General features: G+C 64.1%; 140 protein-coding genes, 5 pseudogenes and 1 riboswitch (1 of these 146 running past the window's edge). Of the genes and pseudogenes, 92 read left to right on the forward strand and 53 right to left on the reverse strand.

Features of this window, described 5'->3' with window-relative positions; translation table 11 throughout:
- From JYG34_RS11830 to JYG34_RS11875, 11 genes and pseudogenes are all read left to right on the forward strand, one after another.
- Nucleotides 1-1,470, forward strand: the 3' portion of a protein-coding gene (locus tag JYG34_RS11830; RefSeq protein ID WP_213660845.1) for an FAD-dependent oxidoreductase. It extends 3 nt beyond the left edge of the window; the window shows 1,470 of its 1,473 coding nt (coding positions 4-1,473); its start codon lies beyond the left edge, outside the window; its stop codon occupies nt 1,468-1,470.
- 132 nt (nt 1,471-1,602) lie between these two features.
- On the forward strand, nt 1,603-2,220 hold the full coding sequence (locus JYG34_RS11835) for an acyltransferase (RefSeq protein WP_213660846.1): 618 nt from the start codon (nt 1,603-1,605) through the stop codon (nt 2,218-2,220).
- A complete protein-coding gene (locus tag JYG34_RS11840) occupies nt 2,213-3,169 on the forward strand; it encodes a glycosyltransferase family 2 protein (RefSeq protein ID WP_213660847.1) in 957 nt (318 codons plus the stop codon). The genes JYG34_RS11835 and JYG34_RS11840 overlap by 8 nt, the downstream gene beginning before the upstream one ends.
- 8 nt (nt 3,170-3,177) lie before the next feature.
- Complete coding sequence (locus JYG34_RS11845) at nt 3,178-3,702, forward strand: serine O-acetyltransferase (RefSeq protein ID WP_213660848.1); 525 nt, start codon at nt 3,178-3,180, stop codon at nt 3,700-3,702.
- Nucleotides 3,703-3,766: 64 nt separating this feature from the next.
- Nucleotides 3,767-4,741, forward strand: a complete 975-nt coding sequence (locus JYG34_RS11850; protein ID WP_213660849.1) for a glycosyltransferase family 2 protein — start codon at nt 3,767-3,769, stop codon at nt 4,739-4,741.
- A gap of 7 nt (nt 4,742-4,748) precedes the next feature.
- Nucleotides 4,749-5,657 (forward strand): annotated as a pseudogene (locus JYG34_RS26510) (DUF535 family protein); the annotation flags it as partial.
- Nucleotides 5,658-6,371: 714 nt separating this feature from the next.
- Complete coding sequence (locus JYG34_RS26515; RefSeq protein WP_349629326.1) at nt 6,372-7,733, forward strand: glycosyltransferase family 4 protein; 1,362 nt, start codon at nt 6,372-6,374, stop codon at nt 7,731-7,733.
- A 44-nt stretch (nt 7,734-7,777) separates the two neighbouring features.
- Complete coding sequence (locus tag JYG34_RS11860; protein ID WP_213660851.1) at nt 7,778-8,980, forward strand: glycosyltransferase family 4 protein; 1,203 nt, start codon at nt 7,778-7,780, stop codon at nt 8,978-8,980.
- Entirely contained in the window at nt 8,977-10,164 is a 1,188-nt protein-coding gene (locus tag JYG34_RS11865) for a glycosyltransferase family 2 protein (protein WP_213660852.1), read from the forward strand. The genes JYG34_RS11860 and JYG34_RS11865 overlap by 4 nt, the downstream gene beginning before the upstream one ends.
- Nucleotides 10,164-10,913: a WecB/TagA/CpsF family glycosyltransferase gene (locus tag JYG34_RS11870; RefSeq protein ID WP_213660853.1), complete on the forward strand. Its 750-nt coding sequence runs from the start codon at nt 10,164-10,166 to the stop codon at nt 10,911-10,913. Before JYG34_RS11865 ends, JYG34_RS11870 begins: the two co-directional genes overlap by 1 nt.
- Nucleotides 10,914-11,303: 390 nt before the next feature.
- The gene (locus JYG34_RS11875; RefSeq protein ID WP_213660854.1) at nt 11,304-12,728 is read left to right on the forward strand and encodes an undecaprenyl-phosphate glucose phosphotransferase; all 1,425 of its coding nucleotides are present in this window, start codon (nt 11,304-11,306) and stop codon (nt 12,726-12,728) included.
- 253 nt (nt 12,729-12,981) lie between these two features.
- On the opposite strand, the gene JYG34_RS11880 is transcribed toward JYG34_RS11875, so the two are convergent.
- The gene (locus tag JYG34_RS11880; protein WP_213660855.1) at nt 12,982-13,935 is read right to left on the reverse strand and encodes a LysR substrate-binding domain-containing protein; all 954 of its coding nucleotides are present in this window, start codon (nt 13,933-13,935) and stop codon (nt 12,982-12,984) included.
- Between the two features lie 146 nt (nt 13,936-14,081).
- Here JYG34_RS11880 and JYG34_RS11885 point away from each other — a divergent pair, with 146 nt between their 5' ends.
- Nucleotides 14,082-15,458, forward strand: coding sequence for an L-serine ammonia-lyase (locus JYG34_RS11885; RefSeq protein ID WP_213660856.1), 1,377 nt, complete (start codon nt 14,082-14,084; stop codon nt 15,456-15,458).
- A 22-nt stretch (nt 15,459-15,480) separates the two neighbouring features.
- Here JYG34_RS11885 and JYG34_RS11890 read toward each other — a convergent pair whose 3' ends face one another.
- From JYG34_RS11890 to gspG, 6 genes are all read right to left on the reverse strand, one after another.
- Nucleotides 15,481-16,398, reverse strand: a complete 918-nt coding sequence (locus JYG34_RS11890) for a LysR family transcriptional regulator (RefSeq protein WP_213660857.1) — start codon at nt 16,396-16,398, stop codon at nt 15,481-15,483.
- A 78-nt stretch (nt 16,399-16,476) separates the two neighbouring features.
- A complete protein-coding gene (locus JYG34_RS11895) occupies nt 16,477-17,325 on the reverse strand; it encodes an ABC transporter permease (RefSeq protein WP_213660858.1) in 849 nt (282 codons plus the stop codon).
- Nucleotides 17,322-18,338, reverse strand: a complete 1,017-nt coding sequence (locus JYG34_RS11900) for an ABC transporter substrate-binding protein (protein WP_213660859.1) — start codon at nt 18,336-18,338, stop codon at nt 17,322-17,324. The genes JYG34_RS11895 and JYG34_RS11900 overlap by 4 nt, the downstream gene beginning before the upstream one ends.
- A 117-nt stretch (nt 18,339-18,455) precedes the next feature.
- Nucleotides 18,456-19,607 (reverse strand): GGDEF domain-containing protein, encoded by a 1,152-nt coding sequence (locus JYG34_RS11905; protein WP_249746255.1) that lies wholly within the window; start codon nt 19,605-19,607, stop codon nt 18,456-18,458.
- 64 nt (nt 19,608-19,671) lie between these two features.
- The gene (locus tag JYG34_RS11910; protein ID WP_213660860.1) at nt 19,672-20,862 is read right to left on the reverse strand and encodes a type II secretion system F family protein; all 1,191 of its coding nucleotides are present in this window, start codon (nt 20,860-20,862) and stop codon (nt 19,672-19,674) included.
- An 11-nt stretch (nt 20,863-20,873) separates the two neighbouring features.
- Complete coding sequence (gene gspG, locus JYG34_RS11915) at nt 20,874-21,299, reverse strand: type II secretion system major pseudopilin GspG (protein ID WP_213660861.1); 426 nt, start codon at nt 21,297-21,299, stop codon at nt 20,874-20,876.
- Nucleotides 21,300-21,473: 174 nt separating this feature from the next.
- On the opposite strand from gspG, the gene JYG34_RS11920 reads away from it, so the two are divergent.
- Nucleotides 21,474-22,064 carry a lytic transglycosylase domain-containing protein gene (locus JYG34_RS11920; RefSeq protein WP_011533666.1) on the forward strand — a complete coding sequence of 197 codons (591 nt, stop codon included), beginning with the start codon at nt 21,474-21,476 and terminating at the stop codon, nt 22,062-22,064.
- 94 nt (nt 22,065-22,158) lie between these two features.
- Here the strand turns inward: JYG34_RS11920 and JYG34_RS11925 are convergent, their stop codons facing one another.
- Together JYG34_RS11925 and JYG34_RS11930 are read right to left on the reverse strand one after the other, a co-directional pair.
- Nucleotides 22,159-22,980: an aldo/keto reductase gene (locus JYG34_RS11925; RefSeq protein ID WP_213660862.1), complete on the reverse strand. Its 822-nt coding sequence runs from the start codon at nt 22,978-22,980 to the stop codon at nt 22,159-22,161.
- Nucleotides 22,968-23,873 carry a LysR family transcriptional regulator gene (locus tag JYG34_RS11930; protein WP_213660863.1) on the reverse strand — a complete coding sequence of 302 codons (906 nt, stop codon included), beginning with the start codon at nt 23,871-23,873 and terminating at the stop codon, nt 22,968-22,970. The genes JYG34_RS11925 and JYG34_RS11930 overlap by 13 nt, the downstream gene beginning before the upstream one ends.
- 120 nt (nt 23,874-23,993) lie before the next feature.
- On the opposite strand from JYG34_RS11930, the gene JYG34_RS11935 reads away from it, so the two are divergent.
- Together JYG34_RS11935 and JYG34_RS11940 are read left to right on the forward strand one after the other, a co-directional pair.
- Nucleotides 23,994-24,692, forward strand: coding sequence for a CoA transferase subunit A (locus tag JYG34_RS11935; protein WP_213660864.1), 699 nt, complete (start codon nt 23,994-23,996; stop codon nt 24,690-24,692).
- Between the two features lie 35 nt (nt 24,693-24,727).
- Nucleotides 24,728-25,384, forward strand: coding sequence for a CoA transferase subunit B (locus JYG34_RS11940; protein ID WP_213660865.1), 657 nt, complete (start codon nt 24,728-24,730; stop codon nt 25,382-25,384).
- A gap of 99 nt (nt 25,385-25,483) precedes the next feature.
- On the opposite strand, the gene JYG34_RS11945 is transcribed toward JYG34_RS11940, so the two are convergent.
- The gene (locus JYG34_RS11945; protein ID WP_213660866.1) at nt 25,484-26,203 is read right to left on the reverse strand and encodes a nucleotidyltransferase family protein; all 720 of its coding nucleotides are present in this window, start codon (nt 26,201-26,203) and stop codon (nt 25,484-25,486) included.
- A gap of 16 nt (nt 26,204-26,219) precedes the next feature.
- Nucleotides 26,220-27,209 (reverse strand): kinase, encoded by a 990-nt coding sequence (locus JYG34_RS11950; RefSeq protein ID WP_249746256.1) that lies wholly within the window; start codon nt 27,207-27,209, stop codon nt 26,220-26,222.
- A gap of 540 nt (nt 27,210-27,749) precedes the next feature.
- Here JYG34_RS11950 and JYG34_RS11955 point away from each other — a divergent pair.
- From JYG34_RS11955 to JYG34_RS12025, 15 genes are all read left to right on the forward strand, one after another.
- Nucleotides 27,750-28,688, forward strand: coding sequence for an SPASM domain-containing protein (locus JYG34_RS11955; protein ID WP_249746257.1), 939 nt, complete (start codon nt 27,750-27,752; stop codon nt 28,686-28,688).
- A complete protein-coding gene (locus JYG34_RS11960; protein ID WP_213660869.1) occupies nt 28,685-29,506 on the forward strand; it encodes a class I SAM-dependent methyltransferase in 822 nt (273 codons plus the stop codon). The genes JYG34_RS11955 and JYG34_RS11960 overlap by 4 nt, the downstream gene beginning before the upstream one ends.
- Nucleotides 29,503-30,594, forward strand: coding sequence for a glycosyltransferase family 4 protein (locus tag JYG34_RS11965; RefSeq protein WP_213660870.1), 1,092 nt, complete (start codon nt 29,503-29,505; stop codon nt 30,592-30,594). Before JYG34_RS11960 ends, JYG34_RS11965 begins: the two co-directional genes overlap by 4 nt.
- Nucleotides 30,591-31,298, forward strand: coding sequence for a PIG-L deacetylase family protein (locus JYG34_RS11970; RefSeq protein WP_213660871.1), 708 nt, complete (start codon nt 30,591-30,593; stop codon nt 31,296-31,298). The genes JYG34_RS11965 and JYG34_RS11970 overlap by 4 nt, the downstream gene beginning before the upstream one ends.
- Nucleotides 31,291-32,088 (forward strand): glycosyltransferase, encoded by a 798-nt coding sequence (locus tag JYG34_RS11975; RefSeq protein WP_213660872.1) that lies wholly within the window; start codon nt 31,291-31,293, stop codon nt 32,086-32,088. The genes JYG34_RS11970 and JYG34_RS11975 overlap by 8 nt, the downstream gene beginning before the upstream one ends.
- Entirely contained in the window at nt 32,085-33,359 is a 1,275-nt protein-coding gene (locus tag JYG34_RS11980; RefSeq protein ID WP_213660873.1) for a DegT/DnrJ/EryC1/StrS family aminotransferase, read from the forward strand. The genes JYG34_RS11975 and JYG34_RS11980 overlap by 4 nt, the downstream gene beginning before the upstream one ends.
- Nucleotides 33,356-34,534, forward strand: a complete 1,179-nt coding sequence (locus JYG34_RS11985; protein WP_213660874.1) for a 3-dehydroquinate synthase family protein — start codon at nt 33,356-33,358, stop codon at nt 34,532-34,534. Before JYG34_RS11980 ends, JYG34_RS11985 begins: the two co-directional genes overlap by 4 nt.
- 37 nt (nt 34,535-34,571) lie before the next feature.
- Nucleotides 34,572-35,930, forward strand: coding sequence for a UDP-N-acetylglucosamine 2-epimerase (locus JYG34_RS11990; RefSeq protein ID WP_213660875.1), 1,359 nt, complete (start codon nt 34,572-34,574; stop codon nt 35,928-35,930).
- A complete protein-coding gene (locus tag JYG34_RS11995) occupies nt 35,927-37,819 on the forward strand; it encodes an asparagine synthetase B family protein (protein ID WP_213660876.1) in 1,893 nt (630 codons plus the stop codon). The genes JYG34_RS11990 and JYG34_RS11995 overlap by 4 nt, the downstream gene beginning before the upstream one ends.
- Nucleotides 37,816-38,862, forward strand: a complete 1,047-nt coding sequence (locus tag JYG34_RS12000) for a Gfo/Idh/MocA family protein (protein WP_213660877.1) — start codon at nt 37,816-37,818, stop codon at nt 38,860-38,862. The genes JYG34_RS11995 and JYG34_RS12000 overlap by 4 nt, the downstream gene beginning before the upstream one ends.
- Before the next feature lie 23 nt (nt 38,863-38,885).
- Nucleotides 38,886-45,998: a LamG-like jellyroll fold domain-containing protein gene (locus tag JYG34_RS12005; protein ID WP_213660878.1), complete on the forward strand. Its 7,113-nt coding sequence runs from the start codon at nt 38,886-38,888 to the stop codon at nt 45,996-45,998.
- Nucleotides 45,999-46,027: 29 nt separating this feature from the next.
- On the forward strand, nt 46,028-46,573 hold the full coding sequence (locus tag JYG34_RS12010) for a hypothetical protein (RefSeq protein WP_213660879.1): 546 nt from the start codon (nt 46,028-46,030) through the stop codon (nt 46,571-46,573).
- A gap of 21 nt (nt 46,574-46,594) precedes the next feature.
- Nucleotides 46,595-47,623: a hypothetical protein gene (locus tag JYG34_RS12015; RefSeq protein WP_213660880.1), complete on the forward strand. Its 1,029-nt coding sequence runs from the start codon at nt 46,595-46,597 to the stop codon at nt 47,621-47,623.
- A gap of 259 nt (nt 47,624-47,882) precedes the next feature.
- A complete protein-coding gene (locus JYG34_RS12020; protein ID WP_213660881.1) occupies nt 47,883-49,301 on the forward strand; it encodes a short-chain fatty acid transporter in 1,419 nt (472 codons plus the stop codon).
- 198 nt (nt 49,302-49,499) lie between these two features.
- Complete coding sequence (locus tag JYG34_RS12025) at nt 49,500-51,725, forward strand: TonB-dependent siderophore receptor (protein ID WP_213660882.1); 2,226 nt, start codon at nt 49,500-49,502, stop codon at nt 51,723-51,725.
- On the opposite strand, the gene JYG34_RS12030 is transcribed toward JYG34_RS12025, so the two are convergent.
- Nucleotides 51,703-52,272 (reverse strand): RNA 2'-phosphotransferase, encoded by a 570-nt coding sequence (locus tag JYG34_RS12030; RefSeq protein WP_213660883.1) that lies wholly within the window; start codon nt 52,270-52,272, stop codon nt 51,703-51,705. The genes JYG34_RS12025 and JYG34_RS12030 overlap by 23 nt on opposite strands.
- Nucleotides 52,273-52,376: 104 nt before the next feature.
- Between JYG34_RS12030 and JYG34_RS12035 the strand changes: the two genes are divergently transcribed.
- Complete coding sequence (locus JYG34_RS12035) at nt 52,377-52,997, forward strand: hypothetical protein (protein WP_213660884.1); 621 nt, start codon at nt 52,377-52,379, stop codon at nt 52,995-52,997.
- Nucleotides 52,998-53,086: 89 nt separating this feature from the next.
- Complete coding sequence (locus tag JYG34_RS12040) at nt 53,087-53,440, forward strand: hypothetical protein (RefSeq protein ID WP_213660885.1); 354 nt, start codon at nt 53,087-53,089, stop codon at nt 53,438-53,440.
- Nucleotides 53,441-53,728: 288 nt separating this feature from the next.
- Here the strand turns inward: JYG34_RS12040 and JYG34_RS12045 are convergent, their stop codons facing one another.
- The gene (locus JYG34_RS12045; protein WP_213657248.1) at nt 53,729-54,976 is read right to left on the reverse strand and encodes an IS256 family transposase; all 1,248 of its coding nucleotides are present in this window, start codon (nt 54,974-54,976) and stop codon (nt 53,729-53,731) included.
- A gap of 194 nt (nt 54,977-55,170) precedes the next feature.
- On the opposite strand from JYG34_RS12045, the gene JYG34_RS12050 reads away from it, so the two are divergent.
- Nucleotides 55,171-57,969 carry an RHS repeat domain-containing protein gene (locus tag JYG34_RS12050; RefSeq protein WP_249746258.1) on the forward strand — a complete coding sequence of 933 codons (2,799 nt, stop codon included), beginning with the start codon at nt 55,171-55,173 and terminating at the stop codon, nt 57,967-57,969.
- Nucleotides 57,970-58,120: 151 nt separating this feature from the next.
- On the opposite strand, the gene JYG34_RS12055 is transcribed toward JYG34_RS12050, so the two are convergent.
- Nucleotides 58,121-58,411 carry a hypothetical protein gene (locus JYG34_RS12055; protein ID WP_213660886.1) on the reverse strand — a complete coding sequence of 97 codons (291 nt, stop codon included), beginning with the start codon at nt 58,409-58,411 and terminating at the stop codon, nt 58,121-58,123.
- A 28-nt stretch (nt 58,412-58,439) separates the two neighbouring features.
- Between JYG34_RS12055 and JYG34_RS12060 the strand changes: the two genes are divergently transcribed.
- The 3 genes from JYG34_RS12060 to JYG34_RS12070 all read left to right on the forward strand — a co-directional run bounded on the left by JYG34_RS12060 (nt 58,440) and on the right by JYG34_RS12070 (nt 61,032).
- Nucleotides 58,440-59,114 (forward strand): hypothetical protein, encoded by a 675-nt coding sequence (locus JYG34_RS12060; RefSeq protein WP_213660887.1) that lies wholly within the window; start codon nt 58,440-58,442, stop codon nt 59,112-59,114.
- Nucleotides 59,115-59,306: 192 nt separating this feature from the next.
- The gene (locus JYG34_RS12065) at nt 59,307-59,621 is read left to right on the forward strand and encodes a hypothetical protein (protein WP_213660888.1); all 315 of its coding nucleotides are present in this window, start codon (nt 59,307-59,309) and stop codon (nt 59,619-59,621) included.
- Nucleotides 59,622-59,640: 19 nt separating this feature from the next.
- The gene (locus tag JYG34_RS12070) at nt 59,641-61,032 is read left to right on the forward strand and encodes a hypothetical protein (protein ID WP_213660889.1); all 1,392 of its coding nucleotides are present in this window, start codon (nt 59,641-59,643) and stop codon (nt 61,030-61,032) included.
- A gap of 138 nt (nt 61,033-61,170) precedes the next feature.
- Here the strand turns inward: JYG34_RS12070 and mrdA are convergent, their stop codons facing one another.
- From mrdA to JYG34_RS12125, 11 genes are all read right to left on the reverse strand, one after another.
- Entirely contained in the window at nt 61,171-63,063 is a 1,893-nt protein-coding gene (mrdA, locus tag JYG34_RS12075; protein WP_213660890.1) for a penicillin-binding protein 2, read from the reverse strand.
- A gap of 236 nt (nt 63,064-63,299) precedes the next feature.
- Nucleotides 63,300-67,235: a patatin-like phospholipase family protein gene (locus tag JYG34_RS12080; RefSeq protein ID WP_213660891.1), complete on the reverse strand. Its 3,936-nt coding sequence runs from the start codon at nt 67,233-67,235 to the stop codon at nt 63,300-63,302.
- A 78-nt stretch (nt 67,236-67,313) separates the two neighbouring features.
- Nucleotides 67,314-68,381, reverse strand: a complete 1,068-nt coding sequence (locus tag JYG34_RS12085; RefSeq protein WP_249746259.1) for a hypothetical protein — start codon at nt 68,379-68,381, stop codon at nt 67,314-67,316.
- Between the two features lie 108 nt (nt 68,382-68,489).
- Nucleotides 68,490-70,700 carry a TonB-dependent receptor gene (locus tag JYG34_RS12090; protein ID WP_213660892.1) on the reverse strand — a complete coding sequence of 737 codons (2,211 nt, stop codon included), beginning with the start codon at nt 70,698-70,700 and terminating at the stop codon, nt 68,490-68,492.
- 230 nt (nt 70,701-70,930) lie between these two features.
- Nucleotides 70,931-71,917 (reverse strand): siderophore ABC transporter substrate-binding protein, encoded by a 987-nt coding sequence (locus JYG34_RS12095; RefSeq protein WP_213660893.1) that lies wholly within the window; start codon nt 71,915-71,917, stop codon nt 70,931-70,933.
- Nucleotides 71,914-72,696 carry an iron ABC transporter ATP-binding protein gene (locus JYG34_RS12100; RefSeq protein WP_213660894.1) on the reverse strand — a complete coding sequence of 261 codons (783 nt, stop codon included), beginning with the start codon at nt 72,694-72,696 and terminating at the stop codon, nt 71,914-71,916. Before JYG34_RS12100 ends, JYG34_RS12095 begins: the two co-directional genes overlap by 4 nt.
- Entirely contained in the window at nt 72,693-73,643 is a 951-nt protein-coding gene (locus JYG34_RS12105) for an iron chelate uptake ABC transporter family permease subunit (protein ID WP_213660895.1), read from the reverse strand. The genes JYG34_RS12100 and JYG34_RS12105 overlap by 4 nt, the downstream gene beginning before the upstream one ends.
- A complete protein-coding gene (locus tag JYG34_RS12110; protein ID WP_213660896.1) occupies nt 73,640-74,587 on the reverse strand; it encodes an ABC transporter permease in 948 nt (315 codons plus the stop codon). Before JYG34_RS12110 ends, JYG34_RS12105 begins: the two co-directional genes overlap by 4 nt.
- A complete protein-coding gene (locus JYG34_RS12115) occupies nt 74,584-76,353 on the reverse strand; it encodes an ABC transporter ATP-binding protein (protein ID WP_213660897.1) in 1,770 nt (589 codons plus the stop codon). The genes JYG34_RS12110 and JYG34_RS12115 overlap by 4 nt, the downstream gene beginning before the upstream one ends.
- Complete coding sequence (locus JYG34_RS12120) at nt 76,347-78,149, reverse strand: ABC transporter ATP-binding protein (protein ID WP_213660898.1); 1,803 nt, start codon at nt 78,147-78,149, stop codon at nt 76,347-76,349. The genes JYG34_RS12115 and JYG34_RS12120 overlap by 7 nt, the downstream gene beginning before the upstream one ends.
- Before the next feature lie 228 nt (nt 78,150-78,377).
- Complete coding sequence (locus tag JYG34_RS12125) at nt 78,378-78,905, reverse strand: sigma-70 family RNA polymerase sigma factor (RefSeq protein ID WP_213660899.1); 528 nt, start codon at nt 78,903-78,905, stop codon at nt 78,378-78,380.
- 213 nt (nt 78,906-79,118) lie between these two features.
- Between JYG34_RS12125 and JYG34_RS12130 the strand changes: the two genes are divergently transcribed.
- On the forward strand, nt 79,119-81,278 hold the full coding sequence (locus tag JYG34_RS12130; protein WP_213660900.1) for a condensation domain-containing protein: 2,160 nt from the start codon (nt 79,119-79,121) through the stop codon (nt 81,276-81,278).
- A gap of 159 nt (nt 81,279-81,437) precedes the next feature.
- Here the strand turns inward: JYG34_RS12130 and basC are convergent, their stop codons facing one another.
- Nucleotides 81,438-82,757 (reverse strand): putative histamine N-monooxygenase, encoded by a 1,320-nt coding sequence (gene basC, locus JYG34_RS12135; protein ID WP_213660901.1) that lies wholly within the window; start codon nt 82,755-82,757, stop codon nt 81,438-81,440.
- Nucleotides 82,758-82,839: 82 nt separating this feature from the next.
- Entirely contained in the window at nt 82,840-87,135 is a 4,296-nt protein-coding gene (locus tag JYG34_RS12140; RefSeq protein WP_249746260.1) for an amino acid adenylation domain-containing protein, read from the reverse strand.
- Between the two features lie 134 nt (nt 87,136-87,269).
- On the opposite strand from JYG34_RS12140, the gene JYG34_RS12145 reads away from it, so the two are divergent.
- From JYG34_RS12145 to JYG34_RS12160, 4 genes are all read left to right on the forward strand, one after another.
- Nucleotides 87,270-88,439 carry an isochorismate synthase gene (locus JYG34_RS12145; RefSeq protein ID WP_434011546.1) on the forward strand — a complete coding sequence of 390 codons (1,170 nt, stop codon included), beginning with the start codon at nt 87,270-87,272 and terminating at the stop codon, nt 88,437-88,439.
- A 19-nt stretch (nt 88,440-88,458) separates the two neighbouring features.
- Nucleotides 88,459-90,294, forward strand: coding sequence for a (2,3-dihydroxybenzoyl)adenylate synthase (locus tag JYG34_RS12150; protein ID WP_213660903.1), 1,836 nt, complete (start codon nt 88,459-88,461; stop codon nt 90,292-90,294).
- 61 nt (nt 90,295-90,355) lie between these two features.
- Complete coding sequence (locus tag JYG34_RS12155; protein ID WP_213660904.1) at nt 90,356-91,567, forward strand: histidine decarboxylase; 1,212 nt, start codon at nt 90,356-90,358, stop codon at nt 91,565-91,567.
- A 32-nt stretch (nt 91,568-91,599) separates the two neighbouring features.
- Nucleotides 91,600-91,917: an isochorismate lyase gene (locus JYG34_RS12160; RefSeq protein WP_011533710.1), complete on the forward strand. Its 318-nt coding sequence runs from the start codon at nt 91,600-91,602 to the stop codon at nt 91,915-91,917.
- A 296-nt stretch (nt 91,918-92,213) separates the two neighbouring features.
- Here JYG34_RS12160 and JYG34_RS12165 read toward each other — a convergent pair whose 3' ends face one another.
- From JYG34_RS12165 to JYG34_RS12185, 5 genes are all read right to left on the reverse strand, one after another.
- On the reverse strand, nt 92,214-92,798 hold the full coding sequence (locus tag JYG34_RS12165) for a hypothetical protein (protein ID WP_213660905.1): 585 nt from the start codon (nt 92,796-92,798) through the stop codon (nt 92,214-92,216).
- Nucleotides 92,795-93,247: a hypothetical protein gene (locus tag JYG34_RS12170; protein WP_213660906.1), complete on the reverse strand. Its 453-nt coding sequence runs from the start codon at nt 93,245-93,247 to the stop codon at nt 92,795-92,797. Before JYG34_RS12170 ends, JYG34_RS12165 begins: the two co-directional genes overlap by 4 nt.
- Nucleotides 93,248-93,391: 144 nt before the next feature.
- Entirely contained in the window at nt 93,392-93,820 is a 429-nt protein-coding gene (locus JYG34_RS12175; RefSeq protein ID WP_213660907.1) for an SMI1/KNR4 family protein, read from the reverse strand.
- Between the two features lie 9 nt (nt 93,821-93,829).
- On the reverse strand, nt 93,830-98,521 hold the full coding sequence (locus JYG34_RS12180; RefSeq protein WP_213660908.1) for an RHS repeat-associated core domain-containing protein: 4,692 nt from the start codon (nt 98,519-98,521) through the stop codon (nt 93,830-93,832).
- A gap of 242 nt (nt 98,522-98,763) precedes the next feature.
- On the reverse strand, nt 98,764-100,185 hold the full coding sequence (locus tag JYG34_RS12185) for a NorM family multidrug efflux MATE transporter (RefSeq protein WP_213660909.1): 1,422 nt from the start codon (nt 100,183-100,185) through the stop codon (nt 98,764-98,766).
- 600 nt (nt 100,186-100,785) lie between these two features.
- Here JYG34_RS12185 and JYG34_RS12190 point away from each other — a divergent pair.
- From JYG34_RS12190 to JYG34_RS12220, 7 genes are read left to right on the forward strand one after another with little or no spacing between them, the layout of a single operon-like run.
- The gene (locus JYG34_RS12190) at nt 100,786-101,421 is read left to right on the forward strand and encodes a 7-carboxy-7-deazaguanine synthase QueE (RefSeq protein ID WP_249746262.1); all 636 of its coding nucleotides are present in this window, start codon (nt 100,786-100,788) and stop codon (nt 101,419-101,421) included.
- 10 nt (nt 101,422-101,431) lie between these two features.
- Nucleotides 101,432-102,040, forward strand: coding sequence for a GTP cyclohydrolase I FolE (gene folE, locus JYG34_RS12195; RefSeq protein WP_213660911.1), 609 nt, complete (start codon nt 101,432-101,434; stop codon nt 102,038-102,040).
- A gap of 12 nt (nt 102,041-102,052) precedes the next feature.
- Nucleotides 102,053-102,580: a 6-pyruvoyl trahydropterin synthase family protein gene (locus JYG34_RS12200; RefSeq protein WP_213660912.1), complete on the forward strand. Its 528-nt coding sequence runs from the start codon at nt 102,053-102,055 to the stop codon at nt 102,578-102,580.
- Complete coding sequence (locus JYG34_RS12205) at nt 102,573-103,718, forward strand: IMP dehydrogenase (protein ID WP_213660913.1); 1,146 nt, start codon at nt 102,573-102,575, stop codon at nt 103,716-103,718. The genes JYG34_RS12200 and JYG34_RS12205 overlap by 8 nt, the downstream gene beginning before the upstream one ends.
- Nucleotides 103,711-104,184, forward strand: a complete 474-nt coding sequence (locus JYG34_RS12210) for a phosphoribosyltransferase (protein ID WP_213660914.1) — start codon at nt 103,711-103,713, stop codon at nt 104,182-104,184. The genes JYG34_RS12205 and JYG34_RS12210 overlap by 8 nt, the downstream gene beginning before the upstream one ends.
- On the forward strand, nt 104,184-105,383 hold the full coding sequence (locus JYG34_RS12215) for a UbiD family decarboxylase (RefSeq protein ID WP_213660915.1): 1,200 nt from the start codon (nt 104,184-104,186) through the stop codon (nt 105,381-105,383). The genes JYG34_RS12210 and JYG34_RS12215 overlap by 1 nt, the downstream gene beginning before the upstream one ends.
- Nucleotides 105,384-105,394: 11 nt before the next feature.
- Nucleotides 105,395-105,892: an NUDIX domain-containing protein gene (locus JYG34_RS12220; RefSeq protein ID WP_213660916.1), complete on the forward strand. Its 498-nt coding sequence runs from the start codon at nt 105,395-105,397 to the stop codon at nt 105,890-105,892.
- Between the two features lie 100 nt (nt 105,893-105,992).
- Here JYG34_RS12220 and JYG34_RS12225 read toward each other — a convergent pair whose 3' ends face one another.
- From JYG34_RS12225 to JYG34_RS12240, 4 genes are all read right to left on the reverse strand, one after another.
- Nucleotides 105,993-106,667 (reverse strand): hypothetical protein, encoded by a 675-nt coding sequence (locus JYG34_RS12225; RefSeq protein ID WP_213660917.1) that lies wholly within the window; start codon nt 106,665-106,667, stop codon nt 105,993-105,995.
- 119 nt (nt 106,668-106,786) lie between these two features.
- Nucleotides 106,787-109,198 (reverse strand): TonB-dependent siderophore receptor, encoded by a 2,412-nt coding sequence (locus tag JYG34_RS12230; RefSeq protein ID WP_213660918.1) that lies wholly within the window; start codon nt 109,196-109,198, stop codon nt 106,787-106,789.
- A gap of 137 nt (nt 109,199-109,335) precedes the next feature.
- A complete protein-coding gene (locus JYG34_RS12235) occupies nt 109,336-110,256 on the reverse strand; it encodes a FecR domain-containing protein (RefSeq protein WP_213660919.1) in 921 nt (306 codons plus the stop codon).
- A complete protein-coding gene (locus JYG34_RS12240) occupies nt 110,253-110,768 on the reverse strand; it encodes a sigma-70 family RNA polymerase sigma factor (RefSeq protein WP_213660920.1) in 516 nt (171 codons plus the stop codon). Before JYG34_RS12240 ends, JYG34_RS12235 begins: the two co-directional genes overlap by 4 nt.
- A gap of 438 nt (nt 110,769-111,206) precedes the next feature.
- Here JYG34_RS12240 and JYG34_RS12245 point away from each other — a divergent pair, with 438 nt between their 5' ends.
- From JYG34_RS12245 to JYG34_RS12265, 5 genes are all read left to right on the forward strand, one after another.
- Nucleotides 111,207-111,464 (forward strand): hypothetical protein, encoded by a 258-nt coding sequence (locus JYG34_RS12245; protein ID WP_213660921.1) that lies wholly within the window; start codon nt 111,207-111,209, stop codon nt 111,462-111,464.
- Nucleotides 111,465-111,609: 145 nt separating this feature from the next.
- A complete protein-coding gene (locus tag JYG34_RS12250; protein ID WP_213660922.1) occupies nt 111,610-111,897 on the forward strand; it encodes a DUF3077 domain-containing protein in 288 nt (95 codons plus the stop codon).
- Nucleotides 111,898-112,025: 128 nt separating this feature from the next.
- Nucleotides 112,026-112,508 carry a hypothetical protein gene (locus JYG34_RS12255; protein WP_249746263.1) on the forward strand — a complete coding sequence of 161 codons (483 nt, stop codon included), beginning with the start codon at nt 112,026-112,028 and terminating at the stop codon, nt 112,506-112,508.
- Nucleotides 112,509-112,862: 354 nt separating this feature from the next.
- A complete protein-coding gene (locus tag JYG34_RS12260) occupies nt 112,863-113,120 on the forward strand; it encodes a hypothetical protein (protein ID WP_213660923.1) in 258 nt (85 codons plus the stop codon).
- Between the two features lie 145 nt (nt 113,121-113,265).
- Nucleotides 113,266-113,553, forward strand: coding sequence for a DUF3077 domain-containing protein (locus JYG34_RS12265; protein WP_213660924.1), 288 nt, complete (start codon nt 113,266-113,268; stop codon nt 113,551-113,553).
- A gap of 466 nt (nt 113,554-114,019) precedes the next feature.
- Here the strand turns inward: JYG34_RS12265 and JYG34_RS12270 are convergent, their stop codons facing one another.
- Both JYG34_RS12270 and JYG34_RS12275 read right to left on the reverse strand, forming a co-directional pair.
- Nucleotides 114,020-114,580 (reverse strand): hypothetical protein, encoded by a 561-nt coding sequence (locus JYG34_RS12270; protein ID WP_213660925.1) that lies wholly within the window; start codon nt 114,578-114,580, stop codon nt 114,020-114,022.
- A gap of 179 nt (nt 114,581-114,759) precedes the next feature.
- Nucleotides 114,760-114,942, reverse strand: a pseudogene (locus JYG34_RS12275) (transposase); the annotation flags it as partial.
- Nucleotides 114,943-115,116: 174 nt separating this feature from the next.
- Here JYG34_RS12275 and JYG34_RS12280 point away from each other — a divergent pair.
- The 3 genes from JYG34_RS12280 (at nt 115,117) to JYG34_RS12290 (ending at nt 118,229) form a co-directional block, all read left to right on the forward strand.
- Entirely contained in the window at nt 115,117-115,833 is a 717-nt protein-coding gene (locus tag JYG34_RS12280; protein WP_213660926.1) for a tellurite resistance TerB family protein, read from the forward strand.
- 148 nt (nt 115,834-115,981) lie between these two features.
- A complete protein-coding gene (locus JYG34_RS12285) occupies nt 115,982-117,478 on the forward strand; it encodes a deoxyguanosinetriphosphate triphosphohydrolase family protein (protein ID WP_213660927.1) in 1,497 nt (498 codons plus the stop codon).
- Nucleotides 117,462-118,229, forward strand: a complete 768-nt coding sequence (locus tag JYG34_RS12290; RefSeq protein WP_213660928.1) for a hypothetical protein — start codon at nt 117,462-117,464, stop codon at nt 118,227-118,229. The genes JYG34_RS12285 and JYG34_RS12290 overlap by 17 nt, the downstream gene beginning before the upstream one ends.
- A gap of 162 nt (nt 118,230-118,391) precedes the next feature.
- Here JYG34_RS12290 and JYG34_RS12295 read toward each other — a convergent pair whose 3' ends face one another.
- Nucleotides 118,392-118,964: a LuxR C-terminal-related transcriptional regulator gene (locus JYG34_RS12295; protein WP_213660929.1), complete on the reverse strand. Its 573-nt coding sequence runs from the start codon at nt 118,962-118,964 to the stop codon at nt 118,392-118,394.
- Nucleotides 118,965-119,104: 140 nt separating this feature from the next.
- Between JYG34_RS12295 and JYG34_RS12300 the strand changes: the two genes are divergently transcribed.
- The 19 genes from JYG34_RS12300 to JYG34_RS12390 all read left to right on the forward strand — a co-directional run bounded on the left by JYG34_RS12300 (nt 119,105) and on the right by JYG34_RS12390 (nt 139,926).
- A complete protein-coding gene (locus JYG34_RS12300; protein ID WP_213660930.1) occupies nt 119,105-120,283 on the forward strand; it encodes an acetyl-CoA acetyltransferase in 1,179 nt (392 codons plus the stop codon).
- 1 nt (nt 120,284) lies between these two features.
- On the forward strand, nt 120,285-121,826 hold the full coding sequence (locus JYG34_RS12305; RefSeq protein WP_213660931.1) for a class I adenylate-forming enzyme family protein: 1,542 nt from the start codon (nt 120,285-120,287) through the stop codon (nt 121,824-121,826).
- Between the two features lie 42 nt (nt 121,827-121,868).
- Nucleotides 121,869-123,209 (forward strand): MFS transporter, encoded by a 1,341-nt coding sequence (locus tag JYG34_RS12310; protein ID WP_213660932.1) that lies wholly within the window; start codon nt 121,869-121,871, stop codon nt 123,207-123,209.
- Between the two features lie 211 nt (nt 123,210-123,420).
- The gene (gene qhpR, locus JYG34_RS12315; RefSeq protein WP_213660933.1) at nt 123,421-124,425 is read left to right on the forward strand and encodes an AraC-like transcriptional regulator QhpR; all 1,005 of its coding nucleotides are present in this window, start codon (nt 123,421-123,423) and stop codon (nt 124,423-124,425) included.
- A gap of 90 nt (nt 124,426-124,515) precedes the next feature.
- A complete protein-coding gene (locus tag JYG34_RS12320; protein WP_249746264.1) occupies nt 124,516-125,880 on the forward strand; it encodes an NAD(P)/FAD-dependent oxidoreductase in 1,365 nt (454 codons plus the stop codon).
- Nucleotides 125,881-126,226: 346 nt separating this feature from the next.
- Nucleotides 126,227-127,564: a DUF1329 domain-containing protein gene (locus JYG34_RS12325; RefSeq protein WP_213660935.1), complete on the forward strand. Its 1,338-nt coding sequence runs from the start codon at nt 126,227-126,229 to the stop codon at nt 127,562-127,564.
- An 18-nt stretch (nt 127,565-127,582) separates the two neighbouring features.
- On the forward strand, nt 127,583-129,409 hold the full coding sequence (locus tag JYG34_RS12330; RefSeq protein WP_213660936.1) for a DUF1302 domain-containing protein: 1,827 nt from the start codon (nt 127,583-127,585) through the stop codon (nt 129,407-129,409).
- A 45-nt stretch (nt 129,410-129,454) separates the two neighbouring features.
- On the forward strand, nt 129,455-131,815 hold the full coding sequence (locus JYG34_RS12335) for an efflux RND transporter permease subunit (protein WP_213660937.1): 2,361 nt from the start codon (nt 129,455-129,457) through the stop codon (nt 131,813-131,815).
- A gap of 13 nt (nt 131,816-131,828) precedes the next feature.
- Nucleotides 131,829-132,806 carry a WD40/YVTN/BNR-like repeat-containing protein gene (locus JYG34_RS12340; RefSeq protein WP_213660938.1) on the forward strand — a complete coding sequence of 326 codons (978 nt, stop codon included), beginning with the start codon at nt 131,829-131,831 and terminating at the stop codon, nt 132,804-132,806.
- A 37-nt stretch (nt 132,807-132,843) separates the two neighbouring features.
- Entirely contained in the window at nt 132,844-134,064 is a 1,221-nt protein-coding gene (locus JYG34_RS12345; protein WP_249746265.1) for an amine dehydrogenase large subunit, read from the forward strand.
- Nucleotides 134,058-134,612 carry a MauE/DoxX family redox-associated membrane protein gene (locus tag JYG34_RS12350; protein WP_213660939.1) on the forward strand — a complete coding sequence of 185 codons (555 nt, stop codon included), beginning with the start codon at nt 134,058-134,060 and terminating at the stop codon, nt 134,610-134,612. Before JYG34_RS12345 ends, JYG34_RS12350 begins: the two co-directional genes overlap by 7 nt.
- Nucleotides 134,609-135,211: a methylamine dehydrogenase accessory protein MauD gene (gene mauD, locus JYG34_RS12355; protein WP_213660940.1), complete on the forward strand. Its 603-nt coding sequence runs from the start codon at nt 134,609-134,611 to the stop codon at nt 135,209-135,211. Before JYG34_RS12350 ends, mauD begins: the two co-directional genes overlap by 4 nt.
- On the forward strand, nt 135,208-135,732 hold the full coding sequence (locus JYG34_RS12360; RefSeq protein WP_213660941.1) for a methylamine dehydrogenase light chain: 525 nt from the start codon (nt 135,208-135,210) through the stop codon (nt 135,730-135,732). Before mauD ends, JYG34_RS12360 begins: the two co-directional genes overlap by 4 nt.
- A 3-nt stretch (nt 135,733-135,735) precedes the next feature.
- Nucleotides 135,736-136,164 (forward strand): hypothetical protein, encoded by a 429-nt coding sequence (locus JYG34_RS12365; protein WP_213660942.1) that lies wholly within the window; start codon nt 135,736-135,738, stop codon nt 136,162-136,164.
- Nucleotides 136,161-136,781 (forward strand): c-type cytochrome, encoded by a 621-nt coding sequence (locus JYG34_RS12370; RefSeq protein ID WP_249746266.1) that lies wholly within the window; start codon nt 136,161-136,163, stop codon nt 136,779-136,781. The genes JYG34_RS12365 and JYG34_RS12370 overlap by 4 nt, the downstream gene beginning before the upstream one ends.
- A gap of 127 nt (nt 136,782-136,908) precedes the next feature.
- A complete protein-coding gene (locus JYG34_RS12375) occupies nt 136,909-137,424 on the forward strand; it encodes a hypothetical protein (protein ID WP_213660943.1) in 516 nt (171 codons plus the stop codon).
- Nucleotides 137,421-138,125: an NAD(P)H-dependent oxidoreductase gene (locus JYG34_RS12380; protein ID WP_213660944.1), complete on the forward strand. Its 705-nt coding sequence runs from the start codon at nt 137,421-137,423 to the stop codon at nt 138,123-138,125. Before JYG34_RS12375 ends, JYG34_RS12380 begins: the two co-directional genes overlap by 4 nt.
- A gap of 10 nt (nt 138,126-138,135) precedes the next feature.
- Nucleotides 138,136-138,936, forward strand: coding sequence for an enoyl-CoA hydratase/isomerase family protein (locus JYG34_RS12385; protein ID WP_213660945.1), 801 nt, complete (start codon nt 138,136-138,138; stop codon nt 138,934-138,936).
- A 168-nt stretch (nt 138,937-139,104) separates the two neighbouring features.
- Nucleotides 139,105-139,926 (forward strand): MipA/OmpV family protein, encoded by an 822-nt coding sequence (locus JYG34_RS12390; RefSeq protein WP_213660946.1) that lies wholly within the window; start codon nt 139,105-139,107, stop codon nt 139,924-139,926.
- Between the two features lie 3 nt (nt 139,927-139,929).
- Here the strand turns inward: JYG34_RS12390 and JYG34_RS12395 are convergent, their stop codons facing one another.
- Nucleotides 139,930-140,391, reverse strand: a complete 462-nt coding sequence (locus JYG34_RS12395; RefSeq protein WP_213660947.1) for a VOC family protein — start codon at nt 140,389-140,391, stop codon at nt 139,930-139,932.
- A gap of 27 nt (nt 140,392-140,418) precedes the next feature.
- On the reverse strand, nt 140,419-140,592 hold the full coding sequence (locus tag JYG34_RS12400) for a DUF2986 domain-containing protein (RefSeq protein WP_213660948.1): 174 nt from the start codon (nt 140,590-140,592) through the stop codon (nt 140,419-140,421).
- A gap of 199 nt (nt 140,593-140,791) precedes the next feature.
- Here JYG34_RS12400 and JYG34_RS12405 point away from each other — a divergent pair, with 199 nt between their 5' ends.
- Nucleotides 140,792-141,562: a ribonuclease T2 family protein gene (locus JYG34_RS12405; protein ID WP_213660949.1), complete on the forward strand. Its 771-nt coding sequence runs from the start codon at nt 140,792-140,794 to the stop codon at nt 141,560-141,562.
- Between the two features lie 4 nt (nt 141,563-141,566).
- Here the strand turns inward: JYG34_RS12405 and JYG34_RS12410 are convergent, their stop codons facing one another.
- The gene (locus JYG34_RS12410) at nt 141,567-142,913 is read right to left on the reverse strand and encodes a glutamine synthetase family protein (protein WP_213660950.1); all 1,347 of its coding nucleotides are present in this window, start codon (nt 142,911-142,913) and stop codon (nt 141,567-141,569) included.
- Between the two features lie 480 nt (nt 142,914-143,393).
- Here JYG34_RS12410 and JYG34_RS12415 point away from each other — a divergent pair, with 480 nt between their 5' ends.
- The 3 genes and pseudogenes from JYG34_RS12415 to JYG34_RS12425 all read left to right on the forward strand — a co-directional run bounded on the left by JYG34_RS12415 (nt 143,394) and on the right by JYG34_RS12425 (nt 146,793).
- Nucleotides 143,394-144,029 carry a lytic polysaccharide monooxygenase auxiliary activity family 9 protein gene (locus JYG34_RS12415; RefSeq protein WP_213660951.1) on the forward strand — a complete coding sequence of 212 codons (636 nt, stop codon included), beginning with the start codon at nt 143,394-143,396 and terminating at the stop codon, nt 144,027-144,029.
- A gap of 37 nt (nt 144,030-144,066) precedes the next feature.
- Nucleotides 144,067-145,092, forward strand: a pseudogene (locus JYG34_RS12420) (chitinase); the annotation flags it as partial.
- A 219-nt stretch (nt 145,093-145,311) separates the two neighbouring features.
- Nucleotides 145,312-146,793 carry an AlkA N-terminal domain-containing protein gene (locus JYG34_RS12425; RefSeq protein ID WP_249746267.1) on the forward strand — a complete coding sequence of 494 codons (1,482 nt, stop codon included), beginning with the start codon at nt 145,312-145,314 and terminating at the stop codon, nt 146,791-146,793.
- 48 nt (nt 146,794-146,841) lie between these two features.
- Here JYG34_RS12425 and JYG34_RS12430 read toward each other — a convergent pair whose 3' ends face one another.
- Nucleotides 146,842-147,237: an ACT domain-containing protein gene (locus JYG34_RS12430; RefSeq protein ID WP_213660953.1), complete on the reverse strand. Its 396-nt coding sequence runs from the start codon at nt 147,235-147,237 to the stop codon at nt 146,842-146,844.
- Nucleotides 147,238-147,472: 235 nt separating this feature from the next.
- Here JYG34_RS12430 and JYG34_RS12435 point away from each other — a divergent pair, with 235 nt between their 5' ends.
- Together JYG34_RS12435 and JYG34_RS12440 are read left to right on the forward strand one after the other, a co-directional pair.
- Nucleotides 147,473-147,895 (forward strand): VOC family protein, encoded by a 423-nt coding sequence (locus JYG34_RS12435; RefSeq protein WP_213660954.1) that lies wholly within the window; start codon nt 147,473-147,475, stop codon nt 147,893-147,895.
- Between the two features lie 200 nt (nt 147,896-148,095).
- Complete coding sequence (locus tag JYG34_RS12440) at nt 148,096-149,493, forward strand: SGNH/GDSL hydrolase family protein (protein WP_213660955.1); 1,398 nt, start codon at nt 148,096-148,098, stop codon at nt 149,491-149,493.
- A 31-nt stretch (nt 149,494-149,524) separates the two neighbouring features.
- On the opposite strand, the gene JYG34_RS26325 is transcribed toward JYG34_RS12440, so the two are convergent.
- Entirely contained in the window at nt 149,525-150,079 is a 555-nt protein-coding gene (locus JYG34_RS26325; RefSeq protein ID WP_249746285.1) for a LysR substrate-binding domain-containing protein, read from the reverse strand.
- Between the two features lie 208 nt (nt 150,080-150,287).
- A pseudogene (locus tag JYG34_RS26330) lies at nt 150,288-150,476 on the reverse strand (helix-turn-helix domain-containing protein); the annotation flags it as partial.
- 66 nt (nt 150,477-150,542) lie between these two features.
- Here JYG34_RS26330 and JYG34_RS12450 point away from each other — a divergent pair.
- From JYG34_RS12450 to tcuB, 3 genes and pseudogenes are all read left to right on the forward strand, one after another.
- Nucleotides 150,543-150,896 (forward strand): c-type cytochrome, encoded by a 354-nt coding sequence (locus tag JYG34_RS12450; RefSeq protein ID WP_249746286.1) that lies wholly within the window; start codon nt 150,543-150,545, stop codon nt 150,894-150,896.
- Between the two features lie 360 nt (nt 150,897-151,256).
- On the forward strand, nt 151,257-151,514 hold the full coding sequence (locus tag JYG34_RS12455) for a hypothetical protein (protein WP_213661166.1): 258 nt from the start codon (nt 151,257-151,259) through the stop codon (nt 151,512-151,514).
- A 161-nt stretch (nt 151,515-151,675) separates the two neighbouring features.
- Nucleotides 151,676-151,879, forward strand: a riboswitch (cobalamin riboswitch).
- A gap of 49 nt (nt 151,880-151,928) precedes the next feature.
- Nucleotides 151,929-152,336: pseudogene (tcuB, locus tag JYG34_RS12460) on the forward strand (tricarballylate utilization protein TcuB); the annotation flags it as partial.
- Nucleotides 152,337-152,408: 72 nt separating this feature from the next.
- On the opposite strand, the gene JYG34_RS12465 reads toward tcuB, so the two are convergent.
- Nucleotides 152,409-153,302: a LysR family transcriptional regulator gene (locus JYG34_RS12465; RefSeq protein ID WP_085622438.1), complete on the reverse strand. Its 894-nt coding sequence runs from the start codon at nt 153,300-153,302 to the stop codon at nt 152,409-152,411.
- A 147-nt stretch (nt 153,303-153,449) separates the two neighbouring features.
- Here JYG34_RS12465 and JYG34_RS12470 point away from each other — a divergent pair, with 147 nt between their 5' ends.
- From JYG34_RS12470 to JYG34_RS12485, 4 genes are all read left to right on the forward strand, one after another.
- A complete protein-coding gene (locus tag JYG34_RS12470; protein WP_213660957.1) occupies nt 153,450-154,529 on the forward strand; it encodes a 4-oxalomesaconate tautomerase in 1,080 nt (359 codons plus the stop codon).
- A gap of 73 nt (nt 154,530-154,602) precedes the next feature.
- Nucleotides 154,603-155,916 (forward strand): C4-dicarboxylate transporter DctA, encoded by a 1,314-nt coding sequence (dctA, locus tag JYG34_RS12475; protein ID WP_213660958.1) that lies wholly within the window; start codon nt 154,603-154,605, stop codon nt 155,914-155,916.
- Between the two features lie 123 nt (nt 155,917-156,039).
- Nucleotides 156,040-157,344 carry a CitMHS family transporter gene (locus tag JYG34_RS12480; RefSeq protein WP_213660959.1) on the forward strand — a complete coding sequence of 435 codons (1,305 nt, stop codon included), beginning with the start codon at nt 156,040-156,042 and terminating at the stop codon, nt 157,342-157,344.
- Nucleotides 157,345-157,403: 59 nt separating this feature from the next.
- Nucleotides 157,404-158,657: an OprD family porin gene (locus JYG34_RS12485; RefSeq protein WP_213660960.1), complete on the forward strand. Its 1,254-nt coding sequence runs from the start codon at nt 157,404-157,406 to the stop codon at nt 158,655-158,657.
- A gap of 63 nt (nt 158,658-158,720) precedes the next feature.
- Here the strand turns inward: JYG34_RS12485 and JYG34_RS12490 are convergent, their stop codons facing one another.
- The 3 genes from JYG34_RS12490 to JYG34_RS12500 form a co-directional block, all read right to left on the reverse strand.
- The gene (locus JYG34_RS12490; RefSeq protein WP_213660961.1) at nt 158,721-159,620 is read right to left on the reverse strand and encodes a DMT family transporter; all 900 of its coding nucleotides are present in this window, start codon (nt 159,618-159,620) and stop codon (nt 158,721-158,723) included.
- Between the two features lie 14 nt (nt 159,621-159,634).
- Entirely contained in the window at nt 159,635-161,155 is a 1,521-nt protein-coding gene (locus JYG34_RS12495; RefSeq protein WP_213660962.1) for a sensor domain-containing diguanylate cyclase, read from the reverse strand.
- Nucleotides 161,156-161,345: 190 nt separating this feature from the next.
- Entirely contained in the window at nt 161,346-162,428 is a 1,083-nt protein-coding gene (locus JYG34_RS12500; RefSeq protein ID WP_213660963.1) for an SDR family oxidoreductase, read from the reverse strand.
- 73 nt (nt 162,429-162,501) lie between these two features.
- Between JYG34_RS12500 and JYG34_RS12505 the strand changes: the two genes are divergently transcribed.
- On the forward strand, nt 162,502-162,906 hold the full coding sequence (locus JYG34_RS12505; RefSeq protein WP_213660964.1) for a MerR family transcriptional regulator: 405 nt from the start codon (nt 162,502-162,504) through the stop codon (nt 162,904-162,906).
- 125 nt (nt 162,907-163,031) lie between these two features.
- On the opposite strand, the gene JYG34_RS12510 is transcribed toward JYG34_RS12505, so the two are convergent.
- Nucleotides 163,032-163,517 (reverse strand): GrpB family protein, encoded by a 486-nt coding sequence (locus JYG34_RS12510; protein ID WP_249746268.1) that lies wholly within the window; start codon nt 163,515-163,517, stop codon nt 163,032-163,034.
- 177 nt (nt 163,518-163,694) lie between these two features.
- On the opposite strand from JYG34_RS12510, the gene JYG34_RS12515 reads away from it, so the two are divergent.
- Entirely contained in the window at nt 163,695-164,336 is a 642-nt protein-coding gene (locus JYG34_RS12515; protein WP_249746269.1) for an arginase family protein, read from the forward strand.
- A 79-nt stretch (nt 164,337-164,415) separates the two neighbouring features.
- Here the strand turns inward: JYG34_RS12515 and JYG34_RS12520 are convergent, their stop codons facing one another.
- Nucleotides 164,416-165,993 (reverse strand): alpha/beta hydrolase, encoded by a 1,578-nt coding sequence (locus JYG34_RS12520; RefSeq protein ID WP_213661169.1) that lies wholly within the window; start codon nt 165,991-165,993, stop codon nt 164,416-164,418.
- A gap of 333 nt (nt 165,994-166,326) precedes the next feature.
- Between JYG34_RS12520 and JYG34_RS12525 the strand changes: the two genes are divergently transcribed.
- Nucleotides 166,327-168,048, forward strand: coding sequence for a hypothetical protein (locus tag JYG34_RS12525; protein ID WP_213660965.1), 1,722 nt, complete (start codon nt 166,327-166,329; stop codon nt 168,046-168,048).
- Between the two features lie 161 nt (nt 168,049-168,209).
- Here JYG34_RS12525 and JYG34_RS12530 read toward each other — a convergent pair whose 3' ends face one another.
- Nucleotides 168,210-170,075 carry a hypothetical protein gene (locus JYG34_RS12530; RefSeq protein WP_213660966.1) on the reverse strand — a complete coding sequence of 622 codons (1,866 nt, stop codon included), beginning with the start codon at nt 170,073-170,075 and terminating at the stop codon, nt 168,210-168,212.
- Between the two features lie 717 nt (nt 170,076-170,792).
- On the opposite strand from JYG34_RS12530, the gene JYG34_RS12535 reads away from it, so the two are divergent.
- Nucleotides 170,793-171,722 carry a malate dehydrogenase gene (locus tag JYG34_RS12535; protein WP_213660967.1) on the forward strand — a complete coding sequence of 310 codons (930 nt, stop codon included), beginning with the start codon at nt 170,793-170,795 and terminating at the stop codon, nt 171,720-171,722.
- A 78-nt stretch (nt 171,723-171,800) separates the two neighbouring features.
- Here the strand turns inward: JYG34_RS12535 and JYG34_RS12540 are convergent, their stop codons facing one another.
- Nucleotides 171,801-173,027 carry an MFS transporter gene (locus JYG34_RS12540; RefSeq protein ID WP_213660968.1) on the reverse strand — a complete coding sequence of 409 codons (1,227 nt, stop codon included), beginning with the start codon at nt 173,025-173,027 and terminating at the stop codon, nt 171,801-171,803.
- Nucleotides 173,028-173,157: the final 130 nt, after the last annotated feature.

A 173,157-nucleotide genomic window follows, 5' to 3' on the forward strand; every position in this document is an offset into this window, starting at 1 on the left:
ATCAGGGATTATCAGACCGAGAAGGTGCTGCGCGGCGCCTATGATTTCTGCATCGTCGGCGGTGGACCGGCGGGCATCACGCTGGCCTTGCGCCTGGCCAAGGCCGGGTGGAGCGTGGTGCTGCTGGAGGCAGGCGGACAAACTTACTCGGACAGTTCGCAGACCTTCTACGACTGTTCCTCGACGGGCCTTGAACTCTACCCCCATGACACGCGCCTGCGCTTTCTCGGGGGGACCTCAAACCACTGGGCGGGCCGCTGCCGTCCGTTCGATGCAACCGATTTCAGCACTCCGCCCCAGGGGGGGCTGCCCGGCTGGCCAATCGCCTATGCCGAGGTCGAACGCTACCTGCCCGCGGCGATGGACATCGTCGACATCGGGCAAGGCGCGGACTTCCGGGCGGTGAATGCCGATCTGGGCGGCGGTGAGTTCGACGCCGACCGTTTCCTGCTCAGCCCGCCCACACGTTTTGCCCAGAAGTACGACACCGAGCTCAAGGAAACCCCAGGGCTGGATGTCTTCATCAACTGCAACTGCGTCGACCTGCAATTCGACAAGGCCAGCGGCGGCCTGGCTTCGGTGGTGGTGTCCGATTACGACCGGCATCGTGAGCGGGTGACGGCCAAGCACTATGTGCTGGCGATGGGCGCCATCGAGAACGCCCGGCAACTGCTCAACAGCGGTTCGCTGTCGGCGGCCGGCATCGTCAACAAGGATGGGATGGTCGGGCGCTGCCTGATGGACCACCTGAACATCGAGATCGGCACGTTCATTCTCAAGGAGGGGCAGGATACCGGCCTGCGCTCCTACTACACCACCGATGCCTTCGCCGACAAATTCCGCTCGGGCAAGGGCAATGTGTCCGCCGCGGTGATGTCCGAGGTCAGGACCTACGGCAGGACCGCCGAGGTCAAGGACTTCCTGGAAAACCTGGCCTGCGAATGGGGCGTGGCCGGCAAGATCGACTTCATCGCCAAGTTCAGCTGCCCGGGCGATGGCATCTTCGGCACCATGATCGAACAGTTCCCCAACCCGCAGAGCCGCATCACCCTGCGCGACGAGAAGGACGCCCTGGGGGTGGCCAAGGTCAATGTCAACTGGGCGTTGGCCCCCGAGGACCGGCACACCATCAAGTGCATCGGCACCGAACTGGCCAAGCAGTTCGCCGATAGCGACCTGGGCTTCGTCAAGCTCAACGATTTTGTCTACGACACCAGCCTTGCGCTCAAGCTCGAACCCCATGCCCACCACATGGGCACCACGCGCATGGCCGCCAGTGCCGAGCATGGCGTGGTCGACAGCAACTGCAAGGTGTTCGGCGTCAACAACCTGTACGTCGCCGGCAGCAGCATCTTCGCCCGCGGCGCCGCGGCCAACCCGACCATGCCCCTGCTGCAGTTCGCCGTGCGCCTGGCGGATCACCTGAATGAACGGATGAAGTCGATGAACGGCGTGGTCGTCGCCAAATGAGGGCAAGGGCGGGGCGGTAACCGTAATACCGTGGTTGAAACGGTTCATGGGCGGGAAGGTCGACATCGGTAGTAACAGGCCCCATTCGCCTCAGGAACACTCCAGGATCGCAAGACTCGCGAGGTGTGCACTATGTTCGGATGGATACGCAAGGCGGTGGCCTACTACGCCAACAAGACCGGTCGGGCGGGTGGGACCTACAAGAAACTGTGCAACCCCAATGCCCAGGACTGGGGTGCCTACCAGACCCGCTGGGGCAAGTTCTATTCGGTGGGGCACAACGTCCATATCAACCCCGGTTGCAATGTCACCGACCCGACCCTGGTGCGCTTGGGCAGCAATGTCGGCCTGTCGGACTGCACATTGATCGGGCACGACAGTGTGGTCGCGCTGATCGAGTATGCCCGTGGCAAGCACCTGGACTCGGTAGGCTACATCGACATCAAGGACAACTGCTACATCGGCCATGGCGCGATCATCATGCCCCGGGTCACCATCGGCCCCGACGCCATCGTGGCTGCCGGGTCCGTGGTCACCAAGGATGTGCCGCCCAACAGCGTGGTCGGCGGCAACCCGGCGAAGTTCATCTGCACCATGGACCAGCTGATCGAGCGGGTGGAGGCACGTTGCGCCGCCTACCCCTGGATCCACCTGGTCAGCGAGCGCAAGGGTGGCTACGACCCGGAGCTGGAGCCATTGCTGGCGGCGGCCAGGCGCGAGTACTTCTTCGGGGAGGGCAGCAATGGATAGCAAACCCGTCGATGTGATGGTGGTCAACTTCAACACCGCATCGCTGTTGCAGCCGATGTTCGATGCGTTGCGCCAGGCCGGTGGCGAGAAACTGGCCAAGTACCTGGTGGTGGACAACGCCTCGGCTGACGACTCGGTGGAACGCATGAAGCGGGTCTGTCCCGAGGCGGTGTTGCTGAGCAACACGCAGAACGTCGGTTTCGGCCGGGCCAACAATCAATTGCTCGATCACCTGCAAGGCCGCTATGCGTTACTGCTCAATACCGATGCTTTCGTGGCCGCCGACTCACTCGCCAAGACCCTCGAGTACATGGATGAGCATCCGGACTGCGGCGTGCTGGGCGTGCGCCTGGTTGGGCGCGAGGGTGACCTGCAGCCGTGCTGCCGCTACTTTCCGACGCCATTGAACGTGTTCGTCGCGCGCACCGGGCTCGGGCGTTTTTTCCCCGGCCTGAAGATGGTCGACGAGATGGCCTGGGACCACGACGCGGTGCGCGAGTGCGACTGGTTGCCCGGCTGCTTCTACCTGGTTCGGCGGGAGGTGCTTGACCAGGTGGGGCTGTTCGACCCGCGCTACTTCCTCTACTACGAAGAGGTCGACCACTGCAAACGGGTCAAGGAAGCAGGCTGGAAGGTGGTGTTCTACCCCTACACCACGGTCGTGCATATCGGTGGTGAAAGCTCCAAGTCGGTGGCCGAGCTGGAGGCGGCCAGCCGGCAGATCAGCGCCTACCAGATCGAAAGCGAGCTGCTGTACTTTCGCAAGCACCACGGTGTGTCGGGGCTGGTCCTGCATATGGCGCTGGTGTGCCTGGGCGACCTGGTGCTGGCCCTCAAGGCCCTGCTCAAAGGCCGCGGCTGGGCCGCGATCCAGGCCTGCTGGCGGCACAACCAGACCACCTGGTCGTTGTTGCGCAAGACCCGTTACGCCACTCAACCCACCCGCTAGGTGAAGCCATGTTCGAGAACATACGCGCGGACTTGCGAGCATATGCAGGCGACTGGGGCGCCCAAGGGTTCTGGGTGATGCTGGTCTACCGCTTCGGGCGCTGGCGCTACGGCGTGCGCCCGGCATTGCTGCGCAAGCTGCTGTCCTTCGTCTACAAGGTGCTGTTCAAGCTGGTGCAGATCCTCACCGGCATCGAGTTGCCGTGCGAAGTGGAGGTCGGTCGCAACTTCGTCATCGACCATTTCGGCGGCATCGTCATCAGCGGCTACGCCCGCTTCGGCGACGACTGCCGGATTCGCAACGGCGTGGTGGTGGGCCTGAAGAATGTCGAGCGCCCCATCGCGCCGGTGTTCGGCAACAACGTCGACATCGGCACCGGGGCCAAGGTGCTGGGTGAAATCCGCATCGGCAACAACGTGGTGATCGGCGCCAACGCCGTGGTGCTGACCGATGTGCCGGACAACTCGATCGCCGTCGGTGTGCCGGCGACCATCAAGACCCGGGCGCGCCACGAAACCGTGCAATGCCCGTGAGAGTGCCGACGGGGCAGGGTATTAAAGGGAATTTTCCATTCAAGGCAATTGAGTGAGGCCCAGGGTGACAGGCATTGGAGTGGTGGTGATCGGCCGCAATGAAGGCCCACGTCTTGAACGCTGCCTGGCGTCGTTGCGGGAGGCGGCGGAGCAGATCGTCTACGTCGATTCCGGTTCCACGGATGGCTCGGTGGCGATGGCGCGACGGCAAGGGGTCGAAGTGCTGGCGCTGGACATGACCATCCCCTTTACCGCGGCGCGTGCGCGCAATGAAGGCTTCACCCTGTTGCAACGCCTGTTGCCAGGCATGCGCCATGTGCAGTTTGTCGATGGCGACTGCGAGGTGGTGGCTGGCTGGTTGCCTGAAGCGCAAGGCTTTCTCGATGCACACCCCCAGGTTGCGGTGGTGTGTGGCCGGCGTCGCGAGCGCTACCCGCAGCATTCGGTCTACAACCTGTTGTGCGACCTGGAATGGGACACGCCGCTGGGGGAGACCAAGGCTTGCGGTGGCGATGCGTTGATGCGGGTGGACGCCTTCAGCGCGGTCCACGGCTATCGCCCGGACCTGATCGCCGGCGAAGAGCCCGAACTGTGCATTCGTCTGCGTGCCAATGGCTGGAAGATCTGGCGGCTCGACCAGGAAATGACCCTGCATGATGCCGCCATGACCCGCTTTGGCCAGTGGTGGCGGCGCAGCCTGCGCGCCGGATATGCCTTCGCCGAGGGGGCCTCCCTGCATGGCGGGCCACCGGAACGGCACTGGCGGCGCGAAGCGCGGCGTGCCTGGATCTGGGGCCTGGGGCTGCCATTGGCGATCGCTATGGCGTGCCTGGCGCTGGGGGGCTGGGGCCTGGTGCTGTTGCTGGTCTACCCGCTGCAAGCCGCGCGCCTGGCGCGCCGGGGTGGCAGGTCCGCTCGCGAGAACTGGTTGCAGGCCGTGTTCCTGGTGCTGGGGAAGTTTCCGGAGATGCTCGGGCAGGTCAAGTTCATGATGAACAGGTTCACTACCGGCAAGCCGGTATTGATCGAGTACAAGTGAGAGGCCTATGTACTTCAGAGCGGTCGTGAAGAGTGTGCTCACCGTGCAACCCGGGTTTGCGCTGCGGGCGCTGAAGAACAAACTCAAGTTGCTGGTGCTGATGGTCAGGGAGTGGCCGGCCCTGCGCGCGTTCCTGCAGCGCATGTCCGGCGCCCTGGGTGCCGAGCGTTTCGCCAGGCTCGGCCTTGACTGCGTCGGGGTCGTGCAATGGCCCTACATCAGCAAGGACTGGGACGCCCAGGAGCGCTTCGACGCCCTGGCCTCGCACTATGAAGTGGTCACCCGGCACTTCCCCGCGCTGGTGCTGCTGGGGCGCGATGAGCGGCTGGCGCTGTGCGACCTTTCCCGCTATTCCCCGGCCTGCTCATTGCTGCTGGACCGGGCGATCTGGTTCAAGCGCGAAGGGGAGCTGGTGCTGAATCTGTTCCAGGGCGACCTGCGCGTGGCCTCGCTGGCGTTCACCTTGCGCCGCACGGACAGCGTGTTGAACCTGTTCATCGGCGCGGTCCAGGGCATCCACAAGGGCATCGACAGCGAAACCTCGCTGAACATCTACCGCGACCTGACCAAGGACTTCGAGGGGCTGCGGCCGCGCAGCCTGCTGATCGAGGTCGTCAAGTGTATCGCCAGAGCCCTGGGCGCCACGCACATCTATGCCGTCGGCGACGCCCACCGGCATCATCGTCATGCTTATTTCGGTGCCGAGAAGGCCCAGGACCTGGCGGCCAACTACGACGTCATCTGGGAAGAGCATGGCGCGACACCCTCGGCGCGCGAGGACTTCTTCAGCATCCCGCTGGCCGCGGCGCAACGTTCGCCCGACGATATCCCGCCGAAGAAACGGGCGATGTATCGCCGGCGCCAAGCCCTGCTGGACGATGTCTTCAGCCATGTCGAGGCCGTGTTGTCGGGAAACCGGATGGACCCCCACCGGCAGCGCCTGGGGCAGGTCCTGGCTGAACAGGAGAAGGGGCCTGCGCCGCAACCTGGTTTGTTCAAGGCGAAATTGGCGGCGCTCGTCCGGCAGTTTCAGACCGAACCACGGCCCGACCAGCGATTCATCGCCTACCTGCGCAAGGCCGGGCTGTATCCCACTTTGCGAAAAGCCTGGCGTGAGTTGCTCAAGCAAGGGCCGGGCGTGTTGTGGAAACCACCGGACATCAAGCGCAAGAGCCTGGCGCTGGACACGCCGCGGGTAGCGGCGCGTGAACTGTTTCCCCGGGAGGTGCTGCTGCTGGTCGAAGTCGAACCCGTGGCGCTCGCAAAGTCTCGGCCAGGGCAGATCCGGCAACTGCTCGAAGGGCTTGGCTACCGGTGCCGGGTGCTCGACTGGCGCAACCACGTGCATTGCCTGAATGCCTTGCAGACCAGTGGGGCGGTGATCCTCCATCGAGTGCCCGCCAGCCCGCAGGTCCTGCTGCTGCTCGATGAAGCCCGGCGGCTCGAGGTGATGTCCTGCTGGGACAGCGACGAACTGACCTTCGAACCCCAGGCCTATCGACGGGCGCACGACATGGCCGGCCTGAGCGCGGAGGCCGTCGATCGGGTCATGGCGGCCGTGGCGCTGCACCGGCAGGCGCTGTTGTCCTGTGACCAGGCCCTGGCCTCGACAGCGGAGCTTGCGTTGGCCATGAAAGAGGTGGGGGCCCGTCAGGTCACCCTGGTCGAGGCGGGTACCGGCGACCGGGAAACGGAGCAAGTCAGGCGCCTGTTCCCGATACCTGCGGCCGTGCCTGGCAGGCGCGTGCTGTCCGCCAATATCTTCTTCGCCCCCCGCAGCTTCGGCGGCGCCACCGTCGTCGCCGAGCAGATGGTGCGGATGATGGGCGAGATGTCCGCCTGGCAGTCGTTCATCTTCACCTCGCTGCCGGTGTCCGAGGTCGCGCCCTACGGGCTACTCAGGTACGAGGCGCACGGGGCCCCGGTCATCGGTGTGGGGTTGCCCGAGACGCGCTCGGCCCACGAGGACTTCGAGAACCCCGCGACCGTCGCGGTGTTCGAGCAGGTGCTCGCCTGCGTGGCACCGAATATCGTCCACCTGCATTCCATCCAGGGGCTGGGGGCGCTGCTGGCCGCCAGTTGCCGCAAGGCCGGCGTGCCGTTCGTGGTGACCCTGCATGACGCCTGGTGGATTTGCGGGCGTCAGTTCATGATCGACAATCACGGGCAGTACTGCGGGCAGACCACCATCCAGGGCGAAGTGTGTGCCCGCTGCGTCGACGACCCACCCCTGAACGCCTACCGCCAGCGCATGCTCGCCGACACGCTGAAAACGGCCAACCTGCTGCTGGCGCCGAGCACGTTCGCCAGGAACCTTTACATCGCCAATGGTTTCGACGCCGCGAAGATCCGCATCAACCGCAATGGCATCCTCGCGCCCGCGGCCGACTACCTGAAACATCCGGGGCAGATGCTGCGCTTCGGTTTTGTCGGCGGCAATTCCTCCATCAAGGGGATCAACCTGATCACCCGGGCATTTGCCTCGCTGGAACGCTGCGACTATGAATTGAAGGTGGTCGACAACCTGCTGCACCTGGGCTTTCGCTCGTTCAACCGGCACAGCGTGAAGATTCCGGGCACCGTCAGCATCATTCCCGGCTACACACAGGCGGATATCGATGCGTTCTTTTCCGGCATCGATGTGCTGCTGTTCCCGACCCAGTGGAAAGAAACCTTCGGCCTGGCGATACGCGAGGCGCTGGTGCGGGATGTCTGGGTGGTCAGCACCGACGCGGGGGGCACGGTGGAGGATATCGTCGACGGTGTGAACGGCACCATCATTCCCTTGAGTTCGGATGAACGCTACCTGCGCGAGGTGCTCGACGACATTCTCGACCACCCACAGCGCTATGTGCAGCATCGCAACCGTTTCAAGGACGGCATCACCTTGTGCAGCGACCAGGCCCTGGAGCTCCAGGGGATCTACCAGGATGTCATTCATGTGAGTGAACCGGCCGGCCAGCCATCGTCGGCCATCGACAGCCTGAAGTAGAACAGGCCTGTCATTCGAGGACGCAGGGATCGTTTCGGGGGCTTATGCGCATCGCTTACTTCATCAACCAGTATCCCAAGGTCAGCCACAGTTTCATTCGCCGGGAAATCCTGGCGCTCGAGCGCCAGGGCTTGGAAATCCAGCGCATTGCCTTGCGCGGCTGGGACGCCGAGCTGCAGGACGGCGAAGACCTGGCGGAGCGGGACAGGACCCGCTACATCCTGCAAGACGGCCTGCGCGGGTTGCTGGCGCCCACCTGGCAACTGCTGAGGGCGCAACCCCGACGCTTTCTTGCCGCGCTGCGGCTGGCCCTGCGCACGGGGCGGCGGGCCGACCGGCCCTGGCCCTACCATCTGGTGTACCTGGCCGAAGCGTGCCGCCTGGTGCAATGGTTGCAGGCCGCCGGCGCCGAGCATGTGCACGCGCATTTCGGCACCAACTCGGCCGAGGTGGTGATGCTGGCCAACGCCCTCGGTGGCCCGGGCTACAGCTTTACCGTGCATGGGCCGGAAGAATTCGACAAGCCACAGTTCCTGCACATGGGCGAGAAGGTCAGGCGCGCGGCCTTCGTCGCGGCGGTCAGCTCCTACGGGCGCAGCCAGCTGTATCGTTGGGTGGCCCATGAGCACTGGGCCAAGGTGAAAGTGGTGCACTGCGGCCTGGAGCGCAGTTTCCACGAGGTCGACGCTGTTGCCGTGCCAGTGGCCCCACGCCTGGTGTGCGTGGGGCGGTTGTGCGAGCAGAAGGGCCAGCTGCTGTTGCTCGAAGCCGCCCGGATCCTGGCGGGCCAGGCGGTAGCGTTCGAGCTGGTGCTGGCGGGTGATGGTGAGATGCGCGCCGAGATCGAAGCCCTGGTTCTACGCTACGGGCTGCAGGGCAAGGTGCGCGTCACTGGCTGGATCAGCAGCGCCCAGGTTCGCGAGGAGATCCTCGCGGCCCGTGCCCTGGTGCTGCCGAGTTTCGCCGAGGGCTTGCCGGTGGTGATCATGGAGGCGATGGCCTTGCGCCGCCCGGTGCTGACCACCTATGTGGCGGGCATCCCCGAACTGGTACGCCAAGGTGACAACGGCTGGTTGTTTCCCGCTGGCGCCGTGCAGGAGCTGGCCGCGGCCATGTCGGACTGCCTGGCGCAACCCGAGGCGGTGTTGCAGCGCATGGGTGAGGCGGCCTACCAGCGCGTGCTGCAACGCCACGATATCGACACCGAGGCGGCCAGGTTGGCCGGCCACTTCAGGGCACCGGCATGATGATGTTATTGGCGTGGTTGCTCGTGGTGGTCACGATCGTACTGCTCGTGCCAGTGCTGGTGCTGCTCGCACAGGTGCTGCTGGCCTGCTTGCCGGCACGCAGGCTACCGACGACGGCCGGGGCACGCGGGCGGGTGGCCGTGCTGGTACCGGCCCATGACGAGTCGACGATTATCCGTTCGACCCTGGCGAGCATCCTGGCGCAATTGCAGGCGGGCGATCGGCTGTTGGTGGTGGCCGACAACTGCACCGATGACACCGCGCAGCTGGCGCGCGCCGCCGGTGCGCAGGTGGTGGAACGGGCGGATGCCCAGCGGCGCGGCAAGGGCTACGCGCTGGATTTCGGCGTCCGTCACCTGGCGCAGCAACCGCCTGAGGTGGTGATCGTCATCGACGCCGATTGCCAGGTAGGCGAGGGCGCCATCGACCAGTTGGCCCGCTGCTGCCAGGCCAGCGCACGACCGGTGCAGGCCCTCTACCTGATGCATGCGCCGGCCGACGCCGGGCTCAAGGTGCAGATCGCCGAGTTCGCCTGGCGGGTGAAGAACCTGGTGCGCCCGCGTGGCTGGGCACGGCTGGGGCTGCCGTGCCAGCTGATGGGATCGGGCATGGCCTTCGCCTGGCGGGACCTGGCCGCCATCGATCTCGCCAGCGGGCACCTGGTGGAAGACCTGAAACTGGGCCTGGACCTGTGTCGCGCTGGCAAGCCACCGCTGTTCTGCCAGGCGGCCCGGGTCGACAGCCAGTTCCCCGGTAGCGACGAAGGCCTGGCCAACCAGCGCAAGCGCTGGGAGCACGGGCACCTGGGCGTGCTGTTCGGCGAGGCCCCCGGATTGCTGGCCGGCGCGGTGGGGCAGCGCAATGTTGGCTTGCTGGCATTGGCCCTGGACCTGCTGGTGCCACCACTGGCGCTGCTGGTGCTGGTATTGATCGCCGGTTTCTGCCTCACCTGGCTGGTTTTCGCGCTGTCTGGCCTGTTGTTGCCAGCGCTGATCGCCAGTGGCGCCCTGCTACTGCTGGGCGTGGCGGTGCTGCTGGCCTGGGGGCGGTTCGCCCGTGAGCTGATAGCGTTTTCGACGCTGATGTACGCGCCGTTCTATGCGATGAGGAAAATTCCCCTGTACCTGGGCTTCCTGGTCAGGCGCCAGGTCGATTGGGTGCGTTCGAAACGGGATGATGGCTGATGGATAGACACGCCTGGCGCAGCCGCTGGAAGCGGCTCGTGGAAAAGCTGCACGTGGTTGGCGACCCCGCGGCCGAACAACTGCTGATCGAGCGGTTGACCAGGCCCGAGAAGGCGACCGTGCTGGCGTTCGTCAACGCCCATGCCATGAACCTGGCAGCGCGCAATACCGAATTCGGCCAGGCGCTGACGGTGGCCGACGTGGTGCTGCGCGACGGCTCCGGCATGGCGATCCTGCTTCGTCAACTGGGCCTGGAGCCTGGTCTGAACATGAATGGCACTGACTTCATCCCCAAGCTCCTGGCCGCGTACAAGGGGCGGCGGGTGGCCTTCTGGGGCACGCGCGAACCGTATCTCGGGCAGGCGGTGAGCCGCAGCGTGGAATGCTTCGCCATCCAGCCGGTCTCGGTCTGTGACGGTTTTGCCGACCTCGATAACTATCTGCGGCTTGCCCGTGAAACCCAGCCAGAGCTGATCGTGCTGGGGATGGGCATGCCCAGGCAGGAGGCGCTGGCCGTCGCGTTGGCCGCCAGTGGCCCGTCATGCGTGGTGGTGTGCGGCGGGGCGATCCTGGATTTTCTCGGAGGCAAGGTAGAGCGGGCGCCGCAATGGCTGCGAAGCTTGGGCGGGGAGTGGGTGTTTCGCCTGGCCCGTGAGCCCAGGCGCCTGTTCATGCGCTATGTGGTGGGCAATCCGTTGTTTTTGCTGCGTACGGTGCTACTGCGCAAAGGCGTTGCAAAGAGCGCATGACGGGCCTCTGTAGGAGCGGCTTCAGCCGCAATCACAGGCGAAGCGGATATGAGGCGTTGCCTGCATCGCGGCTAAAGCCGCTCCTACAGGGTTGTGGGTGATCTGCGGATGCACTGCACCACACTGATGGCCTGGCGCTGCTACAGTGATATCAGACCTACACCCGTGAACCGTCAACATGGAATCGCGCACGCCGTCGTATCAGTCCTGTGGGGGATAGGTACCTGAAGGCGCGCCGAAGGGGTTATGAAGATCATGGGAACATCCCGCCGCCGCATGCTTGCGGCACGTGTCATCGCACACCCTCGCTTGGCATTGCACAGGTCGCTGGCTGATCGCCCAGCGTGAAAGACAGGCATTTGCTCACTCACATTTCGATGAGGCCTGACCATGGTGTTCGAACCCCGCAGCAGTCGCTCCTTGCTCCAGCGCAGAAGCAGCGTCAGCAACGCCATCCAGGCGGGTCTGGATGGCATCGCCGTGACCGGCGTGGCCTGGTACCTGATCTACGATCAATTCGGTTTCATCACCTCCGACTACGTGATCATGCTGCTGTTGCTGATCGGTGCGTTGGCGGTGATCTACGATCACTACGGCATCTACCGCAGCAACGTCGGGCTGACGCGCAAGGCCTTTCGCTTGTTCAAGGCGTGGTCGGCGACGTTCTGTTTCCTGGCGGTGATGGCGTTCCTCACCAAGCAGAGCGGGCAGTACTCGCGGATGCTGGTGGCGCAGTTGTTCGTCATCGGCTACGCGGTGCAGCTGTTCCTGCACATCGCCGTGCGCGAGGTGCAGAAACGCTACATGGCGCATGCCTCCAGGCCGGAGAACGTGCTGATCATCGGCGCCGGCGACCTGGCCGAGTTCCTGTACCTCAAGATCAGCAACAACCCCTGGCTGGGTGAACGGGTCGTCGGTTGCGTGCTGGTCGACGACGGCAACGCCGCCGACAGCGAGGCCCCGCAGATCAAGTCGCGCCTGCCGGTGCTGGGGCACATCAGCGAACTCGACGGCATCGTTGCGCAAAACGCGATCAGGACGGTGTACCTGGTCACGCCGCTGGGCGGCTCCGATGTGATCAACGACGTGTACATGAAGCTGCTCGACAAGTGCATTGCCGTGAACTGGGTGCCGGACATCTTCTCTTTGCGCCTGATCAACCACAGCGTGCGCGAGATCGCCGGGATTCCCGTGCTGACCCTGTCGGAAACCCCGCTGACCGGGATGAGCCTGTTCCTGAAGAACCTTGAAGACCGAGTATTGGCGGCGATGATCCTGCTGTGCGCCTCACCGGTATTGCTCGCGCTGGCCGCGATCATCAAGTTCGACAGCCCCGGGCCGGTATTCTTCAGGCAAGAGCGCACCGGATGGACCGGGGAGTCGTTCCGCATCTGGAAGTTCAGGAGCATGCACGTGCACCAGCCGCAGGACGGTGTGGTCAAGCAGGCGCAGAAGAACGACCCGCGCCTGACCCGGATCGGCGCGTTCATCCGCCGTACCAGCCTGGATGAACTGCCGCAGCTGTTCAACGTGCTGACCGGCGAGATGTCCCTGGTGGGGCCGCGCCCCCATGCGTTGCAGCACGACACGCTGTATTCCCAGGACATCGTCGACTACTTCGCCCGCCACAATATCAAGCCCGGCATGACCGGCCTGGCCCAGGTGCGCGGTTATCGAGGTGAAACCAAGGATATCGCGCAAATGATCCAGCGCGTGGATTCGGACATCGAGTACATCAACAACTGGTCGCTGTGGCTCGATTTCGTGATCCTGGTGCGCACGCTCAATGCGTTTACCGGCAAGCAGGCTTATTGACGGGGCTTTTCATCGCGTGGTGGCAAGCAGGTGCTGGGCGGTAGTTATGCACTGCTCTGAAGATCGAGCGCCGCCCGCGCAGCGCATCGCGGATGAATCCGCTCCTACAGGCAGGTGGGGCGGCGGCAGCGGCCTATCGGTCATGGCCACGTTGCAACTGTAGGAGCGGATTCATCCGCGATGCGCCGCGCCGGCGGCGCTCGATTTCATAGGCGTTGAAACGCTCCAGGCGAACTCCTTGAAAGAGCGTCTCTCACGACGGCGGCATAACCTCGGATAGCGGGTGCAAGGCCCGAAACCCCTGCGCCTCCTCAACCAACCAGTCATGCACCGCTCGCGCCCCCGGCTGGTTCAGCCCACCCGGCTGGTACAGCAGCACATAGCGCTTGTGGTTGGCGATCGGCACCCCGAACGGCACGATCAGCGCGCCGCGTTCCAGCTCGTCATTGAGCAGTGTGCGCCGTGCGATGGCCACGCCCACCCCGGCGATGGCCGCCTCGATGGTCAGGTGGTTGCGGTTGAAGGTGTGCCCCCGGCGCACGTCCAGCCCCTGTGCGCCGATACCCTCCAGGTAGAACTCCCACTCGGCGTATTCCGAACTGCCGCGCCAGGCGGTGATGTCGTGCAGCAGCGGGTAGTGCACCAGGTCCGCCGGCCCGTGCAGGGGCGGGCGGCCGCGCAGCAAGGCGGGCGAGCACACTGGGAAGATCTGCTCGTCCAGCAGGGGCGTGGAGAGCATGCCCGGGTAGCTGCCGTCGTTGAGGTCGATGGCCAGGTCGAAGTCGTCCGGGTGCAGGGCCTGGTTGCTGTCCTCGGCCACCAGGCGCAGCGCGATGTCCGGGTAGCGCTGCTGGAAGCGTGGCAGGCGTGGGGTCAGCCATTTGGCCAGGAACGAGGGGATCGAGCGCAGGCGCAGGGTACCGCGGATCTCGCCGGCATCCAGGCGCAGCAATTCCGCCTCGATGCCGCCGTAGGCCTCGGCCACGGTCTGCGCCAGGCGCTGGCCTTCGGCGGTCAGCTCGACACCCCGGGCACGGCGCAGGAACAGGCGAAAGCCCAGGCGCTCCTCCAGCAAGCGCATCTGTTGGCTGACCGCGCCGGGGGTGATGTGCAACTCCTCGGCGCAGCGGGTGAACGACAGGTGCCGCGCGGCGCAGGAGAACACATGCAGCCAGACGAACACCTGGCCATTGAGGGGTCCTTTCATCGTTTAGTACTGCTAAAGGCTTGTGTAGGAAATTTCGTTGGTCATAGCGACCTGAGCACGGCAGTATCGCGCAAATTCGCAATACCGCTCAATTTTTCCAGACAGCCGTGACGCATCGTCCATTGTGATCACGGCCAGGCATTAGCATGGCTATCAGTGTTTTCGACCTTTTCAAGATTGGCATCGGCCCCTCCAGCTCCCACACCGTCGGCCCCATGCGTGCAGCGGCGACCTTCGCCCAGGCCCTGCGCGAGCGTGGCTGGCTGAGCCGGGTGACGCGGGTCGAGGTGCGCCTGTACGGCTCGCTCTCGGCCACCGGTGTCGGCCACGCCACCGATCGGGCCTGCCTGCTGGGGCTGATGGGCCAGTGGCCGGACCGCATCGACCCGCATAGCATCGAGTCGCGCATCGACCAGGTCATGAAAGAACAGAACCTGATGCTCGACGGCAGCCACCCGGTCGCGTTCCAGTATGCCCGCGACATGCGCCTGCTCGACGAAGACCTGGCCTACCACCCCAACGCGATGACCCTCGAGTGCTTCGACGGCCAGACCAGCCTGTTCAGCCAGACCTACTTCTCCGTGGGTGGTGGCTTCATCGTCGAGCAAGGCGAGATCGACGCAGCCGAGGCGAACGTTGGCCAGGTGGAATTGCCTTATGCGTTCTCCAGCGGCGCCGAGTTGCTGGCCCTGTGCAAGGCCCACGACCTGAGCGTCAGCCAGCTGATGATGGCCAATGAGTGTGCCTGGCGCCCGGAGCATGAAGTGCGCGAGGGGCTGCTGAAGATCTGGGGCGCGATGCGCGAGTGCGTCGACAACGGCCTGCGCAACGAAGGCATCCTGCCGGGGGGGCTCAACGTCAAACGCCGCGCTGCGCGCCTGCACCGCAGCTTGCAGGAGCTGGGCAAGCCCAACGTGATCGGTACGACGCTGAGCGCCATGGAGTGGGTCAACCTGTTCGCCCTGGCGGTCAACGAAGAAAACGCCGCGGGCGGGCGCATGGTCACCGCACCCACCAATGGCGCGGCAGGGATCATCCCGGCGGTGCTGCACTACTACATGAAGTTCAACCCCGGCGCTTGCGACGACGACGTGGTGGCATTCCTCCTGGCGGCGGCGTCGGTGGGCATCCTGTGCAAGAAGAACGCGTCGATTTCCGGCGCTGAGGTCGGTTGCCAGGGCGAAGTCGGATCGGCTTGCTCGATGGCGGCCGCAGGCCTGGCCGAAGTGCTCGGGGCCACGCCGCCGCAGTTGGAGAATGCCGCCGAGATCGCCCTGGAGCACAACCTGGGGCTGACCTGCGACCCGGTGGGCGGGCTGGTCCAGATCCCTTGCATCGAGCGCAATGCCATCGCTGCCGTGAAGGCGATCAATGCGGTGCAGATGGCCTTGCGCGGCGATGGCGAGCATTTCATTTCCCTCGACCGGGTGATCCGCACCATGCGCGACACGGGCGCCGACATGCATGCCAACTACAAGGAAACCTCGCGTGGCGGCCTGGCGGTCGCCTTCGTCGAGTGCTGACCGCGATCCTGTAGGAGCGGCTTCAGCCGCGATCACCCAGGCACTGCGTTGCCTGCATCGCGGCTGAAGCCGCTCCTGCATCCTCCAGCGCTGTCCTGAGCACCGCACTCAGGTGCCGGCGCTGGCTCTTCTCATGCTCCAGCAGCACCATCCGCCGCGTCAGCTGCGGCTCGCCGAAGGGCAGCACGGTGGCGGCCGGCAGGCGCTCCAGGTCCTCGTCGGCCATCGGAATGATCGCCACCCCCAGGCCCATGGCCGCCATGCGTGCCAGCGCTTCCTGGCTGTCCAGCTCCATCTGTTCGCTGACCTGCAAATGCTGGCGGCGCAACTCCTGTTCGATCTGCCGGCCGGCCCAGGCGCGCTTGTCGAAGCGCAGGAAGGGTTGCCCGGCCAGCAATTGCGTCACGCTCTGCCCAGCCAACTCCGGGCTGGCGATGGCCCAGAAGCGGTCCTCGAACAACGGGGTGTAGCGCAGGCACTGCGGATAGGGGCTGACCGGCTCGGTGGTGATCGCGGCATCCAGCTCGCCGTCCTCGACGCGCCGGGCCAGTTCCGCCGACATGCCCGACACCACGCTGATGTGCAGGTGCGGGTGATGGGCCTTGATCCACACCAGCGCCTTGGGCAGGCGCCGGGCCAGTACGGTATGAATCGCACCGATGCGCAGGCGCCCGCGCAGGCCCGGGCCGCTGGCCAGGGTGTCGGCGAGTTCTTCATAGGCGGCCAGGATGGTTTCGGCGCGGGCCACGGCCAGTTGCCCGGCTTCGGTCAGCACGACTTGGCGGCGGCTGCGGTCGAACAGGGCGACCTGCAGCTCGTCTTCAAGGGTCTTGATGTGCAGGCTCACCGCCGAGGGCGTCAGGCTCAGCAGGTCGGCGGCGCGGGCGAAGGTGCCATGGCGGGCGATGGTCACCAGGGTACGCAGGGCTTTGAGGGACACGCGGGGGAGGCTCCGGGCTGCGCTGGTCGTGGGCGATTGTCCGGTTCGCCCACGGTGCTGGCAAGCCCGTTTGCGGCCTCAGTGCTTCGGGCGGCCATAGGCCTGGCTGATCCGGTCGATCACCATGGCCAGCGCGACGATGGCCAGCCCAGCCTCCATGCCCTGGCCGACATTGAGCGTCTGGATGCCGGCCAGCACATCCTCGCCCAGCCCCCGGGCGCCGATCATCGACGCCACCACGACCATCGACAGGGCCATCATCACCGACTGGTTGAGCCCGGCCATGATGCTGGGCATGGCCAGGGGCAGGGCGATGCGCCACAGCCGTTGCCAGCGACCGGCGCCCAGGCCGTGGGCAGCCTTCAGCAAAGAAGGGTCGATCTGCGCCAGGCCCAGCTCGGTCAGGCGCACCAGCGGCGGCAGGGCGTAGACCAGGGTGGCGAACACCGCCGGCACCTTGCCCAGGCCAAACAGCATCAGCACCGGGATCAGGTAGACGAAGGCCGGCAGGGTCTGCATCACGTCCAGCACCGGCAGCAGCAGGCGCCGGGCCAGCGGCCGGGTGGCCAGCAGGATGCCCAGGGGCACGCCGACCAGCACGCACAGGCTGCTGCTGACCAGCACCAGGGCGAGGGTCTGCAACAGCTTGTCCCACAGCCCCAGCACGCCGATCAGGGCCAGCAGCAGCGTCAGCGCCACGGCCCGCGCCAGGCTGCGGCTGGCGTGCCAGGCCAGCAACCCCACCAGCAGCAGCAACAGCCACCAGGGCAACAGGCGCAGCAGGTTCTCCAACGCCACCAGCAGTTGCAGCAGTTGCTCGGAGACACCACGCAGGTCATCGCCGTAGTGCAGCACCAGCCAGTCGACCAGGCGGTTGACCCAGGGCGCGAAGGAGAATTGCAGGGCTTCGGGGAAACCACCGCTCACAGGGCGGCCTCGACCTTGGCGGCGCTGTCGGCCGGCAGCCAGGCTTTCCACACTTCAGGGTGGTCGCGCAGGAAGGTGAGCGCCGCCTCGCGGGGCGGCTGGCGTGACTCGCTCATCCGCGCCAGGGCCTTGTTCAGCAGGTCGATGGGCAAATCGACCTTCTCGAACAGGGCGACCAGTTCAGGGTGGGTGTCGTGGAACGCCTTCGACACGCCAATTGAGAGCTTGGCCGGCAACGAGCGGCTGCCCTTCGGGTCGGGGTTGGCGGCATCGGTGAGGGTGGCCCAGGCGGTGGCGTCGAACGGCGGCTCTTCCAGGCGCACCAGCTGGTATCGGCCCATCAACGGGGTCGGGCTCCAGTAGTAGAACAGCACCGGCTTGCCCAGGCGGATCTGCGCCGCGATCTCGGCATCGAGGGCGGCGCCGGAGCCGCTGCGGAAGTTGTTGTACTGGCCGTCCAGGCCATAGGCCTTGAGTTTCTGGCTGTTGACGGTTTCGGAGGTCCAGCCGCTGGGGCTGTTGAGGAAGCGGCCCTTGCCGGGCGCTTCGGGGTCCTTGAACAGGTGTGGATAGCGTTTGAGGTCGGTGACGCTGCGCAGGTCCGGGGCCAATGCCTTGAGGTTGCGCGCGGCGTCGCCCTTGATCACATAGGCTGGCACCCACCAGCCTTCCTCGGCGTTCTTCACCGTGTCGCCCAGGGCGAACACCTGGCCGGCCTGTTCGGCCTTGACCCAGGCCGGGCTGCGGCCGGCCCATTCCTCGGCGATCACCTGCAGGTCGTTGCGGGCCAGGGCCACTTCCATGCTGACGGTGCTGCCGGGGAGGGTATCGGTGGCATGGCCGTAACCGTGCTCGACGATAAACCGCAGGATCTCGGTGGTCAGGGCGCCACTTTCCCAAGTGATGTCACCGAAGTGGATGGGTGCAGGTTGCTCGGCGGCAGCGGCGGAGTCGGTGGTGGCCAGGCCCAGGGCGAGCAGCAGGCCGGCCAGCAGGGTAGGGATCTTCTTCATCGGGGCCTCGTCGATTGCCGTTCCGTGGGTAGGGGCAAAGTGTAGACGACGAGATTCGAGCCCTGGGGGTACGGCTGTTCGCCGGCAAGGCCGGCTCCTACAGGTTGGTGCCAGCCGTTATCCGGCGTACTGCAAGGCCCGGCTGCGGCCTTGTTGCTTGGCCTGGTACAGGGCGTGGTCAGCCATCGACAGCAGCCGTGAGAGGTCGCATTGCTGCGCGGGTTGGCTGGCAATGCCGATGCTCACGCCCAGCGCACCGGGCTCCAGCAGTGGCAAGGCGGCGAATGCCGCGCAGATCCGCCGCGCAACGTGCTCGGCCACGGCTTCGTCACCATCCGGCAGCAGGCAGGCGAACTCTTCGCCGCCAATCCGGGCGAACAGGTCGCCCTCGCGCAGGTGACGACGGGTTTCCTCGGCGAATGCCAGCAACACCTGGTCGCCCTTGGGATGGCCGAACTGGTCGTTGATCCGCTTGAAGTGGTCCAGGTCGCACAACAGCAAGGCCACCGGCTCTCGCCGCGCCGCGCTTGCCTGCAACAAGCGGGTGCCGTGTTCCATGAATGCCCTGCGGTTGCCGATACCGGTCAGCGGGTCGCTGTAGGCGGCGGCGCGCAACTGCACTTCGGCGCGCTCGCGAACCATGGCCAGGGTGACATAGGAGATACCAATGGCGAACAGCATCGATTCGAACAGGATGAAGGCGAAGAAACCCGGGTGCCTGCCCTGGTCGGCGATGGCCTGGTCCAGGGCGGCGCCGTCGTCGATCAACAGGCGCGCGAAATACACCGCGCCATGCAGCCCGGTCAGGATCAGCGCCGGGGTGTACGACACCGGCAGGCGGACCCGTGGGCGGTACAGTTCGCGGATGCACAGTCCGGTGTAGAACAGGGTCAGCAGCGAGTAGGCCTGGACCCGCAGGCCAAGGCTGGCGTAAAAGCCTGGCCACAGGCTGAACAGCCACCAGAGCAGGGCGCCGGCGAACACCAGTGGCCAATGTACAGGGCGTCCGCCGAACACACGCATGGCAGTCCAACCCAGGCCCGCGCCGACCAGCAGGACGATATTGCCCAGCACCAGGGCCAGGTAGTCCAGCCCCATGCCGCGCAAGGCGTTGAGGGTGACACCGAGGGTGCAGGCCAGCAGCATCGTCCCCAGGTACCCCAGGCTCGGGTCGCCGGCGCAGCGGCGCCAGGCGTGCAGGGTCAGGCTGCCCATCAGGGCGAAGATGAACACGGCGACCAGCATCAGGGTCGGCAGGCTAAGCGGCACGGTGCAAGGTTCTCGGGGTAAACGGCGCATGCTAAGCCAGGTCTGTGGCCATTTGCCAGCTCACTCAATGGATACTCGAGGCCAGTTCGAAGATCGGCATGTACATCAGGATCACGATCAGCCCGATCAGCAGGCCGATGAAGGTCATCAGCAGTGGTTCGAACAGTTTGACGAACCACTCCACCCAGCGGCCGATCTCCTGGTCGTGGAAGTCCGCGCAGCGTTCGAGCATCTCGCCGAGGTTGCCCGACTGCTCACCCGCACGAAGCAGGCGCAAGGCGACCGGTGTCACCAGTTGCCCGGTTTCCAGCGCGTCGGACAGTGGCAGGCCTTCGGCGACACGGCGGCTGGCATGCTCCAGGCCATCGGCCGCAGCGCTGCCCAGCAGGCCGCGGGCCATGCCCAGGGCGGTGAGAATCGGGATGCCGCCCTGCAGCAGGATCCCCAGCGACCGATAGAAACGCGCCAGCTCATACATCACCAGGCGCCGGTGCAGGGCCGGGATCCGTCGCGACTGGCGGCTGGCCCAGCGGCGCACGGCGGGATGGCGACGCAGGGCGACCAGCATCGCGATACCCCCGAGGGCGCCGAGGCCCAGGGGCAATTGCTGGGCGTGCAGGAACAAGCCGATCTGCATCAGCACGCGCGACAGCCAGGGCAACTCGGTGCCCATGCCCTCGAACACCAGGCTGAACCGCGGCACCACGTAGCCCAGCAGAAACAGCACCACGCCGCCGCCCACCAGCAACAGCAGCAGCGGGTACACCGAAGCGCCGACCAGTTTCTGCCGTACCAGGTCCAGGCGTTGGCGATAGCCGATGTAGCGAGCCAGGGCATCCCCCAGCGCGCCGGTGCGTTCACTGGATTGCACCAGGGCCACGTAGAGGCTGGGAAATACCTGCGGTTGCCGGGCCAGGGCCTGGGACAGCGAGCGGCCTTCATATAACTGGCGCACCAGCAGCTCCAGTGTCTTGCGCGGGGTGCCGGCGCTGGCCTTTTCAGTCAGGCTTTCCAGGGCGTCGATCAGGGGCAGGCCGGCGTTGAGCAGGGTGGCCAGTTCCTGGCTGAACAGCACCAGGTCGAAGGCCACCGCGCGGCGCCAGGGCAGGGCGCGCAGCCCCAGCCCCTGGCCGCGCACGCTGAGCACGCGCAAACCCTGCTCCTGGGCCTGGCGTCGGGCCTGCTCGATGTCCTCGGCCTCCACCTGCAACTGCGTCACGCCCTGGCTGCCCAGGGCCTTGAGTCGAAAGCGCATGGCTTGGGCCCTCACTGCCAGCTGGTGATCTCGGCGTTTTCCCCGTCGCCGCCGGGCTGGCCGTCCTTGCCCATCGACAGCAGGTCGTATTCGCCGCCGTTCTCGCCCGGTTGCCGGTAGAGGTAGGCGCGGCCCCACGGGTCCTGGGGCACGGCTTTCTGCAGGTAGGGGCCCGACCAGCGTGTCTCGCCGCTGGGCGCGACCACCAGGGCCTGCAGGCCCTGTTCGCTGCTGGGGTAGTGGCCGACTTCGAGGCGGTAGAGGTCCAGGGCCTTGCCCAGGCCTTCGATCTGCGCCCGCGCCACCTTCGCTTCGGAGCGGCCGAGCTGGCTGAAGTACTTGGGCGCGACGATGCCGGCCAACAGGCCGAGCACCACCAGCACCACCAGCAGTTCGAGCAGGGTGAAACCACGTTGGGTGTGAATGCTGCGCTGCATGGGGGAACCCTCCGTTGCGTGTGCACGGTGCTCATGCAACTGCCGTGCACGTCTGCGCCGGGCCCTTGCGCCATGCGGGATGGCAAGCGGCACGCGGCTTGCGTCGTCACTGTGGGCCCCGGGTTTTCCGGGGCATTTCCCCCACTTCGGGGGCCACGGTGGGAGGCGATCGACATGCGTGGACTGATTCTGGGATTGACCGGGCTGCTGGCGTTGGGCGCCCAGGCCGATGTGTATGTCTCCAGCGACGGCAAGGGCGGTTACGTGCTGTCCAACGTGCATCGGCCGGGGCGGCACTATGAGCGGGTGATCAGCGAAACGGGCACGGGGCCGGTCGATGCGCAACTGGTGACCGGGCGCCCCTACGCCGACCTGGTGGCCGCCGCCGCGCTGGCCAACGATGTGCCACAGGCCTTGCTGCATGCGCTGATCAAGGCCGAGTCGGGCTACAACCCCAAGGCGCGTTCAGCCAAAGGTGCGGGCGGGTTGATGCAGTTGATGCCGGACACCGCCAGGGAACTGGGGGTGAAGGATGTGCTGGACCCGCAGTCCAACCTGCAGGGCGGCGCGCGTTATCTGAAGCGCATGCTGACGCTGTTCGACAACGACATCACCCTGGCGGTGGCGGCCTATAACGCCGGGCCGGAAGCGGTGCTCAGCCGTGGCAAGGTGGTCCCCCCGTTTGCCGAAACCCGGCGCTATGTGCCGACGGTGTTGCGTGATTACCGATTATTGCGAGGGTTGGCGGAGGACGCGCCTTTGTAGGGCCCACCTTGCTGGCGAACACCGGCTATGCCGGTGCCATGCACCGCGGTGTCTGCTTCGCGGGCAAGCCCGCTCCCACAAGGGCCGAGCAGCGTCAAACCATTGCCAGGCGCTGTTTGCGTGTCGGCGGCGCAAACGCCTGGTCGATCGCTTGCAGGTCCGCGTCGTCCAGCACCAGCGCCCCGGCTGCCGCGTTCAAGCGCACGTGCTCAGGTCTCACCGCCTTGGGGATGGCGATCACCCCAGTGTCACGCGTCACCCACGCCAGGCTGACCTGCGCCGGTGTCGCCCCATGGCGCTTGGCGATTTCCCCCAACACCGGGTGACCCAGCAGGCGCCCGGCCTGGGCCAGTGGGCAGTAGGCCATGGTCGGCATCTGCCGCTCTCGGCTCCAGGGCAGCAGGTCGAACTCGATGCCGCGCTCGGCCGGGTTGTACAGTACCTGGTTGGTGGCACAGGCCGGGTTGTCCAGTTCGCGCAGGTCGTCAAGGTCGAAGTTGGACACCCCCCAAGCACGGATCTTGCCCTGCTCGACCAGACGGTCGAAGGCTTCCACCGTCTCTTCAAGCGGGTGCTGTCCGCGCCAGTGCAGCAGGTACAGGTCGATACAGTCGGTGCCAAGGCGCTTGAGGCTGCGCTCACAGGCCTCGGGCACGCCGCGCCGGCTGGCGTTGTGGGGATAGACCTTGCTGACCAGGAACACCTGGTCGCGACGCCCGGCGATGGCCTGGCCGACCACCTGCTCGGCGCCGCCCTCGGCGTACATCTCGGCGCTGTCGATCAGGCTCAGGCCCAGCTCGATGCCCTGTTGCAGCGCCGCCACTTCGGCGGCCCTGTGGCCTGGGTCCTCGCCCATGTACCAAGTGCCCTGGCCGATGGCCGGCACGCGGGAGCCCGCCAGATTCACGTAACGCATGTCACCTCCTGTGGAAGGGTATGGGTCAGCAGTACATCGAGCAGCGCCTCGGCGGCTTTCGACAGCTTGTGGTCGCTCAGGGCGATCACGCCGATGCGCCGCTCGATGGTGGGTTCGACCAGCGCCACACAACGCGCGCCGAGTTCCTGCATCTGCTCGATGCACAGCGCCGGTACGGCGCTCACGCCCAGGCCGCTGGCGACCATGCGGCCGACGGTCGACAATTGGTGGCTTTCGAAGGCCACCGCCAGCTTGCCATGGTTGGCGGCCAGGTGTTGCTCCAGCAGCAGGCGCACGGCGGAGGGGCGCTGCAGGGCGATGAAATCCTGGGCCAGCAGCTCCTGCCAGCGCACCTGGGGCTGGCGGGCGAGGGGCGAGTCGGCGGGCACCACGGCCACGAAACGGTCCATGTACAGCGGATGAAAGCGCAGCGCCTCGCTGCGTTCGGGCTCGAAACCAATGCCCAGTTCGACGCGGCGGTGGCGCACCAGCTCCAGCACCTGCTCGTTGATCACGTCGTGCACGGTGACATTGACCTTGGGGTAGCGCTGGCGAAACACCTTGAGCGACTGCGGCAGCAGGTTGCCGGCGAAGGCCGGCATGGCCGCCACCGATACCCGGCCCAGTTGCAGGGTGAAGCGCTGGCGCAGCAGTTCTTCAGTGTCGTCCCAGTCGGCCAGCAGGCGCCGGGCCAGGGGCAGCAGCACCTCGCCCTCGGGGGTCAGGCTGACGCTGCGGGTGGTGCGGGTGAGCAGGGCGCCGCCGAGGTTGTCCTCCAGCGCCTTGATGGTCAGGCTCAGGGCCGGTTGCGAGACGTGCAGGTGTTCGCCGGCCTGGGCGAAGCTCTGGTACTTGGCCACGGTGACGAAAGCACGCAGCTGCTTGACGTTCATGACAGGCTTGCCCTTTGTTTTGCAAAAGTTATCAATCGATGACGAAAACAAAATTAACAAATCAGTCGTCTACAGTGAAGATGACCGCACGGTTCCAACAACTACAAAAGGCGACTGAGCATGGCCGGACTGGACAAGCGTGTAGCAACTTATGAAGAGGCCCTGGCAGGCCTGACCGACGACATGACGGTACTGGCCGGCGGCTTCGGCCTGTGCGGCATCCCCGAGAACCTCATCGCCGAGATCAAGCGCCTTGGCGTCAAGGGCCTGACCGTGGTCTCCAACAACTGCGGCGTCGACGGCTTCGGCCTGGGCGTGCTGCTCGAGGACCGGCAGATCCGCAAGATGGTCGCCTCCTACGTGGGCGAGAACGCCGAGTTCGAGCGCCAGCTGCTCAGCGGCGAGCTGGAAGTGGAGCTGACCCCGCAAGGCACCCTGGCCGAGAAGATGCGCGCTGGTGGGGCCGGCATCCCGGCCTTCTACACCGCCACCGGCTACGGCACCCCGGTCGCCGAAGGCAAGGAAGTGCGCGAGTTCAAGGGCCGCAAGTACATCCTCGAAGAGTCGATCACCGGCGACTTCGCCATCGTCAAGGGCTGGAAGGCCGACCACTACGGCAACGTGGTGTACCGCAACACCGCGCAGAACTTCAACCCGCTGGCCGCCACCGCCGGCAAGATCACCGTGGTCGAGGTCGAGGAGATCGTCGAGCCCGGCGTGCTGTTGCCCAGCGAGATCCACACCCCGGGCATCTATGTCGACCGGATCATCGTCGGCACCTTCGAGAAGCGCATCGAGAAGCGCACCGTCAAGGCCTGAGCGCCACACTCAAGAACAACAAAGAGATCCTGACCATGGCATTGACCCGCGAACAAATGGCCCAACGCGTCGCCCGCGAACTGAAGGACGGCTACTACGTCAACCTCGGTATCGGCATCCCCACCCTGGTGGCCAACTACGTCCCCGCCGACATGGATGTGATGCTGCAATCGGAAAACGGCCTGCTGGGCATGGGCGAGTTCCCCACCGAAAGCACGATCGACGCCGACATGATCAACGCCGGCAAGCAGACCGTCACCGCCCGCCGCGGCGCGTCGATCTTCGACTCGGCGCAGTCCTTCGCGATGATCCGCGGCGGCCACGTCGACCTCACCGTGCTTGGTGCCTTCGAGGTGGACGTGGAGGGCAACATCGCCTCGTGGATGATCCCCGGCAAGCTGGTCAAGGGCATGGGTGGCGCCATGGACCTGGTGGCCGGCGCCGACAACATCATCGTCACCATGACCCACGCCTCGAAGGATGGCGAGTCCAAGTTGCTGCCGCGCTGCAGCCTGCCGCTGACCGGTGCCGGCTGCATTCGCAAGGTGCTGACCGACCTGGCTTACCTGGAGATCGACAACGGCGCGTTCATCCTGCGCGAGACCGCGCCGGGAGTGAGTGTCGAGGAGATCATCGAGAAGACCGCCGGCAAGCTGATCGTGCCGGATGATGTGAAGGAAATGACGTTCTGATTTAGGTGCACGCCGACAGCTTTGCAGCGTTCTCAAGACCGAGCGCCGCCCGCGCGGCGCTCGATCTCATGAACACTGCAAAACCTTCGTCGAACACCCCTAGCGCGACGCATTGATCAACGCCCCCGCCCGCTGATAATCATGGGGCACCCCGATATCGATAAACCGCCCCGACGCCTCGAACCCCAGCACGTTCAACCCGCTGTCCAACCACTGCGGCAGCAACTGTTCCTCCAACGAAGCGGCCTGCCCGGCACGATGGGCGAGGTACTCCAGGCACGCCCGGCGCATCCAGTAGACCCCGCCGTTGACCCATGCCCCCGCATCGGCGCGGGCATGGGCGAAGGCCAGGACATGACCGTTGTCATCCACGGTGATGCCCGTGTACCGCCGAGGTTCCCCATTGCGATACAGCGCCAGGCAGCAGTCTGCGTGATGCTGCTCGGCAAATTGCTGCAGCGTGGCCAGGTCCAGGGTGAACCAGGTGTCGCCATTGAGCAGCAGGAAGTTCTCGTCGGCCTCCGTCAGGTGTTCGAGCGCCATCAGCAACCCACCACCTGTGCCCAAGGGCTGCGGTTCCCTCGCATAGTGCAGCGTGGCACCACGGTAGCGTTCACCGAAGTGCCCGACGATCGCTTCGTGGCGATAACCGACCGAGAGCACGAAGCGCTCGATGCCCTGGTCGATCCAGTAGTCGAACAGGTACTCCAGGAACGGTCGCCCGGCGACGGGCGCCATCGGCTTGGGTACATCGCTGACCACGCTGCGCAAGCGAGTGCCCAGGCCACCGGCCAGAACCACTGCGGTACGTATGGACATGTCGTGGGCTCCTGTGTCAGAGGGCACTTGGCTGGTAGCGCATCAACTGGCTGCCGGACTGCTCGAACCGGAAAGGCACATGCACCAGGTCGCGCAGGCTTTCGCGGACCTGGGCCTGCAACTCGGGCTTGACGAACAGCAGCATGAAACCGCCTCCGCCGGCCCCCAGCAGCTTGCCGCCAATGGCGCCTGCCGACCGAGCGATGGTGTAGAGGTGGTCGATGTCTGGATTGCTGACTTGGTTCGACAGGTTTTTCTTGAGCAGCCAGCTGCAATGCAGCAACTCGCCAAAGGCCTCCAGCGGCCCTGGGCCCTGGAGGATGGCGAGTGCCTCGTCAACCATGGCATGGAGGCGGGTCAGCTCAGCGAGCCGGTTGCCCAGGTTGTCGATCTTCGATTGGGCAACTTTGGCCGCGATCCTGGAAAAACCGGTGAAGAACAGCATCAGGTGGGCTTGCAGCGCCTCGAGACGAGGCTTTGGCACAGCGGCCGGGGTGACGGTGAAACCGCCATCGCCGCGCAGGAAGTCGATACGGTTGAAACCGCCGACCGCGGCGGCGACCTGGTCCTGGGAGCCGACGCTTTCGCCGATGACCTGCTGCTCCACATGCTGGGCCAGCCTGGCCAGTGCTTCACGGGCGATGGCATGGCCGTGCAGGGCCTTCAACGCATGCAGCAGGCCGACGGTGAAGGAGGAACTGGAGCCCATGCCCGAGCGTGCCGGCAGGTCGCCGTCGACATGGATCTCGAGGCCGTCCTCGCAGCCCAGGTACTGCAACACGGCGCGCACCGCGGGGTGTTCGATCTCGCGGGGGTGCATCACGTTCTCGATCCGTGAATAGGCTATTCGGAACCGATGTTCGAAGAACGGCGGCAGGTGGCGGCAGCTGATATAGCAATACTTGTCGATGGCGGTGGACAGTACCGCGCCGCCATGGGCTTTGTACCAGGCGGGATAATCCGTGCCGCCGCCAAAGAACGAAATACGATAAGGCGTGCGGGTCATGATCACAGGCAAACGACTCCCAATATACAACTGTGTATGTGGGGGCGTGATTCATTATGCGGGCGACGCACAATGCAAGCGCCATCCATTGCGGTTTTTACTTAAGCGAGTTCCCTGCCTAAGTGATGAGACTATCGTCTTGGTGATATATAAAAAGCACTAATCGCCGCGAAGTTTATCTGCACGTTTATGGCGCGCTGAATGCCCAGCTTAGCAGGGCTTCAAGCCCTTCCTCGCGCCGTTTGTCGGCAGGGTTTTTGCGGCTTTCCCATGTGTTGGACAAATATTGCAGCGCAGAAAACCAGTGCTATCGTAGAACTTCACCGCGCACCTGGCAGGCAGGAAGTTTTCAGGTTCGAGGCTAGGGAAGGGTCAAATTCTTGGTCCCGCGGACAAACAGGGAAGTAGGGGCGTTCGGTGATGACTGATAATGTTCAGTTTATTCAGCTTAAAAGTGCCTGTAGTGATCCGGTGACCCATGCCGAACTACCGCGTGCTATTTACGTCGAATTGACGGACCGCTGTAACCTGGTGTGCCCGATGTGTCGGTGCAGCCCGGTCAAAGGCAATATCCTGCCATTGCCGATGTTCAAGGAAATGGCGGCCGCGCTGTTTCCCACCGCCGAATTCGTCGACCTGCGTGGTTGGGGCGAGAGCACCATCGTGCCTGGCTTTCTCGACTACCTGGACGTGGCGCTGGGCTATCCGGTCAAGCTCAAGCTGATCACCAACGCGGTGGTGCGCAAACCGCAGCTGTGGCAGCGCCTGGGGCATGAGGGCATCACCGTTGGCGTCTCGTTCGATGCCGCCACGGCGCCGCTGTTTCGCGAACTGCGTGGTGGCGCCGACCTTCGGCAGGTGCTGGGCAACCTGTGCCTGCTCACCGAGGCCCAGCGCGAGGCCGGGCATGACCCGGCAGAAAAACTCTACCTGTGCGTGACCGTCAGCGGGCGCAACCTCGACGAACTCGAAGCCATCATCTCCCTGGGTATGGAGCTGGGCGTGCGCCGGTTCAAGTTCGAGCCGCTGTGGGCGCCCGACGAAGATCCCAACCGCCTGGAGTTCCATACCGAAAAGGTCACCGCGGTGATGGCCCGACTCGGTCAGCTGCAACGTCGGCACCACCTGCAACTCGAGCTGTCGGCGGCGCTGTCCGCGGCCAGCATCCAGCACCACGCCGTAAGCAAGGTCTGCATCCACCCCTGGCAATACCTCTACATCAACAGCCGTGGGCGCCTGGGTTTCTGCGACCACCTCAACGGCCGCGACGAGTTCACCTTTGGTGACTGGCAGCAGGGCGGTTTCGCGGCCTTCTGGAATGGCCCCGAAATGCGCCAGTTGCGCGCCGAGCATCACCAGCGCCTGGGCGGGCCGGCCATCAAGCAGTGCGCCGATTGCAACTGGTGCTACGAGCGCCGCTACATGGACCTGGAAGACTGGCTGGAGCCTGAGTGGGCCAACTACAGGGTGACCCTATGAACCTTCGTGACATGACCCTTGACCCACCCTGGCTGGCGAACTTCTACGACCCGGCCTTGTTCGATGCCAGCGCCGGAGACGCCGACTCCGCCAACACCATCGCCTGGTACCGTGAGCAACTGCGCGGGCCGGCGCGCCAGGTGCTGGACATCGGTTGCGGCACCGGGCGCCTGGCCCTGCCGCTGCTGGAGGATGGCCACAGGGTGCACGGGGTGGACATCAGCGAGGCGATGCTTGGCTACCTGTCCGCCAAGGCCGCAGCCCTCGCGCCACAGGTCCGGGCACGCTTGAGCTGGGCCCACGGCAGCGTGCTCGACGAACCCCTGCGGGAGACTTTCGACGCCTTGGTCGCCGCCGATGATTTCGTGACCCATTTCGATCTCGACCAGTTACAGCGCTTCATGGCGATCGCCCATTCCACGTTGCGTCCCGGTGGCCAGTTGCTGACCGATATGCGTGACCGCTCGGCGGTCCGCCTTGCTGCGGCTGCAGCACCCTTCCCCAAGCCGATGCAGAGCCATGGCCTGTCGGCAGGCATCGCCAGTGAGCAGGGGCCATTGCATGTGGCGATGATGGGGTGGGAGGAGTATGACCCCGAGAGCCGCTGGCTGGTCAGCCACCAGTTGTACAGTTTCATCGATGCCCAGGGGCGCGAAGCGCGGCGCGACTGGAAGACCATCCGCCAGCGCAACCACAGCAATGCCGAACTGCTCGAATCCGCGCAACGGGCGGGCTTCGCGGTCGAGCGCATCAGTGGGCGTGACCTTGATGGCGTGCCGGGTGAACAGGGCGGCTTTTTTCAGTTGGTGCGCCCATGAAACCTGCGCTGGAGTTGATCTGGGTGGTGCCCTCGCTAGCCAGCTTGGGCGGCAGTGAATATGCGGCCGTGACCTTTGCCCGGCTGGTGGCTGGCGACGGTCATCGTGTGCGTTTGCTCACCGGGCCTGAAGTGCACCCGGCATGGCGGGCACTGTTGCAGGTCGAGGGCCTGAGCGTGGTTCAGGATGCGGATGGCAGCGCGACGGCGATGGTCGGCACCTTGGCGTGCCTGCTGGCGGCACGGCCCGCCGACCTGATCCAGTTCATGCCCATCGAAGCCCATTGCCTGGCGTGGCTGGAGCGGCGCACGGCGGTGCCGGTCATCGGTTGGGAACCCACCGACCTGAGCCCCCGCTGCTGGTGGCTGCCGAACACGTTGAAACAACGCCTGAATGAGCTCGACGGGCTGTTGGTGCTCAATCCCGAAGCCGCCATTCACGCCCATGAACACTACGCCTACCGTGGGAGCGTCAGCGTACTGGCCAACACTTTGCTCAGTGTTCCCGCCAAGGTTTCGGCGCGCCGTGGGTCGGGGCAGGTGGTGGGGTGCATTTCGCGCTTGTCGGCGGAAAAGGGCCTGGAGTTCCTGCTGGCGGCGTTCGCCTTGCTGCTGGAGCGCTGCCCACGCGCCACCTTGCGCCTCTGGGGCGAAGGCGAGGATCTGGAGCGCCTGGTAAACCTGGCGCGGATGCTGGGCATCGAGGCAGCGGTGGAGTTTGCCGGCGGCTTCGAGCCCTTCGGTGGTATCGATGACGTGGCGGCGAGCGCCGATGTGTTCGTGCTGAGCTCACTGTTCGAAGGCGCGCCGGTCGCACTCCTGGAACTGGCGGCCAGGGGCCGGCCGCTGGTGGCCTCGGCGACCAGCGGTGCGCGCTGGGTGTGCGGGCAGGCGTATCCGTGGCTGACGGCGGTCGGCGACACCCGCGCCATGGCCGATGCCTTGGCGCAGGCACTGAATGGCCAGGGCCGGAAGATGCTGGGCGAGCAGTTGCGCGAGCGTTTCGAGCAGCAGTTCGCCCCAGCCCGGGCGCTGGCCACCCTGAACGCAGCCTATGCCCGTGTGCTGGCGGCAGGTCCGCGGCAATGAGCGGCCAGGGTGAGGCCTGGCTGCTGTCGCCCCACTGCGACGACATCGCCTATTCGTTGGCGGGGCGCTTGCTGAGCGGGGCGGAGCGAGGGCAGGGCGTGCGCCTGCTGACGATCTTTTCCCAGAGCCGTTTCGCCCCTTACGCGCCGACGCTGAATACCCAGGCGCAGATTTCCAGCTGGCGCCAGGCAGAAGAAGCGCGTTTCTGCGCCGCGCTGCACCTGGCCCACGAGTGCCTGGACCTGGCCGAAGCCCCGCTGCGCGGCTACCCCGATGTCGATTCGCTGTTCATCGTCGACGGCGAGCCACCTGACGACCCGGTGCTCGAACGCCTGGAACAGCGGCTGCGCCAGTGCCTGGAGCAGGCCCGGCCGGCCAGGGTCTATGCGCCACTGGGGATAGGCGGGCATGTCGACCACCTGCTCACGCGCCGGGCCGCGCAGCGGGTGTTCGCCGAGGTCTGCCCGCTGCTGTTCTATGAAGACTTGCCCTATGCCGGCGAGTTGTCGGCAGACGCACTGGCGCAGCAATTGGCGCGCGCCGCCCAAGGCTTGCAGCCGTTGCTCACGCCGGTGGCCGACTGGCTGCCGGAAAAGCTCAGGCACCTGGCCGGCTATGCCTCCCAGGTGGCGGAAAAAGACCTGGCCTCGGTGGCAACCCATGCTCATTTGATTGGAGGTGAACGTGTCTGGACCCTTGGCTGACATCTGTATCCTGACGTTTGCCGTGGATCGCCCGCAGGCCTTGGCGCGCTGTATTGCCAGCGTCGCCGCGCAGCAGGGCGGCCTGCGTGTCGAGCATCGTATCCTGTCCGAGCGGGTCCTGGCACTGCAGGCGCATCCGGCGCTGGTGGGATGGCGGGAGTGGGTGGTGTGGCAGCCGCTCGAAGGGCAGCCTTTCCAGGGTGCTTCCTCTCAGCGCATGGCGCGCCTGCGGGCCGCGGCGCTGGCCCAGGTGGAGCAACCGCTGGTGGCGTTCCTCGATGATGACAACGCACTCGAGCCCGAGCATCTGCAGACCCTCTGCCAGTGCCTGGAAGACCCGCAGCTGCAGGCGGCCCATGCCTGGCGCCAGGTGCTCAACCCGGACGGCACGCCGTTCCCGTTCACCCATTACCCCTGGCACGACGATCCGGTGGTGGCCAACAGGATGTACCGCTGGGGCCTGGCCCACGGTATTTTCAGCCCCGGCAGCCCGGTGATGCGCGATGGTGTGCGTGGCCCCGAAGAGCCCGACAGTTGCGCCACCGTGGACATGAACGAATGGCTGTTCCGCACCGAGTGCCTGCGCAACCTGGGCTTCGACGAACGCTTCAGCCAGCGCGAGGTGGACCTGCGGGTCGGTGAAGACGACAAGCTGTTCCAGCGGGTGCGCGAGCGTGGGGTGAAGTTCGCCTGCTCCGAGCGCGCCACCGTGCGCTACTACCTGGGCGGCGTGTCCAACCTGCGTCAGACCAGCGGCCCGACCCAGGCCAGCGCCGGAGCCCACCCATGAGCGGCCTGGCACTGTTCGGTGGCACTGCGGTGCACAGCCAGGCCTGGCCACAATGGCCGCAGTCCACGGTGAAAAGTGAGCGTGCCCTGCTCACGGTGATGCGCAGCGGGCGCTGGTCGGTCAGCGGCCTGGAGACCGACGGCAGCCCGACCTGGGACCAGCGCTTCGCCGAAGCCTTCGCCCATTACAACGGCGTGCGCCACTGTGTGCCCACGGCCAACGGCACCAGCGCCCTGATGGCGGCCATGCAGGCCCTGGGCATCGGCGCCGGGGACGAGGTGATCGTCCCGGGCCTGACCTGGGTGGCCTGTGCCAGCGCGGTGCTGGCGATCAACGCGGTGCCGGTCATCGTCGATATCGACCCCCATTCGCTGTGCCTCGACCCCCATGCGGTGGAGGCGGCGATCGGCCCGCGCACCCGGGCGATCATGGTGGTGCACCTGTACAACGCCATCGCCGACCTGGATGCGCTGCTGCCGATGGCCCGGCGCCACGGCCTGCACTTGATCGAGGATTGCGCCCAGGCCCATGGCGCCCAGTGGCGGGGGCGGCATGTGGGCAGTCTTGGCGCGGTCGGCACCTTCAGCATGCAGAACGGCAAGGTACTGACCAGTGGCGAGGGCGGCGCCTGCATCTGCGACGACCCTGACCTGGCCGCGCGGATCTTTCGCCTGCGCGCGGACGGTCGGCAACGGGTCACCGATGCGGTGTCGGCGGGCTACATGACGCTGGAGGAGGGCGGCCAGGGCTTTGCCCAGAACGCCTGCCTCAGTGAACCCCAGGCAGCGATCCTGCTCAGCCGCCTGGAAGACCTGGACCACGAGAACGCCCAGCGCGCCCGCCAGGCCCAACGCTTGCGCCTGTTCCTCCAGGAGATTGGCGGGTTCGCTTTCCAGAAGAGCGCCGAAGGCACCGAGCGGACCACCCTGTACCACTTTCCGGTGCGCCTGGAGGGCCCTGAGTTCGAGGGCGTGGCGATAGAGCAAGTGTGCCGGGCGCTGTCCGCCGAGCTGGGCTGCTGGGTGCACCCGCCTTATCCGCCGATGGACGCGTTCGCGGTGCTCGCCCCCGGCCATTCCCAGCGCCTGTTGACCGCACCGCGGGTGCCGCAACCGCTGCGATGCGCCCATGCCGCGCAGCGCCAGCATGTGATGCTGGCCCATTGGTTGTTCCTCGCCGACGACCTGGCCATGGTCCATGTCGCGCAGGCGTTCGCCAAGGTCAAGGAGCACGCGCACGAACTGCGTGCAGGTCAAGGAGATGGGCAATGAATTCGCTTCTACAGGATGTACCGGCGCGGCGTTCGACCCAGGAGCAGGCAGTGCGCGCCCTGGACTTCCGCTTCGGCGAGCGGCGCATGGAAATGCTGCTGGGCTACCGCTTCACCGAACAGATTGCCCAGCGGGTCAGCGAGCAGGCCGCGCATATCCTGCTGGTGGCCGATCGACGGGTCTACGAACTGTGGGGCGCGCCGTTGCTCGCCGCCCTGCAACGCCACTTGCCGGTGACCTGCCTGCTGGTGGAAGCGGTCGAGGCGGCCAAGACCCTCGGCGTGCTGCAGGGCTTGCTCGACCAGGCCGTGGCCGGTGGCGCGACCCGGCGCTCCGTGGTGGTGGCGTTCGGCGGCGGCCTGACCGGCAACCTGGCCGGCATGTTGGCTGGCCTGCTGTATCGCGGTATCCGCCTGGTGCACATCCCCACCACGTTGCTGGCGATGTCCGACTCGGTGCTGTCGCAGAAGCAGGCGGTGAACGGCACCGGGGCGAAGAACATGTACGGCCTGTACCACCCGGCAAGCCTGTGCTGCGTCGATGTGCAGTACCTGCAGAGCCTGCCGGCGCCGGCGTTCTCCGCCGGGGTGGTGGAGTTGTGCAAGAACGGCCTGGCCTTCGATGCCGCGACCGTGCCGGCGCTCGAACGCCTGGCGGCGGATACGTCGCCGGCCGGCTGGATCGAGCTGGTCCAGCTGGGGATCCAGGCCAAGCAGCAACTGCTGCTGGACGACCCGCTGGAGCACGAGCTGGGCGTGGTGCTGGAGTATGGCCACACCGTTGGTCACGCCCTGGAACTGGAGACCGGCAGCCTGACCCATGGTCATGCCGTCGGCCTGGGGATGCTGGTGGCCGCCGCCATCGCCCGGGAACGTGGCTGGCTCAGCGAACAGGAAGAACACCTGCATGCCCGCCTGTTGCTGCGCTGCGGTGCGCCCTTGGGCCTGGAAAGCCCGCCGTCGTTCGACCAGGTCATGACGCGCCTGCGCCAGGACAACAAGCGCGGGCGCATTCGCCTGAACGCCGGGCAATACCCCTTCGTGCTGCTGCGCGGCATCGGCCGGCCCGCCATGAGCCAGGGGCAGCCGCTGGTAGGGGTGGATGAAGGTGAGATCCGTCGGGCCTATGCCAAGTTGCAAGCGGGTTGCTACACCGCGCTGCGCCTTGCCGAGTGACCCATCCTGACCACCGCTGGCGATAAGGAATGGCGTGATGCCCGAACCGAGTTTCAACCTGGCCTGGGTGGATGAAGCCCGCCTGGCCGATGCCATCGACCAGGCCAACCGCGAGCAGCGGCCGCTGTACCTGATCGTGCTCGCCACCAAGCCGTGCTACATCAAGCTGGCCAGCCTGGTGCTGGCCTGCGAGGCGGTGCGGTTGCCGTTCCTGCTGGTCGACAGTGGCCAGCACTATGACCCGGTGCTGACCCAGGCCAGGGAGGAGCTGGGCTACGAGCACCTGCTGGCGGTGAGCTTCGGCATCCGTGGCACCTTGCTGGGGCGCACCGCGCAGCTGGCGTTGGCCATCGAAAAGCTGGACGCCCAGCTCAAGGCCGGCGGCCTGCGCCAGAGCGCGGTGCCGCTGGTGTCCGGAGACACCGCCACGGCGGCGATGTTCGCCCAGTTCTGGTACCTGGCCCATGGCGCGCGCAGCGTGCACATCGAGGCCGGGCTGCGCAGCTATGGGCCGGACCGTGGGGCCTGGACAAACCTGCAGGACCTGGCCGAGCAACGCCAGCTGCGGTGGCAGCGCTTTTGCGAGGAACCGTTCCCCGAGGGGGTCTGCACCACCCTGGCCAGTGTGGTCGGCGACCTGCTATTGGCCCCGGTTGAGCGCAATGTCGAGCACCTGCTGCGCGAGGGCTACCCGCTGCCGCAGCTGCGCCAGGTCGGCTCGCTGAGCAGCGACGCGGTGCGCCTGGCCCTGCCACGGGCGGCGCGCAGCCCGTTGTTCAGCCTGTACCCGGAGTTGGCCCAGGGGCATTGGTTGCGGGTCGACCTGCACCGGCGCGAGAACATGACCGCCCAGGCCCTGCAGGCGGTCCTGCAGGGCCTGGGGCGGCTGGCCATCGACGGTGTGCAAGTGGTGCTGGTGCGCACCAACGCCCTCGACGGCGCACTGGTCCAGCATCAGCTTGCCGGCCTGTTGGACGAAGTTCGGCTCAAAGGCGTGGTGGTACAGCCGATGTGGCCGCACTACACCGATGTCATCCACTTCCTCACCTCCGGCCATTGCCTGGCGCTGTACACCGACAGCGGCGGCCTGCAAGAGGAGGCCACGGTGCTGGGCGTGCCTTGCCTGACCTGCCGCCTGAGCACCGACCGCCCGGAAACCGTGCTCGATGCACAAAGCAACCTGCTGCTGCCGCCGCTATCGGCGGCGTTTGTCCATCGCCACCTGCGCGATGTGCTGACACGCCCGGTGGCCGAGGCCTGGCCGGGCTTGCAGCGCGGCCGCACGCTCTATGGCCAGGCCGTGGGGCAGGGTATCGCCGAACTGCTCAAGGTGTACGAGGCACCCGCCGTGCTGGCGGGGGCCCAGGCACAGTACCTGCCGCGGGTGCCAGAATGAACCGCCCGGCGCAGGTCACCACCGCCGAGGCTGCGTCTGCGCGCCTGTGTGGTGGGCTGGGCGGTGGCGTGGGCGATCTGCGGCCCTGGCTGTCGCCCATGTGTCAGGCCCTGGGGCTCGAGGCCGACCACCTGCCGTCCACCGCGCACAGCCACACACTGTGGTGCGGCGAGCTGCTCAACCGCGCCCAGTTGCAGGACTGGCTGGGCTTGGCGGCGCAGCCGTGTACCGATGACGAGCTGCTGACCCAGGCGTTCCTGGCCTGGGGCGAAGTGGCGACCCTGAACAGGATCGACGGCAAGTTCGCCCTGGCGCACTGGAACGCCGAGCGACAGCGGCTGGTCCTGGCCTGCGACCGTACCACGCAGTTCACGGTGTTCTACGGCCGACTGAATGAGCACTGGTTGTTCAGCAGCGACTTCGGCGCCTTCCGCCCGTTGCACCGGCAACTGGAAGTGGACCGGCAGACGCTGGCGCTGTTTGTGCGCTACGGTTTCGTTCCCGCGCCGCAAACCCTCTACCGGCAGGTGCGCAAGCTGCAGCCCGGCCACTGGGTGTCGCTGTCGGCCCAGGACGCCGATGAAGTGGCGCAACAGCCCTATGCGCCTTCATCCTGGGCGTACCTGCCGACCACCCAGCGCAAGCCCATCGAGGCAGGGCCCGCCACGCAGGTCTTCGAGCGCCATCTGCTGGCGGCCGTCGCAGCGCGGCAGGACGGCTCCACGACAGGTGCCTTCATGTCCAGCGGGTTCGACTCGACCCTGGGCGCGGCGCTGCTGCAGAAAATCCAGGGCAAGCCCATCCACACCTTCACCGCAGGCTTCCAGGGCATGCATTGCAACGAGGCCCCGGACGCTGCGGCCATTGCCCGTCACCTGGGAACCCTGCACCACGAGATCCGGCTCGATGACGCGGCGCTGGCAGGTGTGGTGCCTGAAATCCCCAATGCCTATGGCGAACCCCTGGCCGACTCGTCGCAACTGCCCTCGATGCTGTTGGCCCGCGCCGCCAGCGAGTACGTCGACACGGTGTTCGCCGGCGATGGCGCCGATTGCGTGCTGGGCGAGTACGCCCAGCGCCTGGACATGTACCGCAGCGTGCTTCGTGCACGCCGCTTGCCAGCTTGGGGCAGGGCTGCACTGGGCCGCGGCCTGGAGCTGGCCGAACGGTGCTCGACGCCGCTGGCGACAAGCCTGGCCCGTTGGCTCGGTCGACGCCTGGCGTTGGACGACCCCGGCCGTGACGCTTTCGAGGATGTACGTGGCGTGTTGGCCGCCAATGGCCTGGGGCAGGTGGAGCGTGTGCTGGGCGCACGGGTGCTGGACCCCGGGCGCCTGGTGCTCGGCACAGACTGGCTGGATATTCCCTGGCCGGGGACCGGCACAGAGCCACCCAGGTTGTCGGTGCTGCTCGACCAGTTGGTGCAGGTGCAGGGGGAAATCCTCATCGCGCCAGTGACGCAGAAGACCATCGGTGCCTGCGATCACGCCGGCCTGCGGGTGGCCATGCCGTTTCTCGACGGGGCGCTGCTGGACTTCGCCAGGGGCTTGCCCCACCCCCTCAAGCACCGCAAGAACACCTCCAAGTGGCTGCTGCGCCAGGTGGCCTACCAATACATCCCCAGGGCCTTGCTCGAGCGCAGGAAGCTGGGCTTCAGCATCTGGGTGAGCCCGCTGCTGCGCCATCACTTGCGCGACTGGGCCGAGCACCTGCTGGCACCTGGGCGCCTGCGCGACGAAGGCTTTTTCGACGTGGCCCAGGTGCGGTGGGAGTGGAAGCGGTTGCTGCACCACGGCGAGCACTTCAGGGAAGAGCGGTTGTGGTCGGTGCTGATGTTTCAACAATGGCTCGACACCAGCCGGGCCTTCAGCTTGCGGGGGAACGGATGAGCGCGATACGAACGGCCTTGATCGGCTGCGGCACGGTGTGCGACTGGCACCTGGAGGAGCTGGACAAGCTCAGGGACCTGTTCGACGTGCGTTGCCTGTGCGACAGCGTGCCGGGCAAGGCCCAGGCGCTGGCGCAGAAGTGGCGGGTGGCGGGTTGGAGCGAGGACTTCCAGCAGGTGCTGGACGACCCGCTGATCGAGTGTGTGTGGATCCTGACGCCGCCCTTCAACCATGCCGAACTCGCCATCGCGGCGCTGCGGGCCAACAAGCACGTGTTCTGCGAAAAGCCCCTGGCCAAGACCTCGGCGCAATGCCAGGAGGTGGTGCGGGTGGCCGAGGACAGCCAGCGGGTGTTCCTGCTGGGCTACCCGATGCGCTTTTCCGCCGATGCCGGCAACCTGCGCAAGGTCGTGCAAAGCGGCGTGCTGGGGCGCCCGGTGGTGCTGCGGGATGTCTGGGCGGTGTGCAAGGGCGCCGACAGCCCGGCCATCCACGATGCCGAGCTGGGCGGCGGGGTGGTGTTCGAACACACCCACTGGCTGGACTTCGTGACCTGGATGTTCGGCCCGGCACGCAAGGTCTACGCCTCAACCCGCAAGCTCAAGCTGGGGCCGACCAGCGCCCACGACACGGTGATCGCGGTCATCGATTTCGTCTCCGGCGACCAGGCGCTGTGGTCGGAGTCCTGGGCCGCCAGCGGCCTGGGCTGGGAGCCCTTGTGCGTGGGGCGCGCCGGGATCCGCCCGACCTTCGACGTGGTCGGCGAGCAGGGCGTGCTGCAGTTCCCCAACGCCCGGGGCGAGAAGGTCTTGAGCCTGTATCGCTACGACCGGCCCGAACAGCCGGTCAGCACCTGGAACTGGCAGCACGACTGGGGCACCAACGACGACGCCTTCCCCAATGAACACAGGCACTTGTATGCCTGCATCCGCCATGGCACGCCGCCAGTGTGCCAGGCCCGCGACGGCCTGCGCGCGGTGCAGCTGGCCGAAGCCATTCTCGAATCCAGCCGCAGCGGCCAGCCGGTGTTCCTGCAGCCATAGCCGATCAACAGGGAGGGGATAGCGTGCAGCAGTTCAATCAGATCGTATCGGTCAATTTCCAGGGCGTGGTGGTGGTGTTCGGCCGCGAAGTGGCGGGCAAGCAGGCCATCTACTTCGACGTGCTCGGCCAGGACGTCGACAGCGACGACGATGACCTCGACTGGTCGGGCTTCACCGCGGTGACCTTCACCGAACAGGTGCGCCAGGTGGGTATGAGCATCATCGCCGTGGATTGCGACGCCTCGACCCTGGTGCCGTCGCTGGCGCCGTTTCGGGTGGTGACCGACCAGAAGTACATCTCGGTCATCCAGCAGTCCATCAACGGCACCCTGTACGTGAACCGTTTTCGCCTGCTGAAGAGCAAGTCGGGCACCGACCAGAAGACCACCGACTACGAGCTGTCACCGGCATGGGAAGTACGCTATGCCCGCAGCCACAAGGAAGACGTGCCCGCCGACAAGTCCGACAAGCAGGACTTCCTCGACCCCGACGGCCAACCTTTCCTGGAACCCTCCCTCGAACTGTCGATGATCACCGGCGTGACCGACGGCCATTTCGACGCGCTGCTGCTGCCGATCGCCGGCAGCGAAAGTTTCGCCTGGCAGTTCCTGGCCCTGGATGCCAGCGCCACCTCGGTCAAACTGTTCAATTTCCCCGCCACCGACAATGGCCTGTTCGATGTGGCCGGCAAACCCGTGGGCAGCGACCTGCGCATCCAGCCGGACAGTGTCTTCGGCGTGGCCAAGGCCGGTACCGGCGCCGCGCTGCCGATCACCTCGGCGCCCCGCGCGGTGACCTACGTCAAGCATGAGAAGGTGGTGCAGCCTGACGGTTCGAGCATCGGCGTGCGCCGCGCCACCCGGGTGATGATCACCCTGACCGTCGCCGACGGCACTGTCACACTGGACTCGGCCATTGGCGTGAACGGCACGATGGCCAACCTCGCGGGGGTGATCGTCACCTCCAACATCGTCCCGGCCGAATTCGACCTGCGCTTCGACGGCGTGTCCAGCCTCAACCTGCTGGCGCCCGCCAGCGGTGCCAACCCGCTGGCGATCAAGGGGCCGTTCGAGATCGGCCTGATGTTGGCGCCGGGCGTCAAGGGCGACGGGCTGAAGGTGCTGGGCGGAGCGCCCCAGGCCGAAGAGAAGAACCTCGCGCCCTACGTCTCGATCGTCGATGGCGACAAGCTCGAAGTGGGCTTTGGCAATGGCAGCGCGCGGGTCAGTTGCCGCACCTTGCACCAGGTGCTGTTCAACGACGTGTGGAGCGACCTGCATATCCGCTACGCGGGCAAGGGCGACAACCCCTTCACCCTGACGGTGAACGACGCGCCGGTGCCGCTCACGCCCTGCAGCACAACGGCCGAGCCCTGCGGCACGGCCATGGCGCTGGTGGCGGCGGACAGCAACGGCTTCGTCGGCGCGTTGAAGCGCCTCGTCATCACGGTGGCGGGCACCGCCGCGGTGCAACTGGACTGCAACAGCGTCAACTACAGCGACAACCCCCCGACCACGCTCAACCAGGCCGCCTCGGGCGTGAAAGTGACGGTGCAGGGCGCGCGCCTGGAACCGTCGGCCTCGCCGGTCAACAGCGACATGAGCGGGGCGTTCTACATCGACGCCATGGGCCTGACCTACTACGCGGGCCTTGCCGGGTTCATCCGCCCGAACGCGGCCACCTGCCTGATCGATGGTTCCGACGGCCTGCTGCACCTGTATTACCCCGGCGATGGCAACCTGCTGACCGTGGCGCAGTTCTCCACCCAGTCGGCGCGCGCCACCTTCACCGTCGACTGGACCACGCAATGGGGCAGCAGCGGGGCCAGGGCGGCGGCGCTGGAGCTGCCCGCGACTTCGGTGGCGCTGTACCGTGGCGTGAGCTGCGAGCACTGGGCCCCGGTGGCCGCGCGGCTGCTGGTGGCCCCGGACACCACCCAGAGCGGCTTCGTCAACTTCGTCGCCCATCGGGTCGGCACCTACATGAACAGCACGCGCATCACGGTCGCCGCCTCGAGCGTGTCGGAGTTGCTCTGCGACATCCACGTGGAGGCCTCGCAAAGCGTCGGCACGGAAACCTGGCGGGGCCTGCCACGGGATATCGCACAGCTGACGCAGATCTGGAACGGCGCTGCCTCCAACAACCCGGACGATCCCCAGGTCCTCGACCAGTCCAAGCCCTATTTCGACTACGCGGGCAGCGCGCCGGCGGTGCTGGTGCCCACCCGCACGGGCGGCAATGGCAGCTTCTTCCTGTTGACTTCGGTGCCGCAGTTGCCGGTCACGCTGACCTCGGTGGCGGTCGCTGCCGGGGCCACCGATGAATTCGTGGTGGTCGACATCACGATGGCAGCGCCGCCGCGCTGGCCGGCCAGCGCCACCCTCAACCAGCACTGGCCCGCCGTGCCGGCGACGCCGCGCACCTTGCTCGACGTGTTCGCCGGCAAGGCGCCGCACTACGACTACAGCGCCGTGACCACCGCCGGCAGCCGCGCCTACGGGCTGCCCCTGAGCCTGGCGCGCTCCGACGAGCAGGTCAGCCATGTGCTGGTGTTCGTGCGCGACGAGCAGAAGGACTTCGCGGTGACGGTCAGTACCGCCACGCAGCCGCTGCTGTGCAACGTGCTCATCTGCGGCGTGAGCCTGCCCGACGTGCCCCGCGAGCAGGCCGGGTTCGTCAAGGTGCTCAATGGCGACGCGGCCGGCTATGCCTACCCCAGCGGCTACCAGACTGGCCTGGCGACCTTGATCTACGCCCTGGGCAATGGCTTGAGCGCCGACGTGGTCGACACCCCGGCACCGGCGCCCGAAGGCGGCGCGTTCGCCTATGCCGGGCTGCTGCGCGTGCTGTTCCAGGGGCAAAGCTACGATGCGCCCGGGATGGCCACCCAGGCCTTGACCCGCGCGGCGGTCATCCAGGGCGCGCGGCTGGCGTTCAATGGCCGGGACGATGCCATTCGCGGCTCGATGCTGTTCGCTGCGCTGGTCGACGCACCGCCCACAGACGGTGGGGTAGGGCGGCTGACCAACACCTCGGTGCACCCGGGCGGCATCGCCCCGGTGCTGACGCCCGGGGTCAACGGCGGCTGGATGCCGCTGCCACCGAGCTTCAGCCTCGACCTGAACCCGCCGAGCAAGAGCAACTACGTGGCGTTTAACGTCGACAAGGCGTTCTCGCCTTCGGACCAGCTGGCGATCACCGACGACCTGACCGTGGAAGCCTGGCTGGCCCTGAGCGACAGCCGCATCAACCCGTCGTCGCGGGCGCTTTCCTATAACGTCCTGGGCAGCCGCAAGCACCCGGACCTGCCAGTGCAATACATGATCGGCGCACGGCAAGGGCCGGGGCTGATGATGAGCGACAGCACCTACGTGACCCGCGCGTTCAACTTCAAGCCGCCGGCCTTGTCCTTGCAGATCTATGTCTACCTGCCGCAGAGCGGCCTGAGTGGCACGCTGCTGTCGGTCTCGCAGGTGCGCGGTAGCGCCCAGTACGTGCAACTGGCGGTGAACGAATATGGCAAGGCGGTATTCACCTTCCTCGAGGACGCGGGTGAAGTGCAGACGGCCCAGTCGTTACCCGTGAACGCCTGGGCCTGCCTCACTGCGGTGGTGGAACTGGCCGGGCAGGGGCAGGTGACCCTCAAGCTGTCGGTCAACGCCGCAGCGCCAGTCAAGGCCACGGCCAGCAACAGCTTCAGCGGCGACCTCGGCGCGTTGATGCTGGGCAGCAACCAGGGCGGCAGCCTGCCGGCCCGGGTCAACGGCGTGGCGTTCTGGCAGCGGGCGCTGAGCGACAGCCAGATGCAGAACAGCTTCAGCCAAGGCTTCGCCGACACCGACTCGATGCTCGGCATCCGCTGGAACCTGGCCGAAGGCACCGGCATCGTGATCACCAACTCGGCCGCCACCGGCAGCGAGTACGACGCCACGCTGATCAACCCCGCCAGCCCCGCCTGGAACGCGCAGGGGGCGTTCCAGGTGCCCTATGCCGGGCGCAACGAGCTGGTGCTGACCTCCAACCGCATCCTCAAGGGCTGGACCCATGTCGCGCTGGCTTCGCGCCAGGGGCACGGGCTGAGGCTGCTGGCCAGCAACTACGGCAAGGTCAGCGACGGCGACGCCTTCAACCCCTCCAGCACCTTCGCCCTGGAAGCCTGGATAGCGCCGTCGGCGTTGAACCGCAAGCAGATCCTGCTGGAGAAGAACGGCAGCTATTCGCTGTACATCAACACCCTCGGCCAGGTGTGCCTGACCGTGCAGTTGCAGATGGACCCGCCCAAGTACGACGACCCACCCGTCAACTTCACCCATGAGGTGAAGTTCGCCATCACGGCGGGGGTGACCACCTACGTGGCGCTGAACTTCAGCACCGGCACCGTGGCCAACGACAACGGCAGCAAGGAGTACGTGGCGCAGAAGTACTACGTGCGGGCCGGGCTGTATCTCAACGGCGCCCTGGTGGCCGAACAGATGCGCAACGACCTGGCACGCCCGGCCACGGTGCGCACGCAGACCTCGTCCTTCTACCTGGGGGTCAACGACGACCTCACCTTCAACTACGAGGGCCTGATCTCCCACGTGCGGGTGTGGAACCGCACCCTGGCCACCGACCAGATCGCCCAGACCTACGCCCTGCGCCTCACTCCCGCCTCCACCGATGGCCTGGTGGCCGCCTGGGACTTCGACGAGATGGCTGGCACCAACGCCAAGGACCTCACCGGCAACAACACCCTGGTACTGAGCAGCAACCAGCTGTGGACCATCTGGCAGGACGTGGCCCAGGCCAGCCTGGTGGTCAACGGCCGCGGCAGCCTGCCATTGCGCCTGACGGTGGCCGATGTCGGCGGCTACCAGGACAGCCAGTTCACCTTCGGTGGCGCCCGCCAGGGGACGACGCTGACGCTGCCCTACAGCGGCCGCATCGACGATGTGCGGCTGTTCTCCACGCGCCTGACCGAGCAGCAGATCCGCGAGAGCATGAACAAGGCGCTGACCGGTGGCGAGGAGCACCTGGCCGCCTACTGGCGCATCGAGGCCGGCTCCGGGCCGACCTTGTTCGATTTTACCGGCTACGGCAACAACGGCACCCTGACCCCGGCCGCCAGCCCGCCGCAGTGGAGCAGCGCCGCGGCGCCGATCCAGAACGAGGCGCAGTACGTGGTCAACACCCTGGGCGGCACGCCGGACTACTACGTCGCGCGGATCCAGGGCCAGCCCTCGGTGATCGAGTACGCCAGCGCCGAGAAGGACGCCTACGGCAAGATCTTCAGCGTGATGAAACGCGGTTACTTCTACCAGAGCAGCGACGGCGTGACGGCGCTGGAGGTGGGCTACAAGGTCGGCGACCTGGACACCCTGTTCGTCGGCCAGGTGCAGAGCAAGCCGACCATCATCGGCTTCATCGAAGGCGGCCCACCCCTGCCCAGCGAGAACCAGACCCTGGCCTACTGGGTCGGCGACATGGGCGGCCCGGCGTCGGACTACGCCTCGGCCTGCTCGGTCACCTACCAGGAGAGCGAAAGCAAGAGCTGGACCTTCACCGGCAACAAGACCTCGACCTTCAACGGTGAGTTCAACCTCAAGGGCGGCCTGTACCAGAAGAGCAAGAGCGATGTGTCGGTGGGCCTGGGCGCCGAGGCCGAAACCATGGTGCTGGAAACCACCATCACCGGCGGCGCCAAGATGGTGCTGTCGGGCAACCTGGGCGACGGCCTGGAGGTGTCGCAGAACCATTCCAGCAGCGTCAGCCTGGCCACCTCGATGACCCCCACCGGCAACTGGGAGGCGGCCAACGCGGTGCTCAACCTGACGGTGGGGCGCCGCTACATCCAGAACAACGTCGGCATAGCCCTGGTCAAGTCGTCCACCGCCGACCTCTACATGCAGGCGCTCAAGGGCACCCAGACCCCCGTCGGCTACGTGCTGGCGCCGAACACCACGATCCCGGTGGACACCAACATCATCGACTTCCCGATCAACCCGCGCTATGTGAAGAACGGCACCCTGGACGGCAAGGTCGGCCTGGTCAACGACCCGGACTACCCCGAGGCCAACGATGAGCGCGGCAGCTACTTCAAGCCGCTCGAAGCCTATGACACCAAGCGCAGGATCGAGAAGCAGGAGCAGCAACTCAAGGCCTACTACGACCAGTTCGACGTCAAGAAGTACCGCACGGTGGCGGCCATGGACAACCTGCGCGACAAGCTCAGGTCCAACCAGTTCTACGATTTCGCCAACCAGCGCAACCTGCGCAGCCTCTACAACAACTATGTGTGGACGGCAGCGGGGGGGCTGCACAAGGAAGAGCACAGCTTTGCCAACAGCTACAGCGAGACCTACACCGGCACCAGCAGCCTGACCTTCGCCGCAGGCCTTGAGTTCAAGGCCGACATCGGCACGCCGTTCGGCGGCTACTACATCGAGGCCGACACCCTGCTGGGCAACACCTGGACCATGACCGCGACCAAGGTCGAGGCGCTGTCCAACGGCTTTGCCCTGAGCTGCAACGTCAGCCCGACCAACTTCCTGCCCGCGCCGATCCTCACCCAGGAGGGCGGCAACCTGAAGTTCAGCGGCTACGGCGCCAACGCCGCGCCAGGCAAGGTCGACGCCTACCGCTACATGTCGTTCCTGCTGGCGCCGGCCGCCGACAACTTCAGCGCATTGGCGCAGGTGGTGGACCAGAACTGGCTGAACAACGCCACCAGCGCCTCGGCTGCCGCCATGCGCGAAGCGATGAACAACCCGAGCGAGCCCTGGCGGGTGATGTACCGCACCACTTATGTCAGCCGGGTGCCAGCGGCGTTCCAGCCGGTCAAGGCCGACACCAACGCACCCAACATCACGCCCCCGGCCAACCTGCCGTCCAACCACTGGCTGGTGAGCGTGATCGACAAGCAACTGGACAAGACCGACCCGACTCGCCTGGAGATCGGGACGGCGATCGACACGGTGCTGGGGAGCCCCAGCGCCGGCCCAGGCCTGCTCAAGGACCTGATCCCCTGGTGGGCCGCCTTCTACACGGCGGCCAAGGTGTACGGGAGTGACGAATTCCTCGAACTGGCCGAACTGCGGGTCGACTTGCTGAACTACATGGCCAGCAAGTACGAAGCAGAGCACTACCGCACCAGCTGACCCACAACCCACGTAAAGGAGCTACGAACATGGCAGATACAAGCTTTGCGGTGACCGGAATCTTCTCCGGCCTGCAGATCGTCTCGACCGGCGTCGGCGGCCTGGTCAACGTCGCCTCGAGCGTCTCGGCGCAGACCGGCTACGCCATTGCCCGCCAGCAGACCTCCGACGGCACGCCGTACACCTTGCTCACCGCCGCGAACACGCAGGCGGTGAGCGACCCGGCCAGCCTGGTGGTCAGTGCCCAGTACGCGCAGATCGTCACCTTCGCCGAACTGGACCTGGAAGTGCGCTACACCGACATCCCGGCGGACACGCAAGTGTCGGTGGACGCCACCAACCCCAAGCTGGCGGTCTCGCGCCAGGACATCGCCGGCACCAGCCTGCTGGGCAAGCAGAGCAAGAAGCAGGAAGCCTTCGAGATGGACCTGAGCCTCAACCTGTGGGTGGCCAGGCCCGAGCAGCTCAAGACCACTTCGTCGATCACCCTGAGCCTGTCGAGCATCGATGGCGGCTCGGGTGGGCCGGTGAAGAAGACCCTGCTGCAGAAGGTGCAGATCAACCTGTCGAAATAACCCCTGCAAGGAGCACGCAACATGGCTACTGAAACCTGGAGCGGGATTGTCGTTCGCGCGACGCTTGCTGAAAACGGCACGGTGCCGCGCAGCGCTTCATCGTCCTCGCCCGACATCATCCTCGCCGGCAAGGAACCGCTGGCCGTCCCCTCGGTACTCACCGACCCGGCCAACTACAACAACGGCTACGACAACAAGCTGTACATCGGCTTGCCCAACTACCTCTACGTGCGTGGCAAGAACTACACCGCCGGTGACCTGGCGGGGTACTGGAACCTGTTCTGGGCCACCCCCAACATCCTGCTGTACCCGTACCTGTGGGAAGGCAACCAGCTGAAGACCTCGGGGGGCGACAAGAACCCGCCGTTCGCCATCAAGGCCGGGGCCATCGGCGCGTCCCTCGACTGCTTCACCTGGGTGCCACCAGACACCTCCGACCACTACTGCATGATCGCGGTGGCCAGCACCCCGGAGCACCCCAACCCGCTGAAGGGCGTGACCAACATCACCGACCTGGCGGACGTGCTTTCGAAGAACGCCAACATCGCCCAGCGCAACGTGCAGATGGTCCGTGGCGACCTGCCGCAGGTGGTCAGCACCGCGGGCTACAACCAGGGGGACGAGGGAGCGCTGGTGGACCTGGCGGTGGTGTTCGAGAACATCCCCAAAGGCACCAAGTACACCATTTCCTCGGGCACGCCGCTCAATGGCAAGACCCTCAGCCACTCCGACAACAACACCCTGGACAACGACTTCAAGTACGCCTGGGTCGGCCAGGATATTCCCGCCAACTGGCAGACGCTGTTCACCTTCACCCTGTCGTTCGGCAGTGACTGGTCGGGGATCCCTCCCGGCAAGAAGCCCAAGGTGACCATTCGTGGCGAGCTGGTGCAGGGCTCCGCGGACCGGCTGTACCACAACCCGGCGGCGTACTTTGCCGACCCGCATCCGCACACGCGCGCAGTGCGCCTGGATGCGACGGGGGGGCCGGTGAAGCTTATCGTGGCGGGCAGTGTCACCACGCTTTACACCGACATCGGGCCTAAATAGCCGTTGTAGCGTCCCTGAAATCGAGCGCCGCTCTCGCGCCGCATCGCGGATGAATCCGCTCCTACACACACAGGCTGGGTCACGTGTAGGAGCGGAGTTATCCGCGATGCGCCGCGCGGGCGGCGCCCGACCGCAACACATTCTTTGCGCCAGGCTAATACTTTAGTCGTAGAACCCTCGGTCCAGGGAGGCCCCCAACCACGCACCCCTTATAGACTCGCCCGGTAATCCGACAATCCAACAAGAAAAGGACATTACCGTGGCCGCTGAAATCCAAGACAGCCGCTCCGCCCGCTTTGCCCTGCGTTGCTCCAACTGGGCCGAACGCTGGTTCCCCGACTCCTGGGTGTTCGCCGCCCTCGCCGTGATGCTGGTGTGCCTGGGTGCCCTGGCCATGGGCGGCAAGCCCACCGACACCGCCAAGGCCTTTGGCGACGGCTTCTGGAGCCTCATCCCCTTCACCATGCAGATGGCCTTCGTGGTCATCGGCGGCTACGTGGTGGCCAGCTCGCCACCCGCCGCGCGGCTGATCGACCGCCTGGCGCGGCTACCGAGCAATGGCCGCTCGGCGGTGTGCTGGGTGGCGTTGATCTCGATGCTCGCCTCGCTGCTCAACTGGGGCCTGTCGCTGGTGTTCGGCGGCCTGCTGGTGCGCGCCCTGGCCCGTCGCACCGACCTGAAGATGGACTACCGCGCCGCCGGCGCCGCCGCCTACCTCGGTTTGGGCGCGGTGTGGGCGCTGGGCCTGTCGTCGTCGGCCGCGCAGCTGCAGGCCAACCCGGCCAGCCTGCCGCCATCGATCCTCGCCATCACCGGGGTGATCCCGTTCACCGAGACCATTTTCCTCTGGCAGTCCGGGGTGATGCTGGCGGCGCTGGTGATCGTCTCGCTGATCGTCGCCTACGCCACCGCCCCCGGCCCGAACAGCGCCCGCAGCGCCCAGGATTGCGGCGTCGACCCAAGCTTCAGCGCGCCGCCCTCGCCACAGCGCACGCGCCCGGGCGAGTGGCTGGAATACAGCCCGATCCTGATCCTGCTGCTGGTGGCCCTGGCCGCCGGCTGGCTGTACCAGGAGTTCGCCACCAAGCCTGCGATCACCGCGATCTCCGGGCTGAACACCTACAACCTGCTGTTCATCATGCTTGGGGCCTTGCTGCACTGGCGCCCGCGCAGCTTCCTCGACGCCGTGGCCCGCGCCGTACCAACCACCACCGGGGTGCTGATCCAGTTCCCGTTGTATGGCTCGATCGCCGCCATCCTTACCCAGGTCAAAGGCGTCGATGAGCAGACCCTGGCCCATCACATCTCGCTGTTCTTCACCCAGATCGCCACCCATGACACCTACGCGCTGCTGATGGGGGTGTATTCGGCGGTGCTGGGCTTCTTCATCCCCTCCGGTGGCGGCAAGTGGATCATCGAGGCGCCATACGTGATGCTGGTGGCCAACGACCTGCAGTACCACCTGGGCTGGGCGGTGCAGATCTACAACGCCGCCGAGGCGTTGCCGAACCTGATCAACCCGTTCTACATGCTGCCGCTGCTGGGGGTGCTGGGGTTGAAAGCGCGCGACCTGATCGGTTTCTCGTTCGTGCAACTGCTGGTGCATGTGCCGCTGGTGCTGGTGTTGCTGTGGGCGCTGGGCACCACCTTGCAGTACGTGCCGCCGGTGATGCCGTAGTGTTCCGAAGCACGTTGGTTTAGTTCGAGAGCCTGGGACCGCAAAGCGGTCCCAAGGTCTTCAAGACAATCTACAAACCTGAAACGGCTGGACTCCACAGGATTCGATAATAATTCGCATCCGCGAATCGTTCTCCTATGGCTGTTGTTCATCGACAGCCAAGGATACCCCTCGAATCGAACAAGGAGACAGGCAGCGATGTTCGCGCCCATCAGCCGTTCCATGACCCTCACCTTGGGTCTGTGCGCCACCGTCATCGGCCCATTCGCGCAAGCCGAAGACATCGAACCCAGCTCCACCGACGGTGTGCTGGAACTCGGCTCCACCGAAATCCTCGCCCAGGGCCTGGGCAGCACCACCGAGCACACCGGTTCCTACACCACCGGCAGCATGAGCGCGGCCACGCGCCTGAACCTGGCGATCAAGGACACCCCGCAATCGGTCTCGGTGCTGACCCGCCAGCAGCTCGACGACTTCCGGCTGAACTCGCTGTCCGAAGCGATGGCCCATGTCACCGGCGTCACCGTGCAGCGCAACGACTCCGAACGCCCGACCTATTTCTCCCGTGGCTACGCGATCAACAACTTCCAGATCGACGGGATGCTCAACACCTTCTCCGGGCTCAAGTCCGACTCCGACACCATCATCTACGACCGCATCGAAGTGGTGCGCGGCGCCACCGGCCTGACCACCGGGGCAGGGGACCCGTCCGGGACCATCGCCATGGTGCGCAAGCGCCCGACCGCCCAGCTGGACGTGCGCACGGGCCTGAGCGCCGGCAGCTACGACAACTACCGCGGCTACCTCGATGTCGGCGGGCCGCTGGGCTGGGAAGGGCGCCTGCGCGGGCGCACGGTGCTGGCCTACCGCGACAGCAAGTCGTACATGGACAAGTACGCCAGCCAGCGCGAAGTGGCCTACGGCATTCTCGAAGCCGACCTCACCGACAGCACCGTGCTCGCCGTGGGCTACGACTACCAGAACAAGCACGTGCAGGGCGCCACCTGGGGCACCGTGCCGTACTGGAACGCCGACGGTGGCAAGGCGCACATGGCGCGCTCGACCAACCTGACCGCGCCCTGGTCGTCCTGGCCGCTGAAGGACCAGACGTTGTTCGCCACCCTCGACCAGCACCTGGGCGAAGACTGGCTGCTCAAGGCTGCCTACACCCACCGCCAGAGCGACACCGATGGCAAGATGTACTACGGCGGCAACGGCTTCCCCGCGGCCGATCGCAGCGGCATGAACGCCTGGACGGCGCACTTTGCCGGGGTGGAGAAGATGGACGCGCTGGACCTGAACCTGGCCGGGCCTTACCAACTGCTCGGGCGCAGCCATGACTTCATGATCGGCTACGGTGTTTCGCAATTGCGCAACACCGAGCCGGCCTTTACCGGCCGTACCGACCCCAAGGGCTACACCAAGATCGCGGACTGGAAGTACATGGGCGCCATCCCCAAGTTCAGCGACCGCGACAGCGGCCTGGATGCGTCGCGCTCATACACCCGGCAGAAGGCCGGCTACCTCGCCACCCGCCTGAACCCCACCGACCGCCTGCACGTGGTGCTGGGCAGCCGCTACGGCAGTTGGGAGAGCGAGAGCAAGAGCTGGAGCTACGACACCAACCTCGCACTGACCCGTTCGAGCATCAGCAAGCAGACCCAGAACGACCAGTGGACCCCGTATGCCGGCGTGCTCTACGACCTCACCGAGCAGTACACCGTGTATGCCAGCTACACCGACATCTTCAACCCGCAGACGCGCAAGGACGTCAATGACAGGTTCCTCGAACCCATCGTCGGCAAGGTCTATGAAATCGGCTTGAAGGGCAGCCTGTTCGACGACCGCGCCAACCTCAGCACGGCCGTCTACCGCAGCAAGCAGGACAACGTGCCGGAGATCGACGACTCGGTGCCGATCGGGCCCAACGGCCAGCAGTATTACAAGTCCGGCGGCAAGGGCGTGGTGGTGGAGGGGTTCGAGGCGGAGCTGGCGGGGGAGGTGATGCCGGGCTGGCAGATGAGCCTGGGCTATAGCTACAGCCATGCGGCCAACGGCGACAGGACCCGCAAGAACACCGAGCAGCCGATGAACCTGGTGCGCTTCTCCAGCACCTACCAGCTGTTGCCACAGCTGACGGTGGGCGGCACGCTGGATTGGCAAAGTGACATCTATCGCAACGGCAATCGCCCGGTCGGACGAGATGGCAGTGGCAACATCGTCACCACCCCGGACCGCATGAACCAGGACGCCTACGCCCTGGTCGGGCTGATGGGGCGCTATCAGTTCGACGAGCACCTGTCGGCGTCGGTCAACGTGAAGAACCTGTTCGACCAGCACTACTACAACAATGTCGGGTTCTACAACGGTGTGTACATGGGCGAGCCGCGGACGCTGATGGTCAGCCTTGACTGGAAGCTGTAACCGTACTCGACAAGTAGATCGAGGGCACCTGTTCAACCAGCCAGACACCATTGTCCGCCTGATAGAACTCGAATCCCGCTTCGCGCATGCGCTGGGTATCGATGCCGAGCAACACCGGTTGTCCATAGCGCTTGCCCACCGCGAGCGCAGTCTGCGGGTCTTCACTCAGGTGCACATGGTGGCGGCTGCCGGGGATCAGGCCCTGCGCCTCGATTGAGGCCATGAAGCGGCTGGCGGTACCGTGGTAGAGCAGGGCAGGTGGCGTCTTGGCGAGATGGCTCATCTGCACCTGGGCCGTGCTGTGGCCCTGGGCCGCGCGGATGCGCAGGCCATCGTCGGAGAGGGTGAAGCGCTTCTTGTCGTTGGTCTCGACCACTTCGCGCAGGGTTGCCAGGTCGACGTCGTGGCCTTGGGTGCGGGCGCTCTGGATGAGCGTCTGGATGTCGGCCCAGCCGTCGCGGTCGAGGGTCAGGCCGATGGATTCGGGGGCGTGGCGCAGGATGTAGCTGAGGAACTTGCTGAGGGTGTCGCGTTGTTTCTGGTTCACTGGAAAGGTCCTTTTCCGTATCTTCTGGGCTTCTCGGTCGGGTGGCATTTTCCCGGTTTGTAGCGACGATCTCAATCAGATTCATGCATGAGCAGGTAAGGGTCATGGACCAGCAAACAAGCGATTTGTTGTATGGCATTCCGGCGCACGCGGATTATGCGGCCGACGCCGGGGAACTGGACGAAGAGGACATACCGAAGGCGAGAATGGATGCCGTAACGGCATTGATGCGCCACGCGCAGGACGCCGAAGCGCGTTTTCTGGCCGCCAGGCTGATGGCCAGTTGGGGTGTGCCCGAAGGCCTGAAAGCCCTGGAAAGATGCATCGGCGGGCCTGACCGGGTCGAAGGTGTCTTCAGCCACAGGTTGCATGGTTACGACGACACCTACCGCCACGTCGTCATGGCCGTCACCCTGTACTGGGCCAGGCAGGCTGATCGGGGGGAGGGCGAAGTCGCAAGGGGCCAAGTCTACCCGATACTGTCGGCGATCATTGACAGGGCCAACAGTCAGCCCTTTTCGATAGCCGAAGTCCTCGATTTCATGACGCGTAATCGCCACTTGGAGTATGCCCCGTTGATCAAGCGCCACCTCGAGTCGATCATCGATCATCCCCACGTGCATGGCTGGAAAATCCCTGATGCCATCAAGGCGCTGATGGAGGTCGATGCCGATTTCGTGCACGCGCTGCTAGAGACCAGAGGTAAGTCCCCTGGTGATTACTGAGCTCGGGTACCCGGTGGGAGATTGTCAGTTGGGTGATGTCACTTTAGTATCGCGACCCCAACTGATGGGATTCACCAACAGGAGCTGTAATGAACAAGATTTCAACCTGCCTGCACGTCACATTGATGGTGTCGGCACTGGCAGGCTGCGCGACCCAGGATACCCTCGATACTCGCCACCTCACCCGCTTCGACGACTATCACGCCAACCTGGACAGCAACGGCGTGCGCTACACGCTGGACAGCTACATCATCCCGTTCCAGAACCCGTTCTACATTTCCGTGCAGCGTGACGATGGCAAGCCGTTGTCGGTGAGTGAAGCGGCCAATGTCGCCCAACCCTATATCGAGCCGCGTGGTTGCACCGCGCCCGTGGTGCGGCGTGCCGACCTCGACAGGAGCAACGGCGCGAAAACCCAGTGGCTGATCGGGATCGAGTGTTGAGGGATGTGCAGGCAGGGTGATCGCTCGGTTGTTTTGCGCGGGGGCTGCAGGAAATCACTTCGCGCTTCGGGCTCTGCCTTTTTGTAGGGAACTGGAAGTCGGGCTTGTTAGTGATTAGGCATATTGAGCCTCTGGCCCGGCTTTGCCGGTCATCGCCAGCAAGGCTGGCTCAGCGCCCTGGCCAAGGCGTTGATGGGTGATGCGGAGCTGGGCATGGCGCGTTGCCCGGGAGTGTCAGTTTTTTTGTGTGCGGGCCGGTAACGGCCTGCCGCCAGGCAGGCCTTGATTTCACCAGGTCGGCCTGATGAACCGATCTCCGTACAGAATCGCAAATTGATTCATCGCGCTTTTCCAATCATGGGCCGGTTTTCCCCAATTGGCTGTTATGTTGCGCAATCCCAACCAAATCAGTTTGGTCGCTGCGTCATCATTCGGGAAATGCCCGCGAGTCTTGATGACCTTGCGTAGCTGGGCGTTGATGCTCTCGATGGCGTTGGTGGTGTAAATCACCTTTCTGATGGCCGGTGGGAAGACGAAAAATGGAATCACTCGATCCCAGGCGCGTCTCCAGGCAGCCACCACCGTTGGATATTTCTCGCCCCACGGCCCGTTCTCAAACTCATCGAGTGCTTGCTCAGCCGCTTCAGCATTAATGGCTTGGTAAATCGGCTTCAGCTCCTTGGCCAGAGCCCGCCGCTTGTCCCAGGCCGCGAAGTCGAGGCTGTTGCGGATCAGGTGCACGATGCACGTTTGCAACGTCGTCTCTGGAAACACGGCACTGAGAGCCTCTGGCATACCTTTGAGGCCATCGGTCACGGCAATCAGCACATCTTCGACACCGCGCGTCTTGAGATCGTTAAAGACCTTCATCCAAAACTTCGCGCCCTCGGTGTTCTCGATCCAGATGCCCAGGATATCCCGCGTCCCGTCGGGGAGGACGCCCAGGGCCAGGTAAATGGCCTTGTTGCGCACCAGGCCCTCTTCGCGGATCTTCACCCGCAGTGCATCGAAGAAAATGACCGGGTACATCGGCTCCAGTGGCCGCTGTTGCCACGCGCCAATCTCGTCCATGACCTCGTCTGTCACAGAGCTGATGAAGTCGGGTGAGACCTCTGTTCCATACTGCTCGGACAAAAAGGCTCGGATCTCTCTGACCGTCATTCCACGGGCGTACATGGCGATGATCTTGTCATCGAAACCGGTGTACCGCCGCTCGTGCTTGGGGATCAGAATGGGCGAAAAACTGCCGTCTCGATCGCGAGGAATTTCCAGCCGCAGCGGGCCATCCCCCGTTAAAACCGTCTTGCCACTCTTGCCGTTACGCTGGTTGGTTTCATCCTCTGGGCGCTGCGCGCCCGGCGGATAGCCCAGGTGGTGGCCAAGCTCGGCATGCAGAGCGCGTTCGATCAGGGCCTTCTTGAACGCCGCGGAGGCATCCTCGATAGCTTCTGCGGTCATTAGGCCCTCACCGAACTGCTCCAGCAGCTCTTTGGGGATTTTGGGCAGGTCACGCAAGGGTTTCTTTTTGGTTGGCATACATGCACCTCTTACTCATGTTATGCCCGAACACAAAATTTCTGACACCCTCCGTTGCCCCATTGGTCATGTAAACCGCACTGTAGGCGCCGGCTTGCCGGCGATGGGCCGCATAGCGGCCCTGGTATTTCTACCAGTTTCCCTCTCTCCTCAAGTTGTCTACTGTCCTCCCAATCGTATCTGGGAGGCTGCCCATGCAGGCCTTGGTAATGGATCTCCACGCGAACACGCCCACGGTGACGGTCTTCAGCAACCGTAGCCAGGCGGTTCGCGAAGTTGCCTATCACCGGCATCCCGCCACCCCGACTGCTACGGACGCGCGCATCACCCGCCACCACTACGACCCGCGCGGTTTTCTGACTCGAAGCCAGGATCCCCGCCTGTTCGCTGCCGACCTTGCGAACTTCACCTGGCTGACCGACCTCGCCGGCACCGCTGTCCGCACCCAAGGTGTCGACCCCGGCATCTCGCTCGACCTCAACGACATCGCAGGCCGCCCGTTGCTGGCCGTCAGCCAGATCGCCCCAGGCCCGGACGGCGATGACCACAGCCAGGCAGTTACCCGTACCTGGCGGCATGAGCCCCCGACCTTGCCCGGGCGTCTGCTGGCTGTGACGGAACAGATAAGCGACGAGCCTGTCCGCCAGGCCGAGCGCTTCGTCTATGCTGGCGCCGACCTGGCGGACAGGCAGCACAACCTGGCCGGTCGCTGCAGCCACCACTACGACCCGGCAGGGCTGCTGCGCATCGACAGCCTGGCCCTGACCGGCCCGGCGTTGGCCAGCATTCGGCGGCTGCTCAAGGTGGCCGACGATGTCGCGGTGATGAGCGACTGGCAAGGCGACGACGCTTCGGCCTGGGAGGCGCAGTTGGTGCCGGAGGGCGAAGGCCACCTCACCGTGGGCACTCTGGACGCCACCGGCATGCGGCTGACCAGCCTCGATGCCGCCGGCCATAAGCAGCGTGTGGCCTATGACGTGGCGGGGCAGTTGCGAGGCAGTTGGCTCAAGGTGAAGGGTACGGCGGAGCAGGCGATCGTCACGTCGCTGAGCTATACCGCCACTGGCGAAAAGCTGGAGGAGTTGCATGGCAACGGAGTGGTGACCCACTACACCCGTGAGCCCCGCACGCAGCGCCTGGCTGGTATCAGGACCAAGGGAGCCAAGGTGCTGCAGGACCTGCAGTACACCTACGACCCGGTGGGTAATGTGCAGGCCCGGGTGGACGAGGCGCTGGCGATCACGTACTGGCGAAACCAGAAGATCGAGCCGCGCAACACCTATGAATACGACAGCCTGTACCAACTGGTCAGTGCCAAGGGGCGCGAGATGGCCAGTGGCGGCAAGCCGGACCCAGTCCGGCTGCCATTCCACACATTCGACTACGCGACCTACACCAACTACACCCGGCTCTACACCTACGATACGGCCAGCAACCTGACCCGGATCGAGCATCAGTCCCCTGTCAGCGGCAACAGTCACACGACGGACATCACCGTCAGCGACCGCAGCAACCGGGCGGTGGCGAGCGAGCTGGCGAGCGGTGCGGCGCAGGTAGAAGCCTTGTTCACGGCGGGCGGCCAGCAGAAGAAATTGTTCCCGGGTCAGCACTTGAGCTGGAACTCGCGTGCGGAACTGTTGCAGGTGAGGCCGGTGATCCGCGAAGGCGCACCAGGCGATCACGAGGGTTACCGTTACGCGGGTGACAGCCAACGCTTGCTCAAGGTCAGCACACAGAAAACCTCAGGCGTTGAGCGGACGCAGCGGTTGGTTTACCTGCCAGGGCTGGAGCTACGCCACACGGCAACGGCGGGAAGCGTGGCGGAGGACTTGCAGGTAATTTGCGTAGGGCAGGCGGGGCGGGCACAGGTGCGCGTCTTGCACTGGGTGACGGGTCGGCCGCCAGAAATCGACAACGACCAGCTGCGCTTCAGTTATGACGACCTGCTCGGCAGCGGCACGCTGGAGCTCGATGGCCAAGGCGAGGTCATCAGCCAGGAAGAGTACTTCCCGTTTGGTGGCACGGCGGTGTTCAGTGCGCGTAGTGAGGCGCAAGGTAGTTACAAGGTGCTGCGTTACTCGGGCAAGGAGCGGGATGCCACGGGGCTGTATTACTACGGCTACCGGTATTATCAGCCGTGGGTGGGGCGCTGGCTGAGCGCTGATCCGGCGGGCAGTGTAGATGGGCTCAACCTGTTCGCAATGGTGATCAACAACCCCGTCACGCTGGTTGATGAGCAAGGGTTGATGTTGTCAGCAAGAGTAGCGGGCAAGTCAGGAGGGACTTCCAGGCAGTCCGGCGGCAGGATGCCAGGTACGCAAGCAGAGACGAGGCAAGGGGAACCGGTAGCAGGATCTTCAAGGGCCACCCGGCCAGAACCGGATGACCCTGTGGAGGATGATGGTTTTTCCACGGTGGGGGTGCGCAAACCGCCAAAGACTTCGAATCAAGGGACGGCTTCGTTTCGTGGTGGATCTTATGCGCTGGGTAGCAAGCCGGCGGATAAGGTCGTCTTCGCGAACCTTAGAGGACAAGTGCCAGGGGAGGCTAGGGTGCACCCAAACGATGTGCTGGCGGTGGCCAAAAGGCCCAACGCCGATGGGCGCGGTAGCAAAATACTGTTTCTGAGTGCCGGTGATGAAAACAAGGGATTCAAGCATGTTCTCAGGCATAGGAACAGTTTTGAAAAAGTGGGGGTGAAGGGCGACGAGGAGATCAAGGAACTCGTGGTTCATGCGCTTGCCAATGGTCGGGAAGTGGATGTTCAGAACCCGTTCAACAAGAATGTCAACGTCAATGGTGAAACTGGCCGTCCTGTCTACGAAGTCGAATTCAAAGGCAAAATGCAGCGGGTCGCCATCACGACAGGTCGATATGGAATCATAGTGGGCGCAAATCCAAACGACCCGTCCTACGCGCTGAATCAATCCAACATCAACAGACGACCTAACCAGCCACCTGGGCAACGCCAAGGCCGGGCTAATTTCCGATGAACAACACAGGTGGCCGCTTGATATCGGGTTTGTGAGATCAGGCAGGCACTTGCAGATTGATAAGGGCACCCAATACGGGAGTGTGTATCTACCGCGTGGTTTCTCTGGCTTGCGATGGTGGCCCAGTAAGTCCATCCCGTAGGAGCCCGCTTTACTGGCGCAGCACTTGCCAGGTGCCGCGCCAGCCGGGCAGGGCGCGGCCGATGCCCTGGCGAGCGTGGCTGCCGGGTGAAGGTTGCCCGGCGACTGCGCACGAACAGCTCCCGCAAGGCGGCTCGATCTGCTGGCGTGGCAGGTCGGATACAGGGGGAAACGCCTGCGCAGTTGCGGTTGCGGGAAGGCTGCATGGGGGCGTCAGGCGGTGAAGGCGTTCCAGTACTGGCAGGCTGGCTACGCCGGGCAGGTGTTCCCGCTTCAAGGTGGTGTGTTCGTGGCGGTGCAATGTTCTCTCCATTTCCAGGAGAACCGCCATGAACCGCACGACCTTTCCACGACCGCTTTCCACCTGCTTGCTTGGCTTGGCCTGCATTGCCACTGCCTGCGCTGCAGCCGAACCTGGGCCGATTGATCCTCAAGACCAGGTGTTGCGAGAGCGCGTGTCAATGTGCCAAGGCCGCCTCACCAGCTTCGAGCAGTTGATGATCGCGCAGATTGAAGGCACCGAACTCCAGTTTGGCGACCAGTTGCGCCGGCGGCCAGAACTCGAGCAACTGTTACGTGAGGCGCAGGCCAGGCTGGAGGAAGCCAAGGCACTCTACGCCAGCTTGCCTCAACGACCCGAGCATCAGCAGTACCTGCGAGGGCTGGAGAGCGAGATAGACAACCTTCGTCGGACTGTGGCCGTCGCCCGTGTGGCCGAACGCAAGATCGAGGCCATCAAACCGTTCCTGACCCAGGCTCGCACGCGAAACCAGGACAACCGCCTCTTGCTGGATGACTTCGACTTCGCTTTGCAGGACTGTGCCCACGAGACAGAGCATCAGGCGGCCTGCCAGGCACAGGCCTTGATGCCATTGCGCAAGCCATTGGCCAATGCGCTGACCAGCAGTTTCCGGCTGCTCTATGACGCGGTGCCACCACTGGGGGCCGTAAGCGTGCGCTACCCGACCGCCTGGGAAGATGACTGCAAGTCTCCCGCCACTTGAACCTTGTCCCTGTTCGCCGGCAAGCCGGCTCGCACAGGGTCGGATTTTGCCTGTGGGCTTCCGCTTGAAGCTCCACTTCCTACGTATGCGTGGATTGTTTCCTGCTTAAGTCGACCGGGGCGAAAGGCGCAAATTCGACTGACCGCCTTGTAGGCAAGCGCGGATTCACCATCAAAGAAAAGGATTCACAGCATGTCTGAAGTCATTTCGTTCACTAACCGCAATACCCTGCTGGACAATCAGATCATCGAGCAGGCGGCAGCCATCACCGCTGTCGAGCCTCTGCAATTGCCGACCACCGACTCCCCTCTGGTCACCAGTTGCAAGCACAAGATCGAAGGCAACTACGAGATCGCCCGGGCCAAGACCGATACCGATCACGCAATCGAGTTGCTGTACATCGCCTACAACACCACGCCGCAGGCGCAGGGGGCGATCCGGGTTCGTATCGCCGGAATCATGAACCGCCTGATCAGCGCGCAGCATCGGCACTCGCCTGCAACGTGAACTGCCAAACTGGTTGGATGTGAAGGCGTCGGGCGAGGCAGAGGAAATCAGGCAGTTCGTCAGCGCTGACTTGCTCAAGCTGGCACGGGAAATCGTCAGAAAAGCGGAAGGCGTGCGCAACAGCCTGGGCGTGATCGTCGATACCTATGAGCAGATCCTGCGTGAAATCGAGGAGGTCATGGCCAGCAGTGAAATGGCCTTGAGCGAGACCCTCGAGGCGAATCGACAGATCAAGGCGGAAATCGCCGAGGCCAATGCCCGTCGAGGGATGCTCGATAGCCTGGTCGCCGACTTGCAGGGGCAGATCACGCGGTTCGAGCAGCAGGCGAACGCTTATGGCCAGCAAGCGAAGAGTGCAGAACAGAAGGCGTTCTGGGCTGGCGTGCTCAAATCCTTTACCCAGGTGCTGTCGGCCGTCGTGCCGATTGCAGCCATGGCGGCCACCGGGGGCGGGTCGGCATTGCTCGGCGCGGCCAGTGTTGGGGTCATGGCGAACCAGAACAAAGGTGGCATCGATCCATCCAAGCTGGTGGAAAAAGCCAACCTGGAAAACCAGCGCATTCGCCAGCAGAAAGCTGTCGCCGATCAAGCGCGTGAGATTGCCGGTCTCGAGAAAAAGCGCGACGAAGCCACCAGCGACCTGCTCAGGGAACAGCTGGACGAGGCACTGATCGGGGAGCATGCCGAACTGGAGGATAAAAAGGCAAAACTGGATGCCATCGAGGCACAGTTGAGCGAGCTGCTGCGTACGCTGGAGGATTTTGCCGGCGAGGTGAGCCAACAGCTCAGGGAACAGGCCAGCTCGTTGCGAGTGCTGGAACGGCAGATGCTGGACAAGGTGGAGGAGTACGAGCGTGTGAAGCGCGAGCAGGCCGCCGAGCTGATACGCATCACCCTGTTGCTCGATGGCCAGCGCAGCGAACAGCAAAGCATCGAACTGGCGGTGAAGTCGCTGAACCTGAGCGTGGCCGCGCTCAAGCGCAGCAAGGAAATCGTCGTGGAGATCGCCTTCTTCTTCAAGTCCTTCAGCGATTTCCTGCAATTGATCATCGACGATGCGCTGGAGCGGGTGGAGGCTTACGAGGACGCGGGCGAGCGAGAGACGCTGCGTCGTTTCTACCTGGAGCAGTTGCTGGCCTCCACCGACCAGTTCTTCGTCACCCAGGCTGCGCAATGGTTGGCGGTCGGCGTCGTTTCGGACGAATTCGTGCAGGTGTTCAACGATGGCTGGAGCAAGTTGAACACCCTGTCGGGCAAATACATCACCGGAGACGAACTGGAAGCCTACCTGGAGCAGGCATCCCTGCAACTCAAGGCCATCGCCGAGGATCGCGAGGCCGCCAGCCGTCAACGCCTGTCATCGCTGGACAGCTACCGGGAGGAGCTGGATCGCCGGGCGGCCGAAGGCTGATGTCGACGATGTGCATGGCTGCACAAACCCTGTAGGCGCCAGCTTTGCTGGCGAACGCAAGGCGTAGCCTTGCCGGCCAACATCGTGTCGTCCCCTTCGCCAGCAAGGCTGGTTCCTACAGTTCGGCGCCGCACGGTATCAACCGTGGGGCGCCGTTTCTTTTGCCGTGGTACCTGCGTACCGGGCTTTCAGGTGGCCCTGGTCGTCAAGCAGATACGCATCCATCACCTCGCGCACCACCGGCCCCGCGACCCGGCCACCGGCCTCGCCGTTCTCGATCATCACCGCCACCACCATCGCCGGGTGATCGGCCGGCGCGAAACCGACGAACAGGGCGTTGTCGCGGTGGCGTTCGAGGGTCTTGTCGCGGTTGTAGCGTTCCCCTTGCTTGATCGCCACCACCTGCGCCGTGCCGCTCTTGCCGGCAATGCGGTACTGGGCGCCGGCGGCGGCGGCGCGGGCGATGCCGCGCGGGTCGTGCATGACCATCTGCATACCCTGGCTGACCTGGTCCCAGGCGCGGCGGTCATGCAGCACGATGTCCGGCATCGGGTTGGGGTCGATGGGCGCCTGGCCGCCGACGCTCATCGCCAGGTGCGGGCGGTGCCACGCACCCTTGCTCGCCAGCAGGCTGGTGGCCTGGGCCAGTTGCAGCGGTGTGACCTGCATGTAGCCCTGGCCGATCCCGAGGATCAGCGTCTCGCCGGGGAACCACGCCTGGCGCCGGGTGGCGCGCTTCCAGGCTTGCGACGGCATCAGCCCGGGCGCTTCTTCGAACATGTCCAGCGAGACTTTCTGGCCCAGGCCGAACTCGGCCATGTAGTCGTGCAGGCGGTCGATGCCCAGCTTGTGCGCCAGGTCGTAGAAGTAGGTGTCGTTGGACCGCATGATCGCGGTGTACATGTCCACCCAGCCATCGCCGGTGCGGTTCCAGTTGCGGTACTTGTGGTCGTAGTTGGGCAGCTCGTAGTAGCCGGGGTCGAACACCCGGTTGCCCGGGGTGATCACGCCGCTGTCCAGGCCGGCGATGGCCACCTCCGGCTTGACCGTCGAACCGGGGGCGTACAGGCCGCGCAGCACGCGGTTGAACAGCGGCCGGTCGATGGAGTCGCGCAGGGCCGAGTACTGCTTGTAGCTGATGCCCTTGACGAACAGGTTGGGGTCGAAACTGGGGTTGCTGACCATGGCCAGCACATCGCCGTTGGCCGGGTCCAGCACCACCACCGCGCCACGGCGGTCACCCAGGGCTTTCTCCGCGGCCTGTTGCAGGTGGGCGTCGAGGCTCAGCACGATATCCTTGCCCGGCACCGGGTCGTGGTGGCGCAGCACCCGCATCACCCGGCCCTGGGCGTTGGTCTCGACTTCCTCGTAGCCCACCTGGCCGTGCAGCTCGTTCTCGTAGAAGCGCTCGACGCCGGTCTTGCCGATCGACTGGGTGCCGCGGTAAGCAGTGCTGTCGAGGGTCTTGGCTTCTTTCTCGTTGATCCGCCCGACATAGCCCACCGAATGGGCGAAGTGCTCGGCCAGGGGGTATTCGCGGATGAACTGCGGCGCCACGTCCAGGCCTGGCAGGCGGAACTGGTTGACGGCGATCAGGGCGATCTGTTCCTCGCTCAGGCCGACCATCAGGGTCACCGGCTCGAACGGCTTGCGGCCACGGCGCAGGTCCTTGTCGAACTGGTGGCGGTCGTCCTCGCCCAAACCAAGGATCTGCGTGAGGGTGTCCAGCACCTTGGCCGAGTCGCCGGCGCGTTCGCGGGTCATGGTCAGGTCGAAGCTGGGCTTGTTGGTCGCCAGCACCACGCCGTTGCGGTCGTAGATCAGCCCGCGCTCGGGCGGGATGGGCAGCACGTGCACGCGGTTGTTTTCCGACACCGCCGATTGCTGGTCGTGCTGCAGTACCTGGAGCACGTACAGCCGGCCCACCAGCACCGCCACCAGGCTCATCACCAGGACGGCGCAGGCCAGCAGCCGGCGGTTGACCAGGCTCTTTTCCTTTTCGTGGTCCTTGAGGGGGATGGGTTGCGGCATGGGGCTCGGTTGAATCGCCAAAGGCACTAGTAAGGGTGGCGCTGCACCGGGGATCGCGCGGATCCCCGGTGCGGCACAGGGGCGGGGGATGCTACGCAAGGTGAACGGCCGGCTCAAGGCAGGCGCCGTTCTCCCCGATGCGCTGGACTGCGTCTGCGCCCCGTGCGCAGGGCACCTGCGCCGAACATGAAGATTCCTTCACGTGACCGGTGGCCCCTGTGTATTGCCACCCTGCATCACGGCTGCCATTGCCCAGGAACGTTGTCCGTTCTGCTGAACCAGACTTCTATCACGCCCCTGGCGCCATTGAGCGCGGGGGAGAGGGGCTCAAGTGTCCAGTCGGCGCCTGGCACGGTGGCTTGCACGGTGTTCACGATGTTGCGCGCGCATTCATATCCCGTTGCGTCGTGATAGCGCACCGTTGTCCTGGACACCTCCTTGGGCGCGGGGCGTGCCGCACGGAATGCGGTCGCGACGACATCTTCGATCGGTGGCACGCTGGCCTGCCACTTGTCGTGCCACCAGCTCCTGAACACCCGAACCTGGTCGCGCATGTTCGGGCCATAGATCTGCATGTAGATCGTGTTGCCCTTGCACAGCGTGCTCGCGGCTATTTGAGCCGCAGACGATCTCTCAGGGCGGGTGGCAGTGGCGTCAGGCTCTACGGATGCTTCTGGTGGCGCGGCGGCGACTGGAGGCGGTGCGGGCATGGCCATCTCCGTGCCATCGGTCGGGCGCACAGCCGTCGCTGCCATTGCGTGGCAACCCACCCGGACACCCGCCAGTTCTTCCGGTGAGCGGGTGTCGTTGACAGCGATCTGGTAGGTCTCCTTGAAATCGCTGTACTGCTCGACCAGCGCGCTTCGTTGCCTGGAGCAGGGGTGCAAGGTCTTCCAGTTGCCGCCTTCGCTGTAGTCGTACCCCCAGTAGACGGTCGGCGATGGCGGTGCGGTCCTCACCAGGCACGACCCCGCATCCAGTGATTTCAGCCCGGACCTGGCCTCGACCATCGCCTGGCAGGCAGGCCCCATGCCGCCCTTCAGGGACGCGCAGGCGAGCACGCCATCGGCGATCACGCGTCTGCCGAACTCGGATTTCATGAGCCAGCCGGCGTCACCCTTCATGCAATAGGTGTCGCCCGCGCGCAGCAGGGCGACCGCCAGCCGATTCGCAGCGCCGGCGAGGTCACTCGAAGAGGTTGCCGGCGGCAGCTGTTCCCACAGTCTCGAAATCTCCACCAACGCCGCGCGCTCGTCCGCCATTCTGGTCTTCTGGGCGGTTCGATAGGCATCGATGGATTGCCAGGCGGCAACGGCCAGCGAGAGCACCACGCCCGCGCCGACAGTCGCGCCGACCGGGCCGACCTGGCGCCCCCAGACACTTCTCGAGGCGCGGTCAGTGGGCGGCTTGGCGGATGCGGCGGCGCTCGCCGATGCGGGCAGGGAGGGGGTGTTGTCGGCATCCAGGTCGAACAGCACGTCCAGGTGCGCCCTTGTCTGGTCGATCAGGCGGCGGCTCAGGTATCCGCCCAGCTCGCTGCCCAGCGCGAAATAGGACTCCCACTGGCTCTCGCTGAAGAACTGATCGCCAGTGGGCTCCTGGGGGAACAGTGGGCACTGGCGCTTGTAGTTCGCCACATCCATCGACACCGACCTGCAGATGTTGGGCTTGACCACAATGAGGATTGCCGGTGGCGCATCCGGATAGATGATGGTGGCAAGTGCGAGGCAGCTTTCGTTGTCGTCCTTGGCCAGGTCCTGCAGGGTGCCGAAGTATCCGATGGTTTCACACCAGTCGCACTCCGGGTCATTGGCAGTGGCCGGCGAGAATAGCCCAGGGTCGCGTGGCTGGCGGAAAGTGATGGTGATGTTCATGTCGATGCGCGCCTTGCGCACCAGGTTCTCGACGTCCTCGAACGAGTAGCCGGGGTCTGCGCCACAGTCGGCCAGCACGATCACGCTGGCCCGCTCCAGCAGCAGCGGATAGACACCGGTGTTCTCGAAGTGCCCACCGTCGGTGACGAACCAGTCGTCCTCGGGGCCCGCGGCGAAACTTGCGGACAGTTCATGGCCCAGCGCCGTCGACTTGCCGGCCATGCCCGCAAGTCGACGGCGGATCGAGGCGCGACCGGCGTTCTTTGGCCCACCCCGTTCATCCCGGGAGAGCCAGTACCCCAGCCGTACACCGACCAAAGTCAATAGTGCCGCCAACCCACGTTGCGTACGGGCGCCAAGCCCCGGCGCGGCCGCCGCGCCGGAAATCGCCATCCAGCCGCCCAGGCTGAGCTTGCCGATTCCGGGGAATTCGCTACGCCAGCCTTCCTGGCTGAATCGCGAGTCGCCGCCAGCCCGCACGCTGAGGATCAAGCCTTTGCGATCACGATTGAACAGTCTGCCCTTGGGGTCGGCTGTCTGGTTGACGCACGTGCTGATGATGTGCACAGGGCCGCCCGCCAGATGCGGTTGGTAGGCGGCAAGGGAGACATCATCGCCAGGTGCGACCTTGCCGACATTGCTGACCTCGCTGGTGGTGAGCTCGCTCGGTTTGATCCTGGCCAGGGCCGAGGCTGCACCACTGCCGCTGAAGCGTGCTGGGTTGGTTGCCCCCAGGTAGCTGCGCACCAGGCGCGCCTTGTAGAACGTATGCAGGGACGAAAGATTGAGAAAGCCCAGGTTCGATCCGGTGGCCGCGACATACAGTGCTGGTGGGATCACGATGCATAACAGTGTCAGCCATCCCGCGTCGAACTGGGGCTGAATGACCTCGGCCGGGGCGCCATCCGACTTCACGAACTCCGGAAACACGGGCGTGAAACCCACTTTCAGGACCAGGGACACCCACCAGACGAACAGCGCGGCGGCAAGCAGGTAGCCAGCCAGTTGCAGCAGTAGCGGCACCAGGCGGCTGGGCGGCGCGGCCTGCCGTTGCTGGCGGCCCTTGCTCGCGCGCAGGCTGAGCATCAGCGCCTGGGCGACCCCGGAGACGACCGCCAGCGCGATGCCGAGGTCGAGGGTTTCGAACACCCGGGTCTGAAACGCTACCAACCAGGCCAGCCGCTCGGCGATGCCCAGCGCCAGGATAAGCAGGGCGATGCCAAGGCATGCCCTTAGTTGGAGGGTCAGGCGATTGCGCATTTCCGACAGGGCATCTTTTTCAGCGGTGTCCCGCGCCGCCTGCTGGCCCTGTGCGGGCCGCAGGCGGAGCCAGCTGACCCGGGCGTGGGTCGCGGACGTGGCCAGCAGCAGGACGACCAGCAGCGCGATGCCGGGCAGGAGACGGGCCAGGCCCGCCGATGCCTGGTCGGCGGCGGAAGCCAGTGCCATTTCCCTCACCAACACCGCCGCGGCGACCAACACAAAGGACATGACAAGCTTGGCGAAACAGTACCTGGCGAAGTGCTTGGCGACCCATTGCGAATCCCAGTAGGTCAGCACCAGATGCAGCGCGATCGGCACCACCAGCACGAGCAGGAGCCAGGCCGTCGGCAGCCAGGGCTTGAGGACCATCAGCCCGTTGAATAGCGAGGGCGTATCCCACTGGTACCCCGCAGCCGCCAGGCCTTGCCATACACCCAGGTCGAGGGCAGCCAGCAGGCTCCCCGCCAGCACCGCGAGCAAGCCGAACTCGAAGTGCAAGGCCAGCAAGTTGCGCAGGTAGAGGGTGATGGCGAACAGTCGATCGGCGAAACCAGCGGGGGCCAGGTAGCGGCCGTTGGCGCGCAGCCACCAGCCGAACCATCTGCCTTGGGCATCGGCCATGGCGTCCTGCACCTGGTCGGCGGCGGCCGGAGGTGGCGTGCCATTCGATGTGCTGGTCGCAGGGGTTGATGTACCGCCTGGCCGGATTCGGTCGTAGAGCCGGCCAAGCATGCTGCCGACATAGCTGCCGCCGGACACGGTCGACAGCAGGTCGAAGCGGCTGAGCAGTTTCTGCCTGGCGAGCCCGCGCAACAGGCCGAGGCTGAACGTCGCGCTGCGGATACCCCCGCCGGAGAGCGCCAGGCCCCATACATCGCTACCGTCCCTGGGGAGTTGCCCGGTCATGGCCACTTCGGCCTTGTCGTCGAAAAGTCGGTCTCGTCGCCTGGCAACGAGCCTGCTGGAAAGGTTCGAAGGGGCGTCAGGCTGAGCCTCTGGCTGTGAAGCATTTCCGGTAGAGCATTCTTCGTTCATGGCTCATTCCCTTGAGGGTAATGCCGTGGTTCCAGGCTCAGTGCGGGGTGCCTGTACACTCGACGACTGGGCTGTTCTTTACTCGGGTGTCAGAGCGATTTCGGCGAAAGGCATGGGCAGGTAGACCTGCGCTGCAGGTGCCAGATTTACCACGTGCTGTTGCATCTCCTTGACAGCCCCTTTGCTTAGAGGTCGAGGGCAGTCGAGGTCGTATCCGAAGAAGTTTTCCCAGTGGCCCAGCACCACCACCCGAGGTCTGTAAGCGTTCAACAGTTGATCAGGGTAATCCGCTGCCTTGCGCCATGAGCCCACGCTGAGGAGCTCGACATCGACGGCCTTGCTGTCGGGCCTGGCAGGCAGGATGCCGCAGGGCGCGGGAGCGGCGCTGTCCTGGAAATGAATGCGGTACTTCGGTTCGCCCGCCTCATTCAGCAGGTCGATCAACCAGGCCATGGACTGGCCCTGTTTCCAGCCGGACACGGTAGTGGGGACTTCGCTCAGGTCCTGGTAGTAGTGCCCGTGGCCGACGGTGTAGCCCAGCACATGCGGCGCATGCATGCTCTGGATCGGCATGGCCCTGATGTGCCCGCCTTGCGACCTGATCCAGTAGCCGGGCCAGGCGGGCGCTTGTCGGCCATCACACCCTGGAACGGTCGCCATGTAGCCTCTGGCGCTCTTCACCCGGTTCGGGTCCACCCAGGTCCAGTGCGCATCCTCCACGCGCGTGGGGTCTTTCATGGCGTGGAGCATGTGCACGACGGTGTCCGAGCCATAGACGATCGCCTTGGGCGCGTACTTGCGCATGATCCATGGCACATCCAGCAGGTGATCGTAGTGCCCGTGGCCGACCAGCAGCAGGGTGACGTCCTGCGTCGCAAGTCGCTTCATGTAGTGATCGATGCGAGCCTTGTCGGCTTCGACCCGCAGGGGAGGGAGCCCCTTGGACAGCCCCGAAGGGTTGCTGAACGAGGGCGCGAGCATCACGCCTTCGCCCCGCCAGTGGATGAGCCAGCCGCCTACACCCAGGAACTGGATCTTCGGCTCGGGCAGGCCGCGCGCGTTCCAGTACTTTGGATAGTCGTCCTCGGCGCCCTGTGCGCAGGTGCTGAAGACCAGCCACAGGACCAGCCACACGGTTGTACGCATGGACGTCACCTCGTCAGGCGATCATCGGGACTGCCCAAGGGAAAGCGTAGGGTACGAAATGGCAGGTGACAAAGTCGGCGCGCCGCGGGCGCGCCGGGAGGCGGGGCTTCAGAAGTCCACGGTGGCGGACAGCTCGTAGGTGCGCGGTGCCCCCAGCCCCAGGCTGGCGGTCAGCGGCACGCCCCAGTAGTCCTTGTCGGTCAGGTTGGAGATGTTGGCGCGGAAGGTCACCGGCTTGCTGGCGATCTGCATGGCGTAGCGGGCACCGACGTCGAAGATCGTGTAGCCGGGGATCGACAGGCTGTTGTCGGCACTGATGTATTGCTTGGACAGCGAGGTGACGTTACCCGTCAAGGTCAACCCTTCCACCGCCGGGGTGTCCCATTCCATGCCCAGCTTGCCCTGCAGTTTGGGGAAGGCGGTGGCGGTCTTGCCCTCGTTGACGCCGCCCGCGGTCTTGGTCACCTCGGGGTCGACATAGGCCACGCCGCCCATCAGGCGCACGTCCGGCAGCGGGGCGCCGAAGAAGGTCCACTCGACGCCGCGGTTGCGTTGCTCGCCGCCGAACGAATAGACGTTGGTGGCCGGGTCGGTGTAGCTGTTCGGGCGCTTGATCTCGTACAACGCCAGGGTGTGGCTGAAGGTGCCCAGGTCCAGCTTCAGGCCGACTTCCTTCTGCTTGGACTTGAACGGCGCGAACACCTGGCCGGCGTTGGCGGCGGTCACCGGTGCGATGGTGCCCTTGCTCAGGCCTTCGATGTAGTTGGCGTACAGCGACAGTTCGTCGGTCACCTTGAACAGGATCGCGCCGGCCGGCGTGGTGGCGTGGGTATCGTAGCCGGGTTTGTTGCGCGCGCCGGTGGCGACGTTGTAGGTGTCGGTGACCACTTCCTGGCGGCGTACGCCGGCGGTCAGTTGCAGGCGGCCGTCGAACACCGACATCGTGTCGGCGATACCGTAGCTCTTCAGGTCGTTCTCGGTGTGGCTGATCTGTGGGAAGGCCTGCGGCGCCTTCGGCCCCCATACCGGGTGGTAGATGTTGGTCACCCAGTTGCCGCCTGGCACCGAACGACGCCCGTAGTCCTTCTGCTCGTCGCTGTACTCGGTGGCGTTCACCGACCACTGGTGGTTGATGGCGAAGGTGTCGAAGTGGCCGCGCAGGCCAACCTCGGCGGAGGTCTTCTCGATCTCCATCTTCAGCTGGCCCATGGACGTGCTGAGGTCGCCGGCGTTGTTGATCACCGTGGCGACCATGGCGCCGCTGTACTTGTAGTCGGTCTTGCTGGTGCCGATGGCGCCGTAGGCCAGCAATTGGTCGGTGAGCTCATACTCACCGCGCAGGATCACGCCCTTGTCCTTGGTCTCGACATAGGCCCAGTCGGGGTTAAGCAGGGTGTCGGACTTCGGTGGCTTGGGCACGGCCACGCCAGGTGCCAGGCCCAGACCACGGTTCTGGCCGCGGATATGGTCGTCGGCGTCGAACAGGTCGACCGACAGTTTTGCGCGTTCGCCGCGCCAGTCCAGGGCCAGGGACGACAGCACGTTGCGCTTGGACTGGTCTTCGGTGCTGGTGTCGCCGTCGCGGTACACGCCGTTGAAGCGCACGCCGAACTGGTTGCCTTCACCGAAGCGCCGGCCGACGTCGACATGGCCGCCGAACTGGGCGTCGGACTCATAGGTGGCGGTCAGGCGGGTCAGTGGTGTGTCGCCGGCACGCTTGGGAATCAGGTTGACGATACCGCCCACCGAGCCGCCAGGCGGCATGCCGTTGAGCAGCGCCGACGGACCCTTCAGCACTTCGATGCGCTCGTACATCTCGGGCGAGGCGCGGTAGTAGGGCGCCATGCCGAACAGGCCGTCGACGGTCATGTCGCTGACGCTGGTCTGGAAGCCGCGGATCGAATAGTTCTCGCTGAAGGTACCCTTCAGGCCGTTGCTGAACACCGACGGGTCGGTGGCGGCGATCACGTCGGTGATGTCCTTGGCCTGGCGGTCCTGGATGTAGGTGTCGGTGTAGCTGACCGTGCTGAACGGGGTCTCCATGAAGTCCTTGTTGCCCAGCAGGCCGACGCGCCCACCCGTGGCGACCTGGCCGCCGGCGTAGGCCGGTGGCAGGTTGTCGGCGCCGTCGGTGCTGCTTTCGATGCGGGTTTCATCCAGCTCCAGGCTGGCCGGCTTGCCGGCCTCGGCCGCCGTCACTGCCAGCGGGGCGCCACCCAGGCCCAGCAACAGGGCCATGTGCACGGCAACGCAGGTGCGGTTCAGGGAGAACTGTGGCGCGACAGGGGTGAGGCGTCGTGAAGTACAACGTTCCGACATGCTGGCTTCCTTTCGATTCGGAGGTAGTGAAGGCATTCACTAGGGTTTCCGAACCAAAGCGTGAATACCTCAATGATAATCATTTTTATTTATTGGCTTTCCGCCAAGCTGTATCCCAACCTGTGGGAGCGGGCTCGCCCGCGAACACCGGCGCAGCCGGTGCCACACACCGCGCAGGCTTCTTCGCGGGCAAGCCCGCTCCCACAGAGGACGGCGTATTGGCAGAAAAATCAGCCTCGGTACCCTTGCATCACCTCATCCGCCATACGGTCCAGGCAAGTCACGCTGGCGGTGCACAGGTACCAGGTCTGCGCATCGACGAAGACCACCCGGCCGTTGTTCCAGGCCTTGGTCTTGCGCAGCAGGGGGTTGTCGAGGGTCTGCAGGTCGAGCGCGGGACGGCGCTCCATCACCGCGGTGCGGTCGATGACATAGAGGATGTCGGGGTCGGCCTGCTGGATGAATTCGTTGGAGATCGGCTGGCCATGCAGGCCGGCCTCGATATCGCTGCTGGCCGGCTTCACCCCCAGGGTGTCGAAGACGAAACCGTAGCGCGACTTCACGCCGTAGGAGGTGAAGGCACCGTTGTTATGCAGCACGATCAGGGCTTTCTCCGGACGCCCCTCGGTCACCTTGCGGGTCTGCTCGACCTTGGCCTCCATCTGCGCCACCTTCTGCTGGGCCAGCGCCTCTTTGCCGAAGATGCGCCCCAGGGTGGTGAGGTGCTGCTTGGCCGCGTCGATGAAGTTGCCGTGCTTGTTGTTGAGGTCGACGTCGTCGTACACGGTCGGCGCGATCTGGCTCAGCTCGGCGTAGTTCTGCGCCTGCAAGGGTGAGATCAGGATCAGGTCGGGCTTGAGCGCGTGCAGGCGTTCGAGGTTGGGCTGGATGGTGGTGCCGACGTCGGCCACGGCCGGGTCGTCGCGGTACTTGCTCAGGAAGCTGGCCACGTAGTCCTTGGCGATGCCCGCCACCGGCGCACCGAGCTGGTCGAGGCTGTCCAGCTCGCTCATGTCGAACGCCACCACGCGCAGGGGCAGCTTATCGATTACCGTAGTGCCCAGCGGGTGCTCGATGCTCACGGGCTGGTAGGGCGCCGCCGAGGCTTGCGCCTGCGCGGGCGCCTGTGCCGTGGGTTTGTCGCAACCCTGCAGCGCCGTGGCGATGGCGAAGGCGAGCAGGGTGGCGGTGATCCGTTTTCCGCTTGCGAAGGTCATGTCAGTTCCCTTGATGGCGATGGATTGAAGTAGTTGCAGACGAAACCCCGCTCGCTGCGCAGGATCTCGAAGTCCAGGTCGAACAGCTCGGCCAGGCGCCGTTCGTTGACCACCTCGGCCACCGAGCCCTGGCAGTGCACGGCGCCGCGCTTCATGGCGACGATGTAGTCGGAATAGTTGGCGGCGAAATTGATGTCGTGGACCACCAGGATCACCGTACGCCCCTGCTCGTCGCACAGCCGGCGCAGGGCGCGCATGATCAGCACGGCGTGCTTCATGTCGAGGTTGTTCAGCGGCTCGTCCAGCAGCAGGTAGTCGGTCTGCTGGGCGATGGTCATGGCCAGGAACGCCATCTGCCGCTGGCCGCCGCTGAGTTCGTCGATGTAGGACTGGCGCAGCGCCTCCAGCGACAGGAAGGCGATGGCCTCGTCGATGGCCTGGTGGTCTTGCGTGGTGAGGTTGCCGCGGCTGTAGGGGAAACGGCCGAAAGCCACCAGCTCCTCGACGGTCAGGCGCAGGTTGAAGTCCGGGGCCTGGCGCAGGGTGGCCACGCGCTTGGCGTAGTCGCGGATGGTGATCGACGCGATATCGCGCCCGCCGATGCTCAGCTCACCGCGGGTGGCGGTCTGCAAGCGGGCGATCAGCATCAGCAGGGTGGTCTTGCCGGCGCCATTGGGGCCGATCAACGAGGTCACCTTGCCCTGGGGAAACCGCACGCTGACATCGCGCAGTATCGGCTTGTCGCCGTAGGACTTGTGAACGTGGCTGAGGGTGATCATGCGGTGCCTCGTGTGCGAACCATCAGCGCGAGGAAATACACGCCACAGACCAGGTTGATCAGGATGCTGACGGAGGTGTTGTAGTTGAACAGCTGCTCGACCAGGTATTGGGCGACGATGAACAGGGCGATGGCGATGGCGCTTGCCATGGGCAGCGTGACCCGGTGGCGGTGGGTGCGGGCCAGGGTGTAGGTGATGTTGGCGACGAACACGCCCATGAACGCGGTCGGCCCGACCAGGCTGGTGGACAGCGCCACCAGCAGCGCGATCAGCGCCAGTTGCAGGCGCACGCTGCGCGGATGGTCGACCCCGAGGGAGATCGCCTGGTCACGCCCCAGCGCCAGCACATCGAGCACCGGCAGGGTGCGCCAGGCGACCAGGCCCACGGCTGCCACCAGCGCGGCCGCCACCATTACCTGCGCCGGCTGGGCCTTGTTGAACGAGGCGTAGTTGAAGCCCTGGAAGATGGAAAACTCGCCGGGGCTGATCTTCAGCTGGATGAACTGGGTGAAGGTGGTGATCACCATGCTCAGTACCAGCCCCAGCAACAACAGCAGGTAGACGTTGTTGCGCCCGTCGCGCAGCAGCCAGCGGTGGATCAGCCAGGAGTACAGCAGCATCAGCAGGATCGACAGCGCCATGTTGCCGCCGCGCCCCACCAGCACCAGGCTCTGGGTGCCGAGGAACAGGATCAGCAGCGCCTGGAACAACAGGTAGATGGCTTCGTAGCCCATCACTGCGGGGGTCAGGATGCGGTTGCCGGTGAGCGTCTGGAACACCACCGAGGCGTAGGCCACGCAGACCCCGGCGACGCCCATGGCGGCCAGGCGGGTGAGGCGCCTGGGGATGACCCAGGCAAAGTCGAAGCCGGAACCGATCAGCAGGAAGCCCAGCGCCAGGGCCAGCACCAGCAGCCACAGGCCACGGCGGATCAGCGTGTCGCTCATGGCTTGCTCCTCATCAGCAGGACGAGGAACAACACGCCGCCCACGCTGCCGGCGGTCATGCCGATGGGCACCTCGAAGGGGTAGATCAGCAGGCGCCCGACGATGTCGCAGGCCAGCAGCAGCGAGGCGCCGCACAGGGCGACGATGGGCAGGGTGCGCTGCAGGTTCTCGCCGTAATAGATCGCCACCAGGTTGGGGATCACCAGCCCGACGAAGGGGATCGCGCCCACGGTGATCACCGTGGCGGACACCGTCAGCGCCACCAGCAGCAGACCCAGCGCGGTGTTGGCGGCGTAGTTCAGGCCCAGGCTGCTGGCCATGCCTTCACCCATGCCCAGCACGGTGAAGCGCTGGGCGAACAGATAGGCCAGCGCCACGATCGGCAGGATCAGGTAGATGATTTCGTAGTTGCCCTGGACGATCTTGGAAAAATCCCCCAGCAGCCAGCCCTGCATGCTCTGCAGGACGTTGTGCTGGAAGGCGTAGAACTCGGCGATGGCGCTGAGCACGCTGCCGTACATCAGGCCGATCACCGGCACCAGCACGGTGTTCTTGAAGCGGATGCGACGGATGATCGCCACGTACAGCAGGCTGCAGGCGAAGCAGAACACCAGGGCGACGCTCATCTTGATGAAGGTGCCGGCGGCCGGCAGCGTGGTCAGGGCCACCAGGATGCCGAGCTTGGCCGCGTCCAGGCCGCCCGAGGTGCCCGGCTCGACGAAACGGTTGCGCACGATCTGCTGCAGGATCACCCCGCACACCGCCAGCCCCACGCCAGTCAGCACCAGCGCGGCCAGGCGCGGCAGGCGGCTGGCGGTCAAGGTCAGCCAGGCATCCTCGGAGGCGTTCAGCAGGTCGCTCCAGGCCACCTGCTTGACCCCGACCATCAGCGACAGGCCGCACAGCACCACGAACAGCAGGACAAGAGAGGCAATGCGCTTCAAGCAGTGCCCTCGCTGACCGGCTCCGCGGCGATCCGCCAACCCTTGGCCGCGCGGCGCTGGGCCAGGAAGTGCGCATACAGGCCGGGTGTTTCGCTCAGTTGCGCGGGTGTGCCTTGCTCGGCGATGCGGCCGTTGTCGAGTACCACGATGTGGTCGGCCATGGCCACCGTCGACAGCTGATGGGCGATCACGATCAGCGTGCGTTTGCCGCGCAGGCGCGCCAGCGCCTCGGCGATCGCCGCCTGGTTCTCCACATCCAGTGCCGCGGTGGCTTCGTCCACCAGCAGGATCGGCGCGTCCTTGATCAGCGCCCGGGCGATGGAGATGCGTTGGCGCTCACCACCGGAAAGCCGCGCGCCGCCTTCGCCGACCGGCGTGTCCAGGCCCTGCGGCAAGCGTTCGATGATTTCCAGCACGCCCGCCGCGCGCGCCGCCTCCAGCACTTCGGTGTCGTTGGCGTCGGCTTTACCGATGCGGATGTTGTCGGCGATGCTGCCCTGGAACAGGTAGGCGTCCTGGAAGATCTGGCTGATCTGCGCCGCCAGTTGCCCGGCGGACATCTGCCGCACATCCACGCCGCCGACCTTGAGGCTGCCCTGGGTGACATCGAAGAAGCGCGCAATCAGCCGCACCAGGGTGGTTTTGCCGGAGCCTGAGGCACCGACCAGCGCCGTCATGCTGCCCGGGGCGATCTTCAAGCTGACTTGACGCAGCACCTCAGGCTGATCGTCGGCATAGCGGAAGCTCACGCCGTCCAGTTCGACCCCGGCATGGGCTGGCTTGGTCGGCTGCTGGGCCTGTGGCAACGGCTGGACCGCGAACAGCTCGCGCAGCACCCCCAGCTGGCTGCGCGCGCCGCGCAGCACCTCGCTGTAGCTGGCCACTTCCAGCAGCGGGTCGATGAAACGGCTGACCAGCAGCAGCGCCAGGACCACCGGAATCAGCGCACTGGCCGGCAGCCCGGCGCCCCACAGCTCGGCCAGCCACGCCACGCAGCCGACCAGCAGGGCGGCGAAGGCGGCCTGCACCGTCCAGGTGTTGAACACCACTGACATCGCCGACACCTGAATCAGGCGCTTGGCCGACTGCTGCTGGCGGGCGATGGCCTGTTCGAGGAAGCGCGTGCCGCCGTCGGCGCCATTGAAGGCGCGCAGCACCGACTGGGCCTGGGCGAACTCGACCATGCGCTGGCTGGTGCGCGCGGTGTCGGCGTGGAAGCGTTCGTCGGCGCGTTGGCCGAGGCGTGCGGTCAGCGCGAACAGGCCGAACAGCAGGGGGAGGGTAAGCAGGGCGATCAGGCCCACCTGCAGGTTCAACACGAACAGCGCCACCACCACCACGAACGGCGTGATCACGCCGGTGATCAACGGGGTGAAAACGTGGGCCGGCAATTGCGCCACGGTCATCATGCCCTGCGCGGTGACATGGTTCAGGCGTGCGGTGTTGTGGGCGTCGAACCAGCCCACCGGCAACTGCGCGACGTGGTCGCCGAGGCGATGCCGGCCCCCCTGGAGCACGGCGACGCCGACCCGGATGCCGGCCTTTTCGACCACCCGGCGCAGCGCCCAGCACACCAGCGAAGCGACCAGCAGCACACCCAACCAGCCCGTGGCCCCTGGCACATCGCCTGCCAGCAAGTGGCCGAGCACCGGTAGCACGCTGAGAATGGTCAGCCCGCACAGCAGCCCGTAGACCAGCGCCTTGACGAGATAGCGATGCAGCACCGGGGCGTCATCGCCGAGCAGTTCGATCAGGGTCTTCAGCATGGCGCCTGCTCCTGTTCCTTGGTCTGTTGGTAGCCGCCCAGCGCCCACAGCCGAGCGTAATGGCCGTTGCGCGCGAGCAACTGCGTGTGGTCGCCCTGTTCGAGGATGCGGCCGTTGTCGAGCACGATGATCTGGTCGGCGTGCATCACCGTGTCCAGGCGGTGGGCGATGACCAGCAAGGTGCGCTGGCGGGCGAAGCGCGACAGCGCCTGCTGGATCTGCACTTCGTTTTCGGCGTCGGCCGCGGCGGTGGCTTCGTCCAGCACCAGCACCGCAGGGTCGAGCAGCACCGCCCGGGCGATGCTCACCCGTTGCAGTTCGCCGCCGGAGAGCTGCACGTCCTCGCCGACCACCGAGTCGTAGCCGCGGGGCAGGGCGAGGATGCGCTGGTGGATGTTGGCGGTGCGCGCCGCCTGCTCGATCTCTTCCTGGCTGGCCGAGGGCCGGCCCAGGGCGATGTTGTCGCGCAGGCTGGCGTGGATCAGGCGCACCTCCTGCAGGACGAAGCCGATATGCCGGTACAGCTGGGCGGTGTCGAGCTGGCGCAGGTCGACGCCATCCAGGGTGATGCGCCCATCGGTGGGGTCGAAGAAGCGCAGCAACAGGCGCGCCAGGGTCGACTTGCCAGCGCCGGACGCGCCGACGATGGCCGTCACGGTGCCGGGTTCGAGGGTGAAGTTGATGTCATCGAGCACCGGGGTGTCGCCGTCATAGCTGTAGCCCAGGTGTTCGAAGCGAATCCCGGCATCTTTCGCCAGCGTCCGGCTGTTGTGCGCCGGGGCATCCAGCAGCGGCGTGCGCAGCAGGCCATCCACCCGTTGCGCCGCGCTGGTGGCGGCATGCAGGTCGTGGGTGATGTAGCTCATCAGCAGCAATGGCGCGCACATGCCCGGTGCCACCAGGGCGAAAGGCAGGATGTCCACCGGGCGAATCCAGCCCAGGTAGGTGAACAGGGTGCCGAAGGCCAGCACCACGCCCAGCACCGCCACCGGGGTGACCAGCGCGTGGGCGTTGGCCATGGCGCTGACCAGTGGCCGGGTGAAGTCGGTGAAGGCAGCGGCGAAGCCATCGACCGCCTCGCGGTAGCTGCCATGGGCCTTGCCCTCGATACCGAAAGCCTTGACCACCGGGATGCCATTGACGAACTCGACCACCGCGTTGTTGATGCGCCCCATGTGCGCGCCGAACGCTTGCATGTTGGCGCCGCTGGCCTTGGTGGCCCTGGACACGAACAGGAAGAACAGCGGGAACGGCAGCAGCGAGACGATCGCCATGCGCCAGTCCATGGCGAACAGGTACAGCACCGTGGCCACCACCGCGCCCCAGGTGCGGCCGAGGGTGGTGTAGTAGTGCGCGGTGAGGCTGTGCAGGGTGTTCACGTCGTCCTGCATCGCCTGCTTGACCTCGCCCGAGGCGCGGTTGGTGAACCAGCCCAGCGGCACCTTGGCCAGGCGCTGGGTGATGGCCAGGCGCAACTGACGGGTGATCCGGTTGTCGGCCAGGTGGGCGAGGGTCTCGCCCAGGGAGATCAGGATCATGCCGACGAACAGGGCGCCGAGGCTGAGGCCCAGCACTTGCCAGACGCTGGCCTGGATCTGCGCCCAGGGCGCGACGCTGTCACCCTGGCCCAGCGCCAGCTGGCCGATATGGGCGACCCCGGCCAGGGGGACCAGGGTGAGCATCGTGCCGACCGCCGCCAGGCTGCCGGCGACGATCAACCGCCCGCGGATCGGCCGCAGTACCTCGGACACCGGGTTGGCGGCGGTGTGCTCCTTGCTCGCATCGTTGGCGCTCATTCCATCTCCTCTGGAAGCAAACTTGACTCATCGGCCCGCTGAAGGGGCTGGATATCACCCGTTGTCTCAGCGGGGAACTCCTGTGGGAGCGGGTTTACCCGCGAAGCAGGCAGCGCGGTGAAGGGCACCGGCTTTGCCGGTGTTCGCGGGTAAACCCGCTCCCACAGAGGCTGCTGCATGCTTTGTCTGCAGGTACATATATGTATTCCGAACGGTGCTGGAAAACCCTCAATGCGTTTCATTCAACAGCGCCGGCGAAAACGGTGAACAACTGCGCAAGGCCGAGGCGATGTACTTCTCCACCGACGACACCGACACCTTCAGCTCGGCGGCGATCTCGCGGTGGGCCATGCCGTTGAGCTTGTGCAACAGCAGCGCCTGGCGGCTGTTGGCGGATTGGCGCTGCAAGGCGGCATCGACCGCGACCAGCGCCTCCAGGGCCAGGGCGCGGAACTCCTCGGAAGGGGCCAGGGCTTCGTCGCGCTGCTTGAGTTCGTCGAGGTAGCGGGCCTCGAGCTGGCGCCGCCGGTACAGGTCGATCACCTTGCCATTGGCGATTTGCGCCAGGTGGCGGCGGCAGTCCTGCGCCGCAGGCACGCAGCCCTTGTTCAGCAGGATGAGGCAGATGTCGTGGGCCAGGTCGGCGGCGTCGCAGGTATTGCCCAACTTGCGCCGCAGCAGGTTGCACAGCCAGCCATGATGGTCGACATACAACTGTTCCAGTTGTTGCCGGAGTGCGAACGATCCCTTGTCCACGAACTTCTCCAATACCGCACGAGCAAACAGATTTTTGACTAATGATAATTACTACGATTAGCATCGAAAGCATACGGTGTTGATCAGGTACTTGCAACGCAGCCTGTAGCCGTTGAATCCAGCGCCCGGTCTGGCCGGGCGCGACTCCAGGACCGAGGATCGGTCTGTCTGCCCGTATACGGGTTGTACTGTTTGAAGAGGCGGAGCAATTCCATGATGGAACTCAATTCAGGTGCGCAGTCCCAGCAACCTGTCAGCGAATTCGAAGAACATGCCTGGCTGCTGCAGCAGCAATTTCCCGAGCGGGTGCTCAAGCACTTCAGCGCCTGGCGGCTGGGCGAGGATATCGACCTGGCCAGGCTGCAAGGGGCGATCGCGACCGTGGTCGCCAGCCTGCCGGCGCTCAATGCCCGCTACTGCTTCAATGACGAGGGTGATGTGCAAAAGGTTCACGACAGTGATCCGCAGGCCTGCATCGGCGAACTGACCGTCACCTCCGATGCGCAAGCCAGCGATCGGCTGCTGGCCTTGCAGGCGCAACCCTGGGACGCCGAAAGCCAGGCGCCGCTGACGGCGCTGGTCATCCGTGGCGGGCAGGCGCCGATCCTGGCCTTCGTGTTGCACCAGGTGCTCGACCAGACCTGCCGCGAGGACGACCTCTACCGCCTGACCATGGATGCCTACGCCGGGCGCCCGGTCGGCGCGCCACACCTGCCCTGGTTGCAGCGCCAGGCGGCAGGCGATCAACCCGTCGCTGAAGTGACCAGTGCACCCGCGAGCAACGACACTGACGTCGCCGCGCTCATTCTCGACGAGTTCCGCCGTGCCCTGGGTGTGGCGAACATGACGGCCCAGGACGACTTCTTCGACCTGGGTGGCCACTCGCTGCTGGCCACGCGGATCATCGGCAAGCTGTCGAGCAACCATGGCGTCGAGGTGCGCTTCAACGACTTCTTCAGCGCGCCGACCGCCGCCGCGCTGGCCGCGCGTGCGCAGGTGCAAGGGCACAAGGGGAGCGTGGATGCCGCCCTGCAAGACGATGTGCAACGGGCGCCGTTCGCCCTGGCCCAGGCGTCTCTCGGCCGGGCCTACGCAGCGTTCGAGTTCGGCACCATCTTCAACCTGCCGTTTGCCATGACCTTCCTCGACCCAGTGGACGAGGCGGTGTTCGAACAGGCGTTCAGCGACCTGGTGAAGCGCCACGCCAGCCTGCGCACCACCTTCCATTTCGAGGGCGACGAGGCCTGGCAGCAGTTGGTGCCGGTCAACCAGCTGGGCCAGTACAAGTGGTTCTGGTCCAGCCGTGAAAGTGCCGGGGCGAACCTGGCCAGCGAAGCCGGCTACCGCTTCGACCTGTCCCGTGAGCTGCCGATGCGCGTGCGCTTCTTCCGTGATCCGCACAGCCAGCAGCAGTCCCTGTCGTTGCTGGTCAACCACATGGCCATCGATGAGTGGTCGCTCAACGTGATGATGGAAGACCTGGCCCGCGCCTACCTCGCACGCGCCCAGGACCAGTTGCCATGCTGGGAGGCGGCCGTGCCGTCGTTCCACCAGTACGCGGTGAAGGAGCTGGCGCGTGGCATCAACCAGCAGCACCTGACCTACTGGACCGACATGCTGCGTGATGCCACTCGCGGCTTGGCCCTGCCGGCCATCGGTGAGCAGGGCAGCGCGCCCGTGGCCGAGGCGTCCACCCGCGCGCAGTGGTTCGAGATCAAGCCCGACCAGGCCATGGTCGACTTCCTGCACGGCTTTGCCCGGCAGAACGACTCGTCGCTGTTCGGGGTGATCTACACCGCCATCGCCCTGGCCCTGCACAAGGTCGGTAACCTCCCCGACCTGGTGATCGGCACTTCGGCCTCGGGGCGTACCGACCCTGCGTACTACGAGACGGTCGGCTACTTCACCACCATGGTGGCGCACCGCATACAGTTCGAACCGCGCCAGAAGGTGGGGGCGTTGATCGAGGGCGTCAGCCGCCTGATCAACGACTCCATGGCCTATGCCGACGTACCGATGGAGCATATCCAGCAAGCCCTGGGGATGACGCCGGCGGACGGGTTGCTGTTCGATGTGTACGTGCAGATCCATGCCAACAACGCCTTGAACGGCGCTCTGGTGACGCCCGAGGCGGGGAACATTCGTTACCGGCAGATCGACCCGGAGAAGAACGAGTCGATGTTCGGCATCCAGTTCGAGATCATGGACAACATGATCGATGGCCAGCGCGTACTGCGCCTGGTGGTCACCTACCGCACCGATCGCTACAGCGCGCAGCAGATGGCGCGGGTGACCGAGGCTATCGAAGGGGTGTTTGCCCTGTACGCCAGTGAGGGCGGGGCGGCGATGGCGGTGGAGCACGTGCGGGTTTGAGGCAGTTGGGGTTGCCCATTGATAGGGCGCAACCCCTGTAGGAGCGACTTCAGCCGCGATCAGCCGCAACGCGGGTGCCAGATGCCGCGGCGCCTGCATCGCGGCTGAAGCCGCTCCTACAGGGTTTCAGGGCCGCAGGGCGGCCCCGGTTGTCTGCAATCACTCCTCATGCATGCCATAGCGCTGGAACGCCGAGCGCTTCGGCAGGCGGTAATGCGGTCGCCCCAGCAACTGGTTGACGATGCTCGCATTGCGGATCGCGGCAATCCCCAGGTCCGGCGAACCGACACCATGCTGGAAGATCTCGGCGTTCTGCACGAAGATCCGCCCGGCACCCTGGTCGCAGCGTTGCGCGGTGAAGTCTTCCCCAACGATGCAGTCGCCGTGCTCGTCGGTGGCCAGTACGCTGCCCTTGAGCCGTTCGAACCACGCTGGCCAGGCATGCCCGTAGCCCGTCGCGGCGACGATCGCATCCGCTTCGAACGCACTGGTCTGGTCGAGTTCACGGTGGCGGTAATCGATGCGCAGTCGCCCACCGACATCCTCGACACGCTCCACCTCGCAGTTGGACAGCAGCGTCAGGCCGGTGTCGGCGCCGCCGACGGAGCGCTCGTAGATCAGGTCGTAGATATCGCCGATGGTCGAGAAGCTGATGCCCTTGTACAGCAGCCCTTGCCCGGCGACGATCTCGCGGCGCCGCTCCCGTGGCAGGCTGTGGAAGTACTCCATGTAGGAGGGGGTGAAGCACTCCTGGCCCAGCTTGGAGTACTCCATCGGGTGGAACCCCTGGGAGCGGGTGATCCAGCGAATCGACGCGCCCGCCGCGACCCGCTCCGGGGTCAGCTCGTTGAACAGCGCCAGCACGCACTCCGCCGCGCTCTGCCCCGAACCGATCACCGTCACCTGCCGGCACTGGGCCAGCTGTGCCTGGCGTTTGGCGAACTCGGCCGAATGCAGGATCGGCGCCGTGCTCTTGACCTGCGCCCAGCGCGGCAGCAGCGGTGACGTGCCCACGCCCACCGACAGGTGCTGGCTGTAGTACTGGCGCTTGTAGCCGGACAGCGACTGGCTCTCGATCAGGAAGCGCCCGGCGTTGGCGTCGTAGCGCACATCGCAGACTTCTTCGCCGAAATGGCAGCTCGCCAGTTGCTGCGAGGCCCAGCGGCAGTAATGGTCATACTCGCGGCGCGGCACCTGGAAGTTGTCGTAGTAGTAGAACTGGTACAGGCGCTCGTGCTGGTGCAGGTAGTTCAGGTAGCTCAGTGGATGCGTGGGGTCGGCCATGGTCACCAGGTCGGCGAGAAACGGCACCTGCAGCGTGGTGCCCGGCAGGATCAAGCCTTCGTGCCAGCGAAACTCCACCTTGCGGTCAAGGAAGACACCGCTCACGCCAGGATGCTTGGCGAGCAGCGCGGCAAGGCCCAGGTTGAACGGGCCGATACCGATGCCAGCGATATCCACAGTGGGTAAATCCTTCATCCGATCCATCTCCTTTGGTTCAGCAGTTCAAGAAGGCGCGGCCAGCGTTGCTGGCGCCGCGCCCTGATTCGTATCGTGTGATTCAGCCGAGCAAGCGCTCGACGTCCTGGGCGTTGCGGCAGCGCAGCAGCTGGCCGGGTGAGAGCGACACGCCGAACTGCGCCTGCAACTGGGCCGCGACGGCTTTCAGGTGCGTGGGGCGCAAGCCCAGGCTGATGAAGTCCATCGCGCTGTCGGGCCCGGCGTCGGCCGGATGGCCCAGCACCTGCAGGTAGACTGCCAGCACCTTGTCCCGCACCGAGGCAGTGGCTGGCGCGCTCAGCAGTTCACGGGCCCGGCGACGATCCGGCTTGCCGTTCTGCGACAGCGGCAGCGCGGCGACGCCGAGCAGGCGGGTGGGGACATGGGAGTGGGGCAGGTGCTGGCGCGCGTAGTCGCGCAGCTCGGCCATGCTCGGCTCGCCCGCCTGCGGGTCGCAGACATACAGCGCGCCGAGGCACACCTCGCCCAGGCGTTGTTCGCCGTAGTCGACCACCAGCACATGGCGCAGCGCCGGGTGCTGGTTGAGCGCCATTTCGATGTCCGGCAGCGAGACCCGCACCCCGCGCACCTTCACGTAGCCATTGACGCGGCTGTCGAACAGCAAGGTGCCGTCGGCGCGGTAGCGCCCGCAATCACCCGTGCGGAAGGCTCGCAGGGGTTGCCCGTGCTCGTCGTCCACCGTGATGAAGTCGCTTTGCTGCAAGGTGCCGTCCAGCAGGTACCCCAGCGCCAGGTTGACCCCGGCCGTGTGGATGCGGCCCACCACGCCCACCGGGCAATGCCGGCCCTGGGCGTCGAGCACGAAGTAGCGGTTGCCGGGCAACGGTCGGCCATAGGGGATCAGCGTGCGGTCGTCGGCAGCGATCTCATGCCAGATGCTCCAGATGGTGGTCTCGGTCGGCCCGCCCAGGGAAATCAGCCTGGCCTGGGGCAGCAGTTCGCGCAGCCCGGCGATCACCGCCGGCTTGATGTAGTCGCCGCCCTGGGCGATCAGGCGCAGGCTCTGCAAGCCCGGTTCGCCACGGCAGGCCAGGAGCATTTCCAGAATCGCCGGCACCGAGCACCACAGGGTGACCTGGTGTTCTGCGACCAGCTGGTTCCAGCGCAGCGCGTCCTTGTCCTCGCCGGGTGCCGGCAGCACCAGGGTGGCGCCGGCGGCCAGGCTGCCGAACACATCGAACACCGACATGTCGTGGTGCAGCGGGGTGACCGACAGGAACACATCGCGCTCGCTCACCTGCCACTCGGCCAGGGTGCTGCCGATCACGTTGGCCGTGGCGCGGTTGTTCAGCACCACGCATTTCGGCTTGCCGGTGGTGCCTGAGGTGTACAGGTAATACCCCGGCGCTTCGTTCAGCGACAGATCGGCCAGGTTAAGGGGCGCCGCCGCAGGCGTGGCGAGCAGGGCCGCGCTGGTGGTGCTGGGCTGCTCGAGCATTTCGGCCTCGGCGAGCACCACCAGGTCCGGGTGGCAGTTCTCCAGCAGGTAGTGACGCCGATCGGCCGGAGCCGCCACGTCGATCGGCACCCAGATCACCCCGGTCAAGGCGCAGGCCAGGGTCAGCATCGTGTGCTCCGGGCTGCGTGGCAGGCAGATGGCGACCACCTGGCCCTGGCCGATGCCACGGGTGCCCAGCGCGGCGATGATCCGCGCCACGCCATCGCCGAGCTCGGTGTAGCTGAGCCGTCGCTCACCACTGATCAGGGCGGTCTTGTGGTTGCCGGGCGTGAACAGGTGGTCGGCGATCCGGGCCAGGTAGCCGTCGCGGCAGGCTGCCTCGGCGGGGCTGTTCAGGCGATAGTGGTCGGTATCGATGAGCGCTGCGGGCGCGACAGTGAATTCGCCTGCGCCGGCAATCTGCCCGATGGCCCGCGCCAGTGTACCCAGGAAGTCGCTGACCAGCACCGGGGCGAGCACCTCGCGGGCGTAGTCGATGTCCAGTTGCAGCGCGCCGTCGGCGTCGGCCCAGAAGCGGATGTCCATGGCCACTTGCGGCGTCTGGGTCAGGCCGCCCTGCAGGCGCATGGCGCTGTCGGCGGGCGCCACCGGCCAGGAGAAGCCGTTGGTGATCACCACCGGCAACACCGGGCCGGGACCGTGCCGCTCGAACAGCTGGCGTGCCAGGTCGACACCGGAGTAAGCCAGGTGCTGCAAGCCTTCCAGGACATCCACCTGGAGCCCGGCCGCGCGTTCGGCGAAGCTGCCGGCGGCGCTGTTCCAGTTGATCGCGAGGAAGCTGGAGCGGTTGGCGAAGGCCGCGTCGCTGGGCGGGGCCACCGGGACCGCGACGCACAGGCCGCCTTCGCTGACCCAGTGCGACAGCACTTCGAGGATCACCGCCATCAGCGTGCTGTTCTTGAACAGCCGTTGGCGTGCGCCCACGGTGCAGAGCTTCTTGAAGGTCTCGCGGGGTACGACCAGGCTTTGCCGCTCGTAACGGGCAGCGCCGGCCTGGTCCAGGGGCACGCTCCAGGGCAGGCGAGGGGGGCCGTCCACGGCGGCCAGCTTGGCGTTCCAGTAGGCGGCGTCGGTCGTGCGTTGTTCGGCCTGGTCCGCCGCAGCGCAGGTGTCGACCTGGGGCGTTTCGTCCAGGTGGCCTGCGAACAGTTCCACCAGCAGCGTGGCGATGGAACGGCCATCGAGGATCAGCGCGTCGAGGCGCACGAACACCACCAGCTCGCCGTGCGCCAGGTGGAACACGGTGACGTTCCAGGGCGAGCGGTCCAGCGGCGAGAGGGTGTGGGCGTAGTCTTCGCGGCGTGCGTCGATAATGCCGAGGGCTTCACCCAGCGGCAGGTGACCGAGGTCGAACTCATCCAGGTTCAGGCGCGCCTCGTCACTCACATACTGCACGCGCTTGTCGGCATCGATGCGCGTGCGCAGGCTCGGGTGGCGGCGGACCATCGCTTGCAGTCGGCTGCGTAGCACCGCGCAGTCCATCACGCCGCGATATTCGCGAAACTCCTGCATGGCCACGCCGCCCAAGGGCATCTGCGTGGTGCGGCCCAGCAGGTAGGCCTGCTGCAGTGGGTTGAGCGGGTGTTTTTTCGGCGCGCGGGGCAGCGGCCGATCCAGTGTGGCGGGTTGGCGGGCAACCTCGTTCGCCAGGTCGACGAAGCGCTCGAACAACTGCGTCACCCAGGCCTCGGGCAGGGCATCGAGGCGGATGTCCCAGTTGATCAGGATGCCGCCGTCGGCGCAGGCGATCTGCGCATCCAGGGCGACCTGCGGGCCTTGCGAGATCAACCAGCCCAATGGGCCGAACACGTTCTTCACCCGCGGCGAAAACAGCTCCTTGCCAGGCATGTCCAGCGCCGCAGTGAACACCACCGGGGCCAGCTGTGGCGTGCCGTGGTGGCGCGACAGGTCGCGCATCAGGTTCACCCCGGGATAGGCGCTGTGTTCCAGGCACGCCAGCATGCCCTTGGCCAGTTGGTCGCACAGGGCCGCGATATCGGCTGCCGCATCGAGATCGACATCGACGATCAGCACATTGGCGAACTCGCCGACGATGTGCTCGACACCGTCGATCAGCGGTGTGCGCCAGAAGCTGGGCACGTTGAGGCGGAACTGGCGGTCGCCGGTCTGAGCGCCCAGCGCGGTGGCGAACAGCCCGAGCATCAGGGTCGACAAGGTCAACCTGCGTTGGCGAGCCAGTTGCCTGAGTGCCTGGTGCTGACCGGCGTCGAGCCAGGTGGTCAGGCGCTGGCTGTGGGCTTGGGCGGGTTGCTCATCGAGCAGGGGCAGGGTAGGGGCCGGCGCGATGCCGTCGAGGCGGGCGCGCCACCAGTGGCGGTCACGTTCCTGGGTGGCTTTCAAGGCCGGGTCGGCACGCACGGCGTCCCACCAGTCGAAGAAGCTCGGCGGGGTGACGGCTGGCGCGTCCGGGGCCTCGTAGCAGCGTGCCAGGTCTTCCATCAGCACGCGCAGGCTCGAGGGGTCGATGGCGATCATGTCGGTGTCGACATGCAGGCGGCAACGTTCGCCATCCAGTTGGCTGACACTGAAGCGTGCCGCGCAGCCATGGCGCAGGTCCAGTTGCTGGTGGGTCCAGGCGTCACGCTTGCGCAGCAGGTGCTGCGCGACTTCCGGTTCTGCCAGGCCGCGCAGGTCGTCGACCTCCAGGCGCGGCGACTGGTCCAGTGGCGCAAGGCCTTGCAGGCCGTCCTGGTCGATGCGCAGGCGCAGCATCGGGTGCAGCTGGGAAACCTGTTGGAGCGCTGCACGCAGCCGCTCCAGGTCAATGGCGTGGCCATCGAACTCGGCGTACAGATGAGCTGAAACTTTCCCTAAAGCCGCATGAGCAGTGCGCCCGATCCAACAGGCCGCTTGCATTGAAGTTAACTCTCTCATGGGTCACTCGTATCGCGTGATTGACAAGTCCAGAAATATGGCGCCTCCTATTAAAGATGATAATGATTAAGATTAATATCATTATTTCTTTCGAATAAGCAGGAGGCTTAACCGAGATGAGAGCGAGTACGCTCATGACGACTGGCATGGACGAAGAGCAGGTCGCCGACCGTTCCATGGCCTTTTCCTTTACCTCGGGTGACCGAGAACTGGTCGTCAACGGTGCGTTGCAACGCATCGAAACCCCGGCCGTCGGTGGCGAAAACGCCGACAGCCTGTTGCAGAAAACCCTCGCCCACGCCTTCGAACAGGCGCGCCGGGCAGGGCAGGCCAACCCCCTCGTGGTCGGCGCCATTCCCTTCGACCCCATCGAACCTTCCTGCCTGTACATTGCCCGCGATTCGCACTGGCGTGCGCGTGGGGCAAGCGAAGCGGGCGGCGAGCTGCCGGCGTTGCTCGAGCAGAAGCCGATCCCCGAAGAGGATGCGTTCAAGCGCTCGGTGGAGCACGCCATCGTCAACTTCCGCCACAGCGACGTACGCAAGGCGGTGCTGTCGGTGCAGCGCGAACTGGTGTTCGCCGAGGCGGTCGATGTCGATGTGCTGCAGCGCAACCTGCGCGCGCAGAACCCCAGCGGCTATCACTTCCGCGTGCCCCTGGCCGATGGCGCCACGCTGCTTGGGGTCAGCCCCGAGCTGCTGGTGCGCAAGGAGGGCGCGAACTTCATCTCCAACCCGCTGGCCGGCTCGGCCAGGCGCATGGCCGACCCTGAGGCCGACAAGCGCAACGCCGACTGGCTGGTGGCGTCGGAGAAGGACCACTACGAACACGGCTTCGTCACCCAGGACATCGCCGCCCGGGTCGGCGAGCTGTGCACCCGCCTCGACGTGCCGCAGCGCCCGTCGCTGATCAGCACCCCGGCGCTGTGGCACCTGTCCACGCGCATCGAAGGTAACCTGATCGACCCGCACGTGACGGCACTGCAACTGGCCTGCCGCCTGCACCCGACCCCGGCGGTGTGCGGCTTCCCCACCGAGCGGGCACGGCGCCTGATTCGCTTTGTCGAGCCTGCCGAGCGCGGCCAGTTCACCGGCATGGTGGGGTGGTGCGACGCCGAAGGGAACGGCGAGTGGGTGGTGACCATCCGCTGCGGCACCGTCAAGCACAACCGTGTCCGGCTGTTCGCCGGCGCCGGCATCGTCGAAGCCTCGCAACCGGCGGCGGAATGGGCGGAAGTCCAGACCAAGCTCGGCACCATGCTGCGCGCCTGCGGATTGGCACATTAACCAAGGACGTTCGAACACCATGACCATCGAATTCACGGACTGGCCACAGGACCGTGCGCAGCGCTATCGCGACGCCGGCTACTGGATCGACCAGCCGCTTACCGAGATTCTCCACTCACGCTGCCAGGCCCAGCCGCAAGCCGTGGCGATCATTTGCGGGGAGCGTCGCTTCACCTATGGCGAGCTCGACACCCTGTCCTCGAACCTGGCCTCGCGCCTGGCCGAGCAGGGCCTTGGCCAGGGCGACACGGCCCTGGTGCAGTTGCCCAACGTGGCGGAGTTCTACATCGTCCTGTTCGCCCTGCTGAAGGCTGGGATCGTGCCGCTCAACGCATTGTTCAGCCATCGTCGGCTGGAGTTGACGGCTTACGCCAAGCAGATCGTGCCCAAGCTGCTGATCGCCTCCCGCGAGCACGAAGTGTTCCGCGACGACACTTATGTGCAGGCCTTCGCCGAAGTCGGCGCGGCGCCGGCGCTGACCTTGCTGCTGGGTGAGTCGGCCCCGGCCGCCAACCTGGCGCAGTGGATCGACACCCCAGGCAGCCAGACGCTGGCATACGCCCCCACGGCGGCCGACCAGGTGGCGCTGTTCCAGCTGTCCGGTGGCAGCACCGGGATCCCCAAGCTGATCCCGCGCACCCACAACGACTACCACTACAACGCCCGTGCCTGCGCCGAGGTCTGCGCGCTCAACGCCCACACCCGCTTCCTCTGCGCGGTGCCGGCGGCGCACAACTTCCTGCTCAGCTCGCCCGGCGCATTGGGCGTCTTCCATGCCGGTGGCTGCGTGATCATGGCCGCCAGCCCCGAGCCGCTGAGCTGCTTCGCGCTGGTTGAGCGCCATGAAGTCAACACCGTCGCCTTGGTCCCAAGCGCCGTCGCCCTGTGGCTGCAGGCCGCGCCGGATCACCGCGACCAGCTGCAATCGCTGGCCTACCTGCAAGTGGGCGGCGCGGTGTTCGCCGATTCGTTGGCGCGCCAGGTCCCCGGCGTGCTGGGTTGCAAGCTGCAGCAGGTGTTCGGCATGGCCGAGGGGTTGATCAACTACACCCGGCTGGACGACAGCGACGAGCAGGTCTTCACCACCCAGGGCCGCCCCGTCAGCCCGGACGATGAAATCAAGATCGTCGACGAGCAGGGCGTGCCCGTGCCCCCCGGCGAGCCCGGCATGCTCGCCACTCGCGGCCCCTATACCTTCTGCGGCTACTACAAGGCCCCCGAGCAGAACGCCAGCGCCTTCGACGCCGAAGGTTTCTACTACTCCGGCGACCTGGTGGTGCTCACCCCCAGTGGCGACCTGCGCGTGGTCGGCCGGATCAAGGACCAGATCAACCGCGGCGGCGAGAAGGTCGCCTCGGAAGAGATCGAGAACCTGTTGGTGCTGCACCCGGAAGTCACCCACGCCGGCCTGGTGGCCATGCCCGACGAGGCGCTGGGCGAGAAGAGCTGCGCCTTCGTCGTCTCGCGCAACCCCAGCCTCAAGGCCCCGGCCATTCGCCGCCACCTGCTGGAGCTGGGCATCGCCGAGTACAAGCTGCCTGACCGCATCCGCCTGATCGAGACCATGCCGCTGACTGCGGTGGGCAAGATCGACAAGAAGCAGTTGCGCCACCTGGTGAGCGTGGAGAACACCCGCACCTGGCTGCAGACCCGTCTGCGCCAGCTGATCGAGGACAGCGAAGAGCTGGACCCGGAAGAGAACCTGATTTTCTACGGCCTCGACTCGTTGCAGGTCATGAAGCTGGCCGCCGAGCTCAAGGCGCGCGGCATCGAGGTGAGCTTCGAGGAGCTGGCCGGCACGCCGACCCTGGCCAGCTGGTGGGCATTGGTGGAGGCGCGCCAGAAAGCCGCCTGATGCACCGCGGGCCGCGCTGTGCAGGGCGCGGCCCGCCAAGTCAATTTAAAAGGAGTTGGATATGACTTTGTCTTCTGCCGACCAGGCCCGGCTGGATCAATTCTGGGAGCATTGCCTCAAGCACCAGTACTTCAACATCGGCTATCCGGAAAACGCCGATTTCAATTACGCCCAGCTGCACCGCTTCCTGCGCTTCTCCATCAACAACTGCGGCGATTGGGCCGAGCCCGGCAACTACCTGCTCAACTCGTTCGACTTCGAGAAGGACGTGATGGCGTACTTCGCCGAACTGTTCAGCATTCCCCTCGAAGAGAGCTGGGGCTATGTCACCAATGGCGGCACCGAGGGCAACATGTTCGGCTGCTACCTGGCGCGGGAACTGTTCCCCACCGGTACCCTGTACTACTCGAAGGACACCCACTATTCGGTGGCCAAGATCGTCAAGCTGCTGCGCATCGACTGCCGCGCGGTGGAATCGCTGCCCAACGGTGAGATCGACTACGACGACCTGATGGCGAAGATTGCCGCCGACGGCGAGCAGCACCCGATTGTCTTCGTCAATGTCGGTACGACCATGCGTGGCGCGATCGACAATATCGCGACCATCCAGCAGCGCCTGGAAGAAGTCGGGATCGCCCGTGAGGACTATTACCTGCACGCCGACGCGGCGCTCAGTGGCATGATCCTGCCCTTCGTCGATAACCCGCAGCCGTTCAACTTCGCCGATGGCGTCGACTCGATCTGCGTCTCCGGGCACAAGATGATCGGCTCGCCGATCCCTTGCGGCATCGTCGTGGCCAAGCGCGAGAACGTCGAGCGCATCTCGGTGGATGTGGATTACATCCGCGCCAACGACAAGACCATCAGCGGCTCGCGCAACGGCCACACGCCGATGATGATGTGGGCCGCGCTGCGCAGCCATTCGCCGGCGCAGTGGCGGCGGCGGGTGCGGCACAGCCTGAACAGCGCGCAGTATGCGGTCGACCGCCTGCAGGCCGCCGGTATCGACGCCTGGCGCCACGACAACTCGATCACCGTGGTATTCCCGTGCCCGTCGCCGCGCATTGCCCGCAAGTACTGCCTGGCCACCTCCGGCGACACCGCGCACCTGATCACCACCCCGCACCATCAGGACAAGAGCATGATCGATGCCCTGATCGATGAGTTGATCGCCGAGCACCAACCTCAGGAATGGCGAGCCGGCCTCGGGCTGGTGGGCCTGGACGGCGTGCCACCGGAGCGTGTCGCCGACCCGCATTTCGATGTGATCTGACCTTTTCCCTTTTGCTGATTCGAGACCCTTTCATGCTGCAACCTAAAACCCCTGAAGCCTGCACCAGCCTCACCGACATTCGCGCCGGCATCGACTTCCACGACCGGCAGATCTTCGAGGCGCTGGTCAAGCGCCTTGGTTACGTCAAGGCCGCGGTGCAGTTCAAGGCCAACGAACAGGCGATCCCGGCGCCGGAGCGTGTCGCCGCGATGCTTCAGGACCGCCTCGAATGGGCGGCCAGTGAAGGGTTCGATGCACAGTTCATCGAGCAGCTGTACACGCTGATCATTCACTGGAACATCGACCAGCAGATCCAGCATTGGCGTTCGATCCATGGAGAGAAGGCCTGACCGACAGAGGCGTCAGGCACCGCCAGAAACATGAGTGTGAGCGATAGGGCGGGGCAAGTCTGCGTCCGCACCCACCTCAAGCCTTGCGCGAACCCTTGTGGGAGCGGCTTGTGTCGCGAAAGGGCTGCGTAGCGGCCCCAGGGTCTCAGTTTCGATGCAATGACCGCTGGGGCCGCTTTGCGGCCCTTTCGCGACACAAGGCCGCTCCCACATGGGCTGAGCCTTGCCGTACCTGTAAGAGCCGGCTTTGCCGGCGAACACCGGCAAAGCCGGTGCCAAGCCCCGCGCTGTCAGCTTCACGGCATGCGGCGCAACAACTCCCGGCGCAAATGCCTGAAGGCGGCAGGTGCCTGGCGAGGCAAGGGAAGCGCGACAAGGTCGCAAGGCTGCATCGTTGCCCTGAGCCCATTGGTCGAAACCCGGCCGGTAACTCCGAACGACGGGAGGTCGCACTCCAATGTGCGAACCTGGTAAGCACCGCGCAGGCATCCCAGGTTGAAGCGGATCACAAAGTTCTCGTCGACAATCACCGCCCCCTCGCGCCAGTCATCCCAGAAGTAGACCTGCAAGGCGCGACCCGCCAGGCAGCGACGGATAACGCTCGTCAGCCTGATCCCCGGCGCGAAGTCGAAGCCATCGCCCAGGTCCCGGCTGGCCTGGAAGTAGCGCTTGTACCCCAGCTGGACACGGCGTTGGCCATGCATCATCCAAAACGCCCGCTCCCAGAAATGGAAGTCATCGCGCTCACCTACCAAGTCGAAGCCAGCCGTGACCAGGGTGTCGGCGGCGAAGTCCGGGAGCCCAAGAGTAACCGCTCGTATAATCTGGCCTGCCTTCAAGAAGCCGGCGAGTAGGGCGAAAGAATCGCAGCGGACCGTCATTGCGGCTCAAGCCCCTGGGCGGCGCGCCTGGCCGCTTTTTCCCGAGCCAGATCCATTCTCAGCTGATATTGGTAACGCGCGGTCTCCACGACCTCCTCGTCTTCGTCATGCATGAGGCGTTCGAGAATGGGCAGTGGGGTTTTCTTGTTGACTGCAATCCGCGTTCGCACGTCGCTGCTCACATCCCGCGACAAGCGTTCGAACAGTTCCGGCGACAGCTTGCGCTTATCGGCGACAAAGGTCCTGAGCCGTTCATCGAAATTGCACAGGTGCTCCAGGATCTCCAGGGGGACGGTCTTGTTATGGATCACCCACTGGCGATAGTCGGGGTATTTATCGATGACCTCGTACCACACGCTGAGCGGGACTTCCTCCCAGGCGGAGCGGTCGTATTCGCTTTTGAGGCTGCTACTGCGCAGGCGGATGAATTCTTCGGCGTCGTCAATCATGTTTTTTTATTGGTTAGTCTGGCCAAAAAATGTCTTTTTTTGAGCTCAGGGCTTCCTGTGAGGTATCTCCAGAGGGCAGGTTGAGCGCAACTGCCGGTATGTGACGCTATTATCAATGTTTCTCCTGGTTGTTATGCAAAAAAACTAGCCAGGTCGATTAGATGAATTTATGAACACATTGAAACTATCAGCAATCTCTAAAAAATTGCCTGTTTCATGGCTCCATATTCCAACTACAGGTTCGCCGCTGGATCCCAAGGTTTTATAATTAAAGCAGTAAAAGTCACCAGTGCCAAATTCCGCAAAAGGAAGTAGTCCTGAAAAATCCTTTCCATCATCAGAGAAGTTGTCAAGCCAATCTGGCCACGAGCCTTCATATATTTTAACTATTGATTCCCAGGTCGTGCGCGGGTCTCTGCTATCGTAAACGGGGAAGATAACAAGAGCACCAAGCGACCTTCCATTATTCAATAAAAGCCACTCTGCAAATGACTCAGGAAGCCGCATTTTTAGCTGAAACTCAGCATCCTTAATGGCCGCAGCCGTTGTTCCAATGATACGTTTCTTAGACATTAAGAGCTCCTATGGAAGTGCACCACGCTTTGGCAAGCTTAACTTTCCGGTCCCAGGGTATCCTGATTTAGGCATGCGTGCGGACCAGCACCCGTTTCGCTTTCTCCAGTATCGATGCTGAATGCCCCTATGGTCGGCAGCAAGCATGGGGTCGGCGTGAGAGTAATCATAACCTAGGTCATTCTCAAACCGTGGTCTATGTGCCAACTCGTACCCTGGAGGCGCCTTGATATTAGATTGTTTTCCGGCGCGAACACGACGGTCTTGGTTTTCCAACCACCCCCGCATAGAGCTAGGAGTATTGGGGTCTTCCATAACCTGTCTCCAGCGCGCGTCAGGGTTGACATATGGCTCTCCACAGCAACACTCTTTTGCTAGGCCGAGTGGATCAATCCAATATATAGGGTTCGGAGCATATTCATACTGATTTAGCCCCCCAGCATAACTGATCGGATCCTTGTTTATGAACCGCGCACCTTGGGTATCGTAATAGCGATAGCGGTTGTAGTGCAGTCCGGTCTCATGGTCGTGGTATTGGCCCTGGAAGCGCAGCGGGTTGCCCAGGCCGTGCTGCTTGGCCCATGCCGAGCGCTCCTCGCGGACTTCACCCCAGGCCTTGTACTGCCCCGCCCAGGCGACATTGCCCTGTTCATCGGTCAGTTCCATCGGAGTACCGAGGTGGTCGCAGTGGTACCAGGCGATCGCCTCGAACGCCTGTGGTTTCACCTCGGTGTGCCACAGCGGATCCTGATCGAAGTCGTACTCGCGCTGGCTCCAGTCCGGTTGCTTGTGCAGGCGAATCGGGCTCTTGCGCAGCGCCTGGGCGACCGGCACGAAGCTGCCCGGCTCGTACAGGTAGTGCACGGTGCGGCCGGTGTCGCCTTCATCGCGTGGCGGTGAGCTTTCCCAGGCCAAGGTGTCGCCATCCCAGCCGAACAGGGTGAAGCCACAGCCAAGTTCGCGTTGGCGCTTGGCCCGTTGCAGTTGGTTCCAGCCGGTGCCCGCTTCCGGGCGATCCCAGAAATGCGCCACCGAATGCTTGTGCAGGCGCCGGCCCAGGGCGTCGTAGCTGTAGTCGACCTTGAGCTTATCGTCGTTGTAACTGGCCAGCCGGTCGAACAAGTCCCAGGTGAATTGGGCATGTGCGCCGTTGTGTAGGCGGTGAATCAGGTTGCCGCGTTCGTCGTAGCGGTAATGGGTACCCGCGTACTCGCGCAGCAGGTTGTCCATCAGCTTGTTGCGCCGTGGATCGGCTTCCAGCGGGCGGTTCAGCTCCTGGGTTTTCTGGTCCAACAGGTTACCGGCCGGGTCGAAGGCGAAGGTTTCCACGCCCAGGCGGCTGGTGGCCTTGAGCAGGCGACCGACGGGGTCGTACTGGTACTCCAACGGCCCGCGACGGCTGTCGTGGATGTTGGTCAGCTGGCCGGCGGCGTCGTAGCGGTATTGGCGCTTGAGCAGCGTGGACTGGCCGTCATGGCTGCCCAGCAGCTGTTCCTGCAAACGCCCGGCCGGGTCCCAGGCCTGGGTTTGCATCAGCTTATTGCCCTGGTGGCGCACGATTTCGCGGTGCAGGTCATCGCGCTCGTAAGCCAGCATCTCGTGCTGGTCGAGGGTCATGCCGAGCAGGTGGCCGCTGCCGTAGGTCAGCCAACTGACCTTGTGGCCGTCCGGACGGATCGTCGCGGTGCGCTGGTTGAGCGCGTCGTACTCGTGCTGCCACACCGCAACCATCGGCGTGCCGGTGGCCAGGTAGTGCTGGTGCTCGCGGGTCAGGTTGCCGGCTTCATCGTGGAACCATTGCAGTTTGCTGGCGGCGTTGACCGCCTGGATCAGTTGGCCGTTGCCGTCGTAAGCGAAGCTCTCGCTTTGGCTCTGGTTACCCAGGCGGGCCGTGCGCTCACTCAATCGGCCCATGGGGTCGAAGGTCAGCTCGATACGGCGTTGGCCGACCTGGGTGCTCGCCAACCGACCGCTGTACGGGTCGTACTGGTAGCGGGTGACCAGGCCATCGAAGCCGGTCTCTTGCAGCAGCCGACCGACCGGGTCATAGAGGAACGTGGCCTTGCTGGTGTTCTCGTTTTCCAGCCCGATCAAGCGGCCGAGCTTGTCCCAGCGATAACGTAGGGTGTGCTCATTGGCGTCGACGCGTTCGCTCAGCAGGCCGACCGCGTTGTAGGTCCAGGTGGTGCAGCGATCAAGCGCGTCGACATGGGCCAGCAGACGCCCTTCGGCATCGTAGTTGAAGCGTTCCTCGGTCTTGTCCGGGTGGGTAACCTTGGCCAGTTGCCCGGCCTGGTACTCGTAGGCGGTCGTGCTGCCGGCCGCATCGGTGAAAGCGGTCAGCTGGCCGAAGGCGTTGTACGTCCATTGGCTGGTCTTGCCCGAGCAGTCGGTGTACTCAAGCAGTTGCCCGGCCTCGTTGTAGGCGAGCGTCTTCTCGTTGCCCAACGCATCCTTGATTGCCTTGACCAGCCCGGCCGGGGTGTAGGCGAACTCGGTCTTATGGCCCAGCGGGTCGACGCTCTCGACCAGGTTGCCGCGCTCGTCGTAGTCGCGTAGCCACAAGCCACCTTCGGCATCACGCAGTTTGATCGGCTGGTCATGATCGTCGTAGGCGTAGTGCACCGTACTGTGGTCGGCACGGATGTGCTGCAGCAGGTTGCTGCGCTCATCGTAGGTGTAGCGGTCCTGGCTGCCGTCGGGGTGGACGTGGCGGATGACGTTCTTGCGCTGATCGCGGAACAGCCACTCCTCGCGGCCGTCCGGGTGGACCAGGCGGTAGGTGTAGCCCAGGGCGTCGTAGTAGTGCCAGGTCTCCTGGCCGTGGGCGTCGGTGACATAGGTCAGGCGGATGTTCGGGTCCCAGGCCAGGCGGGTCTCGAAGCTGCCGTCGTCGGCCCATTCGTGGATGGCCTTGGCCTGCGGGCCGCTGCCGTCCCATTCGAGGTTGATGCCGCGCCCGGTGCGGTCGGTGTAACGGGTGATCAGGTGCTGGCGGTACTGGTAGTGCCAGGCGGCGCCGTGTTCGTCCTGGGCGGCGATCAGGTCGCCGTGGGTGTCGTAGTGGTAGCCGCACAGCTGGCGCAGCGGCGTGCCATCGACCACCTGCCACAGGCCCTGGATATGCCCATGGTCATCGAGCAAGGTGCCCAGTTGCAGGTGGACTTTTTCGGGGTCGTTGTCGGAATAGGTGTTGATGTCCGACAGCACCGGCCGGCCGTTGTACTGGTGCTCGTAGTGCAGCATTGCCCCGGCGCCGCTGCGCAGCTGGATATGCGTCAGGTAAAAGCGGTCACCCTGGCGGGCATAGGTTTCACGGCGGTCCAGGCCACGCAACAACACCAGTTGCTGCTCGGCGGTGCGCACCAGGCTGATGTATTCGATCGGGTCGTAGTGTGGCTTGCCGACCTTGGGCAGCGGGTAGTCGTGGCTGCGGCCGTCGCTGTCGTGGAACACCACGCCCTTGTCCACAACATCGATACAAGTGGTGAATTCGGTAATCCAGCGGGCGCCGAGCGAACCATGATCGAGGGCCGCCAGCCGCGAGTTATAAGTGCGCGTCCAGTTGACCGGGAACGGCCCGGACAGACTGAAATCCTGGTGAGCAAGGGTTTCATCACCAAGCACATGGCCGATGCTGAACCCGGTGCAGGCACAGGGTCCGTTCTTCGCAGGCTTGGGCTGCTTGTTGGCGCGGACCTGGCTGCGCACCACTTCGGTCGGCCCTTCGGCGTGGACATGCCGGGCCTGGTGGGTGACGCCGGGGCGGATGGCGACGGCCATGCCCGGGCGGCGGGGGTTGGCCAGCACGGTCTCGAGCAGGCGGGTCAGCAGCCAGGCGATGCTGTTTTCCATACCGGCGCTGCCCAGGGCCTGCAGGCGCTGGGGCACGACCTTGGCCAGGTCTTCGAGGGTGCGGATCAACGGCCCGAGCAGGCTGTCCAGCTCGCCGCTGAAGTGACGGGCGACGCTGTTGTAACCGTCCTTGAGGCTGCCTTCGGTGGCATTGGCCAGGGCCGAGAGGGCCAGGCGCCAGGCATCGGTTTCGAGGGCCGAGTCGTACAGCGCCACCTGGGCCATTTGTGCGCGGGCCAGGCGGTGGCTGCTGGCAGCATCCAGCTTGCCACGGGCGGCGGCGGTAATGGTCTTGGCCAAGGAAGTAAACAGCAGGCGTGCGGTATCGGCAGCAGCGCTGAGCATGGCCGGCAACTGGGCCAGGGCCTCGCGCACGTAGTGCTCCAGGGCACCGCGGATATTGGCATGCAGGTGGCCGTCGATGATTTCCAGGATCACCGCGCCGATGTGCGCGCCGGGGCGACGGCGCAGGGTCTGGCGGGTCAGTTGCAGCACCGGGCGCAGCACCGTGCGGGCACGGGACAGGCCGGGTGGATAGGGGACGATGCCGATCAGGTTGATGCCCAGGCTGACCCACAGCAGTGGGTCGGGAGAAGGGTTTTCGACCAGTTCGAGGATATCGATCAGGGCGTCCACGCAGGCCAGGGCGTTGGACATGGCGGGTACGGTTTCGGCGGCCTGGCGCAGCAGTTGCAGGTCGACCAGGCCGTAGCTGATTTCCCGCAGCCAGTGGTCAACGGATGCGGCGGCGGCGCCGAGGTCTTCGCTGAGGAGGGTGTCGAGGGGGGCAATGGCGATCTGGATTTCGCGCGTGGTGAGCGCGGCATCGGCGGGCGCGGCAGACATCGTGAAAGGGCCTTCCTAGGCGGGGGGACGCGAGGTCCCGGGTGGTCCGTGAGGGCGAAATGATACTAAGGCGGGGGCGGTTCGGCCATGGGGGAAACCCTGAGGCCTCTGTAGGAGCGGCTTCAGCCGCGATGCAGGCGACGCGGTGCCTGGCACCCGCTTCGCGGGTGATCGCGGCTGAAGCCGCTCCTACAGGGGGCGGGCCGGGCTCCTACCGGCGAGTGGGCGAATCCTCAATGCCCTTAACTGCCTTTCGCCTCCGGCGTCAGCACCACCGCCCTCGGCACCTGCGCCTCGCGCGTCTGCCGGTTGACGATCAGCTCCAGCCCCAGGTACATCGCGAAGGTTGCTGCTGCCAAACCAATGGCCAGGCCGGCCCAGATGTAGCGCGGCCCCAGCTCCAGGTGGATGCCGAGCCCGTAGGCGGTGGGCAGGGCGATGGCCCAGTAGAAGATCGCCACCAGCGCCAGTGAGGTCTTCAACGCCTTCAGCCCCCGCAGCGCCCCCAGCAGGATGTTCTGCGCACCGTCGAACAACAGGAACCACACCGCCACGGCCAGCAGGCTGGCCACGGTGCTCTTGAGCAACAGGCTGTCGGCGGTGCCGGCGTGCACGAACAGGCTGGCGATCTCGGTGGGGAACACCAGGAACAGCGGGGCGAAGATCAACGAGGCGACCGCGCCGCAGGCCAGGCCGATGCGCGCCACGCGCTTGGTCTCGGCCACGCGGCCGGCCCCCACCAGTTGGCCGACCCGGTAGGAGGTGGCGCTGGACAGGCTGATGGGTACCACGAAGGCGATCAGCACCGCCTGCATCGCCACATGGTGGGCGGCCTGCACCACCACGCCGAAGTGCCCCATCATCAGCGCCGCGCAGGTGAACAGGCTCAGCTCGATGGCGAACGACAGGCCCACCGGTATGCCGAAGCGCAAGGCCTGGCGCAGGATGCCCCAGTCGATGTCGAGGATGCCCTCGAAGATGCGGTACGGCTGATAGCGGGGCGTCAGGGCGATGTAGCCGGCCAGCGAAACCGCCATCAGCAGCGACACACTGGCGGTGACCGCGCCGATACCGCGCAGGCCCAGGAAGGGGATGCCGAACCACTGGTTGATGATCACCAGGTTGAGGGCCAGGTTCAGCACCGCGCCGGCCATGCTGATGACCATCACCGGCTTGGTGTCGCCCAGGGCGCTGACGAAGTTGCGCAGGGCCATGAACACCAGGTAGCCCGGCAGCGCGAAGGCCACCGCGTGGGTGAAGGCGATGAACGCGTCGATGCTTTGCGGCGGTTGGCCGAGGCTGCGCAGCAACGGCGCGGCCAGCCACAGCACCAGCATGCCCAGGGCCGCCAGCAGCAGGGCGATGAGCAGGCCGCTCTGGCAGGAGCGCCGCACGCGAGTAATGTCCTGCGAGCCGTGGGCGATGGCGATCAGCGTGCCGATGCCGGAGATGACCCCGGAAAACGAAAAGGTCAGGAACGAATAGATCGACGCGCCGACACCGCCGCCGGCCAGGGCCTCGGCGCCCAGGCGGCCCATCATGTAGGTGTCGGTGAAGACCATGACCACCTTGGACAGCTGGGCGGCCATCAAGGGTCCGGCCATGGCCAGCAGGATCATCAGCTCGCCCGTGGGGCGGCGGGTCGGGGATTTGTGTTCAAGCATGCAACGGCCTCCGATGCCGGGTGAAACAGTCCATTTGATGACTCAAGCGAAGCTCGGGTTCAGATTCAAGCCCCTTTATCCTGTACGGGAATTCAGGGTCACGATCTCATGAAGAATCATGATATCACGCGATGTTTTTATTCACTTTGGTTATATGTCAAGGTCGTGAATAAACGAAATCGATATTTTGCACGGTCCGGTTATCTGGTCTAGTTTGTTTTACCGCACGTATATATCGATCTGCCCCAAGCATAACATCCTGTGCGTGGCGAGATGATACAAGTCAATTAAACAGGTGCTGTCGCTCAGGATCGGGTGATGGCCAATTGAACGCAACTACTGCGTTCAACTTTATATGGTCGCTGCAGGGAAGCGAACTGGCCAGGGATCAGGCTGTCGAGGAAATACATATTGAGCGTGGATAGTGTCGCTCAGGTTTTCTATCCGCTTGCATCTGTTTATCTGGAACTTCCCTGCCTGCTGACGTTTTATCAGCGTGCGCCTCTTCATTGTCAGAAGGCGTATTGCAGTCAACAGGGAGTGGGTATGTTTGGCGAGAACCCCATAAGAAAGAAAGCGCCTGACAGCGAGACCCTTTGGGTGGAAGAGGTGTTCAGGACCTTGCAAGGCGAGGGCCCCTATTCGGGGGTGCCGTCGACCTTCGTCCGGCTGTCGGGATGCAACCTGCAATGCTACTGGTGCGACACCCAGTTCGAGGCGTTTCGCTGGTCGATGACCCCGCAGGCCATCGTCGAGATGATCCGCGGCCTTGAAGCACCGGTGCCCGAGCTGGTGGTGCTGACGGGCGGCGAACCCTTTCGCCAGAGCATCGCGCCACTGATCCAGGTGTTCCTCGACGAGGGCTTCAAGGTCCAGATCGAGACCAACGGCACGATCTACCAGGCCATCCCCACGGGGCAGGACGTCACCGTGGTGTGCAGCCCGAAGACGCCGGTGCTGGACCTGCGCATGATCGAGATCATCACCCACTACAAATATGTACTGGCCCATGGCGAAGTCGACGAAAGCGATGGCCTGCCGGGCACTTCCACGCAACGGGCCGGTAAAAAGGCCCGGCTGTTCCGCCCGCCCCAGGGCAAGCCGGTATATGTCATGCCGCGCGATGACTACGACGAGCAACGCAACAAGGACAACCTCAAGGCTTGTATCGATGTGGCCACCCGCCAGGGTTACACATTGAATATGCAATTGCACAAGCTGCTGAATCTTCCATAAGGATATGACCATGCAAAACGATAAAGAACGTTCCCACGCCAAAGCCCGACAAGGCGTTATCGATATTCTCGAATACCTGGGTGAAGACACCAATCGCCAGGGGCTTCATGAGACGCCGGAGCGCTTCTTGAAATCGATGGTCGCGCAGACCGTGGGTTATTCCCAGGACCCGTATCGGGTACTGGAGAAGTTCTTCGAGGAAGTGGCTGGCTACAAGAACCTGATCATGTTGCAGAACATCCACTTCGAGTCGATGTGCGAACACCACCTGGCACCAATCGTGGGTAACGCCACCGTCGGCTACATCCCCAATGGCCGGGTGGTGGGCCTGTCCAAGCTGGCCCGGGTGGTGGACATCTTCGCCAAGCGCCTGCAGATCCAGGAGCGGCTGACCTCGGAGATCGGCCTGGCCCTGGACGAAGTGCTGCGCCCCAAAGGGGTGGGGGTGATCATCCGCGCCAAGCACAACTGCCTGTGCACCCGCGGCGCCTACAAGCCCAACGCCAACATGACCACCACTTACTTCTCGGGCGTGCTGGACAGCGACTCGATCAAGCGCGGCGAGTTCTACACCGCCGCCGCGTTGCCATGGGGCAATGGCGTTCACCACTCTCAGTAAGGGAAGACTGTCATGTTCAAGATCGACCGCAAGATCGAAATCGACGCCGGCCACCGGATCCGCTCCCATGGCTCCAAGTGCCGCAACCTGCACGGCCACCGTTACTCGGTGCACATGACCTGCAGCGCCGACGAGCTCGCCACCCATGGCTCGGAGACCGGCATGGTGCTGGACTTCAGCTTTGCCAAGGACGCCATGGTGCAGTGCATCGATGAGCTGTGCGACCACGCGCTGATCGTCGACGCCGAGGACGAGTACCTGCTGCAGGTGCTGGACATCCACGGCCCGGCCCGCGATGTACGCACCTCCGGCGTGGCGTTGCCGCTGACCAACGGCGAAGGGATGAAGATCTACCTGGTGCCGTTCTCGCCCACCGCCGAGGCGCTGGCCAAGCACTGGTACGAGTTGCTGAGCGACAAAGTCGCCACCCTCGGCCACGGCGCCGCGCAGGTGCGCGTGGACACCATCCGTGTGTACGAAACCCCCAACTGCTGGGCCGAATACCCGGCCAGCAATGTGGGAGGCGCGCAGCATGTTTAGAAAGGGCTATGTGTTCGACGACGTGCTGCTGGTGCCCAAGAAAACCCACCTGGCCAGCCGCAAAGAGGCCAATATCGGCGTCGAGCTCAAGGGCATCGGCCGCCTGAGCGTGCCAATCATCTCGGCCAACACACAGTGGTGCACCGAGGACCGCATGGCCATGGAAATGGCGCGGATGGGCGGGCTGGGCATCGTCCACCGCATGTGCAGCATCGAAGACCAGGTGGCGTTTGTGCATGCGGTGAAGAGCGCGCCGGTGACTCAGCGCGAGCCCGACTTCGCGCCGACCCTGGACAGCCAGGGCCGGCTCAAGGTTGGCGGCTCGATCGGCATCGTCGACGACTACCTGCAGCGCGCCGCAGGCCTTGCCGCGTGCGATGTGGATTTCCTGACCCTGGACATCGCCCACGGCCATTCCGCCCATGCCATCGCCGCGATCGCAAACGTCAAGGAGCGCCTGGGCGATATCCCAATCGTCGCCGGCAACGTCGCCACACCCGAAGGCGTGCTCGACCTGGCGAAGGCCGGGGCCAGCGTGATCAAGGTCGGCATCGGCCCGGGCAGCGTGTGCACCACGCGCTCGGTCACTGGCGCCGGGGTGCCGCAGCTCACCGCGATCCTCGAATGCGCCGCGGCGGCGAAGGAGGCAGGCGTCAGCATCATTGCCGACGGTGGCATCCGCAGTTCCGGGGATATCGTCAAGGCCTTGGCCGCCGGCGCCAACGCGGTGATGCTCGGGCGCATGCTCGCCGGCACCGACGAAAGCGCCGCGCAGCTGCTGGAGGTGTCCGGCAAGCGCTTCAAGCTGACCCGCGGCTTCGTCACCTTCGGCACCAACCTCGAGCTCAAGCGCCTGCAGGGCCAGAAGATCACCGAGGAACAACTGCTGCGCTACGTGCCCGAAGGCATCGAGGCCTGCTTCGAGTACGCCGGCCCCTTGCGCGCCTACCTGTACCAGCTGATCGGCGGTGTGCAGTCGGGCTTCAGCTACTGCGGCGCCAGCGACTACCAGCAGCTGCTGGAACGCCACGAGTTCATCGAGGTGTCGGTGCAGACCAGCCAGGAAAGCCGCCCCCATGCCCTGGACGCGGCCAAGCATCCCATCGACTACAAGGCCGAGGTACTCAGCCATGATTAACCTGACCTGGAACGATGTGGAGCAACTGTCGCTGGCCATCGCCGAGGCAGTGCGCGAGTCGGGCTACACCTTCGACACCATCGTTGGTGTGGCACGCTCCGGCTGGGTGCCGGCGGTGATCGTCGCCCACGAGCTGGGCGTGCGTGAAGTGGCCACGCTGTCGATTCGGCGCAACCTGTCCGATGGCGTCGACTCGCACAAGGCCGCCCCACGCCTGGTGGATATCAGCCCCCTGGCGCAGGCCGGCAAGAAATGGCTGGTGATCGAGGACATCGTCGGCAGCGGCGAGACCGTGCGCTTTATCCGCGAGCAGTACGGCGTGGACGGGCGCGACATCTATGTCGCCAGCCTGGTGTTCAACGCCGCCAACGGCGACCGCGGCCAGGTCAACGAGATGGTCGAGTTTCATGCCCGGGAAGTCACCGAGTGGGTGCGCTTCCCCTGGGAAAGAAGGATCGATGCCTGATGAGAAACTTGCTCAGCGAGGCCCGCGTCGACGAAGTCGCGGGCCTGTTCGAGACCGACCTCGAAATCTCGCGCTACCTGCACCAGCACTACGACCTCAAGGCCTATCCGGTGGTGAAGTTCAGCAACGTCGCCTGCGCTTCCGGGGTGCCCTATGTGGACAACGCCTTCAAGCGCGAGGCGATGCTGCGCGGGCTGGGTTTGAACGAAGAGAACGTGCAGCCGGAATTCGCCCGGCGTGCGCGCGGGGTGCACGACGACCAGCGTGCCCCCGTGCGGGCGCCGTGGGCGTTCCAGCGGATGGACTGGTCGCTGTTGGACCTGCCGTTTCTCAAGTACCAGCCCGGTGATGGCGGCCGCTACCTGACCTCGTTCGTGTTCTGCGTGCAGGACAAGGCCGGGCGCTACAACCTGGGCTTCTACCGTGGCGAGATCAAGGACGGGCGCACCATCGCAGTGTTCATCGACCCCCGCACCGATGCCCACGCGATCATCCACGAGCGGCTGCGCGAAGAGGGCGAGGTCAAGGTCAGCCTGTTCAACGGCGGGCCGATCGCGGCCTATATCGGCGGGGCCAGCAAGATCCCGGCGGACGTGGACAGCTACGTGTTCTCCTCGGCCATCGCCGACGCCCCCATCGACCTGTGCCGCCAGGGCGACTACCCGGCGGTGCCGGCCGAGAGCGAACTGGTGCTGCACGCCAGCCTGAACGGCAAGATGATCGACGAAGGGCCGTTCTGCGAGTTCAAGGGCTACTACAGCGAGAAGACCGTGGGCTTCGAGCTGACCGTCGAGGCGATCCACGCACGGGACAATCCGCTGTTCTTCGGGATCTTCTGCGGCAAGGAGTCGGGCCTGGACCTGATGCGCCTGCAGAACGAGACGTTCATGTACGGCTTCCTCGAAAGCAAGGGCATCCCCGTGCGTCGAGTTGTGTACCCGACGGCGTACTTCGGCGAGTTCGGGGTGATCGTCGAGTGCGATACGGTGAACGAAGCGACCCTGCGGCTGGTCATGGAATACGACCTGCGCAGCAAGCTGTTCTTCCTGGTCAGGAATGCCGACACGCTGTTCGCCGACCTGTCGACCTTCGCCTTCGAGACGGTGACCGACGACTACCGCAAGCGCGGGGTACGCATGGGCGGGCGGGTGGGGTTGCTGTGCGACAATGCCAACGACTTCAACTGGAAGACCTTCTGATGGAACGATCGATGAGCCCCAGGCTCAGCACCCTGGTGTACTGCACCTACGAGGGGCAGGTACTGCTGCTGGACCGGCAGACGGCGCCGTACCGCGGTTTCCTGCTGCCGCCGGGCGGCAAGTGCGAGTTTGGTGAAATCCCCATCGACTGCGCGCGCCGCGAGTTCGCCGAGGAGACGGGCTACGCGATCACCGAGCCGCTGCGCCCGCGAGGGTTGGTGTACGACTACTCGCGGTCGCCGGACTGGAACTGGCTGATCTTCGTCTACAGCTTCGAAGCCAAGGCCCGGCCCACGCTGGTCGAGGAAAAGCACCCGTTGGTGTGGGCGGACCTGGACAACCTCGATGCCTACCGGATTCCGGAATCGGACCGGTTCCTGATGGGGCGGCTGTTCGACGAGGGCTGCAGCTACCTGGAGCTGGCCATGGAGTATCGCCAGGCCGAGGCGTTCGTGCGCTGCAGCGCGCATTTTGAAGGGCAGGGCGAGCTGTTCAAGCAAGGGACGTGAGAGCGGCCTTGCCACGCCCCCTGTAGGAGCGGCTTCAGCCGCGATCACCCGCAAAGCGGGTGCCATAACCGCGTTGTCTGCATCGCGGCTAAAGCCGCTCCTACAGTAGCTCCGGCATCACCGCTTTCAACAGCAGAGCATTAACCTGACGCTTGAGCGTGTCGTACTCGGCCTTTTCCTCCGTATCACCCAGCCTAACCAGGTTGACGAGACCCACCCGCTGGTCAATCGCATCGCTGTTGGCGGCCCAGGCCAGAGGCTGCTTGTCCGGGCCATGCAAGCTCAGTATCAACTTGAATTCCTGTGGCCGGCTGCTGGGGACAAGCCCCAGGGTAACCAGTGTGGCCATGCTGGCCAGTGCCTCGCCGGCACTGAACGGCCAGTAGGTGTAGACACTCAGATCCAGTTGGTAATCACCAGGACGCACTGCTTCGCCATTCATGCTGACATGCGCGAACAACCCGGTTTCGTCGAGTATCTGGCGCACCTGTTGCGTGGTGTTCTGCTGAACGCCGGCAGGGGCGAGCGGGGAAAGGGCGGCCAACCTCTGCAAGCGTTGCGTGTCCGTCTCCAAGGCAGCGCCCTTGAGCGAGCTCGCCAGCAGGTGAGGTAACGGGGAGCCAAAATAGTGGCTCACCGAAACATGGACACTCGGCTTTTGCGCCTCGTTCACCGGTGACGGCAAGGTGACGGGTGCCACCTGATTCTGAGGGACGGCGGCGCAACCGCCGAGGGTGAGGCCAAGGCAGAGGTACAGGCGTGTGAAGACAGTCATGCAGAGCTTCCTGGGAAATCGGGGCATGATTGTAGAGACTGTGCGGTGATTCTAAAAGGCCATCATTCGCCGTTTGACGGCCCCCATGCACGGGGGCCAGCAGGCTTCACACCCTTGCGTCAGAATGCATAGACCAAGGTGGCCGTGGCACTGCGCGGAGTGCCATACCAACCCCGCGAACCGATCGCGGTGTAGTACTTCTCGTCGAACACGTTGTTGAGGTTCAAGGCGACGCTGGTTTGCGGCGTGAACGCGTACTGCGCCATCAGGTCGACCACGCTGTAGGCGCCCTGGTTGAACGTCTCGCCATCAGGCCCGGCGTTCTTGTAGTACTCCGTACCCTGCCAACGCACGCCACCGCCGACTTTCAACTGCGGCAGGGATTGCAGGCGATAACTGGTGAACAGCTTGAGGGTGTCGCGCGGCACATCCGTGAGCAGGCGCTTGCCATCGGAGTCCTTGGCCACGGCATAGGTGTAGCCGGCGGAGACTTGCCAGCCGGGCAGGACCTCGCCCGCCATTTCCATCTCGAAACCGCGGGTCTTGGTACCCGACTCGGCGCGGTAGGCCTGGTTGCCATCGGGGGCGAGGTTGCTGCCGTCCGCCACGGCCAGGTTGTCCTGGTGCACTTCGAAGACACTGAACGCGGTGGTCAGGCGCTTGTCCCAGAACTCGCTCTTGAGCCCCAGCTCGTAGTTCACGCCTTCTTCCGGCTCGATGTAGCCGCCACTGACATCCTGCTTGCTTTGCGGCTTGAAGATGGTGGTGTAGCTGGCATACGCCGACCAGTTCTCGTTGAGGTCGTAGACCAGCCCCATGTAGGGGGTGACGACTCCAGTCTCGCTGCGCGAGGTGCGGCTGGTGTCGCCGGTGGCCAGGGTGGTGTTGGCTTCATCGCGTTTCCAGTCGATCACCCGCGCACCGGTAATCAGCGACAGGTCGTCGGCCAGGCTCCAGCGCACCGACGCGACCAGGCCGTCCTGGGTTTCGTCCAACGCGTCTTTCGTCGACTTGGCGTGGATAGCGTCCGGGATCGCCAGCGAACCGTCCCAGGTGTGGATGTTGTCGATGCTCTGCAGCGACCAGAGCGGGTAGCCGTTGTTGCGGTAGTAGGCCCGGTAATGGCTGGCACCGAGGTATGCCTGGTGTTCACGGGTGAACAGCTCGAACGGGCCGTTGGCCGACAGATCGAGCGACGTCTGCCGAGGCTCGCCCGCCCAGCGCCCGGTCCAGGTGCTGATGCCGCTGCCATCGGGGTTGACGGTGCCGCTGGCGGCGGTGGCGAAGGCGTCGTCGTAGCTGCGGCGGCTGTGCTCGGCGTTGAGCTTCAGTTGCCAGCCGTTGTCCAGCTGGTGCTCCAGGGTGGTGAACAGCGTTTTCGCGCGGCGCTTGTGGTAGCTCCAGTCCGAGGCCGAGTTGAACGAGCGCGAAGGGTTGAAGTGGCTGCCATCGGTGTTGTACATCGGGAAGCCATGGTTGCCAGCGCCGTCGCTGTCCAGCTCCTGGTATTCCACGCCCACGGTCAGCATCGTGCTGTCGGTGATGTCCCATTCCATCACTCCGTAGGCCACTTCCTTTTTCAGCGACTGGCGGTCGATATGGCTCTGGCTATCGGTGGTCGACGCCACGAAGCGCCCACGTACATGGCCGCTCTCCGACAATTTGCCGGACACGTCCAGCTCGGTGCGGTAGTTATCCCACGAGCCCGCCTTGAGGGTCAGCTTGCGTTGGGTCTCGACGGTCGGCTTCTTGCGGATCAGGTTGATGGTGGCGCCGGGGTCGCCGGTCCCCGACATCAGGCCCGTGGCCCCGCGCACCACCTCCACCCGGTCGTACGAGACCATGTCGGCCAGGTCGTCGCGAAAACCATAGGTGTCGGGACGGTTGACGCCGTCGACCTGGATGCTGCCGACCTCGAAGCCACGCACATAGATATGGTTACCGTCGCTCCCGGCCGGCCCCATGCTGTTGACCACCACGCCCGGGGTTTGCTCGAGCACCTGGGCAACGTCCGTCAGGTTCTGGTCTTCGATCTGCTGGCGGGTGACCACGCTCACCGACTGCGGCGTCTCGCGAGCGGAGAGACGCAGCCCGGTCGCGGTGTTGGCCGAGCCCGTGGTGTAGCTGCCCGTGCCTTCGGTGGTGCTGCCCAGGCCCATGGCGTCGATGCTGGTCGCGCCCAGCTCGACGGCACCGTCGGTGGGCGCCTTGCTCAGCACATAGCGCTTTTCGCCCATCGCCTGCACCCGCAACCCGGAGCCCTGCAGCAACGTGGCAAAGCCTTGCTCCAGCTCGAAGCTGCCGCGCAGCCCCGACGACTGCAGCCCGGTGGTTTCGTCGTGGCTGAAGCTGATGGTCACGCTGCTGGCGGCGGCGAACTGGCTGATCGCCGAAGCCAGGCTGCCGGCCGGAATATCGTAGCGCTGCGGGGCGGCCCAGGCGGTCGAGGTCGCCAGCGCGGCGCCGCAAAGGCTCAGCGCAAGGGTCGCCTGGCGAATGCTGCAGGCTAGCGAGGTACGGCGTGCGGACATGAAAGGGGGTTCCTGTTCTGGTTGGCTTGGGCGCGGCTGAAGCGCGCGTCCTCAAGAGCCGAAGCAGCGATAGAAATCTGTCACCCCTGAATGCGAAAAATTCTCAGGAATGTGAGGGGAGGTGGAGGGCAGCCGCCTTAACCCATGCCGAGTGGTTCCAGGCGCACCCAGTAGCGGGTCATGCGCCGGGCGCGGACGGGCAGGGCGTCTTCCAGGCTGGCCAGGGCGACGTCGGTGTCGTCGAGGTTGAAGGCGCCGGACAGGCGCAGCCCGGCGACCTCGCCAGCGCAGCCGAGATAACCGGGGCGGTAGCGCCCGAGTTCATGAATCACATCGCCCAGGCGCCAGTCGACGGTGACCAGCATGCCCTGGGCCCACGCCTGGCTGCCGAGAGGCAGGGGACTTAGCGGCCCCACGTTGTCGGCGCTAAAGCTCAAGCTGTGCCCGGAGTCGATGCGCACCATCTGAACTGATCGGTCGGGGCGCACCTCCACGGCATGGGCGGTCACCGCCACATGACTCATGCCAGTGTCTTGGCGCACGCTGAACCGGGTGCCGAGGGCAAGCACCTCGCCTTCAGCGGTGCGCACGCTGAGTGGACGTGGGTCCTTGGCGGTTTCCACTAAAATCTCGCCCTGGCGCAGATGGATCAGGCGCCGGCCGGCATCGAAGCGAACATCCACGCGGCTGTCGGTATTGAGGTCCAGGCGCGTGCCATCGGCCAGGGTCAGCTGGCGCCGCTCGCCGACCCGCGTCGAGTAATCGGCATGCCACGGCGAGGCCCGATAACCCTGCCAGCCGACCACCCCAACTCCGAGCAACAAGCCCAAAGCCTTCACGGCATGGCGTCGATCCCGCCGGGCGATTTCCAGCGTCTGCGCGGCGCCGCTGGGGGCGTTGCCCAGGCGGCATTGCAGCTGTTCCAGCCGCGCCCAGGCGGCGGCGTGGCGAGGGTCGGTGGCGTGCCAGGCTTGCCATGCGGCGCGGGTGGCGTCATCGACGTGGCTGTCGTGCAGGCGCACGTACCAGTCCACGGCGTCGGCGAGAATGGCCTTCATGCGCCCTCGATCAACAGGCAGTGCATCAGCGCGCGTGCCAGGTGCTTGCGCACGGTGGTCACCGAAACGCCGAGGCGCTCGGCGGCTTTTTCGTAGCTCAGGCCATCGAGTTGCACGGCGAGGAAGATCGCCCGCGTGCGTGGGCCGAGGCCATCGAGCATACGGTCGATGGTTATCAGGGTATCGAGGATGGCGGCCCGGGTTTCGGCGGAGGGTGCATAGTGTTCCGGCTGCTGCGCCAGGGCTTCGAGGTAGGCGTTTTCCAGGCTGCGGCGGCGGTACAGGTCGATGACCAGGCCACGGGCGATGGTCGCCAGGTAGTGGCGCGGTTGGTTGAGCGTGCCTGCGGTGCGGGCCAGCAGCACCCGGATGAAGGTGTCTTGCGCCAGGTCGGCGGCATCGGCGGTGTTGTTCAGCCGTTGGCGCAACCAGCCGTGCAGCCAGCCGCTGTGCTCGCGGTAGAGCGTTTCCAAGCCAAAGTGTGCAGCTCCGTCGGACACAACGGTGGACATCGAGGCTCCCCTGACGACATATCTGGATGCAAATAAGAATTTGTCGCAAGTGTACTGGGTGAGGGCGGGAATGGGAATGGTAAGAAGTGGGTATGGGGCTGGCGTCCTACATGGAATGATCAGATTTTCCCTATTTCGAGTAGGGCGTTTCCGAAGCATGCTTTGACCGCTTTTGCGTCTTCGCCGTGAGGTCTAGTCTCGCCGGGTCGTTGCCAAATCAACGACCGGGCCTGCAAGCCCGCCGCAAAAGATTCACTGCCAAGGCATCAACAACATATCCCCGTGTTGCTTGATGTGTCATGGCGGCTGCGTATGGGAGGCTCTTGGGCCTGCCGGTTTTCTCTTTTGCGCCGGTCTTGCAGACCTGTACGTAGCCGCCACCCTATCCACTGCAAGGGTGGCGTGGTGGCTGAAATCCAATGCAAAAGAGGATTTACCATGCTCAAGATCGTTCCCGATCCACCCCATCCCACCGAGTCTCCTCACTTCCTCGAAGACACCCTGGTCCACGCCACCGAGTACGTCATGTGTGCGTTGGCGGTGTCCCACCATTCCTTGGCCCACCTGCCCAAGTCACCCGCCACGCTGGTGATGCTGACGGTGATGCATGAGCTCGATGCCACCCGCTCGTTGTTGGAGTCGACACTAGCTCAGTTGCAGATGAGCGCCCGGCCGCCGTCATACACGCTGCACTGACAGCCCTGCGCAGCCCCCCTGTAGGAGCGGCTTCAGCCGCGATGCAGACACCGCGGTACCTGGCACCAGCGTTGCTGGTGATCGCGGCTGAAGCCGCTCCTACAGGTAGCTCGGTCACCCCTTCAAAGCTTCAGAGGAACCTCGAATGGACAACGATCTCCCAGCAGACCACGGCCAACTCGGCTGGACCGTCGGCGCATGCACGTTTATGGAAGGCGCCACCAAAGGCACGCGCCTGTTTCGCGTGGAACCCGGCAACTGCGCCAACCACGCCATGGAACAAGCCTCCGTGCTGCTCGACAGCGCCCGCCGTGCGTCATTCATCGGTGTGATGGACAACGAGCCTGTGCTGGTCTGGGCGTCGCACTACCTCAGCGATATGGCCAAGGCATTGATGGACGATGCGCATATGGGCATTTTGAAGAAGGTTTGAACTGACTACACCCAACACATGCTGGCCTGTGGCAAACCCTGTCAGAATCACGACAAGGTAAATGTCACTCGGCCAGCCAGATTGACTGCTTGCGACCAGAGGTAGCGGCCAGAGCTCAAGGTAATGCGATGAACAAAAAAGCAAGAAGAATGGCTGCACTGCTGGCCGTTACAGCCGCCTATCAGGCTGAGCCTGACTGGGTGTTCGATCCCAGCTGCATGACCCGAATACCCGATTGTCATAGCCTCATCGAAGTGTTTCGCCACATCAAACATGGCGGGCCGGAGTGGAGGAATCGCACTGTCACCCTGGTGTTTTCCAGCCCGTCGAATGCCTGGGTTCGGCTGTATCCGATTCACGACACCGATACCCCGTACTTTGATTTCATGTACACCCGTGAAGAGCCGCCTCGGCAAGTCCTCTGCGACGTGCTACGGCAATATCCGCAGTGTGCTTTTCTTGATTGGTCGCCCGGGCGCCTGGCCTGCATCGAGGCGCAGGGGGCAGATGTTGAGTTGCTGGCGGACATCATCCGCGATGTCGCTGAAGTTGCCTGGGGGGAGTGCGGTACGGCTGTCGGGGCCTGGTGCAAGGAAATGGGAAGAGCCTGAGGCAGTGGAGCACGTCCTACAGGGATGAATCAGATTTTCCCTATTTCGAGTAGGCCGTTTCCGAAGCATGCTTTTGCGGCTTTTGCACCATCCAACAGAGGTCTAGTCTCGCCGGGCCGTTGAAAAAAACAGCGGCCGGGTCTGCAAGCCCGAGCGGGACAACTAGATCAGCACCACCTCCTGTCATTGGCTTCAAACCATTGACTGTGCGTTTTGGTGGCTGCGTACGGGTGGCCTTCGCGCCAGCCGGGCTTTCTCTAGTTGCCCCGGTCTTGCAGGCCCGTACGTAGCCGCCACCCAATCGTCTGCAAGCGATTGGCGGCGGTCCGATCAGCGCAACTGGAGAGCTATATCATGCTGAAGATTGTTCCGGATCCACCGCCTTCCACCGAGTCCCCTCACTTCCTCGAAGACACGCTTGTCCACGCTACCGAGTACGTCATGTGCGCGCTGACGGTGACGCATCAGTCCTTGACCCATCTGCCCAAGTCGCCCGCCACGCTGGTGATGCTGACGGTAATGCACGAACTCGATGCCACCCGCACGTTGCTGGAATCGGCACTGGCTCAACTGCAGATGAGCGCCCGGCCGCCGTCATACACGCTGCACTGACAGCCCTGCGCAGCCCCCCTGTAGGAGCGGCTTCAGCCGCGATGCAGACACCGCGATACCTGGCACCAGCGCTGCTGGTGATCGCGGCTGAAGCCGCTCCTACAGGTAGCTCGGTCACCCCTTCAAAGCTTCAGAGGAATCTCGAATGGAAAACGATATCCCTGCAGACCACGGCCAACTCGGCTGGACGGTCGGCACCTGCACGTTTATGGAAGGCGCCACCAAAGGCACGCGCCTGTTCCGCGTGGAGCCCGGCAACTGCGCCAACCACGCCATGGAACAAGCCTCCGTGCTGCTCGACAGCGCCCGCCGCGCGTCATTCATCGGTGTGATGGACAACGAACCGGTGCTGGTCTGGGCGTCGCACTACCTCAGTGATATGGCCAAGGCACTGATGGACGATGCGCACATGGGCATTTTGAAGAAGGTCTGAAATGGCAATCGAGGGGGAGGGCTGCTTTGCTTTATGACCTGACGCGCCTCCCGTTTCATGGAAGCCAATCCTAGATTTTTGTGATCCGCGAACATCCGCTTTTGGCCGAGCTCTACCGAATCTGACCGCAGCAATGGGGCCAGGCTGCGTGAAAACCCAAACCAGAAATTGATGAGCGCGCTTGGCGCTGAGCTGATCCAGGATGTTCGCGAACGTCCAGAAGCCAATTCTCAACCATGCCGCCGCAAATGGAAAATTTTGTCCCGCGCTAAACGAAAAATTTAATGAGATGGTCGGCATGGCGCCGCCGGGAAGACCGTGAAGATATACTGAACTTCTAAGTATGCGAGGAGCTAAGTGTTAACGTATCTCGTGTGCAGCACCTGCCGATTGGCTGGTAAGGCGGCACAAAAAATAAATGCCGCCTTACGCTTTATAGCTTGCCTATTGCTTAACTAGGAGATGGTTACGGGCTTAAGTCGAAAGGGCCAACATGGAAGTGCTGTGTGTCAATGTAGTAGTTGACATACCCATCGCCTTCAAATCTTAAGTGGAAGCCATTGGAAACATCGATGCTGATTGAATATTTAAACTCAAGTGGCCCTCCTCCGATTGTTTCAGATCTTGAGAGGTTGCCGTCATCGAACTTTAGCTCGCTTTCATCGAGAGTGATGCCTAATAATTTACATTTTGTTGTCGCGATGTATGTATTATGCTTTGGGTTGGTGATATGGATATTGATGGAGCCCACCCCTACGTCTGGATTGAAGTCCAGTGGAAATATAGAGTTTTCGGAGCTTTGAGCGTCCAGGGATTTATATTGGTCTGTGATGCTAGGCTGCTGACCCGTACTTCCTGTTTTTTCAGGGGGCTTATCAGTTGAGGCGTAGCGCCTCAAGAGTTTTTCTGCTGCAAAGTTGATTAGTTCTTCATTGTGTGTATAGTTGCTCCCGTATTGCTTGATGATGAGCTCTCTCACAAAAAACCTTGCAAGTTTTATATGGGTCTCGTAGTTGTTGTCGTTCATTTCAAGCTCCATTGATTAATCCTTGAGGTCACCCTGACCTCATTTTGCAGGTTAGTTTGATTCTGCAAGAAATCAACATTGTTTCGAGGTTTTTTTAGGCACTATATGAAAAGCCATGATACTCGGTGATGCTGCATTGAAAACAGCTCTGGAATGCTCACAACATAACAACAAGCCTACAGCAGCCTCCGTCGCGAATGGCGCGGCGGCAACCTCCGGCCGCCCTGGGTTTCAAACAGATCAGCAACCAGCATCCACTCAGCGTCGGTCAAGCAGCTGGGATAGCGTTGTTCCGGTAACTGGCGTCGGTGTGTTTCGTTGTAGCCATAGGACTTACAAGGTTCGGGTGCCTGAAAGCTAAATCGGCCCGTAGCTTCCGTTCGTGGAGTACAGACAAGCATTAGGGGGCTTGCCAACTGGTTAGCTGCCAGTTCAATAAGACCCGGATTACCCGCCGGCCAGACGGTCATGGCGAATTGCCTTACGGGGGCTATCGTTGCTTCTCTGGGCAACGACTACAGACCGAGGGTGCTGCAATGAACACCAGTGATCTACTCGAACAGTTACTGCGGGCCGGTCAGGCCTCGCAAGCGCAACAGGGGAGCGGCGGCATTTCATCGCAAGACGGCCTGGGCGGTTTGGGCGGCTTACTCGGGGGCCTGCTTGGCGGCGGCAGCGCATCGGGTGGCGGTGGTGGCCTTGGCAGTTTACTCGGCGGCTTGTTGGGTGGCGGCAGCGCTGGCGGTGTCCCCCAGGGGCGCTCCGCAGGTGGTACCAATTACGCGGCCCTGGCGTCGTTGGGCATGCTGGCGTTCCAGGCCTACCAAAGCTGGCAGCGCAGTCAGGCGGCAGCTCCGCAACAGGCCCTGCGTACTGTCGATCAATTGTCCGGTCCCGAGGCCGACGATCACAGCCATGCCATCTTGCGCGCGCTGATTGCGGCAGCCAAGGCTGACGGTCGCATCGACCAGCAAGAAGAACAGTTGATCTACGCCGAAATCAAACGTCACACCAACGACCCGCAGCTGCAGCAATGGCTGGATGAGGAAGTCGCCAAGCCACTCGATGCTGCCGAGGTGGCACAGTCGGCCCAGGACCCGGCCATGGCTGCGGAAATGTACCTGGCCAGCGTGATGCTGGTGGATGACCAGCAGGCCGCAGAGCGGGCCTACCTGGACGAATTGGCCAGCGCCCTGCAAATCGATCCGACATTGCAGGTGCACCTGGAGCAGCAGGCCAAGGGCACGGCCTGAGTGGGTTGAGGTACCTACGCTCCTCGTCATTTCGAAGCATGAGCAGACCACGACTGCTGGTCGGCTGAGGCCGTTGCGCGTTTGGCTGTGGGGCTCGATGTGCTACTGTTCTCCGCCATCTGAACGTAGCCTTCCGGGAAGGACCCTGATGACAAAACAGCCAGTAGCCCCAAGTATTTGGTCTGAAGCACGCCGCCCTCGCAAAACGGAGGCTCCGGCTGAGGGCGGGGATGGACAAGAGGTCGTTGTAGCGTCTTCTAGCCCTAGCACGGAACAGCGCTCGGTTTTCCAGCAGGATTATGATCGTTTGTTGTTTTCCACTCCGGTTCGTCGCCTGGCTGATAAAACACAGGTCTGGCCCATGGAGGAGAATGACGGCGTGCGTACTCGCCTGACGCATTCTCATGAAGTCGCCAACCTGGCACGTTCGATTGGCGCGCGAGCGTACAAAGGAGTCCGTGATGCTTTCAATCTATACAACAGTACCGATGACGGGCTCACTGATGTCATCAATCCTTTGTTGCTATCGATAGGTCTTGGGCACGACCTAGGCAACCCTCCGTTTGGGCATCAAGGCGAAGTGGCTATCGGTCGCTGGTTCAAGCGACGTGAAGACTGGATCTTCACTCACATAAAGGGAGGTGAAAAGGAGAAGCCACTTGACGTTCCTGTCCCTAAAACGCATTGGTCTGAATTTACTGAGTTTGATGGAAATCCACAGAGTCTTCGCCTTTTGACTAGGTTGCAAACCCATATTGATGGACTAGGCCTTGACCTATCCGCTGCCACCCTGGCTGCAGGGTTGAAGTACCCTGTGAGTTATCTAAATAGGGATGAGGATGATCCCGTTAAGAAAAAAGGTGGTTACTTCGAGTCTGAAAAGGACTTGGTTGAGTGGGTGAGGCAGCAAACCGGGCTGGAGGAGGGGCAACGTCACCCCCTGACTTGGATCATGGAGGCATGTGACGATATCGCCTATTCCGTTTTGGATGTGGATGACGTACTCAAAAAAGGGATTATGTCTCCAGATGACGTTCTGGTTATTTTGCGTCAAAAGCTCAGTGCCGAAGTTGTGGTTCGCAAGATTCAAGAAAAATTCAATGAAGTTGAATCGCGCCTGTTTTCTCCGGAAATTCAGCGTGATATAAAAATTGAGTACCTGCGAGCGTACCTGATTAATAATTTAATTGAGCACGCCGCTGAGACATTTAAAGCCAATGCGTCTGCTATTTTTGCTTTCAAATCGATAGCGCCGTTGATGGATAATAGTCGGCTCTGTGAAGAGCTTAAGTCCGTTGCTCGGCAAAATGCTTTTAGTCATCCCGACGTACTGCGTGCTGAGGCGTTGGGCTCGGCGGCTATTGATGGTTTGATGACAGTGTTGTGGGAGGCTATCTCTCATCGTAAGGACGCTGGGAAATTACGGTCCAAGCGACTGGGTGCGCGCGCTAAATATGTGTTCTCCTTGATTAGCCCAAATTATATTGAGCAAGCCGATAAGCCTATGCACCCATCGGACGTAGCGTCCGGCTTACGCTATCGTGAACTTCGCTTGCTCACCGATATGGTGTCAGGAATGACCGATACATTTGCCATGCGTCTCTGGAACGATATTAAAGATATGCCCGATGCCAATTGCGCCTAATCAATCAGCGTTAAAACGCCGCCTGGATCGATATCTCTGGAGCAATAAATCTCGAGAGATGGAGGCCTTGCAGGCGATTTTGGCGGAAAATTTTCTCTCCTTTGAACGCGTTGCAGTGATAGGTGGACTTGTCCGCGACCTCGCTCGTGAAGGTCGATATGGTTTCAGGTCTGATGTGGATCTTGTCATTGAAGACTCCAAAGAGAAGGTCAAGTTGCTGGCCGAGCGGCTTGGCGCGACACCTAATCGATTCGGCGGTTACGGTTATAAAAACGGGCCATGGAAAATTGACTTCTGGGCCCTCGAAACCACATGGGCACGACAGCATGTGCCAATGCAAACATTGGAAGATGTTTTGCTTGGCACTTTCTTTGATTGGGATGCGATTGCTTATGATTTGAGGGCGCGCAAGCTGATATGCCCTGATGACTACTTTGAGCGCTTAAAGACCAAGAGGCTTGACGTTAATTTGCAGCCTAATCCCTCTCCAATGGGGAACCTTGTTCGAGCGATCCGAAGGTTGGTGATGTGGCAGCTGGCCCCAGGTGAGGCACTAAAGCGATTCATTGATGAGCATCTGGATGAAGATGCGCTCCGTTATGTTCAAGAGAAGGAGGCGGAGTTGTTCTCCTACTGTGTGTCAACGCGGTGGGGGAATGTCCAGGAGGCGAAGCTCTCCTTGTTTTATGAACGAGCAATTGAGGTTCGTCAGTATGAGTTGTTTGGTGTAAATGATAGGTGCCAAGAGTAGCTTTGTGTTTGTAGTCGAGTGTAATTAATATTTGGCGTATGCGCTCAAAGATGATGGGTTCAGTCAGCAATGGATAAAGTGAGCTGGCTCTCCTAAGGAAGCCATGATTTTCCAATCAAGAAGCGCTGCTTTAATCCTTGAACTGCGACTCAAGTCATAACCTCAACTAATAAAAATAATCTTCGAAACCAACTCCGCACTGTTCTTCGCCTGCAATTTCTTCATCAACCGCGCCCGATGCACCTCCACCGTCCGGTGCGATATCCCCAACTGCCGCGCCACCTCCTTGCACGTCAACCCATTCACGATATGCAACGAAATCTCCCGCTCCCGCGGCGTCAGCTGCACCGTCGGCGCCGGCTGCCGATCCAGCCGCTCGAAATGCCAGATCATCAACTCGAACGGATCGTCCGTCGTCAACGTGAACCCATGCGCCCGCGCCCAGAACACCTCGCCATTGCGGTGCTGCATGAACCGCTCATCGGTATAGAAAGCCCCCAGCCCATTGCGCAGCCAGTGCTCGCTACGTTCGCCAATAGCCTGGTAATCCGCATGGGAGGGATACAACAACAGGGTCAGGTGCCCTTGCAGTTCTTCCCGGGTATACCCAAACAGCCGCGCAAACGCCTGGTTGCAATCGAGCATCCGCCGATGCCCGGTAATCAGTTGCGGCGCGGGCGACACCTGAAATGCCAGGCGCTCGAGGTCGGGGTAGGGTGGGGTGTGTACGGTCATCAGGCGTCCTGCCTCGGTGTCATGGTCATGCCCCGTAGCGCTCACTACTTACTCACGTACGTAGTTGCCCCAACTAGCGTGGGATTCGGGTGCTGACACATTGTATGGATTACCCGCTTCAAGGACAGAAGAAAATCACCATGTTTCATGATTCCGTTTCCATCGTCGCTGCCGCGCACAGTCCTTTTGGTCGCCTGGATGGCCTGAACCTCGAGGACCTGATCGTCAAGGTCACCCGCGACGCCCTGGCCGATGCCGCCATCGAGGCCGCCGAGATCGATGCGTTGTTCCTCGGCCATTTCAACTCGGGGCTGGTGGCCGATGGCTTTCCCGCCTCGCTGATGCTGCAGGCCGACCCGCAACTGCGCTTCAAACCCGCCACCCGCTGCGAGAACGCCTGCGCCTCGGGCGCGGCGGCGATCCAGGCGGGGATCCACGCTATCCGCAGCGGCGCCGCCGAACTGGTGCTGGTGGTGGGGGCCGAGAAGATGACCGGCAACAGCACGGTCGAGGTCACCCGGGCGCTGGCCGGCGCCGGCTACCAGAACGCGATGTCGGAGGCGGGGTTGAGCTTCGCCCAGCTGTTCGGCCAGGTGGCGCAGCAGTACACCGAGCGTTATCACAGCCCGCTGGCGTCGATGGCGGCGATCGCGGTGAAGAACCACGCCAACGCCATGGCCAATCCGCTGGCGCAGATGCACCGGGTGATGGATTTCGAGCACTGCAACAACCCGTCGCCGAGCAACCCGCTGATCGCGCCGCCGCTGCGCCTGACCGACTGCTCGCTGATCAGCGACGGCGCGGCGGCGATCATCCTGGCGTCGCCGCGCCGGGCGCGGTCGATGCGGCGCCAGGTGGCGATCCGTTCGATGGTGCAGGTCAATGACTTCCTGCCGTTGTCGCGCCGCGACATGCTGGCCTTCGAGGGGCCGCAGCGGGCGATCCACGGGGCGCTGCGCGAGACCGGCGTGACCCTGAATGACCTGAGCTTCGCCGAGGTCCACGACTGCTTCACCATCGCCGAACTGCTGATCTACGAAGCCATGGGCCTGGCCCCTAGAGGGGAAGGGCACCGCGCCATCGACGATGGCACCGTGCGCCCGGGCGGGCGCCTGCCGGTGAACTTGTCCGGCGGGCTCAAGGCCAAGGGGCACCCGGTGGGTGCCACCGGGGTGTCGATGCATGCCCTGGGCTTCGCCCAGCTGGTCGGCGAGCCTATCGGGCTGGGTGTGCCGGGCGCCGAGTTCGGCCTGCTGTTCAACATGGGCGGCATGGCGGTGGCCAACTACGCCAGTGTCCTGCAGGCGCTGCGGGTGTGACATGAACATCGCCAACTGGTTGTGCGACACCGCCCAGCGCTGGCCCCAACGCGCGGCGCTGTTCGAGGGCGCGCGCCAGGTGGCCGATTACCAGGCGTTTGCCGCACGGGCAAGGGCGCGCGCTCTGCAACTGCGTCACGAATACGGCATCTCACCGGGCGACCGGGTGGCGCTGCTGATGAAGAACAGCTGCGGCTACCTTGAACTGCTCTACGCCATCTGGTGGTGCGGGGCGGTGGCGGTGCCGATCAACAGCAAGCTGCACGCCCTGGAAGCCGCGTGGATTGCCGGCAATGCAGGGGCCTGGCTGATCTACACCGATGACGGCCAGGTGTTCGACGGCATCGCCTTGCCGCTCGGCTGCCGGGAACTGGCCGCGCCGGGGCTGGGCGAGCTTCGGGAGGTGGCGGGCGATGAACTGGTGCGGCCGCACCCACGCACAGACGCCGACCTGGCCTGGCTGTTCTACACCTCTGGCACCACCGGGCGTTCCAAGGGGGTGAAGCTGTCTCATGGCAACCTGGTCGCCATGTCCCTGTGCTACCCGCTGGATGTGGACACGGTGGGCGCGGATGATGCGGTGGTCTATGCCGCGCCGATCTCCCACGGCGCCGGGCTCTACAACTTCATCCATGTGCGCTGCGGCGCCCGGCATGTGGTGCCCGAGTCCCGTGGGTTCCAGGCGGCGGAACTGTTCAATCTGGCCCAGACGCTGGGCAATGTCAGCCTGTTCGCCGCGCCGACCATGGTCAAGCGCATGGTCGAGCAGGCCCGCCAGCAGGGCTATGGCGGCGAAGGGCTGAAGACCATCGTCTACGGTGGTGGGCCGATGTACCTGGCTGATCTGGAACAAGCTTTGGATACCTTCGGCCCGCGCCTGGTGCAGATCTATGGCCAGGGCGAATGCCCGATGACCATCAGCGCGCTGTCCCGGGAGGTCATCGCCGACCGTACCAACCCCGACTGGCCGCGCATCGCCGCCTCGGTGGGGCGTGCCCAGGCCTGTGTCGAGGTGCGGGTGCTGGGCGCCGATGGATGCCCCTTGCCACCCGGGGCAACCGGCGAGATCGCCGTGCGCGGCGCGCCGGTGATGCAGGGCTATTGGGACAATCCGCAGGCCACCCGTGCCGCCCTGGTGGACGGCTGGCTGCTGACCGGCGACATTGGCCAGCTCGACGAACAGGGCTACCTGACCCTCACCGACCGCAGCAAGGATGTGATCATCTCCGGTGGCAGCAACATCTACCCGCGGGAAGTGGAAGAGGTGCTGATGCAGCACCCTGGGGTGTTCGAGGTGTGCGTGGTGGGCGAGGCCGACCCCGAATGGGGTGAGTCGGTGGTAGCCTTCGTGGTGCCGCGCAGGCCGGGTTGCCTCCAGGCCCAGGCACTCAACGACTGGTTCCTGGCGCGCATGGCCTCGTTCAAGAAACCGAAAAAATACCAGTTCTGCGCCGAGCTGCCGAAAAACAGCTATGGCAAGATTCTCAAGACCCGCGTGCGCCAGTGGCTGCAAGACCCGAAGGGAGCCTTGAGCAGCCCCTGACGCACGCTATTCATGGACAGCAACACGACAGGAGTTCCCTTGATGGGCATGTCACCCAGCACCCCCCAGCGCCAGCGGCGCCGGGCGTTTCTCGGCGCCACTACCGGCCACTTGATCGAGTGGTACGACTACGGCGTCTACGGCTTCCTGGCCTTGTACATCGGCAAGGCCTTCTTCGTCTCCGACGACCCCACCAGCAGCCTGCTGGCCAGCTTCGCGGCCTTTGCCCTGAGCTTCTTCATCCGCCCCCTGGGCGGTTTGTTCTTCGGCCCCCTGGCGGACCGCATCGGCCGCCGCCGTACGCTGATCACGGTGCTGGTGCTGATGGCCGGCTCCACCTTCCTGCTCGGCCTGTTGCCGACCTACGCCAGTATCGGCATCGCCGCGCCGGTGATCCTGGTGCTCATTCGCTGTGTGCAGGGCTTTTCCGCCGGCGGCGAGATCGGCACCATCACCAGCTTCATCTCCGAATACGCCGGCCCCGGGCGCCGTGGCTTCGCTACCTGCTGGCTGATGGTCACCGCCGTGCTCGGCCTGTTGCTGGGCGGCGCCGTGGCCAATGGCATGACCTGGGCTTTGGGCGCCGAGTTGATGCAGGAGTGGGGCTGGCGGATCCCGTTCCTGATTGCCGGGCCATTGGGCTTCATCTCGCTGTATATCCGCCTGAAGCTGGAGGACAGCCCGGAGTTCATCGCCCTGGTGGAAGCCGGGGAAACCTCCAAGGCGCCGCTGCGCGAGGTGTGGCAGTGGAAGCGCTCGATCGCCCTGGTGTTCTTCATCATCACCTTGCACAGCTCGATCTTCTACCTGGTGCTGACCTTCGCCTCGACCTACATGTCCAACACCCTCAAGTTCGACAGCGGCACCACCTTGCTCTACGTGTTCGTCGCCAGCCTGTCGGCGGCGGTGGTGATGCCGTTTGGCGGCGCCTTCACCGACCGCTACGGGCGCAAGCCGTTCCTGATGGTGATCGGCGTCCTGGCGACCCTGGCCATGTACTGGTTCTTCAAGGCGGCGCCCGGCGCCACCCCGGCCACTTTGTTCTGGCCGTTGATGGCGGTGGCGATCCTGTTCGGGCTGTATGCGTCGTCGACCTATGCGCTGATGAGCGAGTTGCTGCCGACGCGTATCCGCTCCACCGGCATTGCCATGGCCTACAACATCCCGGTGGCGGTGTTTGGTGGCAGCGCGCCGTTGATTTCCACCTGGCTGATCAAGGTGACCGGTGATATCACCGCGCCTTGGTATTTCTATGTGGCGACCGGGGTGGCGTCGTTGATTGCGCTGGTGGTGCTGCGCAAGGAAGATTTCGTGGCCTGCGCCCAAGAAGTGCGGCAACCGGGCGATGTTGAACCGAGCCCCTTGAACCTGCGTTCGGTTTGATCCCCTGTAGGAGCCGGCTTTGCCGGCGAACACCGGCACAGCCGGTGCCAGCCACCGCGTTGCCTGCTTCGCCGGCAAGCCGGCTCCTACAGGGGCAGAGGCCCCACGTTCTTCGCACCTGCCTGTTGAGGCTTTGCCTGGTCTCGGCAACAATCGGTTACGATGCCGGTTGCTGAAAACGGCACAGACTCACTGGCCTGCGAAGAACACCATGAAATCAGCGCGCACTGTCATCTCGGAAAACTTCTTCCGCCGCTTCAAGCCCATCTTCGCCCCGCACCTGGATGCCCTTGGCATCGACCTGCCGTTGCTGGACCGCGCCGATATCGAGATCCCCGGCGACCAGTACGTTGCCCTGTGGGAAGCCGCCGGCACCCGCAACCCCGCCATCGGCCTGACCCTGGGCAGCCAGACCGAAGCCGACGACATCGGCGCCCTGGGCCACGCCCTGCATTGCGCCCCCAGCGTCGAAAAGGCGCTGATGACCCTGCACACCTACATCGTGGTGTTCGCCCAGGAGTCGTCCATCGACTACTGCTGCGAAAGCCGCCAGCTGCGTATCACCTACCAGGTCACCGACACCACCGTGGTCAACCGCCGCCAGGACGCCGAGTTCGCCATCGCCGCGATCCTGCGCCAGCTGCAACTGATCACCGCCAGCCCGTTGCGGCCGTTGCGGGTGGACTTCGAGCACCCGCGCCCGGCGGATGTCTCGGTGCACAAGCAGTTGTTCATGTGCCCGCTGTTCTTCGGCCAGTCGACCAACCGCATCACCTTGCCCATCGAGGTGCTCAAGCTGCCGGTGGTGCAGGGCAACGAGCGGTTGTTCCAGGCGCTGGAGCCCTACCTGCAACGGGAGCGCGAGCAGCGTAGCGTCAGTGACGAACTGCTGCCCCAGGTCACCCGCATGATCGCCCTGGGCATGGCCAGCGGCGTGCCGTCGCTGGACGAGGTCAGCGCGCGCATGGGCCTGAGCCGGCGCACCCTGCAACGTCGGCTCAAAGACCAGGCCATCGAGTTCTCGGTGCTGGTGGAAGAGGTGCGTCGCGACCTGGCGCTGGGTTACCTGAACCATTCCGACTACTCGATGACGCAGATCTCGCTGTTGCTCGGTTATGCCGAGTCCGGCTCGTTCACCCGTGCCTTCCGCCGCTGGACCGGGCAGTCGCCGCAGCAGTTCCGCCAGGCCGGGCGCGAGCCTGGCACTGGGTGCTGAAAATCTGGCATCGCCGGGCAATCCAGTTGTCGTGCCGCCCGATAGGCTCGAAGGGACCGCATGTTCGTATGCGAAACCCGAGAGTCCAGCATGAACGACAACAACAATGACGCTGTGCATGAACACCGCTCCTTCTGGCAACACGACTACGGCGCCTACGCGCCCAACACGCGCCTGACCGAAGACCTCAAGGTCGATGTGGCGGTGATCGGCGGTGGTTTCACCGGGCTCAACACGGCCTGGCAGTTCAAGCGCGACAACCCCGGCGCCCGGGTGGTGGTGCTGGAGGCCGCCTTGATCGGCTTCGGCGCCAGCGGGCGCAACGCCGGCTTCAGCACCAAGATGTTCGGCCTGGAGCCGGAGCTGGTGGTGCTGCGCTGGGGGCGGCAGAAGATGATCGACGCCCACCACTACCTCGAAAAGGCCGTGGCCTATACCCGCGAGGTGATCGACAGCCATGGCATCGATTCGGATTACCGCCATGCCGGGTTGTTGCGGGTCAGCTATTCGCCGCAGCAGATGGCGCGCCTGGGCAAGACCCTGGAGCTGTACGACTCGCTGGGGCTGGCGGCGGACATGCGCTGGCAGGACAGCGACGCGCTGCGCCAGCAATACGATTCGCCGCGGCTGCTGGGCGGCATTCGCGAAGCCGAGACCGGCTACCTCGACCCTTGCAAGCAGGTGCGCGGGCTCAAGGGCCTGGCGGCTTCGGTGGGGGTGCGTATCCATGAGGCGACGCCGGTGCTCGATATCGACAGCAGCGGTGCCGGCATCGTGCTGCGCACACCCGTGGCCAAGGTGACCGCCGACAAGCTGGTGATCGCCACCAATGCCTACTCGCGGCAGGTCCCGGGCTCCCGTCCGCTGGAGCGCCGGCAATTCCCGCTGTGGACCTACCAGGTGGTCACCGAGCCGCTGGGCGATGCGCTGTGGCAGCGCCTGGGCTGGCAGGGCAGGGAAGCGTTCGGTGACAACCGGCAGATGCTGCACTACTTCCGCCCGACCGTGGACGGGCGCATCGTCATGGGCGGCGGCGATGTGCTGGCCTACACCGGCAGCGCCATGGACGAGCAGCCGTCACCGGCCAGCTGGGCGCACTGCGAGGCGCACCTGAAGTGGATCTACCCGCAGCTGCGCGATGTGCGCATCGCCTACCGCTGGGGCGGGCCGGTGTCGGTGAACGCCGACATGGTGCCGGAGATCAGTTTCATCGGCGATGAGCGCGTGGTCTATGCCGGGGGGTGTTTCGGCCATGGGGTTGCGCTGTGCCACCTCAACGGGCGGACCATCGCCGACTTGCTGCAGGGGCGGCGCAGCGAGCTGACCGACTTCTGGATCGTCAACCGCAAGGCCATCGCCATGCCGGGCAACACCCTGTCGTGCTGGGCCGGGCGCACGGCGCGCCAGGCGCTGCGGGCCTGGGACTGGTGGGAGGAACGCGCCCTCAAGGCCTGATGGGTTGTCGATGCCATGCACGGTGGTGTTGTTGTAGGAGCGGCCTTGTGCCGCGAAAGGGCTGCGCAGCAGCCCCGGCGATGTGTAGGCAATCGCGAGACCCAGGGGCCGCGTTGCGGCCCTTTCGCGGCACAAGGCCGCTCCTACAGAGATCGCGTACATCTGCTGGCACCGGATGACAAACACCCTGGCGCACACGGCCAAGCCGCTGCCCGCCGCCATTGAATACTGTCTGTCACGCAGAGCCGGAAACGCTTTTTGGGCCGTCCCTCGGCGGCCCCTTTTTCCGCTCTGCCTGCAACGAACTGCCTTTCGATAACCACAACAATCACGCAAGGAAAAGTTCATGAAACGACGCCCCCTGTCCTTGTTGGGCGGCGCGCTGCTGGCGCTGCTCGGTACCACCACCTCGTTCACGGCCGTCGCGGCCCTCACCCCCACAGGCGCGGAAAAGGCCGGCAACGCCGACGGCAGCATCCCTGCCTGGACCGGCGGCCTGACCCAGGCCCCGGCCGGCTGGTCGCCAGGCCACGGCGACCCCTACGCCGCCGACAAACGCCTGTACACGATCGACGCCAACAACGTGGCCCAATACCAGGCGCAGTTGCCGGAAGGGCAGGTGGCGCTGATCAAGGCCTACCCGGGCTATCGCCTCGACGTGTACCCCAGCCACCGCAGTTGCGCGATCCCCGACGAAGTGGCGCAGCGCACCCAGGCCTTCGCCGGCCAGGCCAGCATCGGCGCCGACGGCTGGCGCCTGGAGCGCGCCGCCGGGGCGGCGGTGCCGTTCTCGCAGCCCAAGAGTGGCATCGAGGTGCTGTGGAACTACAAGCTGCGCTACATGGCCAAGGGCCGCAAGGCGCAGATCTCGTTCCTGCGCCGCGAGCCGGCCGGCGGCCTCACCGAGATCCGCCAGTGGGCCAGCGAGTACTACCCCTACAACGACCCGGCGGTGAAGGCCCCGGCAGACACCGACGACGTCGAGGCCAAGCTGCTCTATGACATCCAGTCGCCGTCCTCGCGCGCCGGCGAGATGTACCTGGTGCACGCCCGCCTGGACCAGCCGCAGAACGCCTGGATCTACTTCCCCGGCCAGCGCCGCGTGCGCCAGGCGCCGACCTTCGCCTACGACAACCCGATCGCCGGCTCCGACAACCTGTACTTCGTCGACCAGATCAACATGTTCACCGGCGCCCTGGACCGCTACGACTTCAAGCTGCTGGGCAAGCGCGAGATGGTGGTGCCGTACAACTCGTACCGCCTGGTGGACAAGACCAACACCTACGACAAGCTGATCGGCGAGCACTACCTGGACCGCGACGCCCAGCGCTACGAGAAGCACCGGGTGTGGGTGGTGGAGGCCACGGTCAAGGCCGACAAGCGCCACTCGTTCGCCAAGCGCGTGTTCTATTTCGACGAGGACAGCTGGAGCCTGCTGCACGTGGACATGTACGACGCCAAGGGCAACCTGTGGCGGGTGCAGGAGGGCAGCCTGTGGGCCGACCCCGAGATCCAGGCCTGCACCAGCTTCGAGTACGTCAGCTATGACCTGATCGCCCGGCGCTACATCGCCGACGGCTTCACCCAGCAGGGCGCGGCCCTGGATCTCACCGCCGGCCTGCAAGGCCGGGTCAGCGACAAGCAGTTCAACGCAGGCGAGCTACGCCGTCGCGGCGAGCGCTGACCGCAAGGAGACCAGAGCATGAACAAATTCCCTTCGCGGGCATGGGCGAAGGCCGCCCCGTGCCCGGCGCTGGCCCTGGCCGCCTTCGGCCTGCTCGGCGCGCAGCCTTGCCAGGCCTTCACCTTCGGTAGCGAGGACGGGGTGTCGGGCAGCTTCGACTCGACCCTGTCCTACGGTTTCGCCAGCCGCCTGCAATCGCCCGACTGCCATGTGCTGGGCAATGACAATGGTGGCTGCAACACCGGCACAAACAACGAATTGGGCCGCTATTACAACCTGGAGCGCGGCAACGGCTACGCCAACGCCGACATCAACTACAGCAACGCCGACGACGGCAACCTCAATTACCACAAGCACGACGTGTTCTCCCAGGTGCTCAAGGGTACCCACGAACTGAGCCTGCGCTTCGGCGAGGGTTGGAGCGCCCTGGGCCGGGTGGCCTGGGTGCGGGACTTCAAGATGGACGACACCCGTCGCACCGACCTGGAAGGCCCGGCCAGGCGCGACGCCACCAAGCGCTTCGACCTGCTGGACCTGTGGGTGGCGAAGAGCTTCGACCTCGGCGAGATGCCAGCCAAGGTCAAGGTCGGCAACCAGGTGATCAGCTGGGGCGCGGAGCTGTTCGTCAGCGGCGGCATCAACCAGATCAACGCCCTGAGCCTGCCCAAGTACCACACCCCGGGCACGCAACTGAAGGAAGTGTTCATCCCCGCGCCGATGGCCTCGTTCAGCCTGGGGCTGACCGACACCCTGAACCTGGAGGGCTACTACCAGTTCAAGTGGAACGGCTACGACATCGACCCGGTGGGCACTTACTTCTCCAGCGCCGACATCGCCGGCGAAGGGCGTCGGGCGATCTACTACCCGACGGGCTTCGTCGAAGGCCTGCAACCCGGCACCTGCGCGGGGACACCGACCGGCCGCTGCGGCGACCCGCTGACCAGCGGCCTGAGCCACGAGCAACTGGTGGCCAGCGGCCTGGCAGTGCCCTATGGCGGCGAACGCAAGCCCGGCAACGGCGGCCAGTACGGCCTGGCCCTGCGCTGGACGGCGGAGTCGATCAACACCGAGTTCGGCCTGTTCTACCAGCGCTACCACGACAAGCTGCCCTTCATCGGCTACACGGCGCGCAGCAACCCGGATGCCCTGGTGGTGGACGACTACTTCATCAACTACGGCGAGGACAAGGACCTGTTCGGCGTGTCGATGAGCACCCTGGTGGGGCCGGTGGCCGTGGCCGGCGAGTTGTCGTTCCGGCCCCACGACAGCGTGGCCATCGACCCGACGGTGGCCTTCGGGCAGGGCCTGACCGGCAGCCACAACCGCTATAGCGTGTTCGACACCGGGGTGAGCAAGGGCTTCGTCGAGGAGCGCAAGTGGCAGGCCGACGTCAATGCCACCTACACCTTCTCGGGCAACGACACGCTGGGCTTCATCCCCAACGCCCTGGGCGCCTCGGACGGCTTCCTGCTGGCGGAGGTGGCGGTCACCCGCTATCCGGGGCTGGACACTTCGGGCCGGGTGCCTTACGTGCTGCCGGACTATTCGCTGCCCGACCGCACCTCGTGGGGCTACGTCACCGAGTTCGGGCTCAACTACCCGAACCTGTTCGACAGCGGCGTCACCGTCACCCCGCAGCTGGACTTCAGCCACGACGTCAAGGGCACCACGCCCAACGCCATGCCCTTCGTCGAGGGGCGCAAGTCGCTGACCACTTCGCTGCTGTTCAACTACCGCGACCGCTGGAAAGGCGGCCTGCAGTGGGTGCGCTACTGGGGCGGCGGCGACAACAACCTGATGGCCGACCGCGACTTTGTCAGCGGCAATATTTCCTACTCCTTCTGATCCGGCCGCCACGTGCTCGCAGGGCGCGTGGCGGGGAGGCTATTCATGCTGGCTTATCTGGTCTCGGCGCTCGAGCGCCTGGTCTTTCGCCATCGCCTGGTGACCCTCGGCCTGCTGGCCGTGGTCACCCTGGTGATGGGCTTGTTCGCCGCGCGTCTGGAGATGTCGGCGGGCTTCGACAAACAGCTGCCGCAGCAGCACCCCTATATCAAGACCTTCAACCAGTACCGCGACGTGCTGTTCGGCGCCAACCGGGTCATCGTGGTGCTGCGAGCGCGCCACGGCGATATCTGGAACCCGGCGGCGCTGACCCGCCTGCACGACCTGACCCAGACGCTGTTCTTCCTGCCGGGCATCGACCGGCGCAGCGTCACCTCGCTGTGGACGCCGAACACCCGCGCGGTGCAGATCACCGAGGAGGGCATGAAGGCCGAGGACGTGGTCGGCGGCGATGTCACTGTCGGCAACCTCGACGCCCGGGCCATCGCCGGCATTCGCGAGCGCACCCTGGCCGGTGGTTTCGTCGGCAGCCTGGTGGCCAACGACCAGCGTGGTGCGATGGTGGTGGCGGAACTGGCCGACCCGGACCCGGCCACGGGCAAGCGCCTCGATTACCTGGCCTTCAGCCGGCAGCTGGAAGAACAGGTGAGGGCGCAGTACGCCAACGCTGACTTCGACGTGCAGATCATCGGTTTCGCCAAGCAGATGGGCGATATCGGCGCCGGCGCCCGCAGCGTGGTCGAGTTCTTCGCCCTGGCGTTCGTGCTCACGGCGCTGGCGGTCTATTGGTACACCCGCTCCTGGCGCCTGACCGTGCTGCCGCTAGTGTGCTCGCTGGTGTCGGTGGTGTGGCAGTTCGGCACCCTGACGCTGCTGGGCTTCGGCCTCGACCCGCTGGCGATCCTGGTGCCGTTCCTGGTGTTTGCCATCGGCGTGTCCCATGGCGTGCAGCAGGTCAACTTCATCGCCAAGGAAGTCTGTGGCGGCGCCGATGGCATGACCGCCGCCCGGCGCAGCTTTGTCGGTTTGATGATCCCGGGCACCCTGGCCCTGATAACGGCTTTCGTCGGGTTCGCGACGCTGGTGCTGGTGCCGATCCCGATGATCCGCGAGCTGGCCATCACCGCCTCGGTGGGGGTGGCCTACAAGATCGTCACCAACCTGGTGATGCTGCCGGTACTGGCCAGCTACTGCCGATTCGACGGGCGCTACGTGGCGCGGGTCGAGCGCCTGCGGGCGCGCCGCGAGGGGCTGATGACCAGCCTCGGACGCATCGCCGAGCCACGCAACGCGGTGCTGATGACGCTGCTGGGCGCGGTGCTGATGGTTCTGGCGGTATGGCAGAGCCAGGGCCGGCATGTCGGCCATGTGCTGCCGGGCGCGCCCGAGCTGCACGCCGACTCGCGCTACAACCAGGACGTGGAGCAGGTGGTTGGGCACTTCGCCCTGGGCCTGGACCTATTCACCGTGGCCGTGCAGACCCCGGCGGGTGGCTGCTACCGGCATGACGTGATGGCCTATGTCGACCGCCTGACCTGGTACCTGGGCACCTTGCCCGGCGTGCTGTCGGCGCAGTCGCTGCCGGCCATGGCCAAGCTGGCGGCCTCGGGGGTGAACGAAGGGCAACCGAAGTGGGCGGCGCTGCCGGTCGACGAGCTGTCCCTGGGCGAGGCCGTGCGCCAGGTGCCCGAGGCGCTGCGCCTGTACGACGCCGACTGCACCGTGCTGCCGGTCAACCTGTACCTGGCCGACCACAAGGCCAGCACCCTCAAGCAAGTGACCGCGGCCATCGAGCAGTACCGCGAGCGCCATGTGCTGCCTGGGCTCAACGTGCGCCTGGCCAGCGGCAACGCCGGGGTGCAGGCCGCCACCAACGCGGTGGTGGAGGGCTCGGAGCTGCCGATGATGCTCTATGTGTACCTGACCATCGTGCTGCTGGTGGGACTGGTCTACCGCGACTGGCGGGCCATGCTCGCCTGCTGCCTGCCGCTGACCCTGGCGACCTTCCTCGGGTACTGGTTCATGAAGGCCCTCGACATCGGCCTGACCGTGGCCACCTTGCCGGTGATGGTGCTGGCCGTGGGCGTGGGGGTGGATTACGCCTTCTACATCTACAACCGCCTGCAACTGCACCTGGCGGCGGGCCGCGACATCGTTGCCGCCTTCCAGCAGGCCCTGCGCGAGGTGGGCGTGGCCACGGTGTTCACCGCGCTGACGCTGTCGGTGGGGGTGGCCACCTGGTCGTTTTCGGCGCTGAAGTTCCAGGCCGACATGGGCCTGCTGCTGACCTTCATGTTCATGGCCAACATGCTGATGGCGGTGACCCTGCTGCCGGCCCTGGCCGTGGTCCTGGAAATGCTGGTTCCGCGACGGGGGCCGGTACGCGCGCCCCTGGTCGCCCATTGAGAAGGGCTGACGGATGAAGACTGTTCGAGTGTTGCCCTGGGTGCTCGGGTTGATGTGCGCGGGGCAGGCCTGGGCTGCACCGGCCATTGCCCTGAACGAGGTGCGCCAGGCTCCTTTGGTGGCCGTGGCCAAAGCGGGGCAGGGGCTGGTTGCGGTGGGCGACCACGGTGTGGTGGCGTTGTCCGCCGATGGCCAGCAGTGGCGCCAGGCGCGCAGCGTGCCGGTGGATGGGCTGCTGACCGCGGTGAGTTTCATCGACAGCCAGCAAGGTTGGGCCGTGGGCCATGGCGGGGTGCTGCTGCACAGTGTCGATGGCGGCCAGGACTGGACCTTGCAACAGCATCTGGAGGGCAGGCCGGTGTTGCTCTCGATGCTGTTCACCGATGCCCACCATGGCGTGGTGGTCGGCGCCTATGGTTATGCCGCGCGCACGGCCGATGGCGGCGTCACCTGGCAGGCGCTGCAGGTGGGCGAGGAGGGCGACGACTTCCACTTCAACCAGGTGTTCCAGGCCGCCGACGGCAGCCTGTTCATCGTTGGTGAAGCTGGCCACGCCTACCGCTCCACCGACCAGGGCGGGTCCTGGCAAGCCCTGGACACGGGCGTCAGTGGCTCGCTGTGGACTGGCACCGGCCTGCGCGACGGTCGGGTGCTGCTGGCGGGCATGAGCGGGCGGGTATTGCTGGGCGACAGCCAGGGCCGGCACTGGCAGGTGCTCGACAGCGGCAGCCGCGAGGCGATCACCGCCGTGGCGCAACTGGACGACGGCCGCGTGGCCCTGGTGGGCAACGCCGGCCTGGTGGCGGTCTCCGATGCATTGGTGGCGCACTTCACCTCCACCCAGCGCGAGGACCGCCAGAACCTCGCGGCCCTGGCGGCGCAGCCGGGCCATCTGTTGCTGCTCGGCGCCGCAGGCGTGGTTGACAGCATGGCACCGGATGCCAAACCGACTGTCACCGCGCGCCAATCCACCGAAAATGCCCCTCGATAGACTCAAGCCCAGGCCGATCACCTGTTGCGGAGCCCCTATGTTCAAGCGTTCCTTGCGTCATCTGCTGTATGGCCTGTCGTTGCTCGCCGGCGCTTCACCGACGTTGGCCGGCTTCGTGCCGGAGCAGGCCCGTGTCGAAGTGCTCGGCGATCATCGCGACCAGCACTGGTTCTGGCTCTGGGGCAGCAATGCGCCCAACATGGTCGACGGCCGTGCCTACCTGTTCGACGACCAGGGCCGCAACCTCGGCCAGCTGAGCACCGGCATCTGGTCCAATGGCCTGCAACTGGCGCGCAGCCGCGACGAGCTCTACGCCACCGAGATCTACTTCAGCCGGGGCGTGCGTGGCCAGCGCAGCGACGTGGTCACGGTGTACGACGCCAGGACCCTGAGCCCCAAGCGCGAGATCCCGATCCCGGCCAAGCGCATGACCGCGCTGATCTCCACCGGCCTCAGCGTGCTGTCCGACGACGAGCGCTTCCTGCTGGTGCTCAACTTCACCCCGGCGCAGTCGATCTCGGTGGTGGACCTGGAGCAAAACCGCTTCGTCACCGAGGTGCCGATCCCGGGGTGCGCATCGATCTACCCGGCCGGCCCCCGCGACTTCTACGCCATCTGCGGCAATGGCGGGTTCTTCCACCTGCGCCTGGATGAGCAAGGGCACGTGGCGTTGCAGGCACGCACCCCGCCGGCATTCGACCCGTTGCAGGACCTGCTGCTGACCACCGGCGTGCGCGATGGCGACACCTGGTACTTTGTCTCCCAGCACAACCGCGCCTACGCCCTGGGCATGGGCGCCGACGGGGTGCGGCCGATCAAGCAGTGGTCGCTGGTCAGCGACCAGGAGCGCGCCGATGGCTGGGGCATCGCCGGCAACCACGGCGTGGCCCTGCACCAGCAAAGTGGGCGGCTGTACGTGCTGATGCACAAGGATGTGCCGGAGAACTACCAGAAGCCCGGCACCGAGGTGTGGGTGTACGACGTGGCCACGCAACAGCGGGTGGCGCGCCTGCCGCTCGAGGGGCAGAGCACCGCCATCGGCGTCAGCCAGGGCGACCGGCCACGGCTGTACAGCCTGGACTGGGTGGTGCCGATGCCGAGCCTGTTCACCCTGTGGGTCTACCTCACCGAAGGCGAGGCCGGGTTGACGCCGCTGCTGCGCCAGGGCGTGAACCTGTACGACGCCGACAGCGGCGAGCACCTGCGCAGTGTCGGCGATATCCCTTTGGGCTTCCTCAACGTGGTGATGCCATGGTGACCGTCGAACTGTTGCATGACCCGCTGGTGCATGTCGCCAGTGTCGGTGGGCTGACCCTGCTGCTGGGCGCTGCCGCGCTGCACAAGCTGCACGAGCCCCAGGCGTTCGCCGCTGTGCTGCAACGCTACGCCCAGGTGCTGGGCCGCTGGTGCGCGGCGCCCGTGTGGCCGCACCTGTTGCCGGTGCTGGACGTGCTGGCCTGCGCCGGGTTGCTGCTGAGCCTGTGGTGGCCGTTGGCGGCGCTGCCCGCCGTGGCGTTGCTGGTGCTGTATGCCGGCGTGCTGGCGGCGGCGGCGGGCGAGGGCAGCGCCCTGGAAGACTGCGGCTGCCACTTCGGCGGTCGCCGCCAGCCGCCGTCCCGGGCGCTGGTCTGGCGCAACCTGCTGCTGGCGCTGGCCGCCGGCAACCTGCTTATGCCGATGAGCGAACGCCCGCTGACCTGGCTCGACGGCTGCACCCTGGTGTTCGCCTTCGTCAGCATCGCCGCCCTGTACCTGCTGGCCAACCAGCTGATCTCCAACCGTGCACGCCCGAGGCAACGGCCATGACTTACGCACTGATCATTTCCAGCCTGCTGTCCTGGGCGATCATCCTGATGCTGACCCTTGCCGTGTGGGCCCTGGCGCGCCAGGTCGGGCTGCTCCACGAACGCATCCAGCCGGTGGGAGCGTTGTCCCTGGGCAAGGCGATCAAGGCCGGGGAGGTGGCGCCTGCGTTCACGCTGCCCAGCCTGACCGGAGGCTCGGTCAGCCTCGGCGGCGCCAACGGGCAAGGGCAGGGCACCTTGCTGTTCTTCCTCTCCGAGACGTGCCCGGTGTGCAAGACACTGCTGCCGGTGCTCGATGCGCTGCGCCGCCAGGAGCGGCTGAGGGTCGTGCTGGCCAGCGATGGCGAAGCGGATGAGCACCTAGCCTTCATCGCCGCCCACGGCTTGCAGGCGTTCCCCTACCTGCTGTCGCGGGAGGTGGGCCTGGCCTACCAGATCAGCAAGCTGCCCTACGGCGTGCTGATCGACGAGCACGGCACCGTTGCCAGCCACGGCCTGGTCAATACCCGTGAGCACCTCGAAAGCCTGCTGGAAGCACGACGCCTGGGGCATGCCACCGTCCAGGCATACAACGCCGCGCAACAGGGGCTGCAGCCATGACGATCCGCTGGTTCGACGAAGCCACCCAAGTGCTGACCCGTCGCGTCGCCCGTGGCACCTCGCGCCGGGGGTTCCTGGGCGGCCTGGGCACCTTGCTGGTCGGCGCCGGGGCGACCACGCTGCTGCCGGTGTTCCGGGGCGGCGCCTTTGCCCAGTCCAGTGCCGGATTGCGGGAAGAGGGCGATCCGAACAGCTGCGAATACTGGCGCCACTGCGCCATCGACGGCTTCCTCTGCGGTTGCTGCGGCGGCACCTCCAGCAGTTGCCCGCCGGGCACCGTGCGCTCGGACATCACCTGGATCGGCACCTGCCGCAACCCCACCGATGGCAAGGACTACGTGATCTCGTACAACGACTGCTGCGGCAAGAGCAACTGCGGCCGCTGCGTGTGCCAGCGCGACCAGGGCGACACGCCGCTGTATCGCCCGCAAAGCTCCAACGACCTGAACTGGTGCTCCGGCAGCCAGGCGGACATGCCCTACCACTGTTCGCTGTCGGTGGTGATCGGGGTCAAGGAGTAGGGCATGGCCGGCCGCCTGTCGTGCGCGCTCACCCTGGCCCTGCTGGCATTGGCCGGCAGCGCCCTGGCCACCGAGCCGCGCCAGTTCGACTACATGCTCAACTGCCAGGGCTGCCACCTGCCCGATGGCAGCGGCAACCCGGGGCGCAGCGTGCCGGCGTTTCCCGGGCAACTGGGCAAGTTCCTCGGGGTGCCGGGTGGGCGCGAGTACCTGGTGCAGGTGCCGGGCTCGGCCTTGTCCGGGCTGTCGGATGATGCCCTGGCGGGGGTGCTCAACTGGATGCTGGCGCGTTTCGACGCCGACCACCTGCCCACCGATTTCAAACCCTACAGCGGCGCCGAAGTGCGGCAGTGGCGCGGGGCTGTGCCCGCCGATGTCGAGGCCACGCGCAAGCGGCTGCTGCAACGCATCGCCCAACGAGAACAACAATGAGAGCACTTCAACCGATGACGCCACGCCTTTGCGCCGGCCTGCTGGCCCTTGCCAGTACCTTCATGGCCCACGCCGAAACCGCGCCCGCCCAGGCTGCCGCCTGTGTCGCCTGCCATGGTGCCCAAGGCCAGGGCAATCCGGCGCTGGGCGCACCGCGCCTGGCCGGGCAGCAGGCCGAGTACCTGCTCACGCAGCTGCGCGATTTCAAGGCCGGGCGCCGGGGGTATGACCCGAGGGATAGCCATGGCGTGCAAATGCGGGCGATTGCCGCGACGGTGCAAGAGGGGGATCAGGAATCGCTGGCGCGCTATTTCGCCGAACTCGAGGGCGTAGCCGTTGCACCGCCAGTGCCCGGCGCGCCGGGCCAGGCGCTCTACCAGGGCACCTGTGCCGCCTGCCACGGGCCACAGGGGCAGGGATTCGCGCATTTGAAGACACCGAACCTGCGGATGCTCGACCGGGCTTATCTCGACCGCCAGCTGTTGGCCTTCAGCGACGGAACCCGGGGCAGCGAGCAGCACGGTAGCGAGCTGGCGATCTGGATGCGCGGCATTGCCCTGCAGCTGCATGACGATGAACAGCGGCGGGTGTTGCTCGACTACATCGCCAACCCATGACCTGCGAACCAACAATCTCTGTAGGAGCGGCTTCAGCCGCGATCACCCGCAAAGCGGGTGCCCGGCACCGCGATACCCGCATCGCGGCTGAAGCCGCTCCTACAATTTGAGGAGAAGTGACCCCTCCATGCCATCCCCCAAGTTTCTCAAGGGCTTTCGCCACGAACTGGCCAACCGCGCCTTCGCCCTGGCCGCCGTCCGGCGCATGGCCTCGCGCCTGCAAGGCGAGCAGGCGCACCCGTTCTGGAAAACCTACGCCGACCTCGAAACCTTCAACCAGCCGCGCTACCAGGCCGCAGCCGATCTCTGGGGGCTGGACACCACGCCCGGCGTGCTGACCCGCTTCAAGTCCTGGCTGCTGGCCTCGGTCCCCCGGCCCCTGCAAGGCCTGCTGCTACGCGTCGTCTATCGCGAGACCGTCAAGTACATGGCCTGGCTGCACGGCCTGCGCAAGATCGGCCCCGGCGATGCGCAGCGCTTCCTGGACTACATGATCGACCAGGAGCAGCTGCAGCTGGACATGATGCACCTGGCCCTCACGGGACGTTACCGCGATGTGGCGCGCCAGGCCGACGCGTTCTTCCTCAAGTACAACGGCGTCAAGCTGCTGGCATTCACCCCTGAAACGATGGAGTCGAAATGAACGTCCTGATCGTCCACGCGCACAACGAACCGCAATCCTTCAACAGTGCCATGGCCCGGCTGGCGGTGGAGGTGCTGGAGGGCCAGGGCCATACCGTGCAGGTTTCGGACCTGCACGCCATGGGCTTCAACCCGGTCGCCAGCGCCGAGGACTTCCAGCAGCGTGCCAACGACGATTACCTGGTCTATGCCCTGGAGCAGCGCCACGCCGTCAACAACGGCACCCTGGCTGCCGACATCGTCGCCGAGCTGGACAAGATTCGCTGGGCCGACCTGATCATCCTCAACTTCCCGATCTACTGGTTCAGCATGCCTGCCATCCTCAAGGGCTGGATCGACCGGGTGTTCGTTTCGGGCTACTGCTATGGCGGCACGCGCATCTACGACCGTGGCGGGCTCAAGGGCAAGCGGGCGATGCTGAGTTTCTCCCTGGGCGGGCAGGCGCACATGTTCGGGCCGGATGCGGTGCATGGCGAACTCGACACGTTGCTGCGGCCGATCCAGCGCGGTGTGCTGGGTTATGTCGGGCTCTCGGTGTTGCCGCCGTTCGTGGCGTTTCATGTGCCCTATATCAGCGAAGAGGCGCGCCTGCAGTATTTGGCGCAATACCGCCAACACCTGCTGACGCTCGATGAGCGGGCGCCGCTGGTGTTTCCGTCGCTGGATGATTTTGATGCCAATCTGCGGCCCAAAGGGGACTGAGAAGTTGACCATGCCTGTTCATATCGAGCGTTGCGCAGGTATCGCCTACCTGACGCTGGATCACCCCGTGCGTCGCAACAGTTTCGACCTGCCCATGGCCGCCGCCCTGCGTGACTGTGTCCGCAGCCTGGTGGCGGAGCCACCCAAGGTAGTGGTGTTGCGCAGCAGCGGCGAGCACTTCTCGGTGGGTGGAGACGTTCAGTATTTCCGCCAGTTGCGCGAAGTGCCGCAGGACGCCCGCACGCAAGCCGTCGCGCAACTGGTCGGTGCAGTGAACGAGGCGGTCCTGGGGCTTACCGCGCTGCCTTGCCCTGTGCTGGGCCTGCTCAACGGCGCCGTTGCCGGTTTCGGGCTATCCCTGGCGCTGGGCTGCGACCTGCTGATTGCCGCGGAGGACGCCAGCCTCGTATACGCCTATGGCGCCATTGGTATAACCCCGGATGGTGGCGGCAGTTGGCACCTGCCCCGTCACCTAGGGTTGCACCGGGCATTGGCCCTGGCGTTGCTCAACCGGCCACTGCCCGCTCGTGAGGCCCAGGCGCTGGGGTTGGTGGTCGAAGTGGTGCCCCGCGAAGCCTTGCAGGCTTCGGGCATGGCGATGGCCAAGCGCCTGGCGGGCGGTGCCGCTGCCGCGCATGGGGGGGCCAAGCGCTTGTTGCGCAGTAGCCTGGATTGCGACCTGGCCACCGCGCTGGACAGGGAGCGTGCGTTGTTCGTGCACTTGAGTGGCAGCGACGACTTCGCTGAAGGGGTGGAGGCCTTCTGTCAACGCCGCTCGGCGTCCTTTGGCAGATCCTCGCGCCTGACGTAGGAGCCAGCTTGCTGGCGAACCAGGCATACACGGTGCAACGCTCTTCGCCAGCAAGCTGGCTCCTACAGGAGCAATTCTTCTGTCTTGACAGAAACTTGATAAACCCTGAAAGGAACGTTGAATGTGCCTCGCTAGCATGTTCCCCATACACACTAGCGAGTCATGAACATGTTCGAATCGAAGTCCATCAGGAAAGTCCTCGGCGCCTCGTTCGCCCTCAATGCGATCCTGGCATCGACCCAGGCCAGCGCGAATGAAAAGAGCGCGCTGGACAGTATCTGGGGTGACGAAACCAAGGTAACCGCAGGCTTCGCCCTGCACACCGCGCCGCGCTACTTCGGCGCCAAGGGCAGCCAAGGCCACTTGCTGCCGTCGGTCACCGTCCAGCGCGGCATCTTCTTCGCCGACAGCCTGTCGGGGGTGGGCGTGCAGTATCAGTCCGACAATGGCTTCAGCGCCAGTGCCGCGCTCGGCTATGACTTTGGCCGCGCCGACGGCGACAGCAAGTACCGCAATGGCTCGGACAGGCTCAAGGGCATGGGCGCGGTGGGCGGCGCGACGGTGGTCGACATCAACCTGTCGCAGCAGCTCCTGCCGTGGCTGGCGGTCACCGCCGAGGCTGAATTGCGCACCGGTGGCTACAAGCGTGGCGACCGCTATCAGTTCGGGCTGCTGAGCACGCTGCACCAGGGCGACCGGGACACCGTCACCTTGAGCCTGAACGGCCATGCGGGGCAGGCGAAGTACAACCAGACCTACTTCGGCGTCACCGCCCAGCAAAGCGAGAACACCGTGTTCGAGCGCTACAAGGCGGACCAGGGCATCTACGCCTACTCCAGCGAACTGGCGTGGATGCACCAGTTCGACCAGCACTGGTCGACCATCGCCAGCGTGAATGTCATGCACTACACCGACCAGGTGCGCAAGAGCCCGATCATTCGCCAGGACACGCCGGTGACGTCGACCTTCGGTGTGCAGTACGCGTTCTGATAATTACGCTGCGCGGAACGCCTCTTCGATGAAGGCCTCGAGCGCCTGCGCCTCGAGGATCTCGATCGAGAAATGCCCGAAGCGTTTCGGCAGCCAGATGATCCGCGCACCGGCAGGCGACTGCAGGTGCTCGCGGGCCAGCGGGTTGCCGTTCTCGTCCTCGGGCTGCACGCCGTTGGCCACCAGCTGGTCATAGGCCTGCTCGATGTCTGGCGTGCAATAGCAGTGGCGGTAGATCATGCCTTCGCCATGCGTGTCCAGCAGGTCCTTCAGGTTGCCTGCCAACGGCTGGACCAGCATGAAGCGTTCCTCGCCGATAAGGGCGATCGCGTAGCGCACGTGCAAGCCGCCGCGCTCCCACACCAGTGTCCTGGAGATTCGTGCGCCCAGCACCTGGGCGTAGTAACCACAGGCGGCCTCGAGGTCGGTGACCAGCACATCGACATGGCTGAACTTCAGGTCCATCGCATTGCTCTCCAGCTGCGGCTGCGCTCAGGGCTGCGCCGGTGTGTCAGGGGTCGGCTCGGCCTGTTGACTGGCCTCGGCAGCCAGCTTCGCCCGGTCGGCCTTGGAAATGTAGGTGTTGCGGTTTTTCGGCGCCAGCTTGGCGCTGGCCTTCTTGGCGTGGGCTTTCAACAGCTGGTTGATCTTTTTGCGACGGTTCATGTTCTGTGATCGAAAAGAGGCGGGTGAAGACTCTACCCGAGGGCGGCGGAGCGCGCGATTATACTTCGCCTTGGCCGCTGGCTGGCCAGCACCAACCGACCCGTCACTGACGAATCGTCACATTCGAGGCACACCATCGCCTGGCTGGCACTCAGCACACCCGCGCATGGAGCGCATCGAACCAGACAAGGAGTTGATCATGGGAAGCCAATCATTGCGTTCGGCCTGGATGCGGGCGCTGCTTTGGGGGGCACTGGCAGCGTTTGCCAGCCAAGCCACCGCCGAGGAAGTCTGCGCTTTGCCCGACACCGTGGAGCCCGCGCCCGCGCGCCCGGTGGACTATGTCAACAAGGACCTGCCCACGGACTACCTGGCCCTGGTGCTGTCCTGGTCGCCGGAGCACTGCGAGGCCCAGCGCAACAAACCCAAGGCGCAACGTGAGAAACACGCCTTCCAGTGCTTCTCCGGCAATCGCTTCGAATGGGTAGTGCATGGCCTGTGGCCGCAGAACGGCTACGCCCGGTCCGACCGCGACCATCCGCGCAACTGCCAGAGCGTCGGCTCGCTGCCTGCCTCGTTGGTCAAGCAGCACCTGTGCATGATGCCGGGCGCTGACCTGATGCAGAACGAATGGCAGGCCCACGGCACGTGTGGCTGGTCGTCCCCCGATCGCTATTTCGCCGATATCCAGCGGGTGTACGACACGCTGCGCCGCCCCACCACGCAAGAAATGCTGGGCAGCGACCCTGGCCCGAACCAGCTGGTGGAGACCAAGGTCAGCACGATCAAGCAGGCCTTCCTGTCGCGCAACCCGGCGCTGCCCGCGCAGAGCCTGCGGGTTTCGGTGGGCTCGGGCAACCGCTTGAAGGAGCTCTGGGTCTGCCTCGACAAGCAGCTCGCGCCCATGCCATGCCCGGCAGGCGGTACCCCCGACAACCAGCAGATCAAGGTCCGGTCGCCTTATCAGTGAGCGTTCAGACACTGAGTTGCAGATATTCGCGCTCCCAGGCGCTGATCACTTGCCGGTAATGCCTGTGCTCGGTGCGCTTCACCGCAACATAACCTTGCACGAAGCGCGCTCCGAGGTATTCCCGCAGTGCCTCGCAATGCTCCATTCGGGCCAGTGCCTCCTCGAGCGTTTGCGGCAGGCGCAGGCCGTTGTGGTCGTAGGCGCGGCCGTGCACGGGAGCGCTTGGGTTGACCTGTTCGAGCATGCCGAGGTAACCGCACAGCAGGCTGGCGGCCAGCGCCAGGTAAGGGTTGGCGTCGGCGCCGGGCAGGCGGTTTTCCACGCGCATCGCCGCCGGTTCGCAGGCCGGTACGCGCAGGCCGACGGTACGGTTCTCGGTACCCCATTCGACGTTCACCGGGGCGCAGCTGTCCGGCAAAAAACGGCGGAAGGAATTCACGTTGGGCGCGAACAGCGGCAGCACGTTCGGCAAGTGGCGTTGCAGGCCGCCGATATAGTGCAGGAAGCGTTCGCTCATGGCGCCGTCCGCCCCGGCGAAGAGGTTGCTGCCAGTGGCCATGTCCAGCACGCTCTGGTGGATATGCATCGCGCTGCCGGGCTCATGGGCAATTGGTTTGGCCATGAACGTCGCGCCGACACCGTGCCGGATTGCGGCCTCATGCAGCGAGCGCTTGAACACGATGAGCTGGTCGGCCAGGCGCAGTGGGTCGCCATGGCGGAAGTTGATCTCCATCTGCGCGGGGCCGCCTTCGTGGATCAGGGTGTCGAGGTCCAGGCCTTGGGCTTCGCACCAGAGGTAGAGGTCCTCGAACAGGGGGGCGAATTCGTTGGCCGCGTCGATGGAGTAACTCTGGCGACCGCGCTCGGCCCGGCCTGAGCGGCCGTCAGGGGCCTCCAGGGGCAGGTCGGGGTCGTGGCTGCGCCGGGTCAGGTAGAACTCGAGCTCCGGCGCAACGACCGGTTTCCAGCCCTTGTCGGCGTACAGGCCGAGCACACGCTTGAGCACATTGCGCGGTGACAGTTCGATGGGCCTGCCGAAGCGGTCGAAGGTGTCGTGGATGACCATGGCGGTCGGTTCCGCCAGCCAGGGCAATACGTAGACAGCCTGCGCGGCCGGGCGGCAGAACATGTCGACACCGGCCTCATCCAGCAGCGCATAGAAGACCGTGTCGTCGACGAAGTCGCCGGTCACCGTCTGCAGCAGCACGCTTTCCGGCAGGCGCATGCCGCCTTCCTCGAGGAACCTGGCGGTGGCAGCGATCTTGCCGCGGGCGATGCCGGTGAAGTCGCTGATCATGCATTCGACTTCGGTGATGCCCTGTTGCTTGAGCTGGCGTTCAAGGGGGTTCATACAAGTCTCGGCGTTTTATGAATCATCCGTGTGGCGCACAAGGCGATGGACGCCTTTGCGGGTGCTTCTGCAGGAGCCGGCTTGCCGGCGAACACCGGCTGTGCCGGTGCCAGCCACCGCGTTATCTGGTTCGCCGGCAAGCCGGCTCCTACAGGGGGCGTCAACAGGGTATGGATTCGCGTATCAAGTTGCCGTCGATTTCCCGCCTGCTTTCGTAAATTCTCGATAAAGCGCTCTGGATAGGCACTCTCAGGGTATGGAACCAACGGATAAGCGCCGCCTGTCCGTGTAGGACTTCGACTTCAGGTCGAGTAAGAAAATCATGGGTGCACTGTATATTCATCCAGTATTTGCGGGATTTTCCTGTTCCCGCATTCCCTGGAACGAAAAATGGCCCCGTGGACAGAAAATCCAGCTCGGTTAGTTTGAAGGCCTCTCCGCTGGAAACGGAGAGTTCTCAAACTAAATGGAGCTACAACGATGAACCAACCACAATCGCAATCCCCACTTCGCCACGGCCGCGTCATGTCCCCGGCCTCCCGCGGTGCCGTCGCCATCGACCTCGGCCTGCTCGGTGGCTGGCAGGTCAACGAGATGGAAGGCGGCAAGAACTTCCCGGCCCTGGTCGCCGGTCCGTTCCCCGCGCCGTTCGAGACCGACAACCCAAGCGTCGCGCCACCCGCCGACGGCTACATCCTCAGCGGTGGCAAGGCCGATGCCCGTGACTGCGTAAACTTCACCGACGAGGAAATGAGCAAGAAGCTCAACCGCGCGTTCACCTGGCCGCTGCTCAACGTCGACCCAGGCCAGGTGTTCAAGGTGAACTGGGTGTACACCGCGCCGCACACCACCCGTGGCTACCGCTGGCTGATCACCAAGGACGGCTGGGACCCGAAACAGCGCATCACCCGCGCCCAGCTGGAAGCCAAGCCGTTCGCCGAGGACTTCTACCCGCAGGTGCCGTACTACAGCCACGCCGGCGAGTTGAAGGCCAAGATCGATCACGAAGTGAAGCTGCCTTCGAACAAGAAGGGCCGTCATGTGATCGTGCTGATGTGGATCGTGGCCAACACCGGCAACGCCTTCTATCAAGCCTTCGACGTCGACTTCCAGTAAGCCGGCGGATATTCCACACGTTCTGAAGGATTAGAACATGTCTACGTTTGACTTCACCCAACTGAAAACGGCGGAGGATGCCGCCTCGAAGATGCCGAGCCTGGCCGGCAAGAAGATCCTCATGGGCTACTGGCACAACTGGCCCGCTGGCCCCGCCGATGGCTACCAGCGCGGGCAGTTCGCCAACATGAGCCTGGAGGATGTGCCACGGGACTACAACGTGGTGGCCGTGGCCTTCATGAAGGGCAGCGGTATTCCCACCTTCAAGCCCTACAACCTGTCCGACGCCGAGTTCCGTCGCCAGGTGGGCGTGCTGAACAGCCAGGGCAGGGCAGTGCTGATGTCCTTGGGCGGCGCCGATGCGCATATCGCGCTGAACCCGGGCCACGAACAGCCACTGGCCAATGAGATCATCCGCCTGGTGGAAACCTACGGCTTCGATGGGCTGGACATCGACCTTGAACAGAGCGCGATTGACTTCGCTGCCAACAAGACCGTCCTGCCCGCCGCGCTGAAACTGGTCAAGGACCACTACGCCGCCGAAGGCAAGCACTTCATCATCAGCATGGCGCCGGAGTTCCCCTACCTGACCGCCGCCGGCCGCTACGTGCCCTACCTCAAGGCGCTGGAAGGCTATTACGACTTCATCGCGCCGCAGTTCTACAACCAGGGCGGCGATGGGCTCTGGGTCGAGGAGGCCAACAACGGGCGGGGCGCGTGGATCGCCCAGAACAACGACGCGATGAAAGAGGACTTCCTCTACTACATGACCGAAAGCCTGGTCAGTGGCACCCGCGGTTTCACCAAGATCCCGGCCGACAAGTTCGTCATCGGCCTGCCGGCCAACGTTGATGCCGCGGCCACCGGCTACGTGATCAACCCGACGGCCGTGTCCAATGCGTTCAAGCGGCTTTACGCCAAGGGCATTTCGATCAAGGGCCTGATGACCTGGTCGGTCAACTGGGACAGTGGCGTGAACAAGAACCATGTGCCCTACAACCAGGAGTTCAGCCGTCGTTACGGGCCGTTGACCAGCGGCAGCAACCAGGCCGCCGCCACGCAAGATGAGCTGCAAGCGCAGACGGCTGAGTAACACGCGATCAAGGCGACATCCGGCAGACGTGCCGGATGTGCCACGGATTTGATTGTCGAGGCCAATCACCCGGAATCCGATGCCGCAAGGCATCGGATTTTTGCCGTGACTCGCCGAGGTATCGAAGCGGCAGACCAGATGTCCGAAAATGGCGAGCCTCATCCCTGCCCAAGGCATAGGATGTCCTCCATGCCAAATATCATCGATCCCCCCGAAAGCGACGCCTGCTACCTGGCCGTGAAGGCGCACGATGCCCGTTTCGACGGTACCTTCTTCACCGCCGTGACCAGCACGGGTATCTATTGCCGGCCGGTGTGCCGGGTGAAGACGCCCCGGCGCGAGAACATCCGTTTCTACCGCCATGCCGCCCAGGCCGAAGCGGCAGGCTTCAGGCCCTGCCTGCGTTGTCGGCCGGAGCTGGCGCCGCGCGCGGCCGCGTGGAGCACCGAGGACGCGTCGCGCATCCTGGCGCTGCAGGCGGCGCGGCTGATGGACGAGCCGGAAGCCTTGCAGGGTGTGACGGGGACGGGTTCGATGGTCGCCATCGCCAACCATCTGGGCGTGAGCGACCGACACCTGCGGCGCATCTTCGAGACGCACTTCGGTGTTTCGCCCCTCCAGTACCTCCAGACACGACGGTTGCTGGCGGCCAAGCAATTGATCGCCGACACGCAACTGCCGATGACCCAGGTGGCCTTGGCCAGCGGCTTTGGCAGTGTGCGTCGTTTCAACGATGCGTTTTCCCAGCACTATGGCCTGAACCCGAGTGCGCTGCGCCGGGCCAAGGACTCGCCGGGCGGGCAGGGTGTCAGCGTGCGCCTGGGCTGGCGCCCACCTTATGACGTGGAAGCCATGCTGGGCTTCCTGCGCCTGCGCGCCATACCCGGTGTGGAATGCGTAGAGGGGTTGCAGTACTCGCGCACCCTGCGCCTGGTCAAAGACAAGCACGAATACAGCGGCTGGCTGCGGGTACACTTCGACGAGGCGCATGCCCAGGTGCTGGTCACGATCAGCGAGTCACTGGCGATCATGCTGCCCACGCTGATCAACCGTGTACGCGCCGCCTTTGACCTGGATGCCGATCCGCTCGCCATTCACAGCGCCTTGCGCGCCACGTTTCCATTGGGCGAGGGCGTGCGTGTGCCCGGGGCGGTGGACGGTTTCGAACTGGCGGTGCGCGCCGTGCTCGGGCAGCAGATCAGCGTGGCCGCCGCGCGCACGTTGGGCGCGCGCCTGGCCGCCGCATTCGGCGCAACCATCGAGACACCCATCCCAGGCCTGGACCGCCTGTTCCCGACACCTGCCGCCCTGACGGCGGCCAGTGGCGACGCACTTGGCCGGTTGGGCATCACCCGCCAGCGCCAATCCGCGCTCAAGGCCTTGGCCGAGGCTGTGGAGGAGGGGGGCCTCGTCTTGAGCCCCGGTGTGGATGTTGCCGCGACGTGCGCCCAGTTGCGGGCATTGCCCGGTATCGGCGACTGGACGGCCCAGTACATCGCGATGCGCGCACTGCGCTGGCCCGATGCTTTCCCGGCCGGCGATGTGGCCCTGCAAAAAGCCCTGGGCGTGAGCAGTGCCAGCGCCGCCACGCAAGCGGCGCAGGGCTGGCGGCCCTGGCGTGGCTATGGGGTGTTGCGTGCCTGGTTGGGGTTGGCGGACACAACACGATGACCTGCGAAGCGATCCACAAACATGTGTGTCATGTGCAGGGGCGATTACTCATTGGCGTGAGAGCGCGTTCAACACCGCCATGGCGTTCTGGGCGTCATTCACGCCGACGAAGATATGGTCATGGTAATAGGCGGCCATCACATTGCAGCTGATGCCGGCCTTGCCCAGCGCAGTGGCAAACGCCGCGGTCAGCCCCACGGCCTCCAGCGAGGAGTGGACGGTCAGGGTGATCCAGGCACACACGTAGCTGTAGGGCAGCTTCAGCGCATCGGCGCTGCTTCGCTGCAGAATCACGGTCCATCCTTCGCGTTCCTTGAAACTTCCGACAACCTCCACGTCTGGCAGCGTCATTGGGTCAATGCCGGTGACGAACACATATTCGCCGTCGTTGAGTTCGGGCTTCATGGACTGGAGCAGTTTTTCAAGCGAGGTTTCGCCGTTCATCGCGGGGATCCTGTGGGAGTGAGCGGGCAGTCTAGGGTGTTCACCAGGTGAGATTGAAATTAGCTTTGCAGACAGGGTATTAGAGCGATTCATGAAGCATCGGCCAGCCCAGGATGCAATGCCATTCGATTGGCGAATATCCCATGTACGGAATGTCGATTTTCATTCGAAACCTGGATGGAGCAAGCTGCTCATCCCCATCGGAATACATCACCGAAGTTCAGGAGGTGACAAGGTGACGGTTTTCACTATCCAGCAAATCGACCACATCGTGCTGCGCGTGCAGGACATGCAGCGCAGCGTGGATTTCTATACCCAGGTACTGGGTTGCTCGATCAGCAGGCACAATGAAGCGCTCGCCATGATCCACCTGGCGGCGGGTGGTTCGATGATCGACCTGGTGGATATCGAAGGCCCGTTGGGCGCCAAGGGCGGTGGGGCACCCGGGAAGGAGCGGCGCAACGTCGATCACTTCTGTCTGCGCGTGGAGCCGTTCGACGAGCAGGCGATCATTGCCCATCTGCAAGGGCACGGCATCGAGGTGGAGAAAGCCGCCAGCCGATACGGGGCAGAGGGTGTGGGCTTGTCGCTCTATTGTTTCGATCCTGATGGCAATCAAGTCGAGCTCAAGGGGCCGGCAGAGGTCGTCGGTGCCTGATCGAACGTCAGGTGCCCTGTCGCCACCCTCGCGGCTACACTGATTCTGCAACGCTGGCAGGGAGGCCTCGGTTCGGCTGCCGATGACAACAGCGTCGCCGACAAATGCCTTGATCGAAAGGCTGGATTGAACAAAGGGAAGTCCGCGCAGTGTCCCTTATGAAGCATTACCTGCTTTAGCCACTGTGAGGACAAAGCGTCATGAACATCGCCAGAGTCAACCCAAAGCTGATGGTGGTGGGGGACTCACTGCCCCAGGGCTGCAGAAGCCTGACCGTCAGGGCCTCGCTCTGTGCCCAGTCCTGGCCGGCGCGGCTTGCCGCTGCGCAAGGCTGGGACTTTGTTCCGCCTGATCATCCATGGGAAGTCCTGTTCGATCTCGAACAGGAAATCAGGCGACTGAACCCGATCCTCGTTGCGCCCTCCGCACTTTCCCTGGTCGGTTTGCCGGATCGCATCCTGGACAACCTGAACCTCTGGGTGGCGGCCACCCCCAACTCCCTGCATCAATCCTTCGACAACCTCGCCATTGCCGGGAGCGAGGTTCACCATATGTACAGCGGTTCATGGAACACTTTCTTCAGGCAGGTACAGGCGCACCTGAGAACAGATCTCGCGGCACAGCTCGACCATTTCTCCGACCTGCATATCGCTATCAATGGGCAATATGTATTGAACCCACAGAAGGTCGCCGATTTCGATGACTTCTCCCCGCTGGACTGGGTCGAACGGCGGCAACCGGAAATGTTGGTGGTGCACTCCGGGCACAACCACGGGCTTTTCAAGTTTGGCTTCCTGGGGAAAAACCAATCGATCACCCAGGGCGAGCACAACGGCAGGAACTACTTCCAGCAGTGGCAAGAGGTGGCTGAACGGATTGCCAGGCTTCCAGCGTCGGTCGAGCGCGTCGTGATCGTGCTGCTGCCCAAGGTCAGCGCGGTTGCCGCGTTGCAGCCTGTATCCGACCTGCGTGAAGATGGCTACTCCGAGGCCTACCGTGTCCGTTTGCTGCCGACATCGTTGAAGATTGACCGCAGTGTCGTTGTCCAGGCCGACGCACAAGTCCGTGAGGTCAACTCAAGAATACGAGACCTGTTTATCGAAGCCGCGAACGCCACGCAAACGGCACACCGCCTGGTGTTTGTGGATACCTACCAGGCATTTGATGAAATCGACTATAAAAATCGGTTGAATGAGACGGCGCGTGTCAGGGTAAATGCCAGCCAGTTCATTGATAATCGCTACCTGGACGGCGAGCTGGACTTCGCGGCCCCGCAGGGGAAACGCCTCAAGGCCGGCGGCTACCTGAGCATCGATGGCATGCATCCCAGCGGTGCGGGATATGCCGATCTCGCCTGCCGGGTCATGACCGAGCTCAACTTGCCCCATGACCGGGATGCAATCATGCAGCATGCGTTCGACCAGGATCGGTTGCTCAGCAACTACCCATTGGAGCTGGATGCGCTCCTGAACTATGTCGATGTGCTCAGGCCATTCAACGACGCCAATTGGTTCTCCACCGATTCGCCAGACCGGCTGAGAGACCATACGCATTTCAGCCAGGCCATCAAACAGCTGGCCAAGCTTTTCACGAAGTAGTCGAGGCTCAGTTCAGTACCTGATCCGACCGTCAAGTGCCCTGGCTGCATGCCAGGATCGCGTCCCTGATCCAGCGGTTCGCCGGGTCTGCGTCCTTGCGCGAATGCCAGGCCTGTTGGTACGACAGCACCGGCAGGTCCAGCGGGGCATCGAAGGTGCGCAGCGTCGGGTAGCGGTCGAGGCCCCGCACCGCCCAGCTCGCCACCGTCAGGATCAGGTCGGTGCCGGCGATGAGTTCGATGGCAGCGCTCCAGTGCGGCAGCGCCACGGCGATCCTGCGCCGTACCCCCATTTGCGCCAGCACGCGCTCGATTTCGTCGTTGGCATCGGGGCGCAGGGCGAGCATGACGTGCGGACGCTCCAACCACTCCTCGAGCGACAGGCAGCCGCACGCCGGCAGGGCGCTTTCATCGGCGAGGCTGACGAAGTGTTCGGGGAACAGCTCCTGCACCCGCACGCCTTGGGGGTATTCCGGGAAAATGCCCAGCGCCACATCGAGCTCGCCATCCGCCAGCTGGGCCATCATGGTCTCCCGGCTGGCCTGGCTGACCGCCAGGTCCACCCCCCGGTGCGACGCGGCGAACATGACGAACCAGCTTGGGCAGCACACGGCGCGCAGCGTAGTCGGAAAGTGACAAGCGCAAGCGCGCCTGGGATTGGCCCGGGTCGAAAGCGGATGCCCCCAGCAGATCATTGAGATGCCTCAGGGACTGCTCGAGCGGCCCCAGCAAGCTTTGCGCGCGGGCGGTCAGCACCAACTGGCCGTCACGGCGTATCAGCAAGGGGTCGTCGAAGTGCAGGCGAAGTTGAGCCAGGGCATGGCTGACGGCGGGCTGGCTTTTATGCAGGCGCACCGACGCACGGGTCACGTGCCGCTCCAGCAACAGCGCGTGGAGGGTCAGCAGGAGGTTGAGGTCGATCCGTCGTAGTGCTTCCAGCATGTGCTCGATTCTGTCCGATGCGTCGGGGCAGGGTAGCAACATGTCGAAAGGGATGACAGCCGCGGCACTTATGGATGGCGCGGTCGGGTGGTGGTTTCACGTATCGCGATGCTGGGGTTCTTGTCACTGCTGCAAGTGCCGCTATCGTTGGCGGAAAACACCAACGGGAAATACCTCTTCGTGCAGCGGTGTGCCGTGTGCCATGGCGCGGATATCAAGGGGACGGGGCCGTTGGCAAAAAAGAGCAACCCGCCAACGCCGGACCTGACCAGCGTTGCATTCAAGAAGCGCTTGAACGACTATCCAGGCGTTATCGTGTCCTCGGTCATCCTCCGCCCAAATGGCAACCTGATTCCGAAAACGCTGCAGGAGAATGGGGTGAAGATTCCGCCGCATGCCTGGAGCGTCAAGGATTTTCGCGACCTGCATGAGTACATGAGTGGGGTGATTTCGAGGAAATGACTAGCTGGGGATGAGGTCCTACATGGATTAATCAGACTTTCCCCATTTCGCGCAGGGCGTTTCCCAAGCATGCTTTGAGCACTTTTGCGCTATCGAAGTGACGGCTAGTCTCGCCGGGGCGTTGCCAAATCAACGACCGGGCCTGCAATCCCGTCTGAACATCGATCTGTGCTCACTTTCTGAGTCGCTGGCGTTTGTCAGTGGTTGTGCTCAATGGTGGCTGCGTGCGGTTGGCCTTCGTGCTGGCCGGGTTAGTGCTCGATGTTCCCCGGACTTGCAGACCCGCACGTAGCCGCCACCCATCTCCCTGCAGGTGATCGGGTGCCCGGTTGATCATTCATGAACGTCGAGTATGAAGTCATGTTGAAGATCGTCCCGGATCCACCGCCTTCCACCGAATCCCCTAACTTCCTTGAAGACCCCTTGGTCCACGCCACTGAGTACGTCATGTGCGCGCTGGCGGTGACGCATCAATCGCTGACTCACCTGCCCAAATCGCCTGCCACGCTGGTGATGCTGACGGTGATGCACGAACTCGATGCCACCCGCACGTTGCTGGAGTCGGCACTGGCTCAGCTACAGATGAGCACCCGGCCGCCATCCTACACGCGGCACTGACTGGCCTGCGCAGGCCCTTGTAGGAGCGGCTTCAGCCGCGATGCAGACACCGCGGTACCTGGCACCAGCGTAACTGGTGATCGCGGCTGAAGCCGCTCCTACAGGTATCTCGGTGTGCCGGGTCGGGTTCACCACCTTGACGCACACTGCACCGAATGTTCACATGCCGCCCAGTTTCAGGTGTCCCAAGCCGCCGCGCCTGGGGTGAAACGGGAAACCGGTACGCGCTTCGCGCCAGTCCGGTGCTGCCCCGCAACGGTATGCGCGTGATGCCCTCGAACAGACCACTGTGGCCAATTGGCCATGGGAAGGCGAGGGCATCCAGCCTCGCGAGCCCGGAGACCGGCCTGGAATCTTTTGGCGAGAATCCTGCGGTGGGCGGGCATGGGTCGGTCTGGGCCCATGCTCGATGCCTGCGGTGCTTGCCTGCACGCCCGTCAGTACGCGCAGCCCCACGAATTCGCTGTCAACGTGCCCCAGGCGATGGCCAAGGTGCGCGGGCAGACCTACGCCGAGTACGCCTGGCCAACCCTTTTCGGGCGGCTGTATCGGAACAACGGCACCTATGTCGCCAGTGCCTTGGCAGTGGCCTTGGCAGTGGCCTTGTCGCTGTTTCTGGTGCTGGCGTTGTGGGCCAATGGCATGCTGCTACCCGGTCGGCTGGCGGGTAATTTCTATGCGGTCTTCCCGCACAACACCCTGGTGCTGATATTCGGTAGTGTCTTTGTCGGAGCTGGTGTGGCCCTGGCGGTGGCGGTTCGTCGTTTCTGGCGTTCGGTCTCGCCTGCCGAGGCGCTGGCGCAACGGGCCAAAGGGGCAGTGTTCGGGGAGTGAACCATGGACGTAGCCGGTTTTTCCCCTGTGCCGCATCGGGCGAAACGCAAGGCGTTTCGCTTACCGGTTGGGCCACTTGTCCAGCAGGATCGACACGAACTTCTCCGCTGCTGGCGACAGCGACGCCCCTCTGCGATAGACCAACCCCAGGGTGCGGGTGACCTGGGGCTCGATCAGCGGCACGCTGACCAGCGTCGGGTGGTCGGCGTTGGGCATGGCCAGGCTGGGCATGGCCGACACGCCCAGCCCGGCCTCGACCATGCCCAGCGAGGTGGACAGGTGCTGAACCTCATAGAACCACTTGGGCCGCAGGTTGAGCCCGGACAGGGCATGGTCCAGCAGCATCCGGTTGCCGCTCAGTCGGCCTACGCCGATCAGGCGGTAGTCGGCCAGTTCTGTCCAGGTGACGGCGTCACGGTTCGCCAGCTTGTGGTCCCTGCGGCAGGCCAGCACGAAATGCTCCTGTACCAGGGAGACGAACTCGATGTCCGGGTGCTGGCCGCTCATCATGTTGATGCCGAAATCAGCCTCGCCCCGCAGCACGGCTTCGAGCCCGTCGTTGGCGCTGAGGTCCAGCAGACGAATGCGGATCTTCGGGTATTGCTCGTTGTAGTCGCGGATTACCGAAGGCAGGAAGTAGAACGCCGCGGTCGGGATGCAGGCGAGGGTGACCTGGCCGGTCTGTCGTTCGGCGAGTTCGCGAATGCTCAGGATCGAGTCCTCGAAGTCATCCAGCAGGCGCCTGGCCTTGGGCAGGAAGTCACGCCCGACGCTGGTAAGGCTGACGCGACGGGTAGTGCGTTCCAGCAGCGAAGTGCCCAAGCCTTCCTCGAGCTTTTTGATTCGCCGGCTCAGGGCGGGCTGCGACAGGTGCAACGCTTCTGCAGCTTCATGGAAGCTGCCGAGTTCGGCGATTTTCACGAAAGATCGTATGTCTTGCAGCTCGTATTCCATCTCGGATCGCTCTTTGGTCCTGGTTCTTTATTGATGCATTTATCGGAATAATAGCTACGATATTTGCATTGGATTGATTTATCCATCCCTGTCAGTCTTGTGCTCACAGCATCAATGATGTCCATTGATCAACAAGAGTGCGAAATCATGCAACGAATTCCTTGCGTACTCATGCGCGGTGGCACCTCCAAGGGCCCCTTTTTCCATGCATGGGACCTTCCTGCCAATGTGGTCGAACGCGACGAATTGCTGATCAACCTGATGGGCTCCGGGCATGAACTGGAAATCGACGGCATCGGTGGCGGTAGCCCGCAGACCAGCAAGGTAGCGATTGTCAGCCCCTCGCTGCATGCCGACGCCGATGTCGACTACCTGTTCGTACAGGTGATGGTCGCCCAGCGCCGGGTCGATACCGCGCCCAACTGCGGCAACATGTTGTGCGCCGTTGGCCCTTTCGCCATCGAGCAAGGCCTGGTCAAGGGCCAGGACGGCAAGACTCTGGTGCGTATTCGCAACCTTAACACCGGTACTTTCGTCAACTCGCTGGTGGAAACCCCCGGCGGTATCGTTCGCTACGAAGGCCGTACGGCGATCGATGGCGTACCGGGCACTGCCGCTCCGGTGCACCTGACCTTCCTTGATGCGGTCGGCAGCAAGACCGGCAAGCTGTTCCCCACTGGCAAGGCCAAGGATGTGATCGATGGCGTAGCGGTCACCTGCATCGACATGGCCATGCCGATGATGGTGGTAGAAGCCAGCCAGCTGGGTGTCAGCGGCTCGGAAAGCCCGGCCGAACTCGATGCCAACGTCGGTCTGCTCGAGCGCCTCGAGGCGTTGCGCCTGAAGGCCGGCAAGGCCATGGGCCTAGGCGACGTCCGCGGTATGGTCATCCCGAAACCGGTGCTGGTGTCCAAGCCCCGCTATGACGGCACGTTGCAGGTTCGCTATTTCATGCCGCACAACTGCCACCGCGCCCTGGCCATCACCGGAGCGATAGGGCTGGCGACTGCCTGCGTCAGCCCAGGCACCGTCATCGGCGAGCTGCTGGGCGAGGGCGCCGAGCAACTGGCCGAGGTTCGCCTGGAACACCCAAGTGGCGGTATCGATGTTGCGCTGTCACGCAGCGGTGCCGATGGCAAGACGATTCAGGCCTCGGTGGTGCGAACGGCCCGGCGGCTGTTCTCAGGCTTCGTTTACGCCCCTACATTCCGCAGGTTGGCGGGGTAGGCCCAGAGCGGTAGCCAGATCTGTACATTCGCAACTAGCGCATCCGCACAATTTCAATAATGGGTGATGCCTCATGAGACTTGCCAAATCGCTGTACTTCCAGATCCTCTGCGCCGTCCTGCTGGGTGTGGTGGTCGGTCACTTCTGGGCGCAACAGGCCGTTGCGCTCAAACCGCTGGGTGACGCGTTCATCAAGCTGATCAAGATGATGATCGCGCCGGTGGTCTTCTGCACCATCGTCACCGGTATCGCCGGCATGACCGACAAGCGCTCCCTCGGGCGTTTGATGAGCAAGACCCTGCTGCTGTTCCTGGTGCTGACCGTGGTCAGTCTGATGATCGGCCTGGCAGCGGTATACCTGTTCCGCCCTGGGGTCGGCATGAACATCGACCCGGCCACGCTCAGCACCGAGGGGCTTGGCCAGTACGCCGCGTCTGCGGCGAAGCTCGGTGTTGTCGACTTCTTCATGCATATCATTCCCGACACGTTCATCGGTGCGTTCAACAAGGGTGAAGTGTTGCCGGTGCTGTTCATCGCGGTGCTCAGCGGTTTTGCCCTGTCGTCCATGGGCGAGAAGGGCAAGCCGGTACTCGATGTGCTGGAATCGGCTTCAACCATGGTGTTTCGCATCTTTGGCTACCTGATGCGTTTCGCCCCGGTCGGCGCCTTCGGTGCGCTGGCCTTCACCGTCGGGCAGTACGGCGTGACGTCCCTGGGTGCATTGGCCAAGCTGGTGGGTACGCTCTACATCGCCTGTGCGTTTTTCGTGCTGGTGGTGCTCGGCGGCATCTGCCGTGCCCACGGTTTCAGCCTGTGGAAGCTGCTGCGCTATTTCCGCGAGGAGTTTCTGGTGGTGCTCGGTACCTCGTCCACCGAGCCTGTGCTGCCACGCATGCTGGAAAAACTGGAGAAGCTGGGCTGCAAGAAGGGTGTGGTCGGGCTGGTGCTACCAACCGGCTATTCCTTCAACCTCGACGGTACTGCCATCTACCTGTCGCTGGCGGCGGTGTTCATCGCTCAAGCCTGCAACATCGATCTGAGCCTCGGTCAGACGGTGACCATGCTGGCGATCATGCTGTTGTCGTCAAAAGGCGCAGCGGGTGTGACCGGTAGTGGCTTCGTTGCGCTGGCCTCGACTTTGACCGTCATTCACGACATCCCGTTGGCAGGGCTTGCCTTGCTGATCGGCATCGATCGCTTCATGTCCGAGGCGCGTGCCCTGACCAGCCTGGCCAGCAACGCCGTGGCCACCGTGGTCATTTCGCTGTCGGAAAATGCCTGTGACCGTGAAACCATGTTGCGCCGGCTGAACGGCATTGCGGTTGCACCCGCCGAGGCGGGCGCGGTACCGGCCGAATGGTCTGCCGAGCCTCGGCATCACGGCTGAAAGCCACTTCCACTTCCCATCGTTGACTTAGAATCCCACTCAGCATCCCGGCGATGCCGAGTGGGGTAGGGGGCCGTCTGCCTTGCCGATGGCCGCAACAGAATAAAAACAAGAGATAAGACCATGCTCGCACTCCTGGGCCTGATCATGGTGGTGACCTTCACCTACCTGATCATGAGCAAACGCCTGTCGCCAATCGTTGCGCTCACCGTGGTACCCATTGTCTTCGCAGTGATCGGCGGCTTCGCCCCCGAACTGGGCAAGATGATGCTCGATGGCTTGAAAATGGTGGCGCCCTCGGCAGCGCTGTTGCTGTTCGCCATCCTGTTCTTCGGCCTGATGATCGATGCCGGACTGTTCGACCCGCTGATCCGCAAGATCCTCAAGCGCGTCAATGGCGACCCGGTCAAGATCGCCATCGGTACCGCGCTGCTGTCGTTGCTGGTGGCGCTCGACGGTGACGGCACCACCACCTACATGATTACCTGCGCAGCCATGCTGCCACTGTACAAGCGCATCGGCATGAACCCGATGATCCTGGCAACGGTGTCCATGCTGTCGCTGAGCATCATGAGTGGCATGAGCCCCTGGGGCGGGCCGGCGACCCGGGCCATTGCCGCGCTCGGGCTGGATGCGACCGAGTATTTCATCCCGATGCTGCCGACCGTGATCGGCGGTGCGGCATGGGTGGTGTTCACCGCCTTCCTGCTGGGCCGTGCCGAGCGTCGACGTATCGGCAACATCGCCCTGGAGTCGGGGGGCGGTAACTGCTACATCAAGGAAATCCTCGGCGACAACCCGCACAAGCGCCCCCGCCTGGCGTATGTGAACCTGGTGCTGGTGATTGCCGTCATGACGGCTCTGGTGATGGGCGTCATGCACTCCGCACTGTTGTTCATGATCGGTTTCGTCGCGGCGCTGATGATCAACTACCCGCAGTTGGAGCTGCAGAAAGAGCGCATTCTCGCCCACTCGGGCAACGCGATGACCGTGGTGCTGCTGGTATTTGCCGCAGGCATCTTCGCGGGGATCTTCTCGGGCACCAAGATGGTCGATGCGCTGGCGCAGACCCTGGTCGACTGGATTCCCGAGGCGTGGAGCCACTGGTTCCCGCTGGTGGTGGCGCTGACCAGCATGCCACTGACCTTTGTACTGTCCAACGACGCCTACTACTTTGGCGTGGTGCCGATCCTTGCCAACGCTGCGGCCGCCTACGGCATCCACCCGGTTGAAATCGCCCGCGCCTCGGTGCTTGGGCAGCCAGTGCATCTGATGAGCCCGCTGGTAGCCTCGACCTTGCTGCTGGTGGGCATGGTCGATCGCGACATCGGCGACTTCCAGAAGGCCACCGTGAAATGGGCGGTGCTGACATCGCTGGTCATCACCGCACTGGCCTTGGTCACGGGTGCCTTGTCCTTCTTCGTCTGATCTGTCCAGGGCACCGTTGCCGCCCAACCTCATCCAAGAACAACAACAGAGTATCGAACATGTCCCGAACTGTTTTCCGTGGGGCCACTTGTGGCCTGCTGTGCGGCTGGCTGCCTGTGGCCGGCGCCGCCGGATTCATCGACGACGGCAAGCTCAAGCTGCAGTTGCGCAACGTTTACTTCAACGAGAACTTCCGCGACGAACAAGGCATGAGCGCCCGCGCTGCTGCAAATGCAAAGAGCGAGCGGGTGGAATGGGCACAGGGGGGTCTGCTCGACTACCAGTCAGGGTTCACTCAAGGCCCGCTGGGGCTGGGGATCGATGCCCTGGGGCTCGCAGGCGTACGGCTTGATTCGGGCCGCGGGCGCAGCGGTACCGGCTTGCTGCCGGTGCATGACGATGGTCGTGCCGCGGACGAGTTCGCCAGTGCCGGGGTGACGGCAAAGGCGCGACTGGGGCAGACTACGGTCAAGCATGGCACCTTGCTGCCGAAGACGCCGGTGCTGGTCTACAACGATGCGCGGTTGTTGCCGCAGACCTACCAGGGCACGCAACTGACCAGTACCGATGTCGATGGCCTGACCTTGACTGCCGGCCACCTGGACCGCTTCAAGCAGCGGGATTCCTCCGACAGCACGGGCCTGTTCCTGGATGGCTACAGCGGCGAGGAGTCTGGCGGTTTCAGCTTTGCCGGGGCCGACTATGCCGTCAGCAAGCAGCTGCGCTTGAGCTATTTCCACGGCCAGCTCGAGCACTTCTACCGCCAGGACTACATCAGCCTGGTACACGACCTGTCTTTGGCCGGCGGGGTTTTCACCACCGACTTGCGCTATTTCAAGAGCCGCGACAGCGGAGCCGCTCATGGTGGCGAGATCGACAATGACATGTTCAGCGGTCAGCTCTCCTATACACACTCCGGGCATACTGTCGGTGCCGGTTACCAGGTGCTCGACGGCGAGGCCGGGTTGCCATACATCAGCGGCGCGACGGTCTATTCGTTCAGCAATGTGGGCATCGGCAAATTCATCGAGGAGGAAGAGAAAACCTGGATGGCGAGCTATGCCTACAATTTTGCAGCGGCCGGTGTCCCCGGGCTCACCTTCATGGCGCGCTACCTGAGCGGGGACAACGGTCGCTCCGCTGACGACGGGCTAAGCGAGTGGGAGCGTGATGTGGAGCTTGCCTACGTGGTGCAATCCGGGCCTGTGAAAGGGTTGGGCGTGAAACTTCGTAACTATGTCTACCGTTCTGATTTTTCCCGCGGTCGCGACAGCAACCGGATCTATCTGACCTACGATATAGCGGTTTGGTAATGTCGGCAGCGCGAGCATGCGCTCTCGGAGCGCTCGCTCGCCAGGTGCTGGCAGATAAATGAATCACGCTCCGGACGGCTGTGGCGCTTTCCTGCCTAACCGGATCAGCTCGTTGGAGAAACACAGCCCGCTGAGGATCAGCCCTGCGCCAAGGTACAAAGTGTCTCTCGGCACCTCATTGAGGATCAAGAACGCCAGTAGCGCGGCAAACAGCGGTTCCGTCAGTTCCAGTGCCTGAACTTGCGATGGTTTCAGATACTCGATGGCCTTGGTGGTACAGAAGAAGCCGAGGATGGTCGGCAACGCGGCCAGAGCCAGCAATGCCATCGCCGCCACCAAGGATAACTCTCCGATGATGAACCCGTCGGTCGCAGCCGGCATCAGCAGGTAAAGACTGCCGAAAAACAACAGTTGCCGAGTGAAATGCAGCCCTCCGGAAACGCCCATGCGCTTCATGGCAACCGAAAATGCGCCATATCCGCAGCCCCCGATCGAAGCGAGCACTGCGCCTTGCAGCGTGAAGCCTTGTTCCAGGTCAGCGCCAAAAATCACGGCAATACCGGCTATCGTCAATCCGGCGCCTACCGTCGCGTTGGCGGTAATTGGGTCTTTGAGGATGAGCCGCCCCAGCAAGATCGAAGAAATGGAGGCGCTTGCCATCAGGATCACCACGACGCCTGCTGCGGCGTAATGGCTGTAGGCCGAGGTTTCAAAGTGGAACAGCACAAAAATGCCGAGAAAGGCGCAAACGGCGGCAGGGAGCCACCTGGCCGTATGCACGGGCCGCTTGAGGAACATGAGCAAGGCTGACAGCAACAGGCAGCCAAGTACGGTTTTTATCAGGGCGATGCTGCTGGCGCTGAATCCACTGTTCATCAACACCTTGCTGAGTACGCCGATGGTTGCATTCAGTGCAGCGGCGCACAGTGCAAAGAGGACTCCTTTGCCGAAACGAGATTGCATCAGTGCATTCCTTGTCATTGGTCTTGAGCCTTTGCTTGGTCGACATACAGGCCATTGCGGCCTGCTTGCTTGGCGAGATAGAGCGCCTGGTCCGCGCGTTCAAGCAGTGATGACGGGCTGTCGAGGGTTGGCCCGCCGGAGCAGGCGATACCGATACTGGCGGTCACATGCCCGAAAGGGCTGCCTTCGTGAGGGATGGATTGCAAGGCCAGGCGCTCGAGCATCAGCCTGGCAACGACGGTCGCTCCGTCATGGTCGGTATCGGGCAGGATCACAGCCATTTCCTCACCCCCGTAACGTGCCAGCAGATCGCGAGGGCGGCGGATGCAGGAGGCGAGCAGGTGAGCCATCTGCTGCAGGCAGGCATCGCCAGCCGGATGCCCATAGGTGTCGTTGTAGCGTTTGAAATGATCGATGTCGATCATCAGCAAAGCCAGCGTCGTCCGGTCTCGATAGGCCGTGCGGATCTCCTGGGTCAGCGTCTCGTCAAGGCAGCGTCGGTTGGCAAGCCCTGTCAGCGCATCATGCATCGCTTGGCGCTCGAGCTGCTGGTTGCTCTCAAGCAGTTGCTGCTGGGTCAGTCGAAGTTCGCTTTCGACCGCGTCTCGCCGGCTCATGGCCCGAATCAGCAGCCAGCCAATGGTTCCGGTCAATGCAAGCAGCGCTGCAACCACCAGCGACGACAGCAGCGCCTCGAGCCGCCAGGCCGAGAGTGCTTCCTGCTTGCCCAGCGCGACCGTTGTCACCAGGGGTAGCTTGTCGCTCTTGCGAAAGGCATAGAGGCGCTCCACGCCGTCCAGGCTGGAGGTGAATGATGCGGTGCCGGCTGACTGGTCGATGAGGTACTTGGCGAAGATTGGCGACGTTGAAAAGTTGCGCCCCATGTCCTGTTCCCGAAACGGATAGCGCACCAGCATGGACCCGTCGGTAAAGGTCAGCCCGATGGCACCGTCATGGCCGACGTCCAGCTTGCCGAAAAGCTGCAGGAAGTTTTCCACGCCAAGCGTCATTGCAACAACGCCGGCAAAATCACCGTGGTCATCATTGAATCGCCTGCTGATGGTGATCACCCATGCCTGGGTGACGCGGCTACGGATTGGCAGGCCGATGAACGGGTCGCGGGACGGGTCGTCACGGTGGTGGATGAAGAAGGCCCGGTCGCTGCTGTTGGCCCCGACAGGGGTAGGGCGGTTGGACGACATGAGCCAGCGACCATCCTTGGCATAGATGGTGATGCCGCTCATTGGCGGCATCAATGGCTGCTGACGCTTGACCAACTGACCCAGCCGTTCGATCTGCCCAGGTTCGGCGCCCTCGGTTTCCAGGCGCTCGACCAGGCCGAGCAGCAGCATTGAGCTCTGCCGGACGATACCTTCCGAATAGGTGGACAGTGCCTGGGTCAGGTTCAGGCCATGGACATCGATGTCTTCCAAGGCACGCTCGCGAGAAGCCATGACCTTCCAGAGCGTTAGCGAGGCGAGGGAACAACCTATGACCGATAGCAATAGCACAACGAGATGAATGTCACGCTTCACGTCAATTCACGCGCCTTTTCCCCGAGGATCAAGTTTAGCGTCGACCCGCTTAAACTAACCAGGCGGTCAGGAAGTAACTACCTGGTTCATGTGCAATAAGATAACAGCTAATTCGTGGTGCCGTCCGACAGAATTGCACGGGCTGAAGTCTTCCTCCGGGCGCGCGACGTCATTATCTTGCAACAGGGGTTCAAGCACAGTGAGCAGGGTAATCAGGCAAGTAACCCTGGACGTAGCGCACGGTCTTATCCAGCGTTCTCGCCATGTCGGGATGTGCCAACTGATACTTTCGTTCCAGTTGCTCGCTTTCACTCATGTCGAAGCGCTGCGTCTGAATGAAGTTCAATGACTCGGGGCTGATCGCGAACCTGGCCGCGAGCCCGGGGATCTTCAATAGCCCCTTGAGCAAGCCTATCGGTACATGGCGGTGGGGTGCCTTGATCTTCAGCGTTTTTGCCAGTTGTTCGAGCATACCCTGCAAGTTCGGCGTGTGCTCGAAGAGCGCCAGGGCCTCCCGGTTGGCCATCGAGGGGTCGAACGCCACGCAGGTCATCATCTTCACCAGGTAATCAACGCTGACCAATGGCAACCAGTGCCTGGTGGAGCCGGGGACAGCCTTGAAGCGGCCCAGGGCCAGATTTCGAATGAGTTCGGCCAGTGGTTGTCCTTCAGGGATATGCCCACTCTCGCTGTGGCCACATACCGTAGCAGGATGAACGATCGCGTAATCTGCGCCCACTTCCTGCATGTAACGGATAACTGCAAAATGGGACTCCAGCTTGCTGCCTTCGTAACCACCTGCACGGCCGTAGACTGTTGGCCAGTGAGTGTTTTCAGGGTGCTCGTTATCAACCCCGATACTTGTAAGGTAGGTAAGGTTCTGCACCATATAGCCGCCCACCATCAGTAAGCGGACGCGCTGGTTCGCCGCGAGCCTGGCGACTCTCAGTGCTCCTTGCACATTGACCGCACGGGCCTGTTCCATTGTCAGGCCCCAGGTAAACTGTGCCGCGAGGTGGAAAACAACAGAGGCCGAAGACACGCGTTGCTTGTCTGCTTCGCTGAGTCCAAGCCCCTCCCTGCTGATATCCCCTTCAACCGCATGAATAAAAGCAGGGTCACCGCCCAGGCGGGTTACCTGCTCTCTGAGGTGCCCGATGTTGTCGGGGTTGCGCATAAGCACCCGGGTCGTGTGCCCTGTTGCAGTGAGATGTGCCAACAAATGTTGACCCACAAACCCACTGCCGCCTGTGACGAAGCATTCCACGCTCATGTCTGAACCCTTGTCTGGATGATCGGTGCAGGCTAAGGTGTAGAGCGTACTCTACAGTCAAGAGATTTTTACTGTGAATGTTGGAGAGTTGGAGCGCCGCAGTGGAGTCGGCCGCCATACATTGCGTTATTACGAGCAACTCGGGCTTATCGTGGCCCATCGCCAAGCCAATAACTACCGCAACTACAGCGAGCAGACCGTTGTTGATCTGGCCTTTATACAAAGTGCCCAGAGCGGTGGTTTTTCACTCGCCGAGATCAGCGACATCCTTGCAGCCAAGCGGGGTAATACGATCGATTGCGCCCAAGGGGCGGCCTTGGTCGCCAGCAAGATGGCCGAAGTTCAAGCGAAGATCACCACGCTGCAAGCCGCCTATGTATTTCTGGAGGCGGAGCGTGCAAAGCTGGAAGCCAGTGCCATTGCCAACGGCCTCACTATTCCTCGGGCTTCTGCCCATCAGCATGGCTCGACGCTGTAGCCGATTGGTCGCATTTTGCCTGTCGCCACCGTCTTATTTGGGGCGGCAGCGGTCATTCGTGAGGGACTCCTTCCGACCCATAGCGGACATCAAATATCGGAGTTCCCTCGCGGCCCAACGATCATTCAACTATGGATACCGGCGTTCATGAGCGCGGCGGTAATGAATGGTCCCTTTTTCTCAAGATATTCAGCCATTCCACCAGTATTGCTCGACTCCAACTGAAGCTTCAGCGCTTCATACTGCTGGCGGATCGAGGCATCGCTCCTGAGCAAATCTCTGAACCCAAGCATCTGAGTGATCGAAATGTGGTCGCGGGCACAAGCGTGGAGCTTGTGCGTGCGGATCCCATCCACATTGCGTCGGTAGAAATAATGCCCTTCCGATAGGTCACTTCCTCGAACATACCCCAAATCCTTTAACACCTCGTCTCGCGCCGAGACATTGCAATGATCACGGACCTCGATGAGTACATCGATCTCGGGCTTCGCCGCGAGACCTGCAACAGAGGTGCTTCCAACGTGGTGTATGGCAATCAGTTCATCGCCAAAAGCCGAAGCGATGAGTGGCTCGCAGCCAGTGTCCGCTATCGACCCATAGCTGCCCTTCACCACGGGCAGCTAGCGGCCAGAAGCAGTCAATCGAGTAACCGTTAGATCAGGAGAAGTGCAGATGTCACCCGCGGCGCCACCAGGAACACGCTTGCGCAATGGCCACGCCATGCGTTCGTACAACCTCGAACTGGCCGCCTGGTCGCGCAAGCCCATCGGCAAGGCGATTTACCGCTCGTGATCGGTGATTGCTCGATTCTGCTGGGGGCGCTTGCGGGCGCGCGACAGGCAGGGCCACTTTCACTGATCCATATCGATGGGCACAGCGATTTTCGTCATCCCGGCAATGACGACCCCAAGCCGACGCTGGGCGCCGTGGCAGGCATGGACCGTGCCCTGGCGACCGGGCGTGGCGAAGCGCTGGCGACGCATTGGCCGGGTGTACCGGTTCCACTGGTTACCGATGCCCATGTCGTACAGTTGGGCGAGCGCGAAAGCTGCGACGAGGATTTCGCATGGCCCGATATCAACCACACCGCGATCAACCGGATCGATGTTTTCGAGGCGCTGACGATCGGCCCCGATGCCGTTGTGCGGCGTATAGGCGACGTGCTTGATCAAGCTCCCGGCCAAGGGTTCTGGATTCATCTCGATGTCGATGTGCTGGATCAAACCACGATGCCCGCTGTCGACTCCCCAGGTACCCCAGGGCTCGCGTCGGACGATCTGGTGAAGATCATGACCCCCTTCGTAGCCGATCGACGCTGCCGGGGCATGACGGTGACCGTCTTTGATCCTGACCTGGACCCTGACGGACGATGCGCCGCCGTGATCGTCGGGATCCTGGCGCGACTTCCGTTTCCGAGCCGCCCCGATTGAGGTCTACAGCCACTCGCCGCCGCTGACGCTGGTCAGCGGCGGGCCTCGCTCGGCACTTCGGCGTACGGGTGCGTAGCGCTCACTGGGCGGCCAATGGCGTCTCGGCCTGAGACTCGGCGCTAGGCGCATATTGCTCGATCAGGCGCCACAACAATCTGCCCATGGGAAGCCGGTAGATGTCGCTATGAGCGCCCCCTCCCGAACCCGGTGAGTTGAATTGGGTAATGCCGTCGGACGCGTCGATGTAACTGACCTTGCCCCGACTCAACGTCGATGCCGTGCAATGGCTGTCACCTACCTTGCACAGGCTGAAAAGGCCATTCGGGGAGGCGGAGGTATCGCTGGCTTTCAAGCAGTCGAACGTGGCGGAGCTGGCCGGAGCAGCCGCGCCACACACCAGGTTCCAGGACTTGATCGAGCCGGAAGGGTCGTACCAGAACACCGGGCCGCCGGCAGCGCCGTCATGCTCCGAAGCGGTAAGCGCGATATGGGTGTTCTGCAGTTTTGCGAAATCCCGATAGGGGGCGCCTTCCTTGCCGTCACCCACGGTGAAGCGATTGATACTGACTGCGCCTTGGAGGCCCACCGCCAGGTTCACATGGCTTTGCGGAAAGGCCTGCTGTGGCGCCAGCGCGGGCGAGCTGAACAACGCACGCATCATGGCGCGTGCACCGAAGCTGTGGCCGATGGTGACGACTTTGGCGTTGCTCTTGGATGCCGCGAGCGCGTTGGGCACCGTCTGGTTGACGAGCATGTTCAACCACGTTAGGCCGATCTCGTCGGCGTCGTTGGCCTTGTTGCCATAGCTGAAGAAGTTGGTGAACGAGTTGGACCAGAACGATGGCCAGGTCACACCGATGACGAGAGGGCGAAAGCGGGTGGTGTCGAGGACGTCTGTCTTGGGCGTGGTGTAGATGCCTTTTTCGGCTGTCGGCTGGAAGACCTGGTTGCTTCGCACTGCCTTGGCCCGGTTGAGCGGCGACTTTTGCGCCTGGCCAACTTCATAGGCTGCAGCCATCAGGTTGCCCGTGATGTCGTTGATGTTGCGTATGGCCTCGTCTTGGGCGGTGTTCCAGCCCATGACCACGACGATGACGTGGGTGTAGCGTGAGCCGGTGAGGTCCCGGGTCAGGTTCTGCTCAAGCGACTTCAGTGCCTGCGCGCTCTCCTGGTACAAGCTCCTGAGGCCTGAGTGGGTCTGCTCCAGATTGCGCGAAGCATCGCAGGCATTCCAATCGCTGACTTTCTTCAGGTCGTAGTCTTTGCGGATGTTGGCCAGGGCGTCGGCTGCATAGGCGTTGTAGACAAAGCAATGGGACTTGGCCATATAGCCGGTGTCGTGGTCCGGCAGTACACCATTCTTGAGGATGTGCGAGACGAACATTGCCTTGGTGTCCCACTGCTGAAAGCGTTTGATCTGGTGGGACGTGTTGGTGCTGGTATCTTGTTCTGCCTTGAAGTAAGTGGCGTCGGCGTGAAACAGCTTCTTGCTCTCATCGCTGACCTTGGGCCCACCGATGATCTGCTGCGGGCTCTTTTCGAGCGCGACCACGTAACCGGGGTAGTGGAGGGCCGTCCCGGAGGGGAAGTAGAGCATGCTGTGGAATTTCACTGCGTTGGCGCTATTGACTTCCAGCACATCCTCGTAGGGCGTCATCACTCGATCCGTCGACGTGCAGCCGGTCATGGCCATGGACATCAGAAGCGCGGACAGTGCCGTCAAGCCTGCTTGCGGGAGCCTGAACATGGAGTCCTCCGTGGAGCGGTGTATTCCGTTTGGTTGGGGTGATATCAAAATGACTCTAGCCGCTTTCGCGCACTCTGCATTCACCGCTTCCAATGATTTCGAAGCCGCTGAGCGGCGGGTAGCGCCATGAACTTGACACTCGAACATTCGAGACTTTACTGAAGAGGTCAGGTCATTCATTTCTCTACAGTTTGCGATGGGGGCGCAAGCGGGCCGGCGACTCACCGGTCAAGGATCCCCCACATGCCCAACGCCAACGATGTGAAGTGGTTCAAGAACCAGTTTCAGAGCCAGATGTCACCTGCGCTAGCCAATACGCCCCTGACGGTGGATTTCATGGCCGCCATCGCGTGCCAGGAAACGGGTGAGGTCTGGCCGGTACTGCGCAACAAAGGCCTCCCGGTCCCCGAGATCCTGGAGCTCTGTGTCGGCGATACCCTGGATGTGAACAAGCAGGATGCAAAGAAGGGGCGCCAGGCCTTCCCCAAGAACAAGGCGGCACTGCTGGCCGCTCCCAACGGCCAGGCCATGTTCGACATTGCCCATCAGGCCCTGGTGGACATGGCCAAACATATTGACGGCTACGCCAAAGTCGCCCGCAACCCGGACAAGCTTTGCCATGGGTTCGGGATATTCCAACGTGATTTGCAGTTCTTCAAGACCGACCCCGACTACTTCCTGCAACGGCGCTACGTCAACTTCGATGATGCATTGCAACTGAGCGTTGCCGAATTGAAGCGCGGCCTAAAGCAACTCGGTCTGAGCAAGCGATCGTCCCTCAGCGATATGGAACTCGCGGCGGTCGGCATCGCTTACAACACCGGCGGCTTCAACCCCCGCAAAGGGCTGCGCCAGGGCTTTTTCGACGGTAAGCGGTTCTACGGCGAGAACCTCTTCGACTTCATCCGCCTGGCTCACACCGTTGCCGTGGAGGGCCAGCCGGCACTGTTGACTCAGCCTGCGCCGGGGCTTTCATTGGTGCCCCCTCCCAGCGCGCTGATGGCACAGGGCGAATTCTTCAGGGTAGACACACGCGAGAGCCCGTTGCGCATGCGCAGCGAACCGCGCATAAGCGACCCAGCGCAAGCCAATGTGATCGCCAACCTGCCGGACGGCCAACCAGTGCGGGCCGTCACCGGCAAAGTGCGCAATGGTTTTGTGGAGGTGGAGACGTCACTCAACGGTGCCTTGCTGCGCGGTTTCGTTGCACAGAAGTTCCTGGTCGCAGATTCGACAGTACAGGACATTCCGCTTGTCAGCCCATCTGCATCACCGCCTACCAGCGGTATCGTCGCCGTCTCCATGCCACGCAAGCCGGGTGTGGTGACGCGGCGGGTCGATTTCGCCGGTGCCCATTCACTCAATGAAGCGAACATGCCGCAGCGGCTCGGTGATTCGGCCGACAGTTTGCGCGCTGAACTGGCCGCCATCGTTGACTGGCTGGCGGTGGAAAAACCAGCGCACAAGCGCTACCAGCCCAGGGACGGCTTGACCTTCTGCAATATCTATTGCCATGACTACTGCATGCTGGCAGGTGCCTACCTGCCGCGGGTGTGGTGGACGGAAAAAGCGCTGATCACGCTGTCGCAGGGCAAGCCGGTCGAGCCGCTGATCGGCACTTCCCTGCGCGAAATGCGGGCCAACGACCTGTTCCGCTGGCTGCGCGATTTTGGCCCCGACTTCGGCTGGCGCCAGACGGGTACCCTGAGCAAATTGCAGCAGGCCGCCAACCAGGGCGGCATAGCGCTGATCGTTGCGCGGCGCAAGGCGGAAGGGAAGTCCGGGCACATCGTTGCCGTCGTCCCTGAAACGGCGCAGAAGAGCGCGAGGCACGATGCCAATGGCGAGGTGGTGGCGCCGCTGCAGAGCCAGGCCGGGGCAAGGAATTTCCGCATGGAGACGGGGACGGTCAACTGGTGGAACGGCGAGCAGTTTGCCGAGAGTGCGTTCTGGATTCATGGGTGACTCGACGCCGTCGAAGGGGGGCGAGCGGCCAGTTGGCACTGGCTGCTCGTTTCCCATTGCTGCATAGTGACTCGCGTCGATAAGCTCGCGAAGCGTTCTTCCACCATCGTCATACAGACGTGCTACATACGGAGTCTGCTACATCGTCCTTCAGGCCGAACCTAGGAGTCGGTATCCACCTTCGCGAACCACTGTCTGCTTGGTACCGGTTTTTCCGCCGATGCGCGAGGAGCGTTCAGTCCTCCGGCGACAAGACCTTCATGAATGCGGGCGATGATTTGGTCGTACACATGTCCCCTAAGTGTGATTGCGAGGGCTTTGCTTAGAACTTTCCTGGCCCAGTTCAGCTTCGAGTGCTCGATGTAATGGTCGGTGACGCTATTCATTCGTTGCTCGATCTGGTCTCGTATGCTCTCGACCTGGAATACACCGAATGGCCAGTCGCTGAGCTCCTCGGTTTTTCCATTGGATTTTTTACCACTCAGCTCAGCTGGCAGAAGGTCGTCCATCAGCGGAATGATCGGCAGTTCGATCCCCTTGCTGCCTTTGCGTGCCCACTTCGCGCCTTCTTGTTTCTGCGCCGGGTCCAGGTCATCGAAAAGCGAGTTGCCCGCAGGTAAGGTAAATACATGGGACAAGAACTTCTGTGCATTGCGGCGACCCAGCAAGTAGTCATGCTGGCGAAAATCGCGGCTGAGAAACCCGGAGAAACCACCCAGTGCGCCGCCTGCCAATGAAAGGCCACTAGGGGCGGCATCGCCGCGCGAGGGAGCAATAAGAAATCGGCTGTAGATTTCCTCATCCGCCGCCAAGGCCAAGTCCTGTGCAGAGAATCGCGCCTGGTTCTTCCACGCGCCGATCAGGTCGCCTATCACACTGGTCAGGGCCGGTGTCATGCCGGCAGGTTCGTCATGCCCCTGGGCTTGGGTGTCCGGGAACGGATCGATCATCAAGACGCAGCGTTTCGCTAGCAGCCCACTACGCTCGTTCCTGCCAGTGAGTCCCGCCAGTTCCTGGCGAGCCAGGTCAAGGGGTTCGTTGTTCATCGTGCCGCCGTCGACCAGAAACGTCGAGAACTCAGGTACGGGCATACGCAAGGGATTGGGCTGAAGCCGAACGACGCGTGCTGGCTTGTTGTCGTCACCTGGAAGCACGACGAAACGGTAGTTGTAATCGGATGACACGCGGGTCATTGGGCGAGGTGCTAGCGCCAACGGAAAAGCGCCGCTGGCAACAGCGGTCATGCCCAGCACTTTCCAGCGTTCGGTCGTGGCGGGGCTCCAGTCGAGGGCTATGTCGTCCCCCCTGATCGGTGTGGCAACGCCATTTTGGCTGTAGCTAATGGTGAAGCTTCTATAGTCGCGGTGCATGGTCATGCCCAGGCCGACCCCTTGCCCACTGCCGAGTTGGAGGAAGTAGGGGATGCCGCGCAGATTGGCAATGGTGAACAAGTAGCGAGTCGGGCTGGCCAAGTAGGGGCGGTGGACGACATTGTTGCCCTTATAACTCAGGCAGGCCTGGGCGATGTCCAGTAGTGAAGAACTGTCCAGCAGGGACTGCACGACACTGTCAGGTGCATCCAGATCCTTTGTAGTCAGCAGTTTGTCGATCGAGATGTCTTGTACCCAGGATTTGAAGAACGGGTTGCGGCTCGCCATTTCATCGATCCATTCGCGCTCGCGCTTGGAAAGGGAGGCATACCCGTGGACACCAAGTTCCTTGCAACTCATATGTGGGAAGTCGAAGCGAGCGGCGACCGCCATAATTGCGGCGCTCATGCTGCCGGCGGAGGCGCCGGTGACGACCTTGATAACAACTTTGTGTTGCGGTACCGAGGCTTGCAAAGGCGTACCCACGGTTTTGGCCTTGGCTTGCTCCCAGGCATCCAGGGCCTCGAAAAGGTAGTCCAGCACGCCGGCCTCATAGGGGCCGGCTGAAATGGCACCGGCCATTACCAAGCCAATTTCGAACGTTTGTGGAGCCGGTTCGTCAGTCTTGTCTACATAGTTACCATCGTGTGTGCTCATAGCCAGTGTCCCTGATGTATCAGAGATGGATACGCAGTCCCAGCAGGTCGGCTCGCCTCACCAAGGTCAGAACTGCGGACCAGGACACATCAAGCAAGAGTGCCAGTCTGGAAAATGTCGGTCTTCGCCTGCCATCTAAGCAGGCAAATGATGGGCCATGATCGGGCTGCCACAGGCATGACAACGGCGAACAAGCAGGGCAGGTGCCTGGCCTATTCTGAACGGTAGTTCTCGGTCGTCCTGACTGCCAGTGCCTCAGATCGGTGACAGCCAAGTGGAGAGTGCACATCTCACTCACCTGCAATTCATTACGAACCCTCCAATCTAGAGTTCAATCCTCCGCCGGCGAATCATGAACCCGGCAGCGTTATCACCAATACCACTAGCCGTGCCGCAGCGCGGTTAGTGCTGGTTGAAGAAGGATGCCGCGAATGGGTCAGCGCAGCCCACGACCGGCGCAACACCGACCGGTTCCTCGCCGGCAGTGGTATCAAGACGCCGCCGCAGGACAAGGCGCTGCTGCCCAGATACCTAGACTTCAAGCGGCCCCCCCAGGGGCAGTGAACGCAGGGCCAGACTGCAGCAATTCTGACCTACCCATCTGTTCAGGCATACGGTCATCGTCGCGAACTGGCCGGGTGGCCCTTTGGCCTTGGCGGGCAATACTTCTCTGTACAGCCGAGCGTGCGGCGATCAGCGCGCTGAGAGAGGTGTGAGGTGAACAAACTATCAATCGTGGGTGCCGGCATGGTCGGTGAGGCGGCGGCGCAGATCATCGCCCGGGAGGAATACTGCCGCGAGTTGATGCTGGTCGATGTGCAGGGCGACCTGGCGCAGGGCAAGGCGCTGGACATCTGGCAGGCCGCCGTCGAGTCCGGTTCCGATACCCGGGTTCACGGTGGTGCCAACGCCGAGATGCTGCAGGATTCCGACCTGGTGGTGATCACGGCGGGCGTGCCGCGCAAGCCCGGCCAGTCGCGCCAGGATGTGCTGAGCATCAACCTGCCGATTCTCGACGGCATCATGCAGGACATCAACCGTCACGCCCCGGCGGCGACGGTCCTGGTGGTGTCGAACCCCGTTGACGTGCTGACCTACCGGGCCTGGAGCCTGAGCGGGCTGGGGCGCGGCAAGGTGTTCGGGCAGGCGGGAGTGCTGGATACCGCGCGCATGAAGTGCTTCATCGCCGAGGAAACCGGTTTTTCCGCCCGGGATATCACGGCGCTGGTCCTGGGCGGGCATGGCGACAGCATGGTGCCGTTGATGCGTTACTGCGCGATCGGTTCGGTGCCGCTGTCGCACTTCCTCTCCAATGAGCAGATAGAACGGATTGTGCAGCGCACGCGCCAGGGTGGCGGCGAGATCCTTGGCTTGAAGAAAATTGGGAGCGCCTGCGATGCGCCGGGCGTGGCCATTGCGCAGATGGTGGATACCATCGCCAACGGGCGCAATCGCATCCTGCCGACGGTCGCGATTCTCGAGGGCGAGTACGGGCGCAACGACATTGCCATGGGGGTTCCCTGTGTGCTGGCGGCAGAGGGGCTTGCACGGGTGATCGAGTTGCCCCTGGATGCGCAGGAACAGGCGATGTTCGACCACTCCGCGGACGCTGTGGTGCGGGACATTGCTGAGATGAAGGCGTTATAGAAGGAGGGTGCTTTGAAGGTGGCGGCGGTAGCCTTGCAGCGCCTTCAAGATCGAGCGCTGCAAGGCTACCGCCAAGCATCAGGACGGTTGAGCCGCCAGGCTGTTGCTGACACTACGCCCCAGCACAAGCACCGTGACAAAGCCGCAGCCAACCAGCGCCGTGGCCAGGCTGAACAGCACCGCGCTGCCCATCTGGTCGACGATCTGCCCGCCAAAGAACGAGCCCAGGGCGATGATCACCTGGAACATGGCGACGAACAGCGGCATGCCGCGTTCGACATCCTTGGGCGCCACGACGAACATCCAGATGCTGGCGCAGGCCGGGAAGGCGCCGAAGGCGAAGCCCCACAGTGCGATGAGCATCGCCGCACCGGTCAGGCTGGTGGCGAAATAGGGGAACAGGGCGGTGCCGACGCCGATCATCAGCGCCACCAGCATCAAGGTGTGGCGCACGCTCTGGTTGGCGGCGAAACCGGCGAAGATATTGCCCAGTACCCCGGCCACGCCATAGAGCAACAGCAGGGAACCAATGGTCGGCCCATCGAAACTGGCGTTGTGCTTGAAGAACGGCGCGACATAGGTGTACGCGGCGAAGTGCGCCAGGCCGATCAACAGTACCGCGATCAACCCGACCCGAGCCTTGGGGTTGATGAACAGGGCCGGCAGGTCACTGATGCGGATGGCCTTGTCAGGGTTGAGCCGTGGCAGCAGGAAGACCTGCGCGAGCAGCACAGGTATGCCCACCAGCGCAGTGACCAGGAAGGTCGTGCGCCAGCCCATCAGCCCGCTCAACCAGGTGCCCACGGGCACGCCCAGTACAGTGGCCAGGGTCACGCCGACCATGATGATCGAGGTGGCCTGGGCCACGCTCACGCCCTTGGGCGCCAGGCGGCCGCTGAGGGCGATGGCGGTGGCCCAGAAGCCACCAATGCTGATGCCCAGCAGCACACGGCCGAACAGCAGCAGGCTGAAGTCGGTGGCGTAGGCCACGACCGCGTTGGCGATGATCATGATCAGTGTCAGGCCGATCAGCAGGTAGCGCCGGTCCAGGGCACCGATGCCCACCGACAGCAACGGGGCGGCGAGGGCCGCCATGATACCGGGCAGGGTCACCATCAGCCCGGCGTGGCCGGCACTGATGCCGAGGTCGCTGGCGACATCGTTGAGCACCCCGACCGGGAGGAACTCGCTGGTGACCAGGGCGAAGGCACCCACGGCAACCGAGAGAATTGCCAGCCACTGTTGGCTGACGCTTTGCTGATCATGTTCGGGACGGCCGTGTGAGGCCTGGCTGGCGCTTGGCATGGTGTGGATTCCAAGGGAGTGTCGCCTGGAGCAGGCGAGAGGAGCGGGGAGACAATTCGGGGGCGATTATAGGGGGCGGTCTTGGCACTCAAACAGATGCGCCTTTCGATAGTCATCATCAGCGTGATCG

The organism is Pseudomonas entomophila, assembly GCF_018417595.1.
Taxonomy (GTDB): Bacteria; Pseudomonadota; Gammaproteobacteria; order Pseudomonadales; family Pseudomonadaceae; genus Aquipseudomonas; species Aquipseudomonas entomophila_C.

Bases quoted from the DNA above. Each gene is read 5' to 3' on its own strand.
- JYG34_RS11835 (WP_213660846.1), top strand. From the start codon at position 1,603: ATGTTCGGATGGATACGCAAGGCGGTGGCCTACTACGCCAACAAGACC.
- JYG34_RS11840 (WP_213660847.1), top strand. From the start codon at position 2,213: ATGGATAGCAAACCCGTCGATGTGATGGTGGTCAACTTCAACACCGCA.
- JYG34_RS11845 (WP_213660848.1), top strand. From the start codon at position 3,178: ATGTTCGAGAACATACGCGCGGACTTGCGAGCATATGCAGGCGACTGG.
- JYG34_RS26515 (WP_349629326.1), top strand. From the start codon at position 6,372: ATGAAAGAGGTGGGGGCCCGTCAGGTCACCCTGGTCGAGGCGGGTACC.
- JYG34_RS11860 (WP_213660851.1), top strand. From the start codon at position 7,778: ATGCGCATCGCTTACTTCATCAACCAGTATCCCAAGGTCAGCCACAGT.
- JYG34_RS11865 (WP_213660852.1), top strand. From the start codon at position 8,977: ATGATGATGTTATTGGCGTGGTTGCTCGTGGTGGTCACGATCGTACTG.
- JYG34_RS11870 (WP_213660853.1), top strand. From the start codon at position 10,164: ATGGATAGACACGCCTGGCGCAGCCGCTGGAAGCGGCTCGTGGAAAAG.
- JYG34_RS11875 (WP_213660854.1), top strand. From the start codon at position 11,304: ATGGTGTTCGAACCCCGCAGCAGTCGCTCCTTGCTCCAGCGCAGAAGC.
- JYG34_RS11880 (WP_213660855.1), bottom strand. From the start codon at position 13,935: ATGAAAGGACCCCTCAATGGCCAGGTGTTCGTCTGGCTGCATGTGTTC.
- JYG34_RS11885 (WP_213660856.1), top strand. From the start codon at position 14,082: ATGGCTATCAGTGTTTTCGACCTTTTCAAGATTGGCATCGGCCCCTCC.
- JYG34_RS11900 (WP_213660859.1), bottom strand. From the start codon at position 18,338: ATGAAGAAGATCCCTACCCTGCTGGCCGGCCTGCTGCTCGCCCTGGGC.
- JYG34_RS11910 (WP_213660860.1), bottom strand. From the start codon at position 20,862: ATGCGCTTTCGACTCAAGGCCCTGGGCAGCCAGGGCGTGACGCAGTTG.
- gspG (WP_213660861.1), bottom strand. From the start codon at position 21,299: ATGCAGCGCAGCATTCACACCCAACGTGGTTTCACCCTGCTCGAACTG.
- JYG34_RS11920 (WP_011533666.1), top strand. From the start codon at position 21,474: ATGCGTGGACTGATTCTGGGATTGACCGGGCTGCTGGCGTTGGGCGCC.
- JYG34_RS11925 (WP_213660862.1), bottom strand. From the start codon at position 22,980: ATGCGTTACGTGAATCTGGCGGGCTCCCGCGTGCCGGCCATCGGCCAG.
- JYG34_RS11930 (WP_213660863.1), bottom strand. From the start codon at position 23,873: ATGAACGTCAAGCAGCTGCGTGCTTTCGTCACCGTGGCCAAGTACCAG.
- JYG34_RS11935 (WP_213660864.1), top strand. From the start codon at position 23,994: ATGGCCGGACTGGACAAGCGTGTAGCAACTTATGAAGAGGCCCTGGCA.
- JYG34_RS11940 (WP_213660865.1), top strand. From the start codon at position 24,728: ATGGCATTGACCCGCGAACAAATGGCCCAACGCGTCGCCCGCGAACTG.
- JYG34_RS11945 (WP_213660866.1), bottom strand. From the start codon at position 26,203: ATGTCCATACGTACCGCAGTGGTTCTGGCCGGTGGCCTGGGCACTCGC.
- JYG34_RS11950 (WP_249746256.1), bottom strand. From the start codon at position 27,209: ATGACCCGCACGCCTTATCGTATTTCGTTCTTTGGCGGCGGCACGGAT.
- JYG34_RS11955 (WP_249746257.1), top strand. From the start codon at position 27,750: ATGTGTCGGTGCAGCCCGGTCAAAGGCAATATCCTGCCATTGCCGATG.
- JYG34_RS11960 (WP_213660869.1), top strand. From the start codon at position 28,685: ATGAACCTTCGTGACATGACCCTTGACCCACCCTGGCTGGCGAACTTC.
- JYG34_RS11965 (WP_213660870.1), top strand. From the start codon at position 29,503: ATGAAACCTGCGCTGGAGTTGATCTGGGTGGTGCCCTCGCTAGCCAGC.
- JYG34_RS11970 (WP_213660871.1), top strand. From the start codon at position 30,591: ATGAGCGGCCAGGGTGAGGCCTGGCTGCTGTCGCCCCACTGCGACGAC.
- JYG34_RS11980 (WP_213660873.1), top strand. From the start codon at position 32,085: ATGAGCGGCCTGGCACTGTTCGGTGGCACTGCGGTGCACAGCCAGGCC.
- JYG34_RS11985 (WP_213660874.1), top strand. From the start codon at position 33,356: ATGAATTCGCTTCTACAGGATGTACCGGCGCGGCGTTCGACCCAGGAG.
- JYG34_RS11990 (WP_213660875.1), top strand. From the start codon at position 34,572: ATGCCCGAACCGAGTTTCAACCTGGCCTGGGTGGATGAAGCCCGCCTG.
- JYG34_RS11995 (WP_213660876.1), top strand. From the start codon at position 35,927: ATGAACCGCCCGGCGCAGGTCACCACCGCCGAGGCTGCGTCTGCGCGC.
- JYG34_RS12000 (WP_213660877.1), top strand. From the start codon at position 37,816: ATGAGCGCGATACGAACGGCCTTGATCGGCTGCGGCACGGTGTGCGAC.
- JYG34_RS12010 (WP_213660879.1), top strand. From the start codon at position 46,028: ATGGCAGATACAAGCTTTGCGGTGACCGGAATCTTCTCCGGCCTGCAG.
- JYG34_RS12015 (WP_213660880.1), top strand. From the start codon at position 46,595: ATGGCTACTGAAACCTGGAGCGGGATTGTCGTTCGCGCGACGCTTGCT.
- JYG34_RS12025 (WP_213660882.1), top strand. From the start codon at position 49,500: ATGTTCGCGCCCATCAGCCGTTCCATGACCCTCACCTTGGGTCTGTGC.
- JYG34_RS12035 (WP_213660884.1), top strand. From the start codon at position 52,377: ATGGACCAGCAAACAAGCGATTTGTTGTATGGCATTCCGGCGCACGCG.
- JYG34_RS12040 (WP_213660885.1), top strand. From the start codon at position 53,087: ATGAACAAGATTTCAACCTGCCTGCACGTCACATTGATGGTGTCGGCA.
- JYG34_RS12045 (WP_213657248.1), bottom strand. From the start codon at position 54,976: ATGCCAACCAAAAAGAAACCCTTGCGTGACCTGCCCAAAATCCCCAAA.
- JYG34_RS12050 (WP_249746258.1), top strand. From the start codon at position 55,171: ATGCAGGCCTTGGTAATGGATCTCCACGCGAACACGCCCACGGTGACG.
- JYG34_RS12060 (WP_213660887.1), top strand. From the start codon at position 58,440: ATGAACCGCACGACCTTTCCACGACCGCTTTCCACCTGCTTGCTTGGC.
- JYG34_RS12065 (WP_213660888.1), top strand. From the start codon at position 59,307: ATGTCTGAAGTCATTTCGTTCACTAACCGCAATACCCTGCTGGACAAT.
- mrdA (WP_213660890.1), bottom strand. From the start codon at position 63,063: ATGCCGCAACCCATCCCCCTCAAGGACCACGAAAAGGAAAAGAGCCTG.
- JYG34_RS12080 (WP_213660891.1), bottom strand. From the start codon at position 67,235: ATGAACGAAGAATGCTCTACCGGAAATGCTTCACAGCCAGAGGCTCAG.
- JYG34_RS12085 (WP_249746259.1), bottom strand. From the start codon at position 68,381: ATGCGTACAACCGTGTGGCTGGTCCTGTGGCTGGTCTTCAGCACCTGC.
- JYG34_RS12090 (WP_213660892.1), bottom strand. From the start codon at position 70,700: ATGTCGGAACGTTGTACTTCACGACGCCTCACCCCTGTCGCGCCACAG.
- JYG34_RS12095 (WP_213660893.1), bottom strand. From the start codon at position 71,917: ATGACCTTCGCAAGCGGAAAACGGATCACCGCCACCCTGCTCGCCTTC.
- JYG34_RS12100 (WP_213660894.1), bottom strand. From the start codon at position 72,696: ATGATCACCCTCAGCCACGTTCACAAGTCCTACGGCGACAAGCCGATA.
- JYG34_RS12105 (WP_213660895.1), bottom strand. From the start codon at position 73,643: ATGAGCGACACGCTGATCCGCCGTGGCCTGTGGCTGCTGGTGCTGGCC.
- JYG34_RS12115 (WP_213660897.1), bottom strand. From the start codon at position 76,353: ATGCTGAAGACCCTGATCGAACTGCTCGGCGATGACGCCCCGGTGCTG.
- JYG34_RS12120 (WP_213660898.1), bottom strand. From the start codon at position 78,149: ATGAGCGCCAACGATGCGAGCAAGGAGCACACCGCCGCCAACCCGGTG.
- JYG34_RS12130 (WP_213660900.1), top strand. From the start codon at position 79,119: ATGATGGAACTCAATTCAGGTGCGCAGTCCCAGCAACCTGTCAGCGAA.
- basC (WP_213660901.1), bottom strand. From the start codon at position 82,757: ATGAAGGATTTACCCACTGTGGATATCGCTGGCATCGGTATCGGCCCG.
- JYG34_RS12140 (WP_249746260.1), bottom strand. From the start codon at position 87,135: ATGCAAGCGGCCTGTTGGATCGGGCGCACTGCTCATGCGGCTTTAGGG.
- JYG34_RS12145 (WP_434011546.1), top strand. From the start codon at position 87,270: ATGAGAGCGAGTACGCTCATGACGACTGGCATGGACGAAGAGCAGGTC.
- JYG34_RS12150 (WP_213660903.1), top strand. From the start codon at position 88,459: ATGACCATCGAATTCACGGACTGGCCACAGGACCGTGCGCAGCGCTAT.
- JYG34_RS12155 (WP_213660904.1), top strand. From the start codon at position 90,356: ATGACTTTGTCTTCTGCCGACCAGGCCCGGCTGGATCAATTCTGGGAG.
- JYG34_RS12160 (WP_011533710.1), top strand. From the start codon at position 91,600: ATGCTGCAACCTAAAACCCCTGAAGCCTGCACCAGCCTCACCGACATT.
- JYG34_RS12165 (WP_213660905.1), bottom strand. From the start codon at position 92,798: ATGACGGTCCGCTGCGATTCTTTCGCCCTACTCGCCGGCTTCTTGAAG.
- JYG34_RS12170 (WP_213660906.1), bottom strand. From the start codon at position 93,247: ATGATTGACGACGCCGAAGAATTCATCCGCCTGCGCAGTAGCAGCCTC.
- JYG34_RS12175 (WP_213660907.1), bottom strand. From the start codon at position 93,820: ATGTCTAAGAAACGTATCATTGGAACAACGGCTGCGGCCATTAAGGAT.
- JYG34_RS12180 (WP_213660908.1), bottom strand. From the start codon at position 98,521: ATGTCTGCCGCGCCCGCCGATGCCGCGCTCACCACGCGCGAAATCCAG.
- JYG34_RS12185 (WP_213660909.1), bottom strand. From the start codon at position 100,185: ATGCTTGAACACAAATCCCCGACCCGCCGCCCCACGGGCGAGCTGATG.
- folE (WP_213660911.1), top strand. From the start codon at position 101,432: ATGCAAAACGATAAAGAACGTTCCCACGCCAAAGCCCGACAAGGCGTT.
- JYG34_RS12200 (WP_213660912.1), top strand. From the start codon at position 102,053: ATGTTCAAGATCGACCGCAAGATCGAAATCGACGCCGGCCACCGGATC.
- JYG34_RS12205 (WP_213660913.1), top strand. From the start codon at position 102,573: ATGTTTAGAAAGGGCTATGTGTTCGACGACGTGCTGCTGGTGCCCAAG.
- JYG34_RS12210 (WP_213660914.1), top strand. From the start codon at position 103,711: ATGATTAACCTGACCTGGAACGATGTGGAGCAACTGTCGCTGGCCATC.
- JYG34_RS12215 (WP_213660915.1), top strand. From the start codon at position 104,184: ATGAGAAACTTGCTCAGCGAGGCCCGCGTCGACGAAGTCGCGGGCCTG.
- JYG34_RS12220 (WP_213660916.1), top strand. From the start codon at position 105,395: ATGAGCCCCAGGCTCAGCACCCTGGTGTACTGCACCTACGAGGGGCAG.
- JYG34_RS12225 (WP_213660917.1), bottom strand. From the start codon at position 106,667: ATGACTGTCTTCACACGCCTGTACCTCTGCCTTGGCCTCACCCTCGGC.
- JYG34_RS12230 (WP_213660918.1), bottom strand. From the start codon at position 109,198: ATGTCCGCACGCCGTACCTCGCTAGCCTGCAGCATTCGCCAGGCGACC.
- JYG34_RS12235 (WP_213660919.1), bottom strand. From the start codon at position 110,256: ATGAAGGCCATTCTCGCCGACGCCGTGGACTGGTACGTGCGCCTGCAC.
- JYG34_RS12240 (WP_213660920.1), bottom strand. From the start codon at position 110,768: ATGTCCACCGTTGTGTCCGACGGAGCTGCACACTTTGGCTTGGAAACG.
- JYG34_RS12245 (WP_213660921.1), top strand. From the start codon at position 111,207: ATGCTCAAGATCGTTCCCGATCCACCCCATCCCACCGAGTCTCCTCAC.
- JYG34_RS12250 (WP_213660922.1), top strand. From the start codon at position 111,610: ATGGACAACGATCTCCCAGCAGACCACGGCCAACTCGGCTGGACCGTC.
- JYG34_RS12255 (WP_249746263.1), top strand. From the start codon at position 112,026: ATGAACAAAAAAGCAAGAAGAATGGCTGCACTGCTGGCCGTTACAGCC.
- JYG34_RS12260 (WP_213660923.1), top strand. From the start codon at position 112,863: ATGCTGAAGATTGTTCCGGATCCACCGCCTTCCACCGAGTCCCCTCAC.
- JYG34_RS12265 (WP_213660924.1), top strand. From the start codon at position 113,266: ATGGAAAACGATATCCCTGCAGACCACGGCCAACTCGGCTGGACGGTC.
- JYG34_RS12270 (WP_213660925.1), bottom strand. From the start codon at position 114,580: ATGAACGACAACAACTACGAGACCCATATAAAACTTGCAAGGTTTTTT.
- JYG34_RS12280 (WP_213660926.1), top strand. From the start codon at position 115,117: ATGAACACCAGTGATCTACTCGAACAGTTACTGCGGGCCGGTCAGGCC.
- JYG34_RS12285 (WP_213660927.1), top strand. From the start codon at position 115,982: ATGACAAAACAGCCAGTAGCCCCAAGTATTTGGTCTGAAGCACGCCGC.
- JYG34_RS12290 (WP_213660928.1), top strand. From the start codon at position 117,462: ATGCCAATTGCGCCTAATCAATCAGCGTTAAAACGCCGCCTGGATCGA.
- JYG34_RS12295 (WP_213660929.1), bottom strand. From the start codon at position 118,964: ATGACCGTACACACCCCACCCTACCCCGACCTCGAGCGCCTGGCATTT.
- JYG34_RS12300 (WP_213660930.1), top strand. From the start codon at position 119,105: ATGTTTCATGATTCCGTTTCCATCGTCGCTGCCGCGCACAGTCCTTTT.
- JYG34_RS12305 (WP_213660931.1), top strand. From the start codon at position 120,285: ATGAACATCGCCAACTGGTTGTGCGACACCGCCCAGCGCTGGCCCCAA.
- JYG34_RS12310 (WP_213660932.1), top strand. From the start codon at position 121,869: ATGGGCATGTCACCCAGCACCCCCCAGCGCCAGCGGCGCCGGGCGTTT.
- qhpR (WP_213660933.1), top strand. From the start codon at position 123,421: ATGAAATCAGCGCGCACTGTCATCTCGGAAAACTTCTTCCGCCGCTTC.
- JYG34_RS12320 (WP_249746264.1), top strand. From the start codon at position 124,516: ATGAACGACAACAACAATGACGCTGTGCATGAACACCGCTCCTTCTGG.
- JYG34_RS12325 (WP_213660935.1), top strand. From the start codon at position 126,227: ATGAAACGACGCCCCCTGTCCTTGTTGGGCGGCGCGCTGCTGGCGCTG.
- JYG34_RS12330 (WP_213660936.1), top strand. From the start codon at position 127,583: ATGAACAAATTCCCTTCGCGGGCATGGGCGAAGGCCGCCCCGTGCCCG.
- JYG34_RS12335 (WP_213660937.1), top strand. From the start codon at position 129,455: ATGCTGGCTTATCTGGTCTCGGCGCTCGAGCGCCTGGTCTTTCGCCAT.
- JYG34_RS12340 (WP_213660938.1), top strand. From the start codon at position 131,829: ATGAAGACTGTTCGAGTGTTGCCCTGGGTGCTCGGGTTGATGTGCGCG.
- JYG34_RS12345 (WP_249746265.1), top strand. From the start codon at position 132,844: ATGTTCAAGCGTTCCTTGCGTCATCTGCTGTATGGCCTGTCGTTGCTC.
- JYG34_RS12350 (WP_213660939.1), top strand. From the start codon at position 134,058: ATGGTGACCGTCGAACTGTTGCATGACCCGCTGGTGCATGTCGCCAGT.
- mauD (WP_213660940.1), top strand. From the start codon at position 134,609: ATGACTTACGCACTGATCATTTCCAGCCTGCTGTCCTGGGCGATCATC.
- JYG34_RS12360 (WP_213660941.1), top strand. From the start codon at position 135,208: ATGACGATCCGCTGGTTCGACGAAGCCACCCAAGTGCTGACCCGTCGC.
- JYG34_RS12365 (WP_213660942.1), top strand. From the start codon at position 135,736: ATGGCCGGCCGCCTGTCGTGCGCGCTCACCCTGGCCCTGCTGGCATTG.
- JYG34_RS12370 (WP_249746266.1), top strand. From the start codon at position 136,161: ATGAGAGCACTTCAACCGATGACGCCACGCCTTTGCGCCGGCCTGCTG.
- JYG34_RS12375 (WP_213660943.1), top strand. From the start codon at position 136,909: ATGCCATCCCCCAAGTTTCTCAAGGGCTTTCGCCACGAACTGGCCAAC.
- JYG34_RS12380 (WP_213660944.1), top strand. From the start codon at position 137,421: ATGAACGTCCTGATCGTCCACGCGCACAACGAACCGCAATCCTTCAAC.
- JYG34_RS12385 (WP_213660945.1), top strand. From the start codon at position 138,136: ATGCCTGTTCATATCGAGCGTTGCGCAGGTATCGCCTACCTGACGCTG.
- JYG34_RS12390 (WP_213660946.1), top strand. From the start codon at position 139,105: ATGTTCGAATCGAAGTCCATCAGGAAAGTCCTCGGCGCCTCGTTCGCC.
- JYG34_RS12395 (WP_213660947.1), bottom strand. From the start codon at position 140,391: ATGGACCTGAAGTTCAGCCATGTCGATGTGCTGGTCACCGACCTCGAG.
- JYG34_RS12400 (WP_213660948.1), bottom strand. From the start codon at position 140,592: ATGAACCGTCGCAAAAAGATCAACCAGCTGTTGAAAGCCCACGCCAAG.
- JYG34_RS12405 (WP_213660949.1), top strand. From the start codon at position 140,792: ATGGGAAGCCAATCATTGCGTTCGGCCTGGATGCGGGCGCTGCTTTGG.
- JYG34_RS12410 (WP_213660950.1), bottom strand. From the start codon at position 142,913: ATGAACCCCCTTGAACGCCAGCTCAAGCAACAGGGCATCACCGAAGTC.
- JYG34_RS12415 (WP_213660951.1), top strand. From the start codon at position 143,394: ATGAACCAACCACAATCGCAATCCCCACTTCGCCACGGCCGCGTCATG.
- JYG34_RS12425 (WP_249746267.1), top strand. From the start codon at position 145,312: ATGCCAAATATCATCGATCCCCCCGAAAGCGACGCCTGCTACCTGGCC.
- JYG34_RS12430 (WP_213660953.1), bottom strand. From the start codon at position 147,237: ATGAACGGCGAAACCTCGCTTGAAAAACTGCTCCAGTCCATGAAGCCC.
- JYG34_RS12440 (WP_213660955.1), top strand. From the start codon at position 148,096: ATGAACATCGCCAGAGTCAACCCAAAGCTGATGGTGGTGGGGGACTCA.
- JYG34_RS26325 (WP_249746285.1), bottom strand. From the start codon at position 150,079: ATGTTCGCCGCGTCGCACCGGGGGGTGGACCTGGCGGTCAGCCAGGCC.
- JYG34_RS12450 (WP_249746286.1), top strand. From the start codon at position 150,543: ATGCTGGGGTTCTTGTCACTGCTGCAAGTGCCGCTATCGTTGGCGGAA.
- JYG34_RS12455 (WP_213661166.1), top strand. From the start codon at position 151,257: ATGTTGAAGATCGTCCCGGATCCACCGCCTTCCACCGAATCCCCTAAC.
- JYG34_RS12465 (WP_085622438.1), bottom strand. From the start codon at position 153,302: ATGGAATACGAGCTGCAAGACATACGATCTTTCGTGAAAATCGCCGAA.
- JYG34_RS12470 (WP_213660957.1), top strand. From the start codon at position 153,450: ATGCAACGAATTCCTTGCGTACTCATGCGCGGTGGCACCTCCAAGGGC.
- dctA (WP_213660958.1), top strand. From the start codon at position 154,603: ATGAGACTTGCCAAATCGCTGTACTTCCAGATCCTCTGCGCCGTCCTG.
- JYG34_RS12480 (WP_213660959.1), top strand. From the start codon at position 156,040: ATGCTCGCACTCCTGGGCCTGATCATGGTGGTGACCTTCACCTACCTG.
- JYG34_RS12485 (WP_213660960.1), top strand. From the start codon at position 157,404: ATGTCCCGAACTGTTTTCCGTGGGGCCACTTGTGGCCTGCTGTGCGGC.
- JYG34_RS12490 (WP_213660961.1), bottom strand. From the start codon at position 159,620: ATGCAATCTCGTTTCGGCAAAGGAGTCCTCTTTGCACTGTGCGCCGCT.
- JYG34_RS12500 (WP_213660963.1), bottom strand. From the start codon at position 162,428: ATGAGCGTGGAATGCTTCGTCACAGGCGGCAGTGGGTTTGTGGGTCAA.
- JYG34_RS12520 (WP_213661169.1), bottom strand. From the start codon at position 165,993: ATGACGCCCTACGAGGATGTGCTGGAAGTCAATAGCGCCAACGCAGTG.
- JYG34_RS12525 (WP_213660965.1), top strand. From the start codon at position 166,327: ATGCCCAACGCCAACGATGTGAAGTGGTTCAAGAACCAGTTTCAGAGC.
- JYG34_RS12530 (WP_213660966.1), bottom strand. From the start codon at position 170,075: ATGAGCACACACGATGGTAACTATGTAGACAAGACTGACGAACCGGCT.
- JYG34_RS12540 (WP_213660968.1), bottom strand. From the start codon at position 173,027: ATGCCAAGCGCCAGCCAGGCCTCACACGGCCGTCCCGAACATGATCAG.